We start from the raw sequence: 230,686 nt of genomic DNA on the forward strand, positions 1-230,686 counted from the left end.
TATTTAAAAGCGTGGTCTTGCCGGAGCCAGACTCTCCCATGATCGCCACATATTCCCGCGGCTCTACAGAGAAATTCACATCTCTTAACGCCTCTACCTGGTTTCCTCCAAACCGGGTGGTATATATCTTCTTTACATTTTTTACATCCAATAACGCCATGTTTTTCCCGTCCTTTCCTTGTCTGTTTTTCATTACAAGGTTATTATAGAAAAAGGGAAAATGTACTGCCATTGATTTGGATTACATTTTCCCTTTCAATCTTACAAAAATGTACGGTTCTTATTCCAGACGGTAGGTATCGCGGTCCAGCCGCAGATAGACGCTGGTCCCCTGTCCCACCTGAGAACGGATCTCAATCTTGTGCCCCAGCCGGTCCAATATAGATTTGCACAGATACAGCCCGATTCCGGTAGATTTCTTATCTCTGCGCCCGTTATAACCGGTAAATCCTTTTTCAAACACTCTGGGCAGGTCCTCCGGCGAAATTCCGATCCCAGTGTCCCGGATCACCAGCGCATCCTCCTCCATATAGATGGAAATGCTCCCTTTTTCGTATATTTTAACCCATTAGAAAGAATCTGTTCGATCACAAAGACCAGCCATTTTTCATCGGTCAGCACCCGCTTCCCGGTTTCTTGAAAGTCCAGTCTGATCTTCCTTAAAATAAACATTTTAGAATATTTGCGGATTGCCTGGCGGATCACGTCATCCAGCTGATATTCCTGAAAATCAAGATCTGAAGACATATCCCCCATCCGCAGATAGAGAAGGACCATTTCTACATACTGCTCGATCTTAAAAAGTTCCACCTTCATGTCGCGCCTCAGCGCCGACTCCTTATCTCCTTCCTCTTCCCAGGACTGGAGCAGTATCCGCATAGCGGCGATAGGCGTCTTGATCTGATGAACCCACATGCCGTAATAATCCGCCGTCTCCTGCTTGGAAATCCGCATATCGGATTCAATCTCCAGTTTATCTTCATAAAGCCTGCGCAGGATATTCTGGTAGTCTTCTTCGATCAATGTGCCTGGGGCCGGCATGCCTTCCAGCTCTGTAATGATCTTCTGCTCTGTCTCCACAAGGGCGCGATGTCTTCCATAATATCGGATGAATCCCGCCACTCCATATACAAGCACCCAGACAAACGTCAGAAGAAATCCGTACTTTACCGCTTCCAGTTCAATATTATAGAGATAGAAGACCACAATAAAAACGCCCGCAAATCCTGCGTACAGACAGATATCCTTGATATGTTCCCTGCAAAATCTTCCCAGAATCCTCATTTTTTCTCTCCTTAAGACGTCAATCGTTTCAGCACATCCCTGATCAGCCGGTAAAATCGTTCAAAGGATTCTAAAGACAAGGATTCTTCCGGCGTATGGCAGTTCCGGATATCCGGGCCTACCGCGATACAGTCCAATTCTGGAATAGCCTGGCAAAATAAGCCGCATTCCAATCCCGCGTGGATGCCCTCGATCTTCAGCTCTTTCCCGAACAGGGCCTGATAACTTTCCTGGAAAATCCGACGGATCCTGGAATCTTCCCGGTAAGCCCACCCCGGATAAACTCCGCTTATCTCTGCCGCGAATCCAAAGACAGCGCCAAGAACTGTCAGTTTCTCTTTTATTTCTTCCTGGATCGAATCCACCGAGGATCTGGGGGAAAAGATGATCCGCAGAGATTCTTCCTCTGTCCTTGCCGCTGCCAGATTGGTGGAAGCCACCACAAATCCTTCTAGACTGAGACTGCGCTTCTGCACCCCATTGGGCGCCAGATAGACGGCTTCCACAAATGCCCTTCCATCTTCCGCTGAAAGTACCGGTCCCTCCTTTTCCTGCTCCACAGTTACTTGACAGGTAAAACCTGGTTCTTCCCCGGACAATTCCTCTTGCAGCATCCGGATCTTAGTCTTGCAAAATTCCTTCGCCTGCTCTGCTTCCTCTGACCGCGCAAAAATCAGCGCCGCCGCACATTCCCGCGGAATGGCGTTCTCCTTATCGCCTCCCTGGAAATTCGCAAGCCTTCCCTGAAATTTTCCTTCCCTTTTCGTCCCCTCCGGGGCTTCCAAAAACGGATGGATCAGACGGGCCATCAGCCGGTTGGCGTTCTGCCGCTCTTTGCCAATATCCATCCCCGAATGACCTCCCATAAGGCCGGAGATCTCAAGACGCAGCAGGGTTCCTGTCTGCCGCTCCCAGTTTGCCGGCCGGATCAGTTCCAGATGCAGTCCGCCGGCGCAGCTTACAGTGGCTTTGCCTTCTTCCTCCGAATCCATGTTGATCATGGTCCTGGCCTGGATCAGTGACTTGTCCAGCCCATTTGCCCCGATCAGTCCCACCTCTTCCTGAGCGGTAAACACACATTCCAGCGGAGGATGGATGAGCGCGCCGTCATCCAGCACTGCCAGCATAGCGGCTATCGCCGCCCCGTTGTCCGCTCCCAAAGTTGTTCCGTCCGCTTTCAGAAGGCCGTCTTCCTCCACCAGGGAAATCCCCTCTCTGGCAAAATCATGTTTTACTTCCCTGCGTTTCTCACATACCATATCCGTATGGCCCTGAAGCATAACTGGCGGCAGATCTTCCGCCCCTTTGCTCCCGCCTTTTTTGATCACCACGTTATGGAGCTCGTCCCTATAACACCAAAGCCCTCTCTTTTGGGCAAAATCTTCCAGATACTTTCCGATCTGTTCCTCATTTCCAGATTCCCTTGGAATTTTGCTGATCTCACGGAAAAAATATAATAATTTCTCCTTATCTCCATCTGTCCGGTTCATATGCTCCGTCCTCCTTGTCTGATCTTTTCGTCCGTTTATCTTTTCGTCTTTTTATGCTTTCAGAAAGTATCCAACGCCCTTTTTCGTCCGGATCAGGTCTTTTGCCCCCAGGCTCTCCAGTTTCTTCCGAAGCCTTGCCACGTTGACCGTAAGAGTATTGTCATCGATAAATTCGTCGCTCTCCCAAAGTCTTGCGATGATCTCGTCTCTGGAAACGATTTTCTCCGCGTTTTCCATTAAGATCTGCAAAATACGAAACTCATTTTTCGTCAGCTCCAGCTTTTCCCCCTGGAAAGTCACCGTGGCATCGCCCAGATTCAGAAGAAGCCCCTGATAGTCCATAATATTGACTGCTCCCTGAAGAGAATAAACTCTGCGCAGGACCGCCTGTATCTTCGCCGTCACCACGCCCAGGTCAAAAGGTTTCTCAATAAATTCGTCCCCGCCCATGTTCATGGCCATCACAATATTCATATTATCATTGGCAGAAGATAAGAAAATGATCGGCACATTGGAAAGTTTGCGGATCTCCTGACACCAGTAGAACCCGTTATAGAATGGCAGTACGATATCCAGCAGGACCAGTTGGGGCTCAAATCTACCAAACTGCTCCATTACATTTTTAAAATCTTCCGCATACTCCACTTCATAGTTCCACCGCCGCAGATGGGCCGCCAAATTTTCCGCGATAGTCCTGTCGTCTTCCACGATCAAAATCTTGTACATTTTCTCTGCTCCCGCCACTGAAAAGGGGCTGTCGCGCCAGCTTAAGGATGAAGTCCTTCCCTTCAGCCGGACGATGCCCCGTATCATATTTGTCTCTATGGTAAATGTTTCTCTCTTATTTGTCAAATGCTCAATGGAAGTAATGATCCCCGATCTTCATTCCCTGGCTCCCCTGGTCAAAGTACAGACAGTTTCCAACCGGGTTTGCGCCGGCCAGCGCATCGCGCGCCGCGCTCATGGCGGAATCCGTATATCCCTCACTTTGCACCACCTGATCCAGCCATCCGCTGCCCGCAGGCGTAAATTGTCCCTTCTGATAGATCACTTCCTGGATGGTATCTGGAAATGATCCGCTCCTCACCCGGTTCATCACCACCGCGCCTACGGCTACCTGGCCCTCATACGGCTGGTTTCCCGCCTCGCAGAAAATGATGGAGGCAAGAAGTTTCAAGGTGTTTTCTGAGGCAGACACTGCTTCTCCTTGACCCGTCTTTCCCTTCGCGGCTTGCGCCGCCGCTTTCGCTTCCTTTTCCTGCCGGGCTTTCGCATTGGCCTTTGTCTGGGCAAACACCGCCTCCATTTGGGCCGTCTCTTCTCTCTCTATTACAGCCCCTGGTGATTCCAGAATCAGCTTACAGGCCTCAGTTCCAGGAACTTCCATCTGTGTCTGTCCCAACTGCTCCAGAGCCACAGACTCTTTTATCTTCTCCGGGTAAACCAGCGCCGCGCGCTCCGCAAAACCCGCCGTAGACAAAACACTGGCAGAAAACAGCAAAAAAGCGGCGTACCTTTTCCCGTTTTTCCACATAATACCCAAAACCTCCAATCCACTTCCAAAAATACAGAAGTCGTCTTCCCTAAAAGTATATTCAAAAATTGCAATTCCATTACAAATATTACAAAATTGTTACAAATTCATTTGGGTACAGGGCAAAATGCGAAAAGGTACACCCCATCGGGCGATTTGGTACAGGGCAAAACGTAATCCGGGACGTAGCCTTTTGCAAAAAGGCTACGTCCCGGATTACCACGTCCCGGATTACCGCCGCATTACTCTTTCCTGCTATACGCCCGGCCGGCCAGCAGCAAAAATAACGGTATTTCTGCCACGGCCGCCCCCATCATCAGATAGGGCAGCCAGATATGGATGTTTCCGATCTGAGCAAAGTTCGTGCCTTCCAGCTCGAACAAAAAGCTATTGGACAATCCCGCTCCGCCGCTTGGCAGGATGGAACGCAGGATCTCCGCCACATTTGCGTTGGAGATCATATAGATAACGGTAGGAAGCAGGCACAGGAATACGGAAATGATCATGGCCGTGTGTACGTTTCTGCTTTTGGCGGATACATAGAGAACACAGCTTACTGAGGCCGCCAGTGTAAGGAATCCTCCCAATATGGTGACTGCCTGGGTCTGTCCAATGGTTAGATCCGGCAGCTTAAAGACTGATCCCATCATCTGGATCGAAGTGGAAAGCCCCTCCCATCCAAAGGCAAAGTTCGTGACCAGCATAAAGATGGCCGATCCTGCCGCGAATGTCCCCGCAAATAAGATCAAAACCGCTCCCATTTTCACTGCCGCCAGCTTCCATCTCCCGTATTTGGCGCAGCGCAGGATATGGTCAGCTCCAGTCTGATACTCCGCGGAAAAGGACTGGGCCGCAATGACCGCATAAAGAAACAGGAGCAGAAAGAAATACAGTATCAGATAATCAAAGGATTCTGAAGAATATCCAGGCACATAAGTAAATGGCGTTTCCACCTGCGCAGTCATTTCCCGGATCTGTTCCTGGATCTCCTTATTTTCTTCCTGCTGAGCAAAAGCTTCACTCCATTTTTCATAGTAATCTTCCCCGTCTTCCTCATGGATATCCTGATCCGTCATGGTCAGAAGATAGGTCTGGGGCGATGCCAGCCAGTCGGATGAGTTCAGGATATCATAAATGGGTTCAATCTTCTCCAAATATACCTGCATCGGCACTTCCGGCGGGAAAATGGAACCATATTCCTGGTAAACTTCCCGGAAGGTTTTGATGGCGCTTTTCACTTTTTCTTCCGTCAGGCTCCCAGCCATGGCGCTTTTTCGCTCTTTTTCCGCCCGGATTGCCTCAACTCCAGTCACCTCCGATACATTCCCCTGTTCATCCATCACATAAGAATTCACAAATGTGATCGGAAAATAGGCCATAACGCCGGATAACAGTACGGCCGAGCAGAGCAAAATCCCAACCGTTTTCGTCTTCAGCAGACGTTTTAATTCTAAACCCAACATTCTCATAAATGTTCCCCCTCTCCCGCGCTTTCCGGAAACAGCCACAGATACAAGTCTTCCATCCTGGCCTCCGCCCTCTGGGAGCCTGGGACCGCTGGATTTTGAGACAGATACCGGATATTCAAACTTCCGTCCCCTCCATTATATACATTTACCATTAATAGTTTGCGCTCGTAAGCAGCCAGATCTCCCGCGCCGATCTTCGCTGTCCAGACTTTTCCCTCTACTTCCCGGACCAATTCTTCCGTTGCTCCCTCTGCGATGATCTTCCCATTTTTCATGATCGCGTTCTGGGAGGCAATATACTCTACGTCAGAAACAATATGGGTAGAGATCAGGACGATCCGGCCATGGGAAAACTCCGACAAAAGGTTGCGGAACCGCACCCGTTCTCCAGGATCCAATCCGCTGGTCGGCTCATCCAGTACCAGGATCTCCGGTTCGTTTAAAAGGGCCTGGGCAATCCCTACCCTCCGCCGCATCCCTCCGGAAAGCCTGGCGATCTTCTTCTTTCTCACATCCCCCAGGGAAAGCTGTTCCAGAAGCTCTGTGATCCGCTGCTTGGAATCCTGCCTGGAAAGTCCTTTTAAAGCCGCCACATATTCTAAATAGTCCCACACAGAAAATCCCGGATAAAATCCAAATTCCTGCGGCAAATAACCGAAAATATCCCGGTAGGACTCTCCTAGATCTCCAATTTTCATTCCATCATAGCGGATTTCCCCAGAAGTAGGGGACTGGATGCCGGCAATCATGCGCATCAGCGTAGTTTTCCCGGCTCCATTGGCTCCCAGCAGCCCCCATACGCCTGGGGTGAGAGTCAAGTTCACCCCATCCACCGCCGTTTTATCTTTATACTGTTTTGTAATATCACAAATTTCTAATTTCATTTCCTCACCTCTTCTCCAACCGCATCAGGCAGCCTTTGCCTTTCCGCCGCTCATAGAATCTGCCTTTTTGATCCACTTTGCCACAGAATACACAGATACCGGTACCATAAACGCTCCCGCCCCCTGCCAGATCCAGGCCGTCTCATAGACCCAGGACTGAACCCGGAAAAGATATAGCAGCAGCGCCAAAAGACACATACAGTATCCCTCGCAGAAACCGATTCCCCTGGCCGCTGTTTCCACATTTTTCACCGTTTGCAGGATCAAAGCGCATCCGCTTCCCGACAGAGCAAAAGGAAGAAAGAAGTACAGCGCCACCATTGTCCCAGAAACATTTACAAAATGAGCCATTCCTCTTGCCATCAGCGTACCGCAGACCCCAAATGCCGCCGCGCTGCCTGCCAGCGCCAGAATCAGATCAGCCAGCAAAAGCCGGGTAAACGACATCTTAGACGCCATTTCCACCTCGTACATCCTGCACTGATAAGAGCGGACCAAAAACGGAACGCCTGCCATAACAAGGACAACGGCGAAAATACCGGCAAGCAGCGGGATATGGCGGATTTCCATAAACGGAAAACCGCCTCCCAACGTATGATGGAGCAGCAAAAATATAAACGCCGCAATACTCCCCTGTATGATCCACAGTTCCTTTGCCATAAAGGGAATTTGGCGCAGAAGGAATTCCCCGAAGCTGATCTGTCTTCTGCCGCCCCGTTTGAGAGCTTCCTTGCGTACCGCTTTTTGCACCTGCTCCCTGTGATCCATTTCTGCTTTCTTGGGCTGCTGTTTTTCCATCTTGTTCCAGTTTCCCTCCTGCTTTAAGGCCTTTTCCAATTTGGCACACAAGATTCTATCCATCCTTTACTCCTCCTTTTCCATCCTGGCTTTGATCTGCGCAAGCGCTGTCCGAAGTCTGGTCTGCACCGTCCGCATAGGAAGTCCTGTCACTTCACCGATTTCTCTAAGCTTTAAGTCCTGAGCAAACCGCAGATATACGATCTCCCGCAGGTCCTTAGGCAGTTCCCGGACCATTTTCCCAAAATCCATATCCTCTTCTGCCTGGCCAAACCCAGCCTCCTGGCAGCTCATCTCTCCCATGTCTTCATAATCTTCCATCAGCCTCTCATGCTTGCTCCGTCTCCACAGATCCGCGCAAGTATTGGCCGCCACCTTATAGAGAAAAGCCCGGAACTTTCCCCTGTGCCTGTAAGCCGGGAAATACTTCACCACCTTCAAGAATGTCTCCTGCACCGCATCCTCCGCCGACGTACGATCCGGCGTATGGTAAAGACAGTATCGTAAAATCTCCTCATAATAAAAAGCTGTAAGCTCCTCCCATCCAGCCGGGTCCCCTTCTGCAATTTTCCGTAACCATTCATTTTCACGCGTCAAAATAAAACCTCCTGGGGCGTCCCCCTGTATATATAACGTTTCTAACATAAAAAATGATTTAGGTACAGGGCAAAACGCAAAAAGGTACACCCCTTCAGACGATTTGGTACAGGGCAAAACGCAATTCAGGACGTAGCCTTTTGCAAAAAGGCTACGTCCTGAATTCGCGTAAATCAAATCTTCGCTATGTCGATCAATGTCAATTTCTTGATATCTGTATTTTCCAGACTTGTGATCAGCGCCTCGGCGGTGTCGATGGCGGTCAGTACGTTGACGCCGGTCTCGATGGCGCTCCTGCGGATGATGAATCCGTCTCTGGCCCGCTCAGCTCCCTGGGGCGGCGTGTCGATGACCAGGTCGATCTTATGTCCCAGGATCAAATCCATCAGGTTAGGGGACTCCTGTTCGATCTTGCTTACCGTGTTGGCTTTTACCCCTGCCGCCTTCAAGGCGTCCGCTGTTCCCTTAGTGGCGAAGATCCGGTAGCCGATATCTGTGAATCTGCGCCCGATTTCTACCGCTTCTGGCTTATCCTCATCCCGCACCGTCAGGATCATATTCTTATATTTGGGGAGCTTGATCCCGGCTCCCAAGAACGCTTTGTACAGCGCCTCATCAAAGGTTTTGGCAATGCCCAAACACTCGCCGGTGGATTTCATCTCCGGTCCCAGGCTGATATCGGCGTCATGGATCTTCTCGAAGGAGAACACCGGCATTTTGACCGCGAAATAATCCGCTTCTTTCTGAAGTCCCGGCGTATATCCCATGTCTTTTAGCTTCTGCCCCATAATGACCTTGGCCGCCAGCGGTACAATGGGAATCCCGGTTACTTTGCTGATATAAGGAACGGTACGGCTGGACCGGGGATTTACTTCGATCACATACACATCTTCCCCGCACACGATGAACTGGATATTGATCAGGCCGATCACATGAAGGGATTTGGCCAGCTTCCAGGTATAATCTTCAATGATTTCCTTCGTCCTTTCGGAAATGCTTTTAGCCGGGTATACTGATATGCTGTCCCCAGAATGGATGCCCGCACGCTCGATATGCTCCATGATTCCAGGAATTACAATGTCTTCTCCATCGCAGACCGCATCCACCTCGATCTCTTTTCCCTGCAAGTATTTATCCACCAGGATGGGATGATCTTGGGCGATCCGGTTGATGATCCCGATAAACTCGTCAATATCGTGATCGTTGATGGCGATCTGCATTCCCTGGCCGCCCAGCACGTAGGAGGGCCTTACCAGCACCGGATAGCCCAAACGGTTGGCTACTTCCTTGGCTTCCTCCGCAGTATACACGGTTCCTCCGGTAGGTCTTGGGATCCCGCATTTTTCCAGAATCTGGTCGAACAGTTCCCGGTCCTCCGCCGCATCCACATCTTCCGCTGATGTTCCCAGGATGGGAACCCCCATCTTCATCAGGGCCTCTGTCAGTTTGATGGCTGTCTGTCCGCCAAACTGCACTACCGCCCCGTCCGGCTTCTCCAGATCTACGATACTTTCCACGTCTTCCGCCGTCAGCGGCTCAAAATACAGTTTATCCGCAATGTCAAAATCCGTACTTACCGTCTCCGGATTATTATTTACAATGATGGTCTCGTAGCCTTCTTTGGCAAACGCCCAGGTACAGTGGACAGAGCAGAAATCAAACTCAATGCCCTGGCCAATGCGGATCGGGCCTGATCCCAGCACCAGCACTTTCTTCTTGTCTCTGGTCTCTTCCACCTCATTTTCACTGCCGTACACAGAATAATAATACGGTGTCTCCGCCGCAAACTCTGCCGCGCAGGTATCTACCATTTTATAAACCGCCCGGATGCCGTATTCATGGCGCATATCATGGATCTGCCGCTCGGTATTGCCCGTCAGTTTGGCGATCACGCTGTCCGGGAATTCCATCCGCTTGGCTTCTTTTAATATTTCCATATTCAGCGGGCTGTTCTGGAGCTTCTGCTCCATTTCCACCAGGATCGCGATCTTATCGATAAACCAAAGGTCGATCTTCGTCACCTCATGGATCTCTTCGTAAGAGATCCCCTGGCGTATGGCTTCCGCGATCTTCCAGATCCGCCGGTCGTCCACCACTGCCAGCTCTTCCAGAAGCTCCTCCCGATCCAGATGGGAGAAATCGTAGGACATAAGGCTGTCTACATGCTGCTCCAAAGACCGGATCGCCTTCATCAGGGCCCCCTCGAAATTGTCACAGATGCTCATCACTTCTCCGGTGGCCTTCATCTGGGTACTCAATGTCCGTTTGGCGCTGATAAATTTGTCAAAAGGAAGGCGCGGGATCTTTACCACACAGTAGTCCAGCATAGGCTCAAAGCTTGCGTAGGTCTTCTTGGTCACCGCGTTTTGAATCTCATCCAAGGTGTATCCCAGCGCGATCTTGGCCGCCACCTTGGCAATGGGGTATCCCGTAGCCTTGGACGCCAGCGCGGAAGACCGGCTGACACGGGGATTTACCTCGATCACACAGTATTCAAATGTATCCGGATGGAGGGCGTACTGGACGTTGCAGCCTCCTGTGATGTTCAGCTCGCTGATGATATTCAAGGCAGAAGTCCGCAGCATCTGATATTCTTTGTCGCCCAGCGTCTGGGACGGCGCTACTACAATACTGTCTCCGGTATGTACTCCTACCGGATCGATGTTTTCCATATTACAAACGGTAATGCAGTTCCCATTTCCATCCCGCATGACCTCGTATTCAATCTCTTTCCACCCGGCGATACAGCGTTCCACCAGCACCTGCCCCACACGGGACAGCCGGAGGCCGTTCTCCAGGATCTCCATCAGTTCCGGCCGGCTGTGGGCGATGCCGCCGCCGCTTCCCCCCAGCGTGTAAGCAGGCCGCAGGACTACCGGATAGCCGATCTTCTCAGCGAATTTTACTCCTTCTTCCACGCTTTCTACTACCAGCGAGGCCGCGCACGGCTCTCCGATCTTTTCCATTGTGGTCTTAAATTCCAGCCGGTCCTCCGCCTTCTTGATTGTCTCGGCGGTGGTTCCGATGAGGCGCACATGGTTCCGCTTAAGGAATCCGTTTTCCTCCAGCTCCATGGCCAGATTCAGCGCCGCCTGGCCGCCCAGGGTAGGAAGCACGCTGTCTGGCTTTTCTTTCAAAATAAGCTGCTCCACCACCTCCACCGTCAGAGGCTCTATATATACCCGGTCCGCAATATCCTTGTCCGTCATGATCGTCGCCGGATTGGAGTTTAAAAGCACCACTTCCAATCCTTCTTCCTTCAGGGAGCGGCAGGCCTGAGTTCCCGCATAGTCGAATTCCGCCGCCTGGCCGATGACGATCGGGCCTGAACCGATCACCAAAACCTTTTTGATCTCTTTATTCTTAGGCATTGCTAAACTCCTTTCACCATATCCATAAACCGGTCAAACAGGTATCCTGAGTCCTGAGGCCCCGGACATGCCTCCGGATGGAACTGCACGGTAAAGATCCGTTTCCCTGCATAGGAAAGCCCTTCGTTTGTTCCATCGTTGACATTTACAAAAGCTTCCTGCGCCACCGCCGGGTCCAGAGTGGACGCGTCTACCGCGTATCCATGGTTCTGGGCAGAGATGTACACTCTCCCATTGCTTAGATCCTTCACCGGATGATTGCCTCCCCGGTGCCCGTATTTTAGTTTGTAGGTCCTGCCTCCATTGGCCAGCGCCATAAGCTGATGTCCCAGGCAGATAGCGAAAATAGGAATATTGGTATCGTACAGTTTCTTGATTTCCTGGATGATAGAGACACAGGTTTCCGGATCTCCTGGTCCATTTGACAGCATGATTCCGTCCGGATCGGTTTGGATGATATCTTCAGCCGCCGTATCCGCGGGATAGACCGTTACCTGGCAGCCTCTTTGATGTAAAGATCGGATGATATTGTTCTTGGCGCCAAAGTCCATCAGCGCGACTTTCGGGCCGTTTCCTTCATAAACGGAACGCTCGCCGCAGGTCACTTTGGAAACCACATCTCCAACCTGATACGCCTTCAATTTGGGAAGGATCTCTTCCAGATCGTAGGCCTTGTTGGTGGTGATCATGCCGTTCATCGTTCCCTTCTCCCGAAGGATCTTCGTCAGCGCCCGTGTATCGATTCCGGCGATTCCCGGAACATCCTGCTTCTCCAGGAATTCCTGGATGCTTCCCTCACAGCGGAAATTACTGGGCATCCGGGACAATTCCCGGACAATATATCCATCCGGCCACGCCTTTTTCGATTCCATATCCGGCGTAACTCCGTAATTGCCAATCAACGGATAAGTCATCACCACCGCTTGTCCCGCGTAAGAAGGATCTGTGAGCACTTCCAGATACCCCGTCATTGAGGTGTTAAATACAATCTCGCTGATCACTTCCCGCTGAGACCCTATACTGGTTCCGGTGAAGACCGTGCCGTCTTCCAAGATAAGAAATGCTTTCATAGGTACGTCTTTCCTCCCTGATCGTATTGACAGATGGGCACAGTTTCCGTAAAAAAAGCAGTCCGCACAAACACCAAACTGCCTTCTTCCAACAAAAACCCATGCCGACAAATTTACGTCTGCCTAAATTGTAAAAATTATACTACAAAAAAAACCGGTTTTCAAGATTTTATTTAAAAACATTTTCCATTACCCTATATACCATTTCCACAGCATTTCTCCAAAGAAACAAGACAGAGCCATCCCAGCCCCCAGAAATGGGGCGAAAGCAATCTGCCTGCCCCTCTCTTTTCTCAGTTTTCCTGCTATCAGACAATAACCGCCTGCCAGGAGGATACTCAGCCCAAAAGCGACCGCCGTCCGTTCCACGCCAAGATAAACACCTCCCGCCGCCAAGAGTTTCACGTCTCCTCCGCCAAACGCACCCGGCCGGATCAAAAGGATCACCAGGAACACTCCCATACCAAAGCAAACTCCGCCCAGGCTATCGGCCAACCCTTCCGCCAGCCCGGACACATCTCCTGCCTCCCAGAAGACCTTCCAGATTCCAAGACAAGCCACCCCCGCCCCAAGACCATGAGGAATCCTGCGCCTTTTCAGATCCTCCCATGCCGCCGCGCCCAGCAGACAGCAGAAGATCAGATTGAAAACTGCCTGATAAAAAATATACTCCATTTTCTTTTCATTCGTACTGCCAGTAGATCGTGATCTTATTCTGCTCCGCTTCGTCCAGATAGCGGTATCTTACCCGGTCCAACCCATACCATCTTGCCAGATTATCCGCCGCCCTTCCGATCAGATCTCCAAAAATCCCCTCTTTTGCCTGTTCATATATCTGAGAACTGGAGAACTTAAACACCGAAGGATTTTCTCCCCGGGAGATCACATCATTCATGTCTTTTAATATCTGTTCTCCATCATACTCTGTATAATACATTCCATTTACCACATAGTAGTTCCAGTCCATCTTCGTACACTCCGGCAGATCCACGTCTTTGTCCGGCGTGTGGGTCCGGAATAACTCCTGGTCACTGCAGCACAGGTAATCATAGTTGATGTATCCTTCTTCCTGCGCCCCTTCTTCCGATTGAAATACCGGATCTCCCCAGGTAGTGTCCACATAATAATAATCCCCTTCACACAGCACCAGATTCCAGGCATGGCTCTGGTTCCCTTCCGTTTTCCCTGTCACATAGGTACAAAAGACGCCCAGCCTCTCCAACAGATACTGGGTGGCTTTGGAATATCCCGCGCAGACAGATCTCTGGTTGACAAATACACTGTAGATATTCTGGTCATTGGGAGCATTTTCCTCATACTCCACAGTATTTACAATATATTCGTACACGTACTGAATCTTCTCATAATCGCCTGCCTCCGCCGAGATTCCAGAAAGGCACTGGGCGGCCGCCGCTTCGATCTCCTTTTGCTTTGCTTCTTTTTCTTCCGCCTTATAAAGATACTGAGGCTCCAGCACTGTGTGCGCTTCCTCTCCGGTATAAGCGGTAGCGCTTACTTTTCCATCGCACCAGAAAATCTCCGGGAAATCCTTCAATACCAGGCTAAATAGCTGGTTGGACCGCTCCGCGTCCCCGGAGTGTACATAAATCTGCTCTTCCTGATCCCGAATTCCCTGTAAGATCTCCTGATAAGCAGTCTTATCTTCTTGGGGAAGCTGCCCGTAATAATATTTGTTTTCCAGGGTTCCTTCCTCAAACTGAATCTCTTGGTAGGGTACCTTTTCCTGTATCTTATCCTGTCCTTCCCACAAAAGGAACAGGGCCGCGCCAAGAAGCGCTGTAAGAATCCCCGCCGTCACTACTCCCCTCAGGCTGCCTTTTTTTCGTCTGCGTGGTCTTCGTCTCATACCTGCTCCTTTCGACGATTTTCTTCATTATAAGTCTTCCCTTTAAATTTCTCAATACAGGGAACGGTTTTCCTTTTTTCTCATATCATGACAGTAATAGAGTTTCTTTGAGGTACTTCTTATGAATGCAGTCAATCCCCTTTTATCCGGTTCTCAGGAAATCGGAAAGCTTCAGGTCAGTGTCACATCCCAGGACACATCCTATCCGATCCCGGACGCTACCATCTCCATTTCTTATACCGGAGTTCCGGACAGCACATTGGAGCAGCTTTCCACAGATTCTTCCGGACAGACGCCGACCATCGATCTGGCCGCTCCGCCTCTGGAATACAGCCTGAATGAAGACAATGAACAGCAGCCTTACGCGGAATATACCATACAAGCAGACGCTCCAGGCTATGAATCTGTAAGTGTGGCCGGCGCCGAGATCCTGCCTGCCGTCACCGCCCTCCAAAACATCCGTATGCGGCCCCTGCGGCCCGCCAGTCCACAGGAGGAAGTATTTGTCATTCCCGCACATACATTATATGGATCCTATCCCGCGAAAATACCGGAAAGCGAGATCAAACCGGTCACAGAAACCGGAGAGATCGTCCTAAGCCGTGTCGTGGTTCCGGAATATATCGTAGTCCATGACGGAAGCCCAAGAGATTCTACCGCCAAGGACTATTATGTCAAATATAAAGATTACATCAAAAATGTAGCCTCCAGCGAAATCTACGCCACCTGGCCCGCGGAAACGATCCGGGCAAATATCCTGGCCATCATGTCTTTCACCTTGAACCGTGTTTACACCGAATGGTACCGGAATATGGGCTATGATTTTACGATTACCTCTTCTACCGCTTTCGACCACAAATGGATCCCGGAGCGAAACATTTACGACACAATTTCCGTGATCACAGACGAATTATTCGCCTCTTACCTTTCCCGGCCCAATGTGCGCCAGCCAATCCTCACCCAATACTGCGACGGCAGGCAGGTGCAGTGTCCGGGCTGGATGACTCAATGGGGGAGCAAATCCCTGGGGGACCAGGGCTACCGCGCCATCGAGATCTTACGCTCCTTCTACGGAGAAGACATGTACATCAACACTGCGGAAGCCATTTCCGGCATCCCCGCCTCCTGGCCCGGCTACAATCTGGAGATCGGTTCCACCGGTGATAAGGTCCGCCAGATGCAGGAAGAGATCAACGTGATCCACGAAGGATATCCAGCTATCCCTCAAGTCACCCCGGACGGCATCTACGGGCCGGCTACCGAGGCGGCTGTAGAGAAGATCCAGTCTGTCTTCGGCCTTCCTGTCACCGGGATCGTCGATTACAAGACCTGGTATAAAATTTCGGAAGTCTATGTGGGCGTCTCCAGGATTGCGGAACTAAACTGATCCTATATCCAGGATGATAAAGCAGGAGGAAATCTTTCTCAGATTCCCTCCTGCTTATGATGAATGATTTTCTTAAACTTCTTTTTCCTTCGCTGACATCAGACTTTTCAGGATTTTTTAGAAGAAAATCCTGCGGATATCATTATACATAACAAATACCATCAGCGCCATCAGCAGCACGATCCCCACCAGATGGACATAGCCTTCCTTCTCTGGAGGCACACGTTTTCCACGGACCGCCTCGATCACCAGGAAGACAAGCCTTCCCCCATCCAGCGCTGGAAGGGGCAGCAGATTCATGACTCCCAGATTCGCTGACAGAAGCACCGCCAGGTAAAGAAGCTGAGCCACCACCGCGTATCCGCCATATGTCTTAGCCTGCTGGTAGCTGTCGTCTACCACGTCTACAATCCCCACCGGCCCGGACAGCTGATCAAATCCAACCTGGCCAGTTACCAGCATTTTCAAGGAATCTATCGTCGTACAGATCCAGAATTTTACTTCATAGACTCCATATTGCAGAGAGGTCAATACCGTAGCTTGCTGAGACGGCGAAGAACCGATTCCAAACCGGTAATATCCCAGTTCTTCATCCAGCTTCGGCGTCAATGTGACGGTTTTCTCCTCTCCATCGTGAATGTAGGTAATTTCCGTCTCTTCCCCCTGATGATACTGATTGTAGAAGGTGATCTCACGGAAGATATTGATCTTCTTGTCACCCATCCGCACAATCTCATCTCCTTCCTGGATCCCGGCTTCCGCCGCCGGATACCCCTCTTCCACACTGCCTACGATCGGGGCATCATATCCGGTCATCCATACCAGGATCACGGAAAAAATAAAGGCTAGAATAAAATTGAAGATCGGGCCGGCCGCAATGACCAAGATCCTGGCCCAGACAGATTTGTTATTAAAATTATTGGGAGAATCAGTGGCCTCGTCGTCCTCTCCCATGGCGCAGAATCCGCCGATAGGAAAAATCCTGATAGAATACCAGGTTCCTTTGTATTCTTTTGAGAACAGCGCCGGACCCATTCCGATCGCAAACTCATCCACCTCGACTCCATTTTTTTTAGCCAGGACAAAATGTCCCAGCTCATGAAAAAAGATAATAAAACTAAAGAGCAATATCGCCAATATAATACCCAAGTTCCTGTTTACCTCCTGCTTTCGATCCGTTCATAAGTAGCCGCCTCCGCCTCAAGTATCTCATCCAGGTTTGGATTTGGACGATTCTTATGTGCTCTCATACAATCCTCGATGATCTCAATGATCTCCAAGAATTTAATCTCCTTTAGAAGGAATTTCTTGACCGCCAGCTCATTTGCCGCGTTAAATACTGTGGGAAGGGTGCCTCCTTCTTTTCCCGCCTCATAGGCCAAGGCAAGGCCGTAGAAGGTGTCCAGATCCGGTTTCTCAAAATCCAGATGCCCCAGATTCCAAAAATCCACCCGATCCCCCGGCAGATGCCGGCGCTGCGGATAATACAGCGCATACTGGATGGGCAGTTTCATATCCGGCGTTCCAAGCTGAGCGATCACCGCCCCGTCCACATACTCTACCATCGAATGGATCACGCTCTGGGGCTGGACCACCACCTGGATCTGGTCCACATCCACACCAAACAGCCATTTTGCCTCGATCACTTCCAGACCTTTATTTACCATGGTTGCCGAATCGATCGTAATCTTTCTTCCCATAGACCAATTGGGATGCCGCAGGGCATCTTCCACCGTAACATCCAGCAGTTCTTCCTGGACTTTTCCGCGGAAGGGACCGCCAGAAGCCGTTAATAGGAGCTTCTTTACCGCTTTCTTTTCGTTTCCCTGAAGGGACTGGAAGATCGCGCTGTGCTCACTGTCCACCGGCAGGATCGACACCTGATGCTCTCTCGCCAAAGGCATGATGATATGCCCGGCTGTCACCATCGTCTCCTTGTTCGCAAGGGCAATATTTTTCCCTGCCTTGATGGCTTCTATCGTAGGACGAAGACCGATCATTCCTACGATAGCTGTCACTAGTATCTCCACTTCCTCAAGGACTGATACCTGGATCAGCCCCTTCATGCCGGAGACAATCTCTACTTGGAGGTCTGCCGTTCTGATCCGAAGTTCTTTCGCCTTCTCTTCGCTCCAGACCGCCGCCAGACAGGGATGGAATTCCCTTATCTGCTGTTCCAGCCGGATAATATTATCTCCCGCCGCGAGAGCGAGCACCTCAATATCCTGATTCTCCCGGACCACTTCCAGAGTCTGGGTCCCGATAGAGCCGGTAGAGCCTAATATCGCTATTTTTTTCATAATGTCTCCCTTTATTCTATGTTGCTTTTCCAGTTCTCATTATTCCATATTTGCCTAAATCGTTCCCCCCAGCGCCGTTGCCAGATAATAGATCACAGGCGCCGTAAAGATCACGCTGTCGAACCGGTCCAGGATACCTCCATGTCCTGGGATCAGCTTGCCGTAATCTTTGATATCATGATTGCGTTTGATCGCGGAAGCCGCCAAGTCTCCCACCTGAGAAATGATGCCGCCGATGCCGCAGATAAGCGCATAGTGCGCAGCGTTTACGTCCTCGCCTCCCCAATGGTTCATAGCCAGGGTAAAAAGCGCTCCCAGAAGAGCCGCCCCAAGTACGCCGCCAATCCCGCCTTCGATCGATTTCTTAGGGCTTAGTCTCGGCGCCATCTTGTGTTTCCCGATCAGCATTCCCACACAGTACGCGCAGGTATCGCAGCCCCAGGAACTCAAGAAGATCAGCCATACCACCACATCTCCCTCCGGCAGCATCCGGGTCTGGTAAATATAGGAGAGCATGACCGCCACATAGAACAGTCCGAAGAATACCGTCATCACCTGTTCCGCCTTAAATTCCGGAAAGGCAAAGACGTAGATGCCCATTACCAGGATCAGGGAAAGGATAAACACCATCGTCATGTGCTCCATATCTTTGGTATACAGCACCGCGTAATACGCGACCGCCGCAAGATATCCGGCAAATCCCAGGATTTTCTTCTGGACTCCCACCACTTTGTACAGCTCTGACATTCCGATCAGACTCACCACCGCAAGCAGTCCGAACAACAGATTGCCGCCATATCCCACCGTCCCGATCAAAACGATCACCAGAACGATCCCGCTTAACAGTCTTGTCTTAAACATCCTGTTCCTCCTTCACTCCGCCATATCTTCTATCTCTGGAGTTATACTGCTCCACTGCCCGGATCAGTTCCTCTTTGGTAAAATCCGGCCAGGGCACATCGGTAAAATAAAATTCCGTATAAGCCAGCTGCCACAACAGATAATTGGAAAGTCTCTGTTCTCCGCTGGTCCGGATCAACAGATCCGGATCTGGAATATCATGGGTATCCAGATATCTTTCAATCAGTTCCTCGTCAATCTCCTCTGCCTGGATCTTCCCATCCCGGCAGTCTTGGGCGATCCTGCGCACCGCTCTTTTGATCTCGTCCCTGCTGCCATAATTAATGGCGATCTGAAAATTCAATCCCCCATTATTCTTCGTAGCTTCCTCAAGCTCCTGGATCCGGCTGCGGATATCCTCATCCAGCCGGGTGATATCTCCGATCACACGGATCTTCATATCATTTTTCTCCGCTGTTTTCAAACAGGTTTTCATATAATTGCGGAGAAGTTTCATCAGCGCGTTTACTTCATCCTTGGGTCTGTTCCAATTTTCCGTGGAAAACGCGTATACCGTCAGATACTTGATCCCCATCCGATAAGCTTCCTCACAGATCCGCTCTACATTCTTACTTCCCTGGGCGTGGCCGTAATTGCGGGGCATCCCCTTCGCCTTCGCCCATCGGCCGTTTCCGTCCAAAATAATCGCGATATGCCGCGGCATATTCATAACCTTATCCTCCCATACAAAAGACAGACCCCCTTTTCCCAAGGGGTCTGTCCCCACCTCATCTTAAAACCCGCCGACCTTTGTTATACGGTCATGACCTCTTTGGATTTTACTTCCACAGCCTTATCTACATCCTTGATAAACCGGTCTGTAGTCTTCTGCAGTTCATCTTCCATATCCTTGATCTCATCCTCTGAAATCTCGGAGCCTTTCAGCTTTTTCAGCATATCATTGCCATCCCGGCGGATATTGCGCACCGCCACCTTGGCCGCCTCGCCCTTTTTCTTGACATCTTTTACCAGTTCTTTTCTGCGTTCCTCTGTAAGCTCTGGGAAAACCAGCCGTACGGTAGAACCGTCATTGGTCGGGTTGATCCCAAGATCCGATGTCTGGATCGCTTTCTCGATCACTTTCACCATATTCTTCTCCCATGGCTGGATCTGGATCATCCGCGCTTCCGGAACGGAAACGTTGGCCACCTGCTGAATCGGTGTCGGCGTTCCATAGTAATCAACCATGATCTTATTGAGCACGTTGGGATTCGCCCGTCCTGCCCGGATAGCCGCCAGCTCTCCGTCCAGGTTGGCCAGCGTCTTTGTCATCTTTTCTTCGTAGATTTTCAGCCGTTCATTCATTGTTATATCCTCCTTATGATACAGTTACTTTCGTTCCTGTAAATGTTCCTGTCATGGTCTTTACGATACTGTTTTCCTCATTTAATCCAAATACCAGCATGGGCATCTGATTCTCCAGACACATAATGGATGCTGTCAGGTCTACCGCCATCAGCTTCCGGTCAATGATCTCCTGGATGGAAATCTCGTCATACTTCTTTGCGTCGGGGTTCACCTTCGGATCACTGTCATAGATTCCATCGATGGCCTTTGCCAAAAGTATAGCGTCCGCCTCGATCTCAATAGCCCGCAGCACCGCTCCTGTATCCGTAGAAAAGTACGGATGGCCTGTCCCGCCAGCGAAAAAGACCACCTTTCCTTCGTTCAGCGCCTCTACCGCGGCATCTTTAGAGAAAAGCGAAGTAAACGCCCCGCACACAAAGGGGGTAAATACTTCTGTCTTCATTCCGGCGTATCGGAAGATATCAGAAACGTAAATACAATTCATCACCGTAGCCAGCATCCCGATCTGGTCGGCTTTCACCCTGTCAATAGTCTCGCTGGTACGGCCTCTCCAAAAATTGCCCCCGCCTGTCACGATAGCCACCTGGATTCCTTCATCTGCCAGCGCCTTCACCTGACGAGCCACACCCATACAGGTTTCTTCGTCAAAGCCCGTCTTCTTCTCGCCTGCAAGAGCCTCGCCGCTGAGTTTCAATAATACCCTTTTCATAGTATAATGCTCCTTACTTCTGTTCTGTCATGCCTTCGCATACTTAAATAGAGTATACCATAGGAAAAGGAAAAATGGAATATGCTATTCCCTGGACATTTCCTTTAAAAGCCGTCCGGCTTCCTCTGCAATGGCCATCCTTCCCCCTTGGCTGGTCACAAACTGGAGCTGCAGCCGCGCCGCTTGTGTTTCTCCCATTCCCAGAAAGATCCTGGCTTCCCACATACTGTCCGTCACTTTATTGATCTTGGCGGAACCGGTTTTCGCCTGCAGGATGCGCTGATGGCTCAAAAAACCAAACGCGGCCTCATAGTCTTCATTCTTCACTGCCCGCACCAGGTTGTTGCCGGTACAAAACCTGTCAAACCGCAGTTTATCCTGCTTTCTATTCTTTAAGGCGGCCCTGTACCTATTCTCAAGTTCTGTCACCTCCTGTCCTCTTCCCTGATGGAAGTACAGCATAGACAAAAGGATATAATAGTTGACCAGAAACTCTCCCTTAAGCTTTTGACACCGGATCTTTCTCAGCGTCTCATAAGATCTTTCATAGTTTCCCTGATGATACTGGGCTATCGCTCGGTTGCAGAGCAGCCGGTCTGGAAATAAGCCGCTTCGAAGCTTTTCAATACACGCTTCGTACAGAAACGGATCACACTGTTCCGAGTGAACTTTGTTTATGATGACAAAACCGGTCCATCTGATAAAAAAAGCGATCACCGCGATCAGGAAAAAGGAAATATAGACACTTAGCCACAACAAAAGGGAGGGCAGCCCGCCAAACAGAATTTCCGCTCTCTCGTCCAGAACTCCCAAAAGCAGATAAAACGCATAGATCATCCCGATGACCAGGATTCCAATACCAATCCATTTCCGCTTCCGATACTGGCCTATGATTTTTCTGCTCTGTTCTTCCAAATTCATCTCCATCACCTTCTCAATATGCTGGCACAGCCGGCAGATTTTATACTTTTATTGTGCACAAAACTTAAGAATACGTCAAGCTGAACATGCCATTTCCACCGAAAAAGAAATGCCGGCAGTCCATCTGACGCCGGCCTCCATATCTCTTATCTTTTATGAAATTCCATGTAAACTTCGCTTTAGTTTCCAGCCATCTGTGCCGCAACTTCTGCCGCAAAGTCTTCATTCTTCTTCTCAAGTCCTTCTCCGGTCTCGAAACGGATGAATTTCTTCAGCGCAAGTTTCGCTCCGGTCTCTTTTGCGACTTTCTCTACATATTTTGCTACCGTCAGGTCACTGTCCTGTACGTAAACCTGATCCAGCAGGCAGATCTCTTTCAGCTCTTTGTTGAGACGGCCCTCGATCATCTTCTCGATGATGTTGTCCGGCTTCGGCTTCTTGCTTTCCTCATTTTCTTTCTTTGCCTGAGCAAGCAGGATCTCTTTCTCATGCTCGATGTAATCCTGCGGAACTTCTTCTCTGGATACATACTTCGGAGACATTGCGGCTACCTGCATTGCCACATTCTTTAAGCAAGTCTTTACTTCGTCATTCACTGTATCCGTCTCAGCCTCAACCAGGACGCCGATTCTTCCGCCGCCGTGGATATAAGATACGACACATCCATCAGATACGATCTTATCAAATCTGCGGATGTTCAGATTCTCTCCGATCACGGAAATCTTCTCTGTCAGCGCGTCTTTTACAGTCTTTCCAGCGTCCGCGTTCCAGCTTTCTGCCATAAACGCGTCCATGTCCTTTGCGTCAGAGGCGATCGCCTGTGCCACAACATCTTTTACAAATCCCTGGAATTCCGCATTCTTAGCGACAAAGTCTGTCTCAGAATTAACTTCCACGATCGCAGCTGTCTTATCGTCTCTGACTTCTGCCATAACGATACCTTCTGCCGCGATACGTCCGGCTTTCTTCTCTGCTTTTGCCTGACCATTCTTTCTCAGGTACTCAACAGCAGCATCCATATCGCCGTTTGTCTCACTGAGAGCTTTCTTGCAGTCCATCATGCCTGCGCCTGTCATCTCTCTTAACTCTTTTACCATACTAGCTGTAACTGCCATGATCCTTCTCCTCCAAAATTCCTTCTACTCTTCTACTTCTTCAGCGGTCTCTTCTGCTGTCTCTTCTGTATACTCTTCCCCGGCTTCTTCTGCATAGGCTTCCTCATCCGCGCCTGTCATTCCCTGGTTTGCCTCTACAACCGCGTCTGCCATCTTAGAAACAATCAGTTTTACCGCACGGATCGCGTCATCGTTTCCTGGGATCACATAATCCAGTTCTTCCGGATCACAGTTGGTATCAGCGATTCCGATCAACGGAATTCCCAGGATATGCGCTTCCTGAACACAGATTCTTTCCTTCTTCGGGTCAACAACGAAGATTGCGTCCGGAAGTCTCTTCATTTCTTTGATACCGCCCAGGTTTTTCTCCAGTTTCTCCCACTCTTTTTTAAGCTGGATCACTTCCTTTTTCGGCAATACGTCAAATGTTCCGTCTTCCGCCATTCTCTCGATTTCTTTCAAACGGGCGATTCTGCTTTTAATAGTCTTAAAGTTGGTGAGCATACCGCCCAGCCATCTCTCATTTACATAAAACATTCCGCAGCGTTCTGCTTCTGTCTGGATCGCATCCTGAGCCTGCTTCTTTGTTCCAACGAACAGGATCGTGCCTCCCTCTGCCGCGATATCAGATACGGCCTGGTAAGCCTCGTCCACTTTTCCTACGGATTTCTGCAGGTCGATGATGTAGATCCCATTTCTCTCTGTGTAAATGTATGGAGCCATCTTAGGGTTCCATCTTCTTGTCTGATGTCCAAAATGAACACCTGCTTCTAAAAGCTGCTTCATTGAAATAACACTCATGATTTTTTTCCTCCATTTGGTTTTTCTTCCGCATATCCGTCAGTCCTCGAAACCGGAGATTTCCACCGGCACCGTCTCGGACATAAATATGCGTGTTTTTTTGCGACTTTTGTATAATAGCACAAAACCCCTGCAATTGCAAGGGTTTTGTGCTATTATCCGCCATTATCTGTCACTCTCATTCTGCTGCTGTCTACCAGTATCTCCTCACTGCCAGCACCGTCTTATAATTAGCCGGGGAAGTCGTCTTGATCCCTCCCGCCGGATAAGGCGCGCTGTTGGAGGCATGTACCACCGTATTATTTCCTATATAGATCGCCACGTGTCCGCTATAGCAGATCACATCGCCGGGCAGCTTATCTGAATAGCTGACCGATTTTCCTCCGTAACGGATAGAACTGGATGTTCTGGGTGTTGATATCCCGAACTTTTTATGTATCTGCTGTACGAATCCGGAACAGTCGATTCCATTGGTCAGGCTGTTGCCTCCCATCTTATATGGATTGCCGATATATTTACATCCCTCATTAGCAATCTTCTGGCCCAGAGAGGCGTTGCTTGGCTTAGAACTCGATGAAGAGCCGCCGGAACTGCTGCTTCCTCCTGAATTGCCGCCGGAAGAAGGCTTATTGCTGGAACTGCCTCCAGAAGAGCTTCCGCCATTTGAAGAACCGCCGCCGGAACTATTTCCATCTGTATTTTCAGCCACAGACTCGATCACTTCATCGGAGGCGGAGGTGTCCGTCTGATTTCCCAGTTCCTCCAATTGAGCGGAGGCTTCCTCCCTGGCCGCCGCAAGCTGTGTGTCAAAATCCGCGATCTGGCTGCGCATCTGGGTCAGCGTACTCTCCAGATTTGTCTTCTGGCTTTCCATCTCGCCTGCCATCACTTCCATATCCGCCTGGCCGGCTTCCAGATCAATCTTCAGATCTTTGATCTCATTCTTTGTGGCCACATACTCATCCAGCATATCCCGATCGTAGTCATTCACTTTTTGGACATATTCAGCCTTATTTACAAAATCACTGAAATCAGTAGCGGAAAGCAAAACAGACAAATAGGATTCCTGTCCGCTTTCATACATATATTTAATACGCAGCTTCATGTCCTCATATTGCTGCTTTTCCTTTTCTTCAGCCTTTTCCAGATCTTCTCCAGCCTGCTTGATCTTATTCTGCTGATTGGTCATATCCTGTTGGAGAGCTTCGTATTCGACCAAAAGATCCACCAGGCTTTGATTGACGCTGGCAGCCTCTGCTTCCGCCTGGCTTTTCTGCTCTTCCAGCGATTCCACTTCATCCTGGGGAGCCGCCCAAACAGGCGTTACAATCAAGGAACTCATCACAACGCATGTGATGAGTGTCTTTATCATCCGTCTCTTCATAATCTCACCCATCCTTATCAACGTCTCGTATCTATACCCCCGCATAGTTTAAGATAAGAATACAACATTTTACTCCTATTTTCAATATTTTTTAGAATATTACCAAAAATCCCCGGCGCTTACCGGGGATTTCTTCATTTATAGACAATTATATTCTACCAATATCTTCTGTACCAATATGTTCTTCCGATAGAACTTACAGAAGCAATCTTCACTACATCTCCGGTATGCGGCGCATGGATCATCTGGCCTCCGCCAATATAAATCCCTACATGGCCTGAGTAGCATACCACGTCTCCAGGCTGCGGGTTGCTGACCGCCTGGCCGCCTCCGCCCTGAGCGCCTGATGTACGTCCGATGCTGATGCCCGCAACTTTGTGGCAATACTGAACAAGACCGGAACAATCAAGTCCTACGCCTGGTGTCGTGCCGCCCCATACATAAGGTACGCCCAGCTGACTGTAGGCCGCGTTCACGATCGTCTGTGCCGCTGAGGTGTCGCCATTGCTGACATAATCGCCGCCGCCAGAACCGCTGCCGGTGCTGCCGCCGGAGCCATCGTTATCGCTTCCCGCCGCTTCCGCCTGCTGCTCTCTTCTTGCCGCCGCAGCCGCTTCCGCCGCTTCCTGAAGCTGCGCATCCAAATCTGAGATCTCACTCTGCTTCTCTTCGATGGTCGCGTTCAGAGATTCTTCTTCCGCCTCATATTCCGTCTGCATAGACTGCATATCTTTCTGCTCTTTTTCCAATGTAGTCTTGAGCGTCTCGACCTCTTTCTTGGTCTCTACATATTCATTCAGTTTCTCCCTGTCATAGGAGTAAACGTTCTGGACGTATTCCGCGTTATTTACAAGGTCTGAAAAGTCTTCCGCCGATACAAGCGCTTCGATTACACTGGTATCTCCCTGCTCATACATATATTTAATACGAAGCTTCATATCTTCGTACTGCTGCTCTTCTTTCTCTTGGGCCTTCTTTAAATCTTCCTCTGCTTGGGTAATCTCTTCGCCTTTTGCGATCAAATCTGTCTCTAACTGATCCAGCTTTTCCAGAGTCGCCGTCAACTGTTCTTGAAGCGAATCCACTTCGCTCTGTGCCGCCGCTTTGTCCTTTTCCAAGTCATCTACTGATGGTGCTGCAAAAACCGGCGTCGCGATCAAGGAACTTGCTGCTATCGCGGCCAGAAATCTTATCCCAAATTTTCTCATCATCATCATCCTTTTACACATTTTTGACAAAATTTCTTATATCTGTCACAGATTATACCGCATCCCAGATATTTTTGCAATATTTTTTAATATTTTTGTAACATTTTACTTTGCGTAAGCTAAGGATGGATCGTCTCTCCATTTACATCTGGAATATCCGGCTTTTCCTCAATCCTCTGGATATACAGGAACATGGAAGAAGCCAGCGCCGCGCAGGCCACCGTGATGATCCCGGCCCTCACAGGCTCCTGCAGCAGCCAGTCAAACAGGTGATACTCTGTGGCAAATACCGAGAGAAGATTTACGGAAATGTGGGCCAAGATGGGCGCCTTCACCGACCCATATTTTTCATAAATATAACAGAACGCCATGCCCATCAGGAATCCATAGAACATCTGTATCATATTCATATGCAGGAACGCAAATACCGCTGAGGCATATAACGCCGCCTGCCAAAAAGGCGCCCGTTCCCGAAGCCGTTTATACATCAGTCCGCGAAATACCAGCTCCTCACAGATCGGCACCAAAATCCCAAGACAGACGATCTGAACCGGAAAAGCGGCCGCGTAAAGTGTAGAGAGCGTTTCCTCGTAAGCGCTGTCATAAGAAGCCAGATTCCCGATCAAGACCAGATTGTTAAATCCCAAAGAAAGAGCAAGCGTCATAAGGATCAGCGCAAAATATTTCCAAAGAGGCGCCTTCCTATTCGGTACGATCCCGGCATGTTTCTCCATTACTCGGTCCTTATGAAAAAGCGTCAGCATAACAGGGATCGTAACCAGCGCCGCCACTCCTTCAACAATCGTTGTCACTTTCAAGATCTCTGTCATCAGCCGTTCATACAATTCACTCATCTTTGTCTGATCTTCCATCGCCTGTGTCACCAGCTCTGGTTCTGACGTCATATAAAGAAACGAAAACGCGCCTGCCGCAAGAACAGACACTCCAAATGCGATCGCCATCTTAAGGAGGAGCGGACTCCACAGCCGCCACATTCTTTTTCCATAAGATTCCTGCCCGCCGGCGGGCATTTTATACTCCTGACTCATAGTCATCCTCTCTTTCTTTTATATCACTCTTACCATTCTACTGCCCCAGACATAAACAATCAATTAAAAAAATATAAAAAAAGGGCCGTCCTTTCTTTCGGGGACAGCCCGCCGCCTTCTATGCCTACAATTTGATCTTGACCACATCCACATCCAAACTCCAGAGAAATTTATCCAAATCTTTGAAGGACAAGAATACCGTTGCCGTATTCTCCAATGGATGAATTCCAAGACTCTTGCATCGGCTAAGATCTTTGTCAATGAAGAATTCCACCGCATGGTCTGTATCGTTCATCAATCCAAATGGAGATACGCTCCCCTGCTTTAACCCCAGATATTTTTCCAGCCGTTCTTCTGAGGCAAAGCTTAAATTTCCGCCTCCCAGCTGTTTCCCAAGGGCTTTCAGGTCCACTTTCTTGCTTTCCTCGCAAGTGACCAGGAAATGGCGCTTTCCCTTAGAATCCCGCAGGAACAGATTCTTGCACAACGTCCCCTTCTTAGAAAGACCCAGTCTGTCCATATCTTCCATAGTATACACAGGTTCATGCTCCACTACTTCATATTTGATCTTTTGCTTGTCCAACGCGTCATAAACTTTCTGTTTCTGGTCTTCCATAGGGAACCCTCCTTTAGCTTTTCTTACTTTCCAATTATATTGCAGCCCGTTCCGAATGTAAAGCAAAAACTTCCTCCACTGCCGCCTGATAAGCGGTCAGACTTTCTGACTTCCGCAGCTTCTTTGCCTGTTTTTCACTCCCTGGGAACAGGCGGATCATATACGACCATAATTCTTTCATTTTAAATAACACCGGCTTGTCTCCCCCGCCGATTGCTTGGTATCCCGCGCAGATCTCGTCATGGAAGGCCCGCAGCCGTTTCACATCCAGTTCATTGCCGCCTTTTTCCAGCTTCTCCACAAGCATTGGGTCTGCGATCACACCCCTCCCCAGCATCAGCGTATGGATCTTTGGAAATTTCTCCAGCAGCTTTCCGCCTGCCTCCACGCTGAAAATGTCTCCATTATAGCACAGCGGATGCCTGCAGTGCTCCTCCGCGTAAGCATAGGCTGTCAGATTCACCGGATTCTGATAAAAGTCTTGTTGTGTCCTGGGGTGAAGGATTACTTCTTCAATAGGATACCGGTTATAGATTTCCAGGATTGCTTCAAATTCTTCCGGATCGTATTTCCCAAGACGAGTTTTCACAGAAACCTTTTGATCAGTATTTGCGAAAATTTCCGCAAGAAAGCGGTCTAATTCTTCTGTTTTTGCAAGAAATCCTGCACCTCTGTTTTTCCCTACCACTGTTTTGGAAGGACAGCCGAAATTCAGGTTTATTTCCATATATCCCAGTTCTCTTAGCTTTTGCATCGTGTTTAAACAGTCATCCGCCTGATTGCTCATGATCTGGGGAACCAGCCGCATCCCCTTATTATGCTCCGGATCGATCTCACGCATTTCCCGAGCGCTGAATCCTTTCTTGCTGTGAGGCACCAAAAAGGGAGTAAAATATTTGTCCATGGGATAGAAATATTTATGATAAGCGCCGCGGTAGACATAGGTAGTAATCCCTTCCATTGGCGCAAGATAATAATACATCTTTCATTTCTCCTTTTTCCAGATAAGGACATTCTGATTCTGCTTTTTTGTAATCTGTAATTCCCTTTCCCGCATTAGGATGGACCATCGAATACGCTGTATCGCCCGCAAAAAGCACTGTTAAGACCAGGCTTGCGCAGACCAGCGCCCGCCCCTTGACTCTGCGGATCATATTATCCAAAAGAGGCGCCAGCACATAAACGATCGCCAGTCCTCCAAGGCCAAAGACCAAAAGTCCCTCTGCGCAGATCCTTCCGTTCAGATTCAGAAAATATCCGCTGTAATCCCACCAGCGCTGGCCGTTGTGAGCGATCTCCAAGTAAAGGGAAGAAAAATATTCCACACATCCGCACAGCACCACTGTCGCTCCAAATTCCGCCAGGGGATTTTTTCTAAGCCGGTTCAAAAATACCAGAATCAGGACGCCCCCGCAGCCGTAGATCGGCAGCCACGGACCATGGAGCACTCCCCTGTTGACAAAGACCCCGTCATTGATCAGATGGAGACTGACTTCCCAGAGCCAGCCTATAAAAGAAAAGGCGAAAAACATCACGATCAAAGACCAAAGGGAATATCTCCTGAAGTAATTGATCATTTCGAGCCTGTTCCGCTTCATGTGCTCCGGAATGGCTGACATACGCAGCGGATAGCTTCTGCCGCTGATGGCATCCCGCAGAGACTCCACTTTAATCCTCTTTTTCACCCATTCTTCATACTCCTGCTCATTTGCGCTGTAGAACAAAGTAACTCCGAAGAATCCAGCAAGTCTTTCTACCAGGGACTTCTGTTTCTGCTTATCTTCTGTTTCATCCTCATCCAATAGAAAGATCGCGTCACTGTAAGTTTCCACTACAGCCCCCAGATCAGCCTTCTCAAAGAGATATCTGTCATTTAACAGTTCCTGGCCTTCCTTTTCCTCCTCTTTGTAATGTTCCCGAAGTCGGACATAAAATTCCGCAAATGCCGCCGTCCGATAGGGACTGGAATAAAATATTTCTGAAAGACCTAATGTTAAGCCGCCCAGCATGATCCAGCCAAAGTAGCTGATTTCCAGCAGAAAGCACTCCCACTTATGCCCTTTCATCATCCGCCTGGATAAAGTCACCGCCTGCCTGGGAGGCACATCTGGATTTTCCGCCGCGATATACGGCACCAGGAAGTAGGAATAATGCTTGACTATCCCTCCAACGATGGTCAGCCCCCAGAGGATCTGGTACAGCGAAGCTATAAACATGGTACAGGAAACTTTTACCCAGCGTTTTACCCTGAGCAAAAACAGCAGGCGCTGGGGAGATACCTTCTCATAGGTACGCCCTTCCAGAAATATCCTGCTTACGATTACTGTAAACATGTTGGTGAAGAAAAACCACCACAAAAACGCAAATAAAAAGCTGGCGATGATAAAAAGAACCAACGTTGCTTCCGTTGACCGGACTACAGAACGTACCGCCATAAGCGCCGTCGCGATCATCTCTCCCGATTCAATCTGGTTGACCGCCGCGGCCAACACCCCTCTGCTTCTTCCTAACACAGCGTTCTCACTATCAGAGTCTTCCGCTTGCTTTTCTAATTCCCTGGAAGCGGCCCTGCTTTCTTCCTTCTCTCCCATGACCGCTTCCGCGATCACCGTGCTCATTTCTGGCTTCTCCGGCACGACTCCGGTAGAGACCTCCTGGACGGCCGCTTCTTCCGAGGGCGTAAACACCGCCCCAATGCTTCCTGTCGTTTCCGATCCAAGATAGCTTGCCGCCAGACACAAAACAACAAAAAACCAGTAATGGCGTTTCAGAGACCGCCTGGCCTGCCGCTTCAGTTCTTTCCGCTTCACTCTCATCCCGCGTTTCCCCCACTTCCCATACGCCTATATGGATTTCGATAGTGACATTATAGCCTTCTCGATAAAATCCGTCAATTCTTACCTTTTTTCTCTTCTAATTCCGCAAATTTCGCGGCCATAGTGGGGTTTTTTCTGGTCAGCTTTTTTATGGTCAGGTCTTCGGCTTTGTTATTGGCAAGCCGCAGGTTGTTTTCTGAAGAAAGCAGCGCTTCCTTCGTCTTCTGCAGATGATCGATGGTTTTGTCGATTTCATCGATGGCGCGCTGAAACCGCTCGCTGGCAATCCGGAAATTTCTGGCGAATTTCTCCTTAAACTCGTTCATGTCCTCCTCAAAATGGGAGATGTCGATATTCTGGTTCCGGATCACCTCCAGCTGCTGCCGGTACTCCAACGCGTTGGCGGCCGCGTTCCGCAGGATTGTGATCATGGGGATAAAAAACTGGGGACGGATCACATACATCTTCGGATAGCGGTGGGATACATCCACGATCCCTTGATTATAAAGCTCATTGTCCGGCTCTAAAAGAGATACCAGCACCGCATACTCACAGTTCTTTTCACGGCGGTCCTTGTCCAGTTCTTTGAAGAAATCCTCATTCTTCTTTTTCGTAGCGGTCTCATCCATCTCATTTTTCATCTCAAACATAATGGAGATAAATTCCGTGCCTTCCGGGTCTGTCTCACGATAAATGTAGTCCCCTTTGCTCCCTGTCCGCGCATCGTTGTCTTTCTCAAAATACGCATGCTGAAAGCCAGTAGCCCGCAACTTGTTAAACTCCGTCTCGCAATGGACCTCCAGGCTCTCCCCGATCATCTTTGTGGACTGGCGGGCTTTAAAATCCTTGTAATAGGCGATCATTTCATCTTTCATTTTCAACTGTTCTTCATAGTTTTCCTTCAGCGACTGCTGTTTCAGCTGATTTTCCTTCTCGCCGGAATCCATCTTCGCCTGAAGCCGCATGATCTGTGTATCCTTTGCGGCCAGCTCCCGCTCTTTCCCAGCTATCCGCTCTGCCAGTTCCTTTTCCTTTTCCGCCGCTGCTTTCTCTATCTCCAACTTCCTTACATTCTCTTCCGCTTGAAGCTTCGTCTCCAACTCTTTGATCCTGGCTTCCTGCCGGCTGATCGTCTCACTGAATTTCTGTTCCGTCTTCGTCTGGGCCAATTCCTCCGCAGACTTCTTCTCCTGCCGAAACTGAACCTCCCGCTCCCGGATCTCTTTCTCAAATTCCTTGTCCCTAACCTGCTTAACGATAGCGGCATAGCCGGATTCATCCACCTGGAACACCTCGCCGCATTTAGGGCATTTGATTTCCTGCATAAAGTCTCCTCCTTGTCTGACTAACATGGTATAAGTGTAACATAAAACATAAAAGAGGACGTAGCCTTTTTAAACTTTACTACGTCCCAAATTCACTTTTGCCCTGTACCTTTTTGCCCTTTGGGGTGTACCCGTTTATATCTCCAGCACGTCCTCCCACTCTTCATCGGTCAGCCGCTCTACATACCACACGGGATCTATATCGTCCTCGGAGGGGATTATATGATTGGAGACGTACTGGAATCCGCCGTTTTCCAGCGGGCGCACGGTCACCTGGCTGCTCAGGGCTTTTTCTGTATTTTCTTCCGGCCAGACTGCCTCTACGGTGAGGGTCAGGGTTCCGTCTTGGTTTTTCTGGTAATCGACTACCTCCGGGATCGGCGTATAGGGGGTAAATCCGCAGTCGAACATCCCTCTTGGACGGTATTGATATGTTTTTGACTGTTCATCGAAGGTCATCCTTTCCCGCAGTTCTTCCGGCTCAACGGAAAGGAAAGCTGTAAAGACCTGCTGAATCTGTTCCTCTGGTATGTTATAGATCTGGCCTTCATAAGCCAGGTCGTAACCTGTCTGTTTTCCGTATTTCATTTCATAAAAGATTTCGTACAGATCGTAAAAATCCAGACTTCCGTAATCCTCCTCGCTCCAGTCGGTAATAAACAGCTGATTCAATCCATACCCCACAGGCTTGATGTATTTCCGGTTATATTCTCTGCAGGTCTCATCTATCGGCAAAACGCGCATCTCCGTATATCCCGAATCTCCATCGTACCCTTCCGGCTGGTACCTCTCAAAAAACAGCCATCCTTTTTCCGTATAATTCCAGCTATGAGCTCTGTACTCTTCTGCAACCTGCGCTTTTGGCTCCCCATCTTTCCAGGAAACCACAGTATTGGTCACATACAGTTCCCCATTCTCTGTCTGAAGATCATACCTGGCCAGTCCGCCATTATCCATCACCGCTAGTATCACCGCTTCCCCAGATTCTTTCTTTCTCCCCTTTTCACAGAGTTTCTCAATCTTTTCCGGATGTTCCATATTCAATTCTCCATCAAAGTCTACTGCTGTATGGCCGTCTCCAGCCAGCTTTTCTACGATCTTTTGGACTGTTTTTAAATCATTTAAGTTTCCTTCCTTTTGGGCAGTCTCATAAATCTCTCTATAAGATCCCGCAATCTTTTCTGTCTCATCACATAGTGTTTTTTGTCCTTTTCCTTTTGTGTCGCTCCTGTCTCTTTCATCAGTCCGACTAAAAACTGCCATCAGACCCGCAACTGCTGCGATAACAAACACTGCGCATATTATTTTCTTTTTCATTTCTTGACCGCACCTCATTTCTTACATATGTAATATTTCTACCCAAAAAATATGCGGTCAAACTTCGACCGCTATATAACTCCTTGTCCAAATCTTACATCAGTAAGATTTAAATGTCAATGAATTCTTTCCAACTCTATCAGCGTTCTGCGATATAACGCTTCTGTCTCCCGGTCATAACAGGAAAAAACCACTGCCATTAGGCTCTCCAAGTGCTCCGCCTTCCACCTTAGCACCGTTTCTGCCGCTACCCAAACCGCCTCTTCCGGCGGATATCCATATACTCCTGTAGAGATTGCCGGAAACGCGATGCTGCGGATTCCATATTTATCCGCAAGTTCCAAACTATTCCAATAACAATTCCTTAAATCGTCCCGATCCTTCGCCTTTCCAGAATATACCGGCCCAACCGTGTGGATCACATAATCCGCGGAAAGCTGATATCCTCTGGTAATCTTCGCCTCCCCTGTCTTACAGCCATGCAGGGTACGACATTCTTCCAAAAGTCTGGGGCCCGCCGCACAATGGATCGCCCCGTCCACACCGCCGCCGCCCAGCAGGCTCTGATTCGCCGCGTTTACAATGCACTGGCAGTCCAGTCTGGTAATATCTCCGCAATCCAGATAAATGCCGTCTCCAGCTTCCTCCCTGCCCTTCCAAGCTCGAACCTCCATAATATCCTCCCTACCTTTTCTTCTTCCAGTGACATACAAGACCGACCCCCAGTCCCAAAACCGCGGGACAGACCCAGCCAAATCCCAGGTTCGCGAAAGGAAGCAGGCTTGCCGCCTTCTCTCCTATTTGAGAAATATGCAGAAATTCCGCCGCCTCTTCCGGCAGCGCGTTTAAGAAATCCACAACAGCCGCGGCTCCCGTAAATATAGTCACCCACAGATAGACCACATGGTCGTTTTCAAAAAACCTGCCGCACAGGGTCAGGATGATCAGGGTCACCGTCAGCGGATAAAGGAACATCAGTACCGGCACAGAATAAGCAATGATCGTATCCAGCCCAGTATTCGCGATCGCGAAAGAAGCGATCGTAAACACCAGCGTCCACACACGGTAAGATGGACCAGCCGGAAAGATCTTCTCAAATATAGCGCTGCAGCTTGTCACCAACCCTACGGCTGTTTTCAGACAGGCCAGCGTTCCTGCCGCCGCCAGGATCAAAATTCCAAGCGTCCCAAAGTAATAATCCGAAATCAAAACAAAAGCATCCCCGCCGTTTGCGGCCGCAGGAAAGACTCCCCTGCTCTGAGCGCCCACCATGGTCATAAGCACATAGATCACTCCCATGAGGATCGCTGTGAAAGCCCCCGCTTTTACCGTATTCTTCGCGATGGCGCCCGGTTTTTCCACTCCTAGTCCCCGGATCGCATTGACAACGATCATCCCAAAAGCTAAACCTGCCAAACCATCCATTGTATTATATCCTTCCAGGAAGCCCTTAAAAAACGGATGGGACACATATTCCTCGATCGGCTGGATTTGGGATATACTTCCCATTGGCGCCGTCAGCGCCCGAATCACCAACACTCCCAAAAACAGCAGGAATAAAGGCGTCAACACTTTTCCTACCCAAGTTAGAATCTCGCCCGGCCGAAGCGAAAAAAACAAAACCACCGCAAAAAAGGCCAAAGAGAAAACTCCCAAAGCCAACTTCTGACTGCCCTCCGGCAAAAGAGGCGCAAGCCCTATGGTAAAAGAAACAGTAGCACACCGCGGGATCGCAAAAAAAGGACCAATAGTCAAATGCAGAGCGCAGGTAAAAAAGAGTCCGTATCTTCTCCCTACTCTGCCGCTCAGCTCCAGCATACTATTTTCCTGACTGATTCCCAGCGCCGCGACTCCAAGGATCGGAATCCCTACTCCTGTAATGACAAATCCTGCCGCCGCCTGCCACATATGCGCTCCTGACAGTTGTCCCATAGAAATCGGGAAAATCAGATTTCCCGCCCCAAAAAGTAGTCCAAACAGCATACTGGCCACTACCAGAATCTGCCGACTGTTTAATTTCCCCTCCACCTTTTGTCTCCTTCCTCTGTCTGCATATAATCTGCAGTCCTCTCATAATCATGACATTTTCTCTATTATAACACTGGTATCCAAATGCCACAACGGTAGATTAGAAACGAAATCTGAACATCCGCGAAAAATTTTCTTGACACTCTTAAATAATCCGTGATAGAATTTCTGCAAATAAGATATTGCGAAAACCGTTGAAGCGGAGATCAAAGCAGTCATGCGCGCACAGAGAGTCCGGGAAGGTGAGAGCCGGGTGGAAATGCAGTCTGCCAAATGGACCGCTGAGGGCACAGTCAAAAGGCTTTGGCCTGAGTATTCTGTGACGTGCAGGCATACGTCAGTTGCCGGGGATATGTCAGTATCCTGCTAAGCGCATGGGGTTCCCCATGAATCAAGGTGGCACCGCGGATTTGTTTTACCGTCCTTGACAGAATTTTCTGTCAGGGATTTTTTATTTTCCAGGATTCACATTCAAACGCTTCTTGACATACCCCTGACAGACACACCAAGAAATGGAGGTCAAACACTATGATCAAAGAAGCTATCATCAAACTATCACAAAAACAAGACTTGACTTATGAGGAAGCTGAACAAGTAATGGATGAGATTATGGAGGGAAAAGCGTCCGACGTACAGAAATCCGCTTACCTCACCGCCCTTTCCCTGAAAGGCGAAACCATTGACGAGATCACTGCCTCTGCCGCCGGTATGCGTTCCCACTGCATTAAGCTGCTTCACAACGTAGACGCTCTGGAAATCGTAGGAACCGGCGGAGACGGAGCCAACTCCTTTAACATCTCTACCACCGCGGCTATGGTCATTTCGGCAGCCGGTGTACCGATCGCAAAGCACGGCAACAGAGCCGCCTCTTCCAGAAGCGGAGCCGCTGATGTACTGGAAGCCCTTGGTGTCAACATCAATCTTCCTCCTGAACGCAGCGCCCAGTTACTGCAGCAGATCCATATCTGCTTTCTGTTCGCTCAGAATTACCATATAGCCATGAAGCATGTTGCCCCGATCCGCCGGGAACTGGGAATCCGGACTGTTTTCAATATCTTAGGTCCTCTCTCGAACCCGGCCGGCGCCAATATGGAATTAATGGGCGTCTATGAAGAAGAACTAGTGGAGCCTTTGGCCCAAGTTATGGGCAAACTTGGCGTTGCCAGAGGTATGGTAGTCTACGGTCAGGATAAGCTGGATGAAATTTCCATGAGCGCTCCAACATCTATCTGCGAAATCCGGAACGGATGGTTCCAGTCCTACGAGATCACCCCGGAACAGTTTGGATATGACCGCTGCGGCAAAGAAGATCTGGTCGGAGGCACACCAGAGGAAAACGCCCGTATCACTCTGGATATCCTAACCGGCAAAGAGCGTGGAGCAAAACGCCGCGCCGTCTGCCTGAATGCCGGGGCGGCCATCTATATTGCCGGGAAAGCTTCCACCATGGCCGATGGTGTAAAACTTGCGGAACAGCTTATTGACAATGGGACCGCGGGAAAGAAATTAGAACAGTTCCGGGAGGAAAGCCAGCGATGAACATTTTAGAAACTATTACCGACCGTACCCGCCAGCGGATCTTGGAGGAGAAAGCCCAAACCCCTCTTTCTCTAGTCCGATCCAGGGCAGAGGAAATCCGCCGCCGGGAAATCGCCGGAGAGATACCCTCTTTTGAGAAAGCCCTTTCTCAAAAAGGATTATCTTTTATCTGCGAGGTAAAGCGAGCTTCCCCATCCAAAGGGCTGATCGCTCCTGATTTCTCGTATCTTGCTATCGCCAAGGATTATGAAGCGGCTGGAGCGGCGGCTATCTCCTGCCTTACGGAGCCCTATTGGTTCCAGGGCAGCGATATGTATTTGAAAGAAATCACAGAACAGGCCTCCATTCCTGTCTTACGCAAAGATTTCACCTGCGACGAATACATGATCTACCAGGCGAAAGCCCTCGGCGCTTCCGCCATATTACTGATCTGCTCTGTACTGGAAGAAGGCGCCCTGCGGGCTTTCTTGGAACTCTCCAGGGAACTTGGCCTTGCCGCCCTTGTAGAGGCCCATGATCCAAAGGAAATTCTGCTGGCCAAACGCTGCGGCGCCCGGATCCTGGGCGTCAACAACCGGAATCTGCGGGATTTCACAGTGGATATCCACCACAGTGAACGTCTCCGCTCCCTGGCCGGCCCAGATATGATCTTCGTCTCAGAAAGCGGCGTCCACAGCCTTCAAGACTTGAATCCGCTGCTGGAAAACGGCACGGATGCCGTATTGATCGGCGAATATCTGATGCGGGCCAAAGACCGGAAGAGAGCTCTTAAGGAACTGCGGGCCAAGGCGCGGGAGAGGAATGCCGGGAAGGAGGAATGCCAATGACAAAGGTCAAGATCTGCGGACTTTGCCGCAGGGAGGACATTGACTACATCAACCAGACCAGACCGGATTACTGCGGATTTATCGTTGATGTCCCCTTTAGTTCCCGGAGCGTCTCTCCAGAACAACTGTCCCGGCTTGGGGCAGAACTAGACAGGGCCGTCTGCCCGGTAGGCGTTTTTGTCAACGCCCCACCCAAGCTCGTAGCCCATCTGCTGAATGAGCGCCTGATCCATATTGCCCAGCTCCACGGGCAGGAAAACGAAACTTATCTTGAGACGGTCCGTTCTCTGTGCGGCAGTTCTCAAAAGCCTGTCCTTTGGAAAGCATTTTCCATCTCCTGCCGGCAGGACTTGGATCTGGCGCGAAAAAGCAGCGCGGATATGATTCTTCTGGACCACGGGCGAGGCGGCAGCGGCCGGCAGTTTGACTGGAGCCTTCTGGCTTCGCCTCCCGCCGGATTTACCAGGCCCTATATCCTGGCCGGCGGCCTCAGTCCCGCCAATATTCCAGAAGCCATCCGCCGATACCGGCCCTGGGGCATCGATCTTAGCAGCTCAGTGGAGACAAACGGATATAAAGATGTATCAAAAATCAAGGCAGCGATCGCTGCGGTAAGGAGTGTAAAATTATGAGTAAAGGAAGATATGGCGTTCACGGCGGCCAGTATATCCCTGAGACCCTGATGAACGCGGTAAACGAACTGGAAGAAGCTTATAACTATTACAAAAACGACCCTCAATTCAACCAAGAACTGACCCAGCTTCTCAATGATTACGCGGGACGGCCTTCCCGCCTCTACTATGCCGCAAGGCTGACCGAAGATCTGGGCGGCGCTAAGATCTATCTGAAGCGGGAAGACTTAAACCACACAGGCGCCCACAAGATCAACAACGTTCTAGGGCAGGTCCTGCTGGCCAAAAAAATGGGCAAGACCAGGATGATCGCCGAGACAGGCGCCGGCCAGCACGGTGTCGCCACAGCCACGGCGGCGGCATTAATGGGACTGGAGTGTGAGGTGTTCATGGGTGAGGAAGACATCCAGCGGCAGGCGCTCAACGTCTACCGGATGCGCCTGCTGGGCGCCGCCGTCCATTCTGTCACTACCGGAACCGGCACCCTAAAAGATGCGGTTTCCGAGACCATGCGGGAATGGACCCGCCGGATCGACGACACCCATTATGTATTAGGTTCCTGTATGGGACCGCACCCGTTTCCAGAGATCGTACGGGATTTTCAGTCTGTGATCTCCCGTGAGATCAAAGCGCAGATCTTGGAAAAAGAAGGCCGGCTGCCCGACGCTGTCCTGGCCTGCGTAGGCGGCGGCTCCAACGCCATCGGCGCATTTTATCATTTTATCGAAGACAAAGACGTACGCCTCATCGGGTGCGAAGCGGCTGGAAGAGGCATTGATACCGCTCAGACGGCAGCCACCATTGCTACCGGAAGGCTTGGCATTTTCCACGGTATGAAGTCCTATTTCTGCCAGGATGAATACGGGCAGATCGCTCCGGTCTATTCCATTTCCGCCGGACTGGATTACCCCGGCATCGGACCGGAACACGCTAATCTCTACGACACCGGCCGGGCTGAATATGTAGCCGTCACCGATGACGAAGCCGTGGAAGCATTCGAATACCTGGCCCGCCTGGAAGGCATTATTCCGGCTATCGAAAGCGCACATGCTGTAGCACACGCCCGGAAGATCGCGCCCCAAATGGGCAAAGACCAGATCATCGTTATCAACATTTCCGGAAGAGGCGACAAAGACTGCGCCGCCATCGCAAGATACAGAGGGGAGGATATTTATGAGTAATATTCAGAAAGCATTTGAAAACAAGAAAGCGTTTATTCCATTTATCACCTGCGGGGACCCGGACCTAGAGACCACGGAAGCTTTGGTCTGCGCACTGGAGGAAGCCGGCGCCTCCCTGATCGAGCTTGGGATCCCTTTCTCCGATCCCACCGCAGAAGGTCCTGTCATCCAGGGCGCCAATATCCGAGCTCTTTCCGGCGGCGTGACAACAGACAAGATCTTCCAGATGGTGGAAAGAATCCGCAGACGCACTCAGATTCCCCTGGTGTTCATGACCTATGCCAATGTGGTATTCTCCTATGGCACAGAAAGATTTATCAGACGAGCATCACAGATCGGCATGGACGGACTGATCCTGCCGGACGTGCCGTTTGAGGAAAAAGAAGAATTCGGCAGCGTTTGCCGCAACTACGGATTGGATCTGATCTCTTTGATCGCTCCCACCTCCCTTGAGCGTATCCGAAACATTGCTAAGGAAGCCTCCGGCTTTGTATACTGCGTTTCCTCCCTGGGCGTTACGGGGACCAGAGAGTCTATCACCACGGACGTGAAGGCCATGGTCGATCAGGTAAGAGCGAACACATCTATCCCTTGCGCAGTAGGATTTGGAATCTCCACACCAGAACAGGCGGGACAGATCGGGGCACTGTGCGACGGCGTCATCGTCGGAAGCGCAATCGTGAAGCTCTGCGGGCAGTACGGACGCTCCTGCGTGCCTTATGTAGCTGAATATGTGGAGGAAATGGTCCGCAGGCTCTAAAAAGGTACAGGGCAAAACGCAATTGGGGACGTAGCCTTTTTGCAAAAGGCTACGTCCCCAATTAAAAGTTTAACAATTAATCATTTCCAACAACCTGGAGGTCTTTTGGATATTTTGTCAATACTTCACATCCATCTTCTGTTACGATAACAAGGTCTTCGATTCTGACTCCCACATCGTCTTTCAGATAGATTCCTGGCTCGATTGAGAAGCACATTCCTGGCTCTGCGATCAGATCACAGGAAGCACTTGCCTCTGGCGGCTCATGTACAGTCATTCCTACGCCGTGTCCGGTACGGGTCAGGAATTTGTCGCCGTATCCAGCGTCAGAGATGACTTTACGCGCTACTGCGTCGATATCGCTCATCTTTACGCCTGGTTTTACGAAATCGATAGCTGCCTGCTGAGCTTCTTTTACGATCTCGTATACTTTTCTGTGCTCTTCGCTTACAGATTTGTAGAATACGGTACGGGTCATATCGCACCAGTAGTTGTTGATCGGCGCCCACAGGTCAAACAGAACCGCGTCTCCTTCTTTCAGGGTCTCGCCTGCTACCGCGCCATGGTGCGGCTCAGCGGCGTTCTTGCCATAGCATACATACTGAAGCTGCATATCCTGTACGGCTCCATTTGCTTCGAAGAACTCTTCGATCATGTCAGAAAGCTGTTTCTCATCCAAGCTTGGATCAATGTGGTTGATGGCAAATTCAACAGCCATATCGTTTACACGGGCAGCGTTGCGCAGAAGTTCTTTCTCCTGCTCATCTTTGTGTGCCTTACACCAGTCAACGCAATCAGAACCAAGTACCGGAATAATGTCATCCCTCTCCTGCAGAACAGAGATTGTATGTTTGGTATCCCAGTTTTTGTCAAATCCAACTTTGCCCGGCTGAAGTTCAGCAGCGATCATTGCATATGGATTCTCGCCGTCAGCGTAGTAATGCATAGTGATTCCATCGATCGGCTCAACACAGAACAGATTATTCATAAATGCATGAATCTCTCCGCTGTCTTTGATCAGGATGGCGCCGCAGCGCTCCATCGGATTTACGAAGATTCCTACCAGATAAAAGATAGACGGATCATCCGCTACCAGAATCTGAGTAAGACCCTCTTTCTTCATGTTTTCAATTACTCGATCAAACCGTTCTTTGTTCATCATAATACCTTCCCTCCAATCTTATGATTTTGATTATGATATGGTTTGAAAAATAAATAGCATATTTAATTATTCTGCTTTCTGTTCTCTTAATTTTGCAAGTTCCGCGCGGCGTTCTTTTGTCATTCCGCGGAAGATCAGAACTGCGACAAGACCGATAGCCAGAAGTACCAAGAAACCAGTGAACATATAACGGTATCCGCTTACACCCTCGAAGGTAGACAGGCACCAGCCGTTAAACAGAGGCATAATACTTTCTGCGCCGTATCCAAGAGGCGTAATAATAAAGGTTGCAGCACCCATGATCTCTACCGGATAGTTTCCTTCCTCCATGATCGCATAGTGCAGCGCCTGTGCGGAATACATAGACATACAAAGAATTCCGATAAAGATGATCAGCAGCCACAGAAGGGTCATGGTCTGAGGCATGAGCAGCAATCCTGCTACACCAACCATCATCAGGATGATATCGATCATCATCATAAGAGAAAGTCCCTTGCGGTCCGCGATCTGTCCGCCTGCCCAGCATCCAACAAAACGGAAACCGTTTGCCGCGTATCCCATGATACTTGCCAGTGCCGCAGACATACCAAAAGCAGCCGTACAATAAGGAACAACATATGTATAACTTACGATAACGCCATAAGTTGCGAACATAACGATTACCAACAGCCATGTGGTAGGCATTTTCAGGACACGCAGTACCTGACGGCCAAAATTCGTTTCACCTTTTTCTTTTTCAATCTTCTTGAAATCCGGAATTTTATTCCGCAAAGCAAAGTAGCAGATCACACCAACGATGATAGCCTCTGCACAATAGAAAACGATCAGTCCAGACATTCCAAGCTCATCGCCTACTACGTTACAGGCCGCTGTAAAGGCGGCAACCAGGATCAAACCAGAGGCAAAGTTCAGGACGCCACGTCCCATATCAAACAAAGCATAACCTCTGGCCTGCTCTTCTGGCCGACAGAGTACACGCAGTACTTTCATCAACGGGTTCCAGAATGTCAATACAGAAGTAATACCCCAGATCGCATAGATAGCTATATGGATTGGGAACGCAGGTTTAGTAAGAAGGATCAGGCCAACGGCACCTGTTACGATCAGCGATCCAGGTACAACGATCTTCAGCGGCGCACGGTCCGCTACCCATCCACCTAAACAGTAACCAACAATTGTTAAAGCGCCGTAAGCGCTGCCCAGCATACCCATCTGCAAGTCGCTGATTCCAAAATAAGCTACATAAGCGTCATAATAGTAACTCCGGAAATACGGCAGAAGATACACACTCATACCAGCCAGGGCAATCAGCAAGATCAACGCTCTGTTTTTCTTGTATCCAGCAGTCTCCATAAAATTCTCTCCTCCTTCAGGATTGCCTTCTTGAACCGACTTTATTTCGTTCATCTGCAGCTGTCCGATAGGTCGATTACAAAGCAATATTTGTTTCTTCTATTATGGCATGTTAAGTCGATTTGTCTAATTATCTGATTTTTCTTTAAAATCATCTTTTTATATATTTTTTTCTTTTTAAGAATTTTTCATCGTCAAATGCGGCGATTGATAAATTTTCAACAATTCTGTTTTTAACTTTCATAGATTTTTGTACTTTAAAGCAATTTTTGTTGAAATTTTATCGTTTTCTAGTAAAATAGTAAGAAGATTTATCACTAAATACCAAAAGGAGGTCTTGGCCATGACACCCAGTGAACACGTTGGTTCCAGAATCAAGTTATATCGGAAGCATAAGCATCTCACCTTGGAAGAATTTTCAAAAATGATCTCGCGAAGTCCTTCTACTGTTTCAAAATATGAGTCTGGGAAGATCATTATTGACGTAGAGACGCTTTTTGAGGTTGCCACAGCTTTGAATATTTCCGTCAATCAGTTGATGGACTATACTCCACCTCATGAAATTTCAACCCCTGCTCAGAATACAACCGGAAATTTCTTTCGTCAGGCAAACCTTTTTTATATGTATTCCTGGTTTGGCGCGGAAAAAAGATTTTATGTCTGTGCTCTTGAGATCATCCGCAATGCGTTTGAAGATAATCAACGTGATAAGATCATCCTCTATTATGATATTGAGAGCACTAAGAATTATTCAAAATCAAAATTTATCTATAATGGGACGATCTCTTATTTTGAGTCTCATGTAACAATGAGAATGGAAAACCCCTATAACAGCGGGGATCGGATTTTCATTTACGCAAAATCTCCGTTCCACATACTGGGTACTTCCAATGGGCTGCTGCTTGGCATCTCGGAATCCCTCCGGAGCCCAACTTCCTTCAAAGTGATCTTCTCCCAGAGCGCTCTGAAAGAAGACGAAGAATTGAAGGCCGGATTGAATATCTCTTCTAAAGAAGTAATTGCGGATATCCGCCGTACCAACTGCTTGATGGTATATTGATCATTTGGGTACAGGGCAAAATGCATTTTGGTACACCCTAAAACGCGATTGGGGACGTAGCCTTTTTGCAAAAGGCTACGTCCCCAATCGCGTTTATGCATCCGGATCTGGATAATAATTCACTTCGCTCCCCACATCCTGGAACATGTTCAGCGGAACGCCCGATATATACTCCATCCCCAGCCGGTCAGGCGCCAGGGTATACCGGTAAACGCACTCCATATTCATGGCCTCGCCGTTCAGCGAATTGGTAGGAAAGTTCAGGCTCACCCGGTCTTCTTCCCCATCGCTCTCCAACGTATAAGTCCCACTGGCCAGTATATCCGGCTCACTTCTATAAAGGCCATGCATATACTCTACCCGCCCGTCCGGATAGAAATCCAATGTGCTGATATATGTATGCCCTTCTATATCCTGGGTCTGATAGGACCAATGATGCCCATCGATACTCGCCGGGACATAAGGCTGGTTCTCCACGATGCTGAATTCGAAATTATTATCGGACAATACATTGATCCTTATTTGAAGATCGTCTTTATACCAGAGGTATTCCATCCCACCGTTGTCCTCATTCCGAAAACGCGCTTCCCTGCCGTATCCGCGGCCCAGCATATAAGTATTCAGCTTCTTGACACATTCTGTAGAATCCACCGGGATTGTCCCTTTGATAGTCTCTCCATTCTCACCTTGACTCGGATAGTCTTGGGCAACCGGATCATAGAAACTACAGTACGCCTCACCTGTTTGGTCCCAAACATTCAGCGCATTCATCTCCGGAAGGCCAAAAAACTCCCCCGGTCTCGGAACATCTGTGCCAGTGAAGCACACTTCATAAGGTTCCAGTGTCACTTCCCCCGGTTTCCGGGCCCGATCAAAATTTTCTTCCTCTGACTGTTCTTTCTTGGTCTCTTCTTTTCCAGAATCTTCTTTCTTCGTTTCTGTTCCCTCCGTCTGGGCAACCTGGGCTTCCTTCTGCTGATTCTTTTCCACCAGAACGCCTGTCATCACTCCGCCGGCTCCCCCAAGTCCGATCACCGCCGCCGCGATCAGGATTTTTACCGCAAGGCTTTTCCCTGTGGCGCCCGCGGCCGTCTTGGCGGCTGCTCCTGCCGCCATCCCAGCAGCTATTTTTCCCGCCGCTCCTGCTGCTCCAGTTCCTGCCGCGCCCGCAGATGCTCCGGCGCCAGCGCCTGTGCCCGCTGCCATTCCAGCACTACCTTCTGCAAAAGCCTGGATTCCGCTCTCAACCGCCTGCAGGACTCCCGGATGGAAGGTACCCGCCGCCTGGGCCTCCACATTCTTGAACAGGAACAGCAAAAATGGAACCGGAGCCAGCCCATAGAGCTTTGTCCCTTGTTTCTCCAGAGTATTGACTGAGGCTTCGATCTTCCTCCGTCCATAGAGCAGCCGGGACTTTACCGTATTCTCGCTGATTCCCAGATTCCCGGCGATCTCCCGCACACTCATCTGATCGTAGTAGTACATCTCGACCACGACTCTCTGCTCTGGATTGAGACCCGCCAGGATTTCCCGCATAAGCCGGGCCGTCTCCCTTTGATCCAGCATTTCTTCAGGAAGGCTGGCTGTCCGGTCATCCTCGAAATCTACAGGAGCGTCCGCATCTTCTTCCATTTGGGAAAACAGCACCACTTTTTTCTTCCGCAGATGATCCACTCCAAGATTACGGGCGATCCGCTTGATCCATGGCCGGAACTTGTCCGCTTCTCGTAACTGGCCTAAGTTTTGGATGCCCTTTAAATAGGTATCCTGCACCAGATCCAGTACGGTTTCCTCGTCCCGGATCAAAATTTTCAGTGTGGTATATACACAATCATAGGTCCGGATATACAACACAGAAATCGCATCCGGATCTCCCTTTTGCGCCCGCTCCAAAAGCTCTTCTGAAAATCCCTGCTCCTCGCCGCAGAGAGGACAGAACTTTGAATTGTCTGGAATGATTTTTTTACAATGAAAGCATTTCATAACCTTTCCCCCTCGTTCTTCATTCAAGTTGATTATAGCAGACTTTATCCGCTTAAGAAACTAAATCCGCCCAAAGCAGCGGCTTCTATCTTCCAGACGAAGAACAAGGAAGAAAGGTTTTAACTTTTTCACATTTTTTTCACCGCCGATACCGGGCAGTGTTCAAAACAGCTTCCGCAATGCAGGCAATGCTCCTGTCGGATCACAAACGGCTGTCCCGGCTGGATACAGCTCTGGGGACAGTGTTCCATGCAGGTGCCGCAGCCGATGCAGTCCTCCCCGATCTGAAACCCTTTTCTGATAACACCGTTCCCATCTTCATTTTCCTCTCCGATCTGATAGCTTTCCCGGAAAATAGGCCGCACTCCCAGGTTGAAATACTCGATCCGCGCCTTCCGGATCACAAATACAATGCCAATTTCTCTGCTATCCCCCGGATATACATTGGCAAGATAGGGCTGTTCCTCAAAAATCCTGTCTATCCACATCTTCTGCTCTTCTTCCGGCGCCGCTTCCGCTCTGGCGGAGAGACTGATCATCTCCTTGTATCTGGTATAGCCCAGGATCTGTACCCGCCCATCAGACAAAAGCTCTTGACAGAAATCCTTTCCCCTGGCGGTAAAAAAATAAATCCCATCCGGCTCATAGTGGATGGCGCTGATGTTCCGCACTTGGGGAGCGCCGTTTCTATCCACCGTGGCAAAAGCCAGGACTCCTACATACTGCAGTTTCTGTAAACAAGTTTTTGCATCCATCCTGAATTTCTCCTTTTTCTATCCATTTTCCATCGATACCGTTATTTACGCTGATACGTTCACCACGATCTTTCCATTGACAGTGCCTTCCTCTAACGCGGTACATGCCTCTTTGATCTGCGCGAAGTCAAAACACGCGCCTACACGGGGCGTCAGTTCATGCGCTTCCAGAAAGCGAAAGATCCGCTCCACCGCCTCCTGGGTAGGCCAATTACTGTGGAATCCGGTAAGATATACTCCATTCGGAATCTCTTTGATGGGATCAAAACCATCCAGACCAAAAACGCCTCCAAGAACGCCCGTATTGCAGACGATGCCGCCCGGTCCTACACAATGCAGCGTATCGCGGAGAGTCTTAGGACCTACCAGCTCCAATGCCTTCATTACGCCGCCTGCTTTTTCTTTCTCCGCGGCCAGATACCTGTTTCCCGCAAGACTGCCTGTGTCAAGGATCGCCTCATCTGCATCTGATAGCAGGTTCAGCTTGCCTTCTCTATGAGTCGTTGCGATCACCCGGCAGCCTAAGGCTTTTGCCATCTGGATCGCCGCGTATCCCAGGGCGCAGGTCCCTCCCCGCACCAGAAGCACATCCGCAGGCTTTAAGTCCAAACATTGGAACAAAGAACCCCAGGCGGTAAAATAGGTCTCCGGCACGGCGGCAAGCAGGATCCAGGGCAGGCTGGATGACACTTCGAATACGTGATGGGCAGGAAGCAGGGCATACTGGGCGTAGCTTCCATGAAAACTGCGTCCCATACCTCCCATGAAGGCCGCCACCTTCTGTCCCGTCTCAAACCGGCTGTCGGAAGGATCCGCGACCTCTCCCACGCACTCAATACCGGGGATGATGGGTTTCTGGATATAATCTGCCCGGATCTCGCTCTGTCTTAAAATCTGCTCCGAATAGTTCATCCCAAAAGCCTTCACTTTCACCAGCACCCATCCAGGCCTTACTTCCGGTATCGGAAAGTCTGTCAGCTTCACCTCTTCCGCCCTTGTGGGCTCCATCAGCACAACCGCTTTCATCAACTTAGGGGTCATACCTGTACCTCCTTCCAGCACTGAGGATCTGCCGCGTAAAAATTTCCATCCCGGCCGCTGGCCACCGCGGGACAGCCGCGGCACCATGCCAGAAGCTCACATTTGGCACATTTCTCAAACTTCTGGTAATCCCGGTACCGCTCCATCTGACAGATCCAGACGTCTGCGATCCGATCGGTAAATACATTTCCCACCTTGCTGTTCTGGACTCTCCGGCAGGCATAGATATCTCCTGTGGGAAGGATGGTCAGATGACAGTTGCCGCAGTTGCACCCTCCGTAGATCATGCCCTCCTGTGCCGTGTCCGGGATTTTAAACGCGCCCGTCTCATATTCATACAACGTCCAAAGATGGTCCTTTTTATTAAAATAGGTCTGGCATCCCGCCGCCTCATATTCTTTGAATTTCCGGTCGCAGTCCTCCAAAAGTTTCCGGTACCGCAGCGGGGCAATACCAACGTCTTTTTCCTCACTGGTCGGGCAGTATCTTGCAAAAGCGAACACATCTGCCCCATGAGCCGCCACGGCGTCAATGATATCCGGAATCTCATCAATGTTGGTGCCGGAAACTGTGGTCATGATCACAGAACGGATTCCCGCCTTTTTGATACAAGCGATCTTCTCCAAAGTAATATCAAAGCTTCCCGGCTTGCGGAACCAGTCGTGGGTTTCCCTCATGCCGTCTAAGGAAAGCTGATATTTCTCGCAGCCATATTCCTTCATCTTCTTACAGACTTTGTCGTTTAAGTGAAAGGGATTCCCCAGGATGGTAAAGGGTATCTCATACTCTTTGCAAAGCTTTAGAAGTTTCCAGAAATCCGGGTGCAGGATCGGATCCCCTCCGGTGATGTAAAAATACGGCATCCGGCCGTATACTTTACAGAAATCCAGACAGTTATAAAAGGTCTCCTGAATCTCATCCCAATTCATAGAATCCAGTTTCTTGCAGGTATCCTCAGAGAAAATATAGCAGTGTTTACATCTCTGGTCACATTCGTCTGTAATATGCCATTGAAAAGAAAAATACGGTTTCATAAAAATTTCCTCGCTTTCCATTAGACTTTTGATATCCTCTATCGCAACCGGCCTGGCCGGAGAATCATCTTTCTGCTCCCGGCGGAAATCCGCCGGGAAAGGTTGGAGTATTAGAAAATGTATCCCTTATTTGTCAGCCGCGCCGCAGGCAGATCCACACGCAGACGGCTTATCGCCGGCTCCGCAGGCGGAACCGCACGCGGATGGCTTCTCTTCCGGCTTGTCAGCCGCGCCGCAGGCGGAACCGCACGCGGATGGCTTCTCTTCTGGCTTATCAGCCGCGCCGCAGGCAGAACCGCACGCGGAAGCTGGCGCCTCTTCTGTCTTTTTACTCCATCCAAAGAGATTTGAAAGTGCCATAATCTTTACCTCCGTTTTCTAAAATGTCAAACGCTTTTTTCGTTTGCAGATTCATTGTAACTTAAGATATTACATTAAAAAAGTACGCACTTTTTTCTTACCTGGTCACCAGAAAGTGACTATTGGGAAATTCCGCGGATTTCCCTCATAAAATTTTTCTTGCGCGTTTTTACATATTACACTATAATTTGCATATAACATTCTATTTTGAACTATTGAAGTAAAACGGGGATTTTCTTATGATGACAAAAGAAGAAATGCCGGCCTGTCCGGTGGCAACTACCGTTCAGTTGATCGGAAGCAAATGGAAATTACTGATACTGCGGAATCTTTTTCTGCGGCCTTGGCGTTTCAATGAACTGCGCAAAGATCTGGCGGGCATCAGCCAGAAAGTACTGACCGACAGCCTGCGCGCCCTGGAAGAGGATGGTATCATCACCCGCACAGTCTACCCGGAAGTCCCTCCCAGAGTTGAATACGCCCTTACGCCTCTGGGAGCCTCTATGAAGCCGATCCTGGACGCAATGGAAACCTGGGGTATGGAATATAAAAAGCGGATGCAGTAACTTTGCATCCGCCTTTTTATACTTCTGACACTTTTGCTTTCCTATCTTCGAAGGCTTTTCGCCGGAACTCCGCCCACCAGGGCGCCCGCAGGCACGTCTTTTGTCACCACCGCTCCTGCCGCCACGACGGCGTTATCCGCGATGGTCACTCCGGGAAGGATGGTGGCGTGGGAACCGATCCACACATTTTTACCAATATGGATCGGGGCCGGATGATTGTCGCTCCGGTCTTTTTCTGCCATCCCGTGATTAATGGTAGCCAGCACCACGTGGGAGCCGATCAGCGAGCCGTCTCCAATATAGATCCCTCCCTGATCCTGAAAGTGGCAGCAGCAGTTGATAAATACCTTCTTTTCCACGAAAATATTCTTTCCACAGTCTGTATAGAACGGAGGAAACATAGCAAATGACGCATCCACAGGCCTGCCTGTGATCTGGGCGAAAATCTCCCGCACTTCTTCCGGAGAATGATAAGAACCATTCAATTCTGCCGTCTTTCTCATAGCCTCCTGGGATAACTCATGCATAAGCCTGTGCCCCTCAGAGCCTCCTTTCACCATCTTTCCTTGCCGCATATCTTCTAAAAATTGTTCCATTTCCATTTTGCTTCTCCCTTCTTCCTGTGGCAGATTCTCTCCCACATCAAGCTCTTTTGATCCGTGTCCCTTTTATCATAATGGCCTTTCTATTTAATATCAAATATATATTTAGAACGCCATTACATACTTGAAAGGTATGGGCTGAACTGCTACACTATTTACAAGGTTAATTGAAATCCTTACTGCAACATTGAAGTTGTAACTGCACATTGAAAACTTTATGAAGTTGTAACTGCATAATATCATGAGTAACTGCAACAGTTTTAAGCTGTTTTTCTGGCTTTGGATTGCCTTTTTCCGATTTTCCTTGTAAAATTTCTTAAAGGAAGGCATGACAAAACACAGACTGCATTTTTTACTTTTCGCAGAAGTTGTAAATGCACCCTGTTTGTGTTTCCTTTTTTATCGTGTCCTGTCTTCTCTTAAATTCCGGTTTACTTCTTAAATAAAGCCGGTGTAAGGGTTATGGAATCGGATGGGATCTTTTCAAGGCCCAGGAGGTTCGCAGTCTCCTGGCCGTAGATCTTGATAAAAAGATCTATAGGAGCCTGTCCGTTCCACTTTTTTCGGGGATAGGAATTGATGTGGTTCATCATTTCCCTGATTTCTTCTTCCGTATATTCATCCTTTGCATGATTTTTAGGTATGATATAACGGATCAATTCATGGTTCCGTTCACAGTTGCTCTTCTGATTTGTATTCATCGGGTTACAATAGAATACGCGGCACTGGATCTCTCCGGTCTCCATATCTGCTTCGATTTTTTCGGGATCGCTGAATTCGCTTCCCCGATCGGTAATAATAACCTGAAAAAGCATCCGGAATTTCTCATCTCCAAGTGCTTTCCGCAGCCGGCAGAATATTTCTGTTACTGATCCCGCTGTGTTGCGCTCTCTCAGGAACATGAGCTGTACGTCACAGTTGGTAAACAAGATTGTCAGCAGTGTCTGGCCGCCTTTGTGTATGACCACACTGTCCATCTGGCTGACTATGGCATCTGGATTCTGGCGCATATATTCCTCGTATTCCTCATAACTGCGTCCGATATGGCATTTCCGGTCTACCCGGAGAACCGGACCGCTCTTTTTCCGTTCCGGTCTGCGCAGTTTCCTTCTCAGGTCTATATTTCTGGCATCCAAAAGGCCTGCATCAATATAGGAATAGATCGTCCGTTCCGATACGGGCAGTTCATCTCTGTGACGTTCACAGATAACCGGGAGTGACTGCCCCTTTTTTAACAGCGGTGTGATCGTATCATTGATCCGGTTTAACTCCTGCTCTGTAAGAGAGATTCCTTTACGGGATTCAGAGAGCATCTGTTCATACTGCTGCTGAGCATGCTTGGCGTCATAGAGCATCCTGCGCAGACGGCAGCGAAGCCGGTGGTCACAGGCATTACAGACAAACGGCGACTTTTCGTAATCTGTACAGAACTCTTCCTGATAATCAGGGCATCCTTCCTGACATCGTCCACATGCTGTCTGGCACTGTTTCTTCCCACGAAAGCATCCCTGACGGCAGTTTGGGATTCTGGTACAGGTACAATGGTGGATACAGTTATTGCCCCCTGACGTTTTGACCAGCCTGCGGTGTGCTTTGATCTCTCTGCCGACAGTAGACCGATCCTTTCCAATGTTTTTGGCGATCTGTGCGACCTTCAATCCCTGCTGCAGACCTGACTGGATGGCGAGCCTGTCATCATATGTAAGGTGTTTATTACTCATGGTTACCTCCAATCCGAAGACAGGACAAGGATAGTATACTGGAAAAAAGGCAAAAAGAAACCATGAAGTTACAACTGCAACTCCATGGCCCATATGCCTTGTAATTCTAACTGCAACAACCTATGTTGCAATTAATTTTTCAATTAACCACACTATTTACAAAACATTTGAAAAAGGGGTGAGATTCTTGGATATCCGAGTATTGGAATATTTTCTTACGGTCGCGCGGGAAGGCAGTATCACAAAAGCGGCGGAAACACTTCACATGACCCAGCCTCCTTTATCCAGACAGCTAAAAGACCTGGAGGCAGAACTTGGAAAACAGCTCTTGATCCGGGGCAGTAAGAACATCTCTCTTACAGAAGACGGTATGCTCCTTCGCAAACGCGCGGAAGAGTTAGTAGAATTGATGGAAAAGACAAAAGCGGAACTGACCTCGCCCACAGAGTCAGTAAGCGGACAGGTCTATATTGGAAGCGGCGAGACAGATGGCATCTCTTTTATGGCCCAGGCGGCCAGCAATCTGCAAAGGACCAACCCTGCCATCTCCTACCATATCTACAGCGGCGACGCCAGCCATGTAACAGAAAGGCTGGATAAAGGGCTGATCGACTTTGGCCTTCTGATCGAACCGGTAGATATCTCAAAATACGACTATATCCGGCTGCCCATGAAAGACACCTGGGGCGTCCTCATGCGAAAAGACCACCCGCTGGCAGAAAAAGAGCAGATCCTGGCGAAAGATCTGTTAGACCAGCCGCTGCTCCTGTCCCACCAGCTTGCCGCAAGCAGCGAGTTTTCCGCCTGGTTTAAGACAGACTGGTCCAGGTTAAGGATCACTGCCGCTTACGAATTGATCTATAACGCTACCCATTTTGTAAAAAAGGGGCTGGGAGTCGCCATTGCTCTCGACAAACTGGTAAATACCTCCGGAAACAGCCCCTTTTGCTTCCGGCCCCTGTATCCGGCCATGGAGGCCGGACTCTGCATTGTCTGGAAAAAACATCAGATTTTTTCCAGAGCCGCAAGCCTGTTTCTGGAACAGATGCGAAAGGATTTAGAACAATTCAGCCCCGATCCCGAATGATCCTGCCGTCTTCCATATACAGGATCCTGCCGCACCGGCTGGCCAATTCCTCGTCGTGGGTCACCATAACGATCGTCATCCCGTAGACCTCGTTCAGTCTCTGGAACAGCTCCATCACGGAATTCCGGTTGGCTTTATCCAGATTCCCGGTGGGCTCATCCGCCAGGAGCACTGCCGGGGAAGCCGCTACTGCCCTGGCAATGGCGGCCCTTTGCTGCTGCCCGCCGGATAGCTGGCTGGGAAGGGCGTGTTTCTTTCCTCTGAGATTTGTCTCCGTAAGAAGCGCTTTCAGCCACTCTCCCGACACTTTCCGCCCATCCAGCAGAAGAGGGAGGATGATATTTTCTTCGATATTCAAAGAGGGGAGCAGATAGATAGCCTGGTAGACCATGCCGATATTCCGTCTGCGGAACACGGAACGCTCGCTTCTCTTCATCTCATACAGCTTTTTCCCTTTGATCTCCACATTTCCCTGATCAGGCTCATCAATCCCGCCCAGCACGTGCAGCAGTGTTGACTTTCCGCACCCGGAGGGGCCAAGGACCGCCACAAACTGGCCGGGCTGGATCTGAAGGGATATTTCTTTTAACGCGCGGACGGGATGTTCTTTCGTCCCATAGGTTTTACTGATCTTCTCCGCGCGGATTCCGTATGCCTGCGCCATTTTTATTCCTCCTTCCGGATCACTGAGATCACGTCTATATTTCTTAATTCCCTGACCGTATAGAAGAAGGGGATCAACACTACGCATAAGGTCAGGACCACCTGCCAGACCACAAGATCTGCCGGCACATCCCAGGCAGAAGCCATCTGCCTGGCTCCCCCATCTCCATAAATGCCGGAAAGGAAGAAAAGGCTCAAAGGTATCCCCGCCGCAATTCCGACAAACGCATACAGAAGGTGCTCCACAAAAACCATCTTGAAAATCTTCCCCCTGGTCATGCCAATGGTCAAAAGCAGGGCAAATTCCTTCTTCCTTCTGCGCAGGCAGGCTGCATCCTTTTGAAGGATCACCAGCACCGCCGCGACCCAGCTTGCGCTGACCACCGCTGTAACTAACAAGATCTCCATTCCTTTGCCTCCCTGGAAGAAAGACCTGTGGTATTCCTCCGCAAAGCTGAAGACCTGTAAATGGGTGATCCCCAACGCTTCCCCTGCCTTCTGGATCTTCTGCCGGATCTCATCATCTTCCTTCATTCTCTCAGTAACCTGGTCCGGATACAGGATCTCATTCAAGGACACTCGTTTCCCCTGATCCCTGGACAGAGAGATCTCCAGATAAACAGACGGGTCCTTGTCATCTCCCAGCAGCCGGTCAAAGGTATCCTGTCTGACGAATACCTCTACCGCTTCCATGGTTTTGTAAGTTCCGATCCCTTTCTTCGCCTCCTCGGCCGTCAGCAGATATTCCGGCAGGAGCACCTCTTCTTCGACTTCCGGATTGATGCAGGCCACAGGGAGCATATGGAGTTCTTGGTCTACCATCACCGGAAACTCCGCCGCTTCTTCCTGGCCTTCAAGGTCCGCCCGGAACAGGATCGCGCCGTCTTCCGGTACTTGGCCCGCTCTTTTTGCCCCGCCTAGATATTCATCAAACACAGCGTCATCCACGCCAATGACTCGTACAATATTCTTCAGACCTTCTTCTTCCGCGAGATTTTCCCACTCATAATCCCTTAGCATCTCGTAGCCATCCAGGGCGCTTTCCGCCTGAAATAGTTTCAAATACTCCTGGATTTCCGTCTTGGTCAGCCCTTCCAGGGCCGTATACTCCTTTGCTTCCTTAACCAAGGATACCCGTTCTACTTCTGCAAATCCCCTCAGTTCTTCCGCTAATTTCTCAAAATCCGCTTCATCCACGCCATTTCCCTGGATCCACATGGATATGGGCGGATACCTGGGAACTTCATCTGTTACCGCCGTCATCCCCCGGATGTACATGATCCCATTCAGGAACACGCTGAGGGCGATCACCAGAAGCGTCGCGGACACCGCATAATTCTTGTGGTTCATGATGACATTCTTTACCGCCAGCAGGGTTTCCACTTTGAAAAAGTGACGTTTCGCCTTTAAAAGCACGGCAGTCCGGTTCACTTCTTCTTCCTCATCATAGCCGGAGATCAGATTCAAAATCCGCTCTTTCCTGGCCCTTGCATACAGACCCGTTCCTGACAGGACCACCAGCGCCAGACATCCAAAGAACACCGCCAGAAGCCAGATGGGGCTTACATGCATTTCCACCTTCTGAGTGGGAAGAACCCACTGGTTCAGATACCGGATGCTGACTGCCAGGCCGCCCATGCCAAGCAGGGTACCTAGGGGTACCGCCAACAGACCTGCCAGCAGATTTTCCCCGTAGATGTACAGCCTTTTCTGCCGGTCGGAAATCCCAATGCCATCTAAGAGTCCCAGCGTCTTTAATTTTTCTTCCAGGCCGGATAACACCACATAATAAAGGAGGGCCGCCGCAAAGAGCACGATCACCACATCCATCAGGATGATCGCCACTAAAGATCCCGCCGTAGTCTGGAAAGCGTTTATTCCATAGTAGCCCAACAGCCGTTCATTAAAGGTAATATCAAAGCTGGATGTAACGCTCCAATTGGGCCGGGAAAACAGGATCGGCTGTTCTTCCAGCGGCAGCCCATCCATCCCAATCTCTACTCCCACGTCCTGGGATCTTTCAAAGATCGAAAGGGAGATACGCCGGAATGCAGCTCCGTAGCATGCCCGCCCTTCTTCTGTATCTTCCTCCCTGCAATCCTTAATTTTCCAAGTCTGCTTGATCTGGCTGCTTTCTGACAGCCTTTCCGCCTGCTCTTCCGTCAGATTGTGGAAAACCGCCTCATAAGGTCCGTTTTCCTTTTTCTCCTGCTCGATCATAGAGTGGAGACAGGAGTTGGAAAATGCAGTGACCACGGTGATCAGAAAGACCGCCGCCGTCATCCCGGTTACCAGGGCGGCAAACCGGCCTGGCTTCTGCCGGATCTCTGTTTTGATCACTTTCCATATGATCTTCATATGTCTCACCTGTCGAAAATGTCCGCCGTCTTCTGCTCTCAAACGTCTACTTTGACCAGATACACCCGTCTCTTAATTCCAGCGTCTCATCACAGATCTGGGCCAGATCCAGGTCATGGGTCGCCATCAGTATGGTCCGATGCCAGACTTTGGCGCAGCGCTTCAGCGTTCCCATCAATTCCAGAGACTGCCGGGTGTCCAGGCGGGCGGCCGGTTCATCTGCCAAGATCAATTCCGCCTCAGAGAATAACGCCCTCCCAAAGACGGCCCGCTGCCGCTCTCCGCCGGAGAGTTCCGCCGGATACCGGTTCCTTTGGCCTGTTAAAGAAAGGGTCTCCAGAATCTGGTTTAACTTTTCCTCGTCCAAAAGCCTTCCGGTATCCATGACCACTGGCAGGATCATATTTTCCTCCACCGTAAGTCCTGGAAGAAGCGCGCCTTCCTGAAATACCATAGCGATATGACGTCTCCGAAAGGGCGCCGCTTCCTTTTCTTTCATCTTCTGGATCTGTCTTCCCGCAAGCAGGATCTCTCCTTTGTCTGGTTTCTGAAATCCCGCAAGCAGATGCAAAAGCGTCGTCTTTCCTGCCCCGGAGATCCCGGTAAGGGCAGTAAAGGTTCCTTCTTCCAGAGAAAACGTTACGTTCTTTAAAACCTTTTCCCTTCCCATTCCATCTGTAAATGATTTCTCCACGTCTGTCACTTTGACCGCTTCCATTTTCATTTCCTTTCCGTCTTTAAGGATACCACCTGATCCTTCCCCGGTCCTTACAGACTGCCGGCAAAATTCTTACAGTTTTGTCAGAACTTTGCTGCTCTTACTTCTTTTTGCCGCCCTGTCTGGCTATTGGCAGAAAGACAGAGAAGGTGCTTCCCTTTCCCTCTTCTGACTCTACTTTGATATATCCTTGTTCCCGTTCCAGGACAAGCCGGGACAGATACAGACCTATCCCCCATCCTTCCTGCTCTTTGGTCTTACTTCCCCGGTAGAATTTCTGGAAGATCTTACTGTACTCGTCTTTGGAGATCCCCGGCCCCTCGTCCCGGATCTGTACCGCGCCGTAAGTTTCGTAACATTCCATAGAAAGATGGATCACAGAGCCCTTTGGGCTGTACTTGACTCCATTTTCCAGAATGTTGATAAACACTTCTTCCGTCCATTTGGGGTCAAAAAGCAGCTCGGTCTCCGCCAGTTCCCGCTGCCGGGATTCTTCTACCTGGAATTGGATCTCTTTTCTCTCCGCCTTGGGGAGCACCGCCTCCACCGCCTGCCGCAGAGCAGGAAGGACGGGCGCCTCTTCTGCCGCAAGAGCGGCCACGCCTCTCTCTAAGTCCACCATCTGGAACAGGGCGGATAACAGCCAGTCCAGCTTGTCCGTCTGCTCATCCAGCCGCTCCTGCAATCCCTGTCTCTTCTTAAGATCCAGGCCGGGATTCTTCAAAAGTTCCTGGTACAGCCGGATATTTGCCAGGGGCGTTTTCAACTGATGGGAGAGATCCGAGATCAGCCCCTGCACTGCCTGTTTCTCCATCCTGGCCCCTTCTGCTTCCATCTGAAACTTCTTCTGGATCCGCCAAAACCCGTCTCTTAACACATCTTCCGGCAGGTCCCGGTCAGATTCCTTCCCGATCTTCTCTCCTTCTAAGACCGCCTTCTGTAGTTTTTGCACCGTTTGATACAACAGAAAATATCTTCTTCTAAAATACAGCAGCCCTGCCAGAGCTGCTGCAATATTGATAATCCCAATTCCAATAACTGCTTCCATATCTTTTCCCTCTGCCGCTTTTTTGCGGCCCTAGTATGGCTTTTCTATGGCCCTTTAGTTTTCCTGCCAGACATATCCCATACCATGTACCGTTTTGATCCGCCTTGGTTTCCCCGGATCTTCCTCGATCTTCACTCTCAGCCTGCGGATGCTGACCGCCAGGGTATTCTCGTCCACATAGTTTCCTGATTCGTCCCAGATGCGGCTTAAGATCTGATCTTTGGCAAGAATCTGGCCCTTATGCTCCATAAACAGTACCAAAAGCCTCTGCTCTGTTGTGCTCAAAGCCACCTTCTCTCCCATCCGGAGGACTTCCCCGCTTCCCAGATCTACCGTGATGCCGCCGGAGGACAGACGTCTTGGCGCTTCCTGCTTCTTTAAGATCTTCCGCACTCTTGCCTGGAGGACTGCCAGGGAAAAGGGCTTGCTCATAAAATCATCCACTCCAAGCTCTAACCCCTTCACTTCGTCCATCTCCGAATCCCTTGCCGTCAGCATCAGCACCGGAAGATCTGATATTTCCCTCAGTCTCCGCACCAGATCGAAACCACTTCCATCCGGCAGATTACAGTCCAGGATGACCAGGCCGCAGCCTTCTTCTTCCAGCAGCTTCCAGCCTTCTTTCACGTTTCCCGCCGACGCCACCTCGAGCCCTTCCAGTTCAAAGGTTAATTTAAGCCCCTCCCGCAGAGCCTCATCATCTTCAATGATCCCGATCTTGACTGTCATCGTCTTTCTCCTTTATCTCCATCCCCGCCGTTTTACCGTCTGAAACCGCCGGGAAGATCTTCTCTCCTTCATCCCTAGTATATCGGCATCACAGGGATTTTACAATCTTCTTTCTCACAAACCAGAAGCAGACCGCCTGCATGATGATCGTAAGGATCCATGATGCGGGATAAGAGATAAATAGGAAATGCAGCGATCTGTGCTGCGGGAAAAATCCGTAGATCCATACAATCCGGGTTCCCACTGTTCCGATCACGGACAGCACCATCGGCACCGCGGAATGTCCCATACCCCGCAGGGCTCCAGGCAATAGATCCATGATGCCGCACATAAAATATGGAACCGTGGTGATCGATAAGATCTCCAATCCGCACTGGACCACGTCTGTATCGGATGTATAGATCCCCAGAACCTGAGAACCGAATAGGTAGGCCCCGACTCCCAGCACCAGAGACACTCCCACCGATAAGATCCCGCAGTCCAGCAGCACCCGGTCCATCCGTTTTTGCTTTCCTACACTGTAGTTCTGACTGGTAAAACTCATACAGGCTTGTGTGACCGCATTCACTGCCACATACAAGAAACTTAAGATATTATTTGCCGCCGTATATCCGGCCATTGCCGTCGCCCCAAAGGAATTGACAGAAGACTGCAGCATTGCGTTGGAGAAATTGATCACCGTACTCTGGATTCCCGCCGGGATCCCCACCTGGAAGATCCGTTTCAGGTAGACACTCCTGATCTTGAGTTTAGAGAATCGGAGACGATAGCTGCTTTCTGTCCGATGGAGACACCACAGCACCAGGATACAGGAAATCATCTGGGAAGTCACCGTCCCGATCGCCACCCCGGCCACTCCAAGCGGAATCACCACTACCAGAAGAAGATCCAGTCCCACATTGGCCATTCCGGCAGCAAGAAGGAACAGCAGGGGCCGCTTGGTATCTCCCACTGCCCTCAGGATTGCCGCCCCATAGTTATACAGCATAAAAAAAGGCATCCCCAGAAAATAGATCCTCATGTAGACCGCCGCCTGGCCGATCACATCCTGGGGCGTATTCATCAGGCTTAACGCGGGCCTTGCCGCTCCAACCCCCACAAAGGCCATCAAAATTCCACTGACCAGCGCCAAAGTGATGGCTGTATGTACCGCTTCCGACATTTCCTTATCCTGTCCTGCCGCATAGTATCTGGCTGCCAGCACATTGGCTCCCAGTGAAACTCCAATAAAAAGATTCGTAAAAATATTGATCAGCGCTGTGGTAGAACCTACCGCCGCCAGCGCCTGGCTTCCGCTGAACCTTCCCACCACAATGATATCCACAGCGTTAAACAGAAGCTGCAGGATACTGGATAGCATCAAGGGAAGGGAAAATGAGATCAATTTGTCCATGATGGACCCATTGCACATATCGATTTCGTATTTATTTCTTTTCAAGGTGCGATCCCTCTCCTTCTTCATACTATCTTTATTTTGCAGAATCCTGCGAAAGATGTCAAGCGGCAGGGATATATCACTTCATTCTGCCAGCACTCAGGCCGATCACGCAGATCAGAAGTCCCGTCGGGATCAGCACCCAATACACCTGCGCGGAAAACACATCGAACAGTATTCCATACAGCACCTGGCCCAAAGGCTGGGCGCACATGGAAATCGTATATACACAGGCCATCACCTTCCCCGTCAGCCTTTCCGGCGTCCCTTCCTGTATGGCTGAAAGAGCATAAATGGAAAACATGCTGCATACAAACTGGCATCCGCAGACCGCCGCCACCAGTATCCCGTATTTCCCCAATATTCCCACGGGAAGCAGGAACCCAATGCCCGCTGGCAGAAACAACAGGCCGGTCCCCTCGATCAAAAATGGGAAATGCCGCAATCCTATCTTTTGTCCCAGCAGCCCCGCCGCCAGGCTTCCTAATACCGCCGCCACTCCGGCCAGACTCTCCGCCGCCCCATAGTGCTCCGGGGATAGTCCAAGTGTGGTCCGGATCAGATAGGGGAATCCCACGGACACGACTCCCACCACAAACATACTGACTGCCGCCGCCAGCGCCAGCAGACGCAGCACGCCTGTCCGCTCCCCGCGAAGAAACCCCATGCTTTCGCGGAAATCCGCTTTTACAATTTCCCACAGCCCCATCTTCTTCTCTGGCTTTTGCCCTTCCAGCCGGATGAAGCACTCAAAACACGCAGTAATGAAAAAGCAGACAGCCGCTCCATAGAAAACCGTACGGATTCCAAAGGCTGTATAGAAAACACTTCCCAGAAATGGCGTGACCAGCCCTGCCACCGCCTGTACCTGGCTCACCACCGCATTTCCTTTTAAAAGATTATCCCCGGACAGCATCTGGGGAACACACGCCTGTACGGTAGGAGACTCAAAGGCTCCCAGAACCGAAAGGACAAACAGCAAAAGCCCCACCAGAAAAATCTTATCGCCCAATGGGAAAACCGCGCAGGTTATCAGCACCGCCCCTCCTGAAATGGTATCCAGCTCCACCATAATATTTCTGCGGTTTGCCCGGTCCGCTAAGATTCCTCCAAAGGGAGACAGGATGATCGCGGGCACCATGGCCGCCGCCAGCATTCCCGCAAAGACTGAAGCTTCTCCGGTCTGTTCCAGCACATACATGGACAGAGCGAATTTGAGCGAATAATTTCCGACTAAGGAACTGATCTGCCCAAGGACTAAAAGAGCGAAATTCCTGGTAAATAATCTCTGTTTCATATCCCTACCTCCTTTTCATACCAACCGTATGAATGTATCTTGTTAAAAATAAAAGTGGGAGTTCTCTCCCACTTTTTGGGCCTTTCCTTCTTCTTTAATCCTCCTGCGGCATTTTCTCAAAGAAATCGTCTACTAATTGATACAACTCTTCGTTCATGACAGGAATCCCCAGTTTTTCCAGCATATCTCCAAGGAACCGGAACTTATGCTTCATCTCTTCCTTTGTAGCCGGAAATATGGATGGGATCATCCATAAGCTGGTCAGCAGCGGAAGCAGTTCCGAGATCTCTCTGGTGTATTCCGTATGAATGGAGCCATCCTGGTTTCCCTCTTCGATCAGCTTCTGGAAATATGGTGTCAGGATCCTCCGGTTGCTCTTGATCATTTCCATCAGCACACGGGGATTGCGGGTAATCGGGATCGCCTGGATATTCAGATCCACACGGGCTGTATCCGCCTGGTTTAAGCGGATCATTTCCCGCAGTTTTTCCAAACCGTTCAGATCCTCTCTTCCCTGTACCGCCTCAAAGGGATTGTTAGCGAAAAACATCCGGTCCCCCACCGCGTCCATGATCTCGTCTTTTGATTTAAAATGATGATAGACCGCGCCTTTTGTCAGGCCGCCCAGTTCGTCTACAATATCCTGGATCGTTGTATTTTCAAATCCTTTCTCCAGAAACAGCCGCTGGGCTGTATCCAAGATCCGTTCCTCCGTCTCTTCCGGGTATTTGTTGCGCGCCATGGGAGAACCTCCTTCTATACATTCTCTTGGTATGTATAATCATTATAATCAGGCCGATACTGGCTGTCAAGATACATACAGAAAGTATGTATCTTGACATTTTTCCTATTTATTCCTCTTGGCTGGCTTCCCAAGACCGGGCCGCCAGCCTCTGATAATGCAGGTACAACATTCCAAACCGATAGAAATATCCCGGCTTCCACGGCTTAGCCTTTCCGCAGAAATGCAGGATGGACGTGTGTTCCATCACCCATTTGGAATTATATTTAGCCCCGCTTCGCATCATATAGTTGTTATAGTTCCTGGCATCGTAATTCCAGACCGCGTCGTCTAAAGGCAGGATCCGCTCTCCGTACAGCGCGTTTAAAAGATCCTGGTCTGGAAGCACCAGTTCCTTTCGATGAGTTTCCACATATTGGAACAGTTTCTCCGGAAGGATCTCTTTTCTTGCCAGCTTCAGATTCATAAGCAGAACCCCGGAATTATAATAATCATGCTCCACCCCCAACCGAATCCGGTTCATATCATTGGCGAATTCTGTCTTCCCTGTATGGGCGGCGGCCGCAAATAAATTCTCTTCAAGCTCCATTTCCCAAAGCTCACGCAAAGGGTTGATGACCAGAATATCTGGATCAAGGTAAAGGATCTTATCCACATGCTCCGGCAGCATCTGCCCCGCCAGCAGGCGATAATACATTTCTACCGGATAGCGGTCATTCGCCGGAGCCTTCCGGAACATCTCCCCATTCATCTGAACCGGGCAAAACTCATACCCTCTGGCATGGCACCAGTTTGCCGTCCTTGTAAGCAGTTCCTCCGGAAGATGGTTCTGCAAAAGATATAGCGTGAATTTCTCACCTGGATCATTCAGCTCCAGCGATGTCAGGAGCACCTCTAGCTGGGGGAAATAATTCTGGTCAAGTGTAACTAAAAGATTCAATTGCAAGCCTCCTTTTTCTGTTTGCCCCTCCATCGTACTGGCCGCAAGGGGGATTCAACTGGTCAACTGCTCCCAGTATAACATATATCTTGGTAAAACAGCACTTTTGTTTCTATGTTTGCCACTCCTTCTAGCGTGTAGCCCCGCAGCCGCAATACTGATAATCCACATACTCCTCATAGTATCCCTGGTCTTCCTGATGTGTCACAGCGGGAACGGTCTTGGAAACATTCTGGTAATTACCAATATATCCCTCATTTTTCATCTTATCTTTAATGATAGCGGCAAGATCTGAACTGGTAAATCCATTCTCAAACCAGTAAGTCTCCCCGTTTGCCGTCCATGTCCCATCGGAATTTTCCGTATAGAGGCGGGCGCCATATACCGTACGCGCTGGTGTATCGACTACCGTCACCCAGTTTGACACCCATCGCTTGGCCGTGTGGCTTTTCCATTTATGCGTGTGGGACGGCTTTGCCGTCTGATCAGAAGAACTGTTGGAACCTGAACCTTTGGAACCTGCGCTCCCTGACCTGCCACTGTCTGTGCCAGAGGACGTGTTTTGAGACGTGTCCTTGCTGCTGGCCGCCTTATTATCTGCAGAGGTGGCTGTCTTTGGATCGTCATACACGTTCACCTTCGTATCGGCCGCAGCCGCATCCTGCTTTGTCTGATCGGAGACATTCGGGTTCTTCGCCACATTTTCTTCCAGCTTATCAAGAACTGCCTGGCCTCCATCGCCTTTCAGTGTCTCATCTCCGTTCTCAATGGCCGCTTTCGTCTGATCAATAATATCCTGCAGCATTTCATCCGTGACCTGATCGGCGGGAATCAGCGTCAATGTACAGTCAATGGCGGGAACGTCTTCTGTATCTGTGCTGACTGCAATATTTTGGGCGCTTCCTGTTTTATAGACAGAACCATCCTGGTTGACAGGACTGAGAAATTCAACCTTGTAGGCGCCTGCTTCCAGGCTTACGCTGGAAGTCCCTTCTCCCTCTTCCGAGCCTGGAAGGATTGCATGATAGAAATCTACATCGGTGTTGCTCTCGTCAGCTCCGGCAATGTGAGCCACCGCGGGAGTCGAGTTCTCATCCCAGTTTTTATCCGCCATGATACAAAGAGAAAGGTCCACGGTATCCGACGTACTGGATCCCGCCTTCTCTCTCCCCGTCTCCTGATCCGCCGGTGAAAATACACCCGACGCGGCGGCGGCCGAAGCCGACAATAGTACCATGATAAGAACCGCGGCAGTGGTCGCATACAGTTTGTGGGTTCTCATCCATTCTGTGATTTTCTTCATTTTCTCTCTTCTCCTTTTCCATTTTGTTAGACTTTTGATAGGCTGCCTATAACCTCTCTTTCACAGACTTGGACAAGTGTACTTCCAAAAAAGTTTTAAAAAGCAAATAAAAACCGCGATGCCCTAAAATGGCACCGCAGTTTTTATTTCTGATAGAAGATTCTCTCTGTTCTATTTATAGGCAGTCCTCTTTCAGGAATCGGCAGATTGCTTCTGCCGCCTCCTCTGCATTGGAATACATTGCGGGATGGCCTCCTTCTGGAAACAGACAGACTTGGCCCCTGGTTTCCACCGCAATTTCCTCATATTCCTTCTGCAGATTCTCCCTGGTCATCTCGTCTCCCAGGCTTCCTATCAACATAAGAGGAACTTGCAGTTCTGACAGCGGCCTGACAAAGAGCGGCAGCTTTTGTTTCCCGCACTGTACCAGCGCCTCTGTATCTTTGTCCACCACTTGTTCCCAATCTTCCCCCTGGCACCACTGGTAGAACCCTGCCGCCTGCTCATCTTTTTTAGCGCTCTCCCTCTCTTTGAGAAGATTTTCCACAAATCCTTCGCCAAGCGTCCGGCCGTCAAAGCTGTCCGCCACGATCCGGTCTACCAGGTCCGGTCTTATAAGCCCTGCGTTTATTGCCGCCCAGGCCCCACCGCTGCTGCCTGCGATACTGACTTTTTCTTCAACAATTTTCTCTCCATACAGATGCTCCAGCAAAGCTACTGTCTGCTTCGCCCACTCCTGCCACAGACTGGCTGGGAACTTCTCCACCCGGTCAGATCTGCCATTCCCCAGGAAATCGATCAGGATTACTTTGAAGTTGTCCGTATATAAAGGGAGAAGCGGTTCAAACATTTTCGATGACGCAGTGTTGCCGTGCAGAAAGAGGAGCGGTTTTCCCGCGCCTGCTTCTGAATAGTAGATTTGCTTGGATTGGTAGGTGAAATATGGCATGTGATGGCCTCCTGTCTTATAAGGTATTTTCAGTATAACATAGATCTTGGTATAGCATCCCTTTATTGCAAAAGTCCTGATGATTGTGTTTGCTTAAGGGAAGCAGCGTTTCCCATACGGTGAGTGGCCCAGAAATAATCCGCAACATCATATTGACCGCATATTTCAATCCACACTTCCCATGCGGGGAGTGACGAAACAGATTCTGCAGCTTTCGGAAACGGAGGTGATATTTCAATCCACACTACTCATACGAGGAGTGACCGCAACCACGGTCCAGGACCGCGTGTTCTATGCATTTCAATCCACACTCCCCATGCGGGGAGTGACCATATAGTATATACCGCCTATAACAAGTACCTATTTCAATCCACACTCCCCATGCGGGGAGTGACTCCTCTGGGAGAAGATCCTGAATCTCTTCTGTCAATTTCAATCCACACTCCCCATGCGGGGAGTGACACTATAAAAATACTAGCGCAAGTATATTTTTTCTATTTCAATCCACACTCCCCATGCGGGGAGTGACAGTTGTGGAAAGAAAAGGGAAGAACAGTTCCCTATTTCAATCCACACTCCCCATGCGGGGAGTGACGGGGCTCACTACCCCAAAACAGATTCGATTTTTAATTTCAATCCACACTCCCCATGCGGGGAGTGACATTGTACAGCTAGCAAAAGACCATGGATGGGAGCTATTTCAATCCACACTCCCCATGCGGGGAGTGACTGGAGGGGGCCGGCGGGAGCACAGACGGAAAGGCAATTTCAATCCACACTCCCCATGCGGGGAGTGACGCGATCTGGACGGAAATGTGCGGGGCTATTAACATTTCAATCCACACTCCCCATGCGGGGAGTGACAGATCGGTATCACGGCAAAAGGCGCCGTAAAGGTAATTTCAATCCACACTCCCCATGCGGGGAGTGACGGAGTATGAATATGGGAAATATTATCTAGAAGGAATTTCAATCCACACTCCCCATGCGGGGAGTGACCGAGTGCCAAAAATATTTGAGGCCGAGGCTGAGATTTCAATCCACACTCCCCATGCGGGGAGTGACATTGTACAGCTAGCAAAAGACCATGGATGGGAGCTATTTCAATCCACACTCCCCATGCGGGGAGTGACACACTGCCGCTACCGTATATGCAACAGAAAACGATTTCAATCCACACTCCCCATGCGGGGAGTGACGAGCAGCCGCCATCACTTGAGACGGCGGCACTGTATATTTCAATCCACACTCCCCATGCGGGGAGTGACCGCAATTTTAACCAAAAACTTCTTTTATCTTTTAGTCAAAATCAACAAATAATATTCTTTTATCTCCTTCTTTTCCCCTTCTTTCCTCCTCCTTTTCCTCATTCACAGACAAAATCCAAACCCTTTGTGCACTTTTTCCGGTGCGAATCTCCCTGGCTTTTTCTGTTTGCTTCCGATTCGCACCCACATGCTTTTTACTCACACAGTTTTCTCACAGTATCAATGTATCGTCTACCGCAATTCCTCTATCAACACCTACATGCTCTACCTTTGTTTTATATTTGTTTCCCAAGTAGTAAAATCTCAGACTGTCCACATCTTCATCAATTATTTCTGTTAATATTGCTTTCAAGGCGACACATTGCGCATGGTCAACGATACATTCAAATACAGAATTCTGCACTCTTCTTCCATAATTTGTGCACTGTTTTGCAACCTTTCGCAGTCTCTTTTTTCCTGCGGCAGTTTCTGTATTTACATCATACGTAATCAGTACCAGCACATCCGCACCTCCTGTTGGCCATAAAAAATTTCCTCATCCCTATTTCCACAGGAAAACCGGATATCCATCCAAATCTCCTCTCAAATATCTGGCAAGAAGCATAGCTTGTACATATGGAACCATTCCCCACTCTACCTTCTCTTTTAAATACGGATGCGTAATGATCTCTTTCTTCTTAGCCTGCCATTCTATCAGCACTCTTTTCCTGAGTTCTTCATCCATTAAAACTGCCCCGTTTTCCTTTGTAGAAAAATTTTTGCCGCTGACAATTTTTTTATTAATAAGCGTTATCACAAACCGGTCTGCAAGAACCGCACGAAGCTCCTCGATCAGATCCAATGAGAGCGAAACACGCCCCGGGCGATCCGTATGAAGGTAACCTACATATGGATCAAGTCCCACGCTTTCCAGTGCTGAAGTAATGTTGTTCGTCAACAATGTGTATACAAAAGACAATAGTGCGTTTACTTTATCTACTGGCGGTCGTTTATTTCGCCCATGGAAGGAAAAATCCTTTTTCTGCTGAAGGATCAACTGATCAAATACTCCAAAATAAATGCTGGCTGCTTCCCCCTCGTATCCCCTGAGCTGTTCCTTGGATTCGCTATTCTGGATTTGTTCCAATGAATTTTTCATAAAAGCCGAAGCAGTTTTCACTTTGTCCACATCCATCTGAAGAGCATGATCCCTAACGGCTCTTTCCAGTACCCATCTGGCATTATAAACTTTTCCCAAAATACAGTTTTTTGCAATCTCCAGACTAATCTTTTCATCATTTTTGCTGGCATATTGCTGTTCTCTTAAGATCACATTCCCTTTTACTCTTCCGGAAATACGTGCCAAAAACTTTCCTTGTGGCGTAAGATAACACAAAGAAATGTTCCTTTCCGCACATACCCCCATCAACGCCGGACTTGTTCCCCGATAGCCAAAGGAAACAATCCCTTCCAGGTTGTGAAGCGGTACTCTGCCCACTTCTTTTTGTTCTTCCAAAACGACAACATTTTCTCCATCCAAAGACAGATAGCTGTTTTCAGAAGCAACATACAAGGTATTCAGAAGTTTTCTCATATCTCTTCCTCCTTCAGCATCTGATCAATATAGGTCTTTACAGAGACTGCTTTCCCCAATTTAGGCAGACAGATATCCTTCAAGGAACAAGCATTGCAGGATTTACTATACTTGACTTTTGGTGTATATTTCCTCGCATAATAATTGTGCATTTCCTGAAACATACTCCTTACTTCCTCACGAAGTTCTTCTGTGATTTCGATTCTCTCACGCCGTCTTGTCTCTCCGTAAAAAATTGCCCCTTCCGGCACCTGTGCGGAAAACATTTCTTCCAGGCACATAGCCTGTGCCGTTAATTGAAGGATATCTTCTTCTGAGAGCTTTGGTTTCCCTTTCTTATATTCCACTGGATAAACAGAGTAAAGTCCACGGTGGCCATATAACTTGATTCCATCCTCACACTTATGAAATTCCACCAGATCACACTCTCCGCTGATCCCTAGTTCCCGTGAAGACACCGGCAATGCTCTGGCAGTAATTGTATCCTTTCTCTTTTCCTTTAAAAGAGGGTCATGTACTTTTTTATGCATCAGTTCCCCGACGACAGTGTGGACATTTTCTTCCCACTGCTGTTCAATATGAATCAGCGCCCACTGCCGCCGGCAAAATTTAAAATGCTGTATTCCAGAGATCATCAAATAATCATCTTCTGAATATTCCATTATATCATCCTTTTTACTTCTACCATCTCTGGTATCCTGTCCTCATGAATTTCTACCGTATAATCCTGATACCGTCTTGGATACTCTACATCCTCGTTTTTCTTTACTTCTACCGCATCAAACAATTTATATGCCGGACAGTCTCCCAATTCTTTACTGTGCTTAAATACGATCAATTCTCGAACTGCCATTTTTCCTCTTGCGGCAGAATGATCGTTTTCAAACATATTAATGATCGCTTCCCATAAAAGCGTCAGATCATCTTCTGAGAAACCTGTTACTTTTCTCGCAAGATTTGCGGAAATATAACCTTCTGCCCGATACAGTCCATAAGGAACAATACTCTTTCTTCCCATTTCCGTACTTTTATTTTCTGCATCCTTTTCCGTTGTAATAGCCACTCTGGTGATGGTCGCTTCCTGGCTGATGACAGGGTCAATACTTCTCGCAAATCCGATCTGCACCGGCCCCCTTACCTGTCCGCAGTTCAGAGAAGCTTTTACAAATGTAGTCATAACAGCGCCAAAGGTACGGATATCGTAAAAATTACTGCACATATAATCCCGCAGTTTCACGTCTGTGTCAGGATCACTTTTCTTTAATTTCTTTAACGCTTCTGTTACTTTCTTATCGTCTGTCTCCTCAATTCCCAAATCCTTGCAGGCTTCCCTGTCGCTTCTATTCAACGGAACATCTTCTTTGATATAGATCTGGTAACCTTTTTCATCTTCTTTTACTGTCTCAACATAATTACGGATCTTACGCTTCAGACATACATCTGTCACCAGGCCAAGACCACTCTCCGGATCAATTCTTGGCATATTTCCGGCATCCGGGTCCCCGTTTGGATTGCCATTCTCCACATCAAACAGCACTACGAATTCATACCTGTTTTTGATCACTTCACTCATCTAATTTTCCTCCCTTTTTTCGTACTTTTTCTGTACCTGATGATAGTATCCCAGAATAAATTTCCCTTGTTCTTCCAGTGAAAGGCGAGCCGGAAATTCTCCTTCAATCTTCCCCATAATTTCTGTCAGAAGTTTTTCATAATAAATCTTCGCGCTTCCCTTTTCTCGCTCCAACTTTTTCATATGGCTGTTTTTCAGCTTTACAAGAATTGGGAAAACCGATGCGGGTGTGGCGCACGCCGCGTTAAAATATCGATCCCGGATTGTAGCCTTAATCCCCGGATTGGTATCTAACTGAATCGATTCCAATACGGAAAACAATCTTCCCAGCACATAGGCTCTGTCTTGGCTTTCTTCGTTCAGTCCCATATAATTTTCTCCTTCCTTCCATCCCATATTTCGTATCAGATATGCCTTGATGATCCCTGCACGTCCCCATGTGATATTCCCCTGCTCTGCCCGGATTCGAATCAGCACATCCGTATAAAGACTTGCCGGATATCTGGCTCCTGATAAAATTGCCTGCAGTACCAGCGCCGCCATATTGGGAACCGGGGTCTTATCCTTTGAATTCTGATTGACCGTCTCTGAGAGCATTGACCGGATTCCTAAGTATTCCTCACCGGCCCAGCTTGGCTTTACAATGGACATTCTCTCATAATGCTTTGCCAGATTCCCCAGGATATTTCCAAAAGAATCCTGATAGAAAAAACGCACAGAAAGCCTGGCCGCATTGGGAGCCAGTGATAAAATGTAAAACTTCTGTTCCAAATTTAATACTACATCGTCAAACTGCACTTGCCTCTGTTGTTTCAAATTGTCGAAGATTCCTTTGATCTCCTTCTGATTATCCCGCTTGGGATCTGCACAGCTAAAAAACGCCGCCTGATATTCTTCTTTTGCGTCTTCCGCCCAGAATAAGATCATTGAGTCTCCTAATTGGAAGGTATACTCCCGCTGGCCAAGGAGATAATTAAGGGCTGTGGTATAAGCAAACTCTGCATATCTTCCCACCGGCGCGTTATAGCTTTGTTCCTTCCCATAGGACTCAAAGGCCGGCGCATTAAAAGATACCAGTGCCGCTCCGCTGGACTGGGCGCCTGGAACTCCTTTGATCGTCTTGTGGATCCTGGATATTTCTGCCTGTTTTCCCGTAACAAGGCAGATTCCCATCTGTCCGGATTCGTCTGAACTATCCCTTGCTCTCTCCCATGCCTCCTGGATAGCGGGATCATCCTGAGCATAGTTGATCTCTCTGCAGAAGATCAAATTGCCGCCGTCCGTAATGTCATCCCAGTGATCTTGGATCTCATTGTTTTCCTCTGCTCTCCTAGGGTCCCAACTCTCAAAGAACCGACAAACAGCCTGTGCCATTTCGCTATTTACGTCTTTTAACAATGTTAAGTGTTTTTCCTTCGCCGCTTCAAAACAGTCTGTCAGTCTTTGATTTGTCCCTTCCGCATCAATCCCAAGAAGATACTTAGAATTGTCACACAGAAAATTTGCTGAAACACCGGAAGAACGAGTCACCATCTCCGGCACAGTCAGCACCTGCGGTGCCCATACCTTCTTTTTCCCTCGCTCTTCCTCCGTCTTTAACGGAATAATCCCTGTAACCTCACCCTCTTTTGAAAGATTGATCCCGTAAGATACTTTCGCCATGCACCATCCTTCCCGGCTTACCTTCCCCTGCTCTGCCAGCCTGTCATAGTGCTCTGCCAATGCCTGTAAGATCATCGTACCACCTCACAGTCTCTCAGATCCAGAATCCCTTTTCTCATAACAGCCCGAAAGAACATGGGCTTTATATCGTTCTGGTCAGAGTAATCCAGATCGAAAAGCATGAATCCCAGATCCTTTTCCTCCACAACATCATATGCGGTCTTAATATCATCTTCCTCGCACAATGCAAAATTCGCCGGAAATTCTCTGCATCCAAAATACGGCATATGGAAACATTCTCCCCTGCGCAACCGTCTCATAACGATATCTTTAAATTTCCCAGGGTTGTCCGTCTCATTCGCCTTGTCAGTCATTTCAAAATGCGCTTCGATCACATATTCTACATCCCGAAGAAGAAGCGATGCTCTCTGGACAATGTCTGACTTTGCGCTTATGTACAGCGGCTTGTCCGCGCCGTTATAGACTTGCAGTACATTGCTTGCCAGAATCTTACTTTTCACTTCGTTACGCCGTACACTAGTAAACCGGATCGGATTGACCACATGGATCTTATCAATGACCCATTTCATCCCCGGATGCCAATACACCGCCTCCAGGATCCCTCGTGCCGCCGAGGGGGTCATAACATCATAGGAGCAGCGTTCCACTTTCATCTCCGGTCTGGAGAAAAGGGCATATTGTCCCCAAACTCTGACCTTTACGCCCATCCCCATAGCGGTTCCTCCTTTCTTCGTTTCATTTTACAAAATCACTCCTTCCTTATAGCACTCAGCTATATAATCTCTTGGCTGATAATAGAAATCCGTATTATAGTCTGAAATCTGAGCATCAATCCAGGAATGATATACTTCCCAGATTCCATTTACAATGTTTTCCTCTTCATAAACATCCTCGATCAGACGCTCATATACTTCTCCAATATCCCAGTACCCCGGCACCGTATATCTGCAGTCCTTTACATTGTCAAAAGTTCCCTCTGTGATATGCGCTTCCTCTATAAACTCAGCAGCCGTCTTTTCAATCGGGTCACAGTGAAATACATCTGCGTATTCATAAATTCTTTCAATTCTTTCTTTTCCCAGAAAATCTGTCACCTTACCTCTTTTTCTTTTCGTGCTGCGTCCAATATATTCAATTAAACTGCAAGTAAAAAAAAGTGCGTTATTATTTTTTCTTCCCATATACAACCTCGCTTCCAATAAATTTTAATGTATCAAGCGCAGAAATACTGTGGAAACTAATTTGGTGAGTCGGATATTTAAACTTTGCCAGTTCCCAAAAAGCGGCCCTTGAAATTTTTCCATCCATATAGTTTTGGATATAATTATAAATCGTATCATCTGCCATAGGCCCTTCTACGATATCATAAGTGTGGGAAATCCCGCTGCGGCAGGAAATCACAAAATCCAGCCATTCCTCAGTCATTTTTTCAAAGACAAGGTAGGTAAGGCTATGATTAGGCACATATTCATATTTATTCAAATACCCTATTTCACCATAGCGAGATGCCCACCGCTTTGCCTGTTCTTCGTATTGTGTGCAATAAAAGCCGAAATAAAAATCTTTGTTAAATCTTGCTTTCCTTATTTCTGGATATTCTACGATTTCTCTGCTGCCATGATATAAAATCATACAATCTCCTTTCTGCTCCCCTAAATTACATGGTATCTATACTTGTAATATACTCTTCGTAAGTTGCAAAAGCAACATAGCTTTGCTATACCTTCTAACATCGGACTTCCCATTTTCGTCCCCTACATTTTTTATCTTTTTATAACTGCATCCCTTGTTCGATTGCATTGGCTAATGCACGTATTTTATTTATCACCGTATTTTCATTATGTAAAATATAGCGAACATTTTCTGGAGAACCACTTTTATCTACTCTTTTAAGAATTCCTATCGAATTTCCTGAAAGTATATCAAATCCACCGATTAATTCCTCTAATAAAGGGGATACGCTTGAATTTCTCAATAATAAAAACAAGTCCCTCGGAGAAAGACTTTCCAATAATTCTTGTTCATTACAAAATTGCCTTATGATTTCCGAAATAATATCCATCTCTCTTCTTTTGAATGAGATGATTTCTTCAAGCCGCGAGAAACCATTGGGTACCTGAAACATCAGAGCGATTTCTTCCAGACTTAATCCTAATTCTTGGGACGCATTTGCCACTTCAATTAATTGTTTGTCTGTAATAAGCGCATATTCTTTCTTGATTGCAAAATTTTTAATTGTCTCACCACTGAATCCAGGTCCAATGACTGCAACATATTCAGCATTATTTTTTTCTTTATGCGTATCTAAAGCGATATCACTAATATCTCCATGTGACACTTGCCCACTTGATTTTGATTTTCCATCTAGGATAGCAACTACCATATCATCATTTTGCTTCCACTTTACAATAACATCTGTATTGCCAGATCCTCCTATATGCTCTGCTCTAAACCCCATATAACTAAATAGATCTGAAATAGCTTCTTCAAATGCTACTCCCGAAAGCTTTCCTTCTGCCGCTGGGTTCACGGCTGCAACTCGTAATCGTTCACTTATAATGTCTAATTTATTTGATTCGCTGTCAGATATACTCACTTTTTCTTCAGCGCTTTCTTCAGTAATATCATATTGTACCGTTTTTTCCAGTGGTAAAGTTTCCGCAAAAGTCTTTCCCATTTTTGTTGTTTTTAAGTGAAGATACCGGGGCTCATCCAGCAATCCTGCTTCCAGCAAAAAACCTGTCATCCACCTTGTTTTTTCTTTATTCATGCCATAATTCTTTCCTATGTGATAAATATCATTCCGAACAATATCGTTCTGTGCATATAACAAGATTTCTCCTACAAACCGCATATGTATATGTAAAATACGAATGAAGTCTAATTCATTTCCTGTTTCTACCCATGCCTGTGCTGCCGCTGTCGCAAGATAAACATTTCTCCCCACTTCCTCTAATAAACCTGAAGCTTTTAAGAATGGTAACATTGATTCCACACTGCTTAATTTTAATTCGAATTCTTTTTCTATAAATTCAAACAATTCTTTCTTCGAAATTTTATTCGAAGCAACCTGAATAATGATTCTTAAATTTTCTATACGATTTGGACTGGGAGCCCATATATTATATGTACATCGCTTTTTATGCATTTCGGGATGATCTCTAAGTTTCTGCAATAATCCCTCAATTTCTATAGGCGGGTCTGCAATCTCTATATCATCTATATCTGAATCCTCGTGTTCTAATACTTCCGGGTTTATAATACACCATTTTTTTAAAGCTTCTTTTCCTGATTCTGTTACTTTCCACTTCCGGTTTCCTATTGCTTCTATCAGTCCCAAAACTTCCAGCCAATCCATTCTTTTTCTAGTATTACTTAAATTCTTCCAATTCAAGCCATATTTCTTACATATTTTTTGATCGGCTTCTTCTACTGTTATAGGTGTAACGTTTATAACATCCAGCATTTCACCAAATAGACGAACTCTTTCTTGTATCATATCTGCCAGTTTCTTCTTCGTTGGCTTCTCAACAAATTCTTGCCCTTTGTCTGATAACACAAGTTTCCCCGCATGGTTATAGACTAATCCGATTCCTTTTAAAAATGGTGTATACACACGCCACGTCTGCCCATTTACTAAGTTCCCGGTATCTGGTATCATATCCAGATCATAAGCCTCCCCTATTTCAACCAATTCTACAAGTCTTTTCACAAGATCATACCAGACCTGTTTCCCGCCTCTCAGATCAGGAATCGTCCATCCTTTTTTTCGCCATTCGTTTTTTTGTTTCTGAATATCCGTATTTTTTACAGCTTCTTGCTTTTGTCTCATAACTAATCCTCTTATTATCAAACTTTATTTGGTCCAAAACTTTACAGTATCCTCTACAGCTTAATCTTTTTTTTACAATTTTATTTTAATACTTTCTTTTCAAAATTTCAATATTTCTTTCATTAGTATTGTATTTAACTGCAAATTATGTTAGTGTCAATATTTTATATTCAAATCATTATATATATTTGTTATACTAATTTAGTCAGGAAAACCTGTGGATTGAAATATTAGTATTGTTACTAATAAGCACAAACGTCAGCGGTGCAAAAGCTTTATGTTTTTGTACCGCTGACGTTTTTTACTTTTTCTATCCAATAAAGACTGCCATCCCGGACTCCACGTCCATCTTCAGGCCTATCTCGTCTGTATACTGTTCTTTATCTACAAGTTCATAGAAATCCTCGATATCTTCTGACACCGGACTTAGCATTCCCACTCCACGCATTTTTTCAAACTCATTTTCATATAGCTGCACACAATACTGTCCAGCTTTTCTCATTGTACTCTTTGTATACCCCTGGCATCTAATCTGCTGCAAGAGTTCTTCTGCTTCTGGTTCCCGGCCAACAAAAATGGTCTTAGTATCTTCTTCGATCAGCTTAAACTCCTTCCCCACTTTCGCAAAATTATATTGTTTATCTTGAAACTCTTGCAGAATTTTCTTTTTATCCAGACTTTCGCCACGGAAACGATATAACCACTGGAAATATTTTTCGATTCCATCTAAAGAGGAAATATCTTCCCCTTCTGAAAGAAGAAGTTTTGCCACATCTATCTGAAGCCTTTGCCCCGGGACATTCTCTTTCTCTTCAAATTGAAACAGAAAAACTTTACTATCCCTTACCTCTCTTTTTCCTTCACGGTTGCATCGTCCTGCCGCCTGAATCATGGAATCAACTCCTGCCAACTGCCGGTACACGGATTGAAAATCCAGATCCACTCCAGCCTCCACAAGACTGGTAGAAATTAAAACACACTTTTCCCCTTTCCTCAGACGTTCCCGAATCATTCCCAGCACTTTTCTCCTATGTTTTGGATACATCGTTGTGGAAAGATGAAAAACTCCCTCCCCCTTCATACTTCGATAGAGTTTTTGCGCTCGTTTTTTCGTATTCACAATGCATAGCGCCTGGATTTCTTTCTGCAGACTTCCAACCAGATCATCCTCAGAAATCGTCCCCAAATTCTGATATGTAACTCTTTCAAAAAAGCGAAATTGCTCTTCTACTCTCGGACATAATTCTGTAACCTGGCGAATTTTCCGAAAAAAAACTGTTCAACGCCGGCTGGGTCGCTGTACACAAAACAATACTGGAACGGTATAGATCCACAAGTTCTTCCATCATCGCAATACACGGTTTCAGATAATCCGGCGGCAGCATTTGAGCCTCATCAAAAATGATCACACTATTAGCAATATTATGCAATTTCCTGCATCTGGACGATTTATTCGCATAGAGGGATTCAAAAAACTGTACATTTGTTGTTACGATCACTGGTTTATCCCAGTTTTCCGCAGCAAGCTGCATTGGTTTTAGTTCCTCAGAACTTTCATAGTCCACATTATAGTGATTTTCCAAGACATTTTGTTCACCTAAAATCTTTCGGAACACTTCTGCATTCTGCTCAATGATACTGGTATATGGAATAACATAAATTACCCTATCCATACTATTTTGTACTGCATGACGCAGCGCAAATGCCAAAGAAGCCACCGTTTTTCCTCCGCCAGTAGGTACCGTCAACTGGAACATGCCTCTTTCCATTTTCCCACATTCAAGGCATTTTTTTAAGATTTCTGTTCGTCTTCCATTTACCGTCTCAGTCTCTCGATTGGATAACCACCCCTCAATATGTGTTTCTAGTTTTCGCAGCAGTTTTTCCAGACTTTCCCCTGCTTCTCTTCCCGTATCTCCCGCTTTCATAAATCGTTCAGTATCCAGGAAATCCGCATCCACCAGGCAGGAAAACAACATCCTAATAAAAACGCTCAGTGAATAATCTGGATCAGATGTTTTTCCCGGATCAAACGGCACTGTTTTCAGTTCTGGTATCTGGATTTCATCTTTATAAGCGGAATAATCCTCGATTTTCTTCTTTCTTCTCCCTGAAAGCGTTGCCGCGTTTCCAGCGTCAGAAGAAGAGCCATAATCCGGAAGCCCTGCATGATGTCCCGCAATACAATATTCTAAAAATGGATATAGTCCGCCCTTTTCTTTGCATACTCTGGCACCAGCAGTAGAATGATCCACTCTTCTGTCGCTATTATTCCTGATTTTATCTTGAAACGCCTCTGAATATTTTCCAATGTCATGAAGCAGCCCACAGCAGTATCCCCATTCTTCCTTTCCAAATCGCCTAGCAAATTCCCCAGCAAGTTCTGCCGTACCATACAAATGCTCTCTCATCGTCTGCGTTCTTTTCCCCTCAATATGCGCAAAATATTCCATAAAAGATCCTCCATTCCTATTTTTCAAAAATCTACTTATATATCCGGACTTCATCCATACCCTGAAAACATCGCTTATCCATAAAGTGTGAAAACAACTCTCAGCGAAAAGTTACCGATATAAATCATCATATACTATTGACAAACCACAGTCCATGCAAAGGGGCGATGACTGCACCACAGGTTGGACAGACACCGCAAGGATGATTTCAATCCGCATCGCCAATAACAACGATGACTGGAAATGACAACCCCGGCGCTAATGCTCATGTACGGTAAGGAAGCAAGCAACCGAAAACAAGAGATAGACCGCCAGCACTACACTATTCCGAACCAAAGACCAAAAGATAAGCATTGTGGGAAAATCTAAACTTTTGGATTTTCCTACAATGCCAACTACGGCGGAATCCCTCCCACTCCTTATATCTTTCTGTATACATTGAATTTGTATTTAGTAAAATGCAGACAACACCACGGATCGGCTTTTGGTTGGACAATTCCAACCAAACACCACAGCAGACAGCAGAAAACATTCTGAACGCTAGGAAGCCGGTATGATTGTTACATATAAGGGGAAGAAAAATTTCTTTTAGGTACTTGCTTTCCTAAAACTGATGTGATACAATGATTTAATCCAGAAAAGGAGTAAAAAATATGCGGCAAGGTATTCTTAAATAAAACTATAATCAAATAGTGGGAACAAAGGATTATGATAGCTCCTTTTGTAGGGGCTTAGTTTTTTGTACCCAATTTAAGAATACTTTTGCCTTATCAATTTTGACATATCCCCAAAAACAGCAATCACAAACAGGTGTATGCTGTATATGTGTATGTCCGCAACTTATAATCCCCAGTGGTAAAAGTATTTTACTGCTGGGGATTTTTATGCCCTTTGGGGCTGTAAAGGGAGGACAATCACATGAAAATAATCAATATTGGAATTCTTGCCCATGTAGACGCTGGAAAGACGACCTTGACGGAGAGCCTGCTATATGCCAGCGGAGCCATTTCAGAACCGGGGAGCGTCGAAAAAGGGACAACGAGGACGGACACCATGTTTTTGGAGCGGCAGCGTGGGATTACCATTCAAGCGGCAGTCACTTCCTTCCAGTGGCACAGATGTAAAGTTAACATTGTGGATACGCCCGGCCACATGGATTTTTTGGCGGAGGTGTACCGCTCTTTGGCTGTTTTAGATGGGGCCATCTTGGTGATCTCCGCTAAAGATGGCGTGCAGGCCCAGACCCGTATTCTGTTCCATGCCCTGCGGAAAATGAACATTCCCACCGTTATCTTTATCAACAAGATCGACCAGGCTGGCGTTGATTTGCAGAGCGTGGTTCAGTCTGTTCGGGATAAGCTCTCCGCCGATATTATCATCAAGCAGACGGTGTCGCTGTCCCCGGAAATAGTCCTGGAGGAAAATACCGACATAGAAGCATGGGATGCGGTCATCGAAAATAACGATGAATTATTGGAAAAGTATATCGCAGGAGAACCAATCAGCCGGGAAAAACTTGCGCGGGAGGAACAGCAGCGGGTTCAAGACGCCTCCCTGTTCCCAGTCTATCATGGCAGCGCCAAAAATGGCCTTGGCATTCAACCGTTGATGGATGCGGTGACAGGGCTGTTCCAACCGATTGGGGAACAGGGGGGCGCCGCCCTATGCGGCAGCGTTTTCAAGGTTGAGTACACCGATTGCGGCCAGCGGCGTGTCTATCTACGGTTATACAGCGGAACGCTGCGCCTGCGGGATACGGTGGCCCTGGCCGGGAGAGAAAAGCTGAAAATCACAGAGATGCGTATTCCATCCAAAGGGGAAATTGTTCGGACAGACACCGCTTATCAGGGTGAAATTGTTATCCTTCCCAGCGACAGCGTGAGGTTAAACGATGTATTAGGGGACCAAACCCGGCTCCCTCGTAAAAGGTGGCGCGAGGACCCCCTCCCCATGCTGCGGACGACGATTGCGCCGAAAACGGCAGCGCAAAGAGAACGGCTGCTGGACGCTCTTACGCAACTTGCGGATACTGACCCGCTTTTGCGTTGCGAAGTGGATTCCATCACCCATGAGATCATTCTTTCTTTTTTGGGCCGGGTGCAGTTGGAGGTTGTTTCCGCTTTGCTGTCGGAAAAATACAAGCTTGAAACAGTGGTAAAGGAACCCTCCGTCATTTATATGGAGCGGCCGCTCAAAGCAGCCAGCCACACCATCCATATCGAGGTGCCGCCCAACCCGTTTTGGGCATCCATAGGACTGTCTGTTACACCACTCTCGCTTGGCTCCGGTGTACAATACGAGAGCCGGGTTTCGCTGGGATACTTGAACCAGAGTTTTCAAAACGCTGTCAGGGATGGTATCCGTTACGGGCTGGAGCAGGGCTTGTTCGGCTGGAACGTAACGGACTGTAAGATTTGCTTTGAATACGGGCTTTATTACAGTCCGGTCAGCACGCCGGCGGACTTCCGCTCATTGGCCCCGATTGTATTGGAACAGGCATTGAAGGAATCGGGGACGCAGCTGCTGGAACCTTATCTCTCCTTCATCCTCTATGCGCCCCAGGAATACCTTTCCAGGGCTTATCATGATGCACCGAAATACTGTGCCACCATCGAAACGGCCCAGGTAAAAAAGGATGAAGTTGTCTTTACTGGCGAGATTCCCGCCCGCTGTATACAGGCATACCGTACTGATCTGGCCTTTTACACCAACGGGCGGAGCGTATGCCTTACAGAGCTGAAAGGATATCAGGCCGCTGTCGGTCAGCCGGTCATCCAGCCCCGCCGTCCAAACAGCCGCCTGGACAAGGTGCGCCATATGTTTCAGAAGGTAATGTAAAGATACATAATCGTCAAGACGGCAACAATCAGAAGTTATGGAGGGTAACAATGGAATATAGTAAGGAAGATTTAATGGAAGCAAAAAAGCAAATTTGGGGAGTGGGAGAGAACATGGGAACAGAGGAAAGTAAAAAAATCTGGGAGGAGAACGCACAATTTTGGGATAATGCAATGGGTGACGAATCTAATGAATTTCACAGAGAGGTAGTGCGTCCCAAAGTAACGGAACTTCTATCTCCTAATCCTGCGGATTACATTTTGGATATTGCGTGTGGCAATGGAAATTATTCTTCGTATCTTGCACAAAGAGGCGCTTCGGTTGTCGCTTTTGATTACAGCAAAAAAATGATAGAATTGGCTAAAAGACGGCAATCACAATATGCAAAACAAATTGAATTTTGTGTGGCGGATGCGACCGATAGAAAAAGTATATTAGAATTAAAAAGAAATCGAGCCTTTACGAAAGCAGTTTCTAATATGGCAATTATGGATATTACGGATATTGAACCACTTCTTATGGCTGTTTATGAACTGTTGCAGGAAAGCGGAATTTTTGTCTTTGCAACGCAACACCCTTGTTTTGTCACGTTGACTGAAAAATATATGACACCGCACAGTTACTATGATATAGCGATTGAAGGGCAACCGAAAGAGCAGATTTATTATCATCGTTCCATACAAGATATTTTTAACCTTTGTTTTAGAGCTGGATTTGTCATTGATGGATTTTATGAAGAATGTTTTAAAACCAACAAAGAAATTCCTATGGTAATGATAGTAAGGCTTAAGAAGGTAAAACGTGATAGCTTAAAATAAATTCAAGTTTGTCGGGTAAATAGCAAACCCAGCCGAGCCAGTCAACGGTCAAGATGAACGGCGCATATGCGCAGCCGTTGACAGCCCCGCCCGCCTTTGCTGGTAGGCAATCAAGGGGCGACAGCAAGAAGTGCCACCGCCCCGCACTATTATTCAGAAAGGGGAATTTCCATGACCGACCAGATAGCCTATCAAGAATATATCCAGCGCAGGTACAACGCCTTTTGCAAGACTGTTATCCGCTGTGCCGCCTTGGACAAGATTTTGAAGCTTAAACGGCAATGGGAACGGCAAGTTTCCCTTGACTATCTGATGAACGAGAAGTTTGTCCAGTTTGCCGCGTCGGAGCCGGACGAGGAATACCCATTTACCGTCTGCGGTCAGACCGTCCTGCTCTGCAACGCCGCCCTTGCCGACGCGATCTCTGTTTTGCCGGAGCAGACGCGGGAAGAAATCCTGCGCTATTACTTTCTGCGCCAGCCGCAGCGCGTGATCGGCGCGTGTATTGGCCGGTCACGCAGCACAGCGGGGCGGCATATCCAGCTTGCCTTGCAGCGGCTACGCGAAGAAATGGGGGTGAGCCGGTATGAGTAGACTTCTCCCCTATGAAACAATCCTCAAAGCCCGTGAGGGCGACCCAGAAGCCGTGAACGCTGTCCTGCTCCACTACGCCGGATATATCCGCTATTTCTCAAAAGTGAACGGGCAGGTCAACGCCGAGGTGGAGGACTATGTAAAGCAGCGGTTAATTGACTGTCAATTCAAGTTCCGGCTTGACGAACCACCGGACAAGTCATAAAAACTGAATACCAGCCGCCACCGACGCGGCCAGCGAAAGCAGTAAGTCTTGAAAAAGATTTACTGCTTTTTTTGTTGTCCGGCTCCGCTCCCGGCCATTTTGCCCCCTGCCGGTTGTAGTAGTAAGCGAGGAGGGAATTTTTCTGCCCTGGTGTTTGGCATTTGGAGCATTTACCCGTAGTAGAGGGCAAAGAGAAAGGATTTCTCCAACACCGGGTAGAAACCACTGCGTCCGGTGTCATTTTAGCGAAAGCGGGCAGGAATGCCCTTTACAGGATTAGTAGTAGCAGAAAAAGAGAAACAAACTTTTGTGGTTGCAGTTTTCCAAAAAAGTGGCGGACGGAAGTGAGAGAAAGTTTGCAGTCACGGAGAGCAAGTTTCTACCACGGTGCCAAAATCCGCAATTCTGCAGTTTTGCCCCTCGCGGGAAACTTGTTGGGGAGTGCCTTCCCCAAACCCTGCTCATGCGCCCTTACGGGCGAGAAAGGAGGTCACACCATGCGAAAGAAATACAACACGCCCCACCGCAGCCGCGTTGTGAAAACCCGGCTGTCCGAAGATGAGTATGCCGACTTCACAGCGCGGCTTGCGCCCTATGGTATCAGCCAGTCCGAATTTCTCCGGCAGGCGATACGGCGGGCGACCATACGCCCGGTTGTCCATGTGTCGTCGGTCAATGACGAGTTGCTTTCCGCTGTCGGGAAGCTGACAGCCGAGTACGGCAGGATCGGCGGCAACCTCAATCAGATTGCCCGGTATCTGAACGAATACGGCGTACCCTACAACACCCTTTCCGGCGAGGTACGCGCCGCCATATCCGACCTTGCCGTCCTCAAGTATGAAGTCCTCAAGAAAGTAGGTGACGCGGTTGGCAACACTCAAGCATATCAACTCTAAAAACGCCGACTACGGAGCCGCCGAGCAATATCTTCTCTTTGAGCATGACGAGTTTACCATGAAGCCCGTCCTTGATGAAACCGGCAGGCTTATCCCCCGCGAGGACTACCGGCTGTCCACGCTGAACTGCGACGGGGAGGATTTTGCCGTTGCGTGTATGCGGGCCAATCTCCGCTATCAGAAAAACCAGCGGCGGGAAGATGTGAAAAGCCACCACTACATCATCAGCTTTGACCCGCGGGACGGGCCGGACAACGGCCTGACCGTAGACCGGGCGCAGGCGTTGGGGGAACAATTCTGTAAAGAGCATTTTCCCGGCCACCAGGCCCTTGTCTGCACCCACCCGGACGGGCATAACCACAGCGGCAACATTCATGTGCATATCGTCATAAACAGCCTGCGGATTGAGGAAGTGCCGTTCCTGCCCTACATGGACAGGCCGGCCGATACGAAAGTCGGCTGCAAGCACCGATGTACCGACGCTGCCCTGCGCTACTTCAAATCCGAAGTCATGGAGATGTGCCACCGGGAGGGGCTTTATCAAATCGACCTCTTGAACGGCAGCAAGAACCGCGTCACCGACCGGGAGTATTGGGCGCAGAAAAAGGGACAGGCCGCGCTGGACAAGCAGAACGCCCCCATGATTGCCGATAGTATCACGCCCCGGCAGACCAAGTTTGAAACGAACAAGGAGAAGCTGCGGCAGACCCTACGGAAAGCCCTTGCCACCGCCGCCAGCTTTGACGAGTTTTCCTCTCTGTTGCTGCAGGAGGGTGTGACCGTCAAGGAGAGCCGGGGGCGGCTTTCCTACCTCACGCCGGACAGGACAAAGCCAATTACCGCCCGGAAGCTGGGCGACGATTTTGACCGCGCCGCTGTCTTTGCCGTTTTAGAGCAAAACGCCGCCAGAGCAGCCGAAGCGCCAGCCAGATCCCCCGATCCCCCACGCACCATAAAAGACCGCTTGCAGGTTGCCAGAGCCGAGATAGCCGCCCCGAAACAGGACGGAGTGCAGCGGCTTGTGGACATTGAGCAGAAAATGGCCGAGGGCAAAGGCCGGGGCTATGAACGCTGGGCGAAGATACACAATCTGAAGCAGGCCGCCAAAACGCTGTCCGTCTACCAGCAATACGGCTTTACTTCCCCGGAGCAGTTAGAAGCCGCCGTTGACACCGCCTATCAGAAAATGCGCCAGACCAGCGGCGAACTGAAAGCACTGGAAACGAAGCTGCAAGGGAAAAAGAAGTTGCAGCGGCAGGTGTTGGCCTACGCCCAGACCAAGGCCGCCCGCGACGGGCTGCGGGCACAGAAATCCGAGAAAGCCCGCGCCGCATACCGGCAGGCCCATGAGAGCGATTTTATCATAGCCGACGCAGCAGCCCGGTATTTCAAGGCGCATGGCATTACCAAGCTGCCCGCCCGGAAAGCGTTGCAGGCCGAGATCGAGCAGCTTATCTCCGAGAAAGACGGCCTGTATAACACCTATCACGAACAGAAACAGCGGTTCAAGGAGTTGCAGACCGTCAAGCGGAACATCGACCAGATTTTGCGCCGGGACGAGCCGCACCGCAGAAAGGAGCAGAGCCATGAGCGATAACCTGCCCCACATGGACTACCGCCAGCACCGGCGGGCGCGGCGGCTGGTACATGAGTGCTGTAACTACGATGAGGGGAACTGCCTGCTATTGGACGACGGGGAGCCTTGCGTGTGCGTCCAGAGCATTTCCTTTTCCCTCATGTGCCACTGGTTCCGTGTGGCTGTCCTGCCCCTTGACGGGGAGCTGGCCGCAGCCCTCTTGTGCCGGGGAAGCCGGAAACGGTGTGCCGTCTGCGGGGCGGCCTTTGTCCCCAAATCCAACCGGGGAAAATACTGCCCCGACTGCGCCGGGCGCATGAAGAAAATCAAAGCCGCCGAGAGAAAGCGGAAACAAAGGCAGAGATGTCACGCTTTAGAGCCTTTCAAACCCGCATAAATCAAGGCTTTTTTCGTGGGTGTCAAAGGGTACGCGATACATTTATCCTTTTCCCCCGGAAACGGCGTTTTAATGCGTGACAATACGCCAAAATCAACCCGAACACAGGGAGGTGATCCTATCGCTGATTATATCAGGGCAGACACGCGGCTGCCCGCCTATCTGCCGTATCCCCGTTTCCTGCTGAAAATGGAGATTTCACAGACCGCCAAGCTGCTGTATTCGCTGCTGTTAGACCGTTCCACCCTCTCCCAGAAAAACAAGTGGCTGGACGACGAGGGCAGGATTTATATTATCTATCCCATCGCGGAGATAGCAGAAATACTGGATAAAGGCAGCACCACCATCAAGGGGGCGCTTAATGAACTGGACACGGCGGGGCTGTTGGAACGGGAACGGGGCGGCTTCTCCGCACCGAACCGGCTTTATGTCAAAGTACCGCCAGTGCCACAGGTACAGTTTTCAGACCAACTGATGGCCGGAAGTCCGCCCCTCATAGAGCCGGAAAACCGTCCTACTGATGGTCAGAAAACCGACCTTATGATGGTCGGAAAACCGTCCCCTAACCAAACTACTATAAACAACCTTACAGAGAGCCAAACAAAGGGAGTGAGTGGGGGGCCGTCCGCGCCCTATGGCCGATATGGAAATATTTTTCTGTCACAGACCGAATACGACGAGTTGCAGGCAGAGTACCCTGACAGGCTGGAACGGTTCATCGAGGAAATGAGCCGCTACCTTGCCGCCAACGGGAAAAGCTACCAGAACTATGCCGCCGCCCTGCGGATATGGGCGGGGAACGACAAAAAGGAAGCCCCTAAAAAGGGCATACCAGACTACTCATGCAAGGAGGGCGAGAGTTTATGAAGAATGAAATCAACGCGGTTTTGGAGAATATGACGACCACCATCCCGGAGCCGGAGGACTACACCGGCGAGGACGGTTTACTGTACTGCGGCAAGTGCCGCAAGCCGAAAGAAGCCTATTTTGCGCCGGATAAGGCCGCTATCTTCGGGCGCGACCGCCACCCGGCAGAGTGCGACTGCCAGAGAACCGCCCGCGAGGAACGGGAAGCCGCCGAAAAGCGGCGCAGACACCTTGACACCGTGGAAGAACTGAAACGCCGGGGCTTTACCGACCCCACCATGCGGGACTGGACTTTCGAGAACGACAACGGCAGGAACCCGCAGACCGGGCTTGCCCGCCGGTATGTGGAGCATTGGGAAGATATGCGGACAGACAATATCGGCTGCCTGTTCTGGGGCGGCGTAGGCACCGGCAAAAGCTACCTTGCAGGCTGTATCGCAAACGCCCTCATGGAGAAAGAAATCCCCGTCCGCATGACGAACTTTGCTCTTATCCTCAATGACCTTGCCGCCAGCTTTGAGGGGCGCAACGAGTACATTTCCCGCCTTTGTCGTTATCCGCTGCTGATCCTTGACGACTTCGGCATGGAACGCGGGACGGAATACGGGCTGGAACAGGTGTTCAATGTGATTGACAGCCGTTACCGCAGCGGCAAGCCGCTGATCGTCACGACCAACCTTACGCTGGACGACCTGCACAACCCGGAGGACACCGCCCATTCCCGGATTTATGACCGCCTGCTTTCCATGTGCGTCCCGGTACGCTTTACCGGCGACAACTTCCGGCAGGAAACCGCCAAGCGGAAAATGGAGAGCATGAAGAAACTGATTACCGACTGAAAGGAGTATTGCCTATGGCAGATAACAAGCAGCACGACACCCGCACCACCCGCCGCCCTGACTGTGTGACGGAAATCCGCATGGGCAATTCCGTCCTTGTCGTGTCCGGCTATTTCAAGAAAGACACCACAACCACAGCCGCCGACAAAATGGCGCGGGTACTGGAAGCGGAAGCCGCTGCTACACAGGAGCCGACTTATCCGGCGTGAACCGGGGCATGGAAAAGCGGCCATGCCAGGGAGCATGACCGCTGGAACGAAAATCGGAAGTGCTTTAGCAATTCTTAATCTCATTCTCTATAAAATAATTTGCAATTTCAAAGGCTTTTATTCTTCTCTTTGCCAATGTGATTTGTGATTTATAACGCTCGGAATTATCCTTTGATTCAAATGTTTTTACTGTTTCTCTTAGCTTGTGCAGAGTTGAATCAATTTGCCTTTTGGCCGCGGTTAATTCATCTATTGTATACTTCATGTTTTCTCCTTTAACTTCTGATTTTTTTGTTAAATCAGAGTATACCACGGAGTTATGAACTTTTCTACTGCAAATATGGGACGACAACCCATACCATAAAAATCGGAAAATTGAAAAGCTGTAAAGAAGCAAATTTAACGCTTTTGCCGCTGTACAGCCCCCGCCGTTCCGTGGTACAATGAAACCACGGAATAGTGGGGCTGGCTGTCGGAAACGGAGGATTTTATGTTAAGACAAGCCACCCAAAACCTCATTACCGCCCTTTATCCGAGATTGTCCCACGAGGATGAATTGCAAGGCGAGAGTAATTCCATATCGAACCAAAAAAGGATACTCGAAACCTACGCAAAACAGAACGGCTTTACCAATCTGCGCTGGTACACCGACGACGGTTTTTCCGGCGCGAACTTTGCTGGGGTTAGATAGCGATACTTTTTACATCTACCATGTTGCGGCGGTCATGGTTGACAACTTGCGTCGGCTCCTGCTCGGTATCAACCTGTCCGACAAAGCTATAATGGATTTCGATTTTCCGGGTGTTGGTTTCCCGGTCTAATTCATGTATCAAAATACGGTCGATAAACTCATGGACGTTTTCATAGGTCAATTCCTGTATGTCGCTGTATTTCCCGACAATCTGAATAAACCTTGATATATCCCTTTTTCGCTCGGTAACGGTTGCGATCTGCTGTTGTAACTCGTCTATCCTTGCGGCAAGGGATTTCTTTTCGTCCTCATAGCCGGAAGTTAGAAACACAAACCGTTCATCTGTCAGTCTGCCTAATGCGTTGTCCTCATACAGCTTGCGGAAAAGCGTGTCAAGTTCGGTCATACGCGCCTGTGCTTTGAAAAGTTCCTTTTGCTGCTGCGCTAATGCCTTTCTCGCTTCCATGTCGCCGTACTCGGTAGCTTTACAGATAAAGTCCTGTTCGTGTTCCTTAACATACCGCAAAACCCGCCGCATATCTTCCAGCACTAAATCAAGAAGTACGTTTTTGCGGATATAATGAGAGGTACACTCGCTGCCTGTCCTTGCCCTGTTGCGCCATGCGCCGCAAGAATAGGAAAACTTGCGCGGCTCGATATTTACGCCCTGTTGGTAATACATCTTATGTCTGCAACCAGCGCAAAACAGCAAGCCGGAAAAAATATCAATCTCCGCTGCTTTTGTCGAGCGGTGGCGGGTAGCAATCCGCTTTTGCGCAAGTTCAAAGGTTTCCTCGTCAACAAGCGGCTCATGGGTGTTTGGGAAGAAATAGCGTTGTTCTTCTTCGTTCTTCCGGGTCTTTTTCGACTTGTAGGATACCTTGTGAGTTTTCGCGGTTATGGTATGCCCTAAATATTCCTGCCTTGCTAATATGTCATAGAGCGTTTTGTCCGGCCAAGTATAGGGGGCGATCATTGCCCGCTGATACCGCGCCTGTCCTGTACGCTGATAGCGCAACGCTCCAATCGTCAAGACTTTGTTTTCCGCAAGCCATTTTTGGATTTCGCACATACGCACGCCGCTAACAAACATAGCGAAAACCTGTTTGACAATCGGCGCGGTTTCCGGGTCGGGTATAAGGTGGTGGCGGTTGTTCGGGTCTGGGATATAGCCGTATGGATATTCCCCGTTGACGCGCTCGCCTTTTTGCGCCTGTGCCTGTTTAACTGCGCGGATTTTCTTGCTTGTGTCGCGGGCGTAAAACTCGTTAAACCAGTTCCGCAAGGGGGTAAACTCGTTATCCTCCCGCGCTGTGTCAACTCCGTCGTTGATCGCGATATAGCGTACTCCGTTTTCGGGAAATACAATCTCTATGAGTTCGCCCGTTTTCAGATAGTTTCTGCCAAGACGGGAAAGGTCTTTGGTAATGACCGTCGCCACTCGTCCGGCTTCCACTTCCTGCAACATCGCTTGCAGCCCCTCGCGCTCAAAACTCACGCCGGAAAATCCGTCGTCCACAAAAAACTTTGTGTTCAAAAAATGGTGTTCGTCCGCATAGCGTTGAAGTATCATTTTTTGGTGCTGTATGCTTCCGCTTTCTCCGGCTTGCATATCCTCTTGACTTAAACGGCAGTAAAGGGCGGTGATTTTATTCGACTGTAACATTAGTCCTCCTTTCCGACAGCCGAATAAACAGGTATAATGTGTTGCTATCATTATACCATATCCCGCCGCCTAATGCACTACTCGGACGCTAAAAATCCCGGATTTCCGGGCTTTTTCTGCAAATCCTTTACAATGAGTTTCTCAATCTTTTTATGGATTGTATCGGTTGCCTTTTCACTCGGCAACGCTTGAACAAGATAGGTGATTTTCCCTATTTTGCGTTCGGTTGTAATTGTCTGTTTTTTATCCATTAGAAAAACCTCCTTTTCCTGTATGGATAAACTATATTCGTCAAAAGGCAAAAACGGGCGGTTGTTAGCTGCAACCTCACGGGAGTTTCACCCCGGCCCATGCTTATGGGTGCGCCGCGCAATACTTTGAGGGTGTTCAACGCGGGAGTATCATTGTGCCGCCTTGTATGTCGTCGCCCACAAGCTGCTAAACCTGTTTTACGGCGCGGTAGTTCTCGCTCGGCTTTTCCCCTATGGGGAAAAGCTGTCATGGCGTACCCGCCGACTGGCTCGGTACAGACGGAATGTACCCGTTTGCCTGTTATGCTGCGCACCAAAGGCCGCTTTCTTTGTCAAAGAACAATAGGCTTTGTCGGCCTGCAAAAGCACATCAACAGCGGATATGCTTTTGCGGAACGACAAATAGCCCATAACGGGAAGCGTGGAAAGGGGACACGCTCCCCGCATGGGCTAAAAGATTATCCTACATGAAAAGCAAGGGTGCGGGTAATAAGGCGCACTTGCAGCCTGTTACGCATTTCCTCGTCCACATAGGAATAGGTATTGCCCGCGTCGTCTTTCAGCGTGCGGGTACAAAGTTTCGCTATGTAACCCTCGTAGTGCTTCAAGATCGCGCACATGGCGGTTGTGTCGCCGTTTGCCGCTGCGGAAATGACAGGGAACGGCAACAGATTTTCAGACTTCCTAACGGTATTCATCATCTGCTTTTCCCTCCAAATACTGTTTGATTTTCGCAAGCGCGGATTTCCTGTGCCGGAAAACCGTCGTGCGTACAACATTCAGCAGTTCGCCAATTTCCGCGTCGCTCATATCCAAGAAGTAGGACAAAAGGATAATGTCGCGTTTCCTTTCGGGCAAAGCGTTAAGGGCTTCGGCAAGCAGTTCATTTTTGACGAGTACATCAAAGCCGGACACTTGAAAACGGAAATAATCGCTTTCGTATTCGTCCGTTGTGAAAAGCTGCGCGAGTTCGCTTTCGCTCAAATCCGAAAAAGTAACTTCGCGTGCTGCGCGTTTCGCAAGAGTGCGGCGGTGGCTTTTCGCTTCGCCGACCAAAGTTTTCTTTGCTAATGCGTCGTACTGATGTTGTATTCTTTCCTTGTCGGAAGAAGATAGCTCCATAGAGTTCACCTCCTTCCCGCGTGGAGTAGAGGACGGGAGTTAAGGGCTTGTCCTCTCTGCCCCTTTCGCTCCGTACCCGTTCGGGAGATGGCTCTTGAGTGCGCTTTTCAGAAAAAAGTTGAAAAAAGCAAAATGCGCCCGTCCGCAAGACGCGGACGGGCGCAAAGGAAATGTAAGCAGTAGCTAAATGTATTGACAGTTCACATTCATAGCCGGAATATCCCGCTTGCGGAGCATAGCTTTTTTTGACCGCAAAGCATTAGGCGGGTTACAGTAAATAAAAATGGACACGGCGATACCTCCCCGATACCGCCGTATCCTTAAAAAAGGGCGACTTTAATACACTACCCGCAATCCATTCTATAATAGGGAACAGCGGCTTTTGCGCAATATTAAATAAAAAAGCCGATAACACATAGGTTTTTTGACCTAATGCGTTATCGGCTCTGCGTCTATGCGTCTGGCACTTTTAATCATTTTTTTTTGAATTTATTATATGTGTTAGCTAACTGTCCACAAGCCGCGTTAATCTCTCTGCCATGAGAAACTCTCATAGTAACTTCAAGTCCTGCTTGCTCTAATTGATGTTTGAATGCAACTATTTCCCGTTTCTGTGGTGCTTTAATTCTTGAATTGCTTGTTGGGTTGTATTGTAACACGTTAATCATAACTTTTTTGCCCCGAAACCATTTTGCAAGTTGTCTTACATCTGAGGGCCGGTCATTTATACCCGGTAAAAGCAAATACGCAAAGACAATTTTGCGATTATGCCTTTCAGAATAGGATAAGGCTTGCTTAACAACATCTTCAATAGCATATATGCGCATGTGAGGAATAATACGATTTCTTGCAGATTGTGTTGCTGCGTGTAAAGATATTGTCAACTGAATTTTAAGATGTTCCTCGCGCAATTTTTTTAATTGATCGACCGGACCAACTGTTGATATGGTAATGCCGTCGGTTGGAAAGTTGAGCCCATATCTATCTCGGAGAATATGGATTGCTTTTATCAAGTTGTCATAATTGAATAAAGGCTCTCCCATACCCATAAAAACGATACGGTTTACTTTTCGACGCAACAATATAATCTGTTGTACGATTTCTGACGATGTTAGATTACGAACAAAGCCATTTCGCCCGGACTCACAAAAAATACAACCAACAGGACAACCGACTTGTGTGCTCACGCAAACAGTTCCACCATCTCGCCGCTTGATAAAAACCGTTTCAATGTATTTGTTGTCTTTCAGTTCGTAAACATACTTTTCAGTATCACTGCTTTTGCAAATATTTTTTACCAACATTGATAGATTTTTTTTGCGTGGTAATTGCTTATATAATTCTTCATATAAGGCTTTTGCTTCATTCTCGCCAATAACTTCCGACATTTCTTTGTAAGTAAATCCGTATGGATCATTCCGTACTTCCGCAGGCGTATATTTAGGTAAACGTTTCATTTTTATATCCTTTCTTCTAAATAATAAAAGTTTGTTTTTCTGTATTTTTGATTACAATCTCTAATTTTTCTACATCAATGATATGCGTCAATTTGCATTTAGGGCAGAAAAGAGGAAAATCTTTTAATACAGTATTATGAAATACTTGAACTCTCGTCTTTCCGTTACAAATCGGACATTTTATCCAATATTTTTTAAGCATTATATTTCACTCGTCCTTTTTACACAAAAAAATGCAGGTCAATCCTCAACATGAGCATTGACCTGCATTTATAATGCACAGAGCAGTACAACAAAACTAAGGCATAGCTTGCACTATGTCTATACTATATCTATACGTCGTTAGTTTTTTGTATAGCATCCGCAAAATAAGCATGACAAAAAAGCCCATGTTGAAAATGGGAAAATCCTTTTTTTCAATGCTTATCTAATACGCATGCTATGCAACATAAACGCCGCCTCCTTTTACATAAATTTTATTTTATCAGAAAATCAGTCTACTGTCAATACACAACAGGAAGTATTTAACCTAATGATATGAATTGTGTGGACATATCCAAAAAGAAAGGTGAACTGTAAAATGTAACAGGGTGAATGAAAATGGCAAAAAGACCCGTACCATTGTACGACTTTAAGGCTTTCGGGGCAGCTATAAAAGCCGCGAGAAATGAATACGGCGAGAGCCGCAAAAAGGTAAGCGACGAGTTATATATTTCCCCGCGCTACCTTGCGAATATCGAGAACAAGGGACAACAGCCGAGTTTACAGGTATTCTATGACCTTGTAACCCGGTATCATATTTCGGTAGATCAATTTTTCTTCCCGAACAGCAATGCGGAGAAATCCACCGGGCGGCGGCAGCTTGACGCGCTGCTGGACGGTATGAGCGATAAAGGCATACGGATTGTAACCGCAACAGCAAGGGAGATAACGGAAGTCGAAAAAGCAGAGGATTAACCTCACAATATGAGAAATCGGGAGATTGCAGCGCATGGCGGCTGCAATCTTTTTTTGCGTCCAAAATCAAAGGAACGCGCAACAAATACCGCCTTTCGGTGGGGGTATGGAGTAGATAGCAAGCACAGCAAACGAGTACCCGTTTGCGGAAAATGCTTGTTGGGATAATCCCAAACCCTTATACCGAAAGGCGGTGCGGAAATGGAAAACCGAAAGAGAAATATACAGATGAAGTTTTACGTTACGGAAGAAGAAAAGCGGCTGATCGACGAGAAGATGAAGCAGCTTCCCATAAAGCAGTATGGGGCATACTTCCGTAAAATGGCGATAGACGGGTATATTCTTGTCGTTGACCGAAGCGACACAAAAGCATATATCCGGGAACTGCAAGCGGTGAGCCGGAACATCAACCAAATTGCAAAACGCGCCAATGCGACGGGGACGGTTTACAGGCAGGATATAGAGGACATTAAAAAGGCGGTGGACGAGATATGGCGGTTACAAAGACGCACCCTATTAAATCAACCTTAAAGGCTGCGATAGACTATATCTTAAATCCCGAAAAGACAGACGGGAAGCTGCTTGCGTCCTCTTTCGGCTGCGGGCTGGAAACCGCCGATATTGAGTTTGCATGGACGCGGGAAGCTGCCGGAGATCGCGGCACACATTTAGGGCGGCACTTGATACAATCCTTTGCGGTGGGAGAAACCACACCGGAAGAAGCGCACAAAATCGGCATGGAACTTGCCGGGGCGGTATTAGGCGGCAAGTATGAGTTTGTTTTGACAACTCACGTCGATAAAGACCATCTGCATAATCACTTGATTTTCAACGCGGTTAGCTTCGTTGACTACAAAAAGTACCATTCCAACAAGCAAAGCTATCACTTTATCCGGCGCACCAGCGACAGGATATGTAAAGAGCATGGGCTATCCGTCGTCGTACCGGGACAGGACAAGGGAAAAAGCTATGCAGAATACACCGCCGAAAAGCAAGGGACAAGCTACAAAGCAAAGCTGAAAACGGCGATAGATACTCTCATTCCCCAAGTGAAAGATTTTGACGAACTGCTGCGCCGCTTGCAGGAAATGGGGTATGAAATCAAACAGGGCAAATACATTTCCTTTCGCGCTGCCGGACAGGAACGGTTTACCCGCACAAAGACGCTCGGCGCGGCCTATACGGAAGAAGCGATAAAGGAGCGTATCAAGGGCGTGTATGTTGCCAAAACAAAAACGCTGCGGGAAGATAAGAAAATCCGGCTTGTCGTCGATCTTGAAAACAGTATCAAAGCCCAACAGTCGGCGGGCTATGAACGGTGGGCAAAAATCCATAATCTGAAACAGGCTGCTAAAAGCATGAACTTCCTAACCGAAAACAAGATTGAGTATTATAGCGAACTTGAAAGCAAGATAGCCGATATTATGACCGCTCATGACGCGGCGGCAAAGGCGGTTAAGGAAGTGGAACAGCGTATGTCTGATTTGTCGCTGCTTATCAAGCACACCACCACATACCGACAGTTAAAACCGATTTACGATGAATACCGAAAATCGCCGGACAAGGAAAAGTATCTGCGGGGGCATGAAAGCGAAATTATCCTGTTTGAAGCTGCGGCAAGGGCATTAAAGGAAATGCAGATAAAGAAGCTGCCCGATCTCGCCGCGCTGCGCAAGGAGTATAGAAGCTTAAACGACAGGAAAACCAAATTGTATGAAGATTATCGGCAAGCCAAGAAGCAAATGCAGGAATACGGCGTTGTCAAAAAGAACGTCGATAGTATTCTTTACCCGTCCCAAAGCAGGGCGCGGGAGCAGGAGCGATAAGGCGCAAAACATGGGGTGGCAAGTGGAATGTTAAGGGCTGAAAACGCCTGTGTTTCTGCGGCTTCCAGCGCATGAAAACGACATAGACGATAAAGTATATTCAAACCCGCAAAAACGGCTTTCTAATTGTCCACGCAAGGACAAAAAAAGAACAGGGGCGCGGTGCCGGAAATCGGCAACCGCGCCCCTGTTCTCTATGGGCTATTCCTCGTCGGTCAAGATAAACTCCCTTTCGGAAAACTCGCTGTCCGTCATGGCTTGCAGCTTGTTCACCGCTGCGGCGGCAAGCTGGCGCATATCCTCGTCCATGTAGGGCATGGCGGCAAGGATATTTTCAAGCGTTGTTTCCCGGCTGTCCTCGGCGTAGATCGCAACAATGTTTTCTTCCTCAATGGTAAAGCGGGTATTCATGCTATCAAACCTCCAAATCCTTTTTATGCTCTTTCTGTTTATCTTTCGGCTGCTGCGCCGCCTGTTTCTTGTATTCGTCCAGCTTCTTCAAAATGGACGGTTTTTTCTGCGGCTGTTCCCGTTTCTCGGCTTTTACCGCTTTTGCAAGGTCGGTAACGGAAATCGCTTCCCCCGCCTTTGCCCGCTGCTCAAAATCTGCAACGGTGGGCGTTTGCGGCGTATTGTTGATAAGCCCGTCAAAATTGTTGTCGTTCTGCTCTATGGTGTCCTCGACGTGCTTTAAGGGATTATCCCGCTGCGGCTGCTCGGCGGCTATGGCATAAGCCTGTGTGCCATTCCCCATAATGAGATACTTCCCGTCCTCCGACGCATGGTGAAAACCAAATCCCGCCGCTTCGATCTGTTCACGGCTCATATCGGTAATATGAAAATTGCCCCTCGGCGTTCTAACGGTTTCACCCGTCAAAAGGCTGTCGGGGGTCGCTTCCGGCTGCTGCTTTTCAAGCTGCCCGTCCTTGTAGGAATATCCTTGCGCCGCGATTGCTTCAAGGGTCTTGCCCGTAACGTCGCCATAAATCCGCTTGTCTGCGTCAACCAGCATTTGCAAAGTGTCTTGTACGGTGTCGGACAAGGCTTGCTGCTGTTCGGGCGGCAGCTTGTCAAATACGGGGGTCTGCTGCTCCTGCAAAAACTCCGGCACTTGCTGAAAACCGATACTGTCTACATAGTGGGCGGTGTCCTCGTCGTTCTGATGAAGCACAACAATGTCGGAAACGGAAAGGCTATGCCCCTTAAAGTCGGCGGGGTGGTCGATATTAAACCTTTCCCAAATGTCGCCCAGCGTCATATCCTTTGTAAGCGGTGCAGTATAGACGAGTTCATAATTTACCCGGTCAATGGTAAGTCCAGCCGCTTGCAGACGGTCATAAGGCTCAAAGCGCAAGTCCCTTGTTTCGTCCCCGCGCTTTAACTGATAAATGGAAAAGGTATCGCCCTGCTCCTGCTCGGCTTGCCGCTGCTGCTGCAACTCGGTAAAATGCCCCTCAATCTCGGTAATGAGTTCCTTTGCGGTGGTCTGTATTGTTTCAAGGGACGCTTTTAACTCGGTCATTTCCTTGCCGCTGCTCCAACCAGCCACATAGCCGAAAGAGTAATCGGAAGTATCAAGGCCGAAATGCTGGCAAACCGTATAAGCGACGCTTTCCGCTTCTACCTCGCAGGTATGGCGGTCAACGCGGTTTTGCTGCTCCGGCGGGGCGTTTAAGTCTACGTCGTGCAGCTTCGCATGGGCGATTTCGTGAATGGCGGTCTTTACCGCCTGTAATTCACTCACGCCCTCTTTGATTGCAATACGCTTGTCGGTCAAACTGAAATACCCATTTGCGCCGTTTGTGATCTGCTCAAATGCAATCGGGACGGGGGACGCTTTTTCAAGGGCGGCGAAAAAATCCTCGTACTGCTCCACATCGGCAAGCAGCGGTTTAACGGAAAGGTCGGGAAACTCCTTGCCCTCGGTCTGCGAAATATCAAAGACGGTTATAACCTTAAAGGCGGGGACGGTGATTTCCTTTTCTTCCTTTACCACTTTTCCCTCGCGGTCAAGCATGGGCTTTCTCGTTTCGGGGTCGATTTTATCAACCAGCTTTTTCACCTTGTAGGGCGCGGGGGCAAAGATTTTAATGCCTTTCTCGCCTTTCTTTACATGGCGGTCAAACTCCTTTTCCCATTGACGGAAGCCCATTACCAAATTGCCGCCCTGCATAGCAATTAGGATAGTGTTATTCAAACTATAATCATGGAACTTTGACATAGCGGTTAGAAACTCTTTGTAGCGGTCGCTGTCAAAAATCGCCTGTACGCCCTGTTCCAAACGCGCGGTGATCTCCTTTACCTTTTCGGCGGGCTTTTCGGAAGTAAGGATAATGGGGACGACGGGGCGGGGCTGCTGCGGCTCTGCGGCCTGTGCGTCTGCTTGCTGCGTTTCGGCTGCGTCCATATAGGCTTTGTCCTGTTCGCCGCGCTCCGGCTGCGGGTAACTCATAATGCGGTATTCTTCCGGCACTTCGCGCCCCTCAAACTGCCGTTCCCACTCGTCGCCGCTTTCCACGATATAGCCGTACTCGGTAAACGCGCCTTTTTCCTGCGCGGCAGCGTTCCTGCCAAAAGTAGAAAGGTCAATGCCGCCTTTCCATTCTTCGGGCATTTGTACCATGCCGGATTGATTTAAGTAATAGTCGCCCAAATCGTGGTAGTTATGTACTTCGGGGATATGGACGTAAAAATCCACGTTGTAGGTGAAGTCAATTACCTGTCCAATATTTGCAAGCCCGTTTTTCTGCTGCAAAGCTGCGTTCAGCTTGCCAACCTCGGCGGGGTCAAGCTGTTCGAGCCGCGCCGCAAGAAAATTGAGTTCGTCCACGTCGGCGGCGCATACCATTTCATAAGGCAAGGCAATATGTTTCTCCGGGTCGTCGGAATAGCCGCGAATGGAAAAATCCTGCGGGTTGTCGGCGGTAATGCCGACGTTCCGCATAGCTTCGTGCAACTGCTCCTTTGTGGCGGGCATATCCAACCAATAGCCGCCGGGGTCGCCCGCGTCAAAGCGGCTGCGGTTGCCTATCATAATAGAAAACTGTTCGCTCATGTGTTCACGCTCCTTTTCCTGCCCGGTATTTTCGGGGATAGCTGCCGCCTGTTGCTGCTGCGGGGGTTCTTCGCCCTCTATGGTGTAGTCCGGCATGAGCATACCGTTTACTTTGAAATAGTCGGCGTACTCCTGCGGGATAGGCGGGGAGATTTCCGTAAACAAGCGGTCATACGCTTTGATACGCCCATTCAGATACTTTTCCATAGCTGCCTTGTCGGTGAAAACCTTTCTATCTTGTCCGGCAATCTTCGCTTGGGTTCTGCTTGGGCTGTTGGTGCGCACGCTCCATGTAAGCGTCCATGAATACGGGATAGATTTCTGCGCTTCTTTGTCGTAGCGGGTATTCTCGTAAATGTAGTAATTCATCTGATATACCCGATTGCTGCGAATATGGCGGTTATGCTCGGTGGTCTGCCACTCGTTAGCGGTGTGCTGGACGTGCGGCGTTCTCACATATTCAAGTGTTTTATCCAGCAAAAGCGTTCTTCCCGCCTGTTCTTCCCATGCGGCGGCGCGTTCTTTAAGGTCGTCAAAAATCGCCTGTTCTGCCGCCGCGCTTTCGCTGCGCATGGAAAGTAGCTGCGCAATCGGCAAGGAAGCATAAGGGGCAATCTCCCTGTCCTTTGCTTCAAAATATATCCGGCGTTCTATCCGCATGGTTTCGGCGGCTTCTAATTTGTCATGGTCGTATGAGGAATACGGCATATTCTTTCATCACGTCCTTTCTCGGTCATATAAGGGTTTGGGACTATCCCAACAAGCAAAATGCCCGCGCTCTCTATGGGAAGCGCGGGCATTTCTCGCAAACGGGTACTCGTTTGCTGTGCTTGCTATGTAGTTGTTTTTATCCGTAAACGCCTGTTTCTCTCGCTTTGGGCTTTCTGTCTGCGGCGTATCTTTGCCGCGCAATCGGGGCAGTATTTCGCCCGGTTGCTGCCCGCCGCAAACGTGCTGCCGCATACCGCGCAACGCTTCAAATCGGTTTCCCCGCTGCGGGTGATCTGTTCGCAAAGCTGCCTGTCGGCGGGTAATACCGCTTCGCGGAAATAGCGGCATAGCAGCGAATAGCTGATACTCTGCACACAAACGCAAGTTTCCCCGTCGTCCAGCAGCAGACAATTCCCGCAATCGTTGTTTGCACAAGCGGCGCGGGTCATTTTCTTTACGGCGCGGTATTGCTTTTCATCAAGCCTTATCATTTTCGGTTCTGCTCGACGCGGAAGTTTACATACTTGCCGCCTGTGTCGGCAAGCAGCACAACTCCGTCAAAGGTCTTTCCCGTCTTGGTCGAGTACATACCTTTGATTTTTACCTTTCCGTCTTTCAAAAGGGCGGCGGCAATCGCCTTTGTGAAAGCCTTTTTGCGCTGCTCAAAAAAGCGGTCATTCTTCCACATCACAAAGCTGCAAGCCCTGTCGGAGCAGTAAAAGTTTTTCTTGCCCTCGTAAACCGCCGCGCCGCAACGGGGGCAAGTGCCGATTGCTTCCCGCTGCGGGGTAAACAGCTTCGCTTTATCCTCGGAAATCGCGGAATAGGTCTTGACAAGCCCCGCTGTCATTTCCTCAATCCCGCGCATGAAGTCGGCGGGGCTGTCGCTGCCCTTTGCAATCCCGGTAAGGCGCGTTTCCCATTCTGCCGTAAGCTGCGGGGACGTAAGGCTGTCGGGCAGAATAGCGACAAGGTTATACCCGTCCTTTGTGGGGATTAGCTTTTTGCCCTTGCGCTCGGCAAAGCCCGCGCTAATGAGTTTTTCAATGATACCCGCCCGCGTCGCGGTGGTGCCTAACCCTTTGCGCTCCGCGTCCTCCGGCGTGTCCTCCTTTCCCGCACTCTCCATAGCCGAAAGTAACGTATCTTCGGTAAATGCCTTTGGGGGCTGCGTGTAACGTTCGGAGATCTCCGCTGCCGGATTGTCAAAGGTCTGCCCCTCGGCAAGCGGGGGTAAAACCGCTTCCGGCTCTGCGTCCTCGTCCTGTTCCCCGGACGCGGCGCGGGATAGTCTTTCAATCTCGCGCCAACCCTCGCAAAGCGTCGTCCTGCCCTTTGCGGTAAAGGTATAGCCGCCGCAAGTGAAAACCGCCGTAACCGCTTCATACTCATAGGGCGCGGCAACGGCGCAAAGCAGTTTTGCGCACACAAGGGTCATTAGCTTTTTCTCACTTTCGGCAAGGGAAGAAAAGCCCGTTTTCACAAACTCCGCTGTCGGCAAAATGGCGTGATGGTCGGTTACTTTGCTGTTGTCGCAAATCCTCGCAAGGTCGGCTTGCAGCTTCACGCCCTGCATAAAGGGGAGAGCAGCGCAAAGGCCGGTGATAAGTTCCTTTGTGCTGCCCTCCATATCGGAAGTGATATATTTGCTGTCGGTGCGGGGATAGGTCAAAAGCCGTTTTTCATAAAGGGCTTGCGCATAGTCAAGGGTCTGTTTCGCCGTAAACCCATACAAACGGTTTGCTTCCCGCTGCAAGGCGGTGAGGTCAAACAGTTTCGGCGGGGCTGCGGTCTTTTTCTCTTTTTTAAGGGAAGTACAAACGGCCTGCGATTTCTCGCAAGCCGCTTTCATCTGCCGCGCCGCCGCTTCGTCGTCCTGCCTTTCGGAAAGGGCGGCAACGCCGCCAACGTCCAGCCGGACGACATGATATTTCTCTTTCTTAAAGCTGCTGATTGCATAGTCGCGGTTTACCAGCATAGCAAGGGTGGGCGTTTGCACTCTGCCGACATTCAATGTTTTATGGTAGAGGATAGAGAAAAGGCGGGTCGCGTTAATGCCAATGAGCCAATCGGCCTTTGCTCTGCAAAGCGCGGATTGATAGAGGTTGTCATAGCCGCGCCCGTCTTTGAGATTTGAAAAGCCCTCGCGGATTGCACTTGCTTCCATGCTGCTAATCCAAAGGCGGGAAAAGGGCTTTTTGCAATTCGCCTGTTCATAGACAAAGCGGAAAATGAGTTCCCCCTCGCGCCCGCTGTCGCAAGCATTGATAATCTCGGTAACGTCGCTGCGGTGCATAAGGTCTTTGAGAATGGAAAACTGCTGCTCCTTGCCGCTGGCAACAATAAACTGCCACTCCTGCGGGACAATGGGAAGATCGTCGTACTTCCATTTACGGAATTGTTCATTGTAGGTCGCCGCGTCTGCAAGGCTAATCAAATGCCCGATACACCACGACACAAGGTAGCCGCCGCCCTCAAAATATCCGCTGCGCTTTTCATTCGCGCCCATAACGGCGGCAATCGCCGCCCCGACGCTCGGTTTTTCTGCAATTACAAGTTTCATAGATTATCGTCCTCCTGCTCGGTCTGTTCGGTTTCGACTACTTCCGTTTCCTCGTCGTCCTCGTCAAAATCAAGGTCGTCAAGGCTGCTGCTGCCTTTCGCCGCGTCCTTTTTGGGCTTCAAAATCTTAAAGTAGTAGAACGCGCCGCCGCCCGCTGCGGCAACAAGCAGCACGACAAGCAGAATACCCATGCCGCCGCCTTTTTCTTCTTCCGGCGGCTGCTCGGTTTCTTCCGGCTCCGGCTCGGCTTCCACACCCGCGCACTCGCTCATGTTGACGCTGCAAACCGGGCAAGCGGTGTTGACGCTTCCGGCAACGCATTTATCGGTGCAGCTACAAACGGGGGCTTCGGTCTGCCCGTCCTCCATAAGGGCGGTTAAATCCGCTTCGTCCACTTGGTTAAGGAAATGGACGGTATTTTCCCCGTCCTCGGCGCGGTCAATGATGATGTAAAAATAGTTGCCACTTTTGGTAACGACGGTGATAAACTGCTTGTCGCCGGACGCTTCACCCGTTATATCGTCCACAAGGGACATATTCCCGTCCGGGGTAAGGGGCTGCGGCTCATAGCCGCCCGTCGTTTCTTCCGGCTCGGTTTCCGGCGCGGGGGTTTCCTCGGTTACGGGGGTAGGCGTGTCGTCGCTTTCATCGCCACCGCCCGCATAAGCGGTAACAGAAAAGCCGCACATGATAACCAGTGCGGCAAGCAATACGGTAAACTTTCGGATTATCTTTTTATTCTTCATTGTCGTTGTCCTCCTGTTCGGCGGGGTAAGTGGCTTCCGGCTGCGGCAAGGTGATTTCGCCGCTGGCGTAAGCGGAGAGGAACGCGGCAAGCTGCGTCCCGTCAAGGTGTACCGCCTTTACCATTTGCACGATCTGCGCGTTTTCTTCCTCGACTTTCTGCGCTTCAAGGTCTTTCAGCTTCTTTTGCTGTTCAAGGATTTTTGCCCTCGTTTTCTCAATATCCCTTTCGATACGGTCAAGTTTCGTGTTCGCCATAGTCATTTACTCCTTTCCAAACTGTTCTTTCCATGAATAGCTGCGCCCCAATCCCTTAACGGTTTTAAGATAGGGCATAGCGTTTTCTTCCAAAGTCGCCGCCCGGTTAAATAGATCGGGATAGTGTTCTTTGAGATATAAAATCTCTTGTTTCTTCATGCTCGGACAAAAGAAACAGGACGATTTACCCGGCTGCGGCAATCCTGCCGCTTTGATTTCCCGGATACAATCGTCCCTGTTCCAGCCCCATTCTTCAATGAGGGGGTAGCGGTTATGATATTTTTTGTCGGCTTCGTTGTACTTGCGGGAATGTTCATACCGTTTCACTTCTCCCGCGTCATAGCCGATATAGCGGTTGACTTTCTCGCCGCGCTGCCATACTTCGCGGCAAGGCGCATAGTGGTTGCAAAACTTTTCCTGCGGTGCGATTTTGTGTTTCTGCGAACAACGCTTATGCCCGTAGGCAATCGACGGGAGCGTATGAGAGCGCAAGCACTCGGTTTCAAGAGATAGGCGGTTGCCGTAGCGGTCAACATACTGCACAACGGTAATCTGCGGCATACCGTGTTCCGCAAGCCATTGATTGATTATCTCGATAAATTGATAGGTATGCGGGTGTTCCGCGCCCGTATCGGCAAAGGTGATAAGGTCAATCGGGATTTTGTGCTTGTATAGGCCAATAAGTAAGGCGGCACTATTCGTGCCGCCGCCAAAAGATACAATATTCATTTTTCAACTCCTTTTAATTGTAATTTAACCGCCCGTAGGCGTAAAAGTGGGATTGCCAATAGCTGGTGTCCAGCTTTGAATACTGGATAGGGTCGCCACAATGCAGCATGACGGGGCTTCCGTCCCCGTCCTCGCCCACATAAATCCCCACATGGGAAACGCCGGGGGTGTCGTATGTACCCGTAAAGAACACCAAATCCCCCGGCTGCGGGTTAGAAACAGGGGTTGAGATGTTGTAAAGCCCTTGCGCCCCAAGTCTGCCCGTATTGTATAGGCCGCTGTTCGTCAACACATAACTCACAAAGCCGCTGCAATCAAAAGAGGTTTCCGGGGTGCTGCCGCCCCACACATAGGGAAAACCGACGTATTTATCTGCTTCCTCCATGAGCCGCGCAAACTTTTCATCGGAACCCAGCAGCGCGGCGGGTACTTCATAATCGGCGGGCGGGTTTTCATAGTATTTAGACACATAGCCGGATTGCGGGAAAAGGTCGGGTCTGTTTCCCAGCGACGACATATACATAGCGTACATGGATAGCTGTTCTTCGCCCATGATGTAAACGGGGACATGGGAGAGGTTGAAGTTTTCCAAATCCACATGAAGAATGTAATAGTTATAGGGGACTTCAACCGTATAGGGGTTGCCCTCGCTGTCCGTCCTTGTTTCGGTGCGGTAGCGTACCTGTACTTCTTCCTCGACCGTCAAGATATACTGTTTCTCAAAGAGCATTTCAAGGGTGCTTTGCACTTCATCGAGTGTAAACACGCCCTCATGCCACGCGGAAAGGATAGAAATTAGCACATAGGGGTCATGCTCGATCTCGTCCGCGTTTACCCGGTATTCGTCATAGCCGGGGTATTCGCTTTCGATATTGTCCAGCATATCTTGTAACTCGGCTTCCATAGCGGCATACGCGCTTTCCGCGCCCGTTATATCCGCGTCCTCGGAGAGATAGGACGACGCAATCAAGCCGCTGCCGCTGTTGCCGCCAAAGAGGGAGCAAGAGGACAGCCCGCCGAAAAGCAGCAGCACGATAAAGGCAATCCCGCCCACAATCAAGCAGCCTTTCCAATGCCGGACAACAAAGAACGTCGCCCGTTTGGTTTCCTGCGCGGTTTTCTTCGCCGCCTTTGCGGTGGCTTCAGCGGTTTTTTTTCGCTTTGCCGCCCGCTTTCAGCGTTTTTGCATACTGCTTTTTAATGCGCTGCTTCTGCCAAAAACGGGAAATGGGGTTGGAGTGCGCAAGCGCGGGGTTATCGTGCAACGCCTTTTGATAGAGAAAATCTGCGTTTGCCTTTACCGCTTGTTTTTCCGCTGCCGCCGCTGCCCGGTAGGGTTTCAGCTTATGGCGGCGTATGCCGCCCTTAACTGCCCGCGCCGCCATGCCGCCCGCTTTCTCTCCGGCAAGTTCTACCCGGTGCCCGCTTTCCACACCGACGTTTTCTTTCTCTACCTCGTAGATTTTCCCATGTACGGTACTGTTTAACTCCTGTGCCGGACGGGATAAGGGGTTATGCCGCAACTTGCCGTTTGGGGGCTTATCCGTCTTTTCAAAGGAAAGGCGCGTCTTTGCCTTGCCTTTCGCTTCGTCAAAAACGCGCTCTTTCTTGATTTTGGTCTGCTTGGGGATAGCCGCCCGCGCTGCGTCTAAACAGTCTGCCGCCTTATCCGATTTCTTGATCGCTTTTTGAAGTTCCGGCGTTGCCCGTTCCGCTTCGGAAAACTGCAAGCGGGAAGAATGGGTTTTAGGCTGCGTCGCGTCAAGGGCTTTTTTCTCCGCGCCTTTTGCTGCGTGTCGCTCAATCTCTGCGCCGATATGCTGCACAACCTTTTCCGCTGCCACCCCTGCGGGGGCTGAATAGTTTTCTTCCTGCGGCCTTTCGCTGATACTGGACGTTTCGCCCGTCGTGAGGTTTTCCGCAACCGCACCGTCGCGGGTCATTTTTTGCGTTACCTTGTCGGGGGCTTTCAGTTCCTTGCTCAATCTTCATCACCTCCAATCCGCTGTTTTGCAAGTTCGCAATAGTCGGGGTTTAACTCAATGCCGATATAGCGGCGGTTAAGCCGTTTTGCTACCATGCCCGTCGTGCCGCTGCCGAAAAAGGGGTCAAGGACAATCCCGCCGATGGGACAGCCCGCCAAAATGCACGTTTCCGCAAGTTTCGGCGGGAACGCTGCGAAATGCCCGCCATGATAGCCGACATTGTTAATCTGCCAAACGTTGCGGCGGCTGCGGACGGGAGAAATCAACTCGTCGGCGTATGCGCCCTTTTCGCGGGGGCGGTTGATTTTCTGCGGTTGGTTTTGCCCCGGAACAGTAACGTTATACTTATTTCCTTTGCTAACTCCGCTTTTCAGCCGCCCCGCCGTTGTGGGGGCTATCGGCTCGGCTACTGCTTGCCAATCGTAATAATACTTCTTTGACTTGGTAAGCAGAAACACATATTCATAGCAGCGGGTCGGCCTGTCCCGCGTGCTTTCCGGCATGGGGTTTGTTTTGTGCCAAATGATAGAACTGCGCAAATACCAACCGTCGCCCCGCAAGGCGAGGGCTACAAGCCACGGAATACCAATTAAATCTTTGGGCTTGCAGCCGGGGGCGCGGTGGTTAAACGCCACTTGCTGCCCGTTCCTGCCTTTGGGGTATTTGGGGTCTTGGTGGTCGGCTTTGCTGCCTGTGCCGCAATAAGTGTCCGCGATATTCAGCCAACAAGTACCCTCCGGCGTAAGCACCCGCTTTACCTCATGGAATACCGCCGTAATACGGGAAACATATTCCTCCGGCGTTGCTTCCCGTCCGATCTGCCCGTCTGCGCCGTAGTCCCGCAAGGCATAGTAGGGTGGGGACGTTACGCAACAATCAACTGCATTTTCCGGCAAGGTTTGAAGCACCTGCAAGCTGTCGCCGCAATAGATTTTGTCCATTTCTATCCTCATGCCGACACCTCGCCGGGTTTGGTCGTCATTACACGATAGAGTTCCGTATCTTGCGGGAAACGGTCAATAAAGGGCAAAATCACGTTGCCATAGAAGATAAGCCCCTCGCCCGCGTCGGAATGGGTTACATAGGTCATTTGCTGCTGCGAAATGTTAAGCTGCTTTGCAAGGATTTCCCTGTCGCCCTGGGCTTGGTTGAGCATATACACAAAATCGCTGTTTTCAAAAATGTTCTCCACCTCGCGGGACGATAACAAATCTTTCACGTTTTGGGTGATACCTGTCGGAATACCGCCCCATTTTCTAAAACGCTTCCAAATCTCAACGCTGTACGCTGCGGTCTGTTCCTCTTTGAGCAGCAAATGAAACTCGTCGATATAGTACCGCGTCGCCTTGCCTTCGCTGCGGTTTATGGTAACTCTGTTCCAAACTTGATCTTGGACAATGAGCATACCGAGTTTTCGTAGCTGGGTGCCGAGTTCTTTAATATCAAAGCAGACAAGGCGGTTGTGAATGTCAACGTTTGTTTGGTGGTTAAACACGTTCAAACTGCCATTTACATAGAGTTCCAATGCCGACGCGATACGCTGCGCTTCCTTTTCCGGCTGCTTCTTGATTTCATTGTAGAGGTCGCCCAAAATCGGCATATTCTCCGGCTTCGGGTCTGCAAGGTAGCTGCGGTACACGCTGATAACGGCGCGGTCAATCAAAGTCTTTTCAACCGCTTCCAGCCCGTTTTTGCCGCCCATAATCAACTCGCAAAAGGAAAGGATAAAATCGCTCTTTAAGGCTATGGGCGTGTCGCCCTCGCTGTAATTGAGGTTTATATCCATCGGGTTAATGTACTGCGTGCTGTTCTGCGAAACCTTGATAACCTGCCCTTTCAGCCGTTCCACAAGGGGGTAATATTCCGCTTCCGGGTCGCAAATGATAATATCGTCTGCGGTAATGAGAAAAGCGTTGGTGATCTCGCGCTTTGCCGAAAAACTCTTGCCGCTGCCGGGTGTGCCGAGTATCAAGCCGTTAGGGTTCTTCAGCCTTTTCCTGTCGCACAAAATCATGTTATTCGATAATGCGTTTAAGCCGTAATACAACGCTTCGCCGCTTTGGAACAGCTCTTGTACCGTAAAGGGGACGAAAATGGCGGTGCTGGAAGTCGTCAAGCCCCGCTGGATTTGGATTAGGTTTTCGCCCAATGGGATAGAGGACATAAGCCCCTGTTCCTGCCGGTAGTCAAGGCGGGTGAGCATACAGTTGTATTTCTGTGCGATACTTGCGGCCTGAAATACGTCGTTGTCCAATTTCTGCTTTGTGTCTGCCACATTCAAAACTAACAGCGTAAGCAAAAACATTCGCTCGTTCCGGCTCTGCAAATCCCGCAAAAGGTTTTTCGCTTCGCCGCCGTAGGTGGCAAGGTCGGACGGAATTATATCCATATCGTAGCCGCTGCGGATTGCCTTTTTCTGTTCCTCGATTTTCATACGGTCAAGGTCGGTGATTTTCCGCTTGATCGTCTTGATCGCTTCGTTGTGGTCGATACTCTGAATGTGCAGATTGACGACAATCCCGTTTTCCGCTTCCATGAAGTCGGCAAGCATACGGTCTGAAAGTTCCGGCGCGGCAATCTGCAAAAAGGAAACCGCGCCAAACTTCCCGCCCATTTGAAACATTCGCCCGTCGCCAAAACGGAAAGAGGACGGGGCAATAAAGTCTTTGACGGAAAGGCCGCTTACGGGTAGCCATTCCCACGCAAAGTTGAAGCGTTCCCCGTCCGGGTGGAAAAGCCCATGCAGCACTTCAAGCCGCTGCTTCCCGTCCAATACCCGCGCCGCCGCGCCGATCACCTTAAAATGGTTGAGGGTGTCCGTTTCGATACGGGCAAGCCGCGCCCGCGCCGATTTAATATCTTTTGCTTCAATGGTAAAGGTGAGAAACTTTGTCTTGATAAGCCCGTTGTTGCCGCGTTCAAGCTGTGTTTGCAGCATTTCGGTGTATTCGGCTCTGATACTGTCAAAGTCGTCATTCTGTGGGGCAATCGTGATACTGCTCTTGAAATCCTCCTTGTTCGCATGGCGGCTGATTAAGGAAAGCTGCACACTGATAGAAGCGTCAAAAGAGTTATACATATCGCAAAGGGCTTCAAAAATGGCGGTCTTGTCGTCCGGCTGCGCAAGCTGATAGTTAATATCTTCAAACTCAATGCACTTGGAATACCGCCCGTTTGCAAGGCGGCAAATCCCGTCCTTATACATTCGTTCAAACGGTATGCTGTCCTGCGCCGTATGGGGCTTCCCGTCGCCCTTTGACTGCCGGATAAGCGCGTCGATCTGTTTCTTTTCCTGCCGCGTAAGTTTACGCTTTTTGTTTTGGGTCTTTCCCTTTTCCTTTGACAATCGCCCGTACCTCCTTATCTAATCGCTCCTGCCGCGCAAGGGCGGTATAAAAATTGTTGGTCTGATAAGGTCGCTCTTTGGGGCGAAGAAACTTCACTTCCACAAATTGCCGTATAATCACTTCCAGCGGTTGCCCGTTCTTCTCGTACATAGCGAGTAGGAACATGGGCAGCATGGCAAGCACCATGCACAAAGCCGCCGTTGTCGTTCCCGCGCTGTCCTTTGTCAAAAAGAATAGCGGTAGCCCGATAGCCACCGCCGCGCCGAAACAGAGTAATTGTCTTTTGGTAAGGTTGAACATTACCTTGCTCTTGATTTTGGTTAAATCCTTTGGGACGGTTACATACGCCATTTCAAACCTCCTTTCCGGCAAACCGTATGTCGCTTTTGATTTCATTTCCCCATACGTCCCAACCAGGGGTATGCTGCCTTGCAAACAGTTCAATACGCGGTAGGTCGCCCATAAGGGCAAGTATCTTTTCCCGCGTTATATCCGGCTTTTTGCTGTGCTGCTCAACAGGGGAAATAATAAATTGATGTACCTTGTTTGATTGTCGCTTCGGGTGTCCTTTGGTAGCAAGCAAGCAGATTTCCGCATTTCCTCGCGTCCAAAAGCCCAAGCCATAAAACCAAGTGGGCGATTTCCGATTTTGCTTTAACCATACAAAGGCAACGGATTTATAGGTAAATCCCCAAGCCTTGATTAACTGCAACGCTTCTTTAAGCTGCGGGAACGTCGCCCATAGGAATAAAATACAGTCCTTATCCGCAATTTCTTTGACGGGTAAAGCGCAAAGTTCCTCAATACTCATAGTGGGATAGTGCTTTTCCGCTGCGCCCTGTACCTTGCTTCTCGCGTATCTCCAAGGGGGATCGGCGTAAATGATTTTGTATTTCTTCATCTGCACCCCCTTAATGCGCGCTGAATACGGATTTTGCAAGGCTTCCCGTTTTGAAAAGCGTAAAACACAAGAGGACGGTATAGCCCATGCAAGACCAGATCGCGCCGGATATGTCATCGGTTGCTGCGATTGTCTGTATCAAAACCGCATAAATACCGACGCACACAAGAATTAGAAAAGCCTGAAAACCGAGGGCAAGCAAGGATTTTAAGTAGTTCTGTCCCATGCCGCCCCATTCACGATTTACCATTGTCGCAACGGGGATAGGGGCGATACTCGTTACAAGGTATATTTCAATCATGCGCCCGTACACCACCAGCATGATACAGATAGACAACGCTTTCATGGTAAGCCCCACAAAGAGTGATTGAAACCATAGCCCCAAAAGCCCGCCGACGCTCATAGCGTCCAGCTTTGCTTCTATATCGGTGATAACGGTTGCAATATCTATGCTTGTGTCGGATATGATAACGCCCGCGCTGTCGTTGACGACGCTCTGTGTAATGTCAAATACGCCCATGACGATGTTCCAAGTATTTGTTACCAGCAGCACCGCAACAAAGGTTTTGAAAATCCACTTGAAGAAAATCCAAGTGTCGAGATCGTGCAGATTGTTTTTCTCAATTACAAGCTGGATTAGTTCGTAGCACATGACAAAGGTAATGATAACGCCCGCAATCGGCACAATGACGTTTTCCGATAGGCTGCGTATCATATTGAATATGCCCGCGTTCCACCCGGCGGGGGTTGTGCCGACTTGCGTTGCGATTTCTCCAACCTCTGTATTTACGCTGTCGAACAGCCCGGAGAGATTAGAGAGTATTCCGTCTGTCAAAATGCCGCGAAACCAATCTTCAATCATCTGCCATATCAAAAGCTAATCCCTCCTTTCCCGCGCCCTCCCGCGTGAAGCGGGAGAGCGCGGCGGGTAGTGTTAGTTTGTGGCATTATCCAAACAGGCCGGAGAGCAGCGGGACAAGGGTAAGGCCGATAAGGGCAACGCCGCCGCCCGCCATCAACTGTGTTATCCCCAATTAGTAGGAACAATACAGCTTTCTGGCGGGCGGCGGCACGTCAAGAAATATATATGGAGTTTTTAAAGAACCTCCCCGGAGCGGGGAGCGGTCAGCCTGTGACCTGCTCCACTTCCGGTATGGGTTTGAGATTAAAATGAATTTCGATAGAAATGTGTCTTGTCTTATCGCTGCCTATGGTTTCATGGACAACGATTTCTTTAATCAGGCGGTTTAAGGTGGAAGCGTCCAGTTCGGTGATGTCCCGGTATTCCTGTATGGATTCCACCCACTGCCTTGCGTCCACGGCAAGCCGGATTTCATCGGCAAGGTGCTTCCTGCCTTTCTCGACTTTTGCCTTTAATTCCGCCTGTTCCTTCTGCGTCTTTTCCAGCAGGAGATTGAAGTTTGCGTCTGTGATTCGTCCGGCAACCATGTCCTCATAGAGCCGCAGCACCATCTTTTCCAACACTTCAATCCGTTCCTCGTCTTTGGCAAGGGTGCGCTCCATCGCTTCCCTCTGGCCTTTCTGCTCGGCTTCGCAGGTGTCGGTCAGCCGCCCGGCCACCGCTTCACTGTCGGTCAGGGCAGCGGCGGCGCACTCCCGGATTTTATTCAGCACAAGGGCATAGAGCGTGTCATAATCAATCCGGTGCTGGGTGCAGTGCTGTTTCCCAAAGGCATTGTAAGTCTTGCAGGAATAAATCCTCTGGGGGTGCTTGGCATTGGTGTAGCGGACAGTCAGGGACTTTCCGCACTCACCACATTTGAGAAGTCCGGCAAACAGGCTCGGCTCCCCGGACTGCCCCGGCCGCTGGCGGGATTTCAGCTTCTCCTGCACGATGGCAAAACTCTTTTTGTCCACCAGCGGCTCATGCGTCCCTTCCACCACAATCCAGTCCTCCGGCTTCTTGTCCCGGATAGTGCCGATTTTAAAGCGGTACTCGGTCTTTTGGGAAGCGATTGCGCCGGTGTAGACGGGGTTCATCAGGATTTCCTTAATCACTGTAAAATCCCAGATGTACCGCCCATTCTCCGGGTCTTTCTTCTCCCATTTGGTGCGGATGTTCCTGTGCCCACGCTGCCGGTTCCACCATGTGGGGCAGGGGTGCTTTTCTTCCTCCAGCCTGCGCCGGATGTAGTTGGGGCCGTGCCCGTCCAGCGCATACCCGAAAATCAGCCGGACAACCGGGGCGGTTTCCTCGTCTACCAGCAGGCGGTTCCTGTCCTCCGGGTCTTTTTTGTAGCCGAAGGGGGCAAGGCAGCCGGTGAACTGGCCTTTCTGGGCTTTCAGCACATAGGAAGAATGGACTTTCTTGGAAATATCCTTGCTGTACATCTCATTCAGGATATTTTTGAAGGGCGCAATGTCGTTGTTGTCCCGCATGGTGTCGATACCGTCATTCATGGCGATATAGCGCACGCCGTTCCTTGGGAAGAAGTCCTCGATAAGCTGCCCGGTCTGCAAGTAGTTCCGCCCTAACCTTGATAAATCTTTCGTAATGACAAGGTTTATCTGCTTCCGCTCAATGGCCTTCAACATCCGTTTCAGGTCGGGGCGTTCCATGTTCAGGCCGGTGAAGCCGTCGTCCTGATAGACTGCCGCAACCTCCCATCCCTGCTTTTCACAGAACTTTTCCAGCATATCCCGCTGGTTTGCGATGCTGGCACTCTCGCCCTGAAGGTCATCGTCTTTCGAGAGCCTGCAATAGATAGCTGCCCGGAATCCCCCGGCAAGCGCCGTGCCAATCACGTCATAATCTAATCCGTTCATCATAACCGTTTACCCACACAATCCAGACGGAACACGGTCACTTTGAACCTCGTCTTTATTATATCTCATTTCTTGCGTTTTAGCAAGATATTCTTTATCTGTTTTTCTGGTGTGTTTCTGTGCGATAAGGCTCACGAAAACGTCCGTAGCGTCCAGTTCGCCGTCAAATACTGTGGTGACATGAATCTCTGTTTTATTTTTCGCCATAGGCAGTTGTCCTCCATACATGAAATAAGCCAGACAGGGGATAGCGGCAACGAAGTCCGGCAACGGGCTTCAAAAAACCTTGGAGCTAATCCTTGTCTGGCAGTTGGGTTATTTTATACTTTTTCTTTTATTTTTCTGTTGCTTTGGTTGTTAAAGGGGAGAAAAGCCCGCAGTTACGGGATTTTTCCCGGCAACCGGGTCGGCAACGGGATAGCAACGGAGTGTGCAACGGGCTGTCCCTGCCCGGATTTTTTCAGAATGGAAGCTCCATCTGTTCCGGCACCGGCGTAAATCCTTCCGGGATTTTTTCCGTCCCGTTGCCGCTGTCCGTTGCCGGTTCTGTCCGTGCGTTTTCCCGTTCCCATCCTTTCTGCCTGCCGTACCCGGCAAACATCCGGGGGTTGGAGAAATAATTCCAGCCAGTGATGCACTGGTTCATTATCTCGTTGATTTCCCGTATCTCCCATTGTTTCGGCTCGTCAAAGTCATGGTTCAGGGCTTCTTTGTAAAGCTGTTTGGAGCAGACGGTATCGCCGGGGTAGCTGTCAAGGAAAGCCTGTATCATACCGGCCTTGGTGTCCTCCGGCATGAAGTCCCGCTGGTGTTCCTTTAAATGGCGCACCATTTCCGGGCTGAATGTCAGCTTCCACCTGCCGCTCCTGTAAATCTCCATCGCTTCCGCCCATACCTGATTCAGATAGGCTCTGGAAGCGGCTTCGTCCTCTAAAATGTGTGTTTCCGCCTGTTCCGGGCATACCTGTATAGGAATGAAGCGGCGGTTTCCTGAACGGTCAAGGGGCAGGAAGTCAAGGGCATTGGATGTCCCGCCGAACACGCACTGCCTTGGACGGTCTGCCGGGTGGGTTTCATAGGGTATCTTGTAGACTTCCTTCTGGCGGCTCAAAAATGACTTGATTTCCTCTATGCTCCTGGCGTTTGCGGTGGCAATCATCTCCGACATCTCGATTATCCAGTGGCCTTGGAGTTTGCGGTATACGTTGTCATCGTCCAGCTTCCGCAGGTCATCGGAGAACCACTCGTCTTTGACTGCCAGCAGGCGGAAGAAGGTGGACTTCCCGGCTCCCTGCCCGCCCACCAGACAGAGCATGACTTCAAACTTGCAGCCGGGGGAAAATGCCCGGTGGATGGCTCCCAACAAAAACAGGCGCAGGGATTGGAAAGTATACTCGTCCTCACCGGCTCCCAGAAAGTGACGCAGGCAGGAGCGTATCCGTTCGGTTCCGTCCCATGTCAGGCCGTTTAAATAATCCCGGACAGGGTGGTAGCTGTTCTCATCGGCGGCAAGGGCGGCGGCGTCCTGTATCTTTTTCTCGCTTGTCAGGCCATAGGTCTTTTCCAGATACAGCCGGATATATTTCATGTCCGTGTCGGTCATGGGGCTTCCGGCAGTTCTTTTGTAGCCGATTGGCTTTAAAATATCGGTGCGGTCGGTCAGCAGGTTGTAGGCAACCGCCCCGGAAAGGAGCGGGTCGCACTGGAACACGGTCAGGCAGTTGCTCATGCTGTTGCGGAAGCCGCCTTTTTCGGTGGTTTCCAGCATGGCCTTCACTTCCTCAACGCTCCGGGGCGGCTCTGCGCTGTCTGCCATGTTCGCTGTTTCCTGCCGTATCTGGGGCGGTAAATTCTGCCATCCGTCTTTCAAGGTTCCTCACTTCCTTTCCGTGTCCTGTGATAAGGGCTGCCCGCTCCTGAATGTCCCCGGAGAGAAGCACGTCCATCAGGTATTCCACCCGGCTCATGTTCTGCAGGGCTTCCACAAACCGGGGGTTCCACGCTTCATCCGGCTGGCGTGGGGCGTATTCCTCCTTCCAGCGGCGCAGGAGATGGTAATAGTCGGACAGCACCCGGAAGCAGTGCCGCTCCATGTGCCTGAATTTCTGTTCCTCCGTTTCTTTTCGCAAGCGTGGCCTTATGGGCTGCTTTTTGCCGTTCCTCCCATCCTCATAAGGGATAGAGAAGTCCTGTGCCAGCATAAGGGCGGCTTCTTTGCTGCTGATACCATGGAGCCGGGAAACAAAATCTATCACGTCCCCGGTGGCTCCGCAGCCGAAACAGTAAAAGCGGCGGTCAACCTTCATGCTTGGGTTCTTATCGTTGTGGAACGGGCAGACGCACATCCCGTTCCGGTTTACTTTGATTCCATAACGCTCCGCAGCCTGCCTTGTGGTGACGGACTGCTTCACGGCTTCAAATACGTTCAATAGGCGTTCCCTCCTGATAATGAAAAAGGCACCTGCCAGCGATTTCAAATCACAAAACAAGTGCCTGTTTAAAGTTCCATATTCTGTTGTTTCTGTGTCCGGGGCGGCTTCTGTTTCCCTGCCTGCTCCTGCCGGATGCGTTCCTGCCGCCCTTTCAGGCTCTCCTGTACGGATGGTTTCTTCCCCGGCTCGGCGGTCTGGCGGTACTGCTCGGATGGCAAAACCTGATTCAGCCAGTGGCGCACGTCACGCAGCACCTTCACATCTGCCTGAACCGCTTCCAGTTCCTTCTTTTGTCCGGGCAGGGCGGCGGCAAGCTGTTCCCGTTCCGCTTCCAAATCTTTGCGGGAGTAGGAATTGCCTTTCAGGTTGGCTTTCAAATACCGGATGGCGGCATTATAAGCGTCCAGTTCCTCCCGGTGGCTCTCCGCAAACTTCTCCTTTTTCTTCTTCCAGCCGATGGCGGCATACTCCGCATGGACTGGCTTGGCGGCTTCGTATTTGTCAATGTAGGAGAGCATGGTATTGATGGCTTTTATCCGCTTCTCGCTTTTTTTCATGCTCCCCATGACGGAAACAGCGGTCTGGCCGATTTCATCCAGCCGGGTGTCAAGGCTCTCCACGGTGGAGATTCCCTTTTTCCGCAGGAAGTCCATCGCCGCCTGCACTTTATTGTAATCGGCAACGGTTCCTTTCAGCTTCCCTCTGGAAGTCCAGTCGGCACGTTCCCCACTCCGCTGTTCCAGATACCGGAATAACAGTTCCGGGAGTGTCGGCTCCTTCGCCTGCTCCAATGCTTCCAGTAATACAGCCTTTTTCTCTTTTAAGTCAGACAGCCATCCCTTTAGGCTCCGTACCATCTGCCGGATGGACTGCATGAGCCGGTTGGCGGTTTTGATGTCCCGGTTCAGATTGCCGATGTTGGTCTGGATTCCTTTCTTCTCCATCTGGCAGGCGGCCGCTCCCATGTGGACGGTAGGGATTTGGTCAATCCCCTGTCGGGCATAGGAGCGCAGGTCAAGCCGTTCCGGGCGGTCATTGGCTTCCAGATAGCGGTTGGCCGTGTCCGCCCATCCCTGCCGCCAGATTTCGGCGTACTTCCGGTTGTTCCAGTCTACTGTGTTCTCCTTATGGCTTTTCCATCTGCCGGACGCAAGCCGGATGCGCTCCCCGTTCTTGTCAAGGTCGTACACTTTACGGCTCTTGGGGAGCCATTTGCCTTTTTCGTCCATCGCCCGCATGGTGAGCAGGATATGGGCGTGTGGGTTGCCGTCCCCCTTGTCATGGATGGCAAAGTCGGCAATCATGCCTTTGGAAACAAAAAACTCCCGGCAGTAGTCACGGATAAGGTCGGCGTACTGTCCCGGCGGGATTTCCCTTGGGATGGCAAGCACGAATCTCCGGGCAAGCTGGGAGTTCCATTGTTTTTCCTGCGCTTCGGCTGAGTTCCATAAAGTATTGCGGTCTGCAAACTCCGGCGGCACATGGGGCGGGAGCATGATTTCTTTGTGGGTGACTTCGTTCTTGTAGGGATAGTATTTCTGTTCCTGGTCATATTCAGAGAACAGCTTCTCGCCGCTCTGGTAGGCGGCGGCAGAAACAGCGGATTCATTGTTGCTCCGCTTGATGATGGTGATTTTACAATGCGGGCATGGCAAGAGTACGTCCTCCTTTCTCCCGGATTCGGGGCAAAAAAATAGCAGGATACCTTTTCAGATTTCCTGCTTGGGTGTGCCGTTGATGGGCGGCGGGTTATTTAATTTTTTAATAGTTTGTCAATTCGACAAATTGAAATTGAATTTATAATTTCCCTGCAAATATCTCTGCATCAATAGTGATTTCTTTTGTTTTTTTTAAATCTATTCCATCTTTATTTACACAAAACAGTAGTGGAGTCATATCCGCAAAGGTTTTTATTTCCTCGGATGTCATTGTATACGTTGCTGAAACTTTCTTGTGATAAACAACGGAATACTTCTTTTGGAAATAATCTACGACAGCCGCATTAGAATATTGATTGCTTTTCAATTGTTCTTTTGCCGTCTCTCGAAGCTCCTTAAGATGAGCATTTCCCGGAATTACCTTAATTACATAACCGCCTTCTTTCAAAACTCTGTTAAATTCGGAATAGTTAGCAGGAGTAAAAATATCTAATATGCAATCTATCCTTTTGTCTTTTATGGGCATTTCTTCCAAATTTCCCACAAACCATTTGATAGAATTACTGAAATCACTTTTTGCTGCAAGCTGAACAGCATCTTTAGAAATATCAAATGCAATAATTTCTTTATCACCTGATACTTCTTTTATCTGCTTTGAATAATATCCTTCACCGCAGCCAATATCAAGTATTGTATCAATGCTGCTAAAGCTTTTTATAAGCTGCACCACTTCATTCAGGATATGTGAATAATAGCCTTTTTCTAAAACCTCCCGCCTAATTTGAAAAGTCTCTCTGCTATAATGTTTTGAAGATTTTGTTCCTACAGCAAAGTTCACATAACCCGTTTTTGAAATATCGAAACAATGATGATTAGAACAAAATAAACTTTTTTGTTTCAATTTTAAATCTGTTTTACATATAGGACATTGAAAAACTTTTTCACTGTCACTAAATCTAAGTATTTTATTCATTATTCCCTCCGTTATTACATTACTTGCCCAATAAGCGAGCTATGCAATACGGATTCACCGCAACATAACCCGCGGTGTTATCTTAATCTCATATGCGCTGTCATATTCTCACCTCCAAACTCCGATTTGTCACCGGCTCCATTATACGCTATCTCATAAAAAAAGTATAGCCGAATTTCAGCAAACTTGTCAGATGGAAACAACTTGCAACGCAAGATAATTCCGGGCGGCAAGTCCACAAAGGGGTAGCTGGCGTAAGCCAGCGCAGGGGAAGGGTAACTTCCCCTGTGATGATTGGAGCAGATTGAAAATCTACGGAAATCATCTGCTGTCCGCAGGACGCCTCCGGCAGGGCGCAATGCACCACTTCCCGAAGTGGTGTATAATTGCGCCCTCTTTCAGAGGGGCAGTCCACGGGTTGCGGCTCTGAAAGCGATTATGACCGTTCCCGGTCTGGCTCTTTTCTCTTGGGATGTGGCTTTTTCGTCCTCGCCTGTGCCTTGGCTTCGGCAAGCCTGCGCCGGATGGAATTGTCCCGATTCTGGATAAACCGCTGCTTCGTATCAGCGATAAAGCGGCGGCACTCCGGCTCCGGGATGGCGTCCAGCTTTCGGATGGTATTCTCCACAATATCCCTTGTCTGCCGGTCACGGATAACCGGCACGATTTCTTTCAGCCCCGCAAGGGTGTCCTCTTTTGTACCGGCGGCGTACTGATAGACCATGGCCAACTCGTCTTTAGAAAAATTCATCTTCATTCTGCGCCCTCCTTCTCTGTGCCGTTTCCGGCAAACACTTTTTCCATAAGCTGACGGGTGCTGTCTTTGTGGAACAGCAGCTTCAAGAATAGACTGACCTGTTCATCCGTGATGGCTTCTGGGTGGGGAAGGTAGCTTTCCAGCATGGCGGCTCTGGTGCAAAGCCGGTGCGTCCGTTCCTTCCGGGTCAGCGCCTTGGCCTGATGGGTCAGACGCTTTTCCTCCTGTTGCGCCCAGCGCAGCTTCTTTTCCGTTTTCTCTATCTCCTGATTGAGTGCTTCCAGCTTTTCATTCATAAGCGGCTGTCCTCCTTCTTGGGAATGAGTACATATATCTTGTTGGGTTCCCCGAAGCCCTGACGCACCCGCAGTATCAGTCCGGCGTCCTCCAATTCATTCAGGGAACGCTTCACGGTCATGGTGCTGCGGGCAAGTGCCGCCGCCAGTTCCACGATGGGGAAATGGATAAATAAAATCCCGTTGGTGTCCTCTATGCCGGACAGGAAAACAATATCCAACATCCGGGCGTACATGACCTTGGCGGTGCTGCTGATCGGGAGCCGCAGCATGGCTCTCGGCAGCGGCATACAGGGCGGCAGGGTGGTGTCTGCGGTCATAAATTCAACTTCCATTCAATCGGTGTCCTCCTTTACTTTTCGTTTTGAGCGTTTGGAAAGATAATGGGGGCAGTCCACAATGACCGCCCGGAAACTCTGCTTGCAAGTACGCTGACATTTCCGGCAAAGGTCGTTGTACGTTACCCGCCCCCGTTCATTGAGGAAGAAGGACAGTTCCAGCTTCCTCTTTTTCGGCATTCTCGGCATGGTGCCTCCTTAAACAAAAATCCGCCCATTTCAGCCGTAACAGCCGCAATAGACGGATAGCAGATTTTAGTGTCGTGTTTCGGGGCGATTTTCAGGGAAAAAGCGGCCATAGAACCGCCCGGAAATCCCCTGTAGTATTACGGATAGGGTAGACTACGCCCTATCGGATTGTTGTGTTTCGGTATCAATTCGGTGTTCATTTTCGCCGGTTCTCCCTGATGTCGTTCCTGCCCCTGGCTCTCACAACGGCGTTTCGCTCCCTTTGGTACGCTCGTTGCGGTCAGGGTTCCTCCATTTCCCTGCCGCAAGTCGTTGCGCTACATCGCCGGGGAGCATATCCCATACAGGCCGGTCATTCGATTGGAATAATCCATCGATGAACTACCTGTATCATAGAACATTTTTGTTCCCTGTGCCGTATATCCACAAAGTAGGATTTCGGGGCGAAAAACGGAAATTTCCACGATTATGGAAAGTATGGTATAATCCAGTTAGCGGCAGGAAAACAGCCGCCGGAAAGGAGTGAGCGCCCTATGCTGAAAGCGACTACCATACAGGAACGCCTTTGGGAGTTACGCAAGGATAAAGGCTTAAATTTGGAAGAACTGGCGCAGCAAACCGGCATTTCAAAGTCAGCCCTCGCCAGTTATGAAGCCAACGACAATAAGGAAATCAACCACGGCAACCTTGTCACGCTGGCGGATTTTTATGAGGTATCTCTTGATTATCTGTTCTGCCGGACAGAAAACCGGGAGCAGATAAACACGCCCCTGATGGAACTGCACCTGAATGATGAAATGGTGGCGCTGCTAAAGAGTGGCCGTATCAACAACCGGCTCCTGTGTGAGATTGCTACCAACGATAAATTTGAGCAGCTTATGACCGACACGGAGATATACATAGACGGTCATGCAACCTCCACCTTTCGCACCCTGTATGAGACTTTGGAAGAACAGCGGCAGACCATCATCCAGAAATACAAGCAGGCGGAAAATGATTTCTATTCAAAGACCATCCTTGCCGCAGAGGTAAAGGAAGAAGATTTCTTCTGCCATGTGACGCACAAAACATGGGACGCCATTCTCCATGACATACGAAAAGCCCATGAACATGACATTGACAGCACGCCGGATTACTCTGCCGCAAAGAAAGTGGCGATGGATATTCGGAAAGCCATTCAATCCTCCGGGGATTATCTGGGAAAGGTGTGGGCGGTCATTTTCAATACGCTCGGCCTTGACTTTTACAAGCTGCCGCCGGATGAACAGAAGATATTAAAAAAGATATTGTCAAAAGCGCCGAACATCAAAAACAGCCCCTTCAACTTCCGGCGCAAGAGAAAATGAAAACTGCCGTTGTGGGAAGGAGTGTTCCTGCAACGGCAGCGTCTTTTATTCGCCGGTATATGCAATTTCTATCTCATAGCCGCCATCCTCATAGTAGGTGTGGAAAGAATAGTCCCCGATTTGTAAATCTCCCTCTGTGACAGGGTAGAAAGTCTTTTCCTCGGCGTCATAAATTACAGCTTCGTCTAAAAATTCATCTTCAACGGTAGTCAGGATTTCCCGGATACAATCATCACAAAAATGCGTTTTCATTTTGTGGGCGCTCACAATCCCTCGCCCTGGGTCTATGGAAGCGGTGGCGCTGTCCATGTTGGGATTTGACATCATCATCAAATGGGCTTCGCTGATTTCATCGTAACCAGAGGTAATCATTGTGCCGCCCCTTTCCCGTTGGCTCTCAATCGGTTCGGTTTTATCGAATATCTCCAGCCCATAGGCTTCGCCGGTATTCAGGAAAACCAGATTGATACGCTCCGGGAAGCCCCGTTCCAGACAGCAGCCGTCAGCCGTATTCGGGATATAGCGGATAAGATTTTCAATGTCTTGTCCGTACTGGCTGTACACTAAATCATGCCGGATGGTCTGGGTGATTTCCTCGTATTCATCATCGGTGGCCGTTGCCATGTAAGTAGCGACTGTTCCTAAAAAATCTTCCATCTCTTTCTGGTTTCGATGGCTCGTCCAGATATTCCCCGCCATGATACTGATTGAGATAAAAGCGAATGTGACAGCCCCTATCATAAAACCGCCATAAAGCAGGGAGCGCTTGTCATGCTGGCTCAAATGCTTTTTGTCCATATCCAGTTCATCATCTTCCCAGAAATCCAGCCAACTGTCCCGCAATTTTCTCCATACATTCTTCATATCAGTACCCTCCAACAAGCTATAAGCTAATATCTTATAGTCTATCAGAAGCTATTGAAAACGGCAATCATATTATAGTCTTAAAGTGTACAGAATGATAACTGATAGCTAATAGATGGGTGTGGACTATGGAAAAGAACGGATTAGGAAAGCGTATCAACGCAGTAAGGAAAGACCGGGGCTTAACTGCTGACCGGCTCTCGGAAATGTGCAATATCAACGCTACTTATCTCCGACAGATTGAGGGCGGCGTGAAAATGCCCAGCCTGCCGGTATTCATAGACATTTGCAAGGCTCTGAAAATCTCGCCGGATTATCTTCTGCAAGACGAATTGGAAGAAAATGAAATCAGTACCATCCGGGAGATAGAAGCACTCTGGGAAGAAGTTTCTCCCAGCAAACAGGCGCTTGCACTTGCCATGATAAAAGCGGCGTTGGAGCATAAGGAGTAGCAAAACAGCCAGCCGGGAACGGCTGGCTGAAAAACTTTCAGCATAATGAAGATTATTCAATATCTTGATTTACAGGTGTTTTTAAAGTAATTGCATACACGGTATTTATCTGCAACGGGTAACTTTCTGCTATTTCTCCGTTGTAGTACACAATAATTTCATCGCCAACAGAAACATCGGTATAGCTATCTTTGTTTTCTACATCTAATGAAACTTTACAACTTGCTCCATCAGGATAACTTTCCGTTTTGATATTGATTATAATAAAATTGTCTTGAACTTCTTCCACAATTCCGGTAATATTTGGCTCATTTTCTATGATATAATCCATAGTTCGATTGTTACAGCCTCCTAATCCTAATACGCAAATCAGTGTCAGAATGAATACTATACATCTTTTCATATTCGCACCTCATAAATCTGGATTTATCACTCTGATGTCTCCATTGTAGTCTTGTCCTGTTCCAACTCAATCACATCCAAAATACCACAATTCAGGGCTTCGCAGATACGAACCAGCGTTTCCATGCTGATGTTTTTGCCTTTACCCATGTTGGCAATCATATTTGTGGTAAGACCGGCGGCAATCCGCAAGTCCTCTTTCCTCATATTGCGCTCAACCAGCGTGTGCCAGAGGGGTTTATAGCTTATGTGCATTTATCCTCCTGCCTTTCTCCCGGTTCCGGGGTTCCTGTTCCCATTATATCAAAGTTCTTGCTATTCCACAAACATTTCTTGACACAATCGCCGGTTCCGTCTGGATTGTGCTTTTCCTTTCTTTTCTTGATTACATCTACTTAGCCATGAGCTGTTTCATGCCCTGCGACTTTACTGATGTGCGATAAAGAAGTAATAGAAATGTAAAAAATTTTGCCGTTCCTATCCGGCACTTGGCCATTGTGTCGGATAGGTCGGGCGTTAGGCTTCGGGCAAGTCAATCTTGCCGACAAAGCTGTAATAAATCTCAATGTCCTGCCTGCGGGTGCCGTTCTCGTCATAGCTACACTCATGCACGACGATTTTTTCAATCATTTCCCGCAAGAGGGTGGGGGTCAATTCCTCAAAGGCAAGGTGCTTTCGGACGATACCCATAAACTTTTCCGCGTTGACGGTGGCGGCCTGCGACTTGTCCAGTTCGGCCTGCAAAGCGGCGGCGCGGTCTTTCAGTTCCCGCTGTTCCTGCTCATAGTCTGCTGACAGTTCCATGAAACGCTCGTCACTGATTTTGCCGTTCACATTGTCCTCATACAGCCGCTTAATAATGCGGCTCACTTCGGCAATGCGCTCCTGCGCCTGTTCAAGCTGCCTGGTGGTTGCGGCGGTCTTTCTCTTGCCGCCGATCTCGTTCTGCTGGATAAGCAGCTTCACAAAGCGGCTCTCATGCTTGGCGGCATACTCCGTCACTTGCCGGAGATTGGAGAGGACACCGGCGGTCAACAGGTCGGTGCGGATAAAGTGCGCCGTACAGTCGCGGGTGCGCTTCTTGTAGCTGCCGCAGATGTAACAGTCCTGCTTGCGGTTCTTGTTCTGATACCGCTGCTGGTACATCACATGGCCGCAGTCGGCGCAGAACAGCATACCGGAGAACAGCCCCACTTCATCATAGCGGTTCGGGCGTTTGCGCTGCTTGCGTAACTCCTGCACGCGCTCCCATGTTTCCCGGTCTATGATAGGCTCATGGTGGTTCTCAAAAATGGCCTGCTTCTCCACGGGGTTCTCTACACTGTGTTTGACCTTGTAAGAGGGCTTTTCCGTCTTGAAGTTTACCAGACAGCCGGTGTACTCCCGGTTTTCGAGGATATGAACGACGGTGTTTGTCGCCCATTTACACTCATAGCCGGGGTGGTAGCGGCGTGTGCTGCCTGTCCTGCGGTATTCCAGCGTCCCCGGCGTGGGGATTTGCTGCTCCGTAAGCATACGGGCAATCTTGGTCGGGCCATTCCCGGCAAGGCAAAGCTGGTATATCTGCTGGACAACCGGCGCGGTTTCCTCGTCAACGATATAGTTCTCGTCCTCGTCCATGAGGTAGCCATAGACCGGCTTGCTGGTAACAGGCTTGCCGCTCATGCCTTTTGCTCGTTTTACTGCCTTGATTTTCTTGCTCGTATCTCTCACCAGCCATTCGTTGAACAGATTTCGCAGAGGGGTAAAATCGTTGTCCATGCTGCCGTTTGCGCTGTCCACATTGTCGTTGACAGCGATAAAACGCACTCCCTTTTGAGGGAACAGCATTTCCGTGTAAAACCCTACCTGCAAGTAGTTTCGCCCTAACCGGCTCATGTCCTTGACTATGACGGTTCCGACTTTCCCGGCTTCAATGTCTGCAAGCATGGCTTGAAAACCGGGTCTTTGAAAGTTCGCGCCGGAGAAGCCGTCGTCGGTGTACCAGCGCAGATTAGTAAAGCCGTTCTGCTTGGCGTAGGTTTCCAAAATCCTTTTCTGGTTCGATATGGAATTACTCTCGCCTTGCAACTCGTCCTCATGGGACAATCTCGGATAAAGGGCGGTAATGAGGTTTTGGGTGGCTTGTCTTAACATAAAATCCTCCGTTTCCGACAGCCAGCCCCACTATTCCGTGGTTTCATTGTACCACGGAATAGGGCGGGCTGTATAGCGGCAAAAGTGTAAAATCTGCTTCTTTATGATTTGTCAAATTGCCGGTTTTTGTGTAGCAGCGGCTTCCGCTTCCAGTACCCGCGCCATTTTGTCGGCGGCGGTGGTGGTAGTGTCTTTCTTGAAATAGCCGGACACGACAAGGACGGAATTGCCCATGCGGATTTCCGTCACGCAGTCGGGGCGGCGGGTGGTGCGGGTGTCGGGCTGCTTGTTATCTGCCATAGGCAATACTCCTTTCAGTCGGTAATCAGTTTCTTCATGCTCTCCATTTTCCGCTGCGCGGCTTCCTGCCGGAAGTTGTCGCCGGTAAAGCGTACCGGGACGCACATGGAAAGCAGGCGGTCATAAATCCGGGAATGGGCGGTGTCCTCCGGGTTCCGCAGGTCGTCCAGCGTGAGGTTGGTCGTGACGATCAGCGGCTTGCTGCTGCGGTAACGGCTGTCAATCACATTGAAAACCTGTTCCAGCCCGTATTCCGTCCCGCGCTCCATGCCGAAGTCGTCAATGATAAGCAGCGGATAGCGGCAAAGGCGGGAAATGTACTCGTTGCGGTTCTCAAAGCTGGCGGCAAGGTCGTTGAGGATAAGGGCAAAGTTCGTCATGTGGACGGGGATTTCTTTCTCCATGAGGGCGTTTGCGATACAGCCCGCAAGATAGCTTTTCCCGGTTCCCACGCCGCCCCAGAACAGGCAGCCGATATTGTCGGCTCGCATATCCGCCCAATGCTCCACATACCGGCGGGCAATCCCGGCCTGCGGGTTCCTGCCGTTGTCGTTCTCAAAAGTCCAGTCCCGCATGGTGGGGTCGGTAAAGCCCCGGCGTTTCAGTTCTTCCACGGTGTCAAGGTGCCTGCGCCGCTTCTCGGCGGCCTCCCGTTCCTCGCGGGCGGTTCTCTGGCAGTCGCACTCTGCCGGGTGACGGTCACGGCCAAAGATAGCGGCCTTATCCGGCGCAAAATAGGCTTCTTTCGGCTTGCGGCACTTGCCGCAGTACAGTAAACCGTCCTCGCCGGTGTAGTCCTCCGGCTCCGGGGCGGTGGTCGTCATATTCTCCAAAACAGCGTTGATTTCGTTCTTCATAAACTCTCGCCCTCCTTGCATGAGTAGTCTGGTATGCCCTTTTTCGGGGCTTTCTTTTTGTCGTTCCCCGCCCATATCCGCAGGGCGGCGGCATAGTTCTGGTAGCTTTTCCCGTTGGCGGCAAGGTAGCGGCTCATTTCCTCGATGAACCGTTCCAGCCTGTCGGGGTACTCTGCCTGCAACTCGTCGTATTCGGTCTGCGACAGAAAAATATTCTGGTATCGGCCATAGGGCGCGGGCGGCTCCCCACTCACTCCCTTTGTTTGGCTCTCTGTAAGGTTGTTTATAGTAGTTTGGTTAGGGGACGGTTTTCCGACCATCATAAGGTCGGTTTTCTGACCATCAGTAGGACGGTTTTCCGGCTCTATGAGGGTCGGATTTCCGGCCATCAGTTGGTCGGAAAACTGTACCTGTGGCACTCGCGGCACTTTGACATAAAGCCGGTTCGGTGCGGAGAAGCCGCCCCGTTCCCGTTCCAGCAGCCCCGCCATGTCCAGTTCATTAAGCGCCCCCTTTATGGTGGTGCTGCCCTTATCCAGTATTTCGGCTATCTCCGCGATTGGATAGATAATATATATCCTGCCCTCGTCGTCCTGCCACTTGTTCTTCTGGGAGAGTGTGGAACGGTCTAACAGCAGCGAATACAGCAGCTTGGCGGTCTGGGAAATCTCCATTTTCAGCAGGAAACGGGGGTAGGGCAGATAGATAGGCAGCGGCGTGTCTGCCATGATATAATCAGCGATAGTATCACCTCCCTGTGTTCGGGTTGATTGTGGTGTTTTGTCACGCCTTAGAACGGCGTTTCCGGGGGAAAAGGATAAATGTATCGCGTACCCTTTGACACTCACGAAAAAAACCTTGATTCATGCGGGTTTGAAAGGCTCTAAAGCGTGACATTTCTGCCTTTGTTTCCGCTTTCTCTCGGCGGCTTTGAGTTTCTTCATGCGTCCGGCGCAGTCGGGGCAGTATTTTCCCCGGTTGGATTTGGGGACAAATGCCGCCCCGCAGACCTCACACCGTTTCCGGCTCCCCCGGTACAAGAGGGCTGCGGCCAGTTCCCCGTCAAGGGGCAGGACAGCCACACGGAACCAGCGGCACATGAGGGAAAGGGAAATGCTTTGGACGCACACGCAAGGCTCCCCGTCGTCTAACAGCAGGCAGTTTCCCTCGTCGTAGTTACAGCACTCATGTACCAGCCGCCGCGCCCGCCGGTGCTGGCGGTAGTCCATGCGGGGCAGGTTATCGCTCATGGCTCTGCTCCTTTCTGCGGTGGGGTTCCTCCCGGCGCAAAATCTGGTCGATGTTCCGCTTGACGGTCTGCAACTCCTTGAACCGCTGTTTCTGTTCGTGGTAGGTGTTATACAGGCCGTCTTTCTCGGAGATAAGCTGCTCGATCTCGGCCTGCAACGCTTTCCGGGCGGGCAGCTTGGTGATGCCATGCGCCTTGAAATACCGGGCGGCGGCTTCGGCTATGATAAAATCGCTCTCGTTTGCCTGCCGGTAGGCGGCGCGGGCTTTCTCGGATTTCTGCGCTTTCAGCCCGTCGCGGGTGGGCTTGGTCTTGGCATAGGCAAGTACCTGTTGCTGCAACTCCTTTTTCCCTTGTAGCTTCGTTTCCAGTGCTTTCAGTTCGCCGCTGGTCTGGCGCATTTCCTGATAGGCGGTATCAACGGCGGCTTCTAACTGCTCCGGGGAAGTAAAGCCGTATTCCTGATACACATTCAGCGTCGCGGCCATTTGTTTGAGGTTGTGCATGGTCGCCCAGCGTTCATAGCCCCGGCCTTTGCCCTCGGCCATTTTCTGCTCAATGTCCACAAGCCGCTGCACACCGTCCTGCTTCGGGGCGGTTTGTGGGGCTTTTGTGTTCCCATGCCGGGGGTATTCGAGTATGGCTGCGGCCTTTTCTGTGGCTCTGGCGGCGTTCTGCTCCAAAACGGAAAGGACAGCGGTGCGGTCAAAGTCGTCGCCCAGCTTCCGGGCGGTAATGGGCTTTGTCCTGTCCGGCGTGAGATAGGACAGCCGCCCCCGGCTCTCCTTGACGGTCACGCCCTCCCGCAGCAGCAGAGAGGAAAATTCGTCAAAGCTGGCGGCGGTGGCAAGGGCTTTCCGTATGGTCTGCCGCAGCTTCTCCTTGTTCGTTTCAAACTTGGTCTGCCGGGGCGTGATACCGCCTGCAATCATGGGGGCGTTCTGCTTGTCCAGCGCAGCCTGTCCCTTTTTCTGCGCCCAATACTCCCGGTCGGTCACGCGGTTCTTGCTGCCGTTCAAGAGGTCGATTTGGTAAAGCCCCTCCCGGTGGCACATCTCCATGACTTCGGATTTGAAGTAGCGCAAGGCAGCGTCGGTACAGCGGTGCTTGCAGCCGGCTTTCGTGTCGGCTGGCCTGTCCATGTAGGGCAGGAACGGTACTTCCTCTATCCGCAGGCTGTTAATGACGATATGCACATGGATATTGCCGCTGTGGTTGTGGCCGTCCGGGTGGGTGCATACAAGGGCTTGGTGGCCGGGGAAATGCTCGGCGCAAAACTTCTCGCCCAATGCCTGCGCCCGGTCTACGGTCAAGCCGTTGTCCGGCCCGTCCCGTGGGTCAAAGCTGATGATATAGTGGTGGCTTTTCACATCTTCCCGCCGCTGGTTCTTCCCATAGCGGAGATTTGCCCGCATACAGGCAACGGCAAAATCCTCCCCGCCGCAGTTCAGCGTTGACAGCCGGTAGTCCTCGCGGGGGATAAGCCTGCCGGTTTCATCAAGGACGGGCTTCATGGTAAACTCGTCATGCTCAAAGAGAAGATATTGTTCGGCGGCTCCGTAGTCGGCGTTTTTAGAGTTGATATGCTTGAGTGTTGCCAACTGCGTCACCTACTTTCTTGAGGACTTCATACTTGAGGGCGGCAAGGTCGGCTATGGCGGCGCGTACCTCGCCGGACAGCGCATTGTAGGGTGAGCCGTACTCGTTCAGATACCGGGCAATCTGATTGAGGTTGCCGCCGATCCTGCCGTACTCGGCGGCCAGCTTCCCGACAGCGGAGAGCAGTTCATCATTGACCGCCGATACATGGACAACGGGGCGTATGGTCGTGCGCCGTATCGCCTGCCGGAGAAATTCCGACTGGCTGATACCATAGGGCGCAAGCCGCGCTGTGAAGTCGGCGTATTCATCTTCGGACAGCCGGGTTTTCACAACGCGGCTGCGGTGGGGCGTGTTGTATTTCTTTCGCATAGGCTGAAAACCTCCTCTCACTATTCTTATTGCTGACTTTTTTCGGATTTTGGGCGGAGAAAATTTCCTCTCACTCCTCCCATTGCTTAACTTTTCGGGAAATTACAAAAACTTTTTTTTGCATTTCGGCAGAAAAATCCCTCTATACCTCCCATTGGGCAACTTTTTGGAAAATAACAAAAACTGTTTTCAGCTTTTTCGCCCGTAAGGGCGTATAGCAGGGTTTGGGGAAGGCACTCCCCAACAAGTTTCCCGCGAGGGGCAAAACCGCAGAATTGCGGATTTTGGCACCGTGGTAGAAACTTGCTCTTAGTAAGCCGCAGACTGCCCCTGTCCGGGCTTTTCCGTACATAGAGCGAACGGGGCGGGGCTTTCAGCCCGCTGTGCGCGGTCTTTTTTTTCTTTCGCCAAAGATACATTCAAAAGGCCGCCAGCTACCCGCTGTCCGGGGATTTTTCAAATTTTCTTTTGCCTTAGTAATCCGGGAAACAGGATTTTGGCAACCTACGGGGCAGAGAATTTTTCCTTTCACTCCCTACAACACTGCGTTTTGAAATTTGCCAAACGGAGCAGGCAGCTTTTTCTGGCTTCACCTACCTACTACGGGTGACTTTGCGATTTTGCCAAATGGACAACAAAAAAAGCAGCAAATCTTTTTCAGACTTACTGCTTTCACTGGCCGCTGGTGGGCGGCTGGTATTCAGTTTTGGGGCTTATCGGTCAAAGCGAAACTTGAATAGTGCGGAGATTAGCTGCTGCTTCACATATTCCTCAACCTCGGCGTTAACCTGACCGTGTACTTTGGAAAAGTAGCGGATATATCCGGCATAGTGGGAAAGGACGGTGTCGATTGCGTCCGGGTCGCCCTCATGGGCTTTGACGATTGTTTCATAGGGGAGAAGTTTACTCATGGTCTTTTCCCTCCATGAGCCGCCGTAGCCGCTGCAAGGCAAGCTGGATATGCCGCCCCGCTGTGCTGCGTGTCCGGCCAATATGTACGCCGATCACTCGCTGCGGCTGGCGCAGGAAATAGTAACGGAAAATCTCTTCCTGTGTCTGCTCCGGCAAGAGGGCAAGGGCGGCGGCAAGTTCCGCATGGTACAGAACGGCGGTCTGGCCGCAGGCGGTAAAAAGATATTCTTCAAGCTGCTCCGGTTCGGCAAGCTGGACAAACTTCTCATTCATCAGATAGTCAAGAGAAACTTCCCGTTCCCACCTCCGGCGCAGCTTTAAGATTATATCTATGGCTGCGTGACGAATGACAATCTTGCAAAAGGCATTGAATGTGTACTGGATATGCACTTTGTAGGCTTCATCTTCGGTCATGGAAATTCCCCCTCTCTGAATAATAGTGCGGGGCGGCAGCACTCCTTGCTGTCGCCCCTTGATTGCCTATCTGCAAAGGCGGGCGGGGCTGTCAACGGCGGCGCATATGCGCCGTTCATCTTGACTGTTGACTGGCTCGGCTGGCTTTGCCATTTGAGTGTAATTGCTTATTCTTTTTTTATTTGCAGACTTTTGAGGTAGAACGCCTGCTCCTCCCTTTTCTCTGGCTCACTCTCAAAAGGGTTATGCTGTCTAATTCATTCGTTGTCTTACTATTTCATACATCATTATAGATGCAGCACAACTGACATTGAAAGAACTGGCATAGGAATCTTCAGCCATAGGAATCGTACATAAAACATCACAATATTCCTTAAATGCCTTATTTAATCCCATGGTTTCATTTCCCATCATTAACATAACCGGGGTTTTCAAGTCCTCATGATAGATAGGCTTTTCGTGGTGGGCTGTTGTGCCTATGATCTTAAAGCCAGGGTATTTTATTCTAAGGCTTTCAACGAATTTATATAAATCCTCATTGTGAATGATTCGAATCACCGGAAGATTGAAAAAAGAACCCATCGCCGAAACAATTACATCAGGCTCATACAAATCAACCGCATGTCCAGTAATTATCAACATATCTACTCCCAACGCATCACATGAACGTATCATCGTACCTAAATTTCCTTTATTAGAGGGCCTGTCAAATAACACAATAAATGGATTGGAAGATAACGCAACATTTTCTAACCTGTCTTCCCTCATTTCAATAATAGCCAATAATTCAGAAGTTTCTTCTTTTCCACTTAATTCCTTTAGCAACTGTGCCGTAAGAGTATAATTGACTTCTGTTTTTACTGTTTCTATCATATGTTTTGCCCAGCCTGACAGATTATTCTTGTCATAAATAAAAGAAATAATCTTCCAGTTATTTTTAACCGCTTCATTTAAACTTCTTACGCCTTCAACAATAAATTGATTATATTTATATCTTTTATTTCGATTATGCTTCAATACTTCAAATCTCTGGTAATCATTATTTTTATTTAATATAGAAACAACTTTCATTTCAATACCTGCCTCATCATACTTTGGTTTTCGAATTTTTCACCCATTGTAAGCCCATTTTTGAAAAAATAAGGGAAAATGATTTCCCGGTTTTTCTGTGGCAGGGATAACAGGACGGCGGCAAGTTTTCCATTGGTGAGGATAACTGCCTGACCGCATATCGTTATAGGGTGTTCTTCATGGGGTGCTTCAAAATATTCGTCTGTTGTGCCTAAAGGGTAAAACTTTTCTTCTGTGAGGTATTCAAGGGATATTTCTTTTTGCCGCCGTCTGCTCCTGTCACGCCATGCGTTGATAGCCGCATAGTGTATGACGGTCTTGCAAAGCCATTGAACGTGTACATGATGTGTTCTTTGTATGCTTCTGTGCAAGGCATAGATGATTCCCCCTTTCTCCCACATAGGGCGTTGTATGGTTGACGGGTTTCATTTATAATATCAGAGGGCGGCAGCACCCCTTGCTGTCGCCCCTTGATTGCCTACCAGCAAAGGCGGGCGGGGCTGTCAACAGCGGCGCATATGCGCCGTTTATCTTGACTGCCCGCTGGCTCGGCTGGCTTTCCTATTTGAGTGTAATTGCTTATTCTTTTTTTGTTACTGGAATCCAAATTTCACTGTATGCGTAGTTGGGCTTTTTGTCGTCCATTTTTGTAAAAGAGAAAGAAAACGGCTCTGCCAGTTCATAATCTGCCGTCATAAACCATTCGGAGTAGATTCTTGCCATTGTATCCTGCAAAGTAAACGGGAAGATTCCTTCATTTGGAAAAACTGCCCACGTATGAGCTTTAACAGGAAATGTGTCCAGATTACTGCTAATGTCATTTTTAGTTGTTAAAACTCCAATTAAATGCGTTAATTCACCAGCTTCTTCAAGAAAGTTCGTATCTGATTCATAGGAAACATTTACAGTTTCATATGGCTCAATGTTTTGCAACCGGTGCATTTCTTCTTTCTGTTCCTGTGTTATGCTTTGTGCCAGTTCCAAAATAGCGTTGTTTACTCCCTCATATTGTAACGGCACTCGTTTACTTACACCTGCAAACGTAAAAGCAGGTTTTTCAACAATTTTATATTCCATTAAAGTTCCTCCCTTCATAGTTACAACAAATTGTAACTTTTGGCATGATTTACATTGTTTCAACTTTGCGACTTGTGACGGTAAGATACCGCTCCATTTTTTAAAGGCACGTGTAAATCCGTCTACGGATTGATACCCATATTGATAAGCGACATCTGTTACCTGCGCCCCCTGCAACAATTCTTTGTTAGCTTCTGAAAGTCGTCTGTTTTTTACATACTCATTCAGCGTCATATTGGTAAGCGCAAAAAATATTTTTCTAAAATGATAATCTGAAACATTTATATGCTCAGAAATCTTCTCAAGTAAAAACTCGTCCTCCAGGTGCGCTTCAATATAGTCCATCGCGTCATTCAATTTCTTTAACACATTGCCCCTCCTTCCGAATAAGAATATCACAATTTAGAAAGATATGTTCGACATTAGCATACAAAATTAGTCGGGTTATAAATAAAGGCCGTTTGCTCAATATAAGTTTACACAAAACCGACTTGAAAACAAAACTAACATAGACTCTCCTTATATTCAAAGATTTTTATCCGTGATAACGCACAAAATATTACGTTATTTTCTGAAACATATGCCGAACCTTATCTAAACGGCTGTTAGGACGGCGTGGCTGCAATACAGGCTCCCCGGAAATTTCTTGGTACCCTTTTAATTCGGTAAGGCAGACGCTTCTCCCATTTGTATAAAAATTTAAATCATTCCTATATTCGCCGATGCAGCGGGCGGGGATTTCTCCCGTAAAAATAACTTCATCATTTTTAAGCAAGGTTGATTCAATCACTGCACAATACTTCGGTGCGTCATTATAAGCCCGTGAAATATATTCCTGCGGTGCAAAAAGGGTAAAGGAAAGGTATGGTTCCAATAATTGTGTTCCTGCTCTTTTCAATGCCTGTTCTAACACGATAGGAGCAAGGGAACGAAAATCTGCGGGGGTACTAACTGGACTGTAATAAACTCCATAGTCAAAACAAATTTCACAATCTGTCACTTCCCAACCGTATAAGCCTTGCTCCATTCCATAACGCACCCCTTCCATAACGGCATTTTGAAAACTTTGGTTTAAATAGCCGAGAGATACTTTGCTTTTAAACCGGGTTCCACTTCCGGCAGGAAGTGGCGTTACAGTTAAGCCAATGGATGCCCAAAACGGATTCGGCGGCACTTCAATATGAATCGTGTAACTGGCTGTTTTTAATGGCCTTTCCAGATAAATGACCGTAGGTTCTTTCACATTTATGTTCACATGGTATCGCTCTACTAACAGAGAGCATACAACCTCTAACTGGACTTTTCCTAAAAAAGAAATGATGATTTCATGCGTTATCGTATCCACATAGTAATGCAACAGCGGATCTGTATCTGCAATTTCCGTCAGGGCATTCAGCAGGAGGTCTCTTTGTTCCTGATTTTGCGGCTCCACCGTCGTCCGAAGCAAAGGAATCGGATTTTTTTCCCATGCCTTGCGCGGCAAAAGTTCTACATTTCCGAGAGTATCATTCAGCTTCAGAGTGTCATTGGTCAAAATAACAATTTCTCCGCAACAGGCTGTGTCCGCCGGTATAATCTCTCCGTTTGACGGAATCCTCATTTCTGTGATTTTTAGTTTTTGATTTTGGGGCAGGAGAATCGTATCCCGTAAATGAAGTGTCCCGCTGTATAACCGCAAATAAACGAGCCGCTTTTTCTGGTCTGTGTACTCGATTTTAAAAACGCTTCCGCATAGCTCGGATTGATCGTTGTCCGCACCAGAAGTAAATGTTTCTGCAATCACTTCAATCAGCTTTTCAGTTCCGATATTGTTCTTTGCACTCCCATGATAAATAGGAAACAGGGAACCGTTTTGCATTCTTCTGCATTTCTCCCTCTGTAAATCTTGTATTTTCAAAGGTTCCCCCGCAATATATTTTTCCAAAAGTTCATCATTTCCAGCAATAATAGAATCCCATTTTTCTATATCCTCAATGTCTGTCAGAGACACTTCCGGAGTGAGCGAAACATCTTGCATAACCATGACATCATCAGAAAGTTTTTCTCTGATATTTTGATAAACGCTCTGTAAGTCAATGCCCTCCTGGTCTATCTTATTTACAAAAATAATCGTTGGGATTTTCATTTTCTGGAGCGCATGGAACAGTACCCGTGTTTGTGCCTGCACGCCGTCCTTTGCGGAAACTACTAAAATTGCTCCGTCAAGAACAGCAAGTGAGCGATATACTTCCGCCAAAAAGTCCATATGGCCGGGGGTATCGACAATATTGATCTTATAATTCTTCCAGCCGAAAGAAGTGACGGCCGTTTGAATGGTAATCCCACGCTGGCGTTCCAACAGCATGGTGTCTGTCCGCGTTGTTCCCTTATCTACACTCCCTAATTCCGGAACGGCTCCGCTGGTATAGAGCAGGCTTTCTGTCAAAGTCGTTTTTCCTGCGTCTACATGAGCAAGAATGCCGATATTGATTATTTTCATGTGTTTGTCCTCCATTCAGCCCCCAAAGGGCATAAAAATCCCCAGCAGCAAAATACTTTTACCGCTGGGGATATAGCGAATAGACATACACATACATACAACGCACTGCAAGCAGCGGTCGCTCTTTTGATATGTCAAATATATAAGGCAAAAGTATTCTTAAAAAGGGTACAAAAAACTAAGCCCCTTGCAAGGGACGGTTACAATTCTTTGTTCCCACTATTTGATTATAGTTAATTAAGAATACCTTGCCGCATATTTTTAACTCCTTACTTGGAATAGAAATATTATAGCATATCGGCATTGAAAAAGAAAGTCCTGAAACAAAATTTACGGAATAGTAGGCTGCTGTCTATCAATCTCTTGTGTGTTTCTTTATGACACATGAGCATTCGCGCCGGGGTTATCGTTGCCGTACCCCTCCATGAGGTTAATGCCGCCCCAAATGCCAAGTCCTGCGCCAAGCGCGATTACCAAAGTCTGCAATACGTCAACTGCGCTGTTGAAAAAATCCATATAAACCTCGCTTTCTGCCGCTAAAACGGCTCAAAAAATGTTGTTGGAAATAAAAATGCCGCCGTTTTTATTCGGCGGCTGCGTCCTCGTCGGACAAATCTATTTCGTATATGTCAAAGGGTTCGTCGGGCTTTACGATTGCCGGACGGGTGGACATATACCGTTCAACGTCAAAAGCGTTTTTCTTGTCGAAGTCGGAAAGGTATTTGTAGTTCGGGTGCTGCGTTATATCGTACTTATCGCTGAAAAAGGGGCGCACGCCGCGCAACTGCAAAATACATTTTCCTCCGTCCATAACTGCGATTTCGTCCTGTGTCATCAACTCCTTTCCCAATTTCTGATAATTGAGGCCATGAGAAACCTGCGTGCCGCGATTTTCGGAAGTGTTGAAACTGTCGATTGTTTCACGTCCCAAGTTCTCCGAAATATCCTTTGCATTTTTCCCGCGCCCTCCCAAAAACAAGGTGCTGTCGGCATTGTCAAGTATGATTTCTGCCGCGTCCTTGTAAATGGCTTTTAGCTGGCTCTGCGATTGCAGAATGATAGAAGCCGAGATTTCCCGGCTGCGGATTGTGGCAATCAATTTTTCAAACTGCGGGATTTGTCCAATGTTTGCAAACTCGTCTAACAGGCAGCGAACATGAACCGGCAGCTTGCCGCCGTATTCGTCGTCGGCCTTGTCGCACAAGAGATTAAATAACTGCGATTGCAGCATAGCGATAACAAAATTAAACGTGCTGTCCGTATCGCTCATAATCAAAAACAAAGCTGTTTTTCTGTCGCCTAACGTGTCAAGTTCTAATTCGTCGTAGGACATAAGATCGCGCAATTCCTTTATATCAAAAGGAGCGAGCCTCGCACCGCAAGAAATGAGGATTGATTTTGCGGTTTTGCCCGCCGCCAATTTATATTTTCGGTACTGCTTCACCGCGAAATGGTCGGGGTCGCGTTCTTCCAAGTCGGCAAACAGCAAATCGACGGGGCTTTGATATTCCTCGTCGTCCTCGCGGGCTTCGCTGGCGTTGATAAGTTCCAACAGGGTAATAAAGTTCATTTCCTCGGCGGGGGCTTCGTACCAGATGTAGCCCACCAACGCGCAATACAAAAGCCGTTCTGCCTTTACCCAAAAATCCTCCGCGCTTTTTTCTCCCTCACCTTTGGTATTCGCTATCAACGTATTTACCAGCTTCAAAATATCTTTCTCGCTGCGGATATACACAAAGGGGTTGTAGTGCATAGATTTTTTGAAGTTAATCGTATTCAGTACCTTAATGCGGTAGCCCGCCCGTTGCAGCAGCTTCCCGCACTCAATCAAAACCGTACCTTTCGGGTCGGTTAAGACGTAAGAGGAATGAAGCTGCATTAGATTAGGTTTGACAAAAAATCTTGTTTTTCCGCTGCCGCTGCCGCCGATCACGACGACGTTCTTATTTCTCGCGTACTTCGGCTGCTTCGGGCGGCTGTTCATGGTAAGCCGTTCCGTCTGCGTCAAAATGATGTTGTTTTGGAAATCCGGGTCTATGTAGGGCTTTATATCTTCGGCGTTTCCCCATCGGGCAGAGCCGTACTCCGCGCCCTTGCGGTATTTCTTCGCGTTTTTCCCTTTGACATAGACTATCAAGCGGATAATCACCGCACCGACAATGCCGACAAGCAAATCCAACGGGTAAACGCTCGGCAAGGCGTTTTCAAAGGCTGCGGAAAATCCTTGTGTGATATTCAGTATCTTTGCAGAAATATCCGCGCCGGGGGCAAGCCGCACCGCCTGTCCGACTTTATCAAAGAGATAGACAAAGAACACATAGGGGATATTCGGAAGTATCAGCTTTTTGTAGTTGATCTGCTTCATATCTCGCGCCCCCTGTCCATTTTCTTTACCTTGTCGCGGGCGGCGTTAAGCTGCTTCGCCTTGTCCTTTGCAGCGGCAAGGGCTTTGCGGATAGAGGGCTTTTTCTCCCGGTTCAGCTTCTTTGCGGAAAACTCTTGAAACGCTGCGGTCATAACGTCCGCGTCCCGGCCTTTGAAAAACACAAGGTAACGGGTCTGCTCGCCCTTAACCTTTTTTAGCGAAAAATCTATGTTGTATTTCTTCGCCGTACTCTCAAAGGCTTTAATATTGCTGTCGGTGATCTCGATGTTGGAAACACCCGCGTTCTGCTTCATAAGCTGCCGCATGGTCTGTTTCCCATGCGCGGGTTTGCTTTTCTGCTCCAAAAACTTTTGGATTGCTTTCTGTAACGCCTGTTCGGTAAGCCGCGCCGCGCCTTTTCCCACTTTGACGTATAGGGCAATCGTTTTTTGGGTTACTTCCTCCTGCAAGGTATCAACTCCTTTCCCGGTAAAGTGCGGCTATGCTCATTCGCCGCCGTATAAGTCGTGATTGACAAGGGCGGTATAGTAGCTGTCAATGGTACTCGGCGCGTTGAACAGCACCGCTTTTAGATACTGCTTGATGTTGCGCACTTTGGTTGTGTTCTCCCTCATGCAATCCAAAACAAACTCAATATGGCTGCTGTTCAGCTTCAAAAACTTGGATTTCACCAATTCGGCGGGGTAGTCGTCCCCGGCAATACGGATTGTCTTTCGGGCTGTGCAGACGGTTTCCAGCATAAGGTCAACAATCTCGTCCAAACGGTCTTTGTCAATTTTGCAGTTTTGAATGAGATGGTCGTATTCGATATTGTCCTTGATAATCTCCCTGTAAATCTCTACTGCGCTATTGCTTTTCGCTTCCGTTCTTTTCCTTTCCGGCGGCGTAGCCGCTTCGCCATGCGCAAAGGGCAAGGGGTTTAGGGAATGGAAAGGAATGGAATCGGTACTTGATAAATCAGTAATTGATTGTTCTTTACTTAATATATCTTTATTTAATTGCGTTGGATTTTCCAACGTAGGTTTTTCCTGCGTAGGTTTTTCCAACGTTGGATTATCCAATGTTGGATTTTCCAATGTAGGTAAATCCAATATAGGCGGCTGTCCGCCGCTGGTAGCTGCTTCCGGCTCTCGCGGCTGCGGCTGCTCGTATATGACGTAATCTGCGCCCCGCAAGCGTCCCTTTTCGTCGCGCTCCCGGCTGCGCACGATATATCCGGCTTTTTCGAGTTCCTTTACCGCTTCGCGGATTGCGTCGATCTTCTCCCGGTTGATATGGGATAAGCCCGCAAGGGTATAATCCCAATCTTCGGGCAGCGAAAGCATTTGCGACAACAAGCCCTTTGCCTTTAAGGACAATTCCTTGTTTCGCAAGTGGTGGTTGCTCATAACGGTATATCCCGTATTTCGCTCCACTCTGAAAACTGCCATATTTCCTCACTTCCTCTCTTGGTATGCGTGGACAATTAGAAAGCCGTTTTCGGCTGTTTTGGTATTGCAATATGCCCTTTGCCGTTTTCGCGTCTGCAAAGCCGCATGGCACAAGGGCTTTTGCCCGTCTATTTGTCCATGCTGGCGTGCGTTTTCCGCGTCCTTTTGCCGGGGCAATAGGGACACTCTTTGAAAACGCAAAACTCATATTTCCACCCGGGGCGGTAGAAACGGCAAGTGCCGCAATCTTCATCATCTCCGGCACAACCGGATTGATAGCGGTCAAATCCCGGCTTCTGCTGCATGAGCAATTCAAACGCCCGCTGCTTGCCCTTTGTGAAATACATTCCGGCTGCACCTCCTTTCCTGCGGGCATAAAAAAACGGCGTTACTTTCTCCCCCAAAGGGGTTAAGGTAACGCCGTTTGTGTGCGTATTCAGTTTTTAACACATTCCCTGTCTATCCGCTGTCCGCAAAACCATTGATTTTATTAGCTTTTTGCCGCTATCGCTATCACACCTCATTATTCCAGCGGCCCGGATTTCAAGCCATGCTTGCGGACATTGAAGCCGGGAAAGTGGGTACGGTCATCGTCAAGGACATGAGCCGGTTAGGGCGAAACTACTTGCAGGTAGGGTTTTACACGGAAATGCTGTTCCCTCAAAAGGGTGTGCGTTTTATCGCTGTCAACGATAATGTGGACAGTGCCAGCGAGGGCATGGACAACGATTTTACCCCGCTGCGAAATCTGTTCAATGAATGGCTGGTGAGAGATACGAGCAAGAAAATCAAGGCAGTGAAAAAGTCAAAAGGCATGAGCGGCAAGCCTGTTACCAGCAAGCCGGTTTACGGCTATGTGATGGACGAGGACGAGAATTTTATTATAGACGAGGAAGCCGCCCCGGTGGTGCAGCAGATTTACCAGCTTTGCCTTGCCGGGAACGGCCCGACCAAGATTGCCCGTATGCTGACGGAGCAGCAAATCCCCACGCCGGGGACGCTGGAATATCAGCGGACAGGCAGCACCCGCCGTTATCACCCAGGCTATGAGTGCAAATGGGCGACCAACACCGTCGTTCATATCCTCGAAAACCGAGAGTACACCGGATGTCTGGTGAACTTCAAAACGGAAAAGCCTTCTTATAAGGTCAAGCACAGCATAGAGAACCCCGTCGAGAAGCAGGCCATTTTCGAGAACCACCATGAGCCGATCATCGACAAGGAAACATGGGAACGGGTGCAGGAGTTACGCAAACAGCGCAAACGCCCGAACCGCTACGATGAAGTGGGGCTGTTCTCCGGGATTTTGTTCTGCGCCGACTGCGGCCATGTGCTGTATCAGCAGCGGTATCAGAACAAAGACCGCAAACAGGACTGCTACATCTGCGGCAGCTACAAGAAGCGCACCCGCAACTGTACGGCGCACTTTATCCGCACCGATCTGTTGACCGCTGGTGTCCTGGCAAATCTCCGGCAAGTGACCGAATACGCAGCCAAGCATGAGAGCCGGTTTGTGAAACTACTTGTCCAGCAGAACGAGATCGGCGGCAAGCGAAAGACCGCCGCAGCCATCAAGCAGCTTGAACAGGCGCAGGAACGCATTTCTGAAATCAGCCGCATTATCAAGCGGCTGTATGAGGACAATGTAAACGGCAAAATCAGCGATGAGCGTTTCATGGAACTGTCGGCTGACTACGAAGCCGAGCAAGCGGAGCTGAAAAAGAGAGCCGCCGCCCTGCAAGCCGAACTGGACAAGTCACAGGCAGCTACCGTCAACGCCGAGAAATTTATGGGCATTGTCCGCAAGCACCTTGCCTTTGAAGAACTGACCCCCACTCTCTTGCGGGAAATGATCGAGAAAATTGTGGTGCATGAGTGCAGCTATGATGAGAACGGCACCCGCAGGCAGGACATTGAGATTTATTACAGCTTTGTCGGCAAGATTGACTTGCCCGAATAACCGCCCGACCTATCCGACACAATGGCCAAGTGTCGGATAGGAACGGCAAAATTTTTTGCACTTCTATTGCTTCTTTATCACACATAAGCAAAATCGCAGGGAATATTTCAACCCACATCGCCAATGATGGCGATGACTCCAGGCAATCCCGTGGAACTGGTGGAGCCCATATTTCAATCCACATCGCCAATGACGGCGATGTCGCTGCTCCGGAGATGATACAATGATTTTGGTTTTAGGATTTCAATCCGCATTGCCAATGACGGCGATGACGGAAATACTCTTGTTGCCTCACTGTATTGCATGGATTTCAATCCACATCGCCAATGACGGCGATGACATAGGGTTGATTCCTAACTTTTCACGATACTTGTATTTCAATCCACACGCCAATGACGGCGATGACTGCAATTCTCCCCAAAAGTCACTCTCTATTTATGAACTTTTCCGGTGCGAATCCCGCAGGCTAAGACCACCTGCTTCCGATTCGCACCTTCTATTTTCTGCAATACTCTATCTTTTCCCAGCTATTCTTCCTTCTACCGCTCTTGATACCGGTACTTCTTCAACACCTTCCTGAACACCAGGCACACCGTCATTCCAGTCAACCCAAGCAGGAAGATCATCATTGCCGCACCGGAACCTTTTCCCTGTCCAAACAACATTGCAGCAATACTATCTGCTCCTGCTCTTGCCATAAACGGCTCACAGATCTGATCTACCATCCACCCTCCCAGGAGGAATCCTATAGGAATCGTGAAAAACTGCAAGGTATTCCGGCAAGCGTATACTCTGCCCTGCATTTCCATTGGAATCGTAGATCTTACGATCACATCCAGACTGGCATTCATGAAAGGTACCGGCGTATATCCTAGTATTTGTCCAACACACCAGGTAAACGGCGTTCTTGTCAATGACATCAGGAAATTATCTGTAGTCAAGGATATCATCATTGTAACCACAATGAGACGGATCCTGTCTTTTGGAGCGGGCAGTACAGACACCAGAAGACTTCCTGCCAGCATGGCAATCCCGCCAAAGGAGGTAACAATCCCTAAGATCTTCTCTCCTCCATTTTCTCTTGGCAGGATAAATGCGGGAAGCACCGCGTCAAATGCTGAGGCCACTAGATTCACGCCTGCCAAAAATAAGATCAACACCAGTACCAACCTGTTTTCGTTCAGATAATACAGCCCTGCTTTCACAGACTCCAGCAGACTTTCCTTCTCTTCACATTTTCTGTCTGCTTCTGGAATCTTCACTCCAAACAGCAGCGCCAGAAAAGCCGCGAAAAATGTACACAAATCCACGATGATCACAAAATCCATACCGCCAAACGCATAGAAGGATGTTGCCAGCATCGGATGAAGAATCGTGATCAGAGAATTAGAAAAGGATCTTAGACCGCTGGTCTTCTGATAATATTTTCTAGGAGTGATCAGGGTCACTGCCACATCACTGGCAGGACTCTGCACCGTATTCATAAGTCCGTTGATTCCATTCAGCAGGTACAGATGCCAGGGACACAGCAGGCCCGCCTTCAGCAATCCGAACACCAAAAGCGTACAGCAGGCTGCCAGTGTGTCACATACCAGCATCGTTTTCTTTTTATCCCACTTATCACTGAACGCCCCCGCGAAAATGCTCATCAGGACATACGGCGTATAAGAACAGACAGACAAAAGCGCCGTCTGAAGCGCTGATCCAGTAGCCTGATAAAGCCAAAGAGTCAGCGCAAAATTTGTCATCGTACTTCCAAGCTGCGACAGTCCTTGTGTGCTCCACAGAATGTAAAAATCTTTCAATTCGTATATTCTATTTTTCATTTTGACTTTGCTCCTTTGATTTTTTTTCGATCCATCAAATTGCAAAGTCCGAGGATTTTGGCTTTAATTCAGCCTCATCGCTCCATGCAGTATCCTCAAACCTTGCATGGAGCTTCTCCGATTCCCAAAACCATTTTTCTCTCTCCTTTCTGTTTATTTGTAAATGTCTATCGTTCTTCTAATAAGATTTCGGTCCGACAGAACAAGTCTGAAATTCCATCGTTTCAACTTTCTTAATGCCGGAATCGATACTTGCCTTTTCCATGTCCGGACACTGGCTCAATGATTCCATGTTCTGCCATTTCGCGCAGCAGCGCAGAGCTTCTGTCGGTTTCAGGCCGAGCACACGTTGAACATCCGATCTTCCAAATGCCAACTCCAATCCCAGTGCCGCTTGTAATACCTGAATATGAGAAGCTGTTTTTACTGTGAAAACAGCTTCAATGTTCGCTTTTTTCGAGTCAATGTTCACTTTTTCTGCTTTTTTGAAAGTATTGCTGATATGCAATGTCCGGTTATGAAGATGATTGCTTTCATTCAAAAGGAGACTGCGAAGGAACAATTCAAGGTACTCTGTCGTTTCGTGAATGCCATTTTTCAGATCGTTATAGTTTGCCCTGACCAATGAATTCCGAAAATACCATGCGTTCTCGGCGAAAATATCATTTGCCACATCAAAGCCCAGTGTACGAAAATACTTGATGAAGAACACTGCTGTCGTTCTGGTGTTGCCCTCGCCAAACACATGGATCTGCCACAATCTGGATACGAATACCGCAAGATGGTGGATGATTTCATCCATCGTGATATTCTTATAGGAAAACGTTTTCTCCTCTGAAAAATCATAGTTAAGCGCTGCCCGCAATTCCGTAGCACTGCCATATAGCACGGTCGCTCCGTTCAGCACCCATTTCTTCTTCGTGAGGTTATAATCTCGAATACGTCCGGCATAAAATAAATGCCGGTAAACAGCTTCAATTCTTCTACCGTATTAGGGACATCATACATTGGCAAGCCCAAACTTCTCTTTACCTCCGCTATATAAGCAGTATGTACCTTGAAGCCATATTATCAAGCGGTACTTGCCCTCTCCCTCGCCAAACTCCACTTTTACGCTGATTGTGCTGTCAGGTTTTTGTGGGAAAGCAACGCTACCGTCTCCACATGATACGTCCCCGGAAACAAATCTACCCCCGCGATCCGCTCCACCTGATAGCCTCTCCCCTGCAGCATCTCCAGATCCCTTGCCAGGCTGGTCGGCTTACAGGCGATATATACGATCCGTTCCACCCCAAACCGGATGATCTTATCCAAAGCCTTTGGATTCACCCCGTCTCTGGGCGGGTCCAGGACGATCAGATCTGGTTTTTCTCCCAGTTCATCGATCACCTTCAGCACGTCTCCGGCCCAGAAATCGCAGTTTTCAAGGCCATTCAGACCAGCGTTTTCTTTCGCCGCTTCCACTGCCTCTTCCACGATCTCCACGCCCACCACTTTCGCCGCTACCGGCGCCAGCATCTGGGCGATGGTTCCAGTTCCGCTGTATAGATCGAAGATCACTTTGTCTTTCGTCTCTCCCACATACTCCCGTACCGTCTCGTACAGCACCTCGGCTCCCAGGGAGTTGGTCTGGAAGAAGGAAAATGGTGTGATCTTGAATTTCAATCCCAGCAATTCTTCATAGAAATAATCCTGGCCATAGAGAATTTCCGTTCCCTCGTCCTTTACCACGTCCGCCACACTGTCGTTCCTGGTGTGGAGGATTCCCGCGATCTTCCCTTCCAGATCCAGCGCCAGCAATGCTTCCACCCAGCTTTGACCGTCAAAACCGTCAGTCCCATTTGCTGCCGATTTTGAGGAGCAACTCTGCGTGGTCGTTACCTGGTCGATCAAGATCTCTCCGGTGCGGACCGCTTTCCGCACCAAAAGATGGCGGAAAAACCCTTCGTGCCGCATCCTATGGTAGTAGGGAAGCCCTGTACTTCTGGCGTACTCCAGCGTACAGGATAAGATCTTCCGGTAATCTTCATCCACGATCTGGCAGTCCGGCACATTTACAATATCATGGAAACTGCCCCGCTTGTGCATCCCCAGCGCCAGCGGGCCGTCTTTATACTCATCCCCAAAGGAAAACTCCATCTTATTGCGGTATTCCTGTCTTCTGGGACTTTCTTTGATCCCTTCCCAGAGATACTCGGTATCTGCCGCCTCATCCATCATTGCTTTTAACTGCGTCTCCTTCATCTGAAGCTGATCTTCATAAGGCAGCGTCTGGTAGGTACAGCCTCCGCACAGGCCAAAATGAGGGCAGGGCGAAGGGATCTCCTTAGGAGAGGATTCCAGGATCTCAAGGATCCTCCCTTCTGCTCTTCCTCCCCGGATCTTATTGACCGAGAACCGGACTTTCTGTCCCGGAATCCCATTTTTTACGATCACAGGCTTTTCTTCGCCCGGAAGATAGATCTTTCCTTTATTTGGGAACTCTACAGTTTCGATGATTCCTTCATATATCTGCCCTTTTTTCATACTTCCTTTTGCCTTTCCGTTCTGTTTTTGTCCTTCGATTCGTTTGGCCGTCAGCGGTTTTGCCGTCCTGCTTTTGCAGGATTGCGCGACCGGCCTTCTCCCGTGAATTTAGATTATTCCCGGTAAACGGCGTTTAGGATGGTGCCGTCTTTTTCCACCCGGATATTGGGAAGACTTTTGACATATTGGTTAAACTGAGAATAACCATAATCATTGATCTTAAAATCCTTATATTTCTCATAAACCCGGTTTCCCAGCGTACTCAGCTCGATTCCGCTCCTGCCTGCGTCTTTCACCATTCTGCGCACATACCGGTCAATATCCGCTTTCCGTCCCTCGTCTTCTTTCAGGATCACGGATACGATGTTTCCTTTTTTCACCATCTGGATCCGGGAAAATTCTTCCAGGAACTTAGACAGCATATTGTAGCCGTAACTGCGGACGTCGAAATCCGGATACAGGCTGACCAGACGGCTTCCCACTTCTCCAAGCCCGGTAATGCGGTTGCTGTCCTGATTCTCAATGATCATCTTGATCACCGCGTCCTCGATCTTCTCTTTGCTCAGCGCGTCATGAGACTCCTGTTCCGTTCCAGGCTCCTGTTCATTCAGCAGGTTTTCAAGAATGGTAAATTTGTCGCAGGCTTTCCGAAATGGCTCCGGCGTTTTATTCTCCCCCATGCCAATGACCGTCTTGCCGCTCTCCCGCAGCCTGCTCACAAGTCTTGTAAAATCACTGTCGCTGGACACAATGCAGAAGCCGTCGATAGCATTGGTATACAGAATATCCATTGCATCGATGATCATCGCGGAATCCGTAGCGTTCTTCCCCTGGGTATAGCTGAATTGCTGGATAGGCATGATCGAATTCTTCAAAAGCTCGTCCTTCCAGCTGGAATGCTGGGTGCTGGTCCAGTCCCCATAGATCCTTTTGTATGTGATATTTCCATATTTAGAAAGCTCTGTCAGTATCGGCTTGATATACTTTGCGGAAACATTGTCCGCATCGATCAGCAGCGCGTAATATTGTCCGTCCATTTTATGATCTCCTTTACCTTTCCACCAATCTTTATATTTCTTCGTCTCAGATAAAAAGCAGGCAAGACGCCCGTTTTCACCAGATAGGCTTCTAACCTGCTTTCTTTTCCTTATGCAATTATGGATGGCCCTTCTTACACCTGATCTTCATCATTGAAGAAATCGTCATCAAAATCATCCTCAAAGTCTTCCTCAAAGTCCTCCAGATAATCGGGGGTAAAGAAACAATATACCGCATAGGCGATCGCCGCGATGGCTGCCACCGCGCCTACGATAGCAAGTATCCAAAGAACCGTTTTGCTCTGTTTGTCTTCGTCCTTTTTATTTACTAACTCACTTAATTTTGTTGCCGCAATAATATCCTCTACTTTACTCATGCTCCCACATCCTTTCTCCTGCTGCCGCAAGTTCAATTATTGTTTTTATTATATCACTAAAATTTTCAGATTACTATATATTTCTTATCAAATTTTTACCAGTTTTGCAAAAGCCGCAAACATTTTCTTCGTGCCCGGCCCGTCAAAATCCACCGTCACTTCGTAGTCTCTGCCGCCTTCAACGATTGCCGTCACCGTACCGTCGCCAAATTTTACATGGCGCACCCGGTCTCCTTCTTGATAGTCCAGATGTCCAGCCGGGCTGCCGAATTGTTTCCCTTGCTTCACTCCGGCAAACGCCTTTGTATGAAAGGCCTGTCTGGCTTGCTGATAAGCGCTTTGAAATCTAGGCTTTTCCTTCTCTTCTGTCTCTTCTCTCTTAAATACAGCGCCGGTGGAAAGTAATTCTAAAGGAATCTCTTTTAAAAACCGGGACATTTTATTATACTGGGTCTCTCCCCGGACCATTCTTCTTCTGGCACAGGTCAGCGTCAGCTTTTCCTGTGCTCTGGTGATTCCCACGTAGCACAGCCGCCGCTCTTCCTCCACCTCTTCCGGATCGTCAGAAGTGATAGTCATATAGCTGGGGAACAATCCGTCCTCCATTCCAGCTAGATACACATGGGGGAATTCAAGCCCTTTGGCGCTGTGCAGCGTCATCAGCACTACATAGTCGCTGTTTTCATCCAGATCGTCGATATCTGCCACCAGGGCTACTTCCTCTAAGAATCCGCTTAAAGAAGCCGGCTCGTCCTGTTCCTGGCAGGCTTCTTCGTAGGCCGCGATCTTATTTCGCAGTTCGTCAATATTTTCAATCCTGGCTTCCGCTTCTTCCTCCCCTTCTGCCTGAAGGCTTTCGATATATCCTGTCTCATCCAGGATCTCCTGCAGAAGATCTGAGATGGTCATCTCTGCCGCATCCCGCTTAAACCGTTCCATCAGCGCCGCAAAAGACTCCAGTTTGGATAATCCCCGGCCGATATCCGGGATCAGGTCCGCTCCCAGCAGCGCATCATAGAATCCGATCTCACGCCGGGCCGCATATTCCTGCACTCGATTGATGGAAGTCAGTCCGATGCCCCGTTTAGGGACGTTAATAATCCGGCGGACCGCCAGATCGTCCTTCCCATTATCGATTGTCTTTAAGTAAGCCAGCAGGTCTTTGATCTCACGCCGGGCATAAAAGTTGACGCCGCCTACGATCTTATATGGGATATTGGCTGTTACAAACTTTTCTTCAAACATCCGGGACTGAGCGTTGGTCCGATAGAGGATCGCGTAATCCTGATAAGCGCCTTCTCCTTGTTCTACCTGCCGCCGGATATCGTCCACAATATATTCCGCTTCATCATAGGCCGTATCAAACTGCCGGAACTGGATCGCCTCGCCTTTTCCGTTTTCCGTCCACAGCGTCTTTTCTTTCCGGCCTTTGTTGTGGCTGATCACTCCATTTGCCGCATTAAGGATGGTTTCCGTGGAACGGTAATTCTGTTCCAGCTTAATGACTGCGGCGTCTTGGAAAAACTGCTCAAAATTCAGGATATTCTTGATATTAGCGCCCCGGAATTTATAGATCGACTGGTCGTCGTCTCCCACCACGCACAGATTCCGGTACTTGGACGCAAGAAGGCGGACCAGCTCAAACTGCACGGTATTGGTGTCTTGGTACTCATCTACCATGATATAGCGGAACCGCTCCTGATAATAGTCCAGTACCTCCTTATGGGTCTGGAATAACTGGACCGTCTTCAGCAACAGATCATCAAAGTCAAGGGCGTTATTGGCCCGCATCTGTTTCTCATACTCTGTGTAGATTTCAGCTACTTTCTTCAGGCCAAAATCTCCCCCTGCCTGGAGCTGGAACTCTTCCGGCGTGATCAGTTCATTTTTGGCTTTAGAGATGGACGACAAAAGCGTCCGCTCCCGGAAAATCTTTGTGTCCACATTCAGCAGGCGGCACACGTCCTTCATCAATGTTTTCTGGTCATCCGTATCGTAAATGGTAAAATTCGTGTCATATCCCAGCAGTTCAATGTGTCTGCGCAGGATCCGCACGCACATAGAATGAAAGGTGCTCACCCAGATACTTTCTGAGCCAAAGCCTACCAGCCGATCCACCCTTTCCCGCATTTCTCCCGCCGCCTTGTTTGTAAATGTAATAGCAAGGATATTCCAGGGATTGACTCCTTTTTCTTCGATCAAATACGCGATCCTGTGAGTCAGAACACGGGTTTTGCCAGATCCCGCCCCCGCAAGAATCAGAAGCGGTCCTTCCGTATGGAGCACCGCTTCTTTTTGTCTGTCGTTCAATGTATCGTATATACTCAAATCTATCCTTTCCTTTCCGCTTCCCGCCTCTTCATGATCTCATGCTCTTTCTTGATCTCATCATGGAGCGCCAGAGATGTCCATTTTTGATTGGAAGCCGTCACTACCGCTTTCAGCCCAACCTGCACCCGATCCTTCTGCATCAAAAAGATCGCCTTGTCCAGCATGTCTTCTGTTTCCGCCTGGATCACCAGCATTTCTTCCGGGAATCCATCTCCATCGTAAACTTCCGGTTCCAGTTCCGGCTCTTCCATGCCTGTCAGCGCTCCGATGGGCCACAGATACTGCTCCTTGTCCACGGCGCGGACCTTGAATCCTAAGAATCCAAAGATCATCCCTATCTTCTTTCCCTTAGCCGTGCCCTTGAGATTATAGCATAAAACTACTGATTTCATAAATCCAATCTCCATTTCCAAAGTCTGGTTCCATTATAAGAGGTTTGGGGAAGGTATGCAAGCAAATCCAGCTCTACTGCAGCGCAAGATTTCCTGTATACAGCTGATAATACCGTCCTTTTTCCTCGATCAGCTGATCATGAGTTCCGCGTTCGATGATCCGCCCCTGCTCCAATACCATGATACAGTCCGAATTGCGTACGGTAGACAGTCGGTGAGCGATCACAAACGTTGTCCTTCCATGCATCAGTTTATCCATACCCTCCTGGACGATCCGCTCTGTCCGGGTGTCGATAGAACTGGTAGCTTCATCCAGGATCAGCACCGGCGGGTCCGCCACCGCGGCTCTGGCAATAGCCAGAAGCTGTCTCTGGCCTTGGCTTAAGTTTGCCCCGTCTCCGGTGATCATCGTATCGTAGCCATTTGGCAGACGCCGGATGAAGCCATCCGCGTTTGCTAATTTGGCCGCCGCCACGATCTCCTCATCGGAAGCATCCAGCTTCCCAAAACGGATATTGTCTTTTACCGTTCCTGTAAACAGATGGGTGTCCTGAAGCACAATCCCCAGGGAACGTCTCAGATCCGCTTTCTTGATCTTATTGATATTGATCCCGTCATACCGGATCTTTCCGTCCTGGATATCGTAAAATCGGTTGATCAGATTTGTGATCGTCGTCTTGCCTGCTCCCGTAGATCCTACAAAAGCGATCTTTTGTCCCGGCGTAGCATAGAGCTTGATGTCGTGAAGTACGATCTTCTCATCTGTATAGCCAAAGTCTACTCCGTTGAAGACCACGTCTCCTTTGACTTCCACATAGTCCACGCTTCCGTCTGCCCGATGGATATGCTTCCAGGCCCACCGTCCGGTCCGTTCTTTGGTCTCCTCTATCACGCCATTTTCTTCTTTTATATTGACTAACGTCACGTAACCTTCATCTTTTTCCTCTTCCTCATCCAGAAGCCGGAAAATCCGCTCCGCTCCGGCCATTGCCATGATCACCGCATTTAGCTGCATACTGATCTGGTTGATGGGCATACTGAAATTCCGGTTGAAGGTCAGGAAACTGGCAAGGCCTCCCAGCGTAAATCCTCCCACATTTCCAAGAGCCAGGACTCCGCCTGCGATGGCGCAGACCACATAACTTACATTGCCAAGCTGGGCGTTGATCGGCCCCAGCAGATTGGCATAGGTATTAGCCTTGTCTGCGCTGACATACAGTTTGTCATTCAATTCTCGAAACCGCTCTATATTTTCTTCCTCGTGACAGAAGACTTTGACCACCTTCTGGCCGCTCATCATTTCCTCGATATATCCGTTTACCGTTCCCAGGTTGACCTGCTGCTCCAAAAAATATCTGCCGCTTTTTCCCGCCATGATCTTAGAACTGAACACCATGATCCCTACCATCAAAAGCGTCACGATCGTCAAAGGTATGCTTAGAATCACCATGCTTACCAAGACGCTGACGATCGTGATCGCGCTGTTCAGAAGCTGGGGCATACTCTGGCTGATCATCTGGCGCAGCGTATCAATGTCGTTTGTATACACCGACATGATATCGCCATGGGCATGGGTATCGAAATATTTGATCGGCAGTTTCTGCATATGGCTGAACAGATCGTCTCTCATATCCCTCAGTGTTCCCTGGGTCACTGTCACCATCAGGCGGTTATAGGTATAGGTCGAGATGATCCCCACTCCGTAAAAGGCCGCCACCCGCAGGATGGCCTGGGCCAGCGGTGCGAAATCAGGGGTGTCGCTCATCAGGAATGGAGTAATGTACACATCGATCAAATCCCGCATAAACATGGTTCCCTGCACATTGGCAAGCACTCCGACTAAGATTAAGACTACTACTGCCGCGCAGTGAATCCCGTAATCTTTAAATACATACTTCATTACCCGGGCAAATAAACGTCCCGGATGCTCCACCTGGCTTTTCACGCCTCTTGGCGCTCTTTTCATCGGTCCTGGCATCTCTTATTCACCTGCCTTTTCGTCAAAATCCCCGCCGCCCTGGGTCTGAGACTCATAGACTTCGCGGTATATCTCATTGGTTTCCAATAATTCCTCATGAGTTCCAAATCCGTTGACACAGCCGTCTTCCATCACGATGATCCGGTCTGCGTCCTGGACGCTGGAGATTCTCTGGGCAATGATCAGTTTTGTAGTATCTGGGATCGCTTCCCGGAACGATTTGCGGATTTTGGCGTCTGTTGCCGTATCTACAGCGCTGGTGCTGTCGTCCAGGATCAGGATCTTAGGCTTTTTAAGAAGCGCCCTCGCGATGCAGAGCCGCTGCTTCTGGCCCCCGGATACATTGGTTCCTCCCTGTTCTATATGAGTCTGGTATCCTGCCGGCATCCGCTGGATAAATTCATCCGCGCAGGCAAGCCGGCATGCCTGTCGGCATTCCTCTTCGGAAGCCTCTTTATTCCCCCATCTCAGATTCTCCAGGATTGAGCCTGAGAACAAAACATTGTTCTGAAGCACAACCGACACCTGGTTTCGCAGGACTTCCATATCATATTCTTTCACATTCCTTCCGCCTACCAGCACTTCTCCTTTTGTCACATCATAAAGACGGCTGACCAGGTTTACCAGACTGGTCTTGGCGCTTCCAGTGCCTCCGATGATCCCGATCGTCTCTCCAGAACGGATCGTAAGGTCAATATCTTTGAGCACAGGCTCTTCACTGTCCCTGCGGTACGCAAAATCCACATGCCGGAATTCAATGCTGCCATCAGGCACATCCATCACCGGGCGCTCCGGATTCTGAAGATCGCTGGTCTCCCTTAACACTTCAGAAATACGCCGGACGCTGGCCATACTCATAGAGACCATCACGAATACCATGGAGAGCATCATCAGGCTCATCAGGATATTCATACAATAAGCAAGAAGACTCATTAATTCCCCTTCCGTCAGCTGGGACGATACGATCATCTTAGCTCCCAGCCAGCTGATCAGGAGAATACAGCTATAGACAGTGATCTGCATAAGAGGCGCGTTATAGACCAAATTGCACTCGGCCTTGGTGAATATCCTGCATAGATTGCCGCTTGCCCGCTTAAACTTACTGGTCTCCTGTTCTTCTCTCACATACGCCTTGACTACTCGGATCGCCGACACATTCTCCTGTACAGAAGCATTCAGATCGTCATACTTGGGGAACGCCTGCTGGAAATACCGGGTGGCATGGCTCATGATCAGAAACAGCAGGATTCCCAGCACGATCACTGCGATCAGATAGATCACCGCCAATCTCGCATTGATAGCAAAGGCCATCAACATAGCGCACACCAGGCTTGCCGGAGCCCTGGTGAACATCCGCAGCGTCATCTGATACGCGTTCTGTACGTTCGTCACGTCTGTAGTCAGCCGGGTCACCAGGCCCGCCGTACTATATTTATCGATATTTGAAAACGAAAATGTTTGTATATTATTGAACATAGCCTCCCTTAGGTTTCTGGCCAGTCCAGCAGATGCCTTCGCGCCAAAACGCCCGCCCCCGACACCGGCCAGAAGACCGATCAGCGCCGCCGCGATCATCACCGCTCCAACCCGGTAAATATGTCCAATATCTCCCTCATTTACTCCCTGATCAATGATCGAAGCCATCAGGAACGGGATCGCCATCTCCATCAGTACTTCCAGGACCATGAAAAGGGGCGTTGCGATGGATGCGCCTTTATATTGTTTTACTTCTCTTAATAATACGCGGATCATCCATATCCTCCTCTCCTGAAATCCTTCGTAAAAAATTGTTCGTTACCAAATAATTTGATAACGAACCTTCGTCTGTAGAACATATTCTACCATCTCTTCTATTTTTGTCAATATTTTTCTCGGCGCACAGTATATCTGAAAAAATCCTTGTCATATAGTTTTAAAAACTATATAATAGATTTACTGAGGTGAAGTTATGACAATAAATACAAAAGACATGCTGAACAGCATCCTTTCCAGCATTGCGCGGATCGACTATGTAAAGCCAGAGAGTATCCCCAATATTGATCTTTATATGGATCAGGTCACTACCTTTATGAATGAGCAGCTCCGCTCGACCAAACGCTATGAAGATGACAAGATCCTTACTAAGACCATGATCAATAATTATGCCAAGAATAATCTGCTCCCTCCTCCTGTTAAAAAGAAGTATTCCAGGGAACACGTGCTCGTAATGATCTTTATCTACTATTTTAAAAACATCCTCTCGATCAAGGATATTGAGGCAATGCTGACTCCTATCACGGAGAATTACTTTAATAACGAATCGTTCAACATGACGGAAATCTATGAGGAAATCTGCCAGCTGGAAAAGTCCCGGATCGACGGCCTTGCAAAAGATGTGGCCAGAGCTTACCAAAGTGCTGAAGAGACGTTTGGAGACCGTCCCCAGGATGAGCAGGAATATCTGCGCTTCTTTTCCTTTATCTGCAATCTCAGCTTTGACGTCTATGTTAAAAAACTTTTGATCGAAAAACTGATCGATGAACTTCCTGACCCGGAGTCTTCTGAAAAAAAGAAGAAATAAGGCCATGCCTTATTTCTTTTCTTTTGCCTGTACATCCGCTTCCACAAAACGGTACCCCACCCCGATCTCTGTAAATATGAACTCCGGCTGAGCAGGATTTTTCTCGATCTTTCTGCGTATATTGGCCATATTGACCCGAAGGATCCGGTTGTCATTCTTCATATTCGGCCCCCAGATCTCTTTCATCATATAATCATAGGTCAATACTTTTCCCGCGTATTTTCCAAGAAGGCTTACCAGTTTAAACTCATTCTGGGTCAATCCCGCATCTGTTCCGTCTACAAATACCCGGTGTTTGTCGTGGTCGATCACCAGACGGCCGGAAAGAAAAGACATGCTCTGGCCGCCGTTCTGCCCCGTTCCTGATCCCCTTGCGTGACGAATCGCCGTACGGACCCTGGCGAGAAGCTCTGACGTCCCAAAAGGCTTTGTGATATAATCGTCAGCTCCTTTGTCCAAAGCCGACACCTTATCCTTCTCATGGGTCCTGGCCGATACTACGATGATCGGCATCTGGGACCATTCTCTTACATTTTCTAAGATTTTAATACCGTCCATATCCGGCAGCCCCAGGTCTAAGATCACGATATCCGGGCACTGAGATGTGATCAGACTGTAGGCGCTAAGCCCGTTCTGTGCCAGCAGGACTTCATAATTATTTGCTTCCAGAACCGTCTGAAGAAAACTGCGAATATTTTTATCGTCCTCTACTATCAGGACTCTATCCCTAATCTCCATCTTACTCCTCCATTTCCATAGGGAGGCAAAACACCATTCTGGCCCCTGCGCCTTCCCGGTTTTCCGCCCTCATATTTCCTCTATGCGCTTTGATGATACTTTTGCAGACAGAAAGACCGATCCCCATATCTCTTTTGTTATCGGAAGCCTCGCCTCTGGCTCCCAGATTGCCGTCGAAAATCACCGGAAGGATCTTCTCTTCGATCCCCTCTCCATCATCCTCCACACAGAAAACCGCTTTCCCTTCCGCCAGACTGACGCGGATATCTATCTGTGAAGTGGTCCTCCCATGGACCGCGGAGTTTTCCAAAAGATTGACCAGAACCTGCTCGATCAATGTAGCGTCCATTGGGACCAAAAGAACCTCTTCCGGGATATGGGCGTTGATCTTGATTCCGGGGAACCGTTTCTGGAATTTTGTCACCGCCGCGCTGATCACCTCTTCTACTACTTCTTCCTGCTTATCGATCCTGGCATTTTCCGCGTTCATCCTGGTAATAGACAAAAGGTTTTCCACCATACGCACCAGCCACTGGGCTTCTTCCTTTATATTTGCCACCAGTTCCATGACCTTATCCTGAGAGAGCACATCTTTATTCTCCAAGATTGCCGCCGCAGAACCGGCGATTGATGTCAAGGGCGTCCGGATATCATGAGACACTGCCCTCAGAAGATTCGCCCGCATTTTTTCCTTCTCCGTTTCCAGCCGAAGCTGCTCCTGGTTTTTGATCTGTGTTGTCAAAGCGCTGACACTGATGGCCACCGCCAGCATTACAAAGAAAGTCAAAGGATAGCCTGTAATGGTAAAATTAAGCGCAAAATAAGGATAGGTGAAAATATAATTTACCGCGATCACTGCCGCCATTGCTGAAAAGATTCCGTACCGATATCCATCTGTGAACCGTGAGATCAGCAGGACTGCCAGCACGAACATCAGCGCCGCATGGGCCTCTGTCCCAACGGACTGCTGCAGATAAAAGCAGATTATTGTTGTAAGCCCAAGAATCCCTATCGTTATCAGTATATTCCACACGCTTCGTTTCCGCATGATTTCCCTCCAGACTATATGCTCCTCAACTTTTTATTATACCATATGCCGTGCTAATTTTTTGTTAAGATAAATGTTTCCCATAAAATCCCAGGCAAAAAAATCCCCCACAAAGGCGGGGGAAGCTTTTCGGTATATCCTTAATCTTTGTTGATCCGTTCAAACACCATATCATAACCGTCATTACCATAATTCAGCGATCGGTTTACCCGGCTGATCGTTGCTGTAGAGGCTCCTGTTTTCTCCGCAATCTCCAGGTAGGTTTTGTGTTCTCTGAGCATTTTTGCGACCTCGAATCTCTGAGACAGCGAAAGCAGTTCGTTGATGGTACAGATATCTTCAAAAAAGATGTAACATTCTTCCTTGTCCTTCAAGCTCAATATCGCATTAAACAGATAGTCTACCGCTTCTGTCCTGATTTTCTTACTCATATTAAGATCTCCTTCATAACAGAATTCACTACTGTTACATTTTAACACACTAAACTTATAAAATCTATACCTTTTTCCAGCATAGTGATCACCGGAGATTCTTATTTCGTTTCAAACTTGCCAGGAGTTTGTCCAGTGTGGTGTTTGCTACCAGTTCTTCAGGGAAGTCAACGGCTTCTAACATCTCGAACACATATGGATACTCCCCGATGGCCGCGTCTACATGCGCATCTGTTCCCAGGACTACCTTTGTTCCATACTGCTTGCAGAATTTCAGCATTTGAATCGAATTCTCCCGGGTATTTTCCCGATACCCGTAAGGACTAAGAGAAGAATTATTGATCTCCAAAAGAGTCCCTGTCTCCTTAGCCGCCTTAACCAGTTTCTCATAGTCCACAGGAAAGCGTCCATCGTCCGGATGGCCGATAATGTCTACCGTATCTCTTTCCATCGTATGAATGTATGCTTCCAGCACTGCTTCTTTCGTCTTCTCTCCGTGATAGCAGGGAATATGGAGACTGGCGATGGAGATATCCAGCGGCTGGAGAGTCCTGTCAGACAGGTCCACTTCTCCCGCTTCATTCATAATATTCAGCTCAACGCCCAAAAGCAGCCGAATTCCCTCCATCTGCCTTGGAACGACTTTGAGATTATGGAAGTAAAAAGGATTGGTGCTTCCCGGCATCTCTGGCGCGTGTTCTGTGACCGCAAGTCCTTTCAGTCCTTTTTCCGCGGCCATACGGGCCATTTCTCTCATAGTATTATACGCGTGTCCGCTTGCCAGCGTATGGGAATGTGTATCAACTTCAATCTTCATTTTACCTGATCCCTTCCTTCCAGATATTTTGCCATTTGGAATTATTATACAGCATATATCCGCCTTTTTCTACAAATGCTATGTTAAGTTCTTATATAAATCTTATGAATACGAATGGAGGGCTCTCTATGAATACAAACAAACATAACCCCAGCAACATTCCTCAATCCGCTCTTAAAACCAGCAATGAGGATTCCAATCAGAAATTGATCGATGCCTGCGATTATCTCACAACCGCCGCCTCCTGCCAGGACTGTACCGGCCTGATCCCATCCGCACCGGCTTCTTCATCAGAACTGGAATCTTACGAAGAACTGTATCATTTTCTTCCTCCTGCCGGGAAAACGGATTCCATTGCCGAAAAATCCTCCATTGCATCCGATCACGCGGATTCCGCGTGTCCGGAAGACAAACAGTCATAAAAACATTCCGCGCCGGACAGAACCATTCTCATTTTACTGCATATGATAATCAAAAACCGGAGTTTTTGATTATGCCAACAACATTAGTCCCTATTAACGGGATTGTCCAGAATGTCTCTGCCGCAAATGACGACTGCTGCCAACAGCGGGTGACCATCCGCAATTCCCAAGGCGTCTATAACTTCATTGTAGACGCAGACACCTATGTGATCGGCAGCATACGACTGCGGCCCGGAATGAGCGTGGCCGCCTTTTATGACGCAAATGTAGCGATTCCTTTGATCTATCCACCTCAGTATCAAGCGGTCATCATCGGGCGCAGAAATCCCGGAGAGAATATTTACGCCGGCTATTTCTCCGAAGACCTGGTAGCGGAAGACCAGGCGCTGGAACTTAATATCACCAGCGCCACAGAAATCGCCACCGCCAACGGACAGCAGTTCTCCTGTAATCCGGGCGGGCATATGCTGATCGTATATTATACGGCAACGACCAGAAGTCTGCCTCCGCAGACTACACCGCGAAAAGTGATCGTAGTTTGTTAAAAAATTAATTGGGGACGTAGTATTTCTTCATTTTACTACGTCCCCAATTAACTTTTACCCTGTACCTTTTTGTCACTTGCCCTGTACCTTTCTGACAAACGCAAGGGCGATGCAGTTTTCCCCTACATGGGTCCCGATCACGCCGCCCACGGGCCAGAGCGGACATTCTTCCAGGTGGTAACGTTCCTGGGTCTCTTTCTGGAATTTCTCTCCGCTTTCCCGGTCATAAGTGTACCCTGTGATCACCGGCCAGTCCTGATCGATCTCAAATGCCTCGTACTCGTGATAGAGATATTCTTTCCCTTTCCGTCCGCCCCTGGCGATCCCAAGCTTCACAAGTATTCCGTCCTTTAATTCTATAACAGGCTTGATCTTCAGCACATTGCCGATCACGTCAAAAGTTGGCGGTATTCTTCCGCCTTTCCTCAGATAGGTCAATGTATCCAGAACTCCGCAGACCACCATCCGATCTCTTACTTCCAAGATTCCTTCCACAATGGACTCTATCTTGGTCCCTTTCTCTCTCTCCCGGACCGCGTACTCCACCAGCATCCGCTGCGTAATGATGGCTTGCCTGGTATCGACAATGAAAATCCTCTCATACCCGCACATCTCTTTCGCCAAAGCAGCCGCGTTGATGGTTCCGCTTAATCCCGAAGACAGCGTAAGCACTAAGACGTCTTCTCCTTTTTCCCGCGCTTCCTCATATTCACGCAGATACAGTTCCGGGGAAGGCTGACTTGTGGTCGGCAGTTCTTTTTCTACCGCCAGCCGTCTGAAAAACCGATGAAAATCTTCTTCGCTTCCCATCGGCATCTCTTCTTCCCCAAATTTGATTGAAATAGGAATGACCGTAACTCCCAATTCTTCCGCCTTGTCCTTAGTAATATCGGAAGCCGTATCCGTAATAATCCTCAGTTTTTTCATATAACTCCCTCACTGCATTTAAATTCGTTCCTATTTGTCTATTTTACTAGAGTTTATCACGGCAAAAAATCAACAAATGTGCTCTAAATAATAAAAATATACATTTTCAAACAAATTGTATACTTTTATTTGAATAAATATTGATAAAATACCGGAAGTTTCTTCCTAAGACGTTCTTCATCCATCTCTTCTTCATCCAGTGTGACCCCGATCGCCATGATCCCGGCCGCATGATATCGGGCAAGCCACTTTAGGGAAACCTCTTTATCGATATCCGGCTTCAAAAGTTTCAATAGCTTCATAAAATATTTCTCCAGCGCCACGTTCATCTGCAATTCCAGCATTTCATGATATTTAGTCCGAAAAAGATTCCTCAGCGCACGCCCATATTTCAAATAAAAATCCACCAAAAGATCTGTATAGTTCTCTTTTCCATTTACCTGGTCAAGCTGGGCCATCAACTCTTCTGTGATGACTTCTGTCATAAATCTCACCGTATCAAAAACACTTTCAAAATGCTTATAAAATGTACTCCTATGGATGTCGGCATGGTCACAGATCTCTTGAACCGTAATCTTGTCCAGGGGTTTCTGATTCAGAAGTTCCAAAAGCGTCATGCCGATCTTTAGTTTTGTCTTATGTGATTTTGTATATACCTTTGGTTTTCCGTCTTTCCGTTCCATTTCTTTCCTTTTCCATTTCCCGTTCCATTGAACGCCCATCCGTTTATATCATAGCGAAAATCACCGCGATCACGATAGCCGGCAGCACATTGGCTACTCTTATTGTTTTTGGCCAGATCAAGTTCACTCCCACACATAGGATCAGCACATTTCCCACGAGACTGATGTTGCTGACCGCCGCCTCCGTCATGACCGGCGCGATCACTTTGGCAAGCAAAGTAATACTTCCTTGGAAGATTCCCACCGACAATGCGGAAAAAACGCAGCCTTTCCCAAGGGAAGCAGTCATCATCATAATAATGATCAAGTCTAAGATCGCCTTTGCGTATAAAGTTTCAGGATCTCTGCTGATGCCATCTTGGAGCGCTCCCAGGATAGCCATCGCCCCCACGCACACCGTCAGAGAAGAAGAAACAAATCCTTCGATAAACCGGCTGTCCTCCTGGTTGCCGCTCTTATCTCTCAGCCATATTCCAAAATGTTCAAATCTCCGGTCCAGATCGATCAGTTCGCCAAACAGCGCTCCTATCGCTAAAGATAGGATCATCATGATCGTTCCCTGCGTATCCAGGCTGCCCTGGAAACCATTTCCCGTATCCGCGATCTTTACTGCCAGCATCTCAGACAATGTGCTTCCCAGCGCCATTACAATGATCGCAAATCCCATCGCCTTCATGATCGTCTCTTGATACCGTTCTTCAAGAAATCTTCTTGAGACCAGGCCTGCCGCTCCTCCTGCTATGATCGCCGCCACGTTAACGATCGTTCCCATTCCCGCCATACTACAGAGCCTCCTCTTTTCATCTGATGCACATCTCTCAGTATAGCATAAGAGAAGAATTCTGGAAAGATAAAGCCATGTCGCTTGACGGGCGTACGCCCTATGAATAAAACAAGAGATGGTCTTATTCCTGCAAGCAGGATAATCCCATCTCTCATTTTATTCGCATGGCTTATTTTTGCACAATATTTATGATCTTCTTTGGTACGTAGATCTCTTTGATGATCGTACCTGTCAGTTTATCTGCCACGGCTGCTTTTCCTGCCGCCAGGGCGTCTTCTTTGGAAATGTCGGCGGATACGGAGATCACGGCTCTCGTTTTTCCATTGATCTGTACCGGCACTTCCACTTCATCGTCTTTCATGGCTTCTTCGTCATAGGTCGGCCATCCCGCGTGGAACACGCTGCCTTCGCGGCCCAACTGCTCCCAGATTTCCTCCGCGATATAAGGCGCAAATGGAGACAGCAGGACTGCCATAGTGGACAGTGTCTCTTTGTCGATGCCGCCTTCTTTCTTAGCAATCTCGATCAGGTTGTTGTTATGCTCCATGAAACCGGAGATTGCTGTGTTCAGGCTGAAGCTCTCCAGACGGGTCGTAATATCGTAAACCAATCTGTGCCGTTCTTTGATCATATCCTTGGTGGCTTTTACATCTGCTTCTTTGCTGTCCATCACCAGATTCCAGAGACGTTTTAAGAAACGGTTTACTCCGTCGATACCACGGTCGTCCCACTCTGCGTCCAGCTCCGGAGGACCTACGAACAGTTCATACATCCTCAGAGAATCACAGCCGTAGTCTCTCACCAGATCATCCGGGGAAACTACATTTCCCTTGGATTTGCTCATCTTGATCCCGTTCTTTCCGGTGATCATCCCCTGGTTGAACAGCTTATGGAATGGTTCATCGAAATCGATCGCGCCAATATCACACAGGAACTTCGTATAGAACCGGGAGTAGAGAAGATGGAGTACCGCATGCTCTACCCCGCCGATGTACATATCCACAGGAAGCATCTCGTCTGCCTTTTCTCTGGAAACCAGCTCCTTGTCGTTATGATTATCCACGTACCGCAGGAAATACCAGGAAGATCCTGCCCACTGAGGCATGGTGTTGGTCTCCCGCTTTGCTGGTTTTCCGCACACCGGGCACTTGCAGTTCACCCACTCGTCAATGGCCGCCAGCGGAGATTCGCCGGTCCCTGTGGGCTCGTAGGACTCTACATCCGGCAGGCGAAGCGGCAGTTCTTCCTCCGGTACCGGTACCGCTCCACAGTCCGGGCAGTGTACGATCGGGATTGGCTCTCCCCAATATCTCTGGCGGGAGAATACCCAGTCACGCAGCTTGTAATTGACGGTAGCACGGCCGATTCCCTTTTTCTCAATAATGTGCGGACCTTCTTTTTTCAAAACAGAAGACTCCATCCCGTTCCATTCGCCAGAGTTGATCATGATGCCAGAAGCCTCAGTATAGGCCTCAGTCATATGCTCGATCTCTTTTCCGTCCTTGGAAATAACCTGAACGATCGGGATACCAAATTTAGTTGCGAACTCAAAGTCACGATCATCGTGGGCTGGCACACACATGATCGCTCCTGTACCGTAATCCGCCAGGACATAGTCAGACAGCCAGATCGGTACTTTCTCATTGTTCAACGGATTGATGGCGTAGCTTCCTGTGAACACGCCCGTCTTTTCCTTATCCTGCATACGGTCCACGTTGGACTTCATGGAAGCCTCGTAAATGTATTTCTCTACGGCCTCTCTGGTCTCGTCCGTGGCAAGCTCTTTCGCTAAAGCATGTTCCGGAGCAAGTACCATAAAGGTAGCGCCGTACAGGGTATCCGGCCTGGTGGTGTATACGGTGATCTTATCCTCTCTTCCCTCTACCGGGAAATCCACCTCCGCGCCGTAGGATTTGCCAATCCAGTCCGTCTGCATCTTCTTTACCTTTTCCGGCCAGTCCAGCTTATCCAGATCATTTAGCAAACGGTCCGCGTACTTAGTGATGCGCAGCATCCACTGGCGGAGATTTTTCTTGGTCACTTCCGTGCCGCAGCGCTCACATTTTCCATTGACCACTTCTTCGTTGGCAAGCCCTGTCTTACAGGAAGGACACCAGTTGATAGGGAATTCCTTCTCGTATGCCAAACCTTCTTTAAACATCTTTACGAAGATCCACTGGGTCCATTTGTAGAAATCAGGATCTGTGGTATTGACCTCCATATCCCAGTCATAAAGCGCCGCGATCTGGTTGATCTGCTCCTTGATATGCTTCACATTCTCTGCCGTTGAGATAGCCGGATGCACGCCCATCTTAATGGCATAGTTCTCAGCGGGGAGACCAAACGCATCCCATCCCATAGGGTGGATGATATAATATCCCTGCTGCAGCTTATAACGGCTCCACACATCTGAGATCACATAGCCTCTCCAATGCCCTACGTGGAGACCGTTTCCAGACGGATATGGGAACATATCCAGACAATAATATTTCTCCCGTTTGTTCCCTTTCTCATCCACCTTCACGTTTACCGGATTCTTTTCCCAGTTCTCACGCCACTTTTTTTCGATCGCCTTATGATTATAAGGTACTTTTGACATTTCGCATTCTCCTCACTTTCTGATGACATATGAAAAGCCTTTCCATCTCCAAAGAGACGAAAAGGCTTGATTTCCGTGGTACCACTCTTCTTCACACAGGCAAAACTCGCGTCAAGATCAACCGCCTTCTGCCTGGGCGCACTCATTTCCTTCGCTAACGGGAAGACCCGCTCCGGCTTAGTCCCTTGCGGTTTCAGCGGGAGAACTCCAAGGCCAGTTGGGAGCAGCCCTTTACCGCCTCTCACCTCCCGGCGGCTCTCTGAAAAACGGCGAACTCTTACTATTCCTCTTCAACGTTTCTTCACATATTTCTTACTCATTATAAAAAGAACCTTAAAATAAGTCAAGTAGTATTTTCCCCGCTAAGAAAACTCATTTTAAGGTTGTTCCTGCTATCCCTTTCGTGTATAATAAATATAAGTTAACCGTACTGAAAATTTCAGTAAAATATGGTACATAAAGGAGAGGTCGCCATGGTAAATTTATTAACAGGCCCGAAAGGCAGCGGAAAGACACAGCAAATGATCGAACAGGCTAATCTGAAGGCCAAAGAAAGCAACGGAAATGTAGTATTTATCAAGAAGACTCACCGCGACACAGCAAGTGTGGCATTCGATATCCGTACGATCTGTATGGATGATTACCCAGCAATCCAGAACACAGATGAATATATTGGATTCTTATATGGAATGTGCAGTGCCAATCATGATATTGAAAACATTTTCATTGATGGGATCTTAAAACACGCGGACATTTCCCTGGAAAGCATGCCGGAGTTCATTGAACGCGTAAAGAAGATTTCCAAAGAATGCGGAATTGATTTTTACATCAGCATCAGCGCCGCTAAGGAGGAACTATCCTCCGTTGATCAGGAAGGCTGCAGCTTTTTGAACTAACAGATAATGAAAGGATAAAACAGGTAGCCCCTAAAGGGACTGCCTGTTTTGCAAATAAAGAACAATGAGCGGTATCAAGGAACACCAAAGACGAAGGGCCCGCCGGAGACGGCGCCGCCAGATCCGCCGTCTCCTATACGCGGCGCTTTCCTTATGCATCTGTATCGGCCTTATTGCCATCATCCGGCTGCTGTTAAGGCCAGATTCCCCAGACTCCGCTGGAAAAGCGGATAAAGCCGCTGAGAAATCGGCTGAGATCGACACCTCACAGGTAGAGGTCAAAAATCTTGTGATCAATACAGGAACACAAAATTCTGAAAATTCTGACGGCCCAATCAAGATCACCGTCAGTTCCATGGGCGACTGTACTCTGGGAACGGATGAGAATTTTAACCAGTCTACCAGCTTTAACGCCTACTATAACGCCCAGGGTCCAGATTATTTTTTCAAAAATGTCCGTTCCATCCTGGAGGAAGACGACCTTTCCATTATCAACCTGGAAGGGACATTTACCGATTCTGACCAAAGACAGGAGAAAACATTTGCCTTCAAGGCAGATCCTGAGTATGTCTCCATTCTCACCGGAAGTTCCATTGAAGCAGCGAATCTGGCCAATAACCACAGCCGGGATTACGGGGAGGAAAGCTATACGGATACGGTGGAAACTCTGGACCAAGCCGGGATTGCTTCTTTTGGCTATGATCAGGTGGATCTTCTGGAAATAAATGGAGTCAAAGTTGGACTGACTGGCATCTACGAACTTGCGGAACATTTAGATAAGCAGCAGGAAGTCAAAGAAAATATCGCGGCTCTAAAGGAAGCCGGAGCCCAGGTGATCATCGTCAATTTCCACTGGGGCATCGAGAAAGAGTATGTCCCCAATGACACTCAGAAAACCTTAGCTCATCTTGCCATCGATGAGGGCGCCGACCTGGTGATCGGCCATCATCCCCACGTCCTGCAGGGGATCGAACGGTACAAAGGCAAATATATCGCCTACAGCCTGGGAAATTTCTCCTTTGGCGGCAATTCCAATCCTTCTGACAAGGATACTATGATCTTCCAGCAGACGTTCACCGTAGCCGACGGCAAAGCGGAGACCAACGACGATATCAACATCATTCCTTGTTCTCTTTCCTCTGCCAGCGGATATAATGATTACTGTCCCACACCTCTGGAAGGCAGTGAAAAAGAACGTGTCCTGGAGAAGCTGCAAGAATACAGCGCAGATTTTGAGGATGCGCCTGACCTGCTGTAAATGCAGGAAAGGGGCATCCTCTTCTTAATCTTGAAATATAATCAGATCGGCAGCAAAGCCTTGACAAACCGCGGATGTCTACAACAGCACTTCATAAAACATGGTCATCGCCGGGATTGTAACAATACAGAATACCACGCACATAACATTAAGTATACTGGCGTATTTCGCTTCGCCGCCATACGTCTGGGCCGCCTGCGTGATCATGGTCGCGGGCGGCGCGCACGCAGCCAGAAGCACCACCATCAGAATATATTCCCCATCGGAATGTATCCCCAGCTTACCCAGGCAGGCAAAAAGCCATGTAAAAAAGGCTGGGATCAGAACCAGCCGGATCAGACAGATAAAATAAGCTCTCCCTGGAGCAAATACCTCTCTTAGGTCTATCTCCCCGATCACCATACCGATCACCAGCATACTTACAGGCCCGATCATATCGCCAAATCCGGTGATCGCTGTATTCACTACCACCGGGAAGGAAATTCCTGTACAAAACAGCAGGATCCCCACTCCGATGGCTATCATGTTGGGATTTAAAAGGATTTTCCGATAGTCTCTCTTTCCTCCCCGGATGATCAGTCCCGTGCCGTGCGTCCAAAACAAAACAGTATGAACGATCATATACGCCGACGTATAGAAGATCCACTCATCTCCCAGCACAGAAGCCACCAGCGGGATGGTCAGATTGGCCGCGTTTGTGTAGATCACGGAAGCTCTCTCAATATCCAGCAAATGGAAGGGGCGGCTCAAACCTTTCATGAGAAGGATCATGAAAAAATGCACAAACACAGAAGCCCCAAAGGCCAGCCCCAGTCCCTGAACTTTATCCGAAGTCATCTCGATCTGAAAGGCATTTACGATAATGCAGGGAGAACAGATATAAACCACCATTCTGGATATGATCTTACTATCCTCCGATGTAAACAAATTTGTCTTAACAACCGCATACCCTACGACCATGGCAAGGAACATAGCGGCAATCTCTTCTGCCAGAAGAAGGCTCAATCCCATTACTCTTCCACCTGTCCTGTCTTTTCTGAAGCCGCTCCGAGAGATAACACAACATTCGTTGTCCCGCCCTCTTTATATTCCATCGTAATCTCCTGTCCCACTTCATACCGAAGGATATCGATGAAATCCACCACAGAAACATCAAAAATGTCCTCAGACCCTTCTACCATCACATAATAGTGAGAATTTCCTTCCACCACAGCCTGGGCGATCTTCGTGATCTTTCCGGTCACAGAAAGCACGTCTTTGTCTTCCCCGGATTCTTGATCGATCCCATTGCTGGCAAGAAGATCCAGGTAATTTTCCTCACACTGGCTGACACTGTCTCCGATCGCTACGATCTGATATTTCTGCACATTGACCATAGCATACTTTTTGACCAGACCCGCATCGTCTTTCAGAGCGATAAAATACGTTGGTTCCCCGGAAATATTTAAAAGCAGCGGGAAGGTTGCCGTATACTTCAAGTTTTGCACCTGGCCTTCCGCGGAAGACATGGCGGAAGTTTCAGTCGCCCCCTCCACTTCGTAGTATTTGGTCTCCATAGTCCGCTGATTAGCCAGAACAAAGCCTACATTGGACTGATCCCCATTAACAGAAGTCACGCCCGTATACATCCATACATCATCGTCCAGCGCCAGATAATTGTATCCTTCCGTTGTCTTCAGACAATCCTTCTGGCTGAGGACGCTGTTGAGAAATCCGTGTTTCAAAGTTCCGTAATAATCAAACAGTTCTACCAAAAGATCCGCGGAGTAGGCCCGGTCCACCCATTGAGGCACGTCTTCAATATCATAGGTCTTCATGCTTCCGTCAATGGCGTTGCAGATCACCACTTTCCCTACGGTCTCGCCGCCAAATAATCCGATATTAAACTTTTTGACCGGCGCGATCCAATAAGGAATCCCTTTCTCATCGATCTCAAAGCTCAGCTCTCCATAGATATAGGTAGGATGAGCAAATCTCAGATGCCGGTAAATATTTCGGTTCAGATGCTCGCTGGTGGTATATTTCATTCCTTCTTCCAATTCCACGAGTTCTGTCGTCTGAGTTGCCATATTGATCCTGATATAAGCTGGAATTCCTTCTGAACGGTTTGTAAACCACTTGATCAGATTGGCGTATTTCAGCGGTGTTACTCTCACCGGATTGTCCTGGTAATTGATCTGGCTGTAAATATCATCCGCCTCAAACTGAGATACCATGTCTACCATGCTTCCCATCTTCCGGTCTCCCAGAAGGGCCGCCGTATCTTTATCCAGAAGCGGGATCTTATCAAAGGAAAGTTCCTCCACATCCTCCGTAAACTCCCCTTCTTCTACCTTCATCAGCTGCTGATATTTCTTTGCGTTCACGATTGGTGAAGAAAGCAGCGTCCCCGCCAGATAGACCAAGCCCACCGCCAGGATCAGACCGATAAAGAACCGCAGTCCTTTATTCTCCCGAATCTCTCCCGGCCGTACCCTTTTTCTTGCTCCATAGAGCGCAGCGGCCGCCACAAGCAGCACAATTATGAAAAACCAGGTCCCCGACGAGTGGATATTAAAAGCCGGCAGGGCAATATAATAATACAGCCCCGCCGCAAGAATCACGATCAACGCGATCATCCATTTCCATTTCTTCTTCATACCATTCCTCCCGATCAGAACTTCTTCCTCCAGGCAAACGCCGTAAATAGGATCAAAAATGGGAAAATCTCCAAACGTCCCACCAGCATATCAAGTGAAAAGATAATTTTTGAAAATACCGAAAAATCAGCGAAACTTCCCATCGGCCCCACTACCGCAAATCCCGGTCCAACATTGTTCAATGTGGTCATTACAGCGCTCAGCGTAGTCTCCATATCCATATTATCAAGAGATACCAGGATTACAGATCCGGCGGCAATCACTGCGTATGCCATCAGATAATAATATACATTCTTCAGCGTCTCTGAATTCATCTTTTTCCCATTGAGCCGGATGATACTGACGGACTTTGGATGCACCAACTGTTTGACAGACTGCTTGATCGTTTTCAGAACGACCAATCCTCTGGATACCTTGATGCCTCCGCCGGTGGATGAGGCGCAGGCGCCGATCGCCATCAGAAGGATCAAGATCCATTTCGAGAACATCGGCCAGTAGTTAAAGTCTGTAGTAGCAAAACCGGTAGTTGTTATAATGGAAGCCACCTGGAACAGGGAATACCGCAGAGACTGCATAAAATTCGGATAATCCCCGTTGATATTTATGGCGATCAAAAGCGTTGCGATAGCAATGATCAGCAAATATGCCCTCAATTCCTCGTTCTTCCACACCGGTTTGAAGTCTCGGACGAGCAGCAAGAAATAAAGTCCAAAATTGACTCCAAATAAAATCATAAAGATCGAGATCACCACATCAATATAAGCGCTGTTAAAATGTCCTACACTGAGAGCGTAATTAGAGAACCCTCCGGTTCCCGCCGTCCCGAATGTATGGATCAGGCTGTCAAACAGATTCATACCGCCAAAAAACAGCAGAACCACCTGGATCACCGACAGCGCCAGATACATTCCATATAAGATCCGGGATGATTCCCGCATCTTGGGCACCAATTTGTCCTTCTCCGGCCCCGGCACTTCTGCCCGCATAAGATACATCCCGCTCTCTTTGTCCAGGCTGGTCAGCATCATAGCAAATACCAGCACTCCCATACCGCCTACCCAGTGGGTAAAGCTCCTCCAGAACAGCATACACTGAGGAAGGGCTTCCACATCTGTCAAAATGGTAGAACCTGTTGTTGTAAATCCAGAAACAGTTTCAAAAAACGCGTCAATATAGCTTGGGATACTTCCGGAAATGGTAAATGGCAGCGCGCCAAATAAGGACCACAAGAGCCATACAAGGGCTACGATCAGCATTCCATCTTTTCCATAGATTTTCTTATTCTTCGGTTTTCTGATCCCCGCAAGGAGAAAAATCACTGCCAGAATCCCGGCTGTGATCAAAAAAGAAATCCCGCTCTTTTCTTGATAGATCAATCCGACAAAGGCAGGCAGCAACAGCAGGAGCGCCTCCACTCCAAGCATCTTTCCTAATATGTAACCTATCATTTTCAGATTCATAGCTTTTCCCTCTAATTCCTATACCAGTATATCGCTGAAGCTGTCGATCACATGTCCTTTCGTGACTACGATCACGCTGTCTCCAACCTCAATATGATCATCTCCGTTCGGGATGATGATCTCCCGCTTACGCCCGATACAGGCGATCAAATTGTTGGGCTTTGTCTCCAGATCTTTTAAGGGAACATTTGTAAACCGGCACTCTTTTCGGATGATAAATTCCTGCGCCTCTATTTTTCCATTTACCAATTGGTACATGGTCTCAACATTATCACTGCTGTATGAATTCTTCCTTGCTCTGACGTAGCTCATGATCGCGTCGGCCGTGGCGCTCTTGGCAGAAATGATACTGTCGATACCCATTCCTTCTACCATCTGAGCCCTGCTGTCTTCATTGACTTTTGCGATGATCTTCTCGACTCCCTGGCTTTTCGCGAACAAGGACAAGATAATATTCTCTTCATCCATGCCTGTCAGCGCTACCAGAGCGTCCGCCTCATAAATTCCCTCTTCCATAAGAAGATCATGGTCTGTGGCATCTCCATGGATGATGGTGGCCTTTGGGAAATTCTCGCAAAGCACTTCACACCGCTCTTTATTCTTCTCGATGATCCTGACCTGCATGCCAGCCTGCAAAAGCTGATGAGTCAGATAAAAGCAAAGATGGCCGCCGCCGCAGATCAAAACGTTGCGTACTTTCATAGTTTTTCTTCCCAGTGATTTGAAGAAACTCTTCAGATCACGGTGAGTCGCCGCGATATGCAGCCGGTCGCCCTGCTGGATCACAAAATCCCCGTCCGGGATATAGACTTCGGTTCCTCTCTTTACCGCGCATACCAAGATCTTGATCTGGAATTTCTGATAGATCTCCGCCAGAGAAAGGCCAGCCAGCCGGCTTTCGTCACGTACCGGGAACTCGATCAGTTCCACCCTTCCCTTCATAAAGGTTTCTACTTTATCGGCCTGCGGGAACAGCAGTACTCTTGCGATCTCATTTGCCGCGGTCAGCTCAGGGTTGACTGCCATACTCAGTCTCAGATCTTCTTTCAGCAGACCGATCTGACGGTAATAAATCGGATTACGCACACGGGCGATGGTGTGTTTCGCTCCCAGCCTTCTGGCCAGCAGACAGCTTAACATATTCAGCTCGTCTGTAGACGCGCAGGCGATTACCAGATCCGCATGGGGAACGTCAGCCTGTTTCTGAACTTCTGCATCTACGCCGTTTCCCGTAATACAGAAAATGTCCAATTCATTTAACGCGGCTTTTAATTTCCCCTCATTCTGATCGATCAGTACAATGTCATAGTCCTCATCAGCCAGTTCTGTAGTTAGTTTATGGCCGACTTTTCCATCACCAATAATCACAATTTTCATTTCTTTATCCTCACTGAAGCACAAAATAATAAATGACATTCAGGGCAAACATATTTTTGCCCTGTCAGTAATGAGATTATAGCACTTTTGCATCATAAAAAAAAGAGTCAATTTCCCCCTTTTCTCCGCCTGCGAAAAACGCAAAAAACCGCGCAAAAAAGCTGTCTGGCGAACCAGCGCCAGACAGCCTGTTTTATTCTGAACAAAATCTTTACTCTTCTTCTGCCCTTTTTGCGATCTCTGCTTCCTGCACATCAGACGGGGCCTGCTCGTAACGCGCGAACTCATAAGAGTAGGTTCCGCGCCCCCCTGTCATGGAGCGCAGGGTCGTACAGTATCCGAATAAGCCCGTCATTGGAACGTCTGCTACGATCTCCTGGTTTCCGCCCGCTACCGGGTTCATTCCCAATACACGGCCTCTTCTCTTATTCAGATCACCCATCACATCTCCGGTATAATCATCAGGAACCGTCACCTTCACAGAAGCGATTGGCTCAAGGAGTACTGGAGAGGCTTCCATAAAGCCTTTCTTGAACGCCTGGATCGTTGCGGTCTTAAAAGCCATTTCTGAGGAGTCTACCGGATGATAAGACCCATCATACAAAGTCGCTTTCACGCCTACTACCGGATATCCCGCTAAAGGTCCTTTGATCACAGACTCCTGGAGTCCCTTTTCTACCGCCGGGAAGTAGTTCTTCGGAACCGCGCCTCCTACAACGGTCTCTTCAAATACATACGGTGTCTCCAGGTCTCCGGACGGCTCAAATTTCATCTTAACATGGCCATACTGTCCATGGCCGCCGGACTGTTTCTTGTATTTGGTATCCACATCTGAGTTCTTGCGGATGGTCTCACGGAAGGCAACCTTAGGCGTTTCCAATGTGATCTCGCATTTATATCTCGCCGCCAGCTTGCTTGCCACGATCTCTAAGTGCTGGTCGCCCATACCATAGAGGAGAGTCTGGCGATTCTCGCTGTCATTGACTGCCTTCAGCGTTACATCCTCAGCCATCATTCTCTGAAGAGCCTGGGATACTTTATCCTCATCTCCTTTATTTTTCACCACGTATTTCATATACGTATAAGGTTTGGAGTACTCTGTCCTGCCGTATAAGATTGGCGTGGATTTGGTGGAAAGGGTATCTCCCGTCTTGGTATTGCCCAGTTTTGCGATAGCTCCAATATCGCCCGCGAACAGTTCACTGACCTCCACCGGTTTATTTCCGTTCATGGTATAAATCTTTCCAAGCTTCTCGTCCGCTTCTGTATCCGCGTTGTAAAGCGTGTCCTCTCCTTTGAGTACGCCAGAGCAAACTTTGATGAACGAATACTTTCCGATAAATGGATCTACCATTGTTTTGAATACATAAGCTGATTTCGCTCTCGCGAAGTCATAATCCGCCTGATAGATCTCGTTGGTCTTACGGTTGATTCCGGCGCACTCCCGGCAGTCCGGGCTTGGGAAGAACCGAACGATATCCGACAGCAGGTTGGCTACGCCTTGAGCCTGGATATTGGACCCCATAGCAACCGGAACGATGCTTCCATCCATTACCTCTGTACGCATAGCCGCGCGGATCTCTTCAATGGAGAACTCCTCTCCCGCGAAATAGCGCTCCATAAACTCATCGCTGGTCTCCGCTACCGCTTCCAGCAGCTTCTCCCGGTAGATCTCCAGGTTCGGTTTACAGTAATCCGGAATCTCACATTCTTCTCTCTGGCCGATGCCGGTATAACGTCTTCCCGCGTTCTTAATGATATTGACATATCCCACCAGTTTCTCATTTTCACGGATCGGCTGGAAATGAGGCGCGATCACTTTTCCATAGCGGTCGGTCAGGTCTTGGACTACCTGGCGGAAACTGGCGTCGTCTACGTCCATCTCGGTTACATAGACCATACGCGGAAGATTATATTTATCGCACAATTCCCATGCTTTTTCCGTTCCCACTTCCACGCCGGCCTTGCCGGACACTACGATCACCGCCGCATCCGCCGCGCTGACCGCTTCTTCCACTTCGCCTACAAAATCAAAGTATCCAGGTGTATCCAGTACATTGATCTTAGCTTTCTCCCACTCGATCGGCACCAGCGTTGTGCTGATTGAAAATTCACGCTTCTGTTCCTCTTTATCAAAATCACTGATCGTGTTTCCGTCCGCGACTTTGCCCATCCGGTTCACTGCCCCTGACACATATGCCATGGCTTCCACAAGGCTTGTCTTTCCGCTTCCTCCATGTCCTAAGAGGACCACGTTCCTGATCTCGTCCGTTCTGTAAACTTTCATATAAGCTGCCTCCTTGCCTTAGTAAAATCTCATGTAAACATTGTACTAAAAAATCACTCTCATTACAACTGATTTATGCAATATTTACAACGATTTTTGCTTTTTCGCTTTAAAGCGCTGTATCATTGACAAATCAATTAGGGACAGGGTAAAATGAATTGGGGCCGGGGGATTTTTAAAAAGCCCCCGGCCCCAATTGAAGGAGGATACTTTATGAAACGAAAAATCGGCTTTATCGGCCTTGGCCTGATCGGTGGTTCTATCGCAAAAGCGATCCGGCAGTATTACCCGGATTCAGAGATCGTGGCCTTTGATAAGAATAAAGAAGCATTGGCGCTGGCCACTCAGGAATCTGTCATCGATGTAGCGGTCGCCTCTATTGACGATAACTTCCGCAATTGTGATTACCTGTTCCTTTGCACGCCTGTGGCCTGCAATTGTGCTTATCTGAAACAGCTTGGCGCTTATATGCACGACAACTGCATCCTTACGGACGTTGGAAGCGTAAAAACTGATATCCACCGAGAGGCGAAACGTCTCGGCCTGGAACCGTATTTTATCGGCGGCCATCCCATGGCGGGAAGTGAAAAAAGCGGCTACATGAACGCAAAGGCTATGTTGATCGAAAACGCCTATTATGTACTGACTCCCTCTGAGGAGATTTCCCAGGAAAAGGTGGACCGCTATATCCGTTTTGCGGAGAATCTGCGGGCGATCCCAGTGATCATGGAGCCGGAACAGCATGATTACGTAACCGGCGCCATCAGCCATCTTCCGCATCTGATCGCCGCCAGCCTGGTGAATTTTGTCAAGGACCACGACACCAGAAATGAGATGATGAAAAATCTGGCCGCCGGCGGATTCAAGGATATTACCCGCATCGCGTCCTCTTCACCTTCTATGTGGCAGCATATCTGTATGAAGAATCGGGAAAACATTTCCCAAATCCTGGGAAGCTATATCGATTCTTTGTCCCAGGTCAAAAATCTGATCGATACAGAAGACGAGCAGGGTGTCTATGACTTATTTGACACCTCCCGGAATTACCGGAATTCGTTCCCTGGCGTTTCCGCCGGTCCGATCAAGAAAGCTTTTGCCGTTTACTGCGATATTATTGATGAGGCCGGCGGCATTGCGGCCATTGCTACCATCCTGGCTTCCAACGGCCTGAACATTAAAAATATCGGCATCGTCCACAACAGAGAATTTGAAGAAGGGGTTCTGCGCATTGAATTCTACGACGAGGCTTCTTCCCAGAAAGCGTCGGAATTACTGCAGAAATTTAGGTACATTGTCTATGAGCGTTAGAAAAATCTATCCAGCGAAACAGTTAAAAGGCGAGATCACTGTCCCGGGGGACAAATCCATTTCCCACAGGGCGGTCATGTTAGGTGCCATCGCGCTTGGCACCACGGAGATCAACAATTTTCTATACGGAGCGGACTGCCTCTCCACCATCCGGTGTTTCCAGAAAATGGGCGTGGAGATCGAACAGAAAAGCTCTTGTATCCTGGTCCATGGCCGGGGCCTGCGGGGGCTAAAAGCGCCTGACGGGCTGCTGGATACAGGAAACAGCGGCACCACCACCCGACTTATGTCCGGAATCCTGGCGGGCCAGTCTTTTCCCACCGTCCTGTCTGGTGACGCTTCTTTGAACTCCCGTCCCATGAAGCGGATCATCGCCCCTCTGGGAGAAATGGGCGCCCAGATCGCAAGTGTCCATCACAACGACTGCGCGCCTCTTTCTATCCAGCCCGGAAGACTGCGGGGCATCGCCTATGAGTCCCCGGTAGCCTCCGCCCAGGTAAAATCAGCGATCCTGCTGGCGGGCCTGTACGCGGACGGAGAAACATCGGTAAAAGAACCCGTCCTTTCCCGGAACCATACAGAACTTATGCTCCAGAATTTCGGCGCTTACGTGATGACTGCTCTCCACTCCGGCGGCGGCGCCACCGCCTATGTAGAGCCCTGCCAGGAACTTTACGGACAACAGGTGTTTGTTCCCGGCGATATTTCCTCAGCCGCGTATTTTATCGCCGCGGCTCTTCTAGTCCCGGGCTCTGAACTTCTCGTCAAAAATGTGGGCACTAATTTTACCCGCGCTGGATTCCTGAAGGTATGTGAAGCAATGGGCGCGGATATCGCGCTTCTTAATAAATCCATCGAGGGCGGTGAACCGCGGGCGGATATCCTGGTAAAAAGCAGTCCGCTAAAAGGCACCGTCATTGAAGGGGAGCTGATCCCTTCCCTGATCGATGAACTTCCCATCCTGGCGGTCATGGCTGCCTGCGCGGAGGGAACCACCGTCATCCGTGACGCGGCGGAACTGAAAGTAAAAGAAACCAACCGCATCGACACCGTCACCGCCGGTCTTCAGGCAATGGGCGTTCATGTCACTCCAACCGAAGATGGTATGATCATTGAGGGGCAAGCTTCCTTAAAAGGAGCAGTGATCCAGAGTCATATGGATCACCGCATCGCCATGGCCTTTGCCGTAGCAGGTCTGGCGGCCCAGGGCGAAACCACTATCCAAGACAGTCAGTGTGTAGATGTATCCTATCCAGAGTTTTTTGAAATGTTGGAACAACTTTCGTAATTGTAGACGGGGCCGGGGGATTTTTAAAAATCCCCCGGCCCCGATTAAAAATGCCCTGTCCCTTTTTGACTTAATAATACTTCACGCTCACCTTTTTCCCCATATTTTCTGCACACTCTTTCAACTGATCTACCAGATTCATCCGCATACTCAGCTCGAAATTCAATTCTGACTCTTTATGGGCCTCATTGACGGCTTTTCCTACCAGCAGATTTAGCTCGGTACATTCTTCAATGATGAGTTTGGCCAGCCTGGAGGCGCCATTGTCCGCATCCAGTTCATCGAAGAAGGCTTCGTCGAATTCTCCTTTTTCATATTTCTTCAGCAGGGACAATGCCCGCCCAATGGTCAGTACGCCTTCTGTCACCAGGTCCAGTCCCTCAATGGAAGCCATTGGCGGCACGTCTGGATCTGTATGATCCGCGGCCGTCACAATCTCTTTTCCCAGCACTCTTGCCGCAATGTTGGCGCTGGTCCCGCCGCAGACAACTTTCTTGCCTTCTCCGGCCATCAGATCCCGGACCACCTGCTCGTCCATCTCCTTCTCCGCCGGAGGCCCGGTAAACAAGTTCACGATCCTCCGTTCCATGATTCTGGCCACCGCCACGGTGGTATCATCTCCCGGCCTCTCCCCATACAGATCAAAACAGACCTGGCTCAGCATGGCTGCCAGCCGGGAGGCGGAAAGGGTTTGTTTCGTACATTTCAGGGCGTATCCGGCCATATCCTCCCAAGTCCAATTGAGATTCATCAGTTCTCCCTCGCCCGCCCAGATCACTCCGTCACTCATCAGCACAAAACAGTCTTTAAGGCGCACCCGGAACCGATATTCCCGGATCTTCTTCCCGCAGATCTCGCGTTCCTCATAGGGGTAATCCATGATCTTCCCATCCCGGATAAAGATACAGGCCGGATTATCATATTCCACCAGATATGCCTCCCCATTATGGAAAATCTGCAGGATGCTGAATGTTGCGTAGGCTACTTTGCGCACGCTGCAGATGGGAAGAGTCTTAGCGATCGTCTCCACGCAGTCTTCGATGGGGGCCCCTTCCAGAAACATGGTTCCCAAGATTTTAGAAGTCAGAGTAGCCAAAATATTGGCCTTCACCCCGCTTCCCATACCATCCGCCAGAATCATGATCTCAGAGTCTTCCGTCTTTAAGATTTCCACCTTGTCTCCGCACAATTCCTCTCCATATTTATTCAGGCTCTTATAGGAGGCGTCAATGCTTACACTCATACCGTTTCCTCCTCATCTCCAAAGAGAATGGAATCCCTCAGTTTGGACAGGGTCACTTTCGTCTCTGCCGTGGTCTCTCCCAGAAGTCCCGCGATCTCCTGGGCTACCATCATCTGATTGTCGATCACCTTCTGAGCCATCTCAACCGTCTCCACCTTTAACTGATACCGCTGTTCTTTGGCTTTCTCTTCTCTTGTGATATCCTGGTAGGTGACCAGCACAGACTCCAGATGTTCTATGTAGACAATGGTCTCCAGCACTGTGATCCCCGTATGCGGAATGGATGTCTTCTTCCGCAGGACCGGCTCTTTGGTCTTTAGCACCTCGGCAATATCCTTCTCATCCACAAACTCGAAGATATACCGCTCCAGCGCCTCGCTCCTGGACACGTCCAGAAGTTCCTGGGCCTTCTTATTACATTCCCGGATCCGCAGATCCTTTCCAACGATCAGGATCATGTTGGGCGTTACATCCATCACAATATTGGACATAGATTCCGCCTGCTCCAAGGCATGAGGCAGACACATGCCGATCTCTGCTTTCCCCTGGTATACTGCCCTGGCTTTCTCCCGGCAGGTGGGATATCCGCAGGCGCCGCAGTTTAGCTCGTCTTCTCCGGTATATTTTCCCATGGCGTGAAGTACCTGCCTTAGTTCCGCTTCTCCCGGCTCCCGGTCCCGCACTCTCCGGTCATAGAAATGCTTGTCCATCGCTATATTGTGTCCGTCAATCCCCTCTGCTTCCTCCCGGTGGGGAGCATGGGTTTCCACGTTGAATTTCGCCCGTACAGAGGAACGCTGCCACTGATCTGACGCCGGACCTTTGACGCAGCCGCCCTCGCACACATTGACCTCGAAGAATCCGTGTGTGAGGGCTCCCTGCTCCAGTTCCCGGAACAGCTCCATACAATTTTTCAGTCCATCCACATGCACCTTATAGTAGGCTTCCTGCTCATCCTCTTCCCGATGGCTGCCCGCCAGCACAGAGGTGATAATCCCGCCGCTGACCGGATAGAGCTGGTTGACTTTCGGGTCCGGGTTCCCCATGGGCCGTTCCTCACACTGGCAGACATCAATCCCCGCTTCTTTCCACCATTGCTCCACTTCCTGGAACGTCAGGATCGCGTCGATGACTCCCGCCACCCGCTCATCCCCTTCCGCTTCTTCCTTCTTGGCGATGCAGGGGCCTAAGAAGACTACCTTTACGCCATCCCCATAGATATCCCGGATCAATCGGCCATGAGCGATCATGGGCGATACAACCGGAGCCATCCACCGGGTCAGAGAAGGGTAGTACTTCTCGATCAGATCATTGACGCTGGGACAGCAGGTAGTGATGATGTTCTCCATCTTTCCTTCCCGCAGCAGTTTCCCATATTCTCTTGTCACAAGAGCCGCCCCTTCCGCCGTTTCCCTCACCTGCGCGAATCCCAGCTTCTCAAGGGCTGCCACCACCTGTCCCGGCTTCCGGTAATCCAGCACGCCCAGATAGGAGGGCGCAATGGAAATGATCACCTTTTCTCCCCGTCCCAGATACCCTTTCACCCGTTCCATATCGCTGGCAAACGTCTTGGCGTTCTGGGGACAGACTTCCAGGCAATGGCCGCAGTTGATGCAGTGATCTTTCATGATATGGGCCTGCTCATTCTGTACTGAGATCGCCTTTACCTCACAGTTGCGCACGCATTTGTAACAGTGCCGGCAGCTGGCATCTTTAAAATCAATTACCCTCACGCTCGTTCCTCCTTATTTTTCCGTACAATTTGCTGGTTCTATTATATCATCGCGCAGATTTCCAGGCAATGAGACTCTTCCTTCTTGATCAAAGAGAGCGGAGAAGTCCCTTGCCTTCTCCGCTCTCTTTTCTCTCTTTATCCGTTGATGGTCCGCTTTACATACGTTGTATGCAAGGTTTCATGTGCTTTATGGCTTCCCGGTTCTCCCAGATACTCTTCATAGAGCTTCTTGATAGCCGGATTCTCATGAGACTTACGGATGGTTTTCGCCGCGTCATTCTTATACAGAACGCTTGCCCGGATTCCCCGCACATCCGTGAAGTTACGCACTTCGCCTGACACCTGAGGCTGGCCGCCGCCGTTGACGCAGCCGCCGGGACATCCCATGATCTCGATAAAGTGATACTGGGCTTCGCCAGATTTCACTTTATTCAGCAGCTCTCTGGCATTTCCAAGGCCGGAAGCAACTGCCACTTTCACGTCCATGCCCGCCACATTGTAAGCGGCCTCCTTGATGCCCTTTGTTCCGCGCACATCTGTGAAATCCAGATTTCCAAGCTCTTCTCCTGTCAGCACTTCCACCGCGGTACGCAGAGCCGCTTCCATAACGCCTCCGGTAGCGCCGAAGATCACGGCCGCGCCAGTGGACTCTCCCATAGGATCGTCAAACTCTTCATCCGGAAGCATCTGGAAATTAATGCCGCAGCGCTTGATCAGCCTTGCCAGCTCTCTTGTGGTAAGGGCGATATCTACATCCGGAACCCCTGCTGCCGCCTGGTCGTCCCTGCCGATCTCAAACTTCTTGGCTGTACATGGCATAACACTGACAGATATGATCTTCTTGGGATCAATGCCTTCTTTCTCAGCAAAGTAAGTTTTCAGCATAGCGCCAAACATCTGCTGCGGCGACTTACAGGAGGATAGATTCTCCGTCATATCCGGGAAATAGTGCTCACAGTATTTGATCCATCCCGGTGAACAGGAGGTGATCAATGGAAGCACGCCGCCATTCTTGATCCGGTCCAAAAGCTCGGTGGCTTCCTCCATAATGGTAAGGTCTGCCGCCCAGTCCGTGTCAAAGACTTTATCGAATCCGATCCGGCGCAGAGCCGCCGCCATCTTTCCTTCCACATCCGTTCCCATAGGATATCCAAATTCTTCGCCAAGACCAGCCCGCACGGAAGGAGCCGTCTGTACCACCACGTATTTATCCGGGTCCGCAATGGCATCCAGCACCTGCTGGGTATAATCCTTCTCATAGAGGGCGCCCGTTGGACAGACAGCGATACACTGGCCGCAGGAAACACAGCTGGTCTCTCCAAGTCCCATCTCGAAGGCCGATCCGATGGAAGTAGCAAATCCGCGGTTATTCGGTCCGATCACTCCGATGCCCTGAGTCTTCTCACAGGTAGCCACGCACCGGCGGCACAGGATACATTTATTATTGTCCCGGATCATATGGGCCGCAGAGTCATCCAGTTCATAGTGGTTGGTCTCTCCCTGGAAATAATCCTCATCCTCTACGCCATACTCCCGGCAGAGCTGCTGCAGTTCACAATTCCCGCTGCGCACGCAGGACAGACACTTTTTGTCATGATTGGAAAGCAGAAGCTGCAATGTCCGTTTCCTGGACTCGATCAGTCTTGGGGTGTTGGTGTAGACCTCCATCCCTTCATTGACTGGATATACGCAGGCCGCCACCAGATTCCTGGCGCCTGCCACTTCTACCACGCACATCCGGCAGGCTCCGATCTCGTTGATCTCTTTGAGGTAACACAGCGTTGGTATGCGGATTCCCGCAAGATGGGCCGCTTCGAGGATCGTAGAGCCTGCGGGAGCCGTTACATTCAGTCCATTGATTTTCAAATTCACTTTTTCCATAGTCTCTCTCCTCCCTTACTCTTTATAGATCGCGCCGAACCGGCATTTTTCCATACAAGCTCCGCACTTGACACATTTCGACTGGTCAATGACGTGGGGCTCTTTTACAGCGCCTGTGATCGCGTCATTCGGACAAGTCCTTGCGCACAGCGTACAGCCTTTACATTTATCCGCGTCGATCTTATAAGAAAGAAGAGCCTTGCAGACACCTGCCGGACATTTCTTATCCACAATATGGGCAATATACTCATCCTTGAAATAACGCAGGGTGGAAAGCACCGGATTGGGCGCCGTCTGTCCCAGGGCGCACAGAGAATTTGATTTCAAATGCGCCGCCAGTTCTTCCAATTTATCCAGATCTTCCATGGTTCCCTGGCCGTTGGTGATCTTCTCCAGGATCTCCAGCATCCGCCTGGTACCGATCCGGCATGGCGTACATTTTCCGCAGGATTCATCTACCGTGAATTCCAGGAAGAACTTAGCGATGTCCACCATACACGTATCCTCATCCATGACGATCAGACCGCCTGATCCCATCATAGAACCGATGGCGATCAGGTTATCGTAGTCGATGGGCACGTCAAAGTGTTCCGCCGGGATACAGCCTCCGGAAGGTCCTCCTGTCTGCGCCGCTTTGAATTTCTTTCCGTTTGGGATCCCTCCGCCGATCTCCTCTACGATCTCTCTCAAAGTAGTTCCCATGGGAATCTCTACCAGTCCGGTGTTCTTTACTTTGCCGCCCAGGGCGAATACTTTCGTTCCTTTGGATTTCTCCGTTCCCATGGAAGCGAACCATTCCGCTCCATTAAGGATGATCTGGGGGATGTTGGCATAGGTCTCTACGTTATTTAAGATCGTTGGTTTCTGGAACAATCCTTTCAGCGCGGGGAATGGCGGACGGGGACGGGGCTCGCCGCGGTTTCCTTCGATGGAAGTCATAAGCGCCGTTTCCTCTCCGCAGACAAAGGCGCCGGCTCCCAGCCGCAGTTCGATATCAAAGTCGAATCCCGTATCAAAGATATTCTTGCCCAGAAGTCCGTATTCTCTCGCCTGCTTGATAGCGATATTCAGCCGCTCTACCGCGATAGGATACTCGGCCCGCACATAAATATACCCCTGGGAAGCCCCGATGGCGTATCCCGCGATAGCCATGGCTTCCAGCACCACATGGGGGTCTCCTTCCAATACGGAACGGTCCATAAACGCACCCGGATCTCCCTCGTCCGCGTTGCAGCAGACATATTTCTGATCTGCCTGGTTGGCGGCCGCGAATTTCCACTTCAATCCAGTGGGGAATCCGGCGCCGCCCCGGCCCCTTAATCCGCTGTCTAAGATGATCTGGATCACGTCTTCCGGCTTCATAGTAGTCAGCACCGTTCCCAGAGCTTCATATCCATGAGTGCCTATGTATTCTTCAATATTCTCCGGATTGATCACACCGCAGTTCCTAAGGGCCACCCGGTGCTGTTTCTTATAGAACTGGGTCTCCTGAAGGGGAAGGATCTCTTCCGTATTCTTCACTGTCTCATCATACAGGAGACGTTTTACCACCCGGCCTTTGAGCAGGTGTTCAGACACGATCTCCGGAATGTCTTCTTCCTTGACCATGGCATAGAAAGAACCTTCCGGGTACACGATCATGATCGGTCCCAGCGCGCACAGACCAAAACATCCTGTCTTTACCACGCCTACTTCCTGCTCCAATCCGTTTCTCTTGATCTCTTCTTCTAGTTTTTCTCTGATCTTCTGGCTGCCAGAGGAAGTACATCCTGTTCCACCGCAAACCAAAACATGCGAACGATACATTGTCTCATACCTCCTTCTTTATTCCTGTACAGCGCCTAGTGTATACTTGGTGACCACCTGCCCTTTTTTCAAATGCAGATCAAATACTTCCATTGCTTTCTCCTGGGTCATCTTTACATAGGTCACCTTCTCTTTTCCCGGTTCCAGTACTTCCACGATCGGCTCATACTGGCATAATCCGATACAGCCAGTGGGGGTCACGCTGATCTTATCCGTCAAAAATTCCTTCTGTACCGCATCCGAAAGGGCGGCCAGCACCGGCCTGGCTCCGCTGGCAATGCCGCAGGTTGCCATGCCTACCACCACTCTGGTCTGGGTCTCACTCTCAGAGCGCACTCCTACTTTACTCTGGTTCCGTTCTCTTATCGCTTTTAATTCTTCCAGAGATTTCATACTCATCCTCCTTATCGTCTCATCCTCACCACAATGTTCCGTCGTCTACTTCCTTCTTTCCTTCTGCCAGATAGTCTTTGATAAATCTGGACACCTCCGCGTCCTGGAAAGAGATATCTCCCAGAATTTCTCGCATTTCTCTGGTATCCAGCACAAATTCTCTTCCATCCAGAGCATACCGGTAATGAAAATCAATCTGCTCGTTGTACACGATCAAAGTATAGATGGCAGCGTTGATATCCCCTACAGGCATCCGGTCGATATGGGACAGTCCAAATATTGCCCTCACAAGGGTTCCTTCTCCTTCTTTTGAACAAAGTTCAAAGTTTCCGCCGGAACCTTCTGCCGCCTGTTTAAAAAAAGGGATCCCAAGTCCTATCCTCCGGGTAGTCCGGGTAGTATAAAACGGATCTAGCGCCTGTTCCGCCTGGTTCTTACTCATTCCGCATCCATTATCTTTGATAGTGACTATAAGCCTGTCTTTCTTCGTATCTGCCTCCATGCTGATCTCTATGAGACTGGCGCCGGCCCGCACAGAGTTCTCCGCCACATCCAGCACATGCAGGGAAATTTCTGTCAGCATGGCTATTCGTATTTTGCCAGAATATCGTCAATATCATCCACCGTCAGACGGCCATACACCTCGTCGTTGACCATCATGACCGGCGCAAGGCCGCAGGCTCCTACACAGCGGCAGGCATCCAGAGAAAATTTCCCGTCCGGCGTACACTCTCCGCCCACGATCCCTAATTTTTCCATCAGCTTATTATATATATCCCCAGAGCCTTTTACATAACAGGCTGTTCCAAGACAGACGGATATCCGGTACCGCCCCTTGGGGTTCAGATTGAACTGGGAATAAAAGGTAGCCACTCCGTAGATCTTCTCAAGCGGGATTCCCGTCTCATCAGAAATGATCTTCTGCACTTCGATCGGCAGATATCCGTAGATTTCTTGAGCCCTCTGCAAAATTGGCATAAGAGAACCTTTTTCATCTTTCAGCTCGGCAATCATTTCCAACAGTTCTTGCTTTTGCGCTTCCGTTCCGTTAAACTGAACTGTACTTTTTTTAGAAAGCATTCTTCTTTTTACCTCCCTTTACTGTCTTATTTTTTTCATTGCTCTTCCTTGCAGACACATTGAATTTCCATATCATTTTATCATACAGATTATGAAAAAGCCACATATTTTAATTCTAAATATTATTAAATTTCAGAATTTTTAAACAAATTTTTTAACAATGTTGTTAAAAAAATCGCAAATATCGAACTTGTTTTTGGTAATATTATACAATATCCTGTTGATTTTCATTTTCCACGGTGATATACTGGAAAAAATAAAGCTGTCAAAAAGGGAGATATCTATGACCATCGAAAAGATCAAAACACTTTTGCGCGCGGACGTTCTCTACGGCCTGGATTTCCTGGACCGGGAAGTACAATACGCTTTCTCTTCTGATATGATGAGCGATGTTCTGGCTTTTGCCAGCGAAGAATCCGCTCTGATCACAGGCCTTTGCAATGCTCAGGTGGTGCGCACGGCAGAGATGCTGGATATTGTCTGTATCATTTTTGTCCGGAATAAGATTCCGGATCAAACGATCCTGGCTCTCGCGCAGGATAAAGAAATCGTGATCCTCTGCACAGAACACGGGATGTTTAATTCCTGTGGGATCCTATACAGCAATGGCTTACGTGGAGGTGCTTTCAATCAATGACGGAACATCTGACTTTTCATTATGATATACCTGGAGATGATTTTACCCGCGCCGGCGCAGCCAGCAGCAGTGTGAAGAATAAATTAAAACTGATGGGCGTAGACAGTAATGTGATCCGGAAGGTGTCTATCGCCATGTACGAAGGAGAGATCAACATGGTCATCCACGCGGACGGCGGGGTCATCGATGTGGATGTCAGCCAGGATAATATCCGCATTGTCCTGGCCGATACAGGACCTGGCATCGCGGATATAGACAAAGCGATGCAGGCCGGATATTCCACCGCCCCGGAAGAGGTCCGTTCTCTTGGCTTTGGCGCCGGAATGGGGCTCCCAAACATGCAGAAATATTCAGATCACATGGATATAGATTCCACTGTGGGCGTCGGCACCACGGTAACTATGGATATCCGTCTGTAATAGTCATAAACAGCTAAAGCGGCAAATCGGATCGACATCAGGGAGGAGACTCGCATGGATAAATTTATTCATTCTGTACAACTGGATACGGAAGCCTGCAGGGGATGCATCAATTGCATTAAATACTGCCCCACCCAGGCTATCCGGGTGCAAAACGGGAAAGCCAGGATCAAACCTCAGTTCTGCGTGGACTGCGGCCGCTGCATCCGTTACTGCCCGCACCATGCCAAGATCCCTGTTTATGATTCGGTGGAAGAGATCCAGAATTACAAGTATACAGTAGCTCTTCCGGCTCCTTCCCTTTATTCCCAGTTTAACAATCTCAAGAATGTAGACGTGGTTTTGAACGCTCTGCTCTCCATGGGATTTGACGATGTGTTCGAGGTCAGCGCGGCCGCGGAACTGGTATCGGAAGCTTCCCGCGCTTATATTAGCGAACACAGAGATGAAGCGCCCTTTATCAGCACCGCATGCCCGTCTATCGTACGGATTGTCCGGGTGAAATTCCCCACGCTGATCCCGCGCCTGCTTCCTTTGAAACCTCCGGTAGAAGTGGCGGCAGAGATCGCCCGTAAAAAAGCGGCGGAAAAATCCGGCCTTGCTCCAGAAGAGATCGGCATCTTTTTCATCTCTCCCTGCCCGTCAAAGGTAACTTATGCCAAAGCTCCGCTTGGCATTGAAAAGAGCCAGATCGACAAGGTCCTGGCTATCAAAGATGTCTATCCCATCTTGTTGGAGCATATGACTGACGATGAGACCAAGTTAAAACCTCTGGCCTCTTCCGGACGCATCGGCATCGGCTGGAGCAACGCCGGCGGCGAGGCCGCCGGACTCATCACCGATGACTATCTGGCCTGCGATGGCATCATGGGCGCTTTGCGGGTTTTGAGCGATCTGGAAGACGAAAAATTCCATGGGCTGAAATTCGTAGAGCTTAATGCCTGTAACGGCGGATGTGTGGGAGGTCCTCTGACGGTAGAAAACCCTTATGTAGCTACCGCCAAGTCCAAGAAACTCCACCGCTATCTCCCTGTAGCCCAGACTCATGGAGAAAACTATCCGGACATCGACTATCACTGGTCTTCTTATGTGGAATACGAACCCGTCTTCCGGCTTGGTGATTCTTTCCTGGAAAGCCTGGAAATGATGGGCGCTATCGAAGAACTGACGGAACAGCTTCCGGGGCTGGACTGCGGCTCCTGCGGCGCTCCCACCTGCCGGGCGCTGGCGGAGGATATCGTACGAGGTGAAGCCTCCAAAAACGACTGTATTTATCTGTTCCATGAATATATCAACACGCTGGCTAAGGAGATTGCCTATCTCTCCCACTCTCCGGACGGAGATGGAGAAAGCGGAGAAGCCGGGGAATTTTCTATGGAAGCTTATATTGAGAAGCTGACCACTGAACTAGACAAAAGGGAGCGATAAGCTATGACGGTAGAAAATCTGATCGAAACAAAACTTTTTACCCTGCAGGCCCAGGGAAACATATCCAAGCCCATTTCCAAGGTCTTCTGCTGCGACCTTTTAAGTATTGCCATGAGCAAGGCCCCGGCAGATGCGGCCTGGGTGACCGTCATGGGCAACCGGAACACGCTGGCAGTGGCGTCTCTGGCGGACGTTTCCTGCATCATACTGGCGGAAGGCGTCCTGCTGTCCCCAGAAGACCTTGCCTGCGCTTCCGACCAGGGGATCACCGTTCTGTCCACAGAACTCCCCGTCTTCGACGCGGGATTAAAGATCCAGGAGAAACTCCTATGATCCCCCTGTATTACGATCTTCATATCCATTCCTGTCTTTCCCCCTGCGGCGATGACGACATGACTCCTGCCAACCTGGTGGGTATGGCCGCTGTCAAGGGACTGGACGTGATCGCCCTGACCGACCACAATTCCTGCAGGAACTGCGCCGCCGCTATGCGCCACGGAGAGATCTGCGGTGTCACCGTGATTCCCGGAATGGAGCTGACTACCTCCGAAGAGGTCCATGTGGTCTGTCTGTTTCCCTCACTGGAAAACGCTATGTCCTTCGACCAGTTTGTCTATGAGCGGATCCTTCCTATTCAAAACCGGCCGGATATTTTCGGCCGGCAGCAGATTCTGGATGAGCAGGATCAGGTGACAGGAGAGGTGGAACGCCTTTTGATCAACGCTACGGACATTTCTTTTTCCGATGTCTTTTCTCTTGTGGAATCCTACCGCGGTTTGGCGTTCCCCGCCCATGTGGACAAATCTTCCAACAGCCTTCTGGCGAACCTGGGATTTGTTCCGCCCGACAGTACATTCCCCTGTGCTGAGATCAGCAGTTTTGACCAGCTTCACAGGATACAAAAAGAGCACCCCTATTTCCAGAGGTGCCGCATGATCTCTAACTCAGACGCTCATTATCTGCCGGATATCCAGGAGCCTTATTATCAGATCTATTCCGATTCCCGTGGGCTCCCGGACATTCTGGATGCGCTGCGCCGCTGTCCATCCGGTGTCTGAGTATGGTCTCTTATCCTACCCGATCCGTCCCTGATCGATATATCCCGCCAATTCCTTGGCGTAGTAGGTCAGATAGCTCTGGGCTCCGGCCCGGAAGGCCGCTACCGCCGTCTCGCAGACCATCTTATCTTCCTGAATCCAGCCCTTCTCTGCCGCCGCTTTGATCATCGCATACTCTCCGCTGACACTGTAGGCCGCGATCGGAAGAGAAGTGGCTTCCTTCGCCTTCACGATCATATCAAGATAAGCAAGGGCCGGTTTTACCATGATGATATCCGCGCCTTCCTCTTCGTCCAGAAGAATCTCCCGGATACCTTCCCTGCTGTTGTGGTAATCCATCTGGTAACTGCTCCGGTCTCCAAAGGAAGGAGCCGAGTCCGCCGCATCCCGGAAAGGCGCGTAGAATCCAGAGGCATATTTCACCGCGTAAGACATAATGGGCGTGTTCTCATATCCCATCTCATCTAAGAGACTGCGGATCGCCCCCACACGGCCGTCCATCATATCAGAGGGGGCCACCATATCCGCGCCCGCCTGCACCTGGGAAAGGGCTGTCTTCGCCAGAAGCCCGATGGTAGAGTCGTTGTCGATCTTATGACCGCGGAGCATCCCGCAGTGTCCGTGGGAGGTATACTCACACAGGCATACATCTGTAATATAGTAGAGATCCGGAACTTGTTTCTTCGCTTCCCGCAGCGCCTTCTGGATGATTCCATCCTCCGCGTATGCCTGGCTTCCGCATGCATCTTTTTCTTCCGGGATGCCAAAAAGCATGACCGATGAAACGCCCGCTTTCACTACATTTTCCAATTCAAACGCCAAACGGTCCACACTATACCGGTACTGCCCCGGCATAGAAGGGATTTCTTCACAGATCCCGTTCCCCTCTTTCACAAAAATGGGGTAGATCAAAGAGGCTTTATCCACTCTTGTCTCCCGTACCATTTTCCGCAGTATCTCGCTGTCTCGCAATCTTCTTGGTCTTTTGATCATGTTCCCTTTTATCCTTCCTTCGTTATCTTTTCGATCTCTTCTTCAATTCCCTCTACCGTTGCTTCTCTGGCAATCCGGCACCTCATGCCGCATGCTTTGGCATGTCTGGCTGTCTGTTCTCCGATGCAGACAGCCGTGACTTTGGACAAGTCTGCCCCTTGGGCCATTCTGGCAAATCCCATCGCCACAGATCCGCTGGTCAGCACCACACAGTCAATCCTATTCTGTTCCAACTCTTCTCTGATATCGATTATCTGACTGTCACTTTGGACCGTTCGGTAGACCGGCACATCTTCCACCAACGCCCCGGCCTCTTCCAGGATCGGTACCAGCTCCCGGTTCCCTTTCTCAGCTCTTGGCAGCAGAATATGCTTTCCTTGGATCCCCTGCTCTGCCAGCGTTCTTCCGAGAGAAACGCCGTCATATACTTCCGGGGTTAAGTCCGGGTATATCCCTCTCCGTTTCAGGGCCATGCCTGTCCCCTCCCCGATCACAGCAATCTTTCTGCCGTACAGCCGCCGGATATCTATGTTCTGTTCTTCCAACGTTTGAAAAAAACAATCCACTCCTGCCTGACTGGTAAACACCAGCCAGTCATATGATTCCAGCTCTCCCATACAGGAAATGAGCTGTTCCTGCCCTGGGATGGGGACCGTTTCAATAGCCGGTACTTCCAGAACCTGGGCGCCTTTCTGCCTCAGCCTTTTTGCCAGAGGGTTCATCCGTTCCCTTGGTCTTGCCAGCAGAACCCGCACTCCCGCAAGGGGCAGTTTCCCATACCATTCCAGATCAGGGGCCAGGGTACACACCTCTCCCACCACGATCACCGCCGGCGGGCGCACTTCCGCCGTCTTCGCCTTTTCCGCCAGAGTCTCCAGGGTCCCAAGCACCCGCTTCTGGCTGGCGGTAGTCCCTTCCTGCAGGACAGCGGCCGGAGTCTCCGGGTCCATTCCCGCCTCTATCAGATGTTCCGTGATCTGAGGAAGAGCCGCCACTCCCATCAGGAATACCAGCGTCCCATCCAGAGAAGCCAGGGCCTGATAGTTGATGGGTTCTGTGTTTTCTCCTCTCTTATGTCCGGTAATGATATGTAAGGAGGAAGCATAATCCCGGTGGGTCACGGGGATTCCCTGATAAGCCGGCACCGCAAGAGCGGAAGTCACTCCCGGCACGATCTCAAAATCAATCCCGGCATCCGCCAGTTCTTTGGCTTCCTCACCGCCCCGGCCAAAGAGAAAGGGATCTCCTCCCTTGAGCCTGACTACCCGTTTCCCTTCTCTGGCCTTTCTCTTCAGAATCTTCTGGATCTCTTCCTGGGGGATCAGGTGATGCCCCGCCTGTTTTCCCACGTTGATCAATTCCTTTCCCTGGCCGAATATTGCCAGCAGGTCTTTATTTACCAAGTGATCGTAAACGATTACTTCCGCCTCTTCCAGCGCTTCTTTTCCTTTCACCGTGAGAAGCCTTACGTCTCCAGGACCAGCTCCTACCAGCCACACCTTTCCTGTTTTCATTTATCTATCTTCTCTCCTTGCCTGATTCTGGGTTCTCATCTCCTGGGCCAAACGGCGGCCGAGAGCTTTTGCTTCCGCAAGAACTCCCGCTTTCTCTCCGATCTGCCAGCCTTTGCTGTCCTCATCGTAGTACAGCCCTTTCAGGATCAGTTTTCCCTCCCGGCACTCTGCGTATGCGGCGATGGGTGAGGAACAGCCGCCGCCCAGATATCGGACAAAGGCCCTCTCCGCCTCTGCCACCGCCGTGGTCTCCCGCCGGGCGCAGGCTTTTAAAAAGTCTTCCACCTCTCCCGCTCTGGCCGTAACCGCCAAGATTCCCTGGCCTGCCGCCGGAAGGATCTCGTCTATCGAGAAAAATCGGGATATCCGCTCTTCCAGCCCCAGGCGTTTCAACCCTGCCGCCGCCAGGATCAATGCGTCATATTCCCCACGGTCCAGCTTATCCAGACGGGTCAGTACATTTCCGCGTATATTCTGAAATCGGGCCTTTGGGAACAGCCGCTGAGCCTGAAGCCTTCTGCGGAAGGAGGAACAGCCGATCACGCCCGTCCCTTTCCATTCCATCTTTCCTTCCGGAAGGACCAGCACATCTCTCGCGTCCTCTCTTGGCCAGGCTGCTTCCATCCGCAATCCCTCTGCCGTTTCCATCGGCATATCTTTAAGGCTGTGCACTGCCAGATCGATCTCCCCCTGCAGCAGCGCCCGGTCCAGTTCCTTGATGAATACGCCTTTTCCTCCCATCTGATCCAGAGAAAGATCCTGCCTGCGGTCTCCGGTAGTCTCAATCTTCCGGACCTGGATACGGACTTCCGGGAATGTTTCCCGAAGCTGATCCGCTATAAGTTCTGTCTGGATCAAAGCAAGCCGGCTCTTTCGGCTTCCAATGATGATCTCCTTCATGTCGCTGCTCCTTCTCTCTACTGTTCTTTCCATCCGGCGGTCCTCATACCTCTTCATCCATGCTCTTAAGAGCTCGTTCTACAGCTTCTCTCGCTCTTCTTGCTTTCTTGTGGCTTAAACCGGAGGCACAGATCCCCGCCACTATTTCGTCTTTCCCTGCTACCGCCGCGAAATAAAAATCGCACAATTCTTTCTTGTGAGCCGCATTTACCAGGATGCCCCGCTTTCTGGCTTCTTTCACCGCCGCCTCGTTACACTCTGGATCGTCCGTAGCCGCCAGAAGGATCTTCATATCCGGCAGCTTTTCAAACAGCATATCAGAATAAGCTTCCCGCATCCAACGGATTCTTCCTTCTTCCGCTAAATCTTTCAGCCGCTCTGTTATTTCCGGCGCCGCGACCCACAGATCGGCTCCAAAGGATAAAAGCGTCTCAATCCTTCTCTGGGCCACCTGGCCGCCGCCTATTACAACGATCTTTTGGCAAGATATATCTACAAATAGCGGGAAATACCGTCTGCTCATTTTCCTATCCTCCGTCCGGCTCTTCTGCCTATTCATCATATCATATAAAGAAAAATGTGCAACCAGTTTCCTGGCTGATTTTGTTTTCTGAATCTGTTTGACAGTATTTCCCTGCTGTTATATGATAGAAGAAGATTGAATGTAGCGAGGTGCCTGCCTTTGGCAGGGTAACAGACAAGCTGGGTCAAAAGCCCACACGGTCCCGCCGCTGTAGAGGAAGAATGATGCTTCATGATGTCACTGGGAAACTGGGAAGGCGAAGCATCGTGTTGAAGCCTGAGTCAGAAGACCTACCCGCTGCAGACAGTTTACACGTGGCCGCGAAGGACGGTCAGGTGTCTTTTTTGTGTACCTTTTTTGCACACCCAGAGAATCTTTTCTCTGAGAACGATCAATCTAAAGGAGGAGTTATGATGACTCAAAACCAAAAGAAACTCATTGCCGCATTGGCTGTATTTGCCGCGGCAAACGCGGTCGTTCCGGCCGCTAACGCTATGCACATCATGGAAGGGTATCTTCCGGCAGGCTGCTGCATCGCATGGGGGATCTTATGTCTCCCCTTCCTGGCCGCCGGCTTCCTGTCCATCCGCAGGACGCTGTCCGAAAACCGCAGGGCTGTCACACTGCTTGCCATGTCCGGCGCTTTTATCTTCGTGATCTCGTCTCTGAAGATCCCTTCTGTTACCGGAAGCTGCTCCCACATGACCGGCACCGGGCTTGGAGCCATTCTATTCGGCCCGTGTTCTGTCAGTATCCTGGGAATCATTGTCCTGATCTTCCAGGCGATCCTCCTGGCCCACGGAGGATTGACCACATTGGGGGCCAATACATTTTCCATGGCTGTTGCCGGCCCTCTTCTTACATATGGAATCTACAGACTCTGCCAGAAACCCTCCATAAACCGCAGATTTTCCATTTTTCTGGCAGCGGCTTTGGGCGATCTTTTTACTTATTGCATCACCAGCGTGCAGCTTGGCCTGGCCTATCCTTCTGAGGCCGGAGGGATTCTGGCTTCTGTCGTGAAATTCCTTGGTGTTTTCGCGCCTACTCAAGTGCCTCTCGCGGTCATCGAAGGGCTCCTGACCACAGCCATCGTTGTTTTTCTGGAATCTTTTGCTCTTCCAGAGTTAAAATCCATCGGATACCGAAAGGAGGCGTAAGAAATGGAGACCAAAAACAAGAAATTTGCGGCCGCGCTGATCCTTGCGGCCATCCTGATCGCGGTCATTCCCGTGATCGCCTTAAAAGACGCGGAATTTGGCGGCTCTGATGACGCCGGAAGCGTCATGGTAGAAGAGATCCACGGGGAATATACGCCCTGGTTTTCTCCCATCCTGGAGACATTCTTAGGCGGAGAACTGCCTGGAGAACTGGAAAGCCTGATCTTCTGCGTCCAGACGGGCATCGGGGTAGGCATCATCGCCTTTTTTATGGGGCGGCTCTATGAACGGAAAAAGCTTGGGAAAGAGCAGGAGCAGCTATGATCCTGATCGACCAGCTTGCTTACCGCTCTAAACTTTGCTCTGTCAATGGAGAGGAAAAATTTGTGTTCACTCTGCTGACTCTGCTGTTTTGCGTAGTCAGCCGTTCCATTCTCCTTGCGGGAATCGTCTTTGCCGCGACAGGGATCCTCACCATCTGTGTCGGCGGGATCCCTGCCTCCCGCTATTTCCGGCTGCTGCGGGTTCCCTTGGTCTTTCTGGCCTTAAGCACTGCCGCGGTGGTGATCAATATTTCCAGGATTCCTCTTGACGGGTTCGCAGTCCCCATGGGAGGCTGGTATCTTACCGGGAGCATCGCTGGACTTACGCGGGGGATACGGCTGTTCACAACGGCTCTTGCCAGTGTTTCCTGCCTGTATTTTCTCTCCTTGAGTACTCCTATGCCGGATCTTCTGGAGGTGTTGAGAAGGTTCCATGTGCCGGATCTTCTGCTGGAGCTTATGCTTTTGACTTACCGATACATTTTCCTGCTCCTTAAGACGGCCTCCTCCATTACCGCGGCCCAACATTCCCGGCTGGGGAACCACAGTCTGTCTGCCGCCCGCAATTCCTTTGCCCAGATGGCCGGCTCTGTGTTTCTGCTGTCATTAAAACGGTCCGGCGCCCAGTATGACGCTATGGAGTCCCGGTGCTACGATGGCGTGATCCGCTGCCTGGCGGAGCATCATCCCGCAAAGCTTCGCGAGATCCTTGCCCTTGTATTCTTTGAAACCGGACTTCTTCTGATCACGATCTTGACTTGGAGGTGAAAATAGTGAATGATATCTTGTTAAAAGCAGAACAGCTCAGCTATACCTACGAAGGCAGCGATGTCCCCGCCCTTAACGGACTGAGCCTGGAGATCCGAAGAGGGAGGAAGATTGCGTGCATGGGGGCTAACGGCTCCGGGAAATCCACCTTCTTCCTGTGCTGCAACGGCATCCGAAAACCCGACTCCGGCCAGTTGTATTTTGAAGGCCATCCCTTAGACTACTCCAAAAAGGGGCTGCTTTCCCTCAGAAGCAAGGTAGGCGTGGTATTCCAGGACCCGGACAACCAGCTTTTCTCCGCAAATGTCCTCCAGGAGATCTCCTTTGGCCCTCTGAACCTTGGCCTTACCCAGCAGGAAACAAGACGGCGGGCAGAGCAAGTGATGGAACGCCTTGGCATCGCCTCCTTCGCCCACCGTCCGGTACACGCCTTAAGCGGAGGGCAGAAGAAACTGGTAGCCATTGCGGATATTCTGGTGATGGAGCCTTCCCTGATCCTGCTGGATGAACCGGCGGCGGCTCTAGATCCTATCCACACCCGGATCGTTCGGGAGATCATCGATGAGATCTCCGCAAGCGGCATCACCGTAGTCACAGCCACCCACGATGTGGATTACGCCTGGAGCTGGGCGGATGACGTGCTTCTCTTTCATGAAGGACAGCTCTTGGCTTTCGGCTCCCCAAAGGACGTCTTTACTCAGAAGAAACTGCTTGAGACCGCCAGCCTGGAGACTCCTTGCGTACTTAAGATCTTTCAGGCGCTGCAAAAAGGAGGGTTCCTGCCGGAATCCCTCCCTTGCCCCAGGACAATAAACGAACTGGAAAGTCTTTTGTCTTCGCAGCGTCCCATGAATAAATCGCAGCCATAGATCCTACATCTTATCTAATGGATAAATCGGCCTGCGTACATGTTTATATGTAAATACTTCCGGGCTTTGCGGCCCAAGCGCCGGCAATTCGATGTCATAAATCTTTTTTGCTATTTTACCGAAAGAAGTTCGAAAATGAACGGCTGACTTCACCACAAGAATCGAAAAATCTTCCGGCATGATTCCGTTGCATCGCAGTGCTTCCATATCCCAGGGCTGCGTCCGAACGCTGGAGACTACTACACGGATCCCCTGAATATCCAACACTGCGCACTTCCCCAAATTTCCAGATAATCCCGGATTATAATCCCGATTGATGAAACGTCCGTCAGTAATCGCCTTGACATACGCGGTACAATCGATCGGCTCTCCGGCAATATCCGGGCATATCTTTCCCCCAAGCCGGATCTTAAGCGTTGTTCCCACGCCGCTGGAACTTGCCTGCTCGACCGTCTCCGGATCATAAATAATCACCGCCGCTACTCCTTCTACCTTTCGCTCCAGAAGACGCCGCAGCATGTGAGTACCGTCACCTGTCGCGCCGGAGCCAGGATTATCAGAAATATCCGCAAACACTACCGGAGCTTCTCCTTTTTCCTTCGCATCGTCAATGGCCTCGTCAATGGTCCAAAAGTTTCGCCGCAGATTCTCTCTATCCTTCCAAATCTCATCCGCAAGTTCACTGCTGATCTTCTGTGCTTTTCCAAGATCTCCATCTGTCACCGCAACCACAGACAGGCAGGTTTCTTCAATATCAGATGCAAAAAAGCCGTGCAGCACATTTACATTGATAATATTTTCTTTTCCTCGCATCGCCTGTGCTTTCGCCACGTACTTTGCCATACATGGTTCGGCGGTAGGCATATAGGAGAGCAGAAAATCCAAAGGCTCATACGCCATGACCGGATGAATCCGTCCTTCCAATGTGTCCCACATACATTTGGCCGCCCGAATACCGGCTTCATAGGTGTCTGTATGGGGATAGTAATCATATGGGAAAAACGCGTCCGCATACTTCACCATCTTTTTGGTCAGGTTGCAATGAAGATCCAGGGAGGCAATGATCGGAACCTCCGTTCCCACTTTGTCTCTAAGCGTCTCCAGCAGCGCTCCTTCTCCATCTGGGTATCCTTCTGCCACCATAGCGCCATGGAGAGCCAGCAAAATACCATCCACACGCTCCTGCTTCTCAATCGCTTCCAGAAGCGCGTCCCGGGCGCTCTGGAATACTTCCCGCGTTACAATTCCTCCTGGCTGCGCATTAAATGCCATCACCGGGACCAGCCGACAATTCTCTATCGGACAAAAATAGTCAAGAATTCCCCCTAACTCGTTTCGAACTCCTTGAAAAACTTTAAAGATTTCTTCTCCAAAGAAATAGTCTCTTGCCATGAATGCTTCCACGCCTGATTTCTCCGGCATAAAACTATTTGTTTCATGCTTAAACTCCCCGACTAAAATTGTCTTTTTCATTTCATCTTGTCTCCTTTTTTGATTTTTTATTTTTTCATCCTCGAATGTCCCACAAATAAATATTTTCGTTTTTATTATCTATCATTTTATCAATGATTCTATTCAATTTCAACTATTCCACAATTTATAAAACATTTCCCATTGCTTTTTTATGATATAATCTGATTATTAAAATTTTCACTTCATTTATAAGAGGATTTTATCATGTACAACAAACCAGGAATTCTTGTAGTCAGCTTTGGAACCAGCCACCAGGATACCCGCGCCAGAACCATCACTGCCATCGAGCAGGCAATCCAGGACGCGCATCCGTCTCTTCCCGTCTTCCGCGCCTGGACCAGCGGAATGATCCGGCGGAAACTGGAGCGGACCACTGGAGAAGTGATCCAAAGCGTAGCCCAGGCCCTGTCCCAGATGGCTGATCAGGGCATTACCCAGGCGATACTCCAGCCTACCCATATTATAGACGGCATTGAAAATCAACAGATGCAAGCCGATGCCAACGCTTTCCGAAATATTTTCCAGAAGATTGCTTTTGGCCGTCCTCTGCTGTCTTCATCGGAGGACCTTGAGAAAATGGCCCAAATCCTGGAACATACCTTTTCAGGTCTTGGGCCGGAGGAACATCTGATCTTGATGGGACACGGAAGCCAGCATCCTTCTAACCAGATCTATGCCAGGCTGGACGACTGTTTTCACCAACAGGAACATAACCATATCCACGTAGCCACCGTGGAAGCCTCCCCCACTCTGGACGATGTGCTGCAAAAGCTGCGGACTCAGCCCGTCCGCCGGATCCACCTGGCCCCGCTGATGATCGTCGCGGGGGACCATGTCGTCAACGACATGGCCGGGGATGGAGAAGATTCTTGGAAATCCACTTTGGAGCGGGCCGGATATCCTGTCACCTGCCACCTGAAGGGGCTGGGGGAATATCCTCAAGTACGGCAGATGTTCCTTGCCCATTTGGCAAAAGCTCTGGAATGCCTGAAAAGATAACCAAAAAAGACATTCGGAAATCGCTTCCGAATGTCTTTCTATTTGTTCCTTATTTATCTTTTCGCCTCAGGATCCACAATACGGTAATGATTCCGATGATATAGAGGATATTTACCAGCACCGTCGGATCATCCTTTAAGAAACCTACGATCGCCACGATCGCCGCAAGGGATACCGTAAGCTGGAACCCGGAGAAAATCCTCCTCTCCCGGACTTCCCTCGCATTCTGGCGCATTTCTTCTTTCTCCTGCTCCATGGAAAGATATTTTAAGAGATCCTCTCCTTCCAGTTTTGAGATAATCTCCTCGTCCCGGAAGAACAGATCTTCCTCCTCGCCAAAATGGAGTCTTCCTCCCCTCCAGCGCCGCTGTGTCCGCGCGGTTCCCTGGCCGTTCGCGGTTCCCTGGCCGTCTGAGGTTTCCTGGAACTGTCCCTGAGCCTTGGTCTGCTCCTGGGTTTCCTTTTGGGATTCTTCCTGCTCTATTTTTTTCTCCGGTTCCGATGCCGCAGCCTGAGGCGCTTCGGAATCCTGGATAACTTCTTCGCTGGTTTTCGTATTTTCTGGTTCCTGGACCATTTCTTCTGTATTTTTTAATTCTTCTGCCACGATACTCCCTCCATTGACATCTGTCTTATTTCCCCTATCATATCAACTTTCGACAAAAAATGCAAGGAAGCGGCAGATATCCATTCCGCCGCTTCCTTCTCATAAAAAAACAGGAAAGCAACTTAGAGTCTTTCACTATTCTTATTCATAAACTTGTACTCCGCTACAGACCGGTCAAACGTCTTGATATGGCCGTACAGCCATTCGATCACGTTCCGGTTCACCTGTTCTACGAACGCATTGGAAGGGCCTTCCTCTTCCTCCAGCATCTCATACAACTCCTTCACAACTTCTCTGAGTTTATCATGCTCTTTCTTGTGGGCCTCGATTCCCGGATACTGGATATCCTCCTGGAGTTTTTCTTCCTCCCCAAAGTGGAATTCTGTATAGTCAGCCAGATAGTCCAGTGTTTTAATGGCTACCAGCTTATCCTTGCTCGTCTCACAACTATCCAGCAGCTTGTTGATCTTGTCGATCAGTTCCTTATGCTGACCATCGATCATCTCATTTCCTGTGACAAGGCTGTCATCAAATTCTGCTCTCATATTCTATTACCTCCTGATCCTGTTGAACTGCTTGTAGATAATTTTACCTCAAATAGGCGGTAAAAGAAATGGGAAAATGCAAAATTTAGAAAAAATTCAAAAAGGGACAGGGTATTTTTAATCGGGGCCGGGGGATTTTTAAAAATCCCCCGGCCCCGATTTACCGATTTATCAATTCGCTACTCTACATCACTGCAATCCAAAAGTATCTTTGGATATTTTGATGTTTTGAACACTTCAAAGCTTTCTACCGCCTGGCTTAAAGGCATAACTTTTTGTATGATCTTATCGGTCTGCATACGTTTGATCATTTTAATAGACCGCGGCATGATCGATGTGCTGGTAAACACGGTCTGGATCCTGCCTTCTTTCATATATAATTCATGCAGGTTCAGCGGCATCTCATAGGTTGGCGGGAATACCGCGAAGTAAACGGCTGTTCCGCAGCGAGCCAGGATCTTCAGCGGCGTCTCTGCCGCTTTCGGGGAACCGGACATCTCGAATACATAGTCAAATCCCAGGCCGTCTGTAATCTCCATGGCTCTTGCAACCGCATCCTCATTAAACGGATCGATCACATATTCCGCTCCCATTTCCAGAGCCATTTGCCGCTTCTGTTCTACCGGCTCGATCACGGTGATCCGGGCAGCGCCTGACAGCAGGATCTGATTCAGCATGATGGACCCGATTCCGCCCACTCCCGCCACGCAGACGGTAGCTCCATGCCGGATCGGCGCCAGATCCATAGCCCGCAGACAGCAGTTGGTCGGCTCTACGATAGAGTATTCTTTCAAATCCGCGTCGTCTGGCAGTTTATAGATAGTATTGATATCTGTTACCACATACTCCGCAAATGCTCCCGTCGGTTTGAAGTTTATACAGTACTGCTCCATCCCCCGCTTGCACCATTCGCATCCGCCGCAGTGGGAACCTGGAAACAACGTTACCTTATCGCCCACTTTATACCCTTTTTTCGCCGCTTCTTCTCCTAATTCCGCAATCACTCCGGATGCCTCATGTCCCAAAGGCGCCGGCGGTTTGCTGTTCATAACGCCCATCGTTACCTGATGCACATCTGTGGCGCACAGAGCCGCGTAAGCGATCTTAACCTTTACCTCATTGGGTTTTACTTCTGGAATTTCTACATCTTTTAATTCAATCTGGTCTTTATCCACCCACCAGAGCTGTTTCATTGTTGCCATAAATTTTCCTCCTTGCATTATGTCTCCTGTTATCAGGTCTTAATTTGCCAATCCCTTCTCCCTAAGAGATGCGACGATATTTGCATAAGTTTTCTTATCAAGTTTGTATGCAAACATTGCGATCGCGCAGATCACAGAGCAGATCCCTACAAACATATGGGAACCAAAGTTCATCGTAAACAGTACGGATCCCGTCTGATCTGTATTTGGCACGTAGCCTACCACATCCAGCAAAAGCGAAGCGCCGGAGATTGCCAGGGCCTGTCCTACTTTCAGCATAAAGTTGATAAAGGTAGATACAAATCCCGCGCAGTAGATTCCATATTTGTGATAGGTGTATTCTGCGGTATCTGGCATCATTCCAAAGATATTGCCCAGCATCATGCCCTGGCCGATTCCCATAAATACGCTCATCACGTAATATACCGCCTGGCCGCTGGCCGTCTGGATCGGAAGGAAGAAGGATACGATCTGGCTGACCGCGATCATCATAAAGGCGATCCCGCCCAGAGTTCCTTTGTTATTCACCTTCTTTACCAGCCAGGTGACGGAGAACGCTCCCAACATTCCGCATACAGAGATCAGTGTCTGTGTATTGGAATACAGCAGTTCATTTCCCGCGTTATAAGTACAGAAGTATAAACGGAACGTCACGCCTCCCTGGATGATCCCCCAGCCCAGATACGCAATGGCGAGCAGAATTACTGGTTTATTGCCTTTGAGCACTTTAAACTGTTTGATGAAAGAAACCTTCTCGGATTTCTCCATATCCACCTGGACGACTTCTTTCGTAGAGGCGATCGTAATGATGAAGAAAGGAACCGCGATCAAGGAAAAGATGATCGCCGCTTTCTGATATCCGCCCGCGCCGCCGCCTGTCATTTCTACGATTCGAAGGGTGGCAAAGGAGAGGATCGTCATCGCCAGGAAAGCTCCCGTCATCCGATAGCTGGCCAGAGAACTTCTGGTCTCTGTATCACGGGTCAGCATTGCCGGCATCGCGGAATAGGTAACATTTACCATGGTGTACAGCAATACTAAGATGAAATACATTCCCAGGCCCCAGACCGTCCGGAAGGTCTCAGACCAGTCTGGATTGGTAGTAAAGGTCAGCACATTAAAGATCAGCATTGGGATAAAGGAAAATATCACCCAAGGCCGGTATCGTCCCCACCGGGTCTTGGTCCGGTCTGCCAGCGCTCCTACCACCGGGTCATTGAGCGCATCCCAGAATTTGGAGACAAAGATGATCACGCCTACTACCGTGGCATTGATCAGAGCAATATCTGTCAGAAAAAATACCAGGTAAGCGCTGACCAGGGACCAGCTCATATTGCAGGCAAAATCTCCGCAGCCATAGCCAATCTTTCTCGGAATATTTAGTTTTGTATATTCATCCACTGCCGGATTTTTCTGATTTGTCATTATGGACCTCCTTTCATCTCATTCCATCTCCTTCTCTATCTCTTCAGCGACCGGATATACTCTGCCACATCCTGTTTATGATAGTGATATTTTTTCTGCAGATCTTCCCCGCTTCCAAAGCCCGCGTATACCTGAGGAATACCAAAACGCTTGAAAGATTTTGGCTGTACCGCGTGATCCACAAAATAATCCGCCAGGCTGCTGGCAAGTCCGCCGCTCATTAAATGGTCTTCCCAGACAACCAGATTGCCGGTCCCTTCTACCGCTTTATCTACAGCCTCCCGGTCAAAAGGTTTGATGGTGTACATATCAACGACACGTACATCGATCCCTTCTTCTTTCAACTCTTCCGCCACGTCCAGCGAAAGTCCTACCATCTCTCCGTGGGTCAGGATGGTCACATCTTTTCCGTCTCTTGCGGTCACGCTTCCGCCGATAGAAAATGGAATAGTTCCGGGCTCATAGAGCTGGCGGTCCTTTTTGCCTTGTGCCAGCCGGATATACATAGGTCCCGGATATTCCATAGACAGATGAAGGATGTCCCGGATCATATTGGGATCCCCAATGGACAATACCGTCATATTGACCATGCTTTTCAGAATCGCGATATCTTCCATTGCGTTGTGGGTAGAACCTCCGCCAGAGGTCAGTCCGCCGCCCGTACCAATGATACGTACTGGAAGATTTTGATAGCATACTGCCGTTCTCACCTGCTCACAGGAACGCATGGACAGAAACGGCAGCATCCCCATGATGACCGGGATATTTCCCTCCAGCGCCAGTCCCGCGGCCACACCGACACAGTCCTGCTCCGCGATTCCCACATCAATGTACCGGTCCGGATAATGCTCCCTGAACTGTTTTAAGTTCATCCCTACATCCGGTGTACACACAAAGAGTTTTTCATTGGTTTTTCCTATCTCATCCAAAGTATCTCCGATCACACTTCTTGCGGAGATCCATTCTCCAAAATTAAAAGATCCAGCCATGACCTATCCCTCCTTACCATAATTTTTCGCAAGGTCTTTGAGCGCCTGTTTCCAGTCTTCCGCATTCAGACTTCCCGCATGCCAGCCGACTACTTTTTCCATGAAATCTACGCCTTTTCCCTTGATCGTGTGTGCTACGATCGCGGTCGGCCGCAGAGAAGAACTTGGAGGAAGATTGTCCAGAGCGTCTACGATCGCGTTCATATCGTGTCCGTCGATCTCTATCACATTCCAGCCAAAGGCTTTCCATTTATCCGCATAAGGTTCCATACAGGTGATCTCCTCTGTGTAGGAGCACATCATCTGCTTGTTCCGGTCAATGACCGCCACCAGATTGCCAAGTTCGTAGGAACGGGCCGTCAGCGCCGCCTCCCACACTTCGCCTTCACAAGTTTCCCCGTCTCCCAGCATACAGAATACCCTGTGGCTTTCTTTCTTCTGCTTTGCGGAAATAGCCATTCCTACCGCCATTGCCAGCCCCTGTCCCAAAGACCCGGAAGAACATTCCACTCCCGGAAGCTGGACTTTACATGGATGCATACCATAAGCGCTGTCCACCTGCCCGTATGTACGGACAATCTCGTCATAATCAAAGAATCCTCTTAAAGCCATAGCAATATACATACATACCGCGCCGTGTCCTTTTGAAAGGATAAACCTGTCTCTGGCCGGATTCTGGATATTGGTGGGGTCTACATTCAATCCGTGATGGAATAAACCGATCAGCAGATCTGTCATAGACAGGTCTCCGCCGATATGTACAGAACCTTCATACTTTCCGCACAGATTGATCAGTTTCAGCCGCATTTCATACGCAAGCTCATTTAAACGCATAACTTCCTGCTTATCTGCCATTTTTCTTCACCTTCCTCGTTTTTAATAAATATCAGCAATATCCCTGTTTCCGCGAATCAGAATCTTCGGATACTTTCCGCTGAGCTGTACCTGAAACGCCTCTACCGCGTCATCCAGTTCAAATACCTTTTCCGTCAGCCTGCTAAGATCCATCTTCGGCAGAAGCTGCAAAGCCCTGGGATACGCGTAAGGTGCTACCATAACACCTGTAACTGTAATTTCTTTGAAATAGCAGTACTCCTGGATATTAAAAGGCATCCGGTAGTCTCCGGGATACTGGGCGCCGTAGATCAGGGTTCCTCCCTTTGCCGTAATATCCGGCAGCGGTTCCACCGCATGTACAGAACCTGAACAGTCCAGAACCACATCGTACCCTCTTCCGTCTGTGATCTTATTTGCCGCATCTACCACATTTTCCGCCGTAGGATCGATCAGATATTCCGCTCCCATTTCCGCCGCGATCTCTCTGCGGTCCGCGATCGGTTCGATCATCGTAAGGGAGGTCGCTCCATAGAGATGGAAAGCCTGCAGCGCCATTAATCCGATGGGGCCGCCCCCGCAGACGCAGACTCTCATTCCTACCTTCATCTGGGCCTTATCCAGCATCCGCACAATAATAGACATGGGTTCTAAGAGACATCCTTCCTTGAGACTTACTTCATCTGGAAGTTTATAGACCTGGTCCTCGTGCCAGATCAGTTCCGGCGCGTATCCCGGCCGGTTGTATTCTCCTGAATTCTCACAAAACTGCTGCTGTCCGTTCTGACAATAATAGCATCCGCCGCAGAAACGCAGGAAATTTCCCGCTACCCGGTCCCCCACCTTCAAGCCTTTATGATTAGCCTTAGGCCCTAATTCTGTAATGATCCCGGAAATCTCATGGCCAAGAGGAATGGGTTCTGTAGAACCCTTTGGCTGTCCAAAGCAGCCCGCCACACAATGGGGATCTGAACCACAGATCGCGCAGTAAGCGACTTTGATCCGCACATCCTGTTCTCCCAGTTCCGGGAAGGGAAGATCCACCAGCGCCACTAACCCTCTGGTATCTGGGTTCGGATCCTTCATATCCCCCACACGCACACCGCATAATGTTTTCATAGGGACTCCTCCTTGCTTGGTTTATTTTTCTAAAAGATCAAGTTCCTGCAGGCTTGATTTTGTCTGATGTTATCACAAAAATTTTTTGAATAAAATTATATTTTGGGACATTTTCACAGAAAAACTGTCCTTTTTTCACTTTTTTGTTTCATATTTTTCAAAGATTCAAGAATTGTTCACAGGATTATCTTGACGATAAATTTGCATTTACTTTATGATATATTTTAGGAATTCTATGCCTCATTATGTAGCAAATCTGCCTGAGACAGAAAAGGAAAAGGAGGAGGTTTTTGTTGCTCAATAAATATAAGAATCACAAACTATACCATAACTACATCACTACGGTCCCTCTCCCTGGATTTGATTTTATTGTTTATTACGCAGAGATGATGACTCAGAATACGGTGGTCTTCGAACACCGCCACAATCTATACGAAATCTTCTACGGACTGGAGGGATCCATTTTATTCTCCTGCGAAGGTTCCCAGAGCAAGCTTACCGCCCATGACATGGTGCTTTTAGGAAGAGACCGCTCTCACTACCTTCAGTATCAGTCCAATACACCGGCCGTTTACTTTACCATGATCTTTGACCTGGTCCCGCACAGTCCGGCCTCAAACTGTGATCCCGACACAGAATATCAGGAGCTGATGGAAGTCTTAAACCAGGCGGATAAAAATAAATATTTATTCGCCTCCAATACAAAGCCCCAGGAATCCATCCTCTCTAAGATCAGTCAGACAATAGCCTCAAAGAAAATCGGATGGTCCAGCCTGGTAGGGCAATATTATTATCAATTTTTCCTGGATCTTCTCCAGACGATCTCACAAAAAAAATCCAGCCTGGACGCGCCGGCTGGATACTTAAATATCGCTCTGGAAGCTTCAAAATATATTCACGCCAATCTGCAGGGAGACCTGCGGATCGACACCGTTTCTCAACAATTAAACGTTACACCCAGACATATGAACCGCCTGTTTCAAAAAATGTTCGGGAAATCATTTGCCCAGACCGTCAGCATCATCCGTCTGGAGCACGCCAAACAGCGCCTGATCAACACCGATGAATCCCTGGAACAGATCGCTTCGCTTGTAGGATTCCGTTCCAGCCAGTCTTTGACCAAAATGTTCTATGAACAGGAACATATGTCGCCTGGTATCTTTCGGAAAAGCTACCGCTCTAGTTAAAAAGGGACAGGGCATTTTTAATTGGGGCCGGGGGATTTTTAAAAATCCCCCGGCCCCAATAACAAGGCGTTGCAGATGCAAGCCGCGATATTACTGCCTCCTTTTCTCCCTCTCGCCACGATATAGGGAATCTCTTCCAGGCTAAGGATCAGCTCTTTGGCCTGGACCACGTTTACAAATCCCACAGGCACGCCGATGATCAAACGGGGCCGGATCTTTCCCTCCCGGATCAGTTCGTACAGCCGGATCAGGGCAGTCGGCGCGTTTCCGACCGCAAAGATCAGGTCTTCTTCCAGGCCGCAGGCCTTATCCATACTGGCTGACGCGCGGGTTGTCCCGTTTCTCTTGGCCGCTTCCGCCACGTCGTCGTCCGCCATGAAACAATAGGCCTTTCCGCCAAACCGTTCCAGCCTCTTCTTATTGATCCCGGACCAGCCCATCCGAGTGTCGGTCACAATGGAGGCCCCGTCTTTCAAAGCGGCTATTCCTCTCTCTACGGCATGGTCAGAAAATACCAGATTGCTGGCGTAATCAAAATCGGCGCTGGTGTGGATGCAGCGTTTGATCACCGCTTCCTGCTCCTTCGGCAGCGTGATCCCCTTTTGTTTCAGTTCTTCTCCGATGATCTGGAAACTGCGTTCCTCGATCTTGGCTGGTTCCACTTGTTCGATCTCCAGGATCTTTCCTTCCTTTGTCTCTATCTCCATGTTTCCATATCCTTTCTGCTTCTTACGCTCCCTGTTCCAGGATCTCATAGATCCGCTCCAGATTCAGGCTTTGCCGCAGGCCTTCCGCCAGCAGATCATACTGCTGCTCCTTAAAGGTCCGGTAATCCACAGCCGGTTTCTCTCTTTCCAAGGAAATGCCCTTCTTCCTGGCCAGGCAGCCCACAAGGGCGCTGATCACTTCTTCCCGGTCAAAGATGCCATGCACATAGGTGCCGTACACATTTCCCGCAAAGGTTCCATCTCCCTTTTCTTCTCCGGTGATCTGATCCTGGATCATCCCAAGCGGACGCCTTCCTGCTCCGCTTCCATGGGGTGCCTCCCCGCGGGTCTCTCCCATATGGATCTCATATCCCTCCACAGGCGTTCCGCTTAAGCCTGCCAAAGATCCTTCCAGCGTCCCAAAGGCGCCGGCCACTCTTGTACGGGTCTTCTCCCTGTTAAATACCGTGACAGTTGGAAGCAGTCCCAATCCCCGCATACTGCCTCCCTGCTCCACGCCCAGCGGATCCTTAAGGTTTTCGCCCAGCATCTGATAGCCACCGCAGATGCCAAAGACTGCCGTTCCTTTTGCCGCCGCTTTTAGGATTCCGGCTTCCAATCCATTTTCCCGCATCCAGGCAAGATCTCCCATGGTATTCTTCGTCCCCGGGAGGATGATCATATCCGGATGTCCAAGCTGGGAAAGTGTCCGCACATAGCGAAGCGACACTTCCTCCCGGTTTTCCAGAGCCATAAAATCTGTAAAATTCGAGATCCGGGGCAGACGGATGACTGCAATATCAATCTGTCCTCCACCTGTTTTTCCTTTCGTTTTCAGCCGCTCCGCCAGACTGTCTTCTTCCTCGATCTCCACCGGAAGATAAGGCGTCACCCCAAGGACCGGAACCTTCGCCCGCTCTTCCAGCATCCTGATCCCTGGGGTCAGGATTGTCTGATCTCCCCGGAATTTGTTGATGATCAGTCCTTTCACCCGCTGCCGTTCCTCCGGCTCCAGAAGCATCAAGGTTCCCAGAAGCTGGGCGAACACCCCGCCCCGGTCAATATCTCCGGCCATCAGCACCGGAGCGCCGGCCATCTTGGCCATCCCCATATTGACAATGTCGTCTTCCTTCAGATTGATCTCCGCCGGACTTCCCGCCCCCTCGATCACCACAATGTCAAACTCATCGGAAAGCCTCTGGAACGCCTCCTGTATCTGAGGGATCAGCCGCTTCTTGTAAGCAAAATATTCCCTGGCGTCCATGGTCCCCAGCACCCGGCCATTTACAATGACCTGAGAGCCGGTATCGTTGGTGGGTTTCAGCAGGATCGGATTCATCTCTGCCTGGGGAGGGATTCCCGCCGCCTCTGCCTGTACCACCTGGGCCCGGCCCATTTCCAGTCCCTCCGCCGTGATAAAAGAATTCAGGGCCATATTCTGGGACTTGAAGGGCGCCACCCGATACCCATCCTGCCGGAAGATCCGGCAAAGCCCGGTACACAGAAGGCTTTTCCCCGCCCCTGACATGGTTCCCTGTATCATGATCGTCTTAGCCATTCTATCAACCTCTCATTCTCCGCCCTTTTACGCACCGCGATCCGGTAGTATCCAGGGCCAAGTTCCCGGTAATTTCCACAATCCCGGATCAAAAATCCCGCTTCCAAAGCCTCCCGGTATAGCCCTTCCCTTCCCCGGAAAAACAGATAGTTTGCCTGAGAGCCATAGACCTGAAATCCCAGGTCTTCCAGGTTCCTTCTCAGGTACTCCCGCTCACGGGCCACCACCTGCCGGGTCTTTGCCAAATAGGCTTCCGCGTTATTAAGGGCCGCCGCTCCCCCGGCCTGGGCCAGCAAAGACACATTCCAGGGCTGCAGCATAGTCCGCATCCGGCCCAGAAATTCCCGGTCGCCGCTGATCCCGTACCCCAGCCTTATCCCCGGCATAGCAAAAGTTTTGGTAAATGCCTTCACCACCAGCATCTGAGGATGATCCTTTTTGAGCTCCAGGGCTTCATACTCCTTTGGCCTTTCCAGGAAATCCAGGAAACACTCATCTAAGATCAGCCTTGCCCCGCAGGCCTCACATTTCTCCAGCACTTTCCTGATCAGAGAACGCTTGATCGGCTGCCCCGTAGGATTATTGGGACTGCACAGAAAAACCAGGTCTGTCTTGGGAGTGATCCGTTCCAGGAAATCTTCCCCTACTTGAAACTGGTCTTCTTCTCTTAAGGGATAGAATTCTGATTTGGCTCCCACAGCCTGGAGGGCCCGCTCATACTCCGCGAAAGCCGGCGCCGTCAAAAGCCCCCTCCTGGGTCTTTCCGCAAAAACCGCCGCAAAGAACAGCTCCGCCGCCCCATTGCCGCACAGAATCTCCTCTGGAGGGACCTGTTCAAACGCTCCGATCGCCTCCCGCAGTTTCTCACATTCCACATCTGGATAATGATGAATCTGGCCTGCCCCTTCCCGGAGCGCCTCTATCACCGCCTCCGGCGGGCCTAATGGATTGCTGTTGACGGAGAAATCCGTCACGTTCTGATGGCGGTAGATATCGCCGCCGTGCACTTGTTCCTGTCCTTGCATCTCTTTGTTTCTCCTGTTTTTGTGTGGTTCTATTCTACTTTCCAATGACCAAAGCGCTTTCCGCCTTCGCGAATAATCCTTATTTTCTAACCATCGAGATTTACCGCATACACGCACTTACAAACTTCATGGGAACATCCATACGCTTTGCAACCTGTTCTGGTGTCATTCCACTTTCTAGGAAACGCCTGCATACCACTTTCATGCTTTCTCCCACTTCTATGATATGCTTATCTGGATCATAAAAGCGAACAACTCGCTGTCCCCAGGAATGTTCCATGATAGGGTGAACATACTCGATCTCACACTCTTCTAATTTATCAGCAAACCGATCAAAATCATCTTCTTCAAAGTAGATTTCAAAGTTATTGCCGCCAAAAGAAATCATATTTGTCCCGATAAATCCGCCGTATGTTTCAGCAGTCTGCAGCGCCAAACCGCCTGTTAAAGTTTTGTTTGCGCCAAAATCCATAATAACATGCAGACCCAGAACCTTTTTATAAAACTCAACCGCTTTATCTATATCCGTCACTACCAGCATAGGATTTTTTAATTTCATCTCATTCCCTCCCTGGACTTTCATTCATCAATCATATTTCTCAATCTTCACTGTGGCTATCGCAGATGGATTTGGATCCCCAGTGACAAGATCCTGAGGGGCGGGCACCAGCAGCATAAACCCGTCCTTTCCGTAACGCTCCTTATAACCTTGCGCGTACTCTTTTTCCACTGAGACATGCTGTACCTGCCCAATGATCATAGCGGTGATTCCTGCTCCGCTCAAATCCCGGCTCTCCTTCAAGGTACATTCCATGCCAAGGAAAGCCTCCTGGATCATCGGCGCATGGATGGTCTTCCCATCGCAAATGGTAAAACCGCCCGTCTCAAATTCATCGTCTTCCCATTCATTCTGATGGATCGTGTCCACCAATTGGTCATAGCGGCTTATGGGAAGAAAATTAATGCCAAAGCATTTCTCCCTCTGTATATTTTGATAGGTGTGCGTATGCTGATACAGATTTCCCATAACAGCAAAAAACGCCGTCTTATCCCCATGGAAACTGCTCCATGAATGGAAACATACATTGGGCTTTCCATTTTCTTTCCATGTGGTGACCGCAAATAAAACGGTCGGTATCCCTACTGTTACTTCAAAATGATGAAACAATTCAAATTCCTCTGGATAAGAGGGTTTGAAATATTGAGGAAACTCTTTTCCAATCTCTATCTTCATGGCGGCACCTCATCCCTTAAGATTTTTCAACGCTTCCGGATTGTTTGAAAGAAGCGTCCCAACAGTCGGACATTTTTCCAGTTCCCCGCAATCCCCGCATGTTTCCACGCCTTTTTGAAGGGCGCACTGGCGGATGCCGCAAAGGCTCTCGCAGTATACCGTCTTTCTCCCATTCCCACGGCATCCTTCACAGTTGATATGTTCCGGCAGAATCGGCGCTTGATTTAACTCTGCCCACAGTTTCGCGGTTTTTTCACGCAAGGCTTGATCATCCTTCTTTGTGGCAATGTATGCATCACATGTTTCACAATCCAGTCCACAGTATGCGATCCTTTTTTCCATAGCTGCCTCCTTCTCTTTCTCTGATCCATTGTTTCCAATTCACATAGCATGCTATATTCTTGTTCCTTCTCTTCCACAGCCCGGAACCCAGCACTCTGATATACGCTCCGCGGGGATTCGCAGAGTCAGACTTGAACCCATCCTTACAGCCACACCAGCAAAACCATCCCTTTGATTCCCAGGAATACCGCAAGGGCGATCCACGCCGTCAGATACATCAGCTTATGGGATCTCAAAATGTCCTCCGCCTCTATAGGGCGGATCGGATCTCCCAGGGTGGGTTTCCTATGAAGGGTTCCAAAATACCAGGCGTCTCCTGCCAGTTCCACTTCCAAAGCACCTGCCATCACCGCCTCCGTTTGAGCGGCATTAGGACTTTTGTGCTTCTTCCGGTCTCTCCGGTAAATGGAACAGGCCCGCTTCAAATTCCCTCCCGCGGGAATACAGGCAGCCAGCATGAATAGGGCGGAAAGCCTGGCCGGAAGGTAATTCAGCACATCGTCCAGCCTGGCCGCCGCCGTCCCAAAATACTGATATCTCTCGTTCCGGTAACCGATCATAGAATCCATGGTATTGACGGATTTGTAGAAAAATCCGCCTGCCGCGCCAAATAATACCATATAAAACAGAGGCGCCGCCACGCCGTCGGAAGTGTTCTCCGCCACCGTCTCCACAGCCGCCTTTGCCACCCCTTCTTCCGTCAGGTTCTGGGTATCTCTTCCCACGATCATGGAAACCGCCCGGCGGGCTTTGGGTAGACTTTCCTCCCGTAAAGCCTGATAGACCCGCCCGCTTTCCACCTGCAAAGAGCGGGCCGCCAGAAGCTGATAGCAGAAGAAGGTCTCCGCAAGAAGCCCCAGAGGAAACCAGAGTCGGTACAGAAAGAAAAGAAAGAGAGCCGGCACTGCGGTGCTACACAGCGCCACCAGCGCCGCCAGTATCCCGCCTCCGATCCGCAAGGCCCCCGGCGTTCCCGGCAGTAATCTTCTGATAATTCGTTCCAGACCGGTGATCAGCTTCCCCATAAGCCGCACCGGATGATATAGCCATACCGGATCTCCCAGCAGAAGATCCAGCAGAAATCCACCCAGAACTGGAAGCATCATCTGCAAGTATAAGTTCATATCCTTCTCCATTTCTGATCTGATAGTCGTAAAAATCTCCCTGGGGAACGGCATAAGCCTCCATGATCCCCATGATCGTCCCTCCATGGACCACCAGCGCCGCTGTCTGGACGTCCTTTCTTTCGCAGACAGCCAGCGCCTTCTGGAATCCTGCCAGTACCCGGCTTTGGAAGTCCCTCCGGCTTTCTCCGCCTGGCGGCGCTTCTCTTCCGCCTGTGCCGATCCATTGCCGGTACTCACGCAGCTTACACAGCTCTTCGTAATTCCGGTTCTCAAACAGACCAAAATCACATTCCGCCAGCTCTGGGATCAGGATGGGCTCCTGCCCCGGATATAGGATCCCTGCCGTCTCCAGACAGCGCTTCATGGGACTTGCGAACACCAGGGATACTCCCGGCCCTGTTCTTCCTTCCAGTTCCTTACGTCCTTCCCGGCACAAGGGTTCATCTGTACTTCCGATATACCGTCTCTCTAAATTCCCCCTGGTCTTCCCATGGCGGAACAAATACAGTTTCCTCATCCTTTGATCACCGTCCCGATGCCGCAGACCACCCGGTAAACCCGGTCCGCGTGGGCCGCAAGATAGGTGCAGGCCCTTCCGGCCATCTCCCGCCAGGCCCGCTCCAAAGCCTCCAAAGGAACGATCCCGCAGCCCACTTCGTCTGCAAGGATCACCGCCTCCCGGTTCTCCCTCCACAGTCGTTCCACCAGAAGCTCCACCCGTCTTTGCCGGTCCTCTTCGGCCGTCTCTTCCATCAGCCGTTTGATATAGATATGAAAATGGTGGATGCCCTGGCAGCGAAACAAATCCGCCTCTTCACAGGTCCTTCCGTCCGCCCACGTTAAGCCGGGAAACTTATTTTTAGCAAAATCCCTCTTTCCCTGGCAGGCGCCTCCTACGATCAAAATCATCTTCATCTGTCCTTTCTCTCTATCCCTGCTTTAAAATCGCGGCTATTTCTGGCAATACCGCTCCAAGCACGGCCCCGGCGGCGATCCACAGCTCGCACAGCTGAAGGAAATATCCCGCCAGGTCTCCTGTGATGCCGCCAAATTTCTGCTGGGACATCCATTTATAATATCCAAACATAATCCCGGCAAATAGAAGGGACAGCGCTCCAGAAAGCCCTCCCGCCAGCACCATTCCCACAGCCGCAAGGATCAGATAGCAGGCCAGCGCCACCCGGAGGATCTTCTGTCTTGAGGCCGCCGCAAAATCTGCTGCCAGCCCTTCTTTCTTCGCCTTGGGGAAGCATAGGACAGAAAGGCCGCTAAGCGTCCGAGACAGCACAAATCCCAGGGATACCACCGCCGCTCCCTGGGGGGAAAGCACGCCGTACAGACCCAGCATCCCGATCAGATACATGCCGCAGGAAATCACCGCAAACGCGCCTGTATGGGGATCTTTTAAGATCTCCAGCCGGCGCTCTTTCGGGGCATAGGCGCTCAAAGCGTCCCTGGTATCCAGGAAACCATCCATGTGGATGCCTCCTGTCAGCGCCAGGGGCGTAAGGGTAAGGACCACTCCCCGAAAAAGGCTGCCATCCAGGATGCCATGGGCCGCTATCCATTCGGTCAGGCAGAAAAGGCCAAAGAATACCGCTCCGATCACCACACCCACCCAGGGGAAGAATCCCATGGCGTAAGCTTTCGTCTCAGGCGTCCACTGGCTCCTTGGCATGGGAATCCTGCTGTACATAGAAAACGCGATCTTAAAACTATCCCACAATTGCTTCATGTTTCTTCACCACCACCGGAATTCCATAGACCACCTCTGTCACCTGGTCTGCCAGGCAGGCGGTTTCCCGGTTGATCTCTCCTAACACTTCCTGATACACACGGATGCTCTCGCCATAGTCTGTCCCGTCTGAGAAGATCTCATTTGTGACAATGACAAGGGTTCCCGCTCTTCTTTGCAGGGACTGGATCCCTTCCAAGATTTCCTTTATCACTGTTTCTTTGTCCCGAAGGCTTCCATCCTCCCGGTACAATTCATTGGCCGCCAGATTTGAGAGACATTCCAGCAGGACCCCGCAGCCCTGCGGGATCTTCACCTGTTTTAGCCCTCTCTGGCACTCAATGGTCTCAAAGCCTTTTCCTTTCCGCTGCTGCCTGTGGCGCAGGATCCGCCGGAGCGCTTCCTCTCCATGGGGCTCCATGGTGGCTACATAGAACAGCCGGTTTCCCGCCTCCCGCTCCCGCAGCCAGTCTTCCCCATAGGCCGACTTCCCGCTTCCGCTTCCTCCTGTGATCAAATGTACCATCATTGATCCCCCAATTCCTGATAATCCTCGATCTGGTTGTCGGAAAAGGTACTCATCCGCCGGTAAACTTCCGCCGCAAGGCCAAGGGCCGGAAGGTAGCAGAGGGCTCCTGTCCCCTCCCCCAGACACAGGCCGCAGTCCAAGGCCGCTTCCAGATGAAGTTCTGCCAGGATCCGCCTCATCCCCGGTTCCTTGGACACATGGGAAGCGATCAGATACTGCTCCGCCGTGGGGCAGATCCGCACCGCCGCCAGAGCAGCGGCAGCAGAAATAAATCCATCCAGTACGATGGGCATCCCATAGGCCGCCCCTCCCAGGCAGATTCCGGCAAGCCCTGCCAGATCAAAACCGCCTACTTTCGCCAGCACATCCACCCCATCCTGTGGGTCCGGATGATTCTTCTCAATGGCCTGGGCGATGACCTCCATCTTTCTCTCCAGCCCGGCTCTTGAAAGTCCCGCGCCGCGGCCAGTCATCTCCCGGACCTGCCGCCCCATCAGCACGCAGGACACCGCGCTGGATGTGGTGGTATTTCCAATGCCCATCTCTCCTACAGCGAGCAGGTCATACCCTTCTTCCTGGCGCTGTTTTACCAGACGCGCGCCTGTCAGCACCGCCTGCAGGGCTTCCTCCCTGGTCATAGCCGGGCCTTTGGCTATATTTTTCGTTCCGTAAGCCACTTTATAACTGGGGACTTTTGTATCCACCGCCATTCCGATATCGATGGGGAACAGATCCACCCCTGCCTGCTCTGCCATAATGGCGGCGCTGGTGTTGCAGGTCAGGAAATTTTCCGCCACAATGGCTGTCACTTCCTGCCCGGTCTGGGTCACCCCTTCTTCTACCACTCCGTTGTCCGCGCACAGCACCAGCAGGGCTTTTTTCTCAGTCCTTACACGGGCATCTCTTTGGATTCCCGCGATCGCTGCCACATCTGTTTCCAGCTTCCCCAGGCTGTGCAGCGGTTTCGCGATGGAGTCCCAGCGCCGCAGGGCTTCCTCCCTGGCCGCCTGGTCCACGGGAACGATCTGCCCAAGAAGCTGTTCCAATGCTTTTTGTCTGTCTTGCTTCATTGATTTCTTCCTCTCTGATACTTCCGGCAGGCATAGAGAAACGCCTCCCCCACCTGAGGATTTCCTCTGTAGTGGAGATGGGGATATCCTGCCAGCATCGTCTCTTCACCGATCATACATTTCCAATTTCTCCCGGAAATGGGTTTCCTGGCTGTAAACGCCTCCCCGCAGCAGGTGGAATCGTAATAATGGAACTCATGAGCCCTAAGCGTGCCTGCCGGTTTCCCAAATAGGCGGCCTCCTGTAAGCTCAATATAGCCAAATCTCCGATTTCCGGCCGGAAAACTCTCTCCCTTTAGAACGCCTGCCATGGGAAACCTTTGCCCCTCTTCTGTCTCCATGGTTTCCATCAGATACTGAAACCCGCCGCATTCCGCCATGCAGGGCAGGCCGCCTGTGACCGCTCTTTGCAGTTCCTGTCTCATCGTCTCATTCTCCGACAGCTCCTTTGCGTGCAGTTCCGGATATCCTCCGTAGAGCAAAAGGCCGTCCACATCCTCTGGAAAATGGGGATCATGGAGGGGAGAAAAGGGAATCACAACGGCTCCCCGCTCTTCCAAAAACCGCAGATTGTCCGGGTAACAAAAGCAAAACGCCTCATCCTTGGCCGCCGCGATCCGCAGACTGCCTGACTGGGGCTTTTCTTCCTGCTTTTCTTTGATTTCCAGCTTAGGCGCGCCTTCTGCCAGTTCCAGGATTCCATCGATATCTACCGTTTCTTCCAGTTTTTCCGCCAGTTTCTTAAGACGCTTTGGGAAATCCGGCGCCTCCCAGGGTAGCTTTAGTCCCAGGTGCCGGCTTTCCAGCACGCCTTCTTCCAGCATTGGAAGATACCCATAGGCCAAAAGCCCGGTCTCCCGCTCCAGGGTCTCTTTTAACAGCGGATAGATTGACGGAGAGATCCGGTTGAAGAGCACTCCTTTTATCTGGCTGTCTTCCCGGAACTTCTGAAATCCCTGGACCAAAGGCAGAAGGGAAAGGCTTGCTCCCCTTCCATCCACCACCAAAATGGCCGGCGTCCGGGTGATCCTGGCGATCTCATAGGTACTGGCCTGGCAGGTGATCCCGCCCAGACCGTCATAGTATCCCATGACGCCTTCGATGACCGCCATCTCATAATCCCTCTCCTTTTCGGCCAGCAGATTCCTCACTTCCTGCTCTGAGCAAAAATAAGAATCCAGATTATCGCTGTCAATTCCAAGAGCTTCCCGGTGGAACATAGGGTCAATATAATCCGGCCCGCATTTGAAAGAGACTACCCGTTTTTTCCGTTCCTTTAAAGCCTGTAAAAGAGCGCAGGTGACCAGCGTCTTCCCAGCGCCGCTTCTGGGCGCCCCGATCAGGATTCTTGGTAATCCGGACATGCCTCTTTTCCTCCTGTCATGCTGATGATATAGATGGGATTCTGTCCCTGCATCATATGATAACTCCCTGCCTTCCTGGACCGGGCAGCGCTCATATGGACTACTTCTTCTTCCCGCAGCTCTATGGTGTTCAGACAATCCACTGCCTCTGACACCGTTTCCAGAGTGATGGCGTTGATGACTACTCTTGCCTCTGGATTCTTGGCAAATACGGCTTCCAGGATCTGTCTTAGCTTTCCGCCGCTTCCCCCGATAAACACGCAATCCGGCGCAGGCAGTTCCGCAAGGGCTTCCGGCGCCTCTCCCTGGATCACCGTCAAATTGTCTGCCTGGAATCTCCTGGCGTTCTCCCGGATCAGCTCCCTGGCCTGATGAAGCCGCTCCACCGCGTAGACCTGTCCCTGCCATGCCTGCAGGGCCGCCTCCACCGCCACAGAACCAGTCCCAGCGCCAATATCATAGACGACGGAATCCCTTTTCAATCGGAGCTTGGAAAGGCTGACACTTCGCACTTCCTCCTTGGTCATCGGCACGTCTCCCCGTAAGAATCCTTCGTCCGGCAGCCCGTGGACCACTTCCCGCTTTCCTCCTTGTGGATTCTCAAGATAAAGCAGGGCCGGCCCTTCTCCTTCATAGTCCCGCAGGATTCCCGGATCGCCATAGAGAATCCGCTCGTCTTGATAGGAGAGCCGCTCTCCAATGGTCACCTTCACATTGCGAAAGCCAAAGTGAGTGAGCAGGCTCCCCAGGGTCCGGATTTCTTTATCCTTCCCCGCAAGCACCAACACTTTCGGCCGTTCTCTTAGGACGGACAAGATATGGGTCTGTCTCCCATGAATACTGACCAGACCTACATCCTCCCAGGGAATCCCCATACGGGCGCAGAAATACACCGCTGAAGAAACGCCGGGAATCCGCCGAAGCTGGATCTCTTTCTCCCGCCCCAATACTTCCTCCAGCCGCCTTGCTCCGCTGTAAAATCCAATATCTCCGGAAAGGGCCACCGTGATACGCTCCCGCTCAGGGTGGGCATGGATGTAGGATAAGATTTCTTCCGGCTGGTAGGCCGCGTACGTCTCCTGCCCCGGCCGGGCCGCCGCCTCCAGCATCCGCCTGGCCCCGATCAGAAGATCCGCCTCCTGGCAAGCCTTCCAAGCCTCTCTGGTAAAGGCATTGGCCGCCCCAGGACCAATCCCCGCAAGGGTTACCTGCCAGCAGGGCGTCAGAGATAGTTCTTCTGTCAGAAGCCTGCACAGCTGAGGCCACGTGTATCCCGTCTCTTCCAAAGGTTTTTCCACGACCACCAGGCGCACTCCCGTTTCCCTGGCTGCCGCCTGTTTTTCCAGATACCCGCCCGCTCTTCCCGATTCTTTGGTCACCATCCAGCGGATCTCATACTGGCGCATCAGAGCCACATTCAATTCTTTGGAAAAGGGTCCCTGCATGGCAATGATATGGCTCCCCGGTATTCCCATGGCTTCACAGGTCTGTAAGCCCTCCTGAAACGGCAGGATGCGCACATATAATCTCTCCTGATAGGCTTCCAGGGCTTGATAGGCTTTCAGTTCCTTGCTTCCCGTGGTCACCAGGACATTTCCGCTGGTTTTTCCAAGGAAGGCGGCCGCTTCCTGGATCGAGGACACATAGACTTCCTCTCCCCCGGCCTTCGTCTCCCGCAGCAGACGCAGATAAGGCATCCCGCGTTTCTTACATGCCTCCCTCAAATTTTCCGTCACTTCCCTGGCGTATGGATGGGTGGCATCGATCACGAGACGGGGCCCCAATTTCTGGATCCACGCTTCCATTTCCGTCTGGTCCATACGTCGGTGTGAGACGGTGAGATTGGGATGTTCTGTCAGCATCTGTTCGCCGTATTCTGTGGCTACGCATACATGGACCTGGATCTGCCTGCGGGTCAGATAGTCTGCGGCGATCCTGCCTTCCGTGGTCCCTCCAAAGATCAGTATCCTAGTCTCTTCCATTTGTCTCTCCCTCATACCGGTAGCCTCTGGGCGTGACCATCCTGCCGCGGATGGGCACCGTCTCCCGGTTTCCAATAAATACCGTGGTAAACATATCCACTTCCGTGTCTCTTAACTCCGCCAGGGAAAGCAGGCGGACCGCCTCTCCCTCCCGGTGGATGTTCCTTGCTATGCCGCACAGCGTTTCCGGCACTTTATAGCGCAGCAGCAGGTCGCAGGCTTTCTGCAGATGATCCCGGCGCTTATGGCTGGACGGATTATAGAGACACACTGCGAAATCTGCCTCTGCCGCCGCCAAAAGCCGGCGTTCAATGGTTTCCCATGGAGTCAGAAGGTCGCTTAAACTGATCACGCAAAAATCATGGCCCAAAGGCGCTCCCAGCAGGGCTCCCCCGCCAAGGGCTGCCGTCACGCCGGGGATCACTTCGATCTCTATGTCCTCATAGGCTTCCCCCACCTGGTACATGAGTCCCGCCATTCCGTAGACTCCCGCATCGCCGCTGCAGACCATGGCGGTCTTCTTTCCCTTCCTTGCCTCCTCAAAAGCCATGCGGCAGCGTTTTTCTTCCTGCCGCATGGGGGTAGACAGAAATTCTTTTTCCGGAAACTGCTCCCGCAATAGTTCAATATATACAGTATATCCTATGATAACCTGGGAAGCTTCCAAATACTGCTGGGCCTCCCTGGTCATCTGGCCGGGTCCTCCCGGCCCCATTCCGATCACCCATACCTTACTCAAATTCCACACTCCATTCTTGTTCCGCCGCCGCCACCGTCACCGGGCCAAAGGACCGTTTCGCCAGGATCAACGCTCCTTTCTCTCCTGCTGCCCGGACCGCGCTGCGCTCACATACATTGTCCACTCCTGTCACAGATTCCACAAAAGCGGAAGCGGTAAAATCCCCCTGTACCTTCCTTAAATCCTCCGCCCCGTAGACTTGCAGCGGCAGGAAATGTTTCTTACAGTATTCCAATAACCCTGGTTCCTGGGCCTTCCGGTCAATGGTTGCAACCGCTCGGATGCTTTGAGGCCAGATTCCCGCCTGCCGCAGCGCCTGCTCTACGGCGTACGCAATCTCCCCCTCGGTGGCTCCCTTCCGGCAGCCAATGCCAAGGACCACACATTTGGGAATCAGATACAGGGTTTTGTCAGTATCAGGGGGCAGCGCCTCCGCAGATACGCCCCCGGAACCTGAAGCGGACGGCTTCCAGATCCCGATGGAAATATCCGACTTTCGACAAAACTTCTCTGCCTCTTCTATATAAGTAACTTCTCCGGGAAGGTTTCCAGAAATACATCCTTTTCCGTTCTGCAGCTGAAGCGTCACCCTTTGCTCCCGCAGGATCTTAGCGGAAATCTCTTTGGCTTTCCCAAGATCCCGGATCCAAAGGCCATTCTTTACCGCGAACACATCTACCGCCCACTTGCCGTTTACGTCGGTGGCAGTGGTCAGCACCGCCTCCATAGAAAGGGCTTTTTCCAGCTCACAGGCCAGAGCGTTGGCCCCTCCCATATGGCCGGACAGAATGGGGATACAGTACCGTCCCCCTTCATCCGCCACCAGCACCGCCGGGTCTTTGGCTTTGGACTGTATCCAGGGAGCGATGGCCCGCACCGCGATCCCCGCCGCCCCGATAAAAATAAGGGCTTCCTTTTCCTGAAACTGCCGTCCGGTCCACTGGGAAAGAGGTTCTGTCACAGACCTTTCATCCCGGCTGTTTTTCACCGCTTCCCACACCTGATGTCCCCTGGCCTCCAACGCCTCTTTGACGGTATGGGCCAGGGACTTCCCCCGGCTGGTAAAACTAATGACTGCAATCTTCATCTTGCTTTCCTTTCCGGTATCCGGTGGTAAACTCTGGGTCGTACAGCTTGGACCTCTGGTAATTCTGATGGGTCACCACCTGCCCTACAATGATCAGGGCCGTCTTCGTAATGCCATAAGTCTTGGCCGTTTCTGCCAGTGTTCCTACGGTGCAGAGATAACAGGCCTCTTCCGGCCAGGTTGCCTTGTATACAATGGCCGCCGGGGTATCCGCCTCATATCCCCCCGCCAGCAGTTCCTTCTCCAGATTTTCCAAAAGCCCTGCGCTCAAGAACAGTACCATGGTCGTCTGGTGGGCCGCAAAGGCAGATACCTTCTCCCGCTCAGGAACCGGCGTCCGCCCTTCCATCCGGGTGATCACCACACTCTGGGACAGATCCGGAAGCGTATATTCCAGATTCAGCGCCGCTGCCGCCCCGCAGAAAGAACTGACTCCCGGGCAGGATTCATAGGAAATGCCTTTCTGGTCCAACTGATCCATCTGCTCCCGCACCGCTCCGTAGAGACTGGGATCCCCGGTATGGAGCCGGACGGTATCCAACCCTTCTCCTTCTGCCCGCTCCATGACTTCCAGCACCTCTTCTAAGGTCATATGAGCACTATTATATATCTTACAACACTTTTTTGTTTCTTTTAATAGTTCTGGATTTACCAACGATCCCGCATAAATGACAACGTCCGCCCCTCTTAGCAGCCGCTGCCCCCGCACTGTGATCAGGTCTTCCGCTCCCGGCCCTGCCCCAACGAAATAAATCATTGCTTTTCTCCTTCTCTTACAAATATCAGTGTAAAATATCCGGCATCTTCCGGCAGGTCTTCTGCTCTCTGATAGATCCGCTCCTGTTCCATGCCGCAGTTTTCCACTCCCGTCACCTGGGCGCCGGCAGCTTCCTCTTCTTCCAGGATCTTCTTGACCTTGGGCATTTTTCTGCCTGCCTTCATCAAAACTTTGGTTCCGGGAAGCTTCAATGCTTCCTCAATTTGGTAGGAAGCCGGAATGATGTGGATTTCCTCTGCTTTCTCCCCCAGGGTGATTCCAAGCCTGGCCGCCGCCGCGCAGAAAGAAGGAATCCCGCTGATGATCCGGGCCTCATAACCCTGTTCCTGAAGACGGCTATGCAGATAAAAATAGGTAGAATACACACAGGGATCTCCCAAAGTCAGAAAGGCTACATCCTTCCCTTCATCCAGCAGGGCACGCAGTTTACGTTCCGCCGCTTCATGGCTTTTTTCCAGCACCTTTGGGTCTTTGGTCATAGGCATCTCAACGCCCGCCAGTTCTTTTTCCTTTAAAAAGGGACAGGCCGCTGCCGCGATTCCATAGGCAGTGGTTTCCTCCGGAATCTTCCCCGGCGCCGCGACCACCTGGCATTCCTGGATCACCCGGTATGCTTTCAGAGTCAATAATTCTGGATCGCCAGGACCTACTCCGATCCCGTAAAGTATACCTTTCTGTTTCATAAATCCTCCTGTCTGTTCTGGTGCCATTCTTGATATTTTTTTATAAGCCTGTCTGCTTGGCTGCTTTTTCCCAATATGCCATATTGACTGGAAAAAAGGATCACGCCCAGCTCAAGCTTCCCTTCTGTCCGCCGGATCAAATGTTCTTCTGCCCGGTCCACCAGTTCCTGTCCCAGCATAGCCCGCTCTTCTTCCTTACAGATTCCAAGGGCTTCTTCTGTCGTCAGACTCTCCAATATTTGGGAAGCCTTCTCTTCTCCCAAATGGCGGCGCAGAGCCGCTGCCGCCAAAAGCTCCATCCGGCAGTCCGCCCATTTGGAATGGGTGTTCATGATCCCTCCTGCCACCTTGATGAGCTTCCCAATATGTCCCGCCAAGACTAGGCCCTGGAAGCCAAGTTCACAGGCCATATCCATGGTCTGTCCGATGTAATTGCTGCATTTCACCGCTTCTTCTGGATCCATGCCGTAAGTATCTTTCAGAAAATCCAGGCCATAATTCCCCGGCGCCGCGATCAGGTATGGACTGCCGCCGGCCCGCTTCACCTTCAGATCCAGACGGATCGTATCGATCAGGGCCTGCTCGCTCATAGGTTCCACAATCCCGCTGGTGCCTAAGACAGAAAGCCCGCCCTGGATCCCCAGTCTGGGATTAAAGGTTTTAGCTGCCAGGCGTTCCCCTTCCGGGATGGAGATCTGAATGGTAAGCCCCTGCTCGTACCTTGCCTTCTCGCAGGCGTCCTTGGCTTCTTTCAAGATCATCTGCCGTGGCACCCGGTTAATGGCAGGACTGCCTACCGGCTGTTCCAGTCCTGGTTTCGTCACTCTTCCCACGCCAGGGCCGCCTTCCAAAACAATGCCAGGCCTCTTGCTTCTCTTAACTTTGCTGTAGACCAGGATTCCATTCGTCACATCCGGGTCGTCACCACTGTCCTTGCGGATGGCGCAGGAAACCTGGATTGGGAGATCCTGCTCTCCGTCTTTTTCGATCTGGATATCTTCCACAGGAAACACCAGTCTGCTGCCGCCAGGAAGTTCCACCTGCACCCTGTTTTCCGCTTCTTTGCCCCGGCCCTGTTCTTCCAGATCAAGGCCGCGAAAAAGCAGCGCCAGAGCCGCTTTCGTGGCCGCCTGGGCACAGGTCCCGGTAGTATACCCTTTTGCAAGCTCTTTTCCTGGCATAAGGAATCGATCTCCCTTCTAAACACATTTACAGAAAACCTAAATAAAAGAAAAAGACTGCCAGCGGCAATCTTTCCATACAATTCACAAAGGCTGGTCTTCCAGCCCTTCTTCCCATGTATCCTCTTGCCCTCACCGTAAGATCATACCATACATACCGGCAGGTATCCTGGCTTGGAGCTAAAACCTACTTCCTGTCCTTCCCGCCAGAAAAACTGACAGTGGTACACAGGGTTCGTCCCTCCATACAGTAGAGTGAGCTGCTGTGGCCTTTCACCACATTCCCTTTTCATCTGCGCAGACAGAACCGGTATGGTAATATTCTATCCGTTTCACTGCAGGCTGTCAATTAGGGACAGGGCCTTTTCAATTGGGGCCGGGGGATTTTTAAAAATCCCCCGGCCCCAATTGAACATTATTTCCTTACGGCAAATGCTTCTGCCTCTTTCACCCATCCCAGCAATTCTTCATCAATCTCTTCTTCTGACGCAATGAGCACATGATGGGTCCAGCGGCCCGGATATGGTTCCGTGGCCACATCGATCCTAGGCGATTCTACTTTATGGCTCAAGCCGAATGTTACTACAATATAGGTTTCTGGCCGCTCTTTTGCTTTTCGCACTTTCGCGAAGGAAACACAGGCGAACATATGCTTATGATAAAAAGAGATCTGCGTTTTCTGCGCTTTAATCTCTGCTTCTCCCACTTTTTCCAGAACCCTTTTTTCAAAAGTTTCATAGAGAGAAAGAGCCGCTGGATTCTGATCAAAAAATCTCAATACATCTACATTCATATCGCTACTCCGCAATCTCTGCCAGTTGGAAGCGGATGACTTTCGCCAGATCTTCCAGTCCTACTTCCACTTGGTATCCGATCTTCCCCGCGCTGAACATGATCCGCTCAAACCGCTCTGCGCTCTGGTCAATAGTCGTGGTAAACTGTTTCTTCATGCCAATAGGGGAACAGCCTCCATGTACATAGCCCGTCAGAGGAAGCAGCTCTTTTGACTTGATCATCTCAATGCTTTTTTCTCCTACACTCTGGGCCGCTTTCTTCAAATTCAGCTCCTGGCTCACCGGAACCACGAACACGTAATGTTCTTTGGATTTTCCTACTGTTACCAAGGTTTTGAACGCCCGATCCGGATCCTGGCCCAAGGCTTTTACCACATCCAATCCGCTGACAGCTCCGGTTTCCAGATAATTGTGGCTTTCATAATTGATTTTTTTCTGGTCCAAGATCCGCATCACATTCGTCTTTTCCTGATTTTTCCCCATAACGCCGCTTCCTTCCTCTTAATATTCCGTCGTTTCATTATATAGCATACAATATTCTTTTTCCCCTGTATCTTCGTCAATTCCTTCTGAAGAAATCCAGAATTTTTCTCTTTGGTAGAAACGTACTGCCCGGCTGTTTTTCTCATACACATGCAGTTCCAGCTTCTTTTTAAAACCTTTCACATAGTCTAAAAGCAGCTTTCCGATTCCCCGGCCTCGCTGACTCTTCTCCACAAAAATCCCTTCGATATGATCCCCGTTCATTCCAAGGAAGCCTAAGATCTTCCCCTCTTCTTCACAGACACAGATCCATGCCTTGGCAAGCAATTCCCGCACCATTTCCAAATGATCCCTCCAGTAAGCTTCCGGGATAAAATCGTGGGCATCCAGGTTTGCCGCCAGCCAGATTTCCGCAACTCTTTGGAGCTCCTGTTTTTTCACTTCCCTGATCAAAAAATCTCCCGCCATTTCCATTATCCTTTCAATCCTCTGGCCTGCCGGTCCATGTCTTCAATCACAATGTCATAGATTTCCCCAAGAGAAGCGCAGTACTCCAACACTTTCCAGGGTTCATTGGTGTGAAAATGAATCTTGATCAACTCTTCATCTCCCACAGCCAGCAGACAGTCTCCTTGAAAATGCTGGGTAAAATACTGGCTGATCTGGTCTTCATCCAGATCTTCTCCCTCGATCAAAAGCTGAGTATCATAACGAAACTCTAACATACCGCTTCCTCCTTTATACTTCTGCTCTGAAATCAATCCTGGATTTATTCTATCCGGTTCCCAAAAAACTGTCAATTAGGGACAGGGCTTTTTCAATCGGGGCCGGGGGATTTTTAAAAATCCCCCGGCCCCGATTACTATTACTCTTTCCTTTCCGCTCTTCCAAATCCCAGGCAGGCCAACGCCAAACAGATCAAAGTGATCAGTATTGCCGCTGGAATCCAGGGGATCAGATCTATCTGGAAGGTATCAAAGTTAGCGGCCATCTCTCCTTGCAGGACAGTTACCATATAGAAGGGATAGCACATGGGATAACAGAACCAAACTTTGCTGTTCATGACCAGCACGGACGGCACAATAGAAGCCAAGCCGATCCCCATGGAAAATACGGCTGTCCGGATCCAGACCGCCACCATCCAGAAGAAAGCCGTCATGGGGATCGCAGACAGATAGATCAGTCCTGTCTCCCGCAGTACCAGCAGCGGCGAGATCATCAGATCATAGTCGTTCATCGCTCCAGCGATCATTGCCGCTGGAAAATACAGCAGGTCCATAAATCCAAGCTGGATCGCCGCAAGAAGCAGTAATACTAAGAATTTTGCCAGGCAAAGGGTCGGCAGAGACACCGGCAGGGCCAGCATTTTCCGGATGCCTCCGTCCCGCCGCTCTGTCTGGTTTAAAAGAACGGTTCCGATCACCAGCGTGGCCGGATACATGAACCAGGCAAGTCCCAAAAAGCCCTGGATGAAAAAATTATTTTCCGGCGAGATCCCCTCCGCCTGCATCTCAAAGTTCATCCCGGAATTCACCACCGATGGTATCCACAGGATCACGATAGGGATCAGCAGAATCCACAAAATATGTGAACGGCGTATTTTCTTCAGTTCCATCGAAAGATAACTGATCAGATTCATTACCGTTTCCTCCTCTCTCGTAAAATCACACCTTCCGCTCCGCAAAAAAGAACAGTCTCTGCAACCGCCAGCAAAAGCAGGGGCCCCACCCAGTCTCCTGACTGTGCCGCCGGAAGGGTCCAAAAGGGCATAGCGTAAGGAAATGCCGCCCACCCGATCTGATCCATTGGCATCATAATGGCTGTAAACATCGCGATCACTCCGATTCCCAGAGAAATCCACATATTTTTAAAAAGGGAAGCGATCACCATGGACAATACGCAGGCCGGGAAAAACAAAATCAGTTCATAGCCAAATACCTTTACCAGTTCCTTCCCAAACTCCCAAATGTTCTCCTGCCGGTCAGAAAACCACCGGATCTGGCAGAGCAAAAGCGACAGCGCCTCGATCGCCATCCCCAGAGCAAGAGAACCAGCCAGCAGAATCGTCTTGCCGGCAAACATGCCTCCCATATTTCTTGGCAGTGTTTCCATCTTACGGATTCCATCATCAGCAAATTCAATATGATACAGTACACAAGAGCCGATCACCAAAAGGAACAGATCCAGCATGTCGATCATCTGCCAGTTAGCCTCCAGCAGGATTTCCAATGTGGGCAGATTCTGGCTGGTAAAGGTATCTGAACGCGCGGCCAGATTTACGACTGGAAACGCTCCCGCCAGAAGCGCTCCCACAAGAAAGGCCAGATAATACCCGGTCCGCTTCATTTTCCGGATCTCCAGAAGCAGTTTCATTTCTTCCACCTCCCCGCTTTTCCCATCGCCAGGTTATCTTCTTCGATCAACGCCAGGAAGGTCTCCTCCAGAGGATCGGTGGGCAGCCCTCTCTCTCTTGCGTATCTGCGCAAGTCTTCTAACGTGCCTTCAAACAGCAGTCTTCCATGATTCAGGATTCCCACGTCGTCCGCCATCAGTTCGATCTCCGGCAGCAAATGGGAAGATACCAGCACAGTACAGTCATATCTTCTGGGCAGTTCCCGGATCAGCGTACGGATCTCATGAATCCCGGACGGGTCCAGCCCGTTGGTGGGTTCATCCAGAATCAATACCGGCGGTCTCCCAAGGAGCGCGCCAGCCAGTCCCAGCCGCTGTTTCATCCCCAGAGAATATTTCCTGGCCAGCCGCTTCCGGTAAGGAATAAGTCCCACCGTCTCCAGCGCTTCTTCCACACTTTCCTTTGGCAGGCCCAAGATCTTGCGGATCAGGTCCAGATTCTCCTCGCCTGTCAGATTCCCATAGAAAGCGGGCGCCTCGATAAAAGAGCCGATCTCACTTAAAATCTCCTTGCGATGTCTGGCATAGGTCTTCCCGTTGATCCGAAAATTTCCCGATGAGGGAACCGTCATTCCCAGCAGCATTTTCATGGTTGTTGATTTTCCCGCCCCATTAGGTCCCAGAAATCCATATACCCGGCCCCGCTCAATGTGCAGATCTAAGTTTGAGACCGCTGTAAAATCTCCATATCGTTTCGTCAGTTTCCGTGTTTCTATCATAGATTTCATCTTTCCTTCCTCCTTCCACCTGCCATTCAGTATAACCCCCTATCCTTACAACAGCCTTCCCTCTGTCTTACATTTACCTTACAAATGCTCTGGTTCCTTTCCGTCCCAGGACTTCCTGTGCTATACTGTGATCATGGCAAACAGATGTATGGTGAGGTGAAGCAAATGAATCTGGATTATCTAAAACATAAGAAACTGCTCTTGGTAGACGACGAACCGGGGCTTTTGGATATGGTCACAGACATTTTAAAGGAAGATGGATATCAGAATCTGAAAACTGCCGGAACGGTAAAAGAAGCGTTAAAGCTATGCCAGGACTGGAAGCCGGATTTTGCCATCCTGGATGTGATGCTCCCAGACGGGGACGGATTCTCTCTTCTTCAGGCCATTCGGACTTTCTCGGATCTTCCGGTGCTGTTTCTGACGGCCCGCGGGGAGGACGAAGATAAATTTAAGGGTCTGGGATTGGGGGCCGACGACTATCTGGTAAAACCATTTCTCCCAAGAGAACTGACCCTTCGCATCGGCACGATCCTTCGCCGCTGCTACAAGGAAGAATCTCCCCTGGTCCGTCTGGCTGCCTGCCAGATCGACTTTGAGCGGGCGGAGGTCATCAAAGACGGACAGCATCTTCCCCTGACTGCCAAAGAGTTTGCTCTGCTCCAGGCTCTTCACCGAGGCGCGGGAAAGATCGTTACCATCGATCTGCTCTGCGAAGCCGCCTGGGGTGAGAATCCATTTGGCTATGAAAACTCTCTGATGGCCCATATCCGGCGCATCCGGGAGAAGATCGAGGCCAACCCCTCCAAGCCCTGCTCTCTTATTACAGTCAAAGGGCTTGGTTACAAGCTTCTGACGGAGGATTGAAACATGAAGAGCACATTGAAACTGATCCGGCGTTTTTTTACGATCCTGGTTCTATCTGTTCTTTTGCTTCTGGTGGTGAATCTAACTCTATTCATCGCCGTCACCTGGAAAACAGTGGGGGGACAAAGTCCCTGGAAAATGGCAGAGTCCATCTCTTCTTCCTTATTGATACAGGAAGATGGGAGTTATCAGCTTGACGCTTCTTCGGCGGATCTTCTGGCCCGTCAGGATACCTGGGCCATCCTGGTAGAAAATGGATCTGGAAATGTAATCTGGCAAAGCGACGGACTTCCTTCCCAGATTCCCCTCCATTATAGCCTGTCTGAAATGTCCCAGGCTCTCCGGGGATATGTGGCTGATTATCCCACCACATATGCCAGCCACGGAGAGGATCTTTTGATCCTGGGACATCCAAAGACCTCTTATTGGAAATTAATGTGGAACACCTTTGACTACAGCATGATCAGCAATGCTCCGAAAACAATGCTGTTATTCCTTGGCTTTAACGCCTGTATCATCCTGATCATCTATCTTGCCTCCACCTCCGGTATCCTGCGGGCGGTCAAGCCTATTGTCCAGGGCGTGGAGGCTCTTCCTGACGGTCAGGATATCGCGGTCCGGGAGAAAGGCCTGTTCTCTCAGCTTGCGGCCTCCATCAACCGGACCAGCCAGCGCCTGCGTACCCAGGAATACCAACTGAAGAAAAAGGAAGCGGCCAGAGCCGACTGGATCGCCGGCGTCTCCCACGATGTACGCACTCCTCTTTCCATGATCATGGGATACGCCGTCCAGCTGGAGGAAGACACAGCGCTTCCCAAAGAGGCAAGAAAAAAGGCCGGTACCATCCGGCTACAGAGCATACGTATGAAAAATCTGATCAACGACCTGAATCTGGCCTCGAAACTGGAATACCACACCCAGCCCGTTCACCTTGCGTCAGTCAACACAGTCGCTCTGCTGCGCAAGATTGTAGTGGATTTCCTGAATCTGGACCCTGAAGGAACTTATCCCATCACCTGGGACACAGACGAAGCTTTAACTGTCTGCCTTATCCAAGCCGATGAAAACCTGCTCCAAAGAGCCGTCTCTAACCTGATCGTTAACGCCCAGGTACACAATCCAGAAGGCTGTTCCATAACGGTGCGACTTACAAAGGAAGAGCCTCAGTGCCGGATCACCGTTGCCGATAATGGCTGCGGTATCTCCGATGAAGACCTCGTGACCCTCCGGAGTACGCCCCACTACCTCTTATCCGATGGCAGCATCGGAGGACAGCGTCACGGACTGGGACTTTTGATCGTCCGGCAGATCGCAGAAGTCCATGGCGGCCAGGTAGAGATCGGCCATTCAGAAAGCGGAGGTTTTCAAGCAGATATCCTGCTGCCATGTTAAAAAGGGACAGGGGATTTTTAAATGGGGCCGGGGGATTTTTAAAAATCCCCCGGCCCCATTTCAGACTGTAGACAAAGTTGGTGCTGGAGCCTAGCTCCAGCACCACTCTTTTTGCCAAAATGCCAACTCCCATATTTTTTTATAAAAGATAAAAAAGAATCCTGATTTTTTGTCCTGCCTTTCCCTTACATCCAGAATCTTTGCCAGCTTTTTCAGATTCATGCACGCAAAGGTCAGCCCGGCTTTCATTCTCATTCGGGCGTTGCCGATGTATTGTGTGTATCGAAATCCATGCTGTTCTTTTGCACTTCCGAACAATCTCTCAATGGTTTCTTTTCTCAACATATAGATCTCTTTGTTCCCGAGAGTATAGCGGATATCCTCACTGGTTTCCAGATACTCTTCCCAAATGTGGCGGGAGATCGTTTTTTCATGCTCTTTGCTTTCTGTACAGTTGCAAAGGTAAGGGCAGTTTTTACAGATGCTTTTATCGCTCTTGTATTCTTTGTACCCTTCCCGGTTCGTTGTCCGATAAGTAAGGATCTGATCCGCCGGACAGATATAGCAGTCATAGTACTCATCGTAGACATACTCATATTTCTTGAAGAATCCATCTTTTGTCATGGGCCTTTTATACGGAAACAGGGGCTGTATCCCGTCTTTTAACAATTCTCGGGCGATTGCTGGAGTCTTATATCCGGCATCCAATACCATCATCTCCATATCCAGGTCTTTCAACTTGTCGTACAAAGGCTTCCATGTCCTGCTGTCATGTTCATTCCCTGGATGCACAGTATAACCTAAGATCCACCCGTGCTTGTCACATGCAGTCTCTATGTTGTATGCAAAAACATGTTTATGTTCGCCTTTTCGGAACCACCCGCTTTCCGGATCTGAAGTACTGCATTTTTGCGTTTTGGCTCCTTCCGGGATCTCGTCTGAAGAACCGCTTTCACCAGAAGTGCCGCTACCCGCTGCAGGCGGTGTAGTTGAATCATCCTTTTTTTCTTTTAAAGGTTTCTTTCCATGATTTTTGCGGTCTTCATTGATTTCTTTTTTTAACTCCTCCTCATACCATAGAGCTTCTTGAGATGCAATCCTCTTTCGCCTCTTTTTGCTGTTCGCACAGGCTTTTACATGGGTAGAATCCACAAACACGGTAGACGTATCTACCAGATGAAACTTCATACATTGTTCGAGGATATGGGAAAAGATCTGTTCAAACAGTTCCGTATCCTTAAAACGCCGGGTATAGTTTTTCCCAAAAGTAGAAAAGTGAGGAACTGGATCCAGCATATCCAGACCGAGAAACCAACGATACGCTACATTCACTTCGATTTCTTTGATCGTCTGGCGCATACTTTTAATCCCATAGAGATACTGGATAAAAGGGATTTTGATCAGCATCACCGGATCCATGCTCGGCCTTCCGTTATCTGCACAATACTTGTCTTCTACAAGATCGTAAATAAAGTTCCAGTCAATTGCCCGGTCAATCTTTCGGAGCATGTGATCCTTTGGCACCATGTCATCCATGCTGAACAGCATCATTTGTTCTCTTTTTTTATCGGAATCTCTTGTCATCATAAGCAGGCCCTCCTTATAGGATAATTATACCATGTGCAGAGAACGCACCGCTTAACTTTCGAGTTGATAAGTAGGGGATTTTTCTTGATAAAAACCGGAAGAATCATTGAAATGTTGATAACTACAATAGAAAAGCTCCGGTGTAAACCGGGGACTTTGTCTACAGTCTGAATTGGGGCCGGGGGATTTTTAAAAATCCCCCGGCCCCATTTAATTATCGGTTAATTACCCTGCAAAAAATCCATTAATCGAATCAATGATTTCTCCTGTCTCTTTGACTGGTTTTGTAATAAGGCTTACTACTACAAATATGATCAGTGCCGCACCGAGCCCCCAGACTCCCGCCATAACCCCAAATGGATCAGGGATCACGAAGGTGGTAAAAAGCATAATCGCTTCACCGATACAGATGCTGCTGACCGCCGCGGCAGGTGTCGATCTCTTCCAGTAAACGCCTCCCAGCATAGCTGGTGCCAGCGCTGCCACACCGCCATTTGCCAGCGCAAGGATGTCACTGATCAATCCCGGCCGCATCAATGCCACGATCACGGATAAAAAGCCAAAGATCAGTGTTCCCAATCTTGCCACTCTATACTGCTGGTATTCCGTCGCCTCTTTATTAACGTAGGTTTTATAAACATCCGTAGATACCATGGTGCTGACCGCATGAAGCTGGGAATCTCCCGTAGACATAGAGGCGGCCAGCGCCCCGGATATTACAAGCGCCGCAAATACGATAGGCGTGTACTTTAGAAGCATTTCTGGAAAAACGGTATCCGGTGACGCCAGATCCGGCATAAGCAGATTGCCGATCATCCCTACCGCCGGTGTAAATATATAGATAGACGTCAGATAAATAGACGAAAATACGGAAGACCATTTTAAGACCTTCAAGGATTTCCCTGAGAAAAACCGAAGCGTCACATGCGGGAACATCATCATTCCGATAGTCACTACCAACCATCTGGAAATCCAGTCTGTCGGTGTTACAACTCCTTGGGGGCCGGGCAATGTCAAAAGTTCTGGCACCGCCTGATGGATTGCCTCATAAGCTCCGCTGATGCTTCCGTAATTCTGGGTCACAATGATGTACGAACCGATCACCATCCCGATCCACATGAAAACTCCCTGTGCCGCATCCGTGATAGCCACACCTTTCATTCCACCCATCCAGACCAAGATGATCATAATCGCAAAAAACATGATCGTTCCAAACGCATAACTCAGCTTTCCACCACTGATCACTTCGAAAATATAACCGGAACCTATGGCCTGCATTGCTACATAAGGAACTGTAAAAACCAGCGCGATTACTGTGACTAAAAGGCCGATAGTCTTATTCTGGTATACATCGCTGATATACTGGGACATAGAGATATAACCTCTGGTCTTTCCAAGATACCAAAACCGCCTTCCAATAACCCAAAACATTACGCCCGGAAATACGGTCCAGATTCCATTGACCCACCAGCCGATGCCATTATTATATACAAAACCGCTGGCTCCTAGAAATGCATAAGAGCTGTGGTAGGTTGCGCTAAACGTCAAAGTTAGTACAAAAACGCCAAGAGAACTTCCTGCCGTGGCAAAATCTTTGATGTTTTTCTTATCTTGTCTGGAAGCGT

The 230,686-nt window shown here is 49.6% G+C and carries 224 protein-coding genes, 12 pseudogenes, 1 CRISPR repeat array and 2 riboswitches (2 of these 239 cut by a window edge); of the genes and pseudogenes, 51 read left to right on the forward strand and 185 right to left on the reverse strand.

All coding sequences use genetic code 11. The features are described from left to right. The 13 genes and pseudogenes from FND36_10575 to FND36_10635 form a co-directional block, all read right to left on the reverse strand. A protein-coding gene (locus FND36_10575; GenBank protein ID QDW74439.1) for an ABC transporter ATP-binding protein crosses the window boundary here: on the reverse strand, positions 1-160 show its start. Its footprint begins 608 nt before the window's first position; 160 of the gene's 768 nt are visible here — the first part of the coding sequence; its start codon is at positions 158-160; its stop codon lies beyond the left edge, outside the window. Positions 161-280: 120 nt separating this feature from the next. Then, a pseudogene (locus FND36_10580) lies at positions 281-1,284 on the reverse strand (HAMP domain-containing histidine kinase). 11 nt (positions 1,285-1,295) lie between these two features. Beyond that, positions 1,296-2,774, reverse strand: coding sequence for an aminoacyl-histidine dipeptidase (locus FND36_10585; protein ID QDW74440.1), 1,479 nt, complete (start codon positions 2,772-2,774; stop codon positions 1,296-1,298). A 51-nt stretch (positions 2,775-2,825) separates the two neighbouring features. Next, complete coding sequence (locus FND36_10590; protein QDW74441.1) at positions 2,826-3,500, reverse strand: response regulator transcription factor; 675 nt, start codon at positions 3,498-3,500, stop codon at positions 2,826-2,828. A gap of 130 nt (positions 3,501-3,630) precedes the next feature. Then, on the reverse strand, positions 3,631-4,308 hold the full coding sequence (locus FND36_10595) for a cell wall hydrolase (GenBank protein ID QDW74442.1): 678 nt from the start codon (positions 4,306-4,308) through the stop codon (positions 3,631-3,633). A gap of 242 nt (positions 4,309-4,550) precedes the next feature. Next, a complete protein-coding gene (locus FND36_10600; GenBank protein QDW74443.1) occupies positions 4,551-5,777 on the reverse strand; it encodes an ABC transporter permease in 1,227 nt (408 codons plus the stop codon). Continuing rightward, complete coding sequence (locus tag FND36_10605; GenBank protein QDW74444.1) at positions 5,774-6,661, reverse strand: ABC transporter ATP-binding protein; 888 nt, start codon at positions 6,659-6,661, stop codon at positions 5,774-5,776. The genes FND36_10600 and FND36_10605 overlap by 4 nt, the downstream gene beginning before the upstream one ends. Positions 6,662-6,685: 24 nt before the next feature. Next, positions 6,686-7,522 carry a hypothetical protein gene (locus tag FND36_10610; GenBank protein QDW74445.1) on the reverse strand — a complete coding sequence of 279 codons (837 nt, stop codon included), beginning with the start codon at positions 7,520-7,522 and terminating at the stop codon, positions 6,686-6,688. Between the two features lie 3 nt (positions 7,523-7,525). Further along, positions 7,526-8,104, reverse strand: a complete 579-nt coding sequence (locus FND36_10615) for an RNA polymerase sigma factor (GenBank protein ID QDW74446.1) — start codon at positions 8,102-8,104, stop codon at positions 7,526-7,528. A 125-nt stretch (positions 8,105-8,229) separates the two neighbouring features. Beyond that, entirely contained in the window at positions 8,230-11,427 is a 3,198-nt protein-coding gene (gene carB / locus FND36_10620) for a carbamoyl-phosphate synthase large subunit (GenBank protein QDW74447.1), read from the reverse strand. Between the two features lie 2 nt (positions 11,428-11,429). Next, a complete protein-coding gene (locus FND36_10625; protein ID QDW74448.1) occupies positions 11,430-12,497 on the reverse strand; it encodes a carbamoyl phosphate synthase small subunit in 1,068 nt (355 codons plus the stop codon). 189 nt (positions 12,498-12,686) lie between these two features. Further along, positions 12,687-13,172, reverse strand: a complete 486-nt coding sequence (locus FND36_10630; protein ID QDW74449.1) for a prepilin peptidase — start codon at positions 13,170-13,172, stop codon at positions 12,687-12,689. 7 nt (positions 13,173-13,179) lie between these two features. After that, entirely contained in the window at positions 13,180-14,364 is a 1,185-nt protein-coding gene (locus FND36_10635) for a hypothetical protein (protein QDW74450.1), read from the reverse strand. 121 nt (positions 14,365-14,485) lie between these two features. Here FND36_10635 and FND36_10640 point away from each other — a divergent pair, with 121 nt between their 5' ends. Then, a complete protein-coding gene (locus FND36_10640; GenBank protein ID QDW74451.1) occupies positions 14,486-15,751 on the forward strand; it encodes a peptidoglycan-binding protein in 1,266 nt (421 codons plus the stop codon). Positions 15,752-15,868: 117 nt separating this feature from the next. On the opposite strand, the gene rseP is transcribed toward FND36_10640, so the two are convergent. The 19 genes from rseP to brnQ form a co-directional block, all read right to left on the reverse strand. Then, positions 15,869-16,900: an RIP metalloprotease RseP gene (gene rseP / locus FND36_10645; protein QDW74452.1), complete on the reverse strand. Its 1,032-nt coding sequence runs from the start codon at positions 16,898-16,900 to the stop codon at positions 15,869-15,871. An 8-nt stretch (positions 16,901-16,908) separates the two neighbouring features. After that, entirely contained in the window at positions 16,909-18,051 is a 1,143-nt protein-coding gene (locus tag FND36_10650; protein QDW74453.1) for a 1-deoxy-D-xylulose-5-phosphate reductoisomerase, read from the reverse strand. Between the two features lie 54 nt (positions 18,052-18,105). Then, positions 18,106-18,912, reverse strand: coding sequence for a phosphatidate cytidylyltransferase (locus tag FND36_10655; GenBank protein ID QDW74454.1), 807 nt, complete (start codon positions 18,910-18,912; stop codon positions 18,106-18,108). Then, positions 18,905-19,621, reverse strand: coding sequence for an isoprenyl transferase (locus tag FND36_10660; protein ID QDW74455.1), 717 nt, complete (start codon positions 19,619-19,621; stop codon positions 18,905-18,907). The genes FND36_10655 and FND36_10660 overlap by 8 nt, the downstream gene beginning before the upstream one ends. Positions 19,622-19,704: 83 nt before the next feature. After that, positions 19,705-20,256: a ribosome recycling factor gene (locus tag FND36_10665; protein ID QDW74456.1), complete on the reverse strand. Its 552-nt coding sequence runs from the start codon at positions 20,254-20,256 to the stop codon at positions 19,705-19,707. A gap of 13 nt (positions 20,257-20,269) precedes the next feature. Then, positions 20,270-20,968 carry a UMP kinase gene (pyrH, locus tag FND36_10670; protein QDW74457.1) on the reverse strand — a complete coding sequence of 233 codons (699 nt, stop codon included), beginning with the start codon at positions 20,966-20,968 and terminating at the stop codon, positions 20,270-20,272. 84 nt (positions 20,969-21,052) lie between these two features. Further along, positions 21,053-21,889 (reverse strand): hypothetical protein, encoded by an 837-nt coding sequence (locus FND36_10675; GenBank protein ID QDW74458.1) that lies wholly within the window; start codon positions 21,887-21,889, stop codon positions 21,053-21,055. A 179-nt stretch (positions 21,890-22,068) separates the two neighbouring features. Beyond that, positions 22,069-23,004 (reverse strand): elongation factor Ts, encoded by a 936-nt coding sequence (locus FND36_10680; protein QDW74459.1) that lies wholly within the window; start codon positions 23,002-23,004, stop codon positions 22,069-22,071. A gap of 24 nt (positions 23,005-23,028) precedes the next feature. Continuing rightward, entirely contained in the window at positions 23,029-23,805 is a 777-nt protein-coding gene (rpsB, locus tag FND36_10685; protein ID QDW74460.1) for a 30S ribosomal protein S2, read from the reverse strand. 193 nt (positions 23,806-23,998) lie between these two features. Then, positions 23,999-25,201, reverse strand: a complete 1,203-nt coding sequence (locus FND36_10690; GenBank protein QDW74461.1) for a hypothetical protein — start codon at positions 25,199-25,201, stop codon at positions 23,999-24,001. A 143-nt stretch (positions 25,202-25,344) separates the two neighbouring features. Continuing rightward, a complete protein-coding gene (locus FND36_10695) occupies positions 25,345-26,403 on the reverse strand; it encodes a hydrolase (protein QDW75610.1) in 1,059 nt (352 codons plus the stop codon). Positions 26,404-26,516: 113 nt separating this feature from the next. Continuing rightward, positions 26,517-27,428: a CPBP family intramembrane metalloprotease gene (locus FND36_10700; GenBank protein QDW75611.1), complete on the reverse strand. Its 912-nt coding sequence runs from the start codon at positions 27,426-27,428 to the stop codon at positions 26,517-26,519. 142 nt (positions 27,429-27,570) lie between these two features. Further along, the gene (locus tag FND36_10705) at positions 27,571-28,062 is read right to left on the reverse strand and encodes a prolyl-tRNA synthetase associated domain-containing protein (GenBank protein ID QDW74462.1); all 492 of its coding nucleotides are present in this window, start codon (positions 28,060-28,062) and stop codon (positions 27,571-27,573) included. Positions 28,063-28,096: 34 nt separating this feature from the next. Further along, positions 28,097-29,044, reverse strand: coding sequence for a tRNA-dihydrouridine synthase family protein (locus FND36_10710; GenBank protein ID QDW74463.1), 948 nt, complete (start codon positions 29,042-29,044; stop codon positions 28,097-28,099). Further along, a complete protein-coding gene (locus FND36_10715; protein QDW74464.1) occupies positions 28,980-30,878 on the reverse strand; it encodes a DUF975 family protein in 1,899 nt (632 codons plus the stop codon). The genes FND36_10710 and FND36_10715 overlap by 65 nt, the downstream gene beginning before the upstream one ends. A 74-nt stretch (positions 30,879-30,952) precedes the next feature. After that, positions 30,953-32,203: a DUF2130 domain-containing protein gene (locus tag FND36_10720; protein QDW74465.1), complete on the reverse strand. Its 1,251-nt coding sequence runs from the start codon at positions 32,201-32,203 to the stop codon at positions 30,953-30,955. A gap of 135 nt (positions 32,204-32,338) precedes the next feature. After that, positions 32,339-33,520, reverse strand: a complete 1,182-nt coding sequence (locus tag FND36_10725; GenBank protein ID QDW74466.1) for a hypothetical protein — start codon at positions 33,518-33,520, stop codon at positions 32,339-32,341. A 116-nt stretch (positions 33,521-33,636) separates the two neighbouring features. Then, on the reverse strand, positions 33,637-34,194 hold the full coding sequence (locus FND36_10730) for an O-acetyl-ADP-ribose deacetylase (GenBank protein QDW74467.1): 558 nt from the start codon (positions 34,192-34,194) through the stop codon (positions 33,637-33,639). 10 nt (positions 34,195-34,204) lie between these two features. Next, positions 34,205-35,548 (reverse strand): branched-chain amino acid transport system II carrier protein, encoded by a 1,344-nt coding sequence (brnQ, locus tag FND36_10735; GenBank protein QDW74468.1) that lies wholly within the window; start codon positions 35,546-35,548, stop codon positions 34,205-34,207. Between the two features lie 528 nt (positions 35,549-36,076). Here brnQ and trpD point away from each other — a divergent pair. From trpD to FND36_10760, 5 genes are read left to right on the forward strand one after another with little or no spacing between them, the layout of a single operon-like run. Then, a complete protein-coding gene (trpD, locus tag FND36_10740; protein ID QDW74469.1) occupies positions 36,077-37,087 on the forward strand; it encodes an anthranilate phosphoribosyltransferase in 1,011 nt (336 codons plus the stop codon). Next, positions 37,084-37,914, forward strand: a complete 831-nt coding sequence (gene trpC, locus FND36_10745; GenBank protein ID QDW74470.1) for an indole-3-glycerol phosphate synthase TrpC — start codon at positions 37,084-37,086, stop codon at positions 37,912-37,914. The genes trpD and trpC overlap by 4 nt, the downstream gene beginning before the upstream one ends. Further along, entirely contained in the window at positions 37,911-38,546 is a 636-nt protein-coding gene (locus FND36_10750) for a phosphoribosylanthranilate isomerase (protein ID QDW74471.1), read from the forward strand. The genes trpC and FND36_10750 overlap by 4 nt, the downstream gene beginning before the upstream one ends. Beyond that, entirely contained in the window at positions 38,543-39,727 is a 1,185-nt protein-coding gene (gene trpB, locus FND36_10755) for a tryptophan synthase subunit beta (protein ID QDW74472.1), read from the forward strand. Before FND36_10750 ends, trpB begins: the two co-directional genes overlap by 4 nt. Continuing rightward, positions 39,714-40,487 carry a tryptophan synthase subunit alpha gene (locus FND36_10760; protein ID QDW74473.1) on the forward strand — a complete coding sequence of 258 codons (774 nt, stop codon included), beginning with the start codon at positions 39,714-39,716 and terminating at the stop codon, positions 40,485-40,487. The genes trpB and FND36_10760 overlap by 14 nt, the downstream gene beginning before the upstream one ends. A 76-nt stretch (positions 40,488-40,563) precedes the next feature. On the opposite strand, the gene FND36_10765 is transcribed toward FND36_10760, so the two are convergent. Then, the gene (locus tag FND36_10765; GenBank protein ID QDW74474.1) at positions 40,564-41,649 is read right to left on the reverse strand and encodes an aminopeptidase P family protein; all 1,086 of its coding nucleotides are present in this window, start codon (positions 41,647-41,649) and stop codon (positions 40,564-40,566) included. Positions 41,650-41,715: 66 nt separating this feature from the next. Then, on the reverse strand, positions 41,716-43,056 hold the full coding sequence (locus FND36_10770) for an MFS transporter (protein ID QDW74475.1): 1,341 nt from the start codon (positions 43,054-43,056) through the stop codon (positions 41,716-41,718). Positions 43,057-43,345: 289 nt separating this feature from the next. Between FND36_10770 and FND36_10775 the strand changes: the two genes are divergently transcribed. Further along, the gene (locus FND36_10775) at positions 43,346-44,062 is read left to right on the forward strand and encodes a helix-turn-helix transcriptional regulator (GenBank protein QDW74476.1); all 717 of its coding nucleotides are present in this window, start codon (positions 43,346-43,348) and stop codon (positions 44,060-44,062) included. A 93-nt stretch (positions 44,063-44,155) separates the two neighbouring features. On the opposite strand, the gene FND36_10780 is transcribed toward FND36_10775, so the two are convergent. The 5 genes from FND36_10780 to acgA all read right to left on the reverse strand — a co-directional run bounded on the left by FND36_10780 (position 44,156) and on the right by acgA (position 49,235). Then, positions 44,156-46,045 carry a sigma-70 family RNA polymerase sigma factor gene (locus FND36_10780; protein QDW74477.1) on the reverse strand — a complete coding sequence of 630 codons (1,890 nt, stop codon included), beginning with the start codon at positions 46,043-46,045 and terminating at the stop codon, positions 44,156-44,158. Positions 46,046-46,173: 128 nt separating this feature from the next. After that, complete coding sequence (locus FND36_10785; GenBank protein QDW74478.1) at positions 46,174-46,800, reverse strand: 4Fe-4S dicluster domain-containing protein; 627 nt, start codon at positions 46,798-46,800, stop codon at positions 46,174-46,176. A 45-nt stretch (positions 46,801-46,845) separates the two neighbouring features. After that, positions 46,846-47,826 carry a zinc-binding dehydrogenase gene (locus FND36_10790; GenBank protein ID QDW75612.1) on the reverse strand — a complete coding sequence of 327 codons (981 nt, stop codon included), beginning with the start codon at positions 47,824-47,826 and terminating at the stop codon, positions 46,846-46,848. 11 nt (positions 47,827-47,837) lie between these two features. Next, the gene (gene acgM / locus FND36_10795) at positions 47,838-48,875 is read right to left on the reverse strand and encodes a radical SAM/SPASM domain protein, ACGX system (protein ID QDW74479.1); all 1,038 of its coding nucleotides are present in this window, start codon (positions 48,873-48,875) and stop codon (positions 47,838-47,840) included. Between the two features lie 126 nt (positions 48,876-49,001). Then, complete coding sequence (acgA, locus tag FND36_10800; protein QDW74480.1) at positions 49,002-49,235, reverse strand: ACGX-repeat peptide; 234 nt, start codon at positions 49,233-49,235, stop codon at positions 49,002-49,004. 239 nt (positions 49,236-49,474) lie between these two features. Between acgA and FND36_10805 the strand changes: the two genes are divergently transcribed. Then, positions 49,475-49,801 (forward strand): helix-turn-helix transcriptional regulator, encoded by a 327-nt coding sequence (locus tag FND36_10805; GenBank protein QDW74481.1) that lies wholly within the window; start codon positions 49,475-49,477, stop codon positions 49,799-49,801. A 41-nt stretch (positions 49,802-49,842) separates the two neighbouring features. Here the strand turns inward: FND36_10805 and FND36_10810 are convergent, their stop codons facing one another. Both FND36_10810 and FND36_10815 read right to left on the reverse strand, forming a co-directional pair. Beyond that, positions 49,843-50,403, reverse strand: a complete 561-nt coding sequence (locus FND36_10810; GenBank protein ID QDW74482.1) for a sugar O-acetyltransferase — start codon at positions 50,401-50,403, stop codon at positions 49,843-49,845. Positions 50,404-50,834: 431 nt separating this feature from the next. Next, positions 50,835-52,124, reverse strand: a complete 1,290-nt coding sequence (locus tag FND36_10815; protein QDW74483.1) for an IS30 family transposase — start codon at positions 52,122-52,124, stop codon at positions 50,835-50,837. Positions 52,125-52,311: 187 nt separating this feature from the next. Between FND36_10815 and FND36_10820 the strand changes: the two genes are divergently transcribed. Further along, positions 52,312-53,211, forward strand: coding sequence for a LysR family transcriptional regulator (locus FND36_10820; protein QDW74484.1), 900 nt, complete (start codon positions 52,312-52,314; stop codon positions 53,209-53,211). Here FND36_10820 and FND36_10825 read toward each other — a convergent pair. From FND36_10825 to cas3, 21 genes and pseudogenes are all read right to left on the reverse strand, one after another. After that, positions 53,192-53,875: an ABC transporter ATP-binding protein gene (locus FND36_10825; GenBank protein ID QDW74485.1), complete on the reverse strand. Its 684-nt coding sequence runs from the start codon at positions 53,873-53,875 to the stop codon at positions 53,192-53,194. The genes FND36_10820 and FND36_10825 overlap by 20 nt on opposite strands. A 2-nt stretch (positions 53,876-53,877) precedes the next feature. Next, positions 53,878-56,232, reverse strand: coding sequence for an ABC transporter permease (locus tag FND36_10830; GenBank protein ID QDW74486.1), 2,355 nt, complete (start codon positions 56,230-56,232; stop codon positions 53,878-53,880). 46 nt (positions 56,233-56,278) lie between these two features. Further along, entirely contained in the window at positions 56,279-56,956 is a 678-nt protein-coding gene (locus FND36_10835) for an ABC transporter ATP-binding protein (GenBank protein QDW74487.1), read from the reverse strand. Positions 56,957-57,050: 94 nt separating this feature from the next. Continuing rightward, complete coding sequence (locus FND36_10840) at positions 57,051-57,998, reverse strand: HAMP domain-containing histidine kinase (GenBank protein QDW74488.1); 948 nt, start codon at positions 57,996-57,998, stop codon at positions 57,051-57,053. A 54-nt stretch (positions 57,999-58,052) separates the two neighbouring features. Then, positions 58,053-58,727 carry a response regulator transcription factor gene (locus FND36_10845; protein QDW74489.1) on the reverse strand — a complete coding sequence of 225 codons (675 nt, stop codon included), beginning with the start codon at positions 58,725-58,727 and terminating at the stop codon, positions 58,053-58,055. A gap of 88 nt (positions 58,728-58,815) precedes the next feature. Then, on the reverse strand, positions 58,816-60,189 hold the full coding sequence (locus FND36_10850; GenBank protein QDW74490.1) for an MATE family efflux transporter: 1,374 nt from the start codon (positions 60,187-60,189) through the stop codon (positions 58,816-58,818). 52 nt (positions 60,190-60,241) lie between these two features. Continuing rightward, positions 60,242-61,459 (reverse strand): MFS transporter, encoded by a 1,218-nt coding sequence (locus FND36_10855; protein ID QDW74491.1) that lies wholly within the window; start codon positions 61,457-61,459, stop codon positions 60,242-60,244. A gap of 94 nt (positions 61,460-61,553) precedes the next feature. Continuing rightward, positions 61,554-62,201, reverse strand: coding sequence for a TetR/AcrR family transcriptional regulator (locus tag FND36_10860; protein QDW74492.1), 648 nt, complete (start codon positions 62,199-62,201; stop codon positions 61,554-61,556). 109 nt (positions 62,202-62,310) lie between these two features. After that, positions 62,311-63,174 carry a glycosyltransferase family 8 protein gene (locus tag FND36_10865; GenBank protein ID QDW74493.1) on the reverse strand — a complete coding sequence of 288 codons (864 nt, stop codon included), beginning with the start codon at positions 63,172-63,174 and terminating at the stop codon, positions 62,311-62,313. 97 nt (positions 63,175-63,271) lie between these two features. Then, entirely contained in the window at positions 63,272-64,444 is a 1,173-nt protein-coding gene (locus tag FND36_10870) for a hypothetical protein (protein ID QDW74494.1), read from the reverse strand. A 175-nt stretch (positions 64,445-64,619) separates the two neighbouring features. Further along, positions 64,620-65,393, reverse strand: a complete 774-nt coding sequence (locus FND36_10875) for an alpha/beta hydrolase (protein ID QDW74495.1) — start codon at positions 65,391-65,393, stop codon at positions 64,620-64,622. Between the two features lie 162 nt (positions 65,394-65,555). Then, a CRISPR array of direct repeats spans positions 65,556-66,661; the repeat unit is 33 nt; unit sequence ATTTCAATCCACACTCCCCATGCGGGGAGTGAC. Between the two features lie 211 nt (positions 66,662-66,872). Next, the gene (gene cas2, locus FND36_10880; GenBank protein QDW74496.1) at positions 66,873-67,163 is read right to left on the reverse strand and encodes a CRISPR-associated endonuclease Cas2; all 291 of its coding nucleotides are present in this window, start codon (positions 67,161-67,163) and stop codon (positions 66,873-66,875) included. Positions 67,164-67,202: 39 nt separating this feature from the next. Beyond that, complete coding sequence (gene cas1c, locus FND36_10885) at positions 67,203-68,234, reverse strand: type I-C CRISPR-associated endonuclease Cas1 (protein ID QDW74497.1); 1,032 nt, start codon at positions 68,232-68,234, stop codon at positions 67,203-67,205. After that, positions 68,231-68,896 (reverse strand): CRISPR-associated protein Cas4, encoded by a 666-nt coding sequence (cas4, locus tag FND36_10890; protein ID QDW74498.1) that lies wholly within the window; start codon positions 68,894-68,896, stop codon positions 68,231-68,233. Before cas4 ends, cas1c begins: the two co-directional genes overlap by 4 nt. Continuing rightward, positions 68,896-69,807, reverse strand: coding sequence for a type I-C CRISPR-associated protein Cas7/Csd2 (gene cas7c, locus FND36_10895; protein QDW74499.1), 912 nt, complete (start codon positions 69,805-69,807; stop codon positions 68,896-68,898). Before cas7c ends, cas4 begins: the two co-directional genes overlap by 1 nt. Continuing rightward, on the reverse strand, positions 69,808-71,544 hold the full coding sequence (gene cas8c / locus FND36_10900; GenBank protein QDW74500.1) for a type I-C CRISPR-associated protein Cas8c/Csd1: 1,737 nt from the start codon (positions 71,542-71,544) through the stop codon (positions 69,808-69,810). Next, on the reverse strand, positions 71,541-72,203 hold the full coding sequence (gene cas5c, locus FND36_10905; protein QDW74501.1) for a type I-C CRISPR-associated protein Cas5: 663 nt from the start codon (positions 72,201-72,203) through the stop codon (positions 71,541-71,543). Before cas5c ends, cas8c begins: the two co-directional genes overlap by 4 nt. Positions 72,204-72,230: 27 nt before the next feature. Next, complete coding sequence (locus tag FND36_10910; protein ID QDW74502.1) at positions 72,231-72,671, reverse strand: hypothetical protein; 441 nt, start codon at positions 72,669-72,671, stop codon at positions 72,231-72,233. Beyond that, positions 72,655-73,122 (reverse strand): DUF3990 domain-containing protein, encoded by a 468-nt coding sequence (locus FND36_10915; GenBank protein QDW74503.1) that lies wholly within the window; start codon positions 73,120-73,122, stop codon positions 72,655-72,657. The genes FND36_10910 and FND36_10915 overlap by 17 nt, the downstream gene beginning before the upstream one ends. Before the next feature lie 139 nt (positions 73,123-73,261). Next, positions 73,262-75,322: a hypothetical protein gene (locus tag FND36_10920; protein QDW74504.1), complete on the reverse strand. Its 2,061-nt coding sequence runs from the start codon at positions 75,320-75,322 to the stop codon at positions 73,262-73,264. A gap of 310 nt (positions 75,323-75,632) precedes the next feature. After that, positions 75,633-77,775 (reverse strand): annotated as a pseudogene (gene cas3, locus FND36_10925) (CRISPR-associated helicase Cas3'). Positions 77,776-78,128: 353 nt separating this feature from the next. Between cas3 and FND36_10930 the strand changes: the two are divergent. From FND36_10930 to FND36_10940, 3 genes are all read left to right on the forward strand, one after another. Next, complete coding sequence (locus tag FND36_10930) at positions 78,129-78,332, forward strand: hypothetical protein (GenBank protein ID QDW74505.1); 204 nt, start codon at positions 78,129-78,131, stop codon at positions 78,330-78,332. Positions 78,333-78,693: 361 nt separating this feature from the next. After that, on the forward strand, positions 78,694-80,613 hold the full coding sequence (tet(W), locus tag FND36_10935; protein ID QDW74506.1) for a tetracycline resistance ribosomal protection protein Tet(W): 1,920 nt from the start codon (positions 78,694-78,696) through the stop codon (positions 80,611-80,613). Between the two features lie 50 nt (positions 80,614-80,663). Beyond that, positions 80,664-81,431 carry a class I SAM-dependent methyltransferase gene (locus FND36_10940; protein ID QDW74507.1) on the forward strand — a complete coding sequence of 256 codons (768 nt, stop codon included), beginning with the start codon at positions 80,664-80,666 and terminating at the stop codon, positions 81,429-81,431. Here FND36_10940 and FND36_10945 read toward each other — a convergent pair. Continuing rightward, positions 81,400-81,581: pseudogene (locus FND36_10945) on the reverse strand (hypothetical protein). The gene FND36_10940 and the pseudogene FND36_10945 sit on opposite strands and share 32 nt — an antisense overlap. Positions 81,582-81,602: 21 nt before the next feature. Here FND36_10945 and FND36_10950 point away from each other — a divergent pair. Then, positions 81,603-82,025 (forward strand): sigma-70 family RNA polymerase sigma factor, encoded by a 423-nt coding sequence (locus FND36_10950; protein ID QDW74508.1) that lies wholly within the window; start codon positions 81,603-81,605, stop codon positions 82,023-82,025. Continuing rightward, positions 82,018-82,230 (forward strand): helix-turn-helix domain-containing protein, encoded by a 213-nt coding sequence (locus FND36_10955; GenBank protein QDW74509.1) that lies wholly within the window; start codon positions 82,018-82,020, stop codon positions 82,228-82,230. Before FND36_10950 ends, FND36_10955 begins: the two co-directional genes overlap by 8 nt. Here FND36_10955 and FND36_10960 read toward each other — a convergent pair. Further along, positions 82,193-82,471 carry a hypothetical protein gene (locus FND36_10960; GenBank protein ID QDW74510.1) on the reverse strand — a complete coding sequence of 93 codons (279 nt, stop codon included), beginning with the start codon at positions 82,469-82,471 and terminating at the stop codon, positions 82,193-82,195. The two genes, FND36_10955 and FND36_10960, sit on opposite strands and share 38 nt — an antisense overlap. Positions 82,472-82,727: 256 nt before the next feature. Here FND36_10960 and mobC (FND36_10965) point away from each other — a divergent pair, with 256 nt between their 5' ends. The 6 genes from mobC (FND36_10965) (at position 82,728) to FND36_10990 (ending at position 87,014) form a co-directional block, all read left to right on the forward strand. After that, positions 82,728-83,126, forward strand: a complete 399-nt coding sequence (mobC, locus tag FND36_10965; protein QDW74511.1) for a plasmid mobilization relaxosome protein MobC — start codon at positions 82,728-82,730, stop codon at positions 83,124-83,126. After that, complete coding sequence (locus FND36_10970; GenBank protein ID QDW74512.1) at positions 83,098-84,723, forward strand: relaxase; 1,626 nt, start codon at positions 83,098-83,100, stop codon at positions 84,721-84,723. Before mobC (FND36_10965) ends, FND36_10970 begins: the two co-directional genes overlap by 29 nt. Next, positions 84,713-85,099: a hypothetical protein gene (locus tag FND36_10975; protein QDW74513.1), complete on the forward strand. Its 387-nt coding sequence runs from the start codon at positions 84,713-84,715 to the stop codon at positions 85,097-85,099. Before FND36_10970 ends, FND36_10975 begins: the two co-directional genes overlap by 11 nt. Positions 85,100-85,171: 72 nt before the next feature. Continuing rightward, positions 85,172-85,966, forward strand: a complete 795-nt coding sequence (locus tag FND36_10980; protein ID QDW74514.1) for a replication initiator protein A — start codon at positions 85,172-85,174, stop codon at positions 85,964-85,966. Further along, entirely contained in the window at positions 85,963-86,805 is an 843-nt protein-coding gene (locus tag FND36_10985) for an ATP-binding protein (GenBank protein ID QDW75613.1), read from the forward strand. Before FND36_10980 ends, FND36_10985 begins: the two co-directional genes overlap by 4 nt. A gap of 14 nt (positions 86,806-86,819) precedes the next feature. Continuing rightward, positions 86,820-87,014, forward strand: coding sequence for a hypothetical protein (locus tag FND36_10990; GenBank protein ID QDW74515.1), 195 nt, complete (start codon positions 86,820-86,822; stop codon positions 87,012-87,014). Positions 87,015-87,078: 64 nt separating this feature from the next. On the opposite strand, the gene FND36_10995 is transcribed toward FND36_10990, so the two are convergent. Continuing rightward, complete coding sequence (locus FND36_10995) at positions 87,079-87,279, reverse strand: hypothetical protein (protein QDW74516.1); 201 nt, start codon at positions 87,277-87,279, stop codon at positions 87,079-87,081. A 225-nt stretch (positions 87,280-87,504) separates the two neighbouring features. Between FND36_10995 and FND36_11000 the strand changes: the two genes are divergently transcribed. Then, complete coding sequence (locus FND36_11000; GenBank protein QDW74517.1) at positions 87,505-87,705, forward strand: recombinase; 201 nt, start codon at positions 87,505-87,507, stop codon at positions 87,703-87,705. Here the strand turns inward: FND36_11000 and FND36_11005 are convergent. Together FND36_11005 and FND36_11010 are read right to left on the reverse strand one after the other, a co-directional pair. Then, the gene (locus FND36_11005; protein ID QDW74518.1) at positions 87,698-89,371 is read right to left on the reverse strand and encodes a DUF4368 domain-containing protein; all 1,674 of its coding nucleotides are present in this window, start codon (positions 89,369-89,371) and stop codon (positions 87,698-87,700) included. The genes FND36_11000 and FND36_11005 overlap by 8 nt on opposite strands. 77 nt (positions 89,372-89,448) lie before the next feature. Beyond that, on the reverse strand, positions 89,449-89,622 hold the full coding sequence (locus FND36_11010) for a hypothetical protein (GenBank protein QDW74519.1): 174 nt from the start codon (positions 89,620-89,622) through the stop codon (positions 89,449-89,451). A 249-nt stretch (positions 89,623-89,871) separates the two neighbouring features. On the opposite strand from FND36_11010, the gene FND36_11015 reads away from it, so the two are divergent. Then, a complete protein-coding gene (locus FND36_11015) occupies positions 89,872-90,093 on the forward strand; it encodes a hypothetical protein (GenBank protein QDW74520.1) in 222 nt (73 codons plus the stop codon). On the opposite strand, the gene FND36_11020 is transcribed toward FND36_11015, so the two are convergent. From FND36_11020 to FND36_11035, 4 genes are all read right to left on the reverse strand, one after another. After that, on the reverse strand, positions 90,081-90,323 hold the full coding sequence (locus FND36_11020; protein ID QDW74521.1) for a helix-turn-helix domain-containing protein: 243 nt from the start codon (positions 90,321-90,323) through the stop codon (positions 90,081-90,083). The two genes, FND36_11015 and FND36_11020, sit on opposite strands and share 13 nt — an antisense overlap. Next, a complete protein-coding gene (locus FND36_11025; GenBank protein ID QDW74522.1) occupies positions 90,307-90,744 on the reverse strand; it encodes a sigma-70 family RNA polymerase sigma factor in 438 nt (145 codons plus the stop codon). Before FND36_11025 ends, FND36_11020 begins: the two co-directional genes overlap by 17 nt. A gap of 473 nt (positions 90,745-91,217) precedes the next feature. After that, positions 91,218-92,201, reverse strand: coding sequence for a 23S rRNA (adenine(2503)-C(2))-methyltransferase RlmN (locus tag FND36_11030; GenBank protein ID QDW74523.1), 984 nt, complete (start codon positions 92,199-92,201; stop codon positions 91,218-91,220). A gap of 16 nt (positions 92,202-92,217) precedes the next feature. Continuing rightward, positions 92,218-92,403: a conjugal transfer protein gene (locus tag FND36_11035; GenBank protein QDW74524.1), complete on the reverse strand. Its 186-nt coding sequence runs from the start codon at positions 92,401-92,403 to the stop codon at positions 92,218-92,220. Between the two features lie 398 nt (positions 92,404-92,801). Between FND36_11035 and FND36_11040 the strand changes: the two genes are divergently transcribed. The 3 genes from FND36_11040 (at position 92,802) to FND36_11050 (ending at position 94,984) form a co-directional block, all read left to right on the forward strand. After that, positions 92,802-93,158 (forward strand): helix-turn-helix transcriptional regulator, encoded by a 357-nt coding sequence (locus FND36_11040; GenBank protein ID QDW74525.1) that lies wholly within the window; start codon positions 92,802-92,804, stop codon positions 93,156-93,158. A gap of 201 nt (positions 93,159-93,359) precedes the next feature. Then, the gene (locus tag FND36_11045) at positions 93,360-93,689 is read left to right on the forward strand and encodes a MobC family plasmid mobilization relaxosome protein (GenBank protein ID QDW74526.1); all 330 of its coding nucleotides are present in this window, start codon (positions 93,360-93,362) and stop codon (positions 93,687-93,689) included. After that, on the forward strand, positions 93,650-94,984 hold the full coding sequence (locus tag FND36_11050) for an endonuclease (protein ID QDW74527.1): 1,335 nt from the start codon (positions 93,650-93,652) through the stop codon (positions 94,982-94,984). Before FND36_11045 ends, FND36_11050 begins: the two co-directional genes overlap by 40 nt. Before the next feature lie 201 nt (positions 94,985-95,185). On the opposite strand, the gene FND36_11055 is transcribed toward FND36_11050, so the two are convergent. The 16 genes and pseudogenes from FND36_11055 to FND36_11130 all read right to left on the reverse strand — a co-directional run bounded on the left by FND36_11055 (position 95,186) and on the right by FND36_11130 (position 112,271). Beyond that, entirely contained in the window at positions 95,186-95,395 is a 210-nt protein-coding gene (locus FND36_11055) for a hypothetical protein (GenBank protein QDW74528.1), read from the reverse strand. Positions 95,396-95,399: 4 nt separating this feature from the next. Further along, positions 95,400-98,747: a DUF4316 domain-containing protein gene (locus tag FND36_11060; GenBank protein QDW74529.1), complete on the reverse strand. Its 3,348-nt coding sequence runs from the start codon at positions 98,745-98,747 to the stop codon at positions 95,400-95,402. 125 nt (positions 98,748-98,872) lie between these two features. Beyond that, positions 98,873-99,241 carry a conjugal transfer protein gene (locus tag FND36_11065; protein QDW74530.1) on the reverse strand — a complete coding sequence of 123 codons (369 nt, stop codon included), beginning with the start codon at positions 99,239-99,241 and terminating at the stop codon, positions 98,873-98,875. Continuing rightward, positions 99,238-101,313 (reverse strand): DNA topoisomerase III, encoded by a 2,076-nt coding sequence (topB, locus tag FND36_11070; protein QDW74531.1) that lies wholly within the window; start codon positions 101,311-101,313, stop codon positions 99,238-99,240. Before topB ends, FND36_11065 begins: the two co-directional genes overlap by 4 nt. Continuing rightward, positions 101,310-102,059 (reverse strand): DUF4366 domain-containing protein, encoded by a 750-nt coding sequence (locus tag FND36_11075; protein ID QDW74532.1) that lies wholly within the window; start codon positions 102,057-102,059, stop codon positions 101,310-101,312. The genes topB and FND36_11075 overlap by 4 nt, the downstream gene beginning before the upstream one ends. Further along, complete coding sequence (locus FND36_11080) at positions 102,049-102,315, reverse strand: DUF4315 family protein (protein QDW74533.1); 267 nt, start codon at positions 102,313-102,315, stop codon at positions 102,049-102,051. Before FND36_11080 ends, FND36_11075 begins: the two co-directional genes overlap by 11 nt. A 6-nt stretch (positions 102,316-102,321) precedes the next feature. Continuing rightward, complete coding sequence (locus FND36_11085) at positions 102,322-103,044, reverse strand: phosphoadenosine phosphosulfate reductase (GenBank protein QDW74534.1); 723 nt, start codon at positions 103,042-103,044, stop codon at positions 102,322-102,324. A gap of 13 nt (positions 103,045-103,057) precedes the next feature. Further along, positions 103,058-105,029: pseudogene (locus FND36_11090) on the reverse strand (peptidase M23). Further along, on the reverse strand, positions 105,026-105,982 hold the full coding sequence (locus tag FND36_11095; protein QDW74535.1) for a site-specific DNA-methyltransferase: 957 nt from the start codon (positions 105,980-105,982) through the stop codon (positions 105,026-105,028). The pseudogene FND36_11090 and the gene FND36_11095 overlap by 4 nt, the downstream one beginning before the upstream one ends. After that, complete coding sequence (locus tag FND36_11100; GenBank protein ID QDW74536.1) at positions 105,979-108,375, reverse strand: conjugal transfer protein TraE; 2,397 nt, start codon at positions 108,373-108,375, stop codon at positions 105,979-105,981. The genes FND36_11095 and FND36_11100 overlap by 4 nt, the downstream gene beginning before the upstream one ends. Next, positions 108,335-108,727, reverse strand: a complete 393-nt coding sequence (locus FND36_11105) for a PrgI family protein (protein ID QDW74537.1) — start codon at positions 108,725-108,727, stop codon at positions 108,335-108,337. The genes FND36_11100 and FND36_11105 overlap by 41 nt, the downstream gene beginning before the upstream one ends. Position 108,728: 1 nt before the next feature. Continuing rightward, on the reverse strand, positions 108,729-109,277 hold the full coding sequence (locus FND36_11110) for a DNA methyltransferase (protein ID QDW74538.1): 549 nt from the start codon (positions 109,275-109,277) through the stop codon (positions 108,729-108,731). Positions 109,278-109,287: 10 nt separating this feature from the next. Next, complete coding sequence (locus FND36_11115) at positions 109,288-110,139, reverse strand: hypothetical protein (protein QDW75614.1); 852 nt, start codon at positions 110,137-110,139, stop codon at positions 109,288-109,290. 85 nt (positions 110,140-110,224) lie between these two features. Beyond that, positions 110,225-110,308 (reverse strand): annotated as a pseudogene (locus tag FND36_11120) (conjugal transfer protein). 94 nt (positions 110,309-110,402) lie between these two features. Beyond that, complete coding sequence (locus tag FND36_11125) at positions 110,403-112,067, reverse strand: DUF4368 domain-containing protein (protein QDW74539.1); 1,665 nt, start codon at positions 112,065-112,067, stop codon at positions 110,403-110,405. Positions 112,068-112,073: 6 nt separating this feature from the next. Then, complete coding sequence (locus FND36_11130; GenBank protein ID QDW74540.1) at positions 112,074-112,271, reverse strand: hypothetical protein; 198 nt, start codon at positions 112,269-112,271, stop codon at positions 112,074-112,076. Here FND36_11130 and FND36_11135 point away from each other — a divergent pair. Next, a pseudogene (locus tag FND36_11135) lies at positions 112,245-112,425 on the forward strand (tweety protein). The gene FND36_11130 and the pseudogene FND36_11135 sit on opposite strands and share 27 nt — an antisense overlap. Positions 112,426-112,524: 99 nt before the next feature. Here the strand turns inward: FND36_11135 and FND36_11140 are convergent. The 7 genes from FND36_11140 to FND36_11170 form a co-directional block, all read right to left on the reverse strand. After that, positions 112,525-113,880 carry a virulence-associated protein E gene (locus FND36_11140; GenBank protein ID QDW74541.1) on the reverse strand — a complete coding sequence of 452 codons (1,356 nt, stop codon included), beginning with the start codon at positions 113,878-113,880 and terminating at the stop codon, positions 112,525-112,527. Continuing rightward, on the reverse strand, positions 113,846-114,493 hold the full coding sequence (locus tag FND36_11145) for a DNA primase (protein QDW74542.1): 648 nt from the start codon (positions 114,491-114,493) through the stop codon (positions 113,846-113,848). Before FND36_11145 ends, FND36_11140 begins: the two co-directional genes overlap by 35 nt. A 68-nt stretch (positions 114,494-114,561) precedes the next feature. Further along, on the reverse strand, positions 114,562-116,151 hold the full coding sequence (locus FND36_11150; protein ID QDW74543.1) for a conjugal transfer protein: 1,590 nt from the start codon (positions 116,149-116,151) through the stop codon (positions 114,562-114,564). A 142-nt stretch (positions 116,152-116,293) separates the two neighbouring features. Next, on the reverse strand, positions 116,294-117,127 hold the full coding sequence (locus FND36_11155; protein QDW74544.1) for a methyltransferase domain-containing protein: 834 nt from the start codon (positions 117,125-117,127) through the stop codon (positions 116,294-116,296). A gap of 436 nt (positions 117,128-117,563) precedes the next feature. Continuing rightward, positions 117,564-117,884 carry a chemotaxis protein gene (locus FND36_11160; protein ID QDW74545.1) on the reverse strand — a complete coding sequence of 107 codons (321 nt, stop codon included), beginning with the start codon at positions 117,882-117,884 and terminating at the stop codon, positions 117,564-117,566. Further along, entirely contained in the window at positions 117,881-118,180 is a 300-nt protein-coding gene (locus FND36_11165) for a DUF3847 domain-containing protein (GenBank protein QDW74546.1), read from the reverse strand. The genes FND36_11160 and FND36_11165 overlap by 4 nt, the downstream gene beginning before the upstream one ends. Continuing rightward, a complete protein-coding gene (locus tag FND36_11170; protein QDW74547.1) occupies positions 118,177-118,515 on the reverse strand; it encodes a DeoR family transcriptional regulator in 339 nt (112 codons plus the stop codon). The genes FND36_11165 and FND36_11170 overlap by 4 nt, the downstream gene beginning before the upstream one ends. A gap of 48 nt (positions 118,516-118,563) precedes the next feature. Here FND36_11170 and FND36_11175 point away from each other — a divergent pair, with 48 nt between their 5' ends. Both FND36_11175 and FND36_11180 read left to right on the forward strand, forming a co-directional pair. After that, positions 118,564-118,767: a hypothetical protein gene (locus tag FND36_11175; GenBank protein QDW74548.1), complete on the forward strand. Its 204-nt coding sequence runs from the start codon at positions 118,564-118,566 to the stop codon at positions 118,765-118,767. Between the two features lie 473 nt (positions 118,768-119,240). Beyond that, complete coding sequence (locus tag FND36_11180) at positions 119,241-120,053, forward strand: helix-turn-helix transcriptional regulator (GenBank protein QDW74549.1); 813 nt, start codon at positions 119,241-119,243, stop codon at positions 120,051-120,053. Between the two features lie 45 nt (positions 120,054-120,098). Here FND36_11180 and FND36_11185 read toward each other — a convergent pair whose 3' ends face one another. After that, positions 120,099-120,917: a hypothetical protein gene (locus tag FND36_11185; protein QDW74550.1), complete on the reverse strand. Its 819-nt coding sequence runs from the start codon at positions 120,915-120,917 to the stop codon at positions 120,099-120,101. Positions 120,918-121,045: 128 nt separating this feature from the next. On the opposite strand from FND36_11185, the gene FND36_11190 reads away from it, so the two are divergent. Further along, positions 121,046-121,369, forward strand: a complete 324-nt coding sequence (locus FND36_11190; GenBank protein ID QDW74551.1) for a helix-turn-helix transcriptional regulator — start codon at positions 121,046-121,048, stop codon at positions 121,367-121,369. Positions 121,370-121,421: 52 nt separating this feature from the next. On the opposite strand, the gene FND36_11195 is transcribed toward FND36_11190, so the two are convergent. The 12 genes from FND36_11195 to FND36_11250 form a co-directional block, all read right to left on the reverse strand. After that, positions 121,422-121,772, reverse strand: a complete 351-nt coding sequence (locus FND36_11195; GenBank protein ID QDW74552.1) for a DUF3221 domain-containing protein — start codon at positions 121,770-121,772, stop codon at positions 121,422-121,424. 26 nt (positions 121,773-121,798) lie between these two features. Continuing rightward, positions 121,799-122,026, reverse strand: a complete 228-nt coding sequence (locus FND36_11200) for a helix-turn-helix transcriptional regulator (GenBank protein ID QDW74553.1) — start codon at positions 122,024-122,026, stop codon at positions 121,799-121,801. Positions 122,027-122,287: 261 nt separating this feature from the next. Next, positions 122,288-123,907 (reverse strand): DUF4368 domain-containing protein, encoded by a 1,620-nt coding sequence (locus FND36_11205; GenBank protein QDW74554.1) that lies wholly within the window; start codon positions 123,905-123,907, stop codon positions 122,288-122,290. A 111-nt stretch (positions 123,908-124,018) separates the two neighbouring features. After that, positions 124,019-124,207, reverse strand: a complete 189-nt coding sequence (locus FND36_11210; GenBank protein ID QDW74555.1) for a hypothetical protein — start codon at positions 124,205-124,207, stop codon at positions 124,019-124,021. 14 nt (positions 124,208-124,221) lie between these two features. Next, positions 124,222-125,064: an ATP-binding protein gene (locus FND36_11215; protein QDW74556.1), complete on the reverse strand. Its 843-nt coding sequence runs from the start codon at positions 125,062-125,064 to the stop codon at positions 124,222-124,224. Beyond that, positions 125,061-125,912: a replication initiator protein A gene (locus FND36_11220; GenBank protein QDW74557.1), complete on the reverse strand. Its 852-nt coding sequence runs from the start codon at positions 125,910-125,912 to the stop codon at positions 125,061-125,063. Before FND36_11220 ends, FND36_11215 begins: the two co-directional genes overlap by 4 nt. Before the next feature lie 15 nt (positions 125,913-125,927). Next, the gene (locus tag FND36_11225) at positions 125,928-126,314 is read right to left on the reverse strand and encodes a hypothetical protein (protein ID QDW74558.1); all 387 of its coding nucleotides are present in this window, start codon (positions 126,312-126,314) and stop codon (positions 125,928-125,930) included. Next, the gene (locus FND36_11230) at positions 126,304-127,914 is read right to left on the reverse strand and encodes a relaxase (protein QDW74559.1); all 1,611 of its coding nucleotides are present in this window, start codon (positions 127,912-127,914) and stop codon (positions 126,304-126,306) included. Before FND36_11230 ends, FND36_11225 begins: the two co-directional genes overlap by 11 nt. Then, entirely contained in the window at positions 127,886-128,284 is a 399-nt protein-coding gene (gene mobC / locus FND36_11235; protein QDW74560.1) for a plasmid mobilization relaxosome protein MobC, read from the reverse strand. The genes FND36_11230 and mobC (FND36_11235) overlap by 29 nt, the downstream gene beginning before the upstream one ends. Positions 128,285-128,426: 142 nt before the next feature. Continuing rightward, the gene (locus tag FND36_11240; protein ID QDW74561.1) at positions 128,427-128,636 is read right to left on the reverse strand and encodes a hypothetical protein; all 210 of its coding nucleotides are present in this window, start codon (positions 128,634-128,636) and stop codon (positions 128,427-128,429) included. Positions 128,637-128,997: 361 nt separating this feature from the next. Continuing rightward, complete coding sequence (locus FND36_11245; protein QDW74562.1) at positions 128,998-129,195, reverse strand: helix-turn-helix domain-containing protein; 198 nt, start codon at positions 129,193-129,195, stop codon at positions 128,998-129,000. Continuing rightward, a complete protein-coding gene (locus FND36_11250; GenBank protein ID QDW74563.1) occupies positions 129,188-129,610 on the reverse strand; it encodes a sigma-70 family RNA polymerase sigma factor in 423 nt (140 codons plus the stop codon). Before FND36_11250 ends, FND36_11245 begins: the two co-directional genes overlap by 8 nt. Between FND36_11250 and FND36_11255 the strand changes: the two genes are divergently transcribed. Continuing rightward, entirely contained in the window at positions 129,581-129,811 is a 231-nt protein-coding gene (locus tag FND36_11255; protein QDW74564.1) for a hypothetical protein, read from the forward strand. The two genes, FND36_11250 and FND36_11255, sit on opposite strands and share 30 nt — an antisense overlap. A gap of 51 nt (positions 129,812-129,862) precedes the next feature. Here FND36_11255 and FND36_11260 read toward each other — a convergent pair whose 3' ends face one another. From FND36_11260 to FND36_11300, 9 genes and pseudogenes are all read right to left on the reverse strand, one after another. Beyond that, positions 129,863-130,681 (reverse strand): RNA methyltransferase, encoded by an 819-nt coding sequence (locus tag FND36_11260; protein QDW74565.1) that lies wholly within the window; start codon positions 130,679-130,681, stop codon positions 129,863-129,865. Between the two features lie 62 nt (positions 130,682-130,743). After that, positions 130,744-131,057, reverse strand: a pseudogene (locus FND36_11265) (sigma-70 family RNA polymerase sigma factor). 203 nt (positions 131,058-131,260) lie between these two features. Continuing rightward, positions 131,261-132,127 carry an AraC family transcriptional regulator gene (locus tag FND36_11270; GenBank protein QDW74566.1) on the reverse strand — a complete coding sequence of 289 codons (867 nt, stop codon included), beginning with the start codon at positions 132,125-132,127 and terminating at the stop codon, positions 131,261-131,263. 190 nt (positions 132,128-132,317) lie between these two features. Continuing rightward, on the reverse strand, positions 132,318-134,237 hold the full coding sequence (tet, locus tag FND36_11275; protein ID QDW74567.1) for a TetM/TetW/TetO/TetS family tetracycline resistance ribosomal protection protein: 1,920 nt from the start codon (positions 134,235-134,237) through the stop codon (positions 132,318-132,320). 375 nt (positions 134,238-134,612) lie between these two features. Continuing rightward, positions 134,613-134,753 (reverse strand): hypothetical protein, encoded by a 141-nt coding sequence (locus FND36_11280; protein ID QDW74568.1) that lies wholly within the window; start codon positions 134,751-134,753, stop codon positions 134,613-134,615. 67 nt (positions 134,754-134,820) lie between these two features. After that, on the reverse strand, positions 134,821-136,602 hold the full coding sequence (locus tag FND36_11285; protein ID QDW74569.1) for a type IV secretory system conjugative DNA transfer family protein: 1,782 nt from the start codon (positions 136,600-136,602) through the stop codon (positions 134,821-134,823). Next, the gene (locus tag FND36_11290; GenBank protein QDW74570.1) at positions 136,599-137,072 is read right to left on the reverse strand and encodes a PcfB family protein; all 474 of its coding nucleotides are present in this window, start codon (positions 137,070-137,072) and stop codon (positions 136,599-136,601) included. Before FND36_11290 ends, FND36_11285 begins: the two co-directional genes overlap by 4 nt. A 36-nt stretch (positions 137,073-137,108) precedes the next feature. After that, positions 137,109-138,053 (reverse strand): helix-turn-helix domain-containing protein, encoded by a 945-nt coding sequence (locus tag FND36_11295; protein ID QDW74571.1) that lies wholly within the window; start codon positions 138,051-138,053, stop codon positions 137,109-137,111. A gap of 128 nt (positions 138,054-138,181) precedes the next feature. Continuing rightward, positions 138,182-138,400 (reverse strand): hypothetical protein, encoded by a 219-nt coding sequence (locus FND36_11300; GenBank protein ID QDW74572.1) that lies wholly within the window; start codon positions 138,398-138,400, stop codon positions 138,182-138,184. Between the two features lie 179 nt (positions 138,401-138,579). On the opposite strand from FND36_11300, the pseudogene FND36_11305 reads away from it, so the two are divergent. After that, positions 138,580-140,013, forward strand: a pseudogene (locus FND36_11305) (DUF4368 domain-containing protein). Between the two features lie 539 nt (positions 140,014-140,552). Here FND36_11305 and FND36_11310 read toward each other — a convergent pair. From FND36_11310 to FND36_11350, 9 genes and pseudogenes are all read right to left on the reverse strand, one after another. Further along, positions 140,553-141,839 (reverse strand): MFS transporter, encoded by a 1,287-nt coding sequence (locus FND36_11310; GenBank protein QDW74573.1) that lies wholly within the window; start codon positions 141,837-141,839, stop codon positions 140,553-140,555. A gap of 233 nt (positions 141,840-142,072) precedes the next feature. After that, positions 142,073-142,814, reverse strand: a pseudogene (locus tag FND36_11315) (cell filamentation protein). 135 nt (positions 142,815-142,949) lie between these two features. After that, positions 142,950-144,365: a 23S rRNA (uracil(1939)-C(5))-methyltransferase RlmD gene (gene rlmD / locus FND36_11320; protein ID QDW74574.1), complete on the reverse strand. Its 1,416-nt coding sequence runs from the start codon at positions 144,363-144,365 to the stop codon at positions 142,950-142,952. Between the two features lie 113 nt (positions 144,366-144,478). Continuing rightward, positions 144,479-145,402, reverse strand: a complete 924-nt coding sequence (locus FND36_11325) for an NYN domain-containing protein (protein ID QDW74575.1) — start codon at positions 145,400-145,402, stop codon at positions 144,479-144,481. Positions 145,403-145,536: 134 nt separating this feature from the next. Continuing rightward, positions 145,537-145,779 carry a DUF4366 domain-containing protein gene (locus FND36_11330; protein ID QDW74576.1) on the reverse strand — a complete coding sequence of 81 codons (243 nt, stop codon included), beginning with the start codon at positions 145,777-145,779 and terminating at the stop codon, positions 145,537-145,539. A gap of 87 nt (positions 145,780-145,866) precedes the next feature. Next, complete coding sequence (gene pcrA / locus FND36_11335; protein ID QDW74577.1) at positions 145,867-148,107, reverse strand: DNA helicase PcrA; 2,241 nt, start codon at positions 148,105-148,107, stop codon at positions 145,867-145,869. 2 nt (positions 148,108-148,109) lie between these two features. Beyond that, entirely contained in the window at positions 148,110-148,502 is a 393-nt protein-coding gene (locus tag FND36_11340; GenBank protein ID QDW74578.1) for a DUF3783 domain-containing protein, read from the reverse strand. Between the two features lie 73 nt (positions 148,503-148,575). Beyond that, a complete protein-coding gene (locus tag FND36_11345; protein ID QDW74579.1) occupies positions 148,576-150,480 on the reverse strand; it encodes an ABC transporter ATP-binding protein in 1,905 nt (634 codons plus the stop codon). A gap of 3 nt (positions 150,481-150,483) precedes the next feature. Continuing rightward, a complete protein-coding gene (locus FND36_11350) occupies positions 150,484-152,232 on the reverse strand; it encodes an ABC transporter ATP-binding protein (protein ID QDW74580.1) in 1,749 nt (582 codons plus the stop codon). Between the two features lie 196 nt (positions 152,233-152,428). Between FND36_11350 and FND36_11355 the strand changes: the two genes are divergently transcribed. Then, positions 152,429-153,040, forward strand: coding sequence for a DUF1836 domain-containing protein (locus tag FND36_11355; GenBank protein ID QDW74581.1), 612 nt, complete (start codon positions 152,429-152,431; stop codon positions 153,038-153,040). Between the two features lie 9 nt (positions 153,041-153,049). On the opposite strand, the gene FND36_11360 is transcribed toward FND36_11355, so the two are convergent. The 4 genes from FND36_11360 to FND36_11375 all read right to left on the reverse strand — a co-directional run bounded on the left by FND36_11360 (position 153,050) and on the right by FND36_11375 (position 156,074). Further along, on the reverse strand, positions 153,050-153,778 hold the full coding sequence (locus FND36_11360) for a response regulator transcription factor (protein ID QDW74582.1): 729 nt from the start codon (positions 153,776-153,778) through the stop codon (positions 153,050-153,052). Position 153,779: 1 nt separating this feature from the next. Next, entirely contained in the window at positions 153,780-154,826 is a 1,047-nt protein-coding gene (locus FND36_11365; GenBank protein QDW74583.1) for a DUF4118 domain-containing protein, read from the reverse strand. Positions 154,827-154,966: 140 nt separating this feature from the next. Continuing rightward, entirely contained in the window at positions 154,967-155,257 is a 291-nt protein-coding gene (locus FND36_11370; GenBank protein QDW74584.1) for a TrpR YerC/YecD, read from the reverse strand. Positions 155,258-155,345: 88 nt separating this feature from the next. After that, positions 155,346-156,074 (reverse strand): phosphatase, encoded by a 729-nt coding sequence (locus tag FND36_11375; GenBank protein ID QDW74585.1) that lies wholly within the window; start codon positions 156,072-156,074, stop codon positions 155,346-155,348. A 128-nt stretch (positions 156,075-156,202) separates the two neighbouring features. Between FND36_11375 and FND36_11380 the strand changes: the two are divergent. Continuing rightward, positions 156,203-156,409, forward strand: a pseudogene (locus tag FND36_11380) (hypothetical protein). Between the two features lie 158 nt (positions 156,410-156,567). After that, positions 156,568-157,041 carry a hypothetical protein gene (locus FND36_11385; GenBank protein ID QDW74586.1) on the forward strand — a complete coding sequence of 158 codons (474 nt, stop codon included), beginning with the start codon at positions 156,568-156,570 and terminating at the stop codon, positions 157,039-157,041. A 72-nt stretch (positions 157,042-157,113) separates the two neighbouring features. Here the strand turns inward: FND36_11385 and FND36_11390 are convergent, their stop codons facing one another. From FND36_11390 to FND36_11405, 4 genes are all read right to left on the reverse strand, one after another. Continuing rightward, positions 157,114-157,959: a DegV family protein gene (locus FND36_11390; protein ID QDW75615.1), complete on the reverse strand. Its 846-nt coding sequence runs from the start codon at positions 157,957-157,959 to the stop codon at positions 157,114-157,116. Between the two features lie 134 nt (positions 157,960-158,093). Continuing rightward, positions 158,094-158,690: a TetR/AcrR family transcriptional regulator gene (locus FND36_11395; GenBank protein ID QDW74587.1), complete on the reverse strand. Its 597-nt coding sequence runs from the start codon at positions 158,688-158,690 to the stop codon at positions 158,094-158,096. 4 nt (positions 158,691-158,694) lie between these two features. Further along, complete coding sequence (locus FND36_11400; protein ID QDW74588.1) at positions 158,695-159,432, reverse strand: DUF554 domain-containing protein; 738 nt, start codon at positions 159,430-159,432, stop codon at positions 158,695-158,697. A 172-nt stretch (positions 159,433-159,604) separates the two neighbouring features. Next, entirely contained in the window at positions 159,605-162,034 is a 2,430-nt protein-coding gene (locus FND36_11405) for a leucine--tRNA ligase (protein ID QDW74589.1), read from the reverse strand. Between the two features lie 473 nt (positions 162,035-162,507). Between FND36_11405 and FND36_11410 the strand changes: the two genes are divergently transcribed. Continuing rightward, positions 162,508-162,930: a hypothetical protein gene (locus FND36_11410; GenBank protein QDW74590.1), complete on the forward strand. Its 423-nt coding sequence runs from the start codon at positions 162,508-162,510 to the stop codon at positions 162,928-162,930. A 64-nt stretch (positions 162,931-162,994) separates the two neighbouring features. Further along, the gene (locus tag FND36_11415; protein QDW74591.1) at positions 162,995-164,188 is read left to right on the forward strand and encodes a CapA family protein; all 1,194 of its coding nucleotides are present in this window, start codon (positions 162,995-162,997) and stop codon (positions 164,186-164,188) included. Between the two features lie 78 nt (positions 164,189-164,266). On the opposite strand, the gene FND36_11420 is transcribed toward FND36_11415, so the two are convergent. The 5 genes from FND36_11420 to FND36_11440 all read right to left on the reverse strand — a co-directional run bounded on the left by FND36_11420 (position 164,267) and on the right by FND36_11440 (position 171,951). After that, positions 164,267-165,199 (reverse strand): AEC family transporter, encoded by a 933-nt coding sequence (locus FND36_11420; GenBank protein QDW74592.1) that lies wholly within the window; start codon positions 165,197-165,199, stop codon positions 164,267-164,269. Then, positions 165,199-166,827, reverse strand: coding sequence for a signal peptidase II (locus tag FND36_11425; protein QDW74593.1), 1,629 nt, complete (start codon positions 166,825-166,827; stop codon positions 165,199-165,201). The genes FND36_11420 and FND36_11425 overlap by 1 nt, the downstream gene beginning before the upstream one ends. Positions 166,828-166,841: 14 nt before the next feature. Then, a complete protein-coding gene (locus FND36_11430; protein ID QDW74594.1) occupies positions 166,842-168,287 on the reverse strand; it encodes a TrkH family potassium uptake protein in 1,446 nt (481 codons plus the stop codon). An 18-nt stretch (positions 168,288-168,305) separates the two neighbouring features. Further along, positions 168,306-169,664, reverse strand: a complete 1,359-nt coding sequence (trkA, locus tag FND36_11435; GenBank protein ID QDW74595.1) for a Trk system potassium transporter TrkA — start codon at positions 169,662-169,664, stop codon at positions 168,306-168,308. Positions 169,665-169,875: 211 nt separating this feature from the next. Then, on the reverse strand, positions 169,876-171,951 hold the full coding sequence (locus FND36_11440; protein QDW74596.1) for an elongation factor G: 2,076 nt from the start codon (positions 171,949-171,951) through the stop codon (positions 169,876-169,878). Between the two features lie 213 nt (positions 171,952-172,164). On the opposite strand from FND36_11440, the gene FND36_11445 reads away from it, so the two are divergent. Together FND36_11445 and aroA are read left to right on the forward strand one after the other, a co-directional pair. After that, a complete protein-coding gene (locus tag FND36_11445) occupies positions 172,165-173,259 on the forward strand; it encodes a prephenate dehydrogenase (GenBank protein QDW74597.1) in 1,095 nt (364 codons plus the stop codon). Continuing rightward, positions 173,249-174,547 carry a 3-phosphoshikimate 1-carboxyvinyltransferase gene (gene aroA, locus FND36_11450; GenBank protein ID QDW74598.1) on the forward strand — a complete coding sequence of 433 codons (1,299 nt, stop codon included), beginning with the start codon at positions 173,249-173,251 and terminating at the stop codon, positions 174,545-174,547. The genes FND36_11445 and aroA overlap by 11 nt, the downstream gene beginning before the upstream one ends. Before the next feature lie 70 nt (positions 174,548-174,617). Here aroA and FND36_11455 read toward each other — a convergent pair whose 3' ends face one another. The 7 genes from FND36_11455 to FND36_11485 form a co-directional block, all read right to left on the reverse strand. Beyond that, complete coding sequence (locus tag FND36_11455; GenBank protein ID QDW74599.1) at positions 174,618-175,790, reverse strand: SpoIIE family protein phosphatase; 1,173 nt, start codon at positions 175,788-175,790, stop codon at positions 174,618-174,620. Then, positions 175,787-177,523, reverse strand: a complete 1,737-nt coding sequence (locus FND36_11460) for a 4Fe-4S dicluster domain-containing protein (protein ID QDW74600.1) — start codon at positions 177,521-177,523, stop codon at positions 175,787-175,789. The genes FND36_11455 and FND36_11460 overlap by 4 nt, the downstream gene beginning before the upstream one ends. 137 nt (positions 177,524-177,660) lie before the next feature. Then, positions 177,661-179,406: a 2Fe-2S iron-sulfur cluster binding domain-containing protein gene (locus FND36_11465; protein ID QDW74601.1), complete on the reverse strand. Its 1,746-nt coding sequence runs from the start codon at positions 179,404-179,406 to the stop codon at positions 177,661-177,663. Positions 179,407-179,421: 15 nt separating this feature from the next. Next, the gene (gene nuoF / locus FND36_11470; GenBank protein ID QDW74602.1) at positions 179,422-181,212 is read right to left on the reverse strand and encodes an NADH-quinone oxidoreductase subunit NuoF; all 1,791 of its coding nucleotides are present in this window, start codon (positions 181,210-181,212) and stop codon (positions 179,422-179,424) included. An 18-nt stretch (positions 181,213-181,230) separates the two neighbouring features. Beyond that, the gene (locus tag FND36_11475; protein ID QDW74603.1) at positions 181,231-181,605 is read right to left on the reverse strand and encodes a (2Fe-2S) ferredoxin domain-containing protein; all 375 of its coding nucleotides are present in this window, start codon (positions 181,603-181,605) and stop codon (positions 181,231-181,233) included. Positions 181,606-181,630: 25 nt separating this feature from the next. Next, entirely contained in the window at positions 181,631-182,188 is a 558-nt protein-coding gene (locus FND36_11480; protein ID QDW74604.1) for an ATP-binding protein, read from the reverse strand. A 2-nt stretch (positions 182,189-182,190) separates the two neighbouring features. After that, positions 182,191-182,685, reverse strand: a complete 495-nt coding sequence (locus tag FND36_11485) for an NAD(P)H-dependent oxidoreductase subunit E (GenBank protein ID QDW74605.1) — start codon at positions 182,683-182,685, stop codon at positions 182,191-182,193. Between the two features lie 283 nt (positions 182,686-182,968). Here FND36_11485 and FND36_11490 point away from each other — a divergent pair, with 283 nt between their 5' ends. The 5 genes from FND36_11490 to FND36_11510 are packed head-to-tail and all read left to right on the forward strand — an operon-like array spanning position 182,969 to position 186,227. After that, complete coding sequence (locus FND36_11490) at positions 182,969-183,322, forward strand: hypothetical protein (protein ID QDW74606.1); 354 nt, start codon at positions 182,969-182,971, stop codon at positions 183,320-183,322. Beyond that, positions 183,319-183,741 (forward strand): anti-sigma regulatory factor, encoded by a 423-nt coding sequence (locus FND36_11495; GenBank protein ID QDW74607.1) that lies wholly within the window; start codon positions 183,319-183,321, stop codon positions 183,739-183,741. Before FND36_11490 ends, FND36_11495 begins: the two co-directional genes overlap by 4 nt. Before the next feature lie 54 nt (positions 183,742-183,795). Next, complete coding sequence (locus FND36_11500) at positions 183,796-185,169, forward strand: 4Fe-4S dicluster domain-containing protein (GenBank protein QDW74608.1); 1,374 nt, start codon at positions 183,796-183,798, stop codon at positions 185,167-185,169. Positions 185,170-185,172: 3 nt separating this feature from the next. Further along, complete coding sequence (locus FND36_11505) at positions 185,173-185,502, forward strand: hypothetical protein (protein ID QDW74609.1); 330 nt, start codon at positions 185,173-185,175, stop codon at positions 185,500-185,502. Further along, on the forward strand, positions 185,499-186,227 hold the full coding sequence (locus FND36_11510; GenBank protein ID QDW74610.1) for a PHP domain-containing protein: 729 nt from the start codon (positions 185,499-185,501) through the stop codon (positions 186,225-186,227). The genes FND36_11505 and FND36_11510 overlap by 4 nt, the downstream gene beginning before the upstream one ends. A gap of 15 nt (positions 186,228-186,242) precedes the next feature. Here the strand turns inward: FND36_11510 and hemB are convergent, their stop codons facing one another. Genes hemB through FND36_11530 form a run of 4 tightly spaced genes read right to left on the reverse strand, consistent with a single transcriptional unit; the run spans position 186,243 to position 190,196 of the window. Next, positions 186,243-187,220: a porphobilinogen synthase gene (hemB, locus tag FND36_11515; GenBank protein QDW74611.1), complete on the reverse strand. Its 978-nt coding sequence runs from the start codon at positions 187,218-187,220 to the stop codon at positions 186,243-186,245. A gap of 8 nt (positions 187,221-187,228) precedes the next feature. After that, a complete protein-coding gene (cobA, locus tag FND36_11520) occupies positions 187,229-188,734 on the reverse strand; it encodes a uroporphyrinogen-III C-methyltransferase (GenBank protein ID QDW74612.1) in 1,506 nt (501 codons plus the stop codon). Next, a complete protein-coding gene (gene hemC, locus FND36_11525) occupies positions 188,735-189,634 on the reverse strand; it encodes a hydroxymethylbilane synthase (protein QDW75616.1) in 900 nt (299 codons plus the stop codon). A gap of 43 nt (positions 189,635-189,677) precedes the next feature. Continuing rightward, the gene (locus FND36_11530) at positions 189,678-190,196 is read right to left on the reverse strand and encodes a bifunctional precorrin-2 dehydrogenase/sirohydrochlorin ferrochelatase (protein QDW74613.1); all 519 of its coding nucleotides are present in this window, start codon (positions 190,194-190,196) and stop codon (positions 189,678-189,680) included. 91 nt (positions 190,197-190,287) lie between these two features. Then, positions 190,288-190,470: riboswitch (cobalamin riboswitch) on the forward strand. 100 nt (positions 190,471-190,570) lie between these two features. Here FND36_11530 and FND36_11535 point away from each other — a divergent pair. From FND36_11535 to FND36_11550, 4 genes are read left to right on the forward strand one after another with little or no spacing between them, the layout of a single operon-like run. Next, complete coding sequence (locus tag FND36_11535) at positions 190,571-191,317, forward strand: energy-coupling factor ABC transporter permease (protein ID QDW75617.1); 747 nt, start codon at positions 190,571-190,573, stop codon at positions 191,315-191,317. 3 nt (positions 191,318-191,320) lie between these two features. Further along, positions 191,321-191,641 (forward strand): cobalt ABC transporter, encoded by a 321-nt coding sequence (locus tag FND36_11540; protein ID QDW74614.1) that lies wholly within the window; start codon positions 191,321-191,323, stop codon positions 191,639-191,641. Next, on the forward strand, positions 191,638-192,408 hold the full coding sequence (cbiQ, locus tag FND36_11545) for a cobalt ECF transporter T component CbiQ (GenBank protein ID QDW74615.1): 771 nt from the start codon (positions 191,638-191,640) through the stop codon (positions 192,406-192,408). The genes FND36_11540 and cbiQ overlap by 4 nt, the downstream gene beginning before the upstream one ends. 5 nt (positions 192,409-192,413) lie before the next feature. Beyond that, a complete protein-coding gene (locus FND36_11550; protein ID QDW74616.1) occupies positions 192,414-193,277 on the forward strand; it encodes an ABC transporter ATP-binding protein in 864 nt (287 codons plus the stop codon). 3 nt (positions 193,278-193,280) lie between these two features. On the opposite strand, the gene FND36_11555 is transcribed toward FND36_11550, so the two are convergent. Beyond that, positions 193,281-194,750, reverse strand: a complete 1,470-nt coding sequence (locus tag FND36_11555; GenBank protein ID QDW74617.1) for a M81 family metallopeptidase — start codon at positions 194,748-194,750, stop codon at positions 193,281-193,283. Positions 194,751-194,954: 204 nt separating this feature from the next. On the opposite strand from FND36_11555, the gene FND36_11560 reads away from it, so the two are divergent. Continuing rightward, positions 194,955-195,749 carry a sirohydrochlorin cobaltochelatase gene (locus tag FND36_11560; GenBank protein ID QDW74618.1) on the forward strand — a complete coding sequence of 265 codons (795 nt, stop codon included), beginning with the start codon at positions 194,955-194,957 and terminating at the stop codon, positions 195,747-195,749. 49 nt (positions 195,750-195,798) lie between these two features. Here the strand turns inward: FND36_11560 and FND36_11565 are convergent, their stop codons facing one another. The 7 genes from FND36_11565 to FND36_11595 form a co-directional block, all read right to left on the reverse strand. Next, positions 195,799-196,356, reverse strand: coding sequence for a hypothetical protein (locus FND36_11565; GenBank protein ID QDW74619.1), 558 nt, complete (start codon positions 196,354-196,356; stop codon positions 195,799-195,801). Between the two features lie 122 nt (positions 196,357-196,478). After that, positions 196,479-196,901 carry a bacteriohemerythrin gene (locus FND36_11570; protein ID QDW74620.1) on the reverse strand — a complete coding sequence of 141 codons (423 nt, stop codon included), beginning with the start codon at positions 196,899-196,901 and terminating at the stop codon, positions 196,479-196,481. 179 nt (positions 196,902-197,080) lie between these two features. After that, the gene (locus tag FND36_11575) at positions 197,081-198,121 is read right to left on the reverse strand and encodes a zinc-binding dehydrogenase (GenBank protein ID QDW74621.1); all 1,041 of its coding nucleotides are present in this window, start codon (positions 198,119-198,121) and stop codon (positions 197,081-197,083) included. A 21-nt stretch (positions 198,122-198,142) separates the two neighbouring features. Continuing rightward, on the reverse strand, positions 198,143-199,528 hold the full coding sequence (locus FND36_11580) for an MFS transporter (protein QDW74622.1): 1,386 nt from the start codon (positions 199,526-199,528) through the stop codon (positions 198,143-198,145). Between the two features lie 35 nt (positions 199,529-199,563). Next, complete coding sequence (locus FND36_11585; protein QDW74623.1) at positions 199,564-200,517, reverse strand: transketolase family protein; 954 nt, start codon at positions 200,515-200,517, stop codon at positions 199,564-199,566. Between the two features lie 3 nt (positions 200,518-200,520). After that, on the reverse strand, positions 200,521-201,372 hold the full coding sequence (locus FND36_11590; GenBank protein QDW74624.1) for a transketolase: 852 nt from the start codon (positions 201,370-201,372) through the stop codon (positions 200,521-200,523). A 21-nt stretch (positions 201,373-201,393) separates the two neighbouring features. After that, a complete protein-coding gene (locus FND36_11595; GenBank protein QDW74625.1) occupies positions 201,394-202,470 on the reverse strand; it encodes a zinc-binding dehydrogenase in 1,077 nt (358 codons plus the stop codon). Between the two features lie 290 nt (positions 202,471-202,760). Between FND36_11595 and FND36_11600 the strand changes: the two genes are divergently transcribed. Then, positions 202,761-203,657 carry an AraC family transcriptional regulator gene (locus FND36_11600; protein ID QDW74626.1) on the forward strand — a complete coding sequence of 299 codons (897 nt, stop codon included), beginning with the start codon at positions 202,761-202,763 and terminating at the stop codon, positions 203,655-203,657. Between the two features lie 38 nt (positions 203,658-203,695). On the opposite strand, the gene FND36_11605 is transcribed toward FND36_11600, so the two are convergent. The 26 genes and pseudogenes from FND36_11605 to FND36_11730 form a co-directional block, all read right to left on the reverse strand. Beyond that, complete coding sequence (locus FND36_11605; GenBank protein QDW75618.1) at positions 203,696-204,364, reverse strand: precorrin-8X methylmutase; 669 nt, start codon at positions 204,362-204,364, stop codon at positions 203,696-203,698. A 22-nt stretch (positions 204,365-204,386) separates the two neighbouring features. Further along, entirely contained in the window at positions 204,387-205,922 is a 1,536-nt protein-coding gene (locus FND36_11610) for a cobyric acid synthase (GenBank protein ID QDW74627.1), read from the reverse strand. Next, positions 205,904-206,947: an aminotransferase class I/II-fold pyridoxal phosphate-dependent enzyme gene (locus tag FND36_11615; protein ID QDW74628.1), complete on the reverse strand. Its 1,044-nt coding sequence runs from the start codon at positions 206,945-206,947 to the stop codon at positions 205,904-205,906. Before FND36_11615 ends, FND36_11610 begins: the two co-directional genes overlap by 19 nt. A 100-nt stretch (positions 206,948-207,047) precedes the next feature. Beyond that, a complete protein-coding gene (locus tag FND36_11620) occupies positions 207,048-207,506 on the reverse strand; it encodes a glyoxalase (protein QDW74629.1) in 459 nt (152 codons plus the stop codon). A gap of 27 nt (positions 207,507-207,533) precedes the next feature. Continuing rightward, complete coding sequence (locus FND36_11625) at positions 207,534-208,181, reverse strand: hypothetical protein (protein QDW74630.1); 648 nt, start codon at positions 208,179-208,181, stop codon at positions 207,534-207,536. A gap of 9 nt (positions 208,182-208,190) precedes the next feature. Next, positions 208,191-208,523, reverse strand: coding sequence for a DUF3795 domain-containing protein (locus tag FND36_11630; GenBank protein QDW74631.1), 333 nt, complete (start codon positions 208,521-208,523; stop codon positions 208,191-208,193). Between the two features lie 143 nt (positions 208,524-208,666). Then, positions 208,667-209,647 carry a cobalamin biosynthesis protein CobD gene (cobD, locus tag FND36_11635; protein QDW74632.1) on the reverse strand — a complete coding sequence of 327 codons (981 nt, stop codon included), beginning with the start codon at positions 209,645-209,647 and terminating at the stop codon, positions 208,667-208,669. After that, positions 209,625-210,167 (reverse strand): annotated as a pseudogene (locus FND36_11640) (histidine phosphatase family protein). Before FND36_11640 ends, cobD begins: the two are co-directional and overlap by 23 nt. Beyond that, complete coding sequence (locus FND36_11645; GenBank protein ID QDW75619.1) at positions 210,164-210,559, reverse strand: adenosylcobinamide kinase; 396 nt, start codon at positions 210,557-210,559, stop codon at positions 210,164-210,166. Before FND36_11645 ends, FND36_11640 begins: the two are co-directional and overlap by 4 nt. Before the next feature lie 19 nt (positions 210,560-210,578). Further along, on the reverse strand, positions 210,579-211,385 hold the full coding sequence (locus FND36_11650) for an adenosylcobinamide-GDP ribazoletransferase (protein QDW74633.1): 807 nt from the start codon (positions 211,383-211,385) through the stop codon (positions 210,579-210,581). Further along, positions 211,366-211,911, reverse strand: coding sequence for a bifunctional adenosylcobinamide kinase/adenosylcobinamide-phosphate guanylyltransferase (locus FND36_11655; GenBank protein QDW75620.1), 546 nt, complete (start codon positions 211,909-211,911; stop codon positions 211,366-211,368). The genes FND36_11650 and FND36_11655 overlap by 20 nt, the downstream gene beginning before the upstream one ends. Further along, complete coding sequence (gene cobT / locus FND36_11660; GenBank protein ID QDW74634.1) at positions 211,911-212,984, reverse strand: nicotinate-nucleotide--dimethylbenzimidazole phosphoribosyltransferase; 1,074 nt, start codon at positions 212,982-212,984, stop codon at positions 211,911-211,913. The genes FND36_11655 and cobT overlap by 1 nt, the downstream gene beginning before the upstream one ends. Then, on the reverse strand, positions 212,981-214,348 hold the full coding sequence (locus tag FND36_11665) for a cobyrinate a,c-diamide synthase (protein ID QDW74635.1): 1,368 nt from the start codon (positions 214,346-214,348) through the stop codon (positions 212,981-212,983). Before FND36_11665 ends, cobT begins: the two co-directional genes overlap by 4 nt. Beyond that, a complete protein-coding gene (cobK, locus tag FND36_11670) occupies positions 214,324-216,330 on the reverse strand; it encodes a precorrin-6A reductase (protein QDW75621.1) in 2,007 nt (668 codons plus the stop codon). The genes FND36_11665 and cobK overlap by 25 nt, the downstream gene beginning before the upstream one ends. Continuing rightward, the gene (cobJ, locus tag FND36_11675; protein QDW74636.1) at positions 216,317-217,069 is read right to left on the reverse strand and encodes a precorrin-3B C(17)-methyltransferase; all 753 of its coding nucleotides are present in this window, start codon (positions 217,067-217,069) and stop codon (positions 216,317-216,319) included. Before cobJ ends, cobK begins: the two co-directional genes overlap by 14 nt. Further along, positions 217,062-218,156, reverse strand: coding sequence for a cobalt-precorrin 5A hydrolase (locus tag FND36_11680; protein QDW74637.1), 1,095 nt, complete (start codon positions 218,154-218,156; stop codon positions 217,062-217,064). Before FND36_11680 ends, cobJ begins: the two co-directional genes overlap by 8 nt. After that, complete coding sequence (gene cobM, locus FND36_11685; protein QDW74638.1) at positions 218,137-218,913, reverse strand: precorrin-4 C(11)-methyltransferase; 777 nt, start codon at positions 218,911-218,913, stop codon at positions 218,137-218,139. Before cobM ends, FND36_11680 begins: the two co-directional genes overlap by 20 nt. Further along, positions 218,910-219,617 (reverse strand): precorrin-2 C(20)-methyltransferase, encoded by a 708-nt coding sequence (gene cobI / locus FND36_11690; GenBank protein QDW74639.1) that lies wholly within the window; start codon positions 219,615-219,617, stop codon positions 218,910-218,912. Before cobI ends, cobM begins: the two co-directional genes overlap by 4 nt. Then, on the reverse strand, positions 219,614-220,798 hold the full coding sequence (cbiD, locus tag FND36_11695; protein QDW74640.1) for a cobalamin biosynthesis protein CbiD: 1,185 nt from the start codon (positions 220,796-220,798) through the stop codon (positions 219,614-219,616). The genes cobI and cbiD overlap by 4 nt, the downstream gene beginning before the upstream one ends. 141 nt (positions 220,799-220,939) lie before the next feature. Next, positions 220,940-221,125, reverse strand: a riboswitch (cobalamin riboswitch). A gap of 88 nt (positions 221,126-221,213) precedes the next feature. After that, positions 221,214-221,591: a hypothetical protein gene (locus FND36_11700; protein ID QDW74641.1), complete on the reverse strand. Its 378-nt coding sequence runs from the start codon at positions 221,589-221,591 to the stop codon at positions 221,214-221,216. 4 nt (positions 221,592-221,595) lie between these two features. Continuing rightward, positions 221,596-222,075, reverse strand: coding sequence for a Cys-tRNA(Pro) deacylase (gene ybaK, locus FND36_11705; GenBank protein ID QDW74642.1), 480 nt, complete (start codon positions 222,073-222,075; stop codon positions 221,596-221,598). An 18-nt stretch (positions 222,076-222,093) separates the two neighbouring features. Then, positions 222,094-222,528 (reverse strand): GNAT family N-acetyltransferase, encoded by a 435-nt coding sequence (locus FND36_11710; GenBank protein ID QDW75622.1) that lies wholly within the window; start codon positions 222,526-222,528, stop codon positions 222,094-222,096. 20 nt (positions 222,529-222,548) lie between these two features. Then, positions 222,549-222,800, reverse strand: coding sequence for a kinase to dihydroxyacetone kinase (locus tag FND36_11715; protein QDW74643.1), 252 nt, complete (start codon positions 222,798-222,800; stop codon positions 222,549-222,551). A 140-nt stretch (positions 222,801-222,940) separates the two neighbouring features. Then, positions 222,941-223,714 carry an ABC transporter permease gene (locus FND36_11720; GenBank protein ID QDW74644.1) on the reverse strand — a complete coding sequence of 258 codons (774 nt, stop codon included), beginning with the start codon at positions 223,712-223,714 and terminating at the stop codon, positions 222,941-222,943. Beyond that, positions 223,714-224,448: an ABC transporter permease gene (locus FND36_11725; protein ID QDW74645.1), complete on the reverse strand. Its 735-nt coding sequence runs from the start codon at positions 224,446-224,448 to the stop codon at positions 223,714-223,716. Before FND36_11725 ends, FND36_11720 begins: the two co-directional genes overlap by 1 nt. Further along, positions 224,445-225,215, reverse strand: a complete 771-nt coding sequence (locus tag FND36_11730; GenBank protein ID QDW74646.1) for an ABC transporter ATP-binding protein — start codon at positions 225,213-225,215, stop codon at positions 224,445-224,447. The genes FND36_11725 and FND36_11730 overlap by 4 nt, the downstream gene beginning before the upstream one ends. Before the next feature lie 165 nt (positions 225,216-225,380). Here FND36_11730 and FND36_11735 point away from each other — a divergent pair, with 165 nt between their 5' ends. Together FND36_11735 and FND36_11740 are read left to right on the forward strand one after the other, a co-directional pair. Beyond that, positions 225,381-226,082, forward strand: coding sequence for a response regulator transcription factor (locus FND36_11735; protein QDW74647.1), 702 nt, complete (start codon positions 225,381-225,383; stop codon positions 226,080-226,082). A 3-nt stretch (positions 226,083-226,085) separates the two neighbouring features. Beyond that, the gene (locus FND36_11740; GenBank protein ID QDW74648.1) at positions 226,086-227,474 is read left to right on the forward strand and encodes a two-component sensor histidine kinase; all 1,389 of its coding nucleotides are present in this window, start codon (positions 226,086-226,088) and stop codon (positions 227,472-227,474) included. Between the two features lie 195 nt (positions 227,475-227,669). On the opposite strand, the pseudogene FND36_11745 reads toward FND36_11740, so the two are convergent. Together FND36_11745 and FND36_11750 are read right to left on the reverse strand one after the other, a co-directional pair. Further along, positions 227,670-229,067 (reverse strand): annotated as a pseudogene (locus FND36_11745) (IS1182 family transposase). A gap of 219 nt (positions 229,068-229,286) precedes the next feature. After that, on the reverse strand, positions 229,287-230,686 hold the 3' portion of the coding sequence (locus FND36_11750) for a sodium:solute symporter family protein (protein QDW74649.1). It continues 64 nt past the right edge of the window; the window shows 1,400 of its 1,464 coding nt (coding positions 65-1,464); the start codon falls outside the window, past its right edge; its stop codon occupies positions 229,287-229,289.

It is taken from the genome of Lachnospiraceae bacterium KGMB03038 (genome assembly GCA_007361935.1).
Classification (GTDB): Bacteria; Bacillota; Clostridia; order Lachnospirales; family Lachnospiraceae; genus Massilistercora.

Coding starts and splice junctions, on each gene's coding strand:
- FND36_10640 (QDW74451.1), top strand. CDS start 14,486: ATGAATGCAGTCAATCCCCTTTTATCCGGTTCTCAGGAAATCGGAAAG.
- cas8c (QDW74500.1), bottom strand. CDS start 71,544: ATGATCTTACAGGCATTGGCAGAGCACTATGACAGGCTGGCAGAGCAG.
- cobA (QDW74612.1), bottom strand. CDS start 188,734: ATGAAAACAGGAAAGGTGTGGCTGGTAGGAGCTGGTCCTGGAGACGTA.
- FND36_11285 (QDW74569.1), bottom strand. CDS start 136,602: ATGAAGCAGATCAACTACAAAAAGCTGATACTTCCGAATATCCCCTAT.
- FND36_11655 (QDW75620.1), bottom strand. CDS start 211,911: ATGGTACATTTGATCACAGGAGGAAGCGGAAGCGGGAAGTCGGCCTAT.
- FND36_10690 (QDW74461.1), bottom strand. CDS start 25,201: ATGGGTGAGATTATGAAGAGACGGATGATAAAGACACTCATCACATGC.
- FND36_11295 (QDW74571.1), bottom strand. CDS start 138,053: ATGGCAGTTTTCAGAGTGGAGCGAAATACGGGATATACCGTTATGAGC.
- FND36_10630 (QDW74449.1), bottom strand. CDS start 13,172: ATGGAGTATATTTTTTATCAGGCAGTTTTCAATCTGATCTTCTGCTGT.
- FND36_10775 (QDW74476.1), top strand. CDS start 43,346: ATGACACCCAGTGAACACGTTGGTTCCAGAATCAAGTTATATCGGAAG.
- FND36_11025 (QDW74522.1), bottom strand. CDS start 90,744: ATGGAGCTATCTTCTTCCGACAAGGAAAGAATACAACATCAGTACGAC.
- carB (QDW74447.1), bottom strand. CDS start 11,427: ATGCCTAAGAATAAAGAGATCAAAAAGGTTTTGGTGATCGGTTCAGGC.
- FND36_11350 (QDW74580.1), bottom strand. CDS start 152,232: ATGATCCGCGTATTATTAAGAGAAGTAAAACAATATAAAGGCGCATCC.
- FND36_11055 (QDW74528.1), bottom strand. CDS start 95,395: ATGAATACCCGCTTTACCATTGAGGAAGAAAACATTGTTGCGATCTAC.
- FND36_11560 (QDW74618.1), top strand. CDS start 194,955: ATGTACAACAAACCAGGAATTCTTGTAGTCAGCTTTGGAACCAGCCAC.
- FND36_11205 (QDW74554.1), bottom strand. CDS start 123,907: ATGTTAAGACAAGCCACCCAAAACCTCATTACCGCCCTTTATCCGAGA.
- FND36_10675 (QDW74458.1), bottom strand. CDS start 21,889: ATGAATTTGGAAGAACAGAGCAGAAAAATCATAGGCCAGTATCGGAAG.
- acgA (QDW74480.1), bottom strand. CDS start 49,235: ATGGCACTTTCAAATCTCTTTGGATGGAGTAAAAAGACAGAAGAGGCG.
- FND36_11115 (QDW75614.1), bottom strand. CDS start 110,139: ATGATTGAAGATTGGTTTCGCGGCATTTTGACAGACGGAATACTCTCT.
- FND36_11475 (QDW74603.1), bottom strand. CDS start 181,605: ATGAAATCTCTGGAAGAATTAAAAGCGATAAGAGAACGGAACCAGAGT.
- FND36_11535 (QDW75617.1), top strand. CDS start 190,571: ATGACTCAAAACCAAAAGAAACTCATTGCCGCATTGGCTGTATTTGCC.
- FND36_10780 (QDW74477.1), bottom strand. CDS start 46,045: ATGAAATGCTTTCATTGTAAAAAAATCATTCCAGACAATTCAAAGTTC.
- FND36_11310 (QDW74573.1), bottom strand. CDS start 141,839: ATGAAAAATAGAATATACGAATTGAAAGATTTTTACATTCTGTGGAGC.
- FND36_10720 (QDW74465.1), bottom strand. CDS start 32,203: ATGCAGGAAATCAAATGCCCTAAATGCGGCGAGGTGTTCCAGGTGGAT.
- FND36_10975 (QDW74513.1), top strand. CDS start 84,713: ATGAGCGATAACCTGCCCCACATGGACTACCGCCAGCACCGGCGGGCG.
- FND36_11510 (QDW74610.1), top strand. CDS start 185,499: ATGATCCCCCTGTATTACGATCTTCATATCCATTCCTGTCTTTCCCCC.
- FND36_10875 (QDW74495.1), bottom strand. CDS start 65,393: ATGCCATATTTCACCTACCAATCCAAGCAAATCTACTATTCAGAAGCA.
- FND36_11580 (QDW74622.1), bottom strand. CDS start 199,528: ATGACAAATCAGAAAAATCCGGCAGTGGATGAATATACAAAACTAAAT.
- FND36_10625 (QDW74448.1), bottom strand. CDS start 12,497: ATGAAAGCATTTCTTATCTTGGAAGACGGCACGGTCTTCACCGGAACC.
- trpB (QDW74472.1), top strand. CDS start 38,543: ATGAGTAAAGGAAGATATGGCGTTCACGGCGGCCAGTATATCCCTGAG.
- FND36_11570 (QDW74620.1), bottom strand. CDS start 196,901: ATGAGAGCAGAATTTGATGACAGCCTTGTCACAGGAAATGAGATGATC.
- FND36_11060 (QDW74529.1), bottom strand. CDS start 98,747: ATGCCGTATTCCTCATACGACCATGACAAATTAGAAGCCGCCGAAACC.
- mobC (QDW74560.1), bottom strand. CDS start 128,284: ATGCGAAAGAAATACAACACGCCCCACCGCAGCCGCGTTGTGAAAACC.
- FND36_11340 (QDW74578.1), bottom strand. CDS start 148,502: ATGAAATCAGTAGTTTTATGCTATAATCTCAAGGGCACGGCTAAGGGA.
- mobC (QDW74511.1), top strand. CDS start 82,728: ATGCGAAAGAAATACAACACGCCCCACCGCAGCCGCGTTGTGAAAACC.
- FND36_10995 (QDW74516.1), bottom strand. CDS start 87,279: ATGAAGTATACAATAGATGAATTAACCGCGGCCAAAAGGCAAATTGAT.
- FND36_11630 (QDW74631.1), bottom strand. CDS start 208,523: ATGGAAAAAAGGATCGCATACTGTGGACTGGATTGTGAAACATGTGAT.
- FND36_11160 (QDW74545.1), bottom strand. CDS start 117,884: ATGAAGATGAATTTTTCTAAAGACGAGTTGGCCATGGTCTATCAGTAC.
- FND36_10860 (QDW74492.1), bottom strand. CDS start 62,201: ATGGCGCGCAACAAATACCCGGAAGAGACGGAGGAACGGATCTTGGAT.
- FND36_11190 (QDW74551.1), top strand. CDS start 121,046: ATGGAAAAGAACGGATTAGGAAAGCGTATCAACGCAGTAAGGAAAGAC.
- FND36_10855 (QDW74491.1), bottom strand. CDS start 61,459: ATGAAACAGAGATTATTTACCAGGAATTTCGCTCTTTTAGTCCTTGGG.
- cas5c (QDW74501.1), bottom strand. CDS start 72,203: ATGGGGATGGGCGTAAAGGTCAGAGTTTGGGGACAATATGCCCTTTTC.
- FND36_11125 (QDW74539.1), bottom strand. CDS start 112,067: ATGATGAACGGATTAGATTATGACGTGATTGGCACGGCGCTTGCCGGG.
- FND36_11080 (QDW74533.1), bottom strand. CDS start 102,315: ATGGCGAACACGAAACTTGACCGTATCGAAAGGGATATTGAGAAAACG.
- FND36_11440 (QDW74596.1), bottom strand. CDS start 171,951: ATGAAAGTTTACAGAACGGACGAGATCAGGAACGTGGTCCTCTTAGGA.
- FND36_11495 (QDW74607.1), top strand. CDS start 183,319: ATGACGGAACATCTGACTTTTCATTATGATATACCTGGAGATGATTTT.
- FND36_10615 (QDW74446.1), bottom strand. CDS start 8,104: ATGTTAGAAACGTTATATATACAGGGGGACGCCCCAGGAGGTTTTATT.
- FND36_10785 (QDW74478.1), bottom strand. CDS start 46,800: ATGGATGCAAAAACTTGTTTACAGAAACTGCAGTATGTAGGAGTCCTG.
- FND36_11735 (QDW74647.1), top strand. CDS start 225,381: ATGAATCTGGATTATCTAAAACATAAGAAACTGCTCTTGGTAGACGAC.
- FND36_10725 (QDW74466.1), bottom strand. CDS start 33,520: ATGAAAAAGAAAATAATATGCGCAGTGTTTGTTATCGCAGCAGTTGCG.
- FND36_10710 (QDW74463.1), bottom strand. CDS start 29,044: ATGTATTATTATCTTGCGCCAATGGAAGGGATTACTACCTATGTCTAC.
- cobT (QDW74634.1), bottom strand. CDS start 212,984: ATGAAGCAAGACAGACAAAAAGCATTGGAACAGCTTCTTGGGCAGATC.
- FND36_10695 (QDW75610.1), bottom strand. CDS start 26,403: ATGATGATGAGAAAATTTGGGATAAGATTTCTGGCCGCGATAGCAGCA.
- FND36_10960 (QDW74510.1), bottom strand. CDS start 82,471: ATGACACCGGACGCAGTGGTTTCTACCCGGTGTTGGAGAAATCCTTTC.
- FND36_11650 (QDW74633.1), bottom strand. CDS start 211,385: ATGAAGCAATTGTGGGATAGTTTTAAGATCGCGTTTTCTATGTACAGC.
- FND36_11505 (QDW74609.1), top strand. CDS start 185,173: ATGACGGTAGAAAATCTGATCGAAACAAAACTTTTTACCCTGCAGGCC.
- FND36_11405 (QDW74589.1), bottom strand. CDS start 162,034: ATGTCAAAAGTACCTTATAATCATAAGGCGATCGAAAAAAAGTGGCGT.
- FND36_11015 (QDW74520.1), top strand. CDS start 89,872: ATGGCGTACCCGCCGACTGGCTCGGTACAGACGGAATGTACCCGTTTG.
- FND36_10750 (QDW74471.1), top strand. CDS start 37,911: ATGACAAAGGTCAAGATCTGCGGACTTTGCCGCAGGGAGGACATTGAC.
- FND36_11555 (QDW74617.1), bottom strand. CDS start 194,750: ATGAAAAAGACAATTTTAGTCGGGGAGTTTAAGCATGAAACAAATAGT.
- FND36_11445 (QDW74597.1), top strand. CDS start 172,165: ATGAAACGAAAAATCGGCTTTATCGGCCTTGGCCTGATCGGTGGTTCT.
- FND36_11005 (QDW74518.1), bottom strand. CDS start 89,371: ATGTTACAGTCGAATAAAATCACCGCCCTTTACTGCCGTTTAAGTCAA.
- FND36_10660 (QDW74455.1), bottom strand. CDS start 19,621: ATGAATATGCCGCGGCATATCGCGATTATTTTGGACGGAAACGGCCGA.
- FND36_11250 (QDW74563.1), bottom strand. CDS start 129,610: ATGACCGAAGATGAAGCCTACAAAGTGCATATCCAGTACACATTCAAT.
- FND36_11020 (QDW74521.1), bottom strand. CDS start 90,323: ATGATGAATACCGTTAGGAAGTCTGAAAATCTGTTGCCGTTCCCTGTC.
- FND36_11000 (QDW74517.1), top strand. CDS start 87,505: ATGTTAAGACAAGCCACCCAAAACCTCATTACCGCCCTTTATCCGAGA.
- FND36_10790 (QDW75612.1), bottom strand. CDS start 47,826: ATGAAAGCGGTTGTGCTGATGGAGCCCACAAGGGCGGAAGAGGTGAAG.
- FND36_10835 (QDW74487.1), bottom strand. CDS start 56,956: ATGAAAATGGAAGCGGTCAAAGTGACAGACGTGGAGAAATCATTTACA.
- FND36_11575 (QDW74621.1), bottom strand. CDS start 198,121: ATGCAAGGAGGAAAATTTATGGCAACAATGAAACAGCTCTGGTGGGTG.
- FND36_11540 (QDW74614.1), top strand. CDS start 191,321: ATGGAGACCAAAAACAAGAAATTTGCGGCCGCGCTGATCCTTGCGGCC.
- FND36_11155 (QDW74544.1), bottom strand. CDS start 117,127: ATGAATAAAATACTTAGATTTAGTGACAGTGAAAAAGTTTTTCAATGT.
- FND36_10810 (QDW74482.1), bottom strand. CDS start 50,403: ATGGAAATGGAACAATTTTTAGAAGATATGCGGCAAGGAAAGATGGTG.
- FND36_11215 (QDW74556.1), bottom strand. CDS start 125,064: ATGAAGAACGAAATCAACGCTGTTTTGGAGAATATGACGACCACCGCC.
- FND36_11170 (QDW74547.1), bottom strand. CDS start 118,515: ATGGAAGTTGAATTTATGACCGCAGACACCACCCTGCCGCCCTGTATG.
- FND36_11385 (QDW74586.1), top strand. CDS start 156,568: ATGCCAACAACATTAGTCCCTATTAACGGGATTGTCCAGAATGTCTCT.
- FND36_11430 (QDW74594.1), bottom strand. CDS start 168,287: ATGAATCTGAAAATGATAGGTTACATATTAGGAAAGATGCTTGGAGTG.
- FND36_11605 (QDW75618.1), bottom strand. CDS start 204,364: ATGGAGATAGAGACAAAGGAAGGAAAGATCCTGGAGATCGAACAAGTG.
- FND36_11420 (QDW74592.1), bottom strand. CDS start 165,199: ATGGGATTGAGCCTTCTTCTGGCAGAAGAGATTGCCGCTATGTTCCTT.
- FND36_11645 (QDW75619.1), bottom strand. CDS start 210,559: ATGATTTTGATCGTAGGAGGCGCCTGCCAGGGAAAGAGGGATTTTGCT.
- cbiD (QDW74640.1), bottom strand. CDS start 220,798: ATGCCAGGAAAAGAGCTTGCAAAAGGGTATACTACCGGGACCTGTGCC.
- FND36_11045 (QDW74526.1), top strand. CDS start 93,360: ATGGAAAACCGAAAGAGAAATATACAGATGAAGTTTTACGTTACGGAA.
- FND36_11180 (QDW74549.1), top strand. CDS start 119,241: ATGCTGAAAGCGACTACCATACAGGAACGCCTTTGGGAGTTACGCAAG.
- FND36_11140 (QDW74541.1), bottom strand. CDS start 113,880: ATGGCAGACAGCGCAGAGCCGCCCCGGAGCGTTGAGGAAGTGAAGGCC.
- cobI (QDW74639.1), bottom strand. CDS start 219,617: ATGAAACAGAAAGGTATACTTTACGGGATCGGAGTAGGTCCTGGCGAT.
- FND36_10700 (QDW75611.1), bottom strand. CDS start 27,428: ATGCCCGCCGGCGGGCAGGAATCTTATGGAAAAAGAATGTGGCGGCTG.
- FND36_10680 (QDW74459.1), bottom strand. CDS start 23,004: ATGGCAGTTACAGCTAGTATGGTAAAAGAGTTAAGAGAGATGACAGGC.
- FND36_11665 (QDW74635.1), bottom strand. CDS start 214,348: ATGTCCGGATTACCAAGAATCCTGATCGGGGCGCCCAGAAGCGGCGCT.
- FND36_11530 (QDW74613.1), bottom strand. CDS start 190,196: ATGATGAATAGGCAGAAGAGCCGGACGGAGGATAGGAAAATGAGCAGA.
- trkA (QDW74595.1), bottom strand. CDS start 169,664: ATGAAAATTGTGATTATTGGTGATGGAAAAGTCGGCCATAAACTAACT.
- FND36_11740 (QDW74648.1), top strand. CDS start 226,086: ATGAAGAGCACATTGAAACTGATCCGGCGTTTTTTTACGATCCTGGTT.
- FND36_10825 (QDW74485.1), bottom strand. CDS start 53,875: ATGGCGCAGGCATACGGAATCCGCGCGGAGAAGATCAGTAAAACCTAT.
- FND36_11245 (QDW74562.1), bottom strand. CDS start 129,195: ATGAGTAAACTTCTCCCCTATGAAACAATCGTCAAAGCCCATGAGGGC.
- FND36_10650 (QDW74453.1), bottom strand. CDS start 18,051: ATGAAAAAAATAGCGATATTAGGCTCTACCGGCTCTATCGGGACCCAG.
- FND36_10830 (QDW74486.1), bottom strand. CDS start 56,232: ATGAAGATCATATGGAAAGTGATCAAAACAGAGATCCGGCAGAAGCCA.
- nuoF (QDW74602.1), bottom strand. CDS start 181,212: ATGTATCGTTCGCATGTTTTGGTTTGCGGTGGAACAGGATGTACTTCC.
- FND36_10605 (QDW74444.1), bottom strand. CDS start 6,661: ATGAAATTAGAAATTTGTGATATTACAAAACAGTATAAAGATAAAACG.
- FND36_11725 (QDW74645.1), bottom strand. CDS start 224,448: ATGAAACTGCTTCTGGAGATCCGGAAAATGAAGCGGACCGGGTATTAT.
- rpsB (QDW74460.1), bottom strand. CDS start 23,805: ATGAGTGTTATTTCAATGAAGCAGCTTTTAGAAGCAGGTGTTCATTTT.
- FND36_10590 (QDW74441.1), bottom strand. CDS start 3,500: ATGTACAAGATTTTGATCGTGGAAGACGACAGGACTATCGCGGAAAAT.
- cas4 (QDW74498.1), bottom strand. CDS start 68,896: ATGGAATATTCAGAAGATGATTATTTGATGATCTCTGGAATACAGCAT.
- FND36_10980 (QDW74514.1), top strand. CDS start 85,172: ATGCGTGACAATACGCCAAAATCAACCCGAACACAGGGAGGTGATCCT.
- FND36_11105 (QDW74537.1), bottom strand. CDS start 108,727: ATGGCGTATGTAACCGTCCCAAAGGATTTAACCAAAATCAAGAGCAAG.
- FND36_11680 (QDW74637.1), bottom strand. CDS start 218,156: ATGAAGATTGCAGTCATTAGTTTTACCAGCCGGGGGAAGTCCCTGGCC.
- FND36_10595 (QDW74442.1), bottom strand. CDS start 4,308: ATGTGGAAAAACGGGAAAAGGTACGCCGCTTTTTTGCTGTTTTCTGCC.
- ybaK (QDW74642.1), bottom strand. CDS start 222,075: ATGGGGAAAAATCAGGAAAAGACGAATGTGATGCGGATCTTGGACCAG.
- FND36_11075 (QDW74532.1), bottom strand. CDS start 102,059: ATGAAGAATAAAAAGATAATCCGAAAGTTTACCGTATTGCTTGCCGCA.
- rlmD (QDW74574.1), bottom strand. CDS start 144,365: ATGAAAAAAGGGCAGATATATGAAGGAATCATCGAAACTGTAGAGTTC.
- FND36_10805 (QDW74481.1), top strand. CDS start 49,475: ATGATGACAAAAGAAGAAATGCCGGCCTGTCCGGTGGCAACTACCGTT.
- hemC (QDW75616.1), bottom strand. CDS start 189,634: ATGAAGGAGATCATCATTGGAAGCCGAAAGAGCCGGCTTGCTTTGATC.
- FND36_10815 (QDW74483.1), bottom strand. CDS start 52,124: ATGAGTAATAAACACCTTACATATGATGACAGGCTCGCCATCCAGTCA.
- FND36_11365 (QDW74583.1), bottom strand. CDS start 154,826: ATGCGGAAACGAAGCGTGTGGAATATACTGATAACGATAGGGATTCTT.
- FND36_11410 (QDW74590.1), top strand. CDS start 162,508: ATGGTAAATTTATTAACAGGCCCGAAAGGCAGCGGAAAGACACAGCAA.
- FND36_11465 (QDW74601.1), bottom strand. CDS start 179,406: ATGGAAAAAGTGAATTTGAAAATCAATGGACTGAATGTAACGGCTCCC.
- cobD (QDW74632.1), bottom strand. CDS start 209,647: ATGAACTTATACTTGCAGATGATGCTTCCAGTTCTGGGTGGATTTCTG.
- FND36_11035 (QDW74524.1), bottom strand. CDS start 92,403: ATGCTTAAAAAATATTGGATAAAATGTCCGATTTGTAACGGAAAGACG.
- trpC (QDW74470.1), top strand. CDS start 37,084: ATGAACATTTTAGAAACTATTACCGACCGTACCCGCCAGCGGATCTTG.
- topB (QDW74531.1), bottom strand. CDS start 101,313: ATGAAACTTGTAATTGCAGAAAAACCGAGCGTCGGGGCGGCGATTGCC.
- FND36_10610 (QDW74445.1), bottom strand. CDS start 7,522: ATGGATAGAATCTTGTGTGCCAAATTGGAAAAGGCCTTAAAGCAGGAG.
- FND36_11165 (QDW74546.1), bottom strand. CDS start 118,180: ATGAATGAAAAGCTGGAAGCACTCAATCAGGAGATAGAGAAAACGGAA.
- FND36_11325 (QDW74575.1), bottom strand. CDS start 145,402: ATGGACGGACAATATTACGCGCTGCTGATCGATGCGGACAATGTTTCC.
- FND36_11210 (QDW74555.1), bottom strand. CDS start 124,207: ATGGCAGATAACAAGCAGCCCGACACCCGCACCACCCGCCGCCCCGAC.
- hemB (QDW74611.1), bottom strand. CDS start 187,220: ATGATCAAAAGACCAAGAAGATTGCGAGACAGCGAGATACTGCGGAAA.
- FND36_10950 (QDW74508.1), top strand. CDS start 81,603: ATGACCGACCAGATAGCCTATCAAGAATATATCCAGCGCAGGTACAAC.
- FND36_11195 (QDW74552.1), bottom strand. CDS start 121,772: ATGAAAAGATGTATAGTATTCATTCTGACACTGATTTGCGTATTAGGA.
- FND36_11610 (QDW74627.1), bottom strand. CDS start 205,922: ATGGCTAAGACGATCATGATACAGGGAACCATGTCAGGGGCGGGGAAA.
- cas1c (QDW74497.1), bottom strand. CDS start 68,234: ATGAGAAAACTTCTGAATACCTTGTATGTTGCTTCTGAAAACAGCTAT.
- FND36_11355 (QDW74581.1), top strand. CDS start 152,429: ATGACAATAAATACAAAAGACATGCTGAACAGCATCCTTTCCAGCATT.
- FND36_10850 (QDW74490.1), bottom strand. CDS start 60,189: ATGAAGAAGGAGAGGGATCGCACCTTGAAAAGAAATAAATACGAAATC.
- tet (QDW74567.1), bottom strand. CDS start 134,237: ATGAAAATAATCAATATCGGCATTCTTGCTCATGTAGACGCAGGAAAA.
- FND36_11110 (QDW74538.1), bottom strand. CDS start 109,277: ATGAAGAAATACAAAATCATTTACGCCGATCCCCCTTGGAGATACGCG.
- FND36_11085 (QDW74534.1), bottom strand. CDS start 103,044: ATGAATATTGTATCTTTTGGCGGCGGCACGAATAGTGCCGCCTTACTT.
- FND36_11715 (QDW74643.1), bottom strand. CDS start 222,800: ATGTTAGAGTTTCGTTATGATACTCAGCTTTTGATCGAGGGAGAAGAT.
- FND36_11730 (QDW74646.1), bottom strand. CDS start 225,215: ATGAAATCTATGATAGAAACACGGAAACTGACGAAACGATATGGAGAT.
- FND36_11010 (QDW74519.1), bottom strand. CDS start 89,622: ATGGATAAAAAACAGACAATTACAACCGAACGCAAAATAGGGAAAATC.
- FND36_10840 (QDW74488.1), bottom strand. CDS start 57,998: ATGGAAGCAGTTATTGGAATTGGGATTATCAATATTGCAGCAGCTCTG.
- FND36_11400 (QDW74588.1), bottom strand. CDS start 159,432: ATGGCGGGAATGGGAACGATCGTTAACGTGGCGGCGATCATAGCAGGA.
- FND36_11345 (QDW74579.1), bottom strand. CDS start 150,480: ATGCCAGGACCGATGAAAAGAGCGCCAAGAGGCGTGAAAAGCCAGGTG.
- FND36_11130 (QDW74540.1), bottom strand. CDS start 112,271: ATGGCGAAAAATAAAACAGAGATTCATGTCACCACAGTATTTGACGGC.
- FND36_11620 (QDW74629.1), bottom strand. CDS start 207,506: ATGAAATTAAAAAATCCTATGCTGGTAGTGACGGATATAGATAAAGCG.
- FND36_10920 (QDW74504.1), bottom strand. CDS start 75,322: ATGAGACAAAAGCAAGAAGCTGTAAAAAATACGGATATTCAGAAACAA.
- FND36_11415 (QDW74591.1), top strand. CDS start 162,995: ATGAGCGGTATCAAGGAACACCAAAGACGAAGGGCCCGCCGGAGACGG.
- FND36_11065 (QDW74530.1), bottom strand. CDS start 99,241: ATGATAAGGCTTGATGAAAAGCAATACCGCGCCGTAAAGAAAATGACC.
- cobK (QDW75621.1), bottom strand. CDS start 216,330: ATGGAAGAGACTAGGATACTGATCTTTGGAGGGACCACGGAAGGCAGG.
- pyrH (QDW74457.1), bottom strand. CDS start 20,968: ATGAAAAGGGTATTATTGAAACTCAGCGGCGAGGCTCTTGCAGGCGAG.
- FND36_11590 (QDW74624.1), bottom strand. CDS start 201,372: ATGGCAGATAAGCAGGAAGTTATGCGTTTAAATGAGCTTGCGTATGAA.
- FND36_11425 (QDW74593.1), bottom strand. CDS start 166,827: ATGAAGAAGAAATGGAAATGGATGATCGCGTTGATCGTGATTCTTGCG.
- FND36_11360 (QDW74582.1), bottom strand. CDS start 153,778: ATGGAGATTAGGGATAGAGTCCTGATAGTAGAGGACGATAAAAATATT.
- FND36_11095 (QDW74535.1), bottom strand. CDS start 105,982: ATGAGGATAGAAATGGACAAAATCTATTGCGGCGACAGCTTGCAGGTG.
- FND36_11260 (QDW74565.1), bottom strand. CDS start 130,681: ATGAAAGTTGTTTCTATATTAAATAAAAATAATGATTACCAGAGATTT.
- FND36_11050 (QDW74527.1), top strand. CDS start 93,650: ATGGCGGTTACAAAGACGCACCCTATTAAATCAACCTTAAAGGCTGCG.
- FND36_11280 (QDW74568.1), bottom strand. CDS start 134,753: ATGGATTTTTTCAACAGCGCAGTTGACGTATTGCAGACTTTGGTAATC.
- FND36_10600 (QDW74443.1), bottom strand. CDS start 5,777: ATGAGAATGTTGGGTTTAGAATTAAAACGTCTGCTGAAGACGAAAACG.
- acgM (QDW74479.1), bottom strand. CDS start 48,875: ATGAAACCGTATTTTTCTTTTCAATGGCATATTACAGACGAATGTGAC.
- FND36_10635 (QDW74450.1), bottom strand. CDS start 14,364: ATGAGACGAAGACCACGCAGACGAAAAAAAGGCAGCCTGAGGGGAGTA.
- FND36_10990 (QDW74515.1), top strand. CDS start 86,820: ATGGCAGATAACAAGCAGCACGACACCCGCACCACCCGCCGCCCTGAC.
- FND36_11485 (QDW74605.1), bottom strand. CDS start 182,685: ATGCTTTCTAAAAAAAGTACAGTTCAGTTTAACGGAACGGAAGCGCAA.
- FND36_10870 (QDW74494.1), bottom strand. CDS start 64,444: ATGAAGAAAATCACAGAATGGATGAGAACCCACAAACTGTATGCGACC.
- FND36_10730 (QDW74467.1), bottom strand. CDS start 34,194: ATGGAGGTTCGAGCTTGGAAGGGCAGGGAGGAAGCTGGAGACGGCATT.
- trpD (QDW74469.1), top strand. CDS start 36,077: ATGATCAAAGAAGCTATCATCAAACTATCACAAAAACAAGACTTGACT.
- FND36_11370 (QDW74584.1), bottom strand. CDS start 155,257: ATGAGTAAGAAAATCAGGACAGAAGCGGTAGACTATCTGTTTAATGCG.
- FND36_10585 (QDW74440.1), bottom strand. CDS start 2,774: ATGAACCGGACAGATGGAGATAAGGAGAAATTATTATATTTTTTCCGT.
- FND36_11595 (QDW74625.1), bottom strand. CDS start 202,470: ATGAAAACATTATGCGGTGTGCGTGTGGGGGATATGAAGGATCCGAAC.
- FND36_11330 (QDW74576.1), bottom strand. CDS start 145,779: ATGAGTAAAGTAGAGGATATTATTGCGGCAACAAAATTAAGTGAGTTA.
- FND36_11480 (QDW74604.1), bottom strand. CDS start 182,188: ATGCTGACAGAAATTTCCCTGCATGTGCTGGATGTGGCGGAGAACTCT.
- FND36_11625 (QDW74630.1), bottom strand. CDS start 208,181: ATGAAGATAGAGATTGGAAAAGAGTTTCCTCAATATTTCAAACCCTCT.
- FND36_11240 (QDW74561.1), bottom strand. CDS start 128,636: ATGTACGGAAAAGCCCGGACAGGGGCAGTCTGCGGCTTACTAAGAGCA.
- aroA (QDW74598.1), top strand. CDS start 173,249: ATGAGCGTTAGAAAAATCTATCCAGCGAAACAGTTAAAAGGCGAGATC.
- FND36_11225 (QDW74558.1), bottom strand. CDS start 126,314: ATGAGCGATAACCTGCCCCGCATGGACTACCGCCAGCACCGGCGGGCG.
- FND36_11455 (QDW74599.1), bottom strand. CDS start 175,790: ATGAGTGTAAGCATTGACGCCTCCTATAAGAGCCTGAATAAATATGGA.
- FND36_11040 (QDW74525.1), top strand. CDS start 92,802: ATGGCAAAAAGACCCGTACCATTGTACGACTTTAAGGCTTTCGGGGCA.
- cobM (QDW74638.1), bottom strand. CDS start 218,913: ATGATTTATTTCGTTGGGGCAGGGCCGGGAGCGGAAGACCTGATCACA.
- FND36_10985 (QDW75613.1), top strand. CDS start 85,963: ATGAAGAATGAAATCAACGCGGTTTTGGAGAATATGACGACCACCATC.
- cbiQ (QDW74615.1), top strand. CDS start 191,638: ATGATCCTGATCGACCAGCTTGCTTACCGCTCTAAACTTTGCTCTGTC.
- FND36_10765 (QDW74474.1), bottom strand. CDS start 41,649: ATGATGAACAAAGAACGGTTTGATCGAGTAATTGAAAACATGAAGAAA.
- FND36_11375 (QDW74585.1), bottom strand. CDS start 156,074: ATGAAGATTGAAGTTGATACACATTCCCATACGCTGGCAAGCGGACAC.
- cas7c (QDW74499.1), bottom strand. CDS start 69,807: ATGAGTGAAGTGATCAAAAACAGGTATGAATTCGTAGTGCTGTTTGAT.
- FND36_10715 (QDW74464.1), bottom strand. CDS start 30,878: ATGAGAGTGAAGCGGAAAGAACTGAAGCGGCAGGCCAGGCGGTCTCTG.
- FND36_11200 (QDW74553.1), bottom strand. CDS start 122,026: ATGCACATAAGCTATAAACCCCTCTGGCACACGCTGGTTGAGCGCAAT.
- FND36_11255 (QDW74564.1), top strand. CDS start 129,581: ATGCACTTTGTAGGCTTCATCTTCGGTCATGGAAATTCCCCCTCTCTG.
- FND36_10655 (QDW74454.1), bottom strand. CDS start 18,912: ATGTTTAAGACAAGACTGTTAAGCGGGATCGTTCTGGTGATCGTTTTG.
- FND36_11615 (QDW74628.1), bottom strand. CDS start 206,947: ATGCAAGGACAGGAACAAGTGCACGGCGGCGATATCTACCGCCATCAG.
- FND36_11030 (QDW74523.1), bottom strand. CDS start 92,201: ATGAAACGTTTACCTAAATATACGCCTGCGGAAGTACGGAATGATCCA.
- FND36_10940 (QDW74507.1), top strand. CDS start 80,664: ATGGAATATAGTAAGGAAGATTTAATGGAAGCAAAAAAGCAAATTTGG.
- FND36_10665 (QDW74456.1), bottom strand. CDS start 20,256: ATGAATGAACGGCTGAAAATCTACGAAGAAAAGATGACAAAGACGCTG.
- FND36_10910 (QDW74502.1), bottom strand. CDS start 72,671: ATGGGAAGAAAAAATAATAACGCACTTTTTTTTACTTGCAGTTTAATT.
- FND36_11720 (QDW74644.1), bottom strand. CDS start 223,714: ATGAATCTGATCAGTTATCTTTCGATGGAACTGAAGAAAATACGCCGT.
- FND36_11490 (QDW74606.1), top strand. CDS start 182,969: ATGACCATCGAAAAGATCAAAACACTTTTGCGCGCGGACGTTCTCTAC.
- FND36_11175 (QDW74548.1), top strand. CDS start 118,564: ATGGGGGCAGTCCACAATGACCGCCCGGAAACTCTGCTTGCAAGTACG.
- FND36_11585 (QDW74623.1), bottom strand. CDS start 200,517: ATGGCTGGATCTTTTAATTTTGGAGAATGGATCTCCGCAAGAAGTGTG.
- FND36_10770 (QDW74475.1), bottom strand. CDS start 43,056: ATGAACGAAATAAAGTCGGTTCAAGAAGGCAATCCTGAAGGAGGAGAG.
- FND36_10705 (QDW74462.1), bottom strand. CDS start 28,062: ATGGAAGACCAGAAACAGAAAGTTTATGACGCGTTGGACAAGCAAAAG.
- FND36_11395 (QDW74587.1), bottom strand. CDS start 158,690: ATGGGCGTTCAATGGAACGGGAAATGGAAAAGGAAAGAAATGGAACGG.
- FND36_10915 (QDW74503.1), bottom strand. CDS start 73,122: ATGATTTTATATCATGGCAGCAGAGAAATCGTAGAATATCCAGAAATA.
- FND36_11185 (QDW74550.1), bottom strand. CDS start 120,917: ATGAAGAATGTATGGAGAAAATTGCGGGACAGTTGGCTGGATTTCTGG.
- FND36_11500 (QDW74608.1), top strand. CDS start 183,796: ATGGATAAATTTATTCATTCTGTACAACTGGATACGGAAGCCTGCAGG.
- FND36_10955 (QDW74509.1), top strand. CDS start 82,018: ATGAGTAGACTTCTCCCCTATGAAACAATCCTCAAAGCCCGTGAGGGC.
- FND36_11700 (QDW74641.1), bottom strand. CDS start 221,591: ATGAATGTAGATGTATTGAGATTTTTTGATCAGAATCCAGCGGCTCTT.
- FND36_10865 (QDW74493.1), bottom strand. CDS start 63,174: ATGGAGGGGCAAACAGAAAAAGGAGGCTTGCAATTGAATCTTTTAGTT.
- FND36_10845 (QDW74489.1), bottom strand. CDS start 58,727: ATGACAGTCAAGATCGGGATCATTGAAGATGATGAGGCTCTGCGGGAG.
- FND36_11300 (QDW74572.1), bottom strand. CDS start 138,400: ATGTATTTCACAAAGGGCAAGCAGCGGGCGTTTGAATTGCTCATGCAG.